This is a genomic window from Bacillus sp. UMB0728 (genome assembly GCF_002858875.1).
GTDB classification, from domain to species: domain Bacteria; phylum Bacillota; class Bacilli; order Bacillales; family Cytobacillaceae; genus Bacillus_AB; species Bacillus_AB infantis.
This window is the reverse complement of sequence record NZ_PKLA01000002.1, coordinates 718,862-949,547: the sequence shown is the minus strand read 5'-3', so window position 1 is coordinate 949,547 and position 230,686 is coordinate 718,862. Positions and strand designations below refer to the sequence as shown.

Genomic DNA, 230,686 nt, shown 5'->3' with positions numbered 1-230,686 from the left:
ATTTCTTTTGAAAAAGAGCTGATATACTCTTTGTCAAACGGCAATTTCGTTTCAATAGTCATCGTGATCCCCCTAACGCTTACGCTTCTTGCCCTACAGTTTCGTCTTCAATGCCAAGTTCTTTCTTGATCCAGTCATAACCTTCAGCCTCAAGGCGCTGTGCCAGCTCAGGCCCGCCAGATTTAACGATGCGGCCCTGCATCATGACATGCACATGGTCAGGAGTGATGTAGTTAAGAAGGCGCTGATAGTGAGTGATGATCAGGCAGCCGAAGTCTTCTCCGCGCATTTCATTGATCCCTTTGGAAACAACCTTCAGGGCATCGATATCCAATCCGGAGTCGATCTCATCAAGAATGGCGATTTTAGGTTCGATCATCATCAGCTGAAGGATTTCGTTCCGCTTTTTCTCGCCTCCGGAGAAGCCTTCGTTCAGATAGCGCTGTGCCATATCCTGGTCCATTTCAAGGAAGTCCATCTTGCTGTCCATCTTGCGGATGAATTTCATCAATGAAATTTCATTGCCTTCTTCCATGCGGCTGTTGATTGCAGAACGCAGGAAGTCCGCATTTGTAACTCCGCTGATTTCACTTGGATACTGCATGGCAAGAAACAGGCCTGCACGCGCACGCTCATCCACTTCCATCTCAAGTACATCTTCGTTATCCAATTCAATGCTTCCTGAGGTTACCTCATATTTAGGATGTCCCATGATTGCAGAAGAAAGGGTTGATTTACCAGTTCCGTTAGGACCCATAATCGCATGGATTTCTCCGCCTTTCACTTCAAGGTTGACCCCTTTAAGAATTTCTTTGTCCTCAATAGAAACATGAAGATCATTAATTTTAAGTGTAGATCCAGCCATCATTATACCTCCGTCAATAAAAAAGATTTGTATATACCGGCAAGAGCCGCAAATCTCTATTCTCATTTTATTCTCATTACAATCTTATAACAAATAGAAAGTGTTAGCAACTCTTTAACAACACGCAGATAGTATTAATTATCTGGTAAGAACTTTTATTGGCTAAACCCTTTCCGCTTCCCTGGATCCAAAACTGGAAATCCAGGCATGTCCAAACTATTTTTCCCTGCAGAGCAGCTTTCAATGTACGTGAATTCAGTTGCAGCCCCTTCAGTTTAACATAAGTATGGACCGGGCTCCTACTGTTCAGGAAAAAACGGGCTATATTGTTACTGCTTTATACTAAAAGAAAAACCAGTGCGGCATCACACTGGTTTCAACTGTTTTTCTTCCTTATTATATATAATTCTTAAGAATGTACTTTTCTTTCCAGATCCGCTACCATACGCTGGCTTTTCAGATAGTCCTGCTCGCGCCGTTTTTCTACGCTCATCCTTACATCATGTTTCCGGCTGTATACCTCATAGCCGACACCGTGGGCACTGTGCATCGCTTTTTCCATTTCACTTGTGTAATTCAAGTCCAGCTGACTGATAGTAAATCAATCCTTTCAATTTTGTCGCTTCCGCGATTTATTTTACTCATGGAATATCGTAACACTCCTTCTATACCACGCTCAAACAGGAAAAAACCTCATTTTGTATAATTCATTAAGGTATCCCCTCTTGAAGGGACCTCATCTCCGCCATCCTTACAATTCCGGCTGAATTCTTCCAAATAAAGGTTGTCTCTCCCCCAAGAGTCCATAACGCATGCAAAAAAGGAAACAGCCCTGCTTCAGACAGGGCTGCTTTATCATATAGATTGGCTTTTACTGCTTCATCTGCCCCTGATTCAATTCATCCATTGCTTCCTGCACAAGGGTGACTGCCTGGCTCATCGCTGCGCCGCCGCCAAAAGCCGCTGTGACGCCGACTGCTTCGAGCACCTCTTCCTCACTAGCCCCCTGGTCAAGACAGCCTTTCACATGATAAATAATGCAGTATTCATCCTGTGAATACAGGCTGATTCCAAGGGCAATCAGCTGCTTTTGCTTTTGGGAGAGGCTGCCTTCTTTAAAGCATGCCTCAGTGAATGCATTATAATGCTGGGCAAGGTCCGGCATTTTTTGTGTAAATGTGCCAAGGCCCATTTTATAGTCATGAAGAGCTGCTTCGATTGAATTTGACGGTTCGTATGAATGCTCCATTCGTGTCCACTCCATTCCTGAAATCTTTAACATCATTAGTATGTTTTATTTTCAGAAATGCTATGCGGGCTCGACATGGCTGTTTTTTGGCATAGGAAAAGGCAGCCTGCATTCTCAGCGGCTGCCTTTTTCTATTATTACTCAGATACAGGAACGACTGCACCTTCGTATTTTTCAAGGATGAAATCCTGGATTTCTTTAGAGTGGAGCACTTCGACAAGTGCCTTAACCGCTTCTTTATCTTCGTCACCGCTCTTAACAGCGATGACGTTCACATATGGAGATTCCTTGTCTTCGATTGCAATTGAATCTTCAATTGGGTTTAAGCCTGCATCAATAGCATAGTTAGAGTTGATCAGAACTGCATCGCCTTCATCGTTGTTGTAGATCTGCGGAAGGAGGGAAGCTTCATATTCTGTATCAAACTCAAGGTTTTTCTCGTTCGTTTCAATATCGTCAATTGTTGCCTTGATTTTATCTACGCCTTCTTTAAGTGTGATAAGGCCTTCTTTTTCAAGCATAGTCAGGATACGGCCGTGATCAGCAACTGAATTGCTCATCAGGACTTTCGCACCGTCTGGAAGTTCATCAAGGCTCTTGTATTTCTTTGAATACACACCGATCGGCTCAATGTGGATTCCGCCTGCATTGACGAAATCATAGTCATTTTCTTCAATTTGCGCTTCAAGGTACGGGATATGCTGGAAATAGTTTGCATCAAGCTCTCCGGAATTCAATGCTTGGTTAGGCAGGATATAGTCCTGGAATGTTACGACTTCAAGTTCAATGCCCTTTTCTTCCAAAAGCGGCTTAGCTTCTTCAAGAATTTCAGCGTGCGGGACATTGGAAGCTCCCACAACCAGTTTGGATGTTTCTTCTTTCCCGCTGTCCGCATTTCCGCCGTCAGCATTATCTTCAGATGTTCCGCATGCTGAAATGACGAGCGCTACGGCAAGTGCCAATACAAGTGATAACCATTTTTTCATTAGTTAAGTCTCCTTTTATCGTTTGTCTAGTTTAGAAGTTATGATATCTCCAATTACTTGGAGGATAAACACAATCAGCAGGATGACGATGGTCGCCATCAAGGTTACATCAAAGCGGTTTCGCTGGAAGCCTTCCAGATAAGCAAGGTTCCCAAGTCCTCCTGCACCGATGACTCCTGCCATTGCGGTAAAGCCCACAAGCGAGATGGCTGTAACAGTAATGCCCGATACAAGAGCCGGCATGGATTCAGGGAGGAGCACCTTAAAGATGATTGTGCTCGTTCTTGCACCCATTGACTTGGCTGCTTCAATGACGCCTTTATCAATTTCCCGCAAAGCAATTTCAACCATACGGGCATAAAATGGTGCCGCACCGATGATCAGTGCAGGCAAGGCGGCATTTTCTCCGATCATGCTGCCCACAAGGAATTTCGTGAACGGGATCAGCAATACGATTAAAATGATGAACGGGATGGACCTGAATACATTGACAAACGCCGCTATAATTTTATTGATGAGTGCATTTTGCCAGATGTTCCCCCTGGAAGTAAGGAAAAGCAGCAGGCCGAGCACAATCCCCAATACGAATGTAACCAGTACAGAAATGCCAGTCATATAAAGCGTTTCATTCGTTGCTTCCCACATCTTATCCCAGTTAACATTTGGGAAAAATTCATTAAGCATTCGAAATCACCTCCACGCCAACCTGCTGTGCATGGATATATTCAATCGCTTTGGCAATTTCGTCAGCCTGCCCATCTAGATGGATGAACAATGTTCCATAAGAGCCGTTTTGAGTCTGCGAGATTTTCCCTTGAAGGATATTAACTGTCAACTCAAAGGAACGGATCAGATTCGTGATGAGCGGCTGTTCAGCCGATTCCCCGACGAAGGACAGCTGTACGACTTTTCCATGCGGATACAATCCAAGCAAGGCCTCTGCTGTCTCTTTTGTTTCCTCAGGTTCTGTGACCTGCTGGACGAATCTCTTTGTGATCTGCTCGCGCGGATTTTTAAACACTTCCAGGACAGGGCCGATTTCCACGGCCTTTCCGCCTTCCATGACAGCTACCCGATGGCAGATCTTCCTGATTACATGCATTTCATGGGTAATAAGTACAATGGTCAGTCCCAGGCGGCTGTTGATGTCCACTAGCAGATCCAGAATGGAATCCGTTGTCTGCGGGTCAAGCGCCGAGGTTGCCTCATCGCACAGAAGCACCTTCGGGTTATTTGCAAGCGCCCTGGCAATCCCGACGCGCTGCTTCTGCCCGCCGCTCAGCTGGGAAGGGTAAGCATCCTCACGGCCGTCAAGGCCGACAAGGTTGATGAGCTCATTTACTCTTTTTTCTCTTTCCTGGCGAGCAACCCCCGCAATTTCCAGCGGGAATGCAATATTGTCTCTTACGGTCCTTGACCAGAGAAGGTTAAAGTGCTGGAAAATCATGCTGATTTCCTGGCGCGCTTTGCGCAGCTCCGCACCCCTGATTTTTGAGATCTCCCTGCCGGCTACCGTAACCGTTCCCTCTGAGGGAAGCTCAAGCCCGTTCAGCATCCGTATCAAGGTGCTTTTCCCTGCACCGCTGTAGCCGATCACTCCGAAGATTTCACCTTCCTTGATTTCAAGGTTGACATCATCAACTGCTTTGACCGGGCCTTTTTTTGACGAATATATCTTTTTAACATCTTTTATTGAAATCAATTGCCGTATTCACCTCTTTTATATCCAATTAGACAAATGGCTTTACAGAGATATATCATCCTGCCAATCCCCATAAGAGTAGTTTCCTGAAACCAGGGCAAGATTATTCCATGGCTTCAAGACAGGAGACTTTTCTGTAAAAATAAAAATGCCTTTCTGCATGTGAGCAGAAAGGCATGATGGAAAAACCTTTCTCTCATCTGCCAAAGCTAAAAGCTTTGTGTGAATTGGCACCATTTCAATAAACATTGACGGTTGCCGGGCTTCATCGGGCACATCCCTCCACCTCTCTTGATAAGAGCTATCATATATGAAGTTCATTTTCATTCATTAGCCATTTTTGAATTACGAGTGCTATCGTATCATGGATGAAAAAGGGTGTCAACAACAAAGTTTAATTCTAAAAATTAGCGGCTGATTCCTGAAGTTCATACCTTCCCTGCCAGTGAATGGCTTCCGGTTGCGGCTTCAATTGCCTGCTCCAGGTCCTCGATCAGATCTTCGGCATTTTCTATGCCAACAGAAATGCGGATTAGATCCTCCGGCACCCCTGCTGACTTCAGGCCTTCTGAATCAAGCTGCTGGTGAGTGGTGCTGGCAGGATGGATGATGAGGCTTTTGGCATCGCCGACATTGGCTACATGCGCCCACAGTTCCAGGCTGTTGATCAGCTTGGCACCGGCCTCCCTGCCTCCCTCAATGCCAAATACAGCCACAGCTCCGGCTCCTTTAGGCAAATACTTATCAGCAAGTGCCTTATCAGGATGGCCTTCATCCCCCGGATAAAGCACCCAGGTCACAGCAGGGTGATTCTTTAGATACTCTGTCACTTTCTTTGTATTGCGGATATGCTCCTTCATCCTCACATGCAGTGTTTCAAGACCGAGAGTGAACTGGAATGCGTTCTGCGGGCTGAGTGCCGGCCCCAGGTCCCTCAGCAGCTGGACTCTGGCTTTGACGATAAAAGCTGCCGCGCCGATTGCTTCACTGTACACCAGGTTATTGTAGCTTGGGTCCGGATTGGTGAAGCCAGGGAATTTGACTGAATTCCAGTCAAAACGACCTGCGTCTACTATGACGCCCCCCATTGTCGTCCCATTTCCCAGCAGCCATTTTGTCGCTGAATGGATCACGATGTCTGCCCCAAAATCAATCGGCCTGCAGAGATATGGAGTGGCAAAGGTATTATCAACTATCAGCGGAATACCTGCTTCATGGGCAATTTCCGCCACTTTCTCAATATCGAGGACCTTTAAGCTTGGATTGCCGATTGTTTCAGCGAATACAGCTTTTGTTTTTTCATTGATGGCCTCCCTGAAATTTTCCGGGTCCTCGGGATTGACCAGCTTTACATTGATCCCGTATTTAGGAAGAGTGACGGCAAATAAATTATATGTCCCTCCATAAAGATTTGAAGCTGCTACAATTTCATCTCCGGCCTGGGCAATGTTCAGGATGGCAAGAGTGATGGCAGCCTGGCCGCTTGCAACAGCAAGTGCCCCTACGCCGCCTTCAAGCAGTGAGACCCTTTCCTCAAATACAGTAACTGTCGGATTATGGATTCTTGTATAGATATAGCCCGGCTCCTTTAAGCCGAACAGATTGGCGGCGTGCTCTGTATTCTGGAACTGATAAGCATTATTCTGATAGATTGGCACTGCCCTTGCCCCTGTTGCAGGGTCAGGCTGCAGTCCTCCATGTACACCAAGTGTTTCAAATCGATAGTTCTTTTGCTTCTCTGCCATTGTTATCTCTCCTTCGGGTTATCAGATATTTTCATTATGCCGGATCACTGCTGGTAACAATAAAAGCCCCTCTGCAGAAGAGGGGCTTTTTCGCTCAACTTATCTGCCAGAGATCATGCTCTGCTGGAATTAGCACCGTTCTATTGCCGGTTGCCGGGTTTCATCGGGCCAGTCCCTCCACCTCTCTTGATAAGAAATATGAAATTTTTAGCGTGCTTGAAGTTAAAATGATAGTATCATAACCAGCAAAAAAGAGTCAACTGATTTTTTAGAAAGTTCAGTTTTATATTTCTATGAATGTTCGACAAATAGAAAGGCTTATGACAATTTCCCGAGAAATATCCGCTTATCATACAATCTTTGCTGTATTTGTTCTTCCAGAAGGCTCTGAAAGCCTTCTGAATACGACAAAAAAGTATGTAGAGCCTATTAAATATAAGACTGCAGTTATGGTGAAGACAATAGAATATCCCCAATAGTCTCCGTATTTGATGACAAGGCCTGTAGAGACAGGGCCCATCACTGCCCAGCCCAGATTGAACACCATCTGATTCACCGAGCTGGCCAGGCCTCTTTTGGAATCATCCACCTTCGACATCATCAAAGACATCTGGATCGGATTTCCCGCATTCATTAAAGCCTGCCTGAATAGAAAGCCAATGGCGGCCAGCCATAAATTCTCTGTGTAAGCAGTCAGTAGAAGGAAAGGCAGGGAGGAAAGCTGCAGGAAAACGACTGCCTTTACCTCCCCGATCCTCCTTACCACCTGGGGACCAATGATCATGGCCGCGGCCGTAGCTGCCTGACCGAGGGAAATAATCAGCCCGATTGCAGAATTCGACGCATGGAAACGGTCTGCAAAATATAGATTCAGGTAAGGTATGACAAGCCCTGCCCCAAATCCGATAAACAGCTGTGCTGCAGCGAACAGGATGATGATCTTGAAACCATCATCCTTCAGAGAAAACCGTGTGCTTCCTTTAGCTCCGCCGATTTGCGGGATTTTATCGCTTCGGTTTTCCTGAAAGCGGAGTATCGGAAATATTCCCGCCAGATAGATGGCTCCTCCCAGCAGTAAAGTAAACCGTATGCTCGCCAGCTCCGAGAAATAAAAAGCAAACAAGTCAGTCAGCAGTCCGCCGCTTAAATTGCCGATGACATTGGCTCCTGTCATAACAGCGAAATGGATGCTGAACAAATGAACCCTCTGCTCTGGCTTGGAATTCTCTGTCAGCCAGGGAATGGAGGATACCTGAATGAAGGCCGTCCCCAGCCCTGTGCCAAAGGCAAACACGATAAGCAGGCTCTGCATGTCAACCATGCTCCTGGCAAGCAGAATCACACCGGTTGCAGCAGCCCCGAACTGCATAGCCTTCTTCCGGCCGATCCTGTCGCTCATAATGCCTGCGGGGATCAGCACAAGGGCTGTCGCCAATGCAGTCATCGCTATGATCTGGCCATTCACCTGCTCTGAATAGCCAAGCTCCCGTATATAAAAATTATAAATGACCATAAAAATGCCCATTCCGATCTGCATGAAAATATTGGCTGCAAAAGCCCGGCGTATATTACTGTTATATCCGCGGATCTGTTCAGCCCATTCCTGATAAAAAGCCATTTTATATGCCCCTCGCATTTATTTCGTTTCCCTAAATAATCATAATATCGTTTAGAGAAAAAATCCATCCTTTTCCTTTGAATCTTCTGGTTTTTCTGCTAAATAATCCGGAACATTTTATCCATTGACCATGATAATCCCTGGACACTGGCCGCGGACAGATGCGCAAACAGTAAAAAGCCTGTACCAGCCGGGTGTCCTACCCTCTAGTACAGGCTTTATTATTTACAGCAGATATTCTTTTGTTTTTTCCAGCAGGTATGGAACAGAGTGGAATGCGTATATTTTTTCTGCCAGCTGTCCCTCCCGGAAAAATAGCAGGCAGGGGACACTTTCTACTGACCACTTGCCGGCCAGGTCAGGAAAATAGTTCAAGTTTGCCTTTCTGCATTCAATTCCCGGGAGTACCTCAAGGGTCACTTCCAGCATCCGTCCAGCCATCTGGCATGTTCCGCACATCGGTGTGTAAAGATAGAGCATCCATGTCTCCCTGTCTTTTTCATACCGTTCCAAATCCCCAAGCATCAGTTCTTGCAACCCCATCATCCTCTATCTAAAAACTCAGCATAAACGTCTATATTGGCGCCAAGCAGAACCGTTGCAAGATGCTGCTCCGGTGCAGTGGCCACTTCCCGGTACATTTTATCAATATAAAGATGTGCTGCTTCCGGGAATTCCCGTTTGAACTGCTTTCTCAGCTTTTCGCCGGATTCATCTGCATCCACCAGAATATAAACATCACGGTCAAATAATTCGTCAATCAATTCATCCAGGCGGGTTATGCTGATTGTCCCGTTCGTACAAATGATTTCAACAGGCTCCTTAATAATATTCTTAACCTTGCGCTTATCAGAAGTGCCTTCGACAATAATTACCTTTTCTATGTTTTCTGCATGCATATTCATCACCTGACGGGAGTTGATATTTTTACTTTACCTTATTCTATGTTCGGCAAAATGGTGTTGAACTCCTGCCTTGCTTTCGGAAAACGGGCAGGCGGTCACTTGCTGAAAAACGCCATCCCCGCATTCCGCCTGATCAAAATCCGCCCATAAAAGAGCCGGCAGATCCTTATTTACCCTTTTTTCTGCAAAAAAAACAGCGGCAATGCCCGCTGCTTTCTTTAGCACCAGCCGCCTTCATCGCAGTCCGTATAACGGGCTTCCGGCTGCTCTGTTGAAGTAATATGCTGGTAGATTTTCTGTTCATTCTGCTCAAAGTGATGATCAAGGGTAAATGAAGCACCTTCAGGCATCGGCGCTTCCCCGATCATCTCATTTCCAAGATAAAGCTCCAGCTTACCGTCCTTCAGCCTTCCTGTGACCCGATCGGTAATATCGATCTTTTGCTGTTTCAGTGTCATTAGGATCCCACCTTTTTTACTTTCTTAACAATAGAATGCCCTTCTAATGGAAAGAAACTATGGGAAATTAATTACATTGAGTGAAGTAAGAAAATAACGGAAAGAGAAAGCATAAAAAGCGCCTGCAGCAGGCGCTTATCTCTTTTAATCTTCGTTGGTCATCTCTTCATATTGTTCAGCAGTCATCAGCTTGTCCACTTCGCTGCTGTCTGCAGGCTCAACAACAACCATCCAGGCCTTTTCATAAGGAGATTCATTTACAAATTCAGGGCTGTCATTCAGCTCTTCGTTGATTTCAACCACCTTGCCGCTGATTGGAGCATATAATTCAGATACAGTCTTTACAGACTCAACGCTTCCAAAAGGCTCATTTACCGTGATGCTGTCCCCGACTTCAGGAAGCTCAACGAAAACGATGTCCCCGAGCTCTGATTGAGCAAAATCGGTAATGCCGACCCGTACTTTTTCTCCTTCAACTTTTACCCATTCATGTTCTTCTGAGTAACGCAATTCCTTAGGTATGCTGCTCACAATAATCCCTCCAAGATTCTAGTTCTTTACCGGGCTTAAGCCTTCGCTATAAAGGAAATAGCAGATGATGCCTTAAAGCCATGTTTTAGCAAAATCCTCTTCTTTGAAACCGACTGTCGCTTTTTGGCCGTCGAATGCCAAAGGCCGCTTTATCAGCATTCCGTCAGATGCAAGCAAGTCCAGCAGCTCTGTGTCGGACATGGTTTTCACCTTGTCCTTCAAACCTAGCTCCCTGTACTTCTGGCCGCTCGTATTAAAGAATTTTTTAATATCGAGGCCGCTTTTTCTATAAGCATCTTCAAGCTCAGTGCGTGAAGGAGGATTTTCGACAATATGTACTTCATGGTAAGGAACGCCGTTTTCTTCAAGCCATTTTTTGGCCTTGCGGCATGTCCCGCATTTCGGATACCAGTAAAAATTCAGCAGCAAATTCTGCACCACCCAATCGTTTCTATCCAAACTCACAGGCTGATCACCCATTTAATTGCATACTATCATATTTTCGGCAAAATTCATAACCTTGAGTTTTAAAAATTTCGTCAGATTGAAGTGTCCAAAAACAGCAATTGCCCCTCCGGATAGAGGAGCAATGCGTCTTTGCATTTTCAGTTAAGGATAACTCCTATTTATTTCTGATTACAGTACATAACGCTCAGCGTCGATCAGCTTCTCTGAAGCCTCGCGCTTTTTGGCGATCAGATTGATCGGTGTGTGGCGGGTAAATTTACGGAGAGCGGAAAGCATCATGCGCAGTGCGTCCCCATCCTCTGCAGCAACCAAAGTCTCTTTCGCATCCTGTTCGATCTTATTGAATGCCTCCTGGCAGAAAATCTGTGTGTAGAGAAGCTTTTGCTTGCTCTTTTCAGCGCCGTCCTTGCTGATAGCCTTTTCTGTACGGAGAACCGCTGATTCCATTGCATAGGCATTGGAAACGATGTCTGCAATATTGACCAGGATTTCCTGCTCTTTTTCAATCGCTTTGCCAAACTTCTGTGCTGCAAGCCCTGCTGCAAGCAAGCCGATTTTCTTGGCATTCTTCACCAAATATTTTTCCTGTGCCAAAGGCTCATCTCCAGGCTCCTCAGGCATCAGCATCATCAGCTCTTCCTGGAGCGCCTGAGCTTTCTGGAATAATGGCAGCTCTCCTTTGAAAGCCTTGCGCAGGTAAGTGCCAGGCACAAGAAGGCGGTTGATTTCGTTTGTACCTTCAAAAATCCTGTTGATGCGGGAATCGCGGTAGATCCTTTCAATTTCATATTCAGCCATGAAACCATAGCCGCCATGCAGCTGCACGCCTTCATCGGCAATATAGTCAAGGACTTCTGTGGCAAAAAACTTGTTCAGGGAGCATTCGATTGCGTACTCTGCAATCGAGTTGGCAACTTCCTTGCCGTTCTTTACTTCTTCCTCTGTAAGCCTGCTCATCCGGTCCTCGAACAAACCGACTGTACGGTAGACAGAGCTCTCAGCCGCATACAGCTTTGCAGCCATATTGGCAAGCTTCTCTTTCGTAAGGTTGAATTGGGAAATCGGCGTTTTGAACTGCTGGCGCTGATTTGTATATTGTACAGTAACCTCGTACGCGCGCTTGGAAGCTCCTACTGCTCCTACTCCAAGCTTGTAGCGGCCGATATTCAGGATATTGAAAGCGATGATATGCCCCTTGCCAAGTTCACCCAGCAGATTTTCCTTCGGCACTTGTGCATCTTCCAGGATCAGCGTCCTTGTGGAAGAGCTCTTGATGCCCATTTTCTTTTCCTCAGGGCCCGTGGAAACGCCAGGGTACTCCCTCTCAACGATGAAGGCGGAGAAATGCTCTCCGTCCACTTTCGCATAGACGACAAACACATCGGCAAAGCCGGCATTGGTAATCCATTGCTTCTCACCGTTCAGGACATAGTGAGTGCCTTCAGCATTTAATTTTGCAGTTGTTTTTGCCCCGAGTGCATCGGAACCTGAACCCGGCTCAGTGAGTGCATAGGCAGCGATCTTTTCGCCTGTCGCCAAAAGAGGCAGATATTTTTGCTTTTGTTCTTCATCTCCGAACAGCACGATTGGAAGCGACCCGATTCCCACATGGGCACCATGGGTGATTGAGAATCCGCCTGCACGGGACATTTTTTCAGCGATAAGAGCTGAGCTTACCTTATCAAGGCCAAGCCCGCCGTACTCTTCCGGCACATCTGCACCAAGGAGCCCAAGGTCCCCTGCCTGCTTCAGCAGCTTAACAGAGCGGTCGAACTCGTGGTTCTCCAGGTGTTCAACCTGCGGGACCACTTCATTTACCACATAATCTTCAGTTGTCTTGGCAATCATTTTCTGCTCATCAGTATAATCCTCCGGTGTAAACACACGGTCATAAGATACATCTTCAATCAGGAAGCTTCCGCCTTTGATTACGTTTTCTGTCTGGTTAGACATCTTTATTCCTCCATTCAATTGAAGGAGCGCTGGCTCCGGTTTTTTATTGAATACCATATTTTTTACTATAATTGCTGTCTTTTAGAGAAGCTCGAATACGCCCGCTGCACCCATGCCGCCGCCGATGCACATTGTGACAACCCCGAACTGCTGATTGCGGCGCTTCATTTCGTGCAGAAGCGTTAGCGTCAATTTTGCACCTGTACAGCCAAGCGGGTGACCAAGTGCAATTGCTCCGCCGTTTACATTCACCTTATCCTCATCAAGGCCAAGCTCCCTGATGATCTGGATGGATTGAGATGCAAATGCCTCATTCAGTTCGAACAGGCCGATATCAGACAGCTCCAGGCCGGCAAGCTTCAGTGCTTTAGGAATGGCCACAATCGGCCCGATTCCCATTACTTCTGGAGGCACACCGCCAACGGCAAAGCTTCTGAACTTGGCCATCGGCTTCAGGCTGAGGGAATCTGCTTTCTCGCGGTCCATCACCATGACCGCGGCAGCGCCGTCGCTTGTCTGTGATGAGTTTCCTGCTGTAACTGAACCTGTGACAGAAAAAGCTGGACGGAGCTTGCCGAGCGTATCGACCGTTGAATCAGGGCGCACTCCCTCATCTGTAGTGAATTGAACGTTTTTCTCAACAAGCTTATTGTCCTTTCCGACTGAACGGAAGGTCACATCCACCGGCACAATTTCATCCTGGAACTTGCCTTCCTGGATCGCTTTTGCCGCTCGCTGATGGCTCCGGACCGCGAAAGCATCCTGGTCTTCACGGCTGATGCCGTATTTTTTGGCCACTTCTTCTGCCGTATGCCCCATGCCCATATAATATTCAGGTGCACTTTCCGCGAGCTTTGCATTCGGACGGACAACATGGCCCATCATCGGCACAAGGCTCATTGATTCAGCCCCGCCTGCGATGACAGTGTCCGCACTGCCTACCATGATTTTTTCTGCAGCATAAGCAATGGTCTGCAGGCCGGAAGAACAATAACGGTTTACGGTTACTGCCGGCACTGTATGTGGCAGCCCGGCAAGCGCCCCGATATTGCGGGCCATATTCAGCCCCTGCTCAGCCTCCGGCATGGCACAGCCGATAATCAAGTCATCAATGTTGCCTTCATAGCCTCCGGCACGCCTTAAGGTTTCTTTTACAGCCAGTGCCCCCAAATCATCTGGACGGACATGGGCGAGCGTTCCTTTTTTCGCTTTGCCGACGGGCGTCCTGGCACCAGCAACAATAACTGCTTCTCTCATCGTTCATTCCCTCTCTTTCTATGGATGTTCGAGATTTAATCTATCAATCTGTTAATATGTCAGTTGCGCAATGGCTTTCCTTTTACAAGCATATGCTGCATGCGCTGCTGGGATTTCGGCTGCGCTACCAGGCTGAGGAAAGCTTCTCTTTCCAGATCCAGAAGATACTGTTCATCAACTTCCGTCCCGTATGGCACCTTGCCGCCGGCAATGACATACGCCAGTTTTTGGGCAATTTTTAAATCATGTTCAGAAATAAAGCCGGAATACAGCATCGCCTGTGCTCCAAGGAGAAGCGTCGCATATCCCGTTTCACCGACTACAGGAATCTTCTTCCTTACCGGCGGCGTATAGCCTTGTTCATGGAGAGCAAGTACAGCCTGCTTTGCATCATACAGCTGATGGTCTCCATTCACGCTGATTCCGTCTGCAGCTCCCAGGAAGTTATTTTCCCTTGCTTCCTCCCCTGAAGTTGATACCTTGGCCATAGCAATGCTTTCAAATACTTTGTTGGCCACTTTTTGCAGGTCAAACTCCACTCCGTTTGGCATGCCTTCAAGATGCTTGATATACAGCTCCTTGTTGCCGCCTCCGCCAGGGATGAGGCCAACCCCGGCTTCCACAAGGCCCATATACGTTTCCATCGAAGCCTGGATGTGTGCTGCCGGCAGGCATATTTCCGCACCTCCGCCAAGTGTCATGGCAAATGGCGCAGCCACTACCGGCTTGGTGCTGTACTTGATTTTCATCATCGCCTGCTGGAAATGACGGACAACCATATCCAGTTCAAAAACATTATCATCCTGCGCCTCCATCAGAATCATGGCCAGATTGGCGCCGACGGAGAAGTTTTTGCCCTGGTTGCCGATGACAAGACCCTTGTAGTTCTTTTCAACCTCATCAACCGCAAAATTGATCATCTGGATGATATCGAGTCCGATCGCATTGCTTTGTGAATGGAATTCAAGAAGGGCAACCCCGTCTCCAAGGTCCAACAGGCTCGCGCCTGTATTTTTCTTGATGACTCCCTTTTGTTTTTTAAGCTTCTTTAAATTAATATTCTTTGGATTTTCTTCTTCCGGCACATACTCGCCGTTTTTATAGAAGGAGATATCTCCGTTTTCTTCCTTATAGAAGGATGTATGCCCATTGGAGAGCATTTCCTTAATCCATGCAGGGACTTCCTTGCCCTCTGCCTCCATTTTGCCGACTGATTTCTCGAGGCCGATGCTATCCCAAGTTTCGAACGGGCCCATTTGCCAGCCAAAGCCCCATTTCATCGCTTTATCAATACTTATGACATCATCTGCAATTTCGCCAAGCAGCTCAGCAGAGTACAGCAGCGCCGGGCTGAGGATATTCCAGAGAAGCTGGCCAGCTTTGTCATCTGCGTATACAAGCGCTTTCAATTTATTAGCCAATCCTTTTTCCTGCTTGCTCATTTCAACCGAAGCAGCTTTCAGCTTTTGGCGCGGCCCGTACTCAAGTGTGTCCGGATTGAGTTCAAGAATTTCTTTTCCTTCCTTCTTAAAGAACCCTTGCCCGGATTTGCTGCCAAGCCATCCATTCTCAAGCATCTGCTTCATGAATGCCGGCACTTCAAAGGCCTCTTTTTCCTTGCCGTCCACCTGTTCATATACGTTGTTCGCCACATGGATGAACGTATCAAGCCCAACCACATCCAGAGTCCGGAATGTAGCGCTTTTCGGCCTGCCGATCAGGGGACCTGTCACAGAGTCTACCTCTCCTACACTATAGCCGCCCTTGAGCATTTCCTGGACTGTGATCAGAAGGCCGTATGTCCCGATGCGGTTTCCGATGAAATTCGGTGTATCCTTTGCTTCAACCACGCCTTTGCCCAGTACATCTTCACCAAACTTCTTCATAAAAGAAAGGACTTCAGGTGCTGTCGTTTTTGCAGGAATTACTTCCAGCAGTTTTAGATAGCGCGGCGGATTGAAGAAGTGGGTGCCGATAAAGTGCTTCTGGAAATCATCAGATCTTCCTTCAGCCATGCTGTTGACGGATATTCCGGAAGTGTTGGAGCTGACAATGCTGCCAGGCTTCCTGAACTGGTCAACTTTCGCAAATACCTGCTTTTTTATATCCAGATTTTCGACGACTACTTCGATAATCCAGTCGACATCTTTTAAACGTTCCATATCATCTTCAAAATTGCCGGCTTCAAGCAGCGCAAGGCTTTTTTTGGATGTGAGTGGAGCCGGCTTCTGCTTAAGAAGCTTTTGCAGCGCTCCCTGGCTGATCCTGTTTCTGACAGCTTTATCCTCCAAAGTCAGGCCTTTCTTCTGCTCTGCCTCATTTAATTCACGAGGCACGATATCCAGCAGCAATGTCGGGATGCCAATGTTCGCCAAGTGTGCAGCAATGCCCGAACCCATTACGCCGGAACCTAATACTGCTGCCTTCTTAATTTGTTGGATCAATTTTGTTTCCCCCTTTGACACTTTTGAATGAACACTCATTCATTTTCCTGATAAAAAAAATGGCAGAGAATGAGTTCTGTTAGTTAATACTATAAGATATTTCTGAAATTTTCGCAATATTTAGCAGTGAAATTTATTAAAATTTACAATCTCTGGCTTATAGTGAATTATCTCTGAATGGACAACCTAGTATGGAAGCTCACCCAATAAGGATCGGCGCTGATATCTGGCAAATGCCGTTCTTCGGGCGGGCATTCCCCGATAGCCGAGATTGGCAGGCAGGAGGTGAACAGGATGAAGCATAAGAAAAACCCTTCAAAAGCAGGCGTGAGCGCCGCCAGCGTAAAAGGTGACGCAGGCCCGACAGTTGAACGTGACGGCGGAGGAAAAAGAAACAGCCAGAACAATCAGTATAAGAAGTAAGAATTGCTGCAGGGGAGCGGGAGGCCGCTCTCTTTTTTTATGATTTATGAGGGGTGGCGAGGTGGATGAGATGGAAATTAAAGGGGAGATTTGGGTGATCAGGGGGTTTGTGGAGGGTTGGCGGGAGCTTTAGTGGGTTGTATTTGAGGATATTAGCAACTTTTGGGATTTATTAGCAACTTTTTTGTTTTATTAGCAACTTCTGGATTTTATTAGCAACTTTCAGCTTTTATTAGCAACTGGCCGCTTTCCGCCACTATCACTAAACGCCTGCCGGTTTTTAGGGACTCTCTCCTTGCACAAGGGTAGCCAACCGACGCATCCGGCCTCCTTTATTTTCGAGATTTCCGATTTATTTGCGTGTTTCAGCTTTTATTTGCCCTTTCTCCATTTTATTTGCGACTCCCCCGTCCACACCACCAGCCAGCTCCACATCAAAACATCAAAAAAGCCCAGCAGATCCCCGCTGGGCCTTACATACCTATTTCTTAACCATACCCTTCAACACGAATGCCACATTGGCCGGGCGTTCTGCGAGCCTGCGCATGAAATAGCCGTACCAGTCTGTTCCATAAGGGACGTATACCCTCATTTTATAGCCTTCATTGGCCAGCTCCAGCTGCCGCTCATTGCGGATGCCGTAGAGCATTTGGAATTCAAATTGGCTGTTCGGGATGTTATGATCCCTGACCAGCTGCTTTGTATAGTCGATAATTGCATCATCATGGGTGGCAACGGCTGTGTAGTTGCCGTTCAGAAGATGCATTTTGATGATTTTCTTGAAGTTTTCATCCACGTCTTTCTTTTCCGGGAATGCAACCTCCGGGGATTCTTTATAAGCACCCTTTACAAGCCTCAGATTGGGCGAATATTGGTTTAGGTCGTCCATGTCGCCCTCTGTCCTGTACAAATAGGCCTGGATGACTGTCCCGATATTATCGTATTCCGATTTAAGCTGCTTGAAGATATCAAGTGTCTTCTGGCAGCGTGAATAGTCTTCCATATCGATCGTGACAAACACGCCGTTTTTCTTGGCTGCCTCCAGGATGCGCCTCATATTCCCCATTACCACATCATCGGAAATATCAAGGCCCATGCTCGTCATTTTGAGCGACAGCTGTGAATTGATTCCTTCACGGCCGATTGCTTCGATTGCCAAAATTGAGTTATCCGCCATTTCCCTTGCTTCTGCCTCATTGTCCACGAATTCGCCCAAATAATCAATGGTCACCACAAGACCCTTGCTGTTAAGATCTTTAATTACGTTGACTGCCTGGCTGATCATTTCCCCCGCAACGAAGCGGCTGGCCCCAAAACGAAGGCCGTACTTCTTCGCAAGCTTTGTCAGCGATTTATTTTTGGATAAAAAGAGAAAAAAGTCCCTCATTACTTGTTCCATAATGGCTCCCCCTTGAAAACGCATACATTTTGGATAATTAAGCCCTGTCTTTCAGCGAAATCCGGGCAGTGGCAAAGGATCATGATTCATGGATCACATTCAATTTTGTATATGGTCAATTTTCTGAAATGTGCCTTTGATAACCATAATTCTATCATCTTTCTCTTTATTTGAATATAATTTTCCGAGAAATTTAGCGAGATTTGTCGGCTGATGGCCAAACTCTTCTATTTACTGTAATCTCGCTTATTCCGGCCTCTATTAAATGCTGCTCCCTGCCTTTCATTCTGCTCTTCCAGCTTTTTCTTGTATAGCAAAGCTGCATAATAAAAGGACCTTCCGCCCTGGAAGATCCTTCATTAGTCGCTTCTGTTATTCTCTTCATTACGCTTTGCTTCATTAAGCTCCTTGATTTCCATGATCAGCTTCTTGACCGAATCCTTCGACTCCGGGCAGGATCCATTCCAATGGCGGGCAAGTGCTGGCATGGACTTCGCGATATGATTATAAAGAATCCATACCTTCACCTTTTCAGTCATTTCCTCATTAGCTTCGCCGACAAGAAGTTCTGTATATTTACTATAAAGGCCTTCTATTTCTTCTTTGAATTTTTGATCCATATTAAACTCCCCTTTCACTCAGCCCCCATGACTTTGGGCAGGTGGTGCACCGCATTGAGTCATTTATGAGATTTGAAAGGCAGCATGTCTTCCTCATCTTTGCTTCCTTCTCAGGCGAATGGTACTTTTTTAAAGGATTGTCCTTTATGCCGAATAGTTTTCCGGGCAATCCCAGGAGACAGGCAAAATCATCCGCACCTCTTGCTTTCACCTCATCATGTTCACCAGCGAGGACTGATTCGTAGAGCCAATAGATGTAAACGGCTATGTTTTCCCACAAAATGTATCTGGAGACTCCAGCGGCTTTAGATACTCTTTCCAGCAGAATTTGCATATGTTCTGAAAATAAAGCTTCAAAACATTCTTCCCTCCGCTCTTCACGGGGTTCAGACTCTGTTTGAACGGAACTTGTATCCTTCAAATAAAAGCCTGGGAGCCACATTCCATTTTTATAGCCTGATACCACAGTGATATTGGAAAATGATACATCAAGCCTGCAATTTCCGGCTGTGAAGCTATATAAATAGATTGCTGCCAGAAAGCTGTATCTTTTCATAAAAAGTGAACCTGCGGCTGGGAGGGGTGCATCAAGCTCTTTCGCAAGCCTGTTCAGATATATTTCCATTTCCCCTGGCTGCAGAAGATGCCCTGTGTTAACAGAGAGAGGGTCATCGTTTTCCTCCCGGACAAGACGGAAATCTTCAAGCCTGTGTAAAGCCGGGGCCGGTTCAGACACTGGCAGCCTCAGGCTTCTTCAGAATGCATCTGCCTTTTCCGTACGGGATGCACAATGGCGTACCGAAAAGCGGATCCATCGTCACTTCGCATTCCATTCCGAATACATTGCGGACAAGGCTGCAATTGATGACGAACTCGGGCTTGCCCTGGGCAAAAATCTCTTTGTCCTTGATTGCTACTATATTATGGGCATAGCGGCAGGCAAGATTTAAGTCATGCAGCACCATCAGGATTGTCCTGTTCTCCCTCTCGTTAAGTTCAAACAGAAGGTCAAGGATTTCAATCTGATGGGTCATATCCAGGTAAGTCGTGGGCTCATCCAGAAGGATGATATCGGTATCCTGCGCAAGTGTCATGGCAATCCATGCCCTCTGCCTCTGGCCGCCGGACAGGGAATCGACTGTCCGGTCCTTCAGGTGCTCGATCCCGGTTGCAGCAAGCGCATCATTCACCTTTGCTTCATCATCTTCGGTCCATTGCTTCAGCCATGTCTGATGCGGATATCTCCCCTGTTTCACAAGCTGCAGGACAGTCAGCCCTTCTGGTGCAGATGGCGATTGCGGCAGTATGGCCATCCTTCTTGCTACATCCTTTGTGGACAGCTTGGAGATGGCTTTTCCTTCAAGCAGGACTGAACCTGATTTCGGCTTCAAAAGCCTTGCAATCGAACGCAGCAGGGTTGATTTCCCGCAGCCGTTCCCTCCGATGAATACTGTGATTTCCCCCTTTGGGATTTCCAGCTCCAGTTCATTTATGATAATGGTGTCCCCATATGAAAGTGTCAGCTCTTTTGTTGAAATAGCCTGCCCGGCGGTCATAGCGCTCTCTCCTTTTTTTATCTTTTCATCCAATGGCTGATATTCTTATATGCTATCCATTTCGGGTTTTAAATAATAAGTAAATAAAATACGGCGCCCCGATGCTGGCAGTAAACACACCTGCCGGAATTTCAAGGGGCGAGAACAGTGTCCTGCCTATCAGATCGGCTGCCATTACAAGTATGCCGCCAATCAGGCCGGCAGTCGGCAGCAGGGCACCGAATGATGATCCGACGAGCCTCCTTGCGATATGGGGAGCCATGAGCCCGACAAATCCAATCCCTCCGGCGAATGCTACAGATCCGCCGATCAGGCCTGTGCTGAGCATCAGCATGATGAATCTGTGGCGCTGCACTGCTCCGCCGATCCCGGTGGCCACATCATCCCCAAGCTCCTGGATGTTCAGGTTGCGGGCAAATATCATAGCCAGTGCCGATAATAGGATGATCCATGGGACAATAATTTTAACATTATCCCAATTCGATCCGTGGACAGTACCCGTGATCCATATATTGGCCTGTGAAGCCTGGTGGATGGGGCCAAGGATCATCATCAGATTAGTAAGCGCCTGGGTGAGGGTGGATATCCCTATTCCGATCAGCACAAGCCTGATTGGTGATGATCCATTTTTCCATGCCAGAAGATAGACAAGGAAAGCAATGGCTGCAGCGCCTGCGAAAGCGGCAACAGGCATCCATTCTATACTTACGGTCAAGGCATTATTATCATCACTGAATATCGCCAGGAAAGCCACAACGGCGACAGATGCGCCTCCGGTGATCCCGATGATGTCAGGTGAAGCAAGCGGGTTCCTGATCATCCCCTGAAGAATGCCCCCGGCAACGGCAAGCCCTATTCCCACCATAAGGGCAACAATAATTCTTGGCAGGCGGAAGTTCTTGATGACCAGCTGCTCCATATTCGTCCCTCCGCCAAAAAGGACCTGCAGCACTTTGAGCGGATTTATTTTCATCTCCCCCGTGCCTGTGCTGAAAAGAAAGACAAGGAAAGCAGCGGCAGCGAGAATGATTATGGTAAAAAGTGATTTACGGTCAGCCAGGAAGGAAATCCTGCCTTTGAATATCCTGAAATTCATATACTTGGACATCAGCTGCCAAACCCCCTTCTGGCGATATAAACAAAGAACGGGGTGCCGATGATGGCGGTCATGACACCGACAGGGACTTCCTGCGGCATGATGATATATCTGGCAGAAATATCAGCCGCAACAAGGAGGATTCCCCCCATAACGGCGGAAAATGGGATCACCCATCTATGGTCGATCCCCACCACTGCTCTTGCCAGGTGAGGGATCACAATGCCGACAAAAACAATCGGGCCCGCTACAGCAACAGCGCCGCCAGCCAAAAGGATGATCGCGGCACCGGCGAATAGCTTCGTCCAGCCTGTGCGAAGGCCCAGTCCTTTGGCAACATCTTCTCCCATTGATATGACATTCAGCTTTTTCGCAAGGAGCAGGGATCCAATCCAGCCTGCAGCAAAGTATGGCAGTACAGCTGTGAGAGACTCCAGCTTCCTTCCTGACACTGAACCCGCAAGCCAAAAGAGCACCTGTTCCAGCGCCGCTTCGTTGACCACAAGCAAACCTTGTGTGAAAGCTGAAAACATGGCGCTCATTGCAGCGCCTGCCAGCGTCAGCTTCATAGGGGTGAGCCCCTCACGCCCGACAGAACCGATTCCATACACAGCTGCAGCGGCTGCGGCTGCGCCTGCAAAAGAGATCCAGGTGTACGCCTGGAGGCTGGAAACGGAGAACACAGATACGGCCAGCACAACTGCAAAGCCGGCGCCTGCATTTACTCCAAATACGCTCGGCGATGCGAGCGGATTCTTTGTCAGCGTCTGCATGAGCGCCCCGGCAATCGCCAGGCTTGCTCCTGTAGCAGCACCAATCAGCGCCCGTGGAAGGCGGACTGATTGGAGGATAATATGTTCATTAGATCCATCGAATGCCGAAAAAGCTTCGAAGGCCATTTTCCAGGTAGTATCTGTATAGCCATACACTATGCTGGCACACATTAGTAATAGAAGTATCAGTATTGAAATAAACAGCCCGAGCCATTTATGCCCTGTTTTTTTTAATAGCATCCTGCGTAAACCTTTCTGCACTCTTTTATAAACAAATAACAGTTTTTCTCTATTAATAAGTCTAGGGGAATCGGCATACTCTGTCAATGAGTTTGAGAATCATTTTCATTAACCTGTTGACAGTTTGAACGCTTTCATTTTATGATAAGAAAGTCATTGAAAATGATTATCAATTAATCACATATAGGAGGATACATATATGAAGCTGAGCAAAATTTATCTTGGGCTGTTTTCACTTATAGCCATCCTGATGCTGGCTGCCTGCGGAGGCGCTGCCGAGGATGAAGCGGCAGACAGCAAAGATTCATCATCCGGAAGCGGCGAAGATACAAGCTACACAGTAGAACATGCAATGGGAACTGAAACTTTAGAAAAAGCACCTGAAAAAATTGTCATTCTGACAAACGAAGGAACTGAGGCACTTCTTGCTATGGGCGTCACTCCGGTTGGGGCTGTCCAGTCCTGGACTGGTGATCCCTGGTATGACCATATTTCAGACCAGATGAAAGATGTCCAGGTTGTCGGACTAGAGAGTGAAGTGAATGTGGAAGCCATCGCAGCTCTTGAGCCGGACTTGATCATCGGAAACAAGATGCGCCAGGAAAAGATTTACGATCAGCTGAAGTCAATTGCCCCGACCGTTTTTGCGGAAACATTGCGCGGCAATTGGAAGGAAAACTTCGAGCTTTACGCCAAAGCCATCAATAAAGAGGAAGAAGGCAAGCAGGTCATTGCCGATTATGATCAGCGCATCGCTGATATAAAGGAAAAACTCGGCGATGATGTGAACAAGGAAATCTCCATGGTCCGCTTCATGGCCGGAGATGTCCGCATCTATCATAAAGATTCTTTCTCGGGTGTCATTCTTGATCAGATCGGTTTTGCCCGCCCTGAAAGCCAGGATGTAGATGATTTTGCCGAGAAGAATGCCACTAAAGAACGAATTCCGGCCATGGACGGAGACGCTCTCTTCTACTTCACCTATGAAGAAGGGGACGGCGAAGCAACAGATGTGGAAAAAGAATGGATTGAAGACCCGCTCTTCAAAAATCTTGAAGTCGCTAAGGCAGGAAATGTATACAAAGTGGATGATACCATCTGGAATACAGCAGGCGGTGTCCTTGCAGCCAATCTCATGCTTGATGATATTGAAAAATTCATGATTAAATAAGGAATTTCTGCTTAACAGAAGCCCCCTCTTCTATATAGCAGCCAAAAGGATCCGGAAACGGATCCTTTTTTTATTAGCATTCGTTCATAACTATTCCAACTTTGGCAACAATATCGGTAACGCTAAAAAGATGCGGTGATATGAGTGAAAAAGAAAAGCTGGATGAAAAAGCCACGCATCCAAAAGGATGTCGAGTATAAAGACTGGGAAGAGTCACTTGTTAAATCTGAGGACTATAAAAAGACTTTCTATTATAACCAGAAAACGGGACTGAGATTCGGCTTTTCCTTTATGTCTACACTTGTGGATGAGAGCATCCTCCAAGAAGGGGTCCTTCCTTATCTTCAGGGAGAGGAATTTACCCGGATCGAGGATGTCAAAAAGATTATTCCTATTCCAGATGTAAGTGTCTCCGAGGACCCTTCAGATATTGAACAGAAGCTATTCAATGGCTATGTAATGGTGACGATTGAAACAGAAGTAAAGCATTTTGCATTTGTTGCAGCCCAGAAGGAAGTTGTCAGAAGCCTGACCCAGCCTGAGGTGGAGTTCAGTGTCATCGGCCCGAAGGAGGCCTTTGTAGAAGCTATTGACCAGAACTTGAACCTGATCCGGAAAAGACTGTCCATTAAAGAACTGATCATCGAGCAGTATACAATCGGAAAGCTGTCTAAAACGAAGGTCGCCGTCCTGTATATCGAAGGAATTGCCGACAATGAGAATGTTAACACGGTGCGGCAGCGCCTGAAGGATATTGAGATTGACCATATCATGGACAGTTCTTATATTGTCGAAATCATAGCCGACAATCAGAATACAATATTTCCGCAAATCCTGGATTCGGAAAGGCCGGACCGGGTTTCCGGCATCCTTGCAGAAGGAAAGATCGCCATTGTGGTGGACGGCTCCCCGCAAGTGCTGATATGCCCGACGACGCTTGTGGAATATTTCAGTTCTTTTGAAGATTATTATCTGAATTGGTATTTATCTTCCTTTTTCAGGCTTGTCCGCCTGTTTGCGGTTGCCTTTTCCATTTTAATCACACCCATATATGTTGCTACACTGTCTTATCATTATGAACTGATACCAAAGGATCTGATGAGCACGCTGATCACTTCCAGGAGAGAGATTCCGCTGCCGCCAATCCTGGAGGCACTATTCCTTGAATTGACTATAGAATTGCTGCGTGAGGCCGGTGCACGGCTTCCTACCAAGGTAGGCCAGACAATCGGTATCGTAGGAGGAATCGTTATCGGGACAGCTTCTGTTGAAGCCGGCCTGACGAGCAACGTCCTTCTCATCATCGTAGCTCTCTCTGCCCTGGCGTCTTTTACTACACCAGTCTACCGGATGGGCAACACGATCCGCCTTTTGCGGTTCCCCTTCCTTTTCCTGGCTGAGTTATGGGGGCTCCTCGGGATTGTATTTTGCTTCTGCATCCTTATGACGCATCTGATCAGGCTGACATCGCTGGGCCGGCCATTCCTTGAGCCGATCTATCCCCTCAGAGTACCTGATTTAAAGGATGCGCTCATCCGCCTGCCATTTTCAAAGCAGTCAAAAAGGCCGGTATATGTCCGGCCAGAGCAGCCAAGGCGTTTTTCAAAAAAGAAGGCTCAGCAAAAGAAAGACATTGATGAGTAAAACGGAGGGTTATGGCTATGAAGCAGTCCTTGCCTGAAAATGTGAAAATATCTCCCTTCCTGATATTTTATATTATAGTATCCATACAGATAGGCATCGGCGTTCTTGGGTATCAGCGGATCATTGCCAAAACAGCCGGCTATGATGCATGGATGTCAGTCATTGCGGCCGGCGCCTCTATCCATATCATTCTCTGGATGATGTATAAGACAGCCGAAAACGCAGGAGGAGATTTAATATCCATCAACTCATACGTCTTTGGAAAGAAAATCGGAAAAATAGTCAGCCTTGCTTTTTCTGCCTATTATATCCTGCTGACTACTACAATTATAAGAACATATATCGAAGTCATCCAAGTCTGGCTGTTCCCGGAATTGAGCACCTTCTGGTTTTCTTTCGGCTTCTTGGCCCTGGCAGCATATGTAGTCAGCGGGGGCCTGCGTACAGTCACAGGCGTCGCCTTTCTTGGCGCCATTCTTCCCAGCTATCTGATGCTTACCTTCGCCTTTGCAATTCCATTCAGCGATTATCGCAATCTTTTTCCTGTATTGGACCATTCCATTAAGGATATTGCACTTGCAGCAAGAGATATGTCGCTGACGTATCTTGGCTATGAAATCTTATTGCTTGTCTATCCATTTTTAAAGGATCCGGGCAAATCAAAAAAATGGGCACACCTGGCCATTTTCACCACAACCTCACTATATGTCATCCTGACAATCATTACCTTCGGCTATTTTTCTGAAAAGCAGCTGCAGAAAACTGTCTGGGCAACATTGACGATGTGGAAAATTGTTGAAATGCCTTTTGTTGAGCGGTTTGAATATATCGGGATTGCCAACTGGAATTTAATCATTCTCCCAAATGCCTGCCTGGCGATTTGGGGGGCAAGCAGGATCGTCAAACGGGTCGCGGGCATCCAGCAGCGCAAGAACGTCATTGGCATCGTCCTTATTTGCCTTGCTGTTGCCAATATATTTGAGACCAGGGAGCAGATTGATCTCCTCAATAATATCTCTTCCCAATTTGGCTTCTATTTTAATTACGGCTATGTTCCTTTGTTGTTTGCCGGCAGCCTCGTTGCAAAGAAGGTGAGGAAAAAATGAAATTATCCAGTTATTTATCCCTCCTTGCGGTCTGTATACTGCTGACCGGGTGCCTGGAAAAAGAAATTATTGATGATTTAAATATTGAGAGCGGGATTGCTTATGATTGGGAGGATGATAAATTGAAGGGCACTGCCCTTATCCCTGTCTACCTGCCCGACCAGCCTGTAAAAAATGTCACGTTTACCAGCACCTCCACATTGAGCAGGGATCTGCTGCTGGAAATGCAGCGCCAGTCGTCCGAGCCTCTGGTGACTGGAAGCTTGGAGGTAGGCGTGTTCGGCAAGGAACTCACCCAAAGGGGTATCATTGATGTCCTTGACTCATTCCAGAGGGATGCAAGCATCGGTGCCAGGGTATTTCTCGCTGTTGCAGATAATAAGGCAGGCGATATCATGAAAGGCGAGTATGGGACAAGGGGCAATGCCATTTATATCTCCAATTTGCTCAAGCACAATATGGAACAGCGCGATGTCCCCAAAAGCAATCTCCAAATTTTCCTGGCATCTTTCTATCAGCAGGGCAAGACAGCTTATTTGCCTAAGCTGAAAGATATGGGCAAGGACAAAGTAGAGATTTCAGGAATGTCCTTATTTAAATTTGATAAAGTGGTAGACGAAATTGATGCAGAGAAAATGTTCTTTTTTAAACTGCTGGTAGACAAGTACAGCGAGGGTTCCTATAAGATAAATATCGGGAACGATCAGGCAGCCATCAAGAGCATTAAATCCAAGCATAAAATTAAAATCATCAAAAGCGAGCCTTATGAATTTAAAGTCGAAATAAGCATAAAAGGAATTATCCGGGAATACTCCGGAGAACAGCTGACCATAAAAGAAATCAAGGGTGTGGAGAAGAACTTCGAGAATCTTATAGACAAGGAAACGGAAGCGCTCATTACCCGCTTTCAAAAAGAGGGCATTGATCCGGTAGGATTTGGCGCTTTTGTGAAAAGCAAAACAAGGGGCTTTGATTTTAAGAAATGGGAAGACGAATACAAGCGCATGAGCGTAAAGGTTACAAGCAATGTAGAGATACTTGAATCAGGGGTAATAGAATGAAAAAAGGACAGGGGCTTCCCTGTCCTTAGTCACTATTGGAGAACATATACTTTTTATAATGGTAGCGGATGGAGAAGATCAGGCTGATGGCAAGCATGCTGCCCATGAGCGAGCTTCCTCCATAGCTGACAAATGGAAGCGGGATACCAGTGATCGGCAGGAGCCCGATTGTCATGCCGATATTCTGGAATACATGGAATGTGATCATGCTGATGACACCGACACAAATATAGGTGTAAAAGTCGTTCTTAGTTTCCATGCCAACTTTCGTAATATGGTAAATCAGCAGGAAAAACAGGCTGATTAAAACACTCGCTCCAATGAACCCGAACTCTTCCCCAACAATGCTGAAAATAAAATCAGTATGGCTTTCAGGTAGATAGACTTCCCTTGTGCCATAGCCCTTTCCGCTTGTTTCCCCAGAACCGATGGCAAGCAGGGAGCGTGTCAGCTGGAATCCGGTCGTCCCCTGATAATTATAGGGATCGATCCAGGAATAGATGCGGCCGAACTGGTACTGTTTGACGCCCAGATATTTTTCCAGCAGATCGGGGTGCCAGAGCACGAGGTAGAAAATGCCTGCGATTAAGGTGATTCCGCCGCCGAATATTGGGAGCAGAAGCTTCCATGTGATTCCTGAGATGAAGATCATGCCAATCATGATTGCTATGAATACAAGGCTTGTGCCGAGGTCAGGCTGCTGCATCACAAGCATGAGCGGCAGGAACGTCACTGCACCGATTTTCACCAGCAGCCAGAGATCGGTTTGGATCGTCTTGATCCGATACTTCGGATGATGGTCTGTTATCACCCTTGCCAGAGCGAGGATGATAAAAACTTTAACAACCTCAGAAGGCTGAAGGGACCCTACCGCAGGGAAGGTATACCAGCTCTTTGCCCCATTTATGACAGGTGCAATCCCCGAAGGAGCCACGATCAAAAACCCAAGCAGCGCAATACCCAGCCCATAGGCATACCAGGAAATCTTCTTCAGCTGATCAGAATCAAGCGTCATAACCGTTCCAACAATGCCGGCCCCGACCACCCACCAGACAATCTGCTTCAGAAGGAAATTATCTTTATACTGGCCCGTAGTCTGCGCGCTGTAAATCGATATGCAGCTAACCAGGCACAGCAGCATCAAAATCAATATCAACCCAAAATCTATACGATAACTAGAATTATTTTTAGAAGTCATAATCGTCTCCTTTTATAGAAAAGCGGAGGCGGCTTGTTCAGAGCCGACAAGCATAAGACGCACAAGAATAAAAGGCGTTCTTTGCCTTTAATTCTTGTGTGGCTAATGACTCGAGGCTCTAGCCGCCGGAGCTGGACAAATAGAAAAGCGGAGGCGGCTTGTTCAGAGCCGACAAGCATAAGACGCACAAGAATAAAAGGCGTTCTTTGCCTTTAATTCTTGTGTGGCTTATGACTCGAGGCTCTAGCCGCCGGAGCTGGACAAATAGAAAAGCGGAGGCGGCTTGTTCAGGTGCGACAAGCATAAGACAAGCAGGACTGAAGGTTGTTCTTTAACCTTCTGGCCTGATTGGCTTATGACTCGAGCACCTAGCCGCCGGAGCTGGACAAATAGAAGAGCGGAGGGCGCTTGCTTTAAGATGCGCAGGCTGCCCAAACAAAAATTCTACTACAATTCTTCATTATATTTTTTTAAGAGACAAATCACAACTTGTTTCATGCTGTTGGATATTATTTCATTTTTCACTTTTCTTTTTCAGTTGCCGGATCAGTCTTCGGCAGGGAAGCTGTCAAAGTAGTTTGCACGGATGTCCTCTTTCATCCATTCCAGATTATTGGGGACCTGCGGGATCGAATAGCCGATGTAAATAGGCGTTGTTACGAACCGCGGGACTATTTTGGCATAGATGTCCTCTCCGAGTTTATAGAAAAATAAATTATAGCTGGAGCATTTGAACGGAAAGCTGTGAAGGATATAGCGGACAGCTGCCTGAATATAAGCAGCAAAGGCACCGATTTCCTCCATGTCTCCAAGCTTTGCATTAAATTCATAGAAGCCGATTTTCGGGGCTGTTGAAATATTGAGCAGTGATCTGCCTTTTTGGCTGATGGCCAGTCCCTCAAATTCTTCTTCCCTGATATTTTCTGTGTAATCCACTTCATTAAGCCCGACAATCTGCATATGGGGATGCGCAATGGTCCCCCCTGAGAGCGGCCCGTGGTTTTTAAAAAACAGGACAGATGTGAAGCGTCCGCTGTTTTCCATTTCAATCCAATGCTTCAATCCGAAACTTAGCAGCTTTTCCAGATGCTCTAAAGAATAGGTTGAGATATCCCCGCTGCATTCGTCTGATTCAATCAAAACAGTCTGCAGGGTATTTTCAAGGACAGGGAATTTATTTTTCAGCAAAATGATATTGTCCTCGACTGCAAGGATATCGGTCAGCTTTTCTCTCTCACAGAAAGGGCAGCCCTGCTCTTTGTCACGGATACTGTTTGGCTTTTTCACTCCGATTGAAGTGTTGAAGTTCAAATGTGTTTTTGTCATATTTCCACCATCCTGCAGGTTTTTCTCCTATAAATCATATCACTTACCTCCTGAACCTGGCGCCTTTTTGACCTTGCGCAGGAAAAAACGGCAGCCCCGGAGCTGCCGTTTCTCTTTCCTATTCGCTGACTGTCAGAGGAAAATCCGAGTGTTCATGCAGCCCTTCCGAGTTTTCCACATGAACAGTCACTGTATAGCTGCCCGCCTCTGCAAAGCTATGTTCTGCAGAATATTTTCCTTCGCCGGACTCTGTCAGGTTCACCCACTCAGGGGTGTCCTTGCCTTCTTTCATGATTTCAAGCTTAACAAGCGCTTTTTCCAGGGGAGCCCCATCTTTCTTGTCCACCTGGACCTCAAGGCCCGCCGCCTGTTTCATATGGATATGATCCGGCTTGATGAAACTGATTGCAGCCTCACCATGATGGTGGGATGATTCTTCTCCGCCTGACTCATGGTCATGGCCTTCATCTTCCCCATGCTCATGAGCGGCTTCTCCGTCCGCACTATTGCCAGCGTCTCCGCCCTCACCGGCTTGTACCTCAGCTTTTGGCATTGTATGCATATCCCTCGCTGTCACATGGACCTGGACTATATAATCGCCATCCTTGCCGAAGGTCTTGGCAGCCTGGTAAATTCCTTTGCCTGTATGTTCTGCAGGAAGCATCTCACTCTCCTCTTGATTTCCTTCCTGCCAGATTTCAAACTTTACTTCATCTGCATCCTCGACAGCTTCTTCCCCCTGCACTACTTCGACAGAAAGGGGTATTTCTTCATTCAGCTCCACTTTTTCAGGAACATCAAGCTTGGCTTCAAGGATTTCCGGCACTTGTCCCCCGTTCCCCTGGCCGCTGTCATCAGAACCCTTTCCGCAAGCTGCAAGAACCATCACGGCGAGGATTAAAACATATAGATATTTCTTCATTCTTTGTCCCTCTTTCATACAGATTCCCTTTATAAAGGATACTATATCTCTTAATTGTGAAATAAGTAAGAAATTACATCAAACATTTGATAACGGAAGCTGTGCCTTTATGTACATTATAGCTTTCCTTCCCCCCGGGTCCAAATTCTATAAAAAAAGCGGCACAAGGAGGTTCCTTATGCCGCATATTTATTATATGAAAGGAGGTAGGGTTGGATAAGTCTGCGTTTTTTAAGACTGCCTATTACAGGATTTCCAGTTCAATAACCAGTGCAAGAAGTACCTGGATCAGCAGGTTAAGTGTCAGCGCTACTTGAGTATCTTCAAGGTTTACAGTACAGTCTTTCGCATTTTCAATATAAACGCTCTGGCGGTTAGATTGGTTGATTTGTGTGAATTGAAGCAAATCTTCAGTGATCCTTTCAGCTTGGCCTCCGTCAGCAATTGAGATATTGATGACAATGACGATTGCTACAACGAGGGCTGCCTGCAATGAAGCGGCAACTTGGGTTTCACTTGAGTTTACTTCAACATTGAGACAGTTTTTAAGGACAATGGACTCTTTAGAATATTGGCCCATATTCGTGCCTTGCACAACATCTTTTACATCTCTGTCGCTGCTGTCAAAAATGCTCATAGGATGGCTTGATGAAGGATCAAGGGCATTCCATCCGCTGTGGTGGCATGATGAACCGGCAGCATTGCTTTCACAATAAACATCTTCTACCTTTGGACGATAGTTTCCACTTAACAATGTAATCTCTCCCTTTAATTTTTTGCCTTATCGGCTTTTTTTCCTAAACGTGCGTTTGGCTTCTTTCTTAGGCTCTTCTTCGGCAGAATCATTTTTCTTTTTTTGTGCTTCAACAAAATCTTTAACCTGCTGTTCCAGATCTTTCACAAGATTGCGGATACGCGTTTTTTCCTCATCTGACAGGTTTTTCGTTTTCAATCCGCTTTCGTCGCTTTGATTCCGCTTTAAAAGGTCTCTGACTTTAAGGCTTACAAGCTGATTCGATAGCTCAGCCATCTTGTTATTTAGTTCATCCAACACAGTTCACCCCCTCCGAGCGCTTATACTATTTAATATGATTTTTAAGCCGGCAAGTGAGGGCTAATCCCTATCCCGGCTTAAAAGGGCGTTTGTATCGGCTGATGGTGCGCCACTCAAGGCGCTTGGCCCTTATACTACTTGTATATGGGATTTCATCCATTTAGTTCGGGCTCATCCCCCAAAAGCAAAAAAAGGGCCCTATGCAGGGGCCCTTTTACAGCATAAAGAAGCAGGCGGCACTATTTGCCGCCCGCTGCATCTTGTACTCGGATTTTTAATGCTTCAACACTCTTCAGTCCTTTTCCACTGCTTCTGCTGCAGCGGTCCCATTATGGATCTTAATGACTTTTTGATTTTGTCCATCCCCTTTTACAAAAAAGCCATTGGAGAAATCGGTGGACAATTCCCTGAAAAAGGTGCCAAGAGTTCCTTCTTTCCCGTTATCATCAAACGAGATTTTATAGCCGCCTTCTTCTTTTACCAAAGAAGCTTCTATCCCCTTATCCCATTCTCCTGCCGGATCGTATACATCGCGGTTCACTTCAACAAGATGGAGGTCAACGCCTTCAAGAAGCTCGAACAGATGATTGACGAGGGAATGCTTGACGACCATTTCCCATTTGCTCTGAACGGCGTGGGCCATGACGATTTGAGTGGCGGACTTCTCCCGGACTGTTTCGGCGATTAAATCAGAAACCTTCTGTCCGTTCTTATACTTTTGGATGGCTGGAAGGCCGTATTTTTCAGCCAATGATTCGAACAGCATTTTCGTCTGGATCTGGTTGAACTCAAGATCCTTTTCCTGCCCCGGGAGCACTGACAATACATAGCACTTCCCCTTAAATGCATCAGCAAGGAGCTTCCCCCTTTGAATGAGCGTTTCAGCATGCTGAGGGCTGCTTACACATACCAGTATCGTTTCCAGCAAATCATTCACCTCGTTTAGAATTTTGCCTACATTATAGCATAGCCAGTCAGAGCACCCCAGCCAAAAGCGGGTGTTCCAGCCATCCTTTCAGCCGCTGCATATAAAAGATTCCTTGATGGGAAGATAATGATGTACTTAGGATAAGGAGGGGAAAAGCGATGACAAAAAAGTATAATAAAGGCAGCAGCAACCAAAACTCCCCGCGCGCTGGCCTGTCCGACCCAATAAGCGGCGACAACAGCAAAGGGAATAAACACAACAAAGACCAAAAAAGCAAAACTGACGCGGATTAATCGAAATGCGGAGGGCGCTTGTTCAGCCCCGACAAGCATAAGACGCTTCAGGATAGAAGGCGTTCTTTGCCTTCAATCCTGAAGTGGCTTATGACTCGAGGGGCTAGCGCCCGGAGCTGGACAAATCGAAATGCGGAGGCGGCTTGTTCAGAATCAAGGAACGCAGGCTAAAACCGCCACGTCCTGTGGCAACGCCTGCATGACCCGCATCCTGCGGGCCCAGCATAAGACGAGCAGGACGGAAGGTTGTCCTTTAACCTTCTGGCCTGATTGGCTTATGACTCGAGGGGCTAGCCGCCGGAGCTGGACAAATCGAAATGCGGAGGCGGCTTGCTCAGAATCAAGGAACGCAGGCTAAAACCGCCACGTCCTGTGGCAACGCCTGCATGACCCGCATCCTGCGGGCCCAGCATAAGACGAGCAGGACGGAAGGTTGTCCTTTAACCTTCTGGCCTGATTGGCTTATGACTCGAGGGGCTAGCGCCCGGAGCTGGACAAATCGAAATGCGGAGGGCGCTTGTTCAGCCCCGACAAGCATAAGACGCTTCAGGATAGAAGGCGTTCTTTGCCTTCAATCCTGAAGTGGCTTATGACTCGAGGGGCTAGCGCCCGGAGCTGGACAATCCGAAATGCGGAGGCGGCTTGCTCAGCCCCGACAAGAAGCCAGCCTGTACAAGGCTGGCTTCCTTTCATGCAATGGAAGCATCCAGCCTTGGACGGGCTGAGTCGGCCTGCAGATAATCAGACAGACTCCCTTTGTATACAAGATGGAGCGAAAAGACTTTCTCCAGTTCATGCGGCTTTAGCAGTGAAACAGGCTTTTCCACCCGGCATCCGTTGGTTTCCTTGAGGATGGTCCCGACGAATTCAGAGCAGAAGAAGGCATTGGATCTGTTATATTCCCAGTTGAACAGCACGGCGAACAAGCCGAGCAGATTATATTTATAATGATGCCTGTTTTCTTCAAAAAATGCCGCCTGCTCCTGCATCCTGCCATATTCCTGCTCGCTCACCGTACAGGCATAAACCGCACAGCGGGCATTTGCAAACAAATTCGCGCGCACATCTTCTTTCACGAATCCCCCGGAAAACGGATTGGCAGGATTAATCCTCCCGAAGCTGTACACATCCAGCAGCCCTTCATCAAATGAGATGGATGCATGATTGAGTTCTTTTCCAGTAAAAATCCGGATCAGCTTTGTGAATAAAGTTCCCGTGTCGGTCAGCAGTACAAATACCTGGCGATGGCCCATTTCTTTTCCCTCCTGAAAAAAATGAAGGGAAATGCGCAGTGGCGACCGTGCTGCCCTTCTCCATAATCATACAGCCACAATGCTCCCTTAAAGAACGAACTCGGGTATTATTTGCTTCTAAGACCCTGGGCCTAGATGATGGGGATTAATGATGGAAAACATCAGCAGATCATCAAACTTTCCGCAGGTATATTCATAATTCCTCAGCAATCCTTCACGGATAAACCCGCATTTTCCGAAAAGGCGCTGGGACTGGAGGTTTGCCGGTTCAATCAGTGCCTGGATTCTCATCAGATTCAAATCCTCGAAGCCATACTGGATGATAGCCGTGATTGCCTCGGTGCCGATTCCCTGATTCCAACAGGCAGGATCCAGTTCAAGACCTATATCTGCCCGGAAATGGGTGGAATTCATATTCAAAAATCCGCAGCTTCCAATCAGCCCTTGTCCGTCCTTTAACGAAATTCCCCAGCGGATACCCGTTCCTTCCTCAAGAATGCGTTCATACCAGCCAATTTCGGAGCGTGCATCATCCAAGTCAGCAAATGGCTCGATTCCATAGTATTTCGTTACTTCGGCATCAGAAAGATATCCGAGGATATCCTCTGCATCCTCCATTATCACTTTCCTAAGCAGAAGGCGGGCCGTTTTGATTTCCGGAAACGATCCCTTCAATTTTTCATTTATATTATTCATTGGACATACTTCCGTTTCTCATTTTTAGTATTTATTCTCCAGCTGCGGACCCAGCCAATTCAAAGACGGGATTAGCTTCCCACTCTTCACGCAAAATGCCCATCCTGATTGAATCATAATGGACGCCTTTGTAAATCCGGCATTTCCGCAGCCTGGCTTCCATCGTCATCCCCAGCTTTTCGCCGACCTTGACCATCCGCTCATTTCCTGACCAGGTGGTGTAGCCGGTCCGGGCAATCGGCTTTGTTTGGAAAAGGTGGCTGATCCAGAGTTTCAATGCCCTGGTCCCATAGCCGCCATTCCAATATTCCGGCGAATAAATGACGATTCCCATTTCCAGCCACAGAGATGGCTCATGCTCCCAGTAATAGCTGACCGTCCCTTCTATCTTGCCGTTGATTTCGATGGCCAGCATATCCTCCTGGTTGACTACCTGCTCCTTCCGCAACTCATATTCAGCAAACGTCAGTGATTTATGCTCAAAATAGGGAGCGTCCCACTTTTTCCACGCCGGATGCTCTTCCTTAAAAGCCAGCTCCCATAACCGGGGCAGATCTTCTTCGGTGATGGTCCGCAGAATAACTTCAGCGTCTTTCAGTAACATAGCTCTACCTCTTTGTGTTTATTTTTGTAATATTTCCATTATAACAATAAAACCTCTCTCAAAAAATGGAAACTTCATTATTTCCTCATAATAAAAAACCGCCTTATGGCGGTTTCGTTAAATAGATTAATTGAAGGGCGGATCAATGCTGCTGCCGGCGCTCCACGAATAGGTTTTCCCCGGTTTTTTCGCAGGCTGGTATTTTCTCATCGGCCCTTTTTCAAGCACCTCTTTTAAAAACAGGCCACCGTCCGGGTTCTGCTGCTTCATGAGCTCCATCAGATATGTAATATCGTCCATCGCCCTGTGAGTTTGATGGTCTGTAATATTGTGGGCGGAAAGAAGGGTCGCCAGTTTGCTGTTGGCAAAGCCATACTTTTTCCATTGTACTCCCTTCATGGTGCAATACCATTTAAGGTCATTCACTTCAGGATACATCTGATACATGAAGCTTCTATCAAATGATGCATTATGGGCAAATACAGAATCGGCTTTATTAAGGAAGGACTGGACTGACTCATCATGGAAAACCTGTCCCCTTACCATTTCAAACGGAATACCATGAATCCTGTAGGCACTGCTGTAATTTCTAAGGGCCCTGCTTGAAAGCGGCTCCCTAAGGAAAGACTCCTTTTCCTCAACCTGGAGGATTTCACCTGTAGCTCCATCATAAGAAAACAGAATAAATGCCAGTTCGATGATTTCGTCCCCGCCAGGAGCCAGGCCTGTTGTTTCTACATCGACCAGCAGTCCTTTTTTGTTTATATTCATTTTGATCACCTTTATATTTTTTTGCCTTCAAAAAGAAAGCTGGAATTTTTAACATTCTTATAGCTATTTCCTATTCTAGTATTTTCGCGGGAAAAATGACAGTTAAACCCCCTTTCTGGATGAAAAAGGAAATTAATAAATACAAAAAGGTACGGCAGAGACCGCACCTTTAATAGGGCTATAATGAAGCAACCCTTTCATATACATCTTTCAGGGTCATACAACCCTTATCCCGGACCTTGCTTATATAACAGCACCATAGCTCGGCAGCCAGCCGGGCATCCTCCAAAGCATGGTGCCGCTCCATGACCGGAATGCCGTTGTGGCTGCACAGGTCCTCCAGCCTCTGCAGGTTAAGCTCCGGCTCGGCAATGCGGTACAGGAAAGAGGTATCTATAATTCTGTGCTTAAGAGGAGCCTTAAAATGCTTCCAGCTCGCATTCTGCAGGAAGCTCTTCTCATGCCGGGCATGATGCGCTATGATGGGCCGCGCTTCGCAGAATTTGAAGAAATCTATCAGCACTTCAGGCAGCGGGGGCGCCTCCTTAAGCTGGGAGCCCCTTAGGCCTGTAAGCTGTTCAATCTGAGGTGAGAGTGTTTTTTCATATCTGATCAGGGAATAAAACTTCTTATCCTCATTTATGGTTCCATTCTCTATCTTGACCGCCCCTATAGAAATAATCTCATCTCCCTGATCAGGAAAAAAACCAGTTGTTTCAATATCCATGACGATAGCTTCCATCCTGTCAAGCGGCACTGACAGCGCTTCCTCTGCCCGTATCTCTTTATGCAGTCTGCGCAGGAAGGCCTGCTGCTGGGAATTCTGCCCGCCCTGCATCCCCCCGAATACACCGGAATTCAGTTTCCCCGGCAGCCCTTTCATCATTTGAAACATGCTTTCAAAGCCCATTATTGGACACCCTTTTCAATCTTGGCCTGTACAAATTGGTGCAGCTTTTTTCCGCCCTTCAGGATATTGCGGAGCTCCGCCCGTTCTTCCCTTGGAAGGTTTCTTACATTCAAATAGTGTGAAGCCTCATAAGAGCGGGCACTGGAGAAAATGGATTCCCTGCAGGCCAGCAGAAGGCGGAAATTGCGCTCTGCCTTTTCCAGCGCATCCTTATACTCTGCCTTTTCCGCAAGCCTGCTGATTCTTTCAAGGGTGGAGGTTTCAAAAAGCCCTTCCTTCATCGCCAAAAGACGGATGCTGTTAACATAGGGAAGGAAAGCAGTCTGCTTCAAGTCTATGAAGCCCTCAAATTTTCCTTTTTCCTCAACAAGGATCTGGCCCAGGGGACCAACAGCCGGTTTTATATGCATGCTATTCTCTGCAAGCCTTTTTAAAAGTCTGGGACCTGCCATCATCTTAGTGTGCACATAAGATTTAAGCTCACTGATATACACTCCGCTTCCTTCCAGGGCCCTCGCATCATAAAAAATCTGCAGATACCGGATCGACTCCCAGCTCTCCTCCTCAATCCATCGCTCCAGCTGCCCTTTCCAGGCTTCCGCTGTTCTCCGCCATAAAGGGTTGCTGCTCATCACCTTGCCTTCACAATAGGGATATCCCGTTTCATTCAGGCCATATGACAGCTCTTGCCCCAGTTCCTGAAAGTACGCTGCCTCCTCTTCCCCCCCGGTAAAAACAATGCCGTGATCCTGGTCACTGATGACACCCTGCTCCAGCCTGCCTCCGCTGCCGGTCACAAACCAGACAAAATCCGATTCATCCGGCCCTTTTCTAACCTTTTGCACAGACTGCCTGAACACGTATTTCATCGCTTCATCATGGATTTCATTTATTTTGGATGTACTGGCGGCAGCCATGAAGATCCGGCTGTCCTTCCATTCCCTGATTTCTGCATATGACTGAAAATCCTGCAAATAAACGCACTCCCTTTATATGAAGAAAACATAAGGCCCCATGAAGAGGCCTTATGCTCATGAAGATAATTTATTATCTTTCGAAAGGAAAACCTCCGGGTATCCATAGCTGCCATGCTCACTGACATCAAGGCCCATAATTTCTTCTTCCTCAGATACACGCAAGCCATTCATAACCTTCTTTGCTATAAGCAGTATGACAAATGATACGGCAAAAGCATAGAGGGCAGATACAGCAACGCCCATGAATTGGACTCCCAGCTGTGTGAAGCCTCCTCCGTAGAATAATCCAGGCTGGCCGACTGTTGCCAATTCCGGAGTGGCAAAGAATCCGGTTGACAATGTGCCCCATACCCCTGCCGCTCCATGGACAGAAAGGGCATATATCGGATCATCAATTCTCAGTTTCTCGAAGAATCGGACACTATAGAAAACGAGTATTCCCGCAACAAATCCAATGAGTACAGCTGCCCATGTGTCAACGAAGGCACAGGATGCTGTTATGGCAACAAGGCCGGCCAGGGCGCCATTCAGCATTGTCGTAATATCCGATTTGCCGAGAACCACCCATGAGATCAGGAGCGCTGCGACCGCCCCTGCTCCTGCAGCAAGATTGGTATTCAGGGCAACAAATCCAAAGAAGGCTCCGTCAACAGAAACGGTGCTTCCTGCATTGAATCCGAACCAGCCAATCCAAAGGATTAAGACCCCAAGGGCAGTGAATACCTGGTTATGTCCGTAAATATTATTGGCAGAGCCATCTTTATTATATTTGCCGATTCTTGGTTTAAGAAGGAGGGTCGCTGCCAATGCCGCCATCGCCCCTGTCAGGTGAACGACAGTTGAGCCGGCAAAATCCTGCTTCCCATGTTCAGCCAGCCATCCCCCGCCCCAGATCCAATGGGCAACCACCGGATAGACAAGTGCTGAAAACAGAATCGTAAATATCAGATAGATTGAAAGTTTTGCCCTTTCTGCGAAGCCGCCGAGGGCAATCGTGATGGAGATTCCTGCAAAAGCAAGCTGGAAGAGGAAAAATACTGATGAGGAAAGACTCATTCCTTCAATTTCATATCCTGAATAAAAAAAGTGCGATAAACCTGTAAAGAAATTGCCGTTGTCGCCAAAAATAAATCCAAAGCCGACAGCCCAAAAAACGAGTGAGGCAAGCCCGAATGTAAAAATGGTCTTCCCCGCGATATGGCCGGCATTTTTCATTCGTGTAGACCCGGCCTCCAGCATAATGAATCCGCCAAGCATGAAGATGACCAGGACTGCACTAACCATGACCCATAAACTGTTCATCAAAAAAGTTGTATCCACTTTCTCTCCCCCTCAAATAATGTATGCTTATCATCTAACAAATTCATGTTATATAATATAACATTAAGTTTCTTACCCTTATTTTATCTCTTTTCAAACAGGTGTCAATGAGTATTTTAAAGTTTCTGATAACTATATGTTAATTAAACTAACATGAAACCGCTATCTTCCTTGATATATATGGTTTTACTTTTTTGAGGAAAAAGTTAAAAGGGATTTACGGAAGGGGACCAGATTTAATGGCTGAACTGAATTTCGCATAAAAAAAGAAGAGGGCAACTGCCCCCTCCTGATCATCACTCTTCTTGCTTCCTCTGCTCTTCGATTTGTTCCTGCGGAAGCTGGGTATTCCGCTCCAGCTCCTTCGTTTCCTGTCCCATCCCTTTCAGGAAGGTCAGCAGCAGGGTGACGGCCCTGTTGACTTCAGGATCCTTGAGAGATCTGGCCAGATCAAAAAAGCTTGTTTTTTCCTGAGTATCTCCTGCTTCCGCCACCCTGGCAATGCCTGAGTCGATTTTAAGCAGAAACGGCTCCAGCTGTTTGACATTGATCATGCCCAGTGTACCGCCCATCAGGAGCAAATTCTTCAATGTGTTCGAGGTTTCCGGCTTGTCAGCCGCCCTGACAAGGATGTCGAGGACTTTGTCTCCCTGGCCAAACAGTCCGCTGAGTAGGGAAAGCACCCCCCGGTCATGCATATTCCTCATGACCTTGAGCGACTCCAGGATGGCTTCTTTATTATCAATCAGGGCATCTTCCACTTCCATCAGATCTTTTTTACGCTTTTCTTCCTCGCTTAATGTCTTGCGCTGGATGTGCGTGATCGCTTTAGCCATGTTCTCGCTCCTTTTTCACAAGATCTCCCGGGAAAATATAATCCTTCCGTGCCCACTTTTTCTGGACCTGTACACCAATCTGCGGCTGCGGGTTTCCGTAGCGGTGGTTGATTCTAGGAAGCGGATCTTCGCCTTTGGCCTTCAGGATCTCCATTTTTGCCCGGATTTCTTTATAAGCCGGCGTATCTGTATCTTTATCTGCGTAGCTGCTTGTCAGCAGATTGATGGCAGCCTCTCCCCTGTCATTCATCGGAAGGTACACTTCCTTCCCTTTTACCCTGTCGGTGATATGGCATTGCACCTTCACATTCCCATAAGGAGATGAAAGCCTTACAAGCGTGCCGCTTTCCAGTCCGCGCTCTTCTGCAAGCTCCGGAGATACCTCCAGGAACACGCTTGGTGTCTTCTCGCTGATTCCTTTGGAACGGTACGTCATATTGCCTTCATGGAAATGCTCAAGAAGGCGCCCATTATTGATATGGAGATCATACTCTTCCGCAAACTCCAGCGGCTTCGTCCAATCGACCGGCACGAGCCTTGCCCTGCCATCTTCAAACGGGAACCTTTCTGTATATAAAAGCGGGGTATCCTGCCCATCCTCCGCCACCGGCCATTGCAGACTGTTATATCCTTCAAGCCTTTCATACGTCACACCGGAATATAAAGGCATCAGCCTGGAGGCTTCTTCCATGATTTCAGATGGATGCGTGTAGTTCCAGCCTGCTCCAAGGCGGTTGGCAATTTCCATGATGATCTGCCAGTCAGGCTTTGAGTCCCCAAGCGGTTCAAGAGCCTGGTAAAGTCTTTGGATCCTGCGCTCGGTATTGGTGAATGTCCCTTCCTTTTCAAGGCTCGGACTTGCAGGAAGGACAACATCGGCGAACTCCGCCGTCTTGCTGAGGAAAATATCCTGGACCACGAAGAAATCAAGCTTCTCAAACGCAGCATGCACATGATTGATATTTGAATCAACGAGTCCCATATCTTCACCCTTCAGGTACATGGCCTTAAGGGTGCCGGCGTGAATGCCTTCCACCATTTCGTGGTTATTGAGCCCTGGCTCGCCCGGAAGCTCTGTTCCCCATGCCAGCTCATACTTCTTCCTGATCTCAGGATCGGCGACTTCCTGGTATCCCGGGAACATATTCGGCATGCTGCCGAAATCGCTCGCCCCCTGGACATTGTTATGTCCTCTAAGCGGGTAAGCCCCTGCACCCGGCTTTGCATAGTTGCCAGTGACAAGCAGAAGATTAGAGATGGCTGTACTGGCATCACTGCCGCCCATATGCTGGGTGATGCCCATCGCCCAGAGTGCGCAGACAGATTTTGCCCTGCCGATCATTTCTGCCATATCAATCAGCTGTTCCAGCGCAATGCCCGTCACTTCAGCCGCATACTCCATCGTGTACTTTTCCAGATTCTTCGTGAATTCATCCAGTCCGTTTACTTTTTCAGCAAGGAACTCTTCATCTGCCATGCCATTGTCAATAATATATTTGGCCACAGCTGACAGCCAGACAATATCAGTGCCTGCCTTAGGCTGCACGAACAGATCGGCCCTGTCGGCCATTTCATGCTTCCGCAGGTCTGCCACAATCAGTTTCTGGCCGCCAAGTTTATGCGACCTCTTCACCCTGGTGGAGAGGACAGGATGGGATTCTGCTGTATTGGAACCTATAATAAGGACAAGATCTGACATTTGGATATCCCGGATGCTGCCTGCATCCCCGCCATAGCCGACCGTCCTGAACAGCCCGACGGTGGCAGGAGTCTGGCAGTATCTGGAGCAGTTATCGATGTTATTTGTTCCAATTACTGCACGGCCAAGCTTCTGCATCAGAAAAGACTCCTCATTTGTACATTTAGAGGAAGAAATGAAGCTCATGGCCTGTGCCCCATGTTCATTTTTAATTTCGGTGAAACGGCGGGCAATCAGGCTGATGGCTTCATCCCATTCCGCCTCCCTGAAGAATTCTCCTTCCCGGATCAACGGCTTTGTCAGGCGCTCTTTACTATTGACAAAATCCCAGCCGAACTTCCCTTTCACACACGTGGAAATTCCATTTGCCGGGGCTTCCGGCTGCGGATCCACCTTCAGGATTTCACGGCCCTTTGTCCAGACATCAAAGCTGCAGCCCACTCCGCAGTACGTGCAGACCGTTTTCGTTTTTTTAATCCGCTCATCGCGCATCGCGGCTTCCATATCTGAGATGGCAAGAATTGATCCGTAGCCTGTCTCGACATTTTTAGTGATTTCGATCATCGGCCGGAGCGTCTGCTTGGCAATACCGGTTAAATAGCCGGCTTCCCCTTCCATGCCTTTTTCCAGCATGGCATTGCACGGACAGACGGTTGAACAGTGTCCGCATGAAACACAAGAAGACTCATTGATTGGGACATCATTATCCCAGATGACCCTTGGTTTTTCACGTTCCCAGTCGATTGTCAGCGTCTCTGTCACCTGCACATCCTGGCATGCTTCGACACAGCGTCCGCAAAGGATGCACTGATCCGGATCATACCGGTAGAAAGGATGGGAATTATCTGCAGGATACGGTTTCTGTGCAAAAGGGACACTCTGATGGTTGATTTTCATTTCTTTGACTGTGTTATGTACTTCGCATCCGCCGTTATTATAGTCGCATACCGTGCAGTAAAGCTCATGATTAGTCAGGATGCGGTCCATCCCGATAACCTGTGCTTCCTTTACATCCGCCGATACCGTATCAATAATATCCCCGTCGTTCAGCCTGGTTGAGCATGACCTGACAAGCTCCCCATTCACACTGACGATGCAGGTATCACATGTTTCAATCGGCCCAAGGCTTGGATGGTAGCAGACATTCGGCACCTCCACCGATGAATTCTGCAAAAGCTGAAGGATGGTTGTTGCATCACCTGCCGCCACCTTTACTTCAGCACCATTTAGTTTTACTTGGTATGTATCAGGCAAATCACTCATCCTTTCTCTCTTAATCATTTTCCTGCTAACAATCCCTCTACCCTCCTTTTTCCAAAATAAACATCCGAGGAAAAGCGGTATCACTTGTATGTCTAAGGTCTTAGAAGAAAATCATGCGGAGGTGCATTAAAGGAGATTGGATCTTCCGGTAGAATACAAACAAGGACCATTTAATGCTAAATATAATATAGAAAGAGGTTCCCATATGAAAAAAATCATTCTGTTATTCCTGGTTATCACCGGTCTTTACCTGGCCTTTACAAGCTTCAGCCATTTCAGCTGGCTGGGCCTGGGCGCAAACGGAAAGGAAAAAGCTTCAGCCGAGCGGGTAAGCCGGATTGAAGTAAATGTGTCAGGAGTAGAGACAACTATCATCCAGGAAGAAAGAGATACCGTTGAAGCCGTTCTGGATGGCAAGGGTGAAGTGAACGTGAAGAAAAACGGCAGGACAATAAAGGTCGATTATAAACGAAAATGGCCTCACTGGTTCGGCGGCTTTGAAAAGACAGAGCTCAGCATTTATATCCCTCAAGACTATGACAAAGATCTGGACATCAATCTCGGCTCCGGGGATTTTGATTTTGCCGGCAATGAACCGATAAAGCTGCGGGACGTCTCTCTGGATATGAGCTCAGGAGATGTTATGCTCGGAGACCTTCAAGTCCGGGAATTTGAGCTTAACGGCGCATCTGGAGAACTATTCATCTCTTCATTGAAAGCAGAAGAAGCAGACCTTGAAATCAGTTCAGGCAGCACCACCATTGACAGCTTAGAAGGAAAACTTGAGGCCGGCATCGCATCAGGAGAGCTCGGCATCAAAATGAAAAAGCTTGCGGCACCTATCGACCTCGAAGTCAGCTCAGGCGATGTACAGCTCGATTTGCCTGATAGTGCCAGCTTTACACTTGATGCCCATTACAGCAGCGGTGACATTCATGCAGATGTCCCCATGGACCAAAAAGAAGTGAAAGACAACCGCATAAGCGGCTTCAATAAGGAAGGCAAACATGAAATCAAAGTTGATGTTTCCAGCGGTGATGTCAGCATTTATTAATCTGGAAAGGGCCCCTCATTATGAAGGTAGGCCCTTCTTTTCTTTCAGGATGGACGAAGATAAATGATCCATCAGCTGAAGCGCATCCGTGATCATATCTAGTTCCGGTGCTTCCGGAGGTGTATTCCCCTTTCGGACAAGCAGAGCCAATTCAATCACTGAATGCCATTTATCCGGCATATTCATGAGCCCATATTTCCCTGCCCCTGCTTTGGAGGTGATCCCGTTCTCCCGAATGGTATAAAACTGCCGCAGCAGGCCCAGTATGCTCCACTCCAGCTCTTCATAAATCATCTCTGCCGGAAGCGCCATCATTCTTTTCGGGTCAGCTTTCATTGCCTCCGTTCTTTTCCGCCAGTACGACTGGCTGTTCTCCCTGATATATTCAGCCAGGTCCTCCTCCCGAACAGGGATAGAAAGATCTGAAATGTCTGGGCCCCTTAATCTGACTCCATGATCTTTTAAGATTCTCCACATGACCGGGTTAAAGGGCGCGCCCTCTTTAAATTCTCCGCCATTATAGATATAGCGGGATTCCGCTGCAAGACTGCCAAGGTCGTCCCATATGATATAGCAGCCATCCAGTTCTGGAGATTGATGCTTAACAGCAAGCTCTCCATGGACCCTGATAAGCCGATCTGCTTCCTCCTGACTTAAGACACCTTTTGTTACCGCAATAAAGTCAATATCGCTTTTGCCCGGCAGATAAGCTCCGAGCGCGGCAGAGCCATGGATATACAGGCCTTCCAGCCTGCCTGGCAGATAACGGTCGGCCAGTTCCATATACTCTTCCATTATCAGATAAAATCCATTTCCCAATCTGCTGCCTCCCCCCTGAGATTTTCTTATCACCTTCTACTATTCGAGCCGGAAAATAAAAAACCTTCTGTAAAAGAGAAATTACCTGCCAGTCCTTCACTAAGGCCCCGGCATGCTGCTTCAGGTTAATTCATCGGTAAAAAGGGAAAGGACAATAAAAACGCTAAAGGAGAGAAATTCTTTGAAAAAAGCAATGATAGCTGCAGTTATTGTGCTTGCCGGCTGTTCTGACAGCAGCGGTGCCGAAGAAGAAGCTGTCTCCAGGCCAGCAGAGGAGCAGACAGCCGAGCAGATGATGATCGATGCCCCGCATATTTCCCAGAAGCCTGAGCTGATGAGGGGCTGCGAAGTGACAACTCTTGCCATGCTGCTCCAGGATGCTGGTGTCTCTGTTGACAAAATGACCCTATCCGAGGAAATCAAGCGGGTGCCTTTCGAGGAAAACGGTGTCCGCGGCAACATCCATGAAGGATTCGTCGGCAATATGAAGACAATGGATGAGCCTGGCCTTGGCGTTTATCATGAACCGGTCGCCGAACTGGCAGAAAACTATCTGCCGGGGAAAATAAAAGACATGACAGGTGAAAGCTTTGACTCTGTACTGGCGCAGGTCGAAGATGGCCGCCCTGTCTGGGTCATCGTCACCAGCACCTTCGATAAACTTCCTGAAAGCGAATGGGAAACATGGGAGACCGAAAGCGGACCTGTCAAAGTCACCTACAGCATGCATTCAGTCCTTGTCACAGGATTTGATGAACAAAACCTCTATGTTAACGACCCTCTCGACAAAAAAAACCGCAAGCTCCCGCGGGAAGAGTTCATAGCCGGCTGGGAGCAGATTGGAAAGCAGGCCATTACTTATGAGAAAGCGGCAGATTAACAAACGAATCATTGGCATTCCAGCTTTATGATAACAGAAGGCAGAATTTGCTCTGCCTCTTTTTCCCATTCCTCCATGAGAGATGCCGCTGTATTCAGGAACCTTTCATGGGCACTATCTCTAGCCATCTGTCCCCCTGCAGGTTTTTCTTCCGGGCCATAAAGGGAATCTGCAAACAGCCGCTTATTTTTCTACTTCTGCTGCTAAAATCCAGCCGGCAGGACAACTTAATAAAGTGAAAAACAAAAAAGACTGCTTCGCATGAAGCAATCTTTTTTCGTCATTTTGCAGTCTGATCGGGATCCTGGCCAGAGTTTATGACGGTCTCCATATAATTTTTCCCCCAGCTGTACATGCTGTCCAGGATTGGCATGAGCGTCCTGCCCTGTTCAGTAAGGGAATATTCGACCTTTGGCGGCACGACAGGATAAACTTCGCGGTGGACGATGGCGTCCTCCTCCAGCTCGCGCAGCTGGTTGACGAGCATGCGCTGGGTGATGCCCGGTATAAGGGCTTTGAGTTCGCCAAATCGTTTGGTGCCTTCTTTGCCCAGGTGCCATAAAATAATCATTTTCCACTTTCCGCCAATTACGGAAAGAGTCAGTTCTTTTTCACAGTTAAAGGTTTTATCCAGCATGCGGGACATCCCAACCACCTCCGAAGCCTATTATAACTCATTAGTATACTTTTAGGCACTATGTAAAAATAAAGTGCGTACTTACAATCGAGAGTCGTTATCTCTATAATGACATTCATACTGTGATATTCAATAACACAGTTCATCCCAGACAATTTTGAAGGAGTGAAAGAAATGGAATTACAATTAGCATTAGACCTGGTAAACATTCCTGAAGCAATCGAGTTGGTGAAAGAAGTAGAGGAGCATATCGATGTCGTTGAAATCGGCACTCCTGTTGTTATAAATGAAGGCCTCAAAGCCGTCAAAGAAGTAAAAGAGGCATTCCCTAACCTGAAAGTGCTTGCCGACCTGAAGATCATGGATGCAGCAGGATATGAAGTCATGAAGGCATCTGAAGCTGGCGCAGACATCATCACGATCCTCGGCGCTGCTGAAGACGAGTCCATCAAAGGGGCCGTAGAAGAGGCGAAAAAGCAAGGCAAAAAAATCCTTGTTGATATGATTGCCGTCAAGGACCTCGAAGGGCGCGCAAAAGAACTGGACGAGCTTGGCGTTGACTATATTTGCGTACACACCGGCTATGACCTGCAAGCTGTGGGCCAGAACTCTTTTGAAGATCTAAAAACAATTAAAAGCGTTGTAAAGAATGCCAAAACAGCCATTGCAGGCGGAATCAAGCTTGAGACCCTTCCGGAAGTGGTCAAGGCTCAGCCGGATCTGGTCATCGTCGGCGGAGGCATCACCAGCCAGGACGATAAAAAAGCAGCTGCAAGCAAAATGCAGGAAATCATCAAGCAAGGGTAAGATGATGGATACTGCAGAATACGTGAAAAAGATTCTTAGCGAGCTGGAGCATGCAGCTGAAGCAATTGACCCAGGGCAGGCGGAAGCACTCGCAAGCCAGATACTCGAATCCGGAAAAGTGTTCACAGCAGGCGCCGGCAGGTCAGGCTTCATGGCAAAATCCTTTGCCATGAGGCTCATGCATATGGGGGTCGACGCCTATGTCATCGGCGAAACCGTCACGCCGGGCTTCGAGGAGAATGATCTGCTGATCATCGGGTCGGGCTCCGGAGAGACAAAGAGCCTCGTTTCCATGGCTGAAAAAGCCAGGTCGATCGGCGGCAAAATAGCAGCCGCTACGATAGTCCCTGACTCATCCATCGCCAGCCTTGCTGACATCATTGTCAAAATGCCTGGCGCGACAAAGGATCAGAACGAAGGCGGGCTTTCCACCATCCAGCCGATGGGATCACTGTTCGAGCAGTCCCTGCTCCTGCTTTATGATGCCATCATCCTTCGCGTGATGGAGAAAAAAGGCCTTGATTCAGCCAAAATGTTTGGCAGGCATGCCAATTTGGAGTAGTATCATATCATTAAAAGGAGTGATCTTATGCAAAGCCTAAAAGGAAAAACAGCTTTAATCACAGGCGCCGGCCGCGGCATCGGCCGTGCAGCGGCTATTGCTTTCGCTAAGGAAGGCATTTCTGTCGGCCTGCTTGGAAGAACTCTTTCCAATCTTGAAAAAGCAGCCGAAGAGCTGAAAGAGTACGACGTAAAAGTATCCTATGCTGCTGCCGATGTCCAGAACAGCGATTCCGTCAACAAAGCCGTTGAAAAGATAACGTCTGAGCTTGGCCAGATCGATATCCTGATCAATAATGCAGGCATCGCTAAATTTGGCGGCTTCCTGGAGCTTTCCCCGCAGGAGTGGGAAGACATCATTCAGGTAAACCTGATGGGCGTCTACCATGTCACACGTGCGGTCCTGCCTGGAATGATCGAAAGAAAATCCGGCGATATCATCAATATCTCATCAACTGCCGGCCAAAAAGGTGCTCCTGTGACAAGCGCCTACAGTGCTTCCAAGTTTGCCGTCCTCGGCCTGACAGAATCACTGATGCTTGAGGTCAGAAAGCATAATATCCGGGTCAGTGCCCTGACGCCAAGCACTGTGGCGACAGATCTTGCAATTGAAACAAACCTGACTGACGGAAATCCTGAAAAAGTCATGCAGCCTGAAGATTTGGCAGAATACATGGTGGCCCAGCTGAAGCTGAACCCGCGCATTTTTATTAAAAATGCCGGAATGTGGTCGACCAATCCATAAGAATCTTAAGAAGCAGACCGCACTGGTCTGCTTCTTTTCTATCTCTCCTTAGTCAGCTCAACCCTTCCGACTGTAAAATAAAATGGGGACGGGAATGGCGGGCGCCTCTTCTTTTTTAAACAGTCCAGGGCGATGTTCATCCAGTTTCTTTCCCTGTGCAGCCCTGTAAAAAATACATAGAGGGTATTCCGGTCAGCTTCCGACTCCCCATAGTGGCCTGAGGGGCTGCCAATGCCATGCTTGTACCAGTCCTCCCCCTCCTCTGCATCCAGGATACAATAAGGATCAGATGACCAGCCGCTGCGCTTTCCGTCCGGCTCAGTTCCCTGCAAAAGCCACAGGCCCTGTTTGGGAAACGGCTTTCGCCCATATAAATTGGTGCTGCGGCATACCAGCATTTCAAACCCTTCCGGTGCTGAAGGGTGAACTGATGCATCATAATAGTTTTCATCCTCTCCAAACAAAGGGAAAGGGCTGCTCCAGCCTGTCAATCCATTGTCACTTTCTGTGTACATGATTGTATAATGCGGATAGCCCTTTTTCCCTGTCTCCCGTCTTGTGGTTACATACCACATCCTCCACTTTCCATCAATGAATCCTGCCTTAGGCTCGAGCACATTCGGGCTGCTGCTCGTCCCCATGATTACCGGGAAGGGTATCCTCCTCCAGCCGCCGGCTGTCCTTTCAATAGCCCCGATAGAGTATGGAGCATCATTGTCGAGGACCTTTTTGGAGGCTCTTCCTGTATAATAAATCAATTCTTTTGTTTCACCATTTTTTCCTTTTCCCTTCACATAGCAGGGAGTATGAAAGCCGAAGTAATCCCAGCTCCCTTTCTCGGAATTCTCAATAAGAGGCTTTGCCTTTTTCGGGTTCTGATTATCCATGGAAAGCTTCCAATTATTGCTGCTGAGCGGTTCCCCATGCGGGAGCGAGGCGGTGAATAGGTTGTTTTTGAAATTTGTCTGAAAGCCGCCGATAAACATCTGCCACCGGCCATCCACTTTTTCTACATGCGGATCCCCAAATCCAAGAACATTGGTGATTTCGCCATACCTCTCAATCTGGTCAAATAGCTTGACCGGCTTTTTCACAATATATTTCATATAGAAGTCACCCCGCCTTTCATCTATGCTATCGTTAATTTATGCTATATATCTTTTCACATACAAAAAAACCGCCCCTCTTGAGGGGCAGCATCCTGTTATAAAATATCCATCCAGGTCTTAATAGCTGTAGCGAAGATCAGGACAGCCAGGATCACTTGCAGCAATTTCGTATTGGCTTTTTTCCCTGCATTCGCCCCAAGAGGAGAGGCCAGCAGGCTTGCCGCAACCATGATCAGGGCTGGAAGATACTCCACCTGTCCGGTCGAAATCTTAGCCGCTGTTGCACCAATGGAAGAAATAAATGTAATGGCGAGGGAAGATGCTATCGTCATCCTTGTTGGTATTTTCAGGACAGCAAGCATAATCGGAACAAGCAGGAAGGCTCCGCCGGCGCCGACGATTCCCGCACCGATGCCGACGATGAAGGCAAGTGAAGCAGCAAGCCATTTATTAAAAACGACCTCATCGAGCGGAACATCATCAATCCTCTTCTTCGGAATGAACATCATGACCGCCGCAATCAAGGCAAGTATGCCGTACACAAGGCTGATGCCTGCTTCTGGCAGGAATTTCGAACCGAATCCGCCGATCATGCTTCCGGCAAGGATGCTGATGCCCATATAAAGGATCAGGGACTTATTTAAAAACCCTCCTTTACGATAGGCCCATACACCGCCGATTGTCGCAAATAGCACCTGGACCGCACTGATGCCGGTAACTTCATGCGCAGTGAATGAGGCCAAACCCAAAAGAGCCGGTATATACAGCAGCATAGGAAAATTGATGATCGCACCGCCTATGCCGAGCAGCCCGGAAATAAACGATCCAGCAAAGCCAAGCAGGAAAATGACGATGATTAATTCAATGCTCATGGTTCTCATCCTCCCTTTTCAGGAAAAAGCCTGCCGGCTGTGAAAATTCAAACGGCAGGCTTTTTCCTAATAAAAAAACGGCAATTTTCACTTAGATTACTGTCTAGCAGCTGCGCCCCCTCGAGGTCACAAGTCAATCCTCCCAAAAAGGCAAAGAACGCCTTTCTGGAGGATCGCCTTGAGGCCCCCAGGATGGGGGTCATGCAGACGTTGCCACAGGACGTGGCGTTCTTAGTCTGCGTTCCTTTAGTAGCAAGGCGCTTGCGCTTTTCTAATTACCTGACAGCACAGCGGTTTGGACCTATTTCCATTTCACGCTGCTCTTCTTCATCAGGAGTGATTCTGCCCATATTGGTTTTGCGGATTTCCTGATAGGCATTCGGCTGCGGCGGGAGGTTTTCGGTGACCAGCCTGCGGAATTCTGCCTCATCGCTGATGTTCAGGCCATGGTTTTCTGCAAATAAGGTGCCCAGCTTCTTAGAAACAGAACCATCATCATTCAATTCATCAATGATCATGAAATGGGCCGGCAGAACGAGCAGCTCTTCAGACAGATCGCGGTATCGCTTATACAGTGTCTCACGCAGATCCCCTACCCAGTCGTCTGCCAGGCCGGCAAGATCAGGACGGCCAATGCTGTCGATGAATAAAATATCGCCAGAAAGCAAGTATCGTCCATCAATCACGAAAGATGTTGATCCAATCGTATGGCCAGGAGAGTACAATGCATGGATATCAATAGCAGTTGTGCCGATTTTCACTGTTCTTCCATCTTCAAGGCTGCTGTAATCGAAAGTGACTTCGCCGGCATCCTTTGGCGGCAGCCAGTAGCTAGCGCCAGTTTGCTCAGCAAGCATTCTTCCTCCGGAAATATGGTCGGCATGAAGATGTGTGTCAAACACATGCTTGATCGCTGCGCCTTTTTCGTCAGCAAACCCTCTGTATGCTTCCGTCATCCGGGCTGCATCAATAATGGCCGCTTCCCCGCCGGAAATCGCCATATAAGAAAGACAGCCTTTCCCCAGGCGCACAAATTGGTACAGCTCTCCGCCGTCCTTCAGGTCCCCAACTTTGACCGGTTCAAGATGCTCGCTCCATGCCTTCATTCCGCCCTGCAGATAAGATACATCCAGCCCTTCATCGGAAAGCATCTCAGCTACCATTACAGATGAACCTTCCTTGGCACAGACAACCAGGATATCTTTATCTGCCGGCAGCTTTTCCATAATCTCCCCGACGCCGTCCAAAAGATCGAAATAAGGAATATTCAAATACTGAAAGTGGTCTCCTTCCATTTTCCAATCCGCGAATGCATCATGATTTCGGACATCAAGAATGAACATTTCTTCTTTTTGAATTACTTTTTGCGCAGCTTCTTCAGCAGTCATTGCTTTTACAGTCAACCCAATTACCCCCTACCGTATATTTTAATGTAAAATTTTTTATTGATTCATACTGGCTGATGGTCCGTTCCACTGGCTCATGCCAGGGATCACATTTTTAACATCCTTGAAGCCTTTGGCATCAAGCATCCTTGCAGCAAGATCGCTTCTGCTGCCTGTCCGGCAGACTACATAAACCGGCGCTTCAACGTCCAATTCTCCAGCGCGCTCCTCCAGCTCTCCTAATGGGATGGAGACAGCGCCCGGAATGTGGTGGAAAGCAAATTCTGCAGATTCCCGTACATCCAGCACAATGATATCGCCGTCTTCTCCCACAAGCTTCTCAAGATCTTCATTGCTGACAACATGAGGATGCTTTTTCTCCTGCACCTCTTCGCCGCTTGCTTTGCGCAGATAATGCTTAAGCACGCCTTCCTCTTCAACAGTTCCAAGATACTGATGGCCGGCACTTTCAGCCCAAGCCTTCAAATCTGCTTTTGAACCTTTATCAGTAGCCAGCACCTCCAGTACTTCGCCTGCATTCATGCCCGTAATCATTTTTTTCGTTTTGACAATTGGCATAGGGCATGCAAGCCCTTTTGCGTCAAGAGTGGAATCTGTTTTAATCTGTGTCATCTTTAAACCTCCCAGGGTATATGATTTCCTAAAAAAATTACTCCGTGCGCCCTTCCCAGGCAAGCATTCCGCCTTCCATATTAACAACCTTGAAGCCATGGGATTCAAGCAGCTGGCACGCCCTTCCGCTGCGGCCTCCTGACCGGCATACAAGGACATATTCTTTATTTTTATCAAGCTCATGCATCCTGAATTCAAGGAGTCCAAGCGGGATATTCACACTATCAGGAATACGGCCCTCTTTTACCTCATCCACTTCCCGGACATCCACAATATTAAGCATCCCTTTTTCCAGCTTGCTTTCTACTTCTTTAGCTGACCATTTCTCCATTGTGTTGCCCTCCTATATAAACAGATTTACATTGCCGTCTTCGGCATCACCAAGATAAGCTGCAACACCAGCATATTCAATATTGTCAAGCAGCTCCTCCTGCTGCAGTCCGAGCAAATCCATCGTCATCGTACAGGCAACCAGTTTTACATCCTGTTCCTGAGCCATCTCGATCAGCTGCGGCAGCGGGAGTGCATTATGCTTTTTCATTACGCCTTTGATCATCTTAGGGCCAAGGCCAGCGAAGTGCATCTTTGAAAGCCCCATTTTATCGGCTCCCCTTGGCATCATCCTGCCGAACATCTTTTCCATGAATCCTTTTTTAACCATAGTATTCTCATCTTTCCGAAGAGCATTCAATCCCCAGAAGGTATGGAAAATGGTAACTTCGTGATCATACGCTGCAGCACCGTTCGCAATGATATAGGCTGCCATTGCTTTATCATAATCTCCGCTAAAAAGGACAATCGTTGTTCTTTTCTTTTCTGACATTCTAATCCCCCTCATCTAATATACTGTACTGGGTATATAACCCTGCAAAAAAATCAGCCTTTTTTAATGTAAAAAGTAAATACGCCTGCTTCTTCCTTCATATCGATCAGTTCATGGCCTGTTGATGAAGCCCATGCTGTCAGATCGCTCTTCGCTCCCTTGTCAGTTGCCAGGACCTCTAATATCTGTCCTGATTCAAGCTCACCGATTGCCTTCTTTGTTTTAACGATCGGCATTGGGCAAGCCAAACCTTTTGCATCTAATACTTTATTGCTGTTCATGAAAAATTCCTCCTTGGATAACTGTTTTATTTCAATACCTAGTGGGGTATATAATGTTTCAAAATAAAAAGGATGTCAACCCTATCTGCTTCTCACAAGCAGATTGACTGCTTCCTTTATCATCTCTTCCGGCTCCAAAGTGCCATCTTCATCGGCATCTTTCATGCATTCCACAAGATTTGTGCTCACGATTACGCCGATTGCCCGGTCAATTGCCGACCTTGCAGCAGACAGCTGGGTAATGACATCCTTGCAATCTGCATCTTCTTCAATCATGCGCATAACACCGCGCATCTGCCCTTCGACCCGCTTGATCCGGTTCTTCGTTCCATTATTATATTCCAAAGGATGCCCCCTCCATTCTTTTGTGAACGCCGCTTTGTTCGGCGGCTATGAACCAATAATATACCCTACTAGGTATTTTGTCAACACTCCAAATCTGAATTTCTGTAATACTGCATAGCAGGCGCTTTAATACCGGTGATAAGGCTTAAGATTGGACGGGAAGTCTGTAATCCTGCCAGCCTTTTCTTTGCGCTGCAGACTCCCCTGCCTTTTTTTTATCAGCACTGGCATTCATCCTTCCAGCCCGGCTGATCCTGATACCCCCTCGGCTATAAGTTTCTACCTGCTGGCAAAAGGGTAATTTTTCTATAAAATGCGAAAGGGGGAAAGAGCATGGAGCCGATAAAAATAATACTGCTGCTTTTGGCGGGCTATATTGTTTTGACCATTGATAAAAAGAAAAAGCTGTTCCCAGGTCCGCCTGTATTGGTGCTGATAGGGATCGGCCTGTCTTTTATAGGCTATTTTGCATCGCTTCATATCGGAAAGGAAATTTTGTACGATATTTTCCTGCCTTCATTATTATTCATTTCAGCATATCGCTTTCCTCCAGCTGCCCTGAAGAAAAATGCAGGCATGATTGGTTTCCTGAGTACAGCAGGCCTTTTGTTCACTGCTCTGCTCCTTGGGGCTGCCATTTATTATTTTGCCAATCTTTTCGTTAGCATCAGCTTCCTGGGAAGCCTGATGATTGCGGCCATTCTTACACCGACCGATCCGGTTTCCGTCATATCCATCCTAAAGGAGGCATCCTCCGACCCGAGGGTAAGCGAAATCGTGGAAGGTGAGTCCATGATCAATGATGGGACAAGCTTTGTACTGTTCACTGTACTGACAGGGATGTTTGCCAGAGGAGAATCCTTTTCGGTTCTTTCGTTTGCAAAAGACTTTCTCTTTGTATCCCTCGGGGGTATTTTTCTTGGACTAATATGCGGCTGGATCGTCAGCAAGGCCGTCCATGTGACCGAGCGGAAAGATTATCAGGTGATGCTCAGCATCATTCTTTCGTACGGAATCTTCTATGCAGCCGAGCTTGCAGGCGTTTCGGGTGTCCTGGCAACAGTTTCTGCCGGCATCATGCTGTCATGGGAGTTCACTCACACAAATAAGGAAGACCATTACCTGGAGTCGCTCGACAGCTTCTGGGGAATAATCGAGCCAACCATCATATCCCTCGTCTTTCTTATGATCGGAATTGAAGCAACCAGCCATCTGGCCATTGATCAATGGGGCATTGCCTTTGTCATTTTTGCTATGAGCATTCTGATCCGCTTTGCTGTCATCCATGGAACCGTCCTGGCCCTGCCAAAAGAAAGGAAGCTGTTCGGCTGGCGGGAATCGTCCATCATATCATGGGCCGGCATCAAAGGGACCATGTCGGTCGTTCTGCTGCTGATCCTCGATGCAGCACAAACCACCAGGGCGGATATGATCATCTCGCTGACCTTTACAGCGGTCATTTTAAGCTTGATTATCCAAAGCTCAACCATTTATCCCCTTTCCAAAGTGCTTATAAAAAAATGAAAAAGCTGCATGATGCAGCTTTTTCCCTTGATGAGCATATTTCTTCAGGATGAAAGCTTCTTTTCCCTGCTCCTGCCCTCCAGATCCTTCACCGTTTTGCTTGTTTCCACTTCCTTCTCATCCTTTAACGTCCCAAACAGAGCATCGACAAAAGGGGTTGAGACACCGTACCAATAGTTTTCATTTTTAAAATGGTGAAGGATATGCGTCTTTTTCAGCCATATTCCAAATTTGGATTTCGGTTTGATCGGGCGGTGTGCTACATAATGCTTCCATTCATAGATCAGCAGCATGAGCACGAGGCCGAGGCTGAATGATACCGTATCAGGAAGCGAACCAGTAAGGAAGAAAAAGATGAGGGCAAGGACCGATAAGTTCGGCAGGCTGTACCAGACCGGCAGAAACAGCAGCTTTAAATCATTGGGATATTTGTGGTGGTCATAGTGAATGCGCTTTAAAAATGTCAGAAACAAAGCATTCTTTGGCGGATTAAGATGGAACAGGAAGCGGTGTGTGAGATATTCACTGAACATAAATGTGAGCATTCCCCCTGCTGTAAAAGCAAGGAGCTGCCAGCTAGCACCGAGTACTGCTATATACCAAATGAGCCCGGCTGCAAAGAGGCCTGACATGATGATGATATCAGGATGGAAAAAGAAATCCTTATAAATGCCTTTGCTTTTCAATTGCTTCACACTCCTGTCTAATATGTCCAATATATTCTTGGAGATATTATATGTCAATATTTTCTGAATATTTATCAGGCAATGATAAAAGCCTGGATAGAGTCTATCCAGGCTTTCGCTTTTTAATCCGCTTTACTCAGCCACTTCCACATTTCCTGCGGAGTGGCATTTTTGCCGTGCATTAAAATGCCAACCTTAAATATCTTCCCGGCCGCCTTCATCAGTAAAGCAATACTGGCCAGGAGGATGATTGCTGAAAGAAGGATCTCTCCCCATGGCCATTCCTCCATGACGGAAAGCCTCATGATCCATACCCCCGGGGCTGTGAAGGGGATAAAAGAGCCCGCGATTGCAATCACTCCTTCAGGATCGGAAAAGACCGGCTTGATTAATAAAAGCGGTGCAAAAGGAAGCATCAGTATAAAGCCCTGAAAATTGCTGGCAGAGTTTACATCTTCCACGGTTGCACCCATCCCTGCAAAAACTGCGGCAAACAGCAGATAGCCAAGGATCGCAAACAGCATAAGGACCAACGTTTCCGGGGCTGCGAGATACTGGATCAGCGGGACATCGAGCCTCCATGATGCGGCCGGGATGACGAACAGAAGCCAGACGGCCACCTGAATGATGCCAAGAGTAAAATAACCGATGATTTTCCCCTGCATCAGTTCACCGGATGTCAGAGAAGACAGCATAATTTCAGCTATTTTATCTTTCTTTTCCTGTGACGCACTCTGGAAGATCATCATTCCCGAGATTACAACCGAAAACAGGACAACACCCGCAGTGATTCCCGGGATCAGCTGACCATACATATCCTCTCCAGCGCCCGTCTCCTTCGCATCAACCGCTGCAAAACTGATATCCTGTGAGACTGCTGCCATCTCCTCTTCATCAAGTGCCAGCTGGCTCAGCTGAAAGGCGCGCAAGGGCTGCTCCAGCAGCATCGCCTGCTGCAGAACATCATCCGGTACTCCTTTACTCTTATAGATTGGGAAACGTCCAGCATCAAGTCCGTTCTTTGTCAGTGGAATAAAGATCGTATTCTCAGCCGCTTCAAGCTTATTTAAAATTTCACTTTCAGAGGCATCTGTCAGTTTGACTTCCCAATCAAGCCCTGCCATGATTCCTTCAGTGCCATTCCAGATACCCAGTTCGTCCTTTATAATTACATTAACCGGCTCGGGCTCGCTTTGAAAACGGTCCATCATGGCTGGCAATATGGCAAAAAACAGGAAGCTTAACGGAGTCAGCAAAAGCGAAATGACAAAGGATTTATTTTTCATATTCCGTTTTATCTCCCATTTGGCTACCTTTAAGCTATTGCGCAATTCTATGACCTTCTTTCTGTACAGGATGCTTTTCCGATGCAATGTCTATGAATATTTCATGCAGGGAAACACGGTCGATGGACAGCTCCTGGACTGCCAGCTCCTCAGGCAGCTGCTTCAGCCACCTGGCTGGATGAACAAGGCTGTCGAGATAAAGGACTGACATATCGCCTTTTTGCTCCACCCTCTGCACATGGGGGATTTTCTCCAGCATTGCCGCTCCATTTGCCCCGCGGATTGTGCATTTATAGTTCGCATACTCTTTTTTCACTTCTTCCACCGTTCCAGCAAGGACCTTGTGCCCTTTATGGATCATAAATAACCGGTCGCACATTTCCTCCACCATATTCATCTGATGCGAGGAAAGCAGAATCGCCGTCCCTTTATCCGCAAGCTCCCTGATTTCCTTTTTGAAGACCTCCTGGCTGACTGGATCAAGCCCGGAAAAAGGCTCATCAAGGATGAGAAGGCGGGGCTCATGAAGGACAGAGGCGATAAACTGGATTTTCTGCCCCATCCCTTTGGATAATTCCTCCAGCTTGGCCTTCTCCTTACCTTCCATATTGAACTTAGCCAAATACTCAAGAATCCGCTCTTTTGCCTTTTTCAATGGGTAGTCCTTTAACTCCGCAAGATAGAGCAGCATATCCATCACCTTGACATTTTTATAAAGGCCCCTTTCTTCAGGCAGGTAGCCGATCAGGTGGCGGGGAATGCTTTTTCCTGAAGAATGTCCGTGAAACGTGATATCTCCTTCATCCGGCAGAATGATGCCCATGATGCTGCGGATCGAGGTGGATTTGCCGGCGCCATTCGGTCCAAGGATAGCCATGATCTCACCCTCATGCACCGAAAAAGAAATATCCTTCAGCACCTGCTTTTCTTTATATGATTTGCCGATTCCTTCAACAGAAAGTACCTTCCCGGTCACTCTCTCCACCCCTTTTCCTGTTTTGGCTGCTGAAGCATGATGGCCAGCGCTTCCTCAAGCTCCGGCACCTCTTCCTCCAAAATCGAAATGCCAGCTTTTTTAAAATAACGTTCTGCTTCCAAGGCTGCCGAGGTTATGACCATCCGATCCCCCTGGCGTGATACTTCCCCCGGTATGCTTGAATCCGGCAGCTGGCCCACCCAATACTTTTTAAACTTGAGGGCCAATTCATCTTTTTCAAAATGGCCAGTGATTTCTCCATCCTTCATAAAAAGGATATAATCGGCCAGTTTGCGGATATCCTCTGCCTGATGGGTCGCAATGATCATCGTCTTATCTCCCCGCTCCATCCACTTAGCAAGCATTTCCATTAAAAGATGCTTTGCAGGTATATCCATGGAGGCAGACGGTTCATCCAGAAGAAGAATCTCTGTATCCCTGGGCAGGGTCAATGCAAGATTAAGCTTCTGCTGGACGCCTTGGGAAAGCTTTCCGTACGGCTTATCAAGGGGAACCGAAAATAGGTTTACAATCTCGTCGAACAGCTGCTTATCCCAGGAAGGATACCATCGCGAAACAAGTGAATACAGCTCATATCCGGTAAGCGTGCTGACGCCGTTCAGTGTCTGGGGCTGATAAGCGATGGTCTGCTTCCATGACTCCCTCTCTGAAATCGATTGTCCGTTTATCAGGATATCTCCCTTGTCTCTCTTGGCAAGATTCATCATTAATTTTAATAGGGTGCTTTTTCCTGATGAGTTATTGCCGATCAATGCTGTGATGGTCCCTGGCTCAAAGCTTGCATTCAAAGGGCCCAGTTTGAAGCCGTCTATATTTTTTTCAAGTCCGGTGATTTCTATTGGCAGCATGCTCATTCCTCCCCGTTCTTAATTTTTTCTACCACTTTATGAAAAATCTCTTCTATTTCTTCAAGTGTGCAGTCATAGCTCATGGCCGTCCGGATGCCATTTTCGAGTGCCTGGTAGACTGAACTGTGCTTAACATCCGCCTTTTCCGATTCAGCCACCTCGGCTACAAAGGTTCCCTTTCCCTGGATCGTGGTGATGAAGCCTTTATATTCAAGATCCTGATAAGCCCTTCTCGTTGTGATGACACTCACCTCAAGATCCTTAGAGAGGGAGCGGATGGACGGTAGCGGCGATCCTGCCGGGAGCACCCCGCTCGCAATCAAAGCTTTTATCTGGCCCTCAATCTGGTGGTAGATGGGAACGCGGGATTCCTTGGATAATCTGATAGGAAGCTCCAAGCGGTTTCCTCCTTTCTATGACAGATAGTCGATTGTAGACATTTTCTTCAGCATGTATTTTTTATAGAAGAGCGTGCAAGCCACTGCCGCTGCTATCGCCAGCAGGGAAGTAAATAATGGCCATCTCCCCGCGGCCATAATCGTCCAGCCGACAAGGCCGCTGCTGTAGGTATTGAAAAGGATGACAGCTGCAATTCCTCCGCCATACAGCATAATGCTGTAAATGACCATGCGGGTGCGGTTGATCATATCGCCAGCTTCCATTACCGGGAAAGACAGTCCAAAGAAAATGCTGAAAGCAAGCCACATAAGAGTAAAGGCAGCAAATCCGCCTATTCCCAGCTCATGGTTCAGACTTGGACTAAAGCTGTACAGCAGAATCATGAAAATCAGCTGTGCTGGGATAACGGTCATAAAATAAGTCAAAAAACGGCTTTTCACCAAAATCCCTTTCCTGATCGGCAGCTGGCTCAGCGTCATGAAATAAGGGGAGGCCCATACATCTCTTTGCACCTTTTGAGATTGGAAGTCTTTTGTCCTCGACCAAGCCCCCGAGAATCCGAATAAAATCATAAACATAAAATCCACAATGGCAGTTTTGCCAATACCGAGCGAAAAAGCTAAAACGGTTACCCCAAGAAACAGGACAGTATTGAGTATGAGCTGTATAAAACCTCTTGCTGATTTGCCCAGTTCAAACTTAACGAGCCACATTGCTTCTTTCCATTCATTCAATTTTGATTCCTCCCACTGTTATACTGTTTATATCTATATACACAGTATATGATATTTAGTATTTTATTTCCAATGTTTTTTAAAGGTTTTAAACACCAAAAACAGTTGTTCCTTTTCTACTCACCACTTATTAAAAAATCCGGATAGGATATCCTCTGATAAGCTTAAGTCAAAATTTCCGATACCCTAAACACTTAAAGTTATTTGACGATAATAAATTGGTGAATCAGACCAATTAAAAGAAAGAGGAGTTTGCATAATGAAATTATCAATCAAGCAGAAATTAATAGGAAGCTTCCTAATTGTGTCCTTCATATTTGGGATTGCATCCTTTATTTCATACAAAAATATGAAAGACTCAAATGAATCTTATGATTATGTAGTTGAAACTGTTGCTGAAGTAAGGGCACTGACACAATCCATCCAGACAGACGCTGCTCTGCAGACAGGCTATTACCGTGCTTTCCTGTTATATGATGAAGACAGTGAAAGTTTCAGAGATATGATGAATCAGGCAAATGAAAGAATCAATGCTTCTATAGCCAAAGGAAGAGAGCTGGCTACCCTGCAGGAAACACAGGATCGATTTAACTCTATCCAGGAAGCAAATAAGAACTTCAAGGAATTGGCTAACCAAATCATGGATGACAGCAGCATAGATAAGGAGAAAGCAATTGCTGACGGCTTAAAATTAATTGTCCCTATCAGCAATAATCTGACAGAGAGCACGCTTTCTATGCATGATTGGCTGAAAGAAGACATTCTTGATGTTAAATTTAAAGAAACACAGGAACAATCCAGCAAAGCACGAATGTTATTGCTTTCTCTAAGCATAGCCGCTGCATTAATTGCTTTGGCCAGCGGGATTATTATCTCCGTGTTAATCACCAGGCCGATTGCGAAACTGGGCAGTCTGGCCAAGCAGGTAGCTGGCGGAAATTTAAACGTGGATACATTGAATTTAAAAAATAAAGATGAGATTTTTGATTTAAATCAATCTTTCGAGGAAATGAAAAATAATCTCAGAGACATGATCAGCTCCATCTCTTCTAACTCTGATTTAGTGGCTGCATCTGCTGAGCAGCTGAATGCGAGTGCAGAACAGTCAACCATAGCCAGCGAAACAGTTTCATCTGCCATACAGGAAATTGCCGGTGGAGCCGAAACCACGACAATAAATCTGGAGAATAATTCAAAAGCCTTAAATGAAGTGCTTCAGGGCATTTTACATATCTCAGAAAGGTCAGCTAATGTGGCCGAGCTCTCAAGAAAGACAACTCAGGAGGCTGAAGAGGGGGAGAAACAGGTTACAGACAGCCTAGAGCAAATGAAGTTTATTCACCATTCCATCAAGCGATCAAACCGAGTGATATCTTCTTTATCCAGCCGTTCAAAAGAAATAGGTTCAATCTCTGATGTGATCAGCGGGATTGCTGATCAAACAAACCTGCTGGCTTTAAATGCGGCAATTGAAGCGGCAAGAGCCGGAGAGCATGGGAAAGGATTTGCAGTGGTAGCTGATGAAGTGCGCAAATTAGCAGAGCAGTCTCAAGCATCAACAAAGAGTATCGCTGACCTGATTGCACTAATACAGCAGGATACAGAAGAATCAGTTAAAATCATGGATGAAGCTGTAATAAATGCAGAAGAAGGCGTAAAAGTTTCAGAACAAACATCTGAAAAATTTGCCGGGATATTAAATAGCACTAGAAACATTACCCCGCTGATTGAACAGGTTACTGCCACTGTCCAGGAGATTACTGCCAGTATAGATGAAGCGACTAATGCAGCAATGGATATCTCGATGATGGCCCAGGAAAACGCATCAACTTCGGAAGAAGCTGCTGCATCAACAGAGGAACAGCTGGCATCAATGGAGGAAATCCATTCATCTGCCCAAGCATTGGCACAAATGGCTGAAGAATTGAAGCAGGTGGTAGATAAATTTAAAATCTAAGCAGTGCTAGTAGAGCCACTCATATTTTATGGGTGGTTTTTTATATTTCTATGAGCCTGCTACAGACGGAATAAGTAAGCAGGTCATAAAGGTGAGCTTATAAAGAAACACCGCCCTGCCTAGCAGGACGGTGCTCAAGAAGCTAACAGCTTTTATTCATTTGTTCCCCTTTTAAATGGCCACCAGTTTGCCTGGCCGAAGTTTTTCACCATCACCGGGATAAACAGAGGGAGGATGATGAACGCATACAACAGGAGTCCGACCAGGATGATCGAGGCAATCTGCAGCAATGACAGCATGCCGGATGGCATCATCGCCGCGAATGTACCGCCAAGGATGACAACTGCCGAGATGATGACAGTTCCCATCTTCTTCATCGCCATCAGCATCGCATCTGCTACAGAAAGGTCTTTATATTCATTGAAGCGGTCCATGAGGAAGATGCTGTAATCCACCCCAAGCGCAACAAGAATGACGAACCCGAAGAACGGCACGGCCCAGCTGATGCCTGTATAGCCGAGAATATCCACGAAGATCACTTCGTTCATCGCCATGGACGTGTAATAAGTCAGGATCAGTGATCCAATAATATAGACTGGCATAATAATAGAACGGAACAGGAATACAAGAATGATAGAAATGCCGACGAGCATCAGCACGACTGTGCGGGAATAATCCTTGCCTGACATCTCATCAAGATCTGCGTTCGTACTTGTAATTCCGCCCAATGCCAATTTAGCATTTTCAAGCTTTGTATCCTTCGTCGCCCTCTCCACGGCATCCTTAATTTCCGGAACCTGATTGATGGCTTCATTTGAATACGGATTTGCTTCAAAAATAACATCCAGTGTCATGACTTTGCGGTCTTTTGACATATAAGCATCTACCGCCTGGTCGAAATCATCGCTTTCCAGGACTTCTTCCGGCAGATAGAATGCATTCAGGGAATCTGACTGCGACAGTCCGGACAGATAGTCCTGTGCAGAACCCAGTCCGTCTGATACCTGATTCAGCCCATCCACACTCTGATTAAGGCCGTCAGTCAGCTCACCCAGCTGGCCGCCGAGGCTGCCGAAGCCATCCAGCAGCTGCTTTTGGCCATCATTAACGCCTGCAAGTCCGTTTGACAGCTGCGGGAATCCATTGACAATCTGGCCCTGCCCGTCTGCCAGCTGTTCGAGGCCGGCCTGCTGCTGTTCGAGGCCGTTGATGATTTTCTGAAGTCCGCCGGCCAAATTCTGCTGGCCGCTGATCGCCTTGCCGAAGTTATCATTTGCCTTATTAAGTCCATTCTCTACGCCTGCCAGCCCGCCATTCAGCTGTGTCAAGCCTTCTGCCAGAGGTGTAATATTTGCCTGTACATTCTGCACAGTTCCTTTAATTTTTTTGTAAGAATCATTTTCAGCTATTCCTTGATAATTGTCTTCCAATATAGCAAAATCATCTGCTGTAATGCCTGCAAGAGCTTCTGAAAGACCGTTTAAACCTTCACCGATACCCTTATATTTAGCTTGCAGCCCACTTACTCCTTCGGCAGCTTCCTGATATCCTCCGAGTAATTTATTGTAATTTACAAGCAGCTCTTCCGCCCCAGCCTTTGTCTCCTCCAGCCCTTTTTTCAGCTCAGTGGATCCGGCTGTGCCCTGGCGGAGGCCGTCTTCAATTTTGGCCAGATTGGTTTGAATTTCAGAAAGGCCATTCTGAATTTCGCCTGTTCCTGATATCAATGTACCGATGCCTGAAACAGCCTGATCCAGCTCCGGCTCTGATTTAGACAGTTCGCTTCCTGCTTCCTGTAGCCCGTCGCTGATCTGTTCAAGTCCGTCTTTTCCTTCGCCCAGGCCATCTTCAAGGCTTTCGGCCTGCTTGGAGACGAAGAAATCTTCAATCGGCTCACCTGTCGGCCTTGTTACAGACCGGACAGTATCGACCAGGTCCACTTTTTCCAGCTCCTGGCTGATTTTTTCTGCGAGAGCGATGTATTCAGCTGAATCCATCCGCTCATCGTTCTGGAGCACAATTTGCGTCGGCATTGATTCACCAGGGCCAAAGCTGCCGCTGATGGCATCAAATGCCTTGATGGACGGTACATCCCCGCTGATTTCCTCCAGGGAGTTATAGGAAAGATCTCCGTCATACACCACAAGGAACGGCACACAAACCGCCGCAACTATGAACAGGGCAATGAATGGGCGTGCAAGCGAGAAGCGCCCGACAGTACCCCAAAGCTTGCTTTCACCATGTTCTGCCGTGCTTTTTGAAGGCCAGAAGATCTTTTGGCCGAGCACAGCCATAAAGAATGGCACTACCGTGAACAGGGCGATCAGCAGCAGCGCTACCCCTACGGCAACAGCTGAGGCTGACTGATACAGCTTAAACTGGGAGAACCCGATGGCCGCAAAGCCGATCATAACCGCCAATCCGCTGAAAAATACGGTGCGGCCGGCATTCTTATACGTCGCAACAATCGCATCTGCCGTTGATTCACTGTGAGCCAATTCTTCTTTAAACCGGCTCAGCAGCAGGATACAGTAATCAGTCCCGATACCGAAAAGGACGGCCACCAGGAAGATCTGCGTATAGTTGGAAATCGGGAAATCCACTTTATCCACCAGGATCGATACAATCGATTGTGAAGCCAGATATGAAAATCCAACCGTCAGCAGCGGAATGACCGGCGCCACGATAGAGCGGAATACCAGGAACAAGACAACGAGGATGAACACAACGGTAATCCCCTCTGTTTTCTTCAGGCCTTCCTCAGAGCTGGTGGTCAGATCTTCATTGATCATCCAGTTGCTCGTATAATAATGGTCAACATCCGCATCTTCAATGGTTTCATACAGAGCATCGCTCAGTTCGCCTGCTTCGCGGCCGTTCCAGCTGATGCTCAATGATGCGAGAATTGACTTCCCGTCATCGGAAACAAGCTGGTCTTTCAGGTTTTCTTCTGTAAAATGGGAGAGGATCTGCGTGATCCCAAGCTCCTCTTTATTTGCTTCCAGATCATTGATGGCTTTCTCAGCTTCTTGGATCTGATCTGCCGACAGCTTTTTATCATCATGGAAAACAAGGGCCACCGAGGTTTCATCGCCTCCGCCTTCCTGCTTCTGCACTTCGTCCATAATCTGGCCGGCCAGCTTGGAGGAGTATTCCTCCGGCACATCCACCTGCCCTTTTTCACGGACAAGATCAGCCATATTAGGGGCCAGGAAAAACAATCCGGCAATAACTGCGATCCACGCAATAAGGACAAACCATTTTCTCTTGATTATTGTATACACGCCTATTCCTCCACCTGTTGATCTTTAATTTCAAGCAGAATACTGCCCAGTTTCTCATAGGTTGTGATAAACTGCTCTATCTCCTGCTGGTCAAATTTTTTGATAAAAGATTCAACCAGCTTGTTGATGCGTTCTTCCGTTTCCGAAAAAAGCTCCCTGCCTTTTTCAGAAAGCGTCAAGTACACGACCCTGCGGTCTTTTTCATCACGGGTCCGTTCGATCAGGCCCTTCTCAAACAGTCTGTTAATGATGGCCGTGATCGCACTTTTTTTGACATCGAACACCTCAGCCAATTCTGTTGACGTGCAGTTCTCTGAATGGTGGATGTATCTGAGCGTGTAATGCTGGTCATTCGTCAGTTCATCCCCTAGCTGGCACTTTACCAGGTTTTCGCCCGTCTTGTTTACTGAGAAGGAAACGGATATGTACCGGTCCACTAAGTCTTTTATATTCTCATGCGGCATGCATTATTCACCTCTCCCGCTATAAAGTTCTACCCTTTAATAATTCAACACTTTAACTAATTTATCTTAATTGTATTTTTCTGTCAAGGGGGAGTTTTTGAGTAAAAATTGAACTCAAATGGATTTCCTATAATTAGACTATTTCTGTAAAAAAAGAGGTTTTTCAGGTATCTGCTTGTTATGGGTGTTGATTTCCGTTCCAGGCACTTCGCTTTCCGCGGGGCGGAGTTGAGCCTCCTCACGCTGCGCGCTGCGGGGTCTCAACATTTCCGCTGCAATCCCGCTGGAGTCTTCGTGCCTTCCACTGCAATCACCAAGTTTTTTGAAACTCGTTTAGCTATGTAACCAAGGCTATTGAACAATCACTAAACAAAAAAAAGAGGCACGGAATGAGATTATTCCGTACCCCTGCTGTCTTTTATTTGCTTAGTCGATTAAGTTTTTCTGTTTCAGGAAGTCGATTGCTACTTCGCGCGGGTTTTCTTTGTCGAGGTCGACTCTGGCATTCATTTCAGCCATTTCTTCCTCGGAAATCTGGTTGCCGAGCCTGTTGATGACTTCTTCAAGCTCTGGATATTTTGCCAGTGTTTCCTGGCGGATGATTGGTGCTGCATAGTATGGCGGGAAGAATTGCCTGTCATCTTCAAGCACCTTCAGGCCGAAGCGGACAATCCGCCCGTCTGTGGTAAAGGCAGGGATGGCATCTACTTCCCCTTCCTGTACAGCGGAGTACATCAGGTTTGCATCCAATGTCCGCTTTTCGCTGAAATCGAGATTATATGCCTCAGTGAAAGCGGTAAATCCATCCTCACGCTCGTAAAAATCTGCAGGACCCCCAAATTGGAGCTCCGAGGACACAGAAGAAAGGTCGGAAATTTTTTCAGCACCATACTCACTGTCGGTTTCCTGATTGACTGCAAGGGCGTATGTGTTCTGGAATCCTAAAGGCTCCATCCACTCCAGCTGGTATTCTTCGCTGTAGCCTTCCTTTACCTTGTTATAAATATCCTCTGGGCTGTCCTCCGGGTTATAAGATTCCTTCATGATCGTCAGGAGACCAGTCCCCGTATAATCCACATACATATCAATATCGCCTTTTCGAAGGGCCTGGGTCAGGATCGGGGTATCTCCGAGCCCTTCCTGCACCCTTACATTATAATCTGTCTGATCTTGAATATATTCTGACAGGATATGAGGGAGGATATACTGCTCTGTCCATCTTTTCCCGCCAAGGACGATGGTATCTTCCTCATTGCCTCCCCTGAGTCCAAAGAACAATGCCAGCGCAGCAATAGGAATGAGGACTAAGGAAATCTTTTTCCAGTTCACCTTCCTGCCTCTGCGCGGGTCGGTGGCAATTTCAATCCTTTTTAGGATCAAATCAATGACAATCGCAAGGACCGCTGCAGGGATCGCACCTGCAAGCACGAGCTCATTGCGGGCTGTGGACAGGCCCCTGTATATCAGGTCCCCAAGGCCGCCTGCCCCTATGAATGCGGCCAGGGTCGCCACCCCGATTGTCAGAACGGCCGCTGTCCGCAGTCCTGCCATGATGATCGGCAATGCAAGAGGAAGCTCAATCATCCTGAGGATCTGGTTGCTTGTCATCCCCATGCCGCGTCCTGCCTCAACGGCAGACTGGTCTACACCATTGATGCCTGTATATGTATTTCTTAAAAGAGGCAGCAAAGCATACACAGTCAAGGCGATGATCGCCGTTACATTTCCTATCCCGAACAGGGGAAGCAAGAATCCGAACAGCGCAAGGCTCGGAATCGTCTGGAAGATGGATGTAATGCCAATGATCGGCTCAGCCAGCTTCTTCCTCCGCGAAATAAAGATGCCCAAAGGCAGGGATATGGCTGCTGCTATCACAATGGAAACAACCGACAAAAATAAATGCTGCTGAAGGGCTTCCAGAATTTCAGGCCATCTATTTTTAAAAATATCAACAACGAGTACAAAGAAATTATCATTCATTTATAGTGCCCCCTTCAGCCGGTGATGAAATTTTCATCCCCGCCAGGCCTCTCATCATCGTGGACCTTGTGATAAGCCCGGCAAGCTTTCCGCCCTCAAGGACGGGAATGTAAAGGGACCCTTTGGCAAACAGCTCAGCAACCTCATTATAAGGTGCATCAACGAGTACTGACTGATAGTCCGCGCTCATAATATCGCCAAGCGTTTTTTCTTCCTCGGCGTAATTTTTTTAGACATCATCAATGGTTGCAATGCCGAGAAGCTCATTCTCGCCATTCACTACAAAAAGTGAGTCAACCTTATATGTTTTCATCGTTTTCAACGCCTGTGCCAGACCCCTGCCTGGACGCGCTGTAATAACCTTCCTGAGCATCAGGTCAGCAGCAGCAGGCTGTCCGTTCTCAGCGTCATTCAGGCGGTCTTCGCCTATGAAGCCTTTGACAAACTCATTCTTTGGATAACGGAGAATTCTTTCCGGCGTATCGAACTGGATGATCTCTCCGTCTTTTAAAATGGCAATCCGGTCGGCGATTTTAATGGCCTCATCCATATCGTGGGTGACAAACACAATGGTCTTTTTGATGGTTTCCTGCAGCTTGACCAGCTCATCCTGCAGCTGCTCACGGCTGATCGGATCCAGTGCGCTGAAAGGCTCGTCCATAAGGATGATGGGCGGTTCTGCCGCCAGGGCGCGGATAACGCCTACACGCTGCTGCTGTCCGCCCGACAGCTCGCCGGGGAACCGGGTCCGGTATTCTTTCGGATCCAGGCCGACAAGCTGCAGTAATTCGTCCACTTTATCGGAGTACTGCTCCTTTTCCCAGCCTTTAAGCCTCGGAACAAGTGTAATATTATCTTCAATGGTCATATGGGGAAGCAGGCCGATCTGCTGGATCACATAGCCGATATCCCTGCGCAGCTTCACAGGATCCTTTTTGGATATGTCTTCTCCATTGATAAAAATCTGGCCGCTGGACGGCTCAATAAGCCGGTTGATCATTTTCATGGTTGTCGTCTTTCCGCAGCCGCTCGGCCCGATCAGGGCAACCAGTTCCCCTTCTTCTATATGGAAATCAATATCCTTGAGGGCAACAAAGCCATCCGGATATTTCTTTCCTACATGCTTAAACGTAATCAATAATCAACGCCTCTTTCATTATGTAGTGCTGCTAGGTTTAACATGCCCAAAACAGGCAGCTTGAATGAATGCACAGAAAAAACAGGCTGTAGCTTCATAAGCAGCCAGGTGTATACTATTGGATTTGCAAAATGGTATTAGACAAGAGTTCTGCGATTAGCAGATGCAGATAAATGCGGGAATTTCAAAGACAGGTAGATCCTGAAAGATTGATTTGCCTTATATGGCGCTGAGGATTTTGGCCATAAAATCGCGGATTCAGCAAATCAATGTATTGAGCAGGCGTTCGCCGTTCCCAAATACTCAGCAGCATGATGCGGTGGAGACCGCCAGAGCTGCCTGCCCTAAACAGGGCTGATGCAAAAAAATGAAATCCCAATAGCAATAATTCTTTGTAGCCTTCCCTCCTTTATATAGTCCAACTTTTTACCCATCTCTATTTAATTGTAAACATAAATGACACAGTTTTTCAAATTTATTTGAAATAACGACTGTTTTAACTTGATCCTGAATTCAATTTTCAGTGGTTTCTTAGTGAATTAAGCTGCGATTTAAAAACACAGCACAATATCTGCCAGCTTATATATTGTTTTTTAATCAAACGGACATGGATTCTACCAAATCCGACTTTAATTTCACCAATTGAGCATATATTCTACCAAATTGGGCAAGGATTCTACCGAATCGGCCAAATATTCTGCCGATTGAATATCTCCCCTGCTAAACAGACTCTTTTTCACCAGCCATTACCTCATCTGCACGCCACGCCATTTATTTGCCAATTAATCACCATCAGCCAGCTCTTCCTTGTTGGAATCCAGCACGTTTACCGCAATTTCAGTCCCGGCTTAATAAACCAAAAAAGGCCGCCATGAAGGCAGCCAGGCTAGGATACGGAAACAGGTGATTCGCAGCATGTAACTCTGTTTCTGCCTCCATTTTTTGATTGATATAAAGCAGTGTCTGAATTGTGAAGCAGCCGTTCGAGCGTCATTCCCGGTGCTGCTTCTGCCGCTCCAAAACTCGCGGTCAATGAAATCATTCCCGTTTCAGAAGGCAGAAAAACCTCTTCGATTCCGGCCCTGATTTTTTCTGCCTGATCAGCCGCTGATTCTAGATCGGCACCAGGAAGGCAGATGACAAATTCCTCTCCTCCGTAGCGTGCAAAAATTGAACCTCCCCCCAGCAGGCTTCCGCTGACCCGCGCTATATGCCGAAGCGCTTCATCGCCCTGCAGATGCCCATACTGATCATTGATATTCTTAAAATAATCGATATCAAACAAAATGACTGACATGGTTCCCCCGGCAGCTTCCGCTTCCTTAAGAAGCCTGCCGCTCTGCTCAATGAAATAGGTCCGGTTATAAATGCCTGTCAGCCCATCTTTAAAAGCAAGCTCCTCCAGTTTCTGCCTTAGCAGTACTTCCTGGGTGATATCGCTGAGGATCACCGTAGTACCGGCCAACTCCCCGCTGCTTTTTTTTATCGGGAAAGAATGAATCTGGATATATGTTTCTGCCTCGCTCTCAAATTTATGAATGCCGGAATAGCTGCCGCCATCAGCCCCGGTCCCTGAATATGCTGCAGCCGGCTGGAGAACCGCCTTCATATTTTTACCGATTGAGCTGGAATCCAGCCCTGGCAGCATTTCCTTTGCGGCCGGGTTATAGTCCACAAGTCCATCATCCTGGGCAAATACGAGAACACCATCCCTCATGCTTTCAAAGACCCTTTCCTTTGCGATCGGCGCGGCTGTCAGCCTGTCCATAAAAAAGGCACGCAAATATAAAAAGGATGTCAGGCACATCACCATCGGAACAGGATCCATGCCGTAAGGGGAATATCCCATTAAATAAAGGAAAGAGGCTGTCATGGGGATCGTCAGTCCCGCAAACATGGTCATCAGCTGCCTTCTGTAGGCGAATCCTGCCCTCTTCCAATACCATACAACCATGCAAGCCCCTGCAAAAAGGCTGCCGAAGGTAAAGCTGCCATGAATCACATACCAAAAGCCAACATCCATATCTACAAGCAGGTATGCCCCCTCCTGGTGCAGATGATATCCGGTGTAAAAAAGAGCATGCCAATCATTTGTCAGCACCATAACCATGCTGATGAAAGGAATGGTGTAAAAAAGAATAAGATTGAGGGTGGTCAAATATCTGTCCAAACCTGTGAATCTCATGACCATGACTAATGTGATAGGGGAAATAAAGGGCAGGCCCGCATATTGAAAGGCGATCCAGAACTTGATTTCTGCCAGCGAATCAGCTGTCAGCTCAAAAGCATGCCCGAATATGTAGATGGCCGAGGTAACCGCTATCCAGACAAAGGTTTTGCCGGCAGAAAAGGTTTTTCTTTTAGCAAAGGCATACATGCCCAAAATGCTTGTCAGGACTCCGGATACAGAGATCAGAACCATATAGCTGAAAATATCTGAGTTCATTATATTCACCAGGTTAATTTTTTGCTTTAATGGTACCATAACCCGGATAGAAAAAGAATATAAACCGGAAAGATGGAATTTTGTTTAGTTGTAATCAGAAAAAACCTGCCTGGACTTTTGTCCGGCAGGCCGTTATGTAGCGGCAGCCTTCATCCAAGGCTGCCATAGTGCTTATTGAGGCTCAAAAGTTTTACAGTCGGTTTCTTCATTGGTGCTCGCTTTCTTTCCGGTGATCGCCCCGACAAAAATCTCATCCGCCCCGCATTTCCTGCCGTTGCGGTTAAACTTGCAATTGACTACTTCACATAATACATCCTGTGCCACTCTAACCACCTCCTGTGAGATTTGTAAAGTGAGACTAGTGTTTCTGATTAAGTAGCACTTAATAGTCTATTCCCGTATAGAGGCATTTTAAACGCTTTTAAATGGAACCCGCGGGGCTGCCGGTCACCTGATTCAGTATGCCCTCTACTCTATAAGCCCTTCATTTTTCAGGAATTCCCTGGCTGTATCTTCAGCACTCATTCCATCAACATTGACTTTATAGTTCATTTCCCGCATCTGGTCATCTGTGATTTTTCCTGCCAGCTTGTTCAAAGCATCCGCGATTTCCGGATGATCATCAAGCGTCTCTTTCTTTAAAAGGGGAGCTCCCTGATAAGGCGGAAACAGATTTTTATCATCTTCAAGCACCTTCAGATTGTAGGCTTCCAGCTCACTGTCCGTCGAATAGGCATCCACCATATTGATATCGCCGGTTTCAACGGCACTATAGCGAAGCTTAGGCTCCATTGTTTTCACATTAGGAAACTCTATGCCATACAGCTTTTGAATCCCCCGGTAGCCATCTTCCCTGTCGGAAAACTCCAGCGTAAAGCCCGGGTTGATATTCTGCTGAACCGCTTTTACATCTGAGATCGTTTCAAGTCCATATTGTGCAGCCAGCTCTTCCGGCACAGCCAGTGCATATGTATTGTTATAGTCCATCGGCTCCAGCATCTCCAGTTCAAACTCTTCTGACATGCCGTCCCTTGCCTGCTCATATACTTCCTGCCGGTCTGTGCTCACTGCCGTTTCTTTTAAAAATTCCGAAATGGCTGTTCCTGTGAACTCAGGGTAGATATCAATATCACCTGAACGGAGTGCATTGAACACAAAAGAAGTCTTGCCAAGCCCTGGCTGCAATTCAACGCTCATATCCGTTTCCTCTTCAATGAGGAGTTTGTACATATTGATCAGGATCTCCGGTTCAGAGCCAAGCTTTCCGGCAATCACGAGATCTTTTTCTCCCTTGCCTGAAACAAACGGCAGAACCATGATGACAATGGCTGCAAGGGCAATCGCCCCGAGCGGGATCAGTGATTTTTTGAATGAAATCTTTTCGAACCTTTTCAGCAGCAGGTCAAATAATATGGCCAGCAGCGCTGCCGGGATTGCTCCCAGTACAATGAGGGATGTATTGTTCCGGTCAATCCCGAGAAGGATGATATCCCCAAGGCCTCCTGCACCGATCAAAGCTGCAAGCGTTGCTGTCCCGACGATCAGGACCATTGCCGTCCTGATCCCTGCCATGATCACTGGCATGGATAGAGGCAATTCTACTTTAATAAGCCGTTTCCAGCTGTTCATCCCCATGGCCCTTGCCGCTTCAATAAGCGAAGGCTCCACTTCTTTTATGCCTGTGTACGTATTCCTCAGGATCGGCAGAAGTGCATAGACGATCAGCGCGATGCTTGCAGGCACTTTCCCGATCCCGAACAGCGGGATAAGGAGCCCTAGCAAGGCGAGGGAAGGAATGGTCTGCAGCACCGCTGTAACGCCGATGACTGCCTCAGCTGCTCTTTTATGCCGCGTCAGATAAATTCCGAGCGGGATTGAAATCAGGACAGCGAAGAAAAGCGCAATAAATGAGATTTGTATATGTTCAATGAGTGCACTGAAAAGCTCTGATTGCCTCTCTTTAAAAACACCGGCCAAATCATTCATTTAGAGCCCCCCTTTCTCCTAAGCTTCCCGCCACATGCCTGATGGCTTCCCTGCGGCTGATTGAACCGACGATGGTCCCGTCTTTTTCAACAGGTATCTCTTCCCTGTCAGTCAGCAGTTCCAGCACTTCCTTTAAACTGGCCGAAGCTGCGACCGCTTCAGCAGACACACTTTCGGCATATCCGGCTTTCATCATTTTTTCAGCTGTAATCTCGCGGCCGGCTCCAGCCTGCGCACCGACAAATTCACGCACAAATTCATCTGCCGGATTTGCAATGATTTCCTCAGGCGCAGCCAGCTGCACAATCTTCCCTTCCTTCATGACGCAAATTCTGTCTCCCAGTTTAAGAGCTTCCTGCATATCATGCGTCACAAACACGATCGTCTTCTTAATATTGCGCTGCAGATCCAGAAGATCATCCTGCAGCTTTTCCCTGCTTAAAGGGTCAAGTGCACTGAAAGGCTCGTCCATCAGAATGATTTCAGGGTCGGCTGCGAGGGCACGGATAACACCGATCCGCTGCTGCTGCCCGCCGGAAAGCTCGCTCGGCTTCCTCGTCAAATATACATCCGGCTCCAGCCCGACCATAGTCAGCAGCTCTGCCGCCCGCTTGCGGATCTTTTCCCGCTCCCATTTTTTCAATTCCGGGACTATAGCGATATTTTCTTCGATCGTCATATGCGGAAAGAGCGCGATTGACTGCAGCACATAGCCGATGCTCCATCGTAATTCATGGATATCATACTCACTGATCCTTTTCCCCTCTATCCTGATCGTTCCCTTCGTGAGATCGATCAGCCGGTTGATCATCTTGAGCGTCGTTGTCTTCCCGCACCCGCTTGGCCCGATCAGCACGAAGAATTCCCCTTTCTTTATCGTAAAATCCAGGGACTCTACCGCCTTCGTTCCGCCGGGGTACTCTTTTGTCACACCCTCAAACTCTATCATGGCTTCTCTCCTTTTCATCGTCCTGCTTACTCTTTATGTATAAACACCATTTTTATTATTGCCTTTTTTGAGCTGTCTGCGGCTCCTGTACCCAGGAAAATTTAACCACCTCACTCCATTAACTCTATTACCTACCCTGTTGCCCATTTTTCCAAACATAGCATTTTTCACTGCCAGCTTCAATTCTCAGTTCTCTTACAAAAAGTAAAAAAGCCGGGAGCATTCTCCCGGCCTTTATTTGTTTATTTGCTATAATACTCGCCAAGGTATTCTGATACCTGTTCCGGTGTCTTCGCATTTGCGCTGTGAAGATGCCCAAGGTTTTCATCGTTCTTGAATACCAGCAGACTCGGAATGCCCATCACATTATATTCGGCAGCCAAATCAGGCAGTTCGTCTTTGTTCAGCTCATATAGAGGAAACTCCTGAAATTCCTCCAGCACGCTCGGCATGAACATATCCATCCGTTTGCAGTCCGGGCACCAGCCCGCAAAAAACTTTACAGTCACTGTTTCCCCGCTGCCGATTATTTCCCTGAATTCTTTTTCTGTTTTGATCAAATTTGCCATTCTCATCAACCTCCTGCCCTCATTATATACAAAACGTTTCTGCTTATCCTCAAACTTGCTTCCCTTCGAAAATAGGGTATTTCCGTGTTACACTTAAGCATAAAAGAACACAAGTGAGGAGCATGTAACGATGAAAACTTTATGCTTGCTGGGAAGCACCCGCAAAAATGGCAACTCAGAATATTTGGCAGGAAAAATTCTTGAAGGAACAGACCATACTGTTGTTCACCTGGCTGATAAGCATATTGAAGCCATCCACGACCAGCGCCATGCTGAAGGCGGCTTTGATCCGGTCCACGATGACTATGACGAATTGATTGAGCTGATTTTCAGCCATGATGTCATCCTGTTTGCTACTCCCCTGTACTGGTATGGTATGAGCGGCCCAATGAAGAATTTTTTTGACAGATGGTCACAGTATCTTCGCGACGAGCGCTTTAATTTAAAAGAAGAGCTTGCCAGAAAAAAAGCTTATGTAGCCGTAACAGGCGGCACAAGCGCAAAAATCAAGGGACTGCCGCTCATCCAGCAATTTGAATACATATTTGAATTTGTCGGCATGGAATTTGCAGACTATATCATCGGCGCAGGCGTCAAGCCCGGCGAGGTGAAGGAAGACCAGATTGCGCTGGCCAAGGCAGAGGTTTGGAACAGGGGGTTGCGCTCTTGATAAGGAAAGGACCTGCGGGGCGGCAGGTCTTTTTTTCAGGTTTTCAAGAGTTCTTGGCTAACTCTTTTATATTCTCGATCTTGCCTTCAATGAACGAAACGAATCTATCATCCTTCTGCGCTTTAAAAATGCTAATCGTTATATCATAGTGCTCAATCGCCTGATTGTATTTTTTTAAGCCTTCATAGCTTATGCTCAGATAATAATAGAGCTCCCCTAAATAGTCCAGCAGATTTGCCTTCACGCACCAGTCGATGCCTTTATAGCAGCAATCTATTGCCTCTTTATATTGTTGAAGGGCCCATAAGCTTCTTGCTTGATTATACAGTACTTTAGTTTTCAGATCCTTATTCTGCAGCTGCGGCAGCTCTTTAATAACCTGAGACGCTTTTTTCAGCAAATCATAGCACTGCTGGAATTCTTTTATATCATAGTGGAAAATACCCATGCTGATATAAATCTCGAGCTCGGATTCCGTCCAGATCGAAGCATTTTTATGGGTAAGATCAATTGCTTCCTGCAATATTGAAATACTTCTCTCAAAATCTTTTTCCAAGTAAAAGGTGTAGATTCCTTTATTCCAGAGAAGCACCTGGTGGTATTCGGGATTTTCCAGCACCTGGGGATTCTTTTCTTCCACAGCCACAATTCTCCGGAGCTCATCATAATTGAGCTCCTTCCTGGCAGCATAAAGCTGTTCCATCACATCTTCAACATACTCATTGCTGGCAATCCCGTTCATCCCGAAGAAATAGGAAATATCCACACCAAGTCTTCTGGCAATGAGGTAAAGTGTAGAAGAAAGCGGAATGATATCCCCCCGCTCAATTTTGCTGATCTGCGCCTGTGTGCAGATGCCTTCTGACAGTTCACTCTGCTTGAGGCCCCTTGAAACTCTTAGATCCTTTATCTTTTTTCCAAGGTTATTCCCAAAGTTATTCAATCCATCACGTCCATTTTGCCTTTTTATAGTAGAATAGCAGTAAACTCGATAAAATAAAATTAAAATGATGCCTGAAGTATTTTTCCCAAGATAAAGGAAATGCAAAAAGCCGTTCTGTTTGCAAGAACGGCTTTCTTCACTGCTTATTCCTCACAGCCAATCAGGTAATCTGATAAATTTTAGCTTCATATGGCCTGAGTTTCTCATCATGATCCGCTGTTTCCTTCGGGTAATTGCCGATGATCAGCTTTTTCTCCGGATCCTGATATCCGGCTGGCAATTTAAAGGAACGCTGCTGGTCAGAATGGTTTAATAGTATTAGCCATGTAATCCCATTATATGACCTCGTGTACACGTATAAATGCTCATCATGAGGAAATAGATCTTGATAGTCCCCGTATACCATTACATCGTTTTCCTTGCGGAGGGCGATAAGTTCCTTATAAAAATAGAAAACAGAATCAGGGTTTTTCAATGCAGCTTCAACATTTATTTCTTTAAAATTAGGATTTATTTTAATCCACGGCTGCCCGCTTGTGAATCCTGCGTTCGTTTCATCGCTCCATTGCATCGGAGTTCTTGAATTGTCGCGGCTCAGCATCAGCAGGCTTTCAAAAACTTCCTGGCTGTCCCGTCCTTTTGCCACTTCTTCATAGTATTTATTTTTCATGGCAATATCATCATAGTCATCTATCGTTTCAAACCTGACCCCTGTCATCCCGATCTCTTCCCCCTGATAAACATACGGGGTCCCTGGCAATGTATGAATCATGGTTGCCAGCATTTTAGCAGATTGTTCCCGATATTCTTTATCATTGCCATATCTGGTTACTTGTCGGGTATGATCATGATTATTTAAGAACTGTGAATTCCATCCCTTTTGCTTGAGGCCTCTATACCAGCTTGACTGAATTTCCTTAAAACGGAGCATGTCCCAGGCGGGCATATCATCTGCCACCTGGAAATGGAAGAGCGTGTCCAGTTCATTCCTGCTCTCATCCACGTAAAGCAGCCCCTCCTCCGGGGAAACAAACGGGATTTCGCCGACTGTCATAATATCATAATGCTGAAGCACTTCCCGGTTCATTTCCTGCAGATAGTCGTGAATTCCGGGATTATTGGCCAGATAGCTAATATGATAAGGGTTTTCTGCATCAGCAAAATCTGCTTTTTTGGCAAGCAGATTAATGACGTCCATGCGGTAGCCATCAACCCCCTTATCAAGCCAGAATCTCATCATTCTGTAGATTTCCTGCCGTAGTTCAGGATTTTTCCAATTTAAGTCCGGCTGTTCTACCGCAAAAGAATGGTAGTAATACTGACCTGTTGCTGGATCGAGTTCCCAGCAGGAAGGAGCAAAATAAGAGCGCCAGTTGTTCGGCTCTGCCCCGTCCTTAGGATCTTCCCATATATACCAGTCTCTTTTGGGATTATCCTTGGAAGAGCGCGACTCCACGAACCATGGGTGCTGATCTGATGTGTGGTTAACGACCAGATCCATGATCACTTTCATCCCCCGGCTATGGATGGCCTCGACCAAAGTTTCAAAGTCAGCCATATCTCCCGCTTTTTCCATCACCTTGTAATAATCCGAAATATCATAGCCATTGTCCCGATCAGGAGATTGATAAAAAGGATTAAGCCAGATCACATCAATTCCAAGGCTCTTAATATAATCGAGCTTACCAAGCACTCCTTTTAAATCTCCATAGCCATCCCCGTCCGAGTCATTAAAGCTCCGCCAGTAGACCTGGTAGACGACCGCTTCTTTCCACCACTGCTTATTCAAAAGTAACACCTCAAATTCGATATTTTTAAAAGCTATACAGCAAGCCTCAGGGCATGGGAAATTCCCTTTATAAAAAAGGGCCTGCAGCAGGCCCTTTCATTAATTGGCTAAACGGTATACTCTCGCTTCATAAGGCTTCAATACCAGCCTGTCAATTGAATCAGCTTCATCCACAGGCAGATTGGAGATCAGCAGTTCTGCTGAAGAATACCGGACATTTTCAGGCATTGTAAAGACGGGCTCCTGATCACTGAAGTTGCAGATAACTAATAATTGCTCATCGCCAAGCGTCCTTGTGTAAGCAAAGATCTGCTCGTCTTCCTCCATGACCGGGTTATAGGTTCCGTATACAATTACTTCATTCTGCTTCCTGAGCTGGATCAGCTTTTTATAATAATAGAAGATAGAATCTTCATCTTTTAAAGCTGCCTCAGCATTTACCTCAGTATAGTTTGGATTTACATCAATCCATGGTGTCCCGCTGGTAAAGCCTGCATGGCTGCTGCTGTTCCATTGTACAGGTGTCCTGGCATTGTCACGGCTGCGCTCATGGATTCCTTTAAAGATTTCTTCATGTGTCAGTGAATCAGGGGTTAGGTCCCGGTAAGCATTTAATGTCTCGATATCACGGTAGTTATTAATATCCTGGAAAGAGACATTCGTCATCCCAATTTCTTCACCTTGATAGATATATGGCGTCCCTTGCATCATATGGAGGCAGGTAGCGATCATCTTGCCGGATAAAACTCTGTATTCATCTGAATCATTGCCCCAGCGGGAAATAGCACGCGGCTGGTCATGATTGCTCCAGTACAGGCTGTTCCAGCCATCTTTCTCCAAACCTTTTTGCCACTTTGTAAAAATCTCTTTCAGCTCGGTCAGTTTCCAATCGCGCGGATCCCATTTACCATATTGGCCATCGCCCAATCCGACATGTTCGAAATGAAATACCATATTCAGTTCATTTCTGTCTGTACCAGTATAAAGCTTCCCTTGTTCAACCGATACCCCCGGCATTTCTCCTACAGTAATCGTATTGTATGGACTGAGGGCTTTTTGATTCATTTCCTGGAGGAATTCATGGATGCGGGGGCCGTTCATAAAATACTTGCCGCCATCTCCATATTTATGCCCTTTGCGGATCTCGCCCTGCGGATAGCTTGTATCCTTCGAAATGAAATTGATGACATCCATCCTGAATCCATCAATGCCCTTATCCAGCCAAAAACGCATCATCTCATAAATTTCATTTCTTAATACAGGATTTTCCCAATTAAGATCAGGCTGCTTCTTGCTGAACAGGTGCAGATAATATTCCCCGGTTTGTTCATCCAGCTCCCAGACGCTTCCGCCAAAGGCAGCCCCCCAGTTTGTCGGAGGCTCTCCATTGTCTGTCTTTTTCCAAATATAATAATCCCGGTACGGATTATCCTTCGATTGCTTTGATTCCTGGAACCAGGCATGTTCATCGCTTGAATGATTCACAACCAGATCCATCATGATTTTTATGCCATATTTATGCGCCTCTGCCAGCATATTATCGAAGTCCTGCATGGTTCCAAACTCATCCATAATATTTCTGTAATCCGAAATATCATAGCCGTTATCATCATTAGGCGATTTATACACAGGAGAGAGCCAGATTACATTAATCCCCAGCTCATGCAGGTAAGAGATTTTTTCTGTTATACCATTAATGTCGCCAATGCCATCCCCATTAGAATCATTGAAGCTTCTAGGGTATATCTGATATATAACGCTTTCTTTCCACCAAGTCTTATTCACAGTAAAACACTCCGATCACATTGAAAATCATTTTATTCTTTATTTAATGGAACCTTTCATTACACCGCTGATAATCCACTTCTGAGCAAAGATATACACAATAATCATTGGAGCAAGAGCCAGCAGATAAGAGGCAAATGCCAGATTATAGTCTGTGCTGAATTGGGACTGGAAGATATATTGAACGAGCGGCAGTGTTGCCATTTCCCTGTCGCTGAGCAGGACGAGCGGAAGCATGAAGTCATTCCAGGCCCCGAGGCATGTGATGATGGCAACTGTCGCGTTCATAGGTGCCAAAAGCGGGAATATGACCTTCCAGAAGACTCCCCACGTGCTCGCACCATCCATGATAGCTGCTTCTTCCAGCTCAACAGGTATAGAACGAATATACCCGATATAGATAAATACGTTAAATGATAAGTTAAATACTATATACAGGATGATCAATCCGACCAGATTGTCCATGCCCCATGCACTTGTCTGCTTTACAAGCGGAAGCATGATAATCGGGAATGGGATGAACATGGCACTTAAAAAATAGAAATACAAAAATTTATAAAACTTCTTATGCAGGTTCCTTGCTATTGCATAAGAAACCAGTGAATTTGTCAAAACAGTAAATATGACAACAAACACTGTTACAAAAGCACTGTTCTTGAATGCGCTGAAAAAGTTGGTCATCTCAATAGCTTGTGTAAAATTATCAAACGACCAGGTTTTAGGCAGCGCCAATAGATTTCCTGCCATCTCAGAAGGTGTCTTGAACGCAATTGTAATGGTTAAATATAGTGGAAAAAGGATCAATAATGAACCTGCAATTAAGAGAGAAGTGATGAGCCAGCTGTTTTTCTTGCGATTCATTAGTTTTCCACCTCTCTTTTATTTAAAAATTTCAGCTGAATGACGGAAAATACAACAATAACAATAAAGTAGATAACTGCATTGGCCGACTGATAAGCAAATTCCCCGCCTTCAAAACCGCCGCGGTAGATCAGGAGTGAAATGGATTCTGTCGATTTTCCCGGTCCTCCCCCAGTCAAAGCCACAATCTGGTCAAACACCATCAAAAAGCTCTTCAAGGACAATACCATATTAATAGTAAAGAACGGTGCAATCAGCGGGAAGGTAATCTTCCAGAACTTTGTCCAAACGCCGGCACCATCGATGCTCGCAGCTTCATATAAATCCTCAGAAATCGTAACAAGGCCGGCAAGATACAGAATCGTGTTGAAAGAAACAGCCTGCCAAACAGCGACAATGACGATGCCCAGCCAGGCAAGATCCGGATTACCCAGGATGTTTTTGCTCAGTAACTCCCACCCAAGTGCATCACCGAACTGCGGAAGAAAATGAGCAAAAATAAAGTTGAAAATAAAGCCGACAATTAAAATGCTCAAAATATAAGGCAAGAAGTAAATAGCCCGCAGAGTTTTATGGAATTTAATCTTTGAATTCAGTCCCATTGCAACGGCAAGGCTGATGATATTAACAAGAATGGTCGACACAATGGCAAATTTAAACGTAAAGAGGTAAGCATCCCCCGCACGTCCATCTTTAAACACATTAAGGTAATTTTTTAAACCAACAAAATTCCAGTCACCATAGCCCTTCCAGTCCGTGAAGCTGTAGAAGATTCCCTGCAGCGCAGGATAACTGTGGAAGATAAAAAATAAAACAAAGGCAGGTATGGCAATGACAAGGAAAATATGATTTTTCTTTTTCATTTTGGCAACTCCTTTTTAGAAAGCCAGGGTTCGTGAGGACGCCCTGGCTTCAGTGTGGATTAGCGGTTTTGTACTTTTTCCCACTCGCTGTCCATTTTCTTCAGGAATTTTTTCTTATCATTTTTAATGAGGAATTCCTGTACTAAGTTTTCTGCTCCCATACCTGCCGGGTAATAGTGATCCGGGAAGCTTGTAATCGCTCCAGTTTCAAAGTTGCCTTTGATTCCTTCAAACACAGGATTCTCCTGGTACACACCTTCGATGGCAGAGAACGCCTTTTGCTCATCAATATATTTTTTAGCTGTTTCTTTTTCCATCATGAACTCAACAAACTTCTCAGCTTCTTCTTTGTGCTTTGTATCATTGTTAATGGTCAGCAATACGTCTACACCAGATACAAGTTTGTTTTGGGCTGGATCGTTTGTAACAGGCATTGGGAATACACCAAGCTGCATATCCGGATTAGCTTTAAGGATTTCAGGAATCGCCCAGTTTCCTTGAAGATAGAATACTGACTTCCCGTTGGCAAAAGCATTATTTCCATCACCGTAAGCAACGCCCATATTATCTTTGTGGCCGTATTTTACCAGCTCTTCCATTTTGTCAGCCACTTCATCGTAGCTTTCCACAAAAGAAGTTTCCCCATTGTTTTTCTTTTCAGCAAAGTCTTCCCCGGCCACATTTGCACCAAGAGAGTTCCATGCGATCATGCCTGTCCATGCATCTTTCAGAGTAAAGTAGATTGGCGTTTCACCTGCAGCTTTTACTTTTTCAAGAGTGGCTATAAATTCATCCCAGGTAGTTGGAACCTGCAGTCCAAGCTCATCAAACTTTTCTTTGTTATAGATGACTGCATTGGCATTTGTCGCATAAGGAATACCGAATGTACCTTCTTTATCAGGTCCTACCAATCGATTGATCATATCAATGTAGGAAGGCTGGACTTCTTTTACAAGCTCCGTTCCCGAAAAGTCTTGCAATACACCTGCACGGCCTAATTCGCCATAAGTTGCGTTGCCGGCAATGGACATTAAGTCTGGAAGATCATTTTTAGTCAAACGTGTTTTCAGGACTGTTTCTGCTTCAGGAGGCGCATCCAGCTTGATTTTAATATCTGGATTTTCCTTTTCGAACTCTTTTATCAGACCTTTGTAGGTTTCAATACTTTCTGATTTATTAGAGAAAAGCTCCAGTGTAACCTTGCCATCTTCTGCACTATCCGATGAGCATCCCGCTAGCAGTGAAGCTCCCATTGCAACCGCCATTACACCTGCTGTCATTTTTTTAAACATTTGAACTCCTCCTAAATTTTCGATTAACGTAAACGTTTACTCAAATGTCCTAAGAAAAAGAGAGCCATCTATCTTCTCTCTTTCACACTCAGTCTTTCGATTACTTTGTGGGGCACGATGCGGCTTTCCGGTGTTTCTCCTGTTTTTAAGATATCAAACAGCATCTGTGCTGACATCTCTCCCATTTTAACCAGCGGCTGGCCAATGGTGGTAAGCGGAGGAATCGTCATTTCCGCAAGACTTAAATTGTCATAGCCGATGACAGAAAGCTCTTCAGGCACTTTAATCCCCAGCTCGAAGGCTGCAGATAAGATGCCCATCGCAATTTCATCACTGGCGGCAAAAATAGCTGTCGCTTCAGGGAACTGAGCAAGCATCTTCCTCAGTCCAACAAGCCCATCTTGGAAACCAAAAGCCCGGCTATTCACAATATTTTTATCGCCGCATGGGATGCCATGGTCGATCAGCGCCCTTTGGAACCCGTCTATCCTTGGCTTGCCTGCTACGATATCTGCTTTGTTTCCGCTGATCATTCCTATTAGGGAATGGCCTTTATCTATTAAGTATTTAGCAGCAGAATAGGCAGCAGAAAAATCATTTACCTTCACATATGGTACTGGAAAAATATAAGATTCCGTTGAAAGAAGAACAATGGGCATCTTTGCTTTTTTTACATACTGGTAATACTCATCTTTTAGTATCTCACTGGCAAAGATGATTCCATCCACCCTTTTTTCAATCAGCAGCTGCAGGTAATTCATCGTTTTTTCGCCATTTGACTCTGTATGGCAGACAATTACGCTGGAACCGTTTTCATTTGCAGCCTTTTCAATCCCATCCAGCAGATCTGTTGCGAGGGTACTTGAAAGCTTGGGAAAAAGCACACCAATTGTGTGGGTCCTTTTATTTATAAGCCCTCTGGCAACAGCATTAGGCTGGTATCCAAGCTGTTCAATGACTTGCATTACTTTAATCTTTGTTTTTTCTGAATAACCAGGCTGGTCATTCAGAATTCTTGATACTGTTGCTATTGAGACATTCGCCTTTTTGGCAACATCTTTAATGGTATAGGACATATCCCACCTGCTTTAAAACTAATATTACGAAAACGTTTACGTTATGATTCTATCACCTAATGGAAACCCTTTCAATACATTTTTATAAAATAATTAGGAAGGAAAATCAGAATCTTTTTGCTGCCTTTCCTTGATAATCAATCACTGTCAATATGAGGCTCTTAAAGCAGCTGATCAAAACAGGAGCTCTAAACGAAGCAACTTAGCAGCTGAAAGAAAATAAAGGACCTCATTGAGATCCTCCTAGTTACTTTAAAATGGCTTCAGCACCATAAGAACAATCAGCACAACTGCTGCTAAGTGTGTATATAAGGTGAATGGCTGCTGTTCTTTATTTATGCGGTGGTAAGAGTCAGGCAGGGATTCGTCCTTGCCTTCATGATTAGCAAGAAGCTCCTGCTGTGCTTTGACTTTCTTCGGCAGTACTGCTGCTACAATCGGCTGAACAGATATAAAGATTATGATGGAAATGATATACCAGACCTGTTTGAATAAATCAGGATTCAAAGCTCCAAAAATCAAACCGGTGATCAATAGTATAATACTCCCGTATTTTGCGAGCTTCTCTACTCTCTCATTGATTGAAATACAAAGCCTAGCCTGTGAAACCGTTTTTGGAGCCTTTGAAATGATGGGCTGCGCAAAAGCAGCGCCAAGGCCGCACACTGCGGCAATGATATGCACTGTAAGCAGGATGGAATAAAAAGTCAAAGATAAGTTCCCCTTTCAAACTAAATTTTTTATATCTCTCTTGTATAATAATACAGATTTGTTAAAATATGAGTATTTCTTACCAATTTAATGGGTAATTTTTCTATTTTATTGAGTCATATACATGAACGACCATTATCATGAGGGCGTTTATAAGGAAATTGGCATGTGTTTTCTTATGCGAAGAAGGTATATATGGAGGTTTTTTAAGCAAATAAAAAAGCCTGAATCCTCCATCAGGAAAATCCAGGCTTTATAATTTAAGATTTAATCCACCAAAGTATGTATGGTGGAGACGGTGGGAGTCGAACCCACGTCCAGAAACATCGCCACTTAAGCTTCTACGAGTGTAGTCAGCATATTTGCGTTTCGCTGCATCTTATGCCTGCTGACAGGCGTCCGTGCAGCTAGTCTGGTTGTTCTCTTCCTTCATCCTCAGACGGTGGAATCCGGCGTAGTCCACTTAGAGTGAGTCCCTTACCCTACCACATGGACGATGGAGGGAGGAACCGCTTAGCGCTATTAGGCAGCTAGAGCGAAGTTGTTTTGTTGTTTGCCAGTTATAGGCTTTGACGTTTTAACGAGGCCGATCCCCTCGACTCGCAACCTAAGCTCGAACTATCCCTGTCGAATCCGTAACGTCCCCATATTGGGCAATGTGCATAACGCATCATTTCCGCTGAGAGCCGGTGCGAATCTTATTCTGCCACTCGGTTTGACGCCAGGAGCGCTCGAAATAGAAGAGCGTAAGTCAGATAGCATCACTGCTACAATACTTATTATATCATATACAGCACGGATATCAATTGTTAAGTCTTGGATTTACATTTTCTGCCGTTCGCGGAATGCCCGCTCAATATCCCGGCCTGCTTCTTTCTTTTTCAAGGTTTCGCGTTTATCATAATTCTTTTTACCCTTGGCCAGGCCGATTAAAACTTTCGCAAAACCATTTTTCAAATACATTTTCAGCGGTACGATAGAATAGCCGGCTTCCTTTGTTTCGCCGATCAGCTTGCTGATTTCTTTATTATGAAGCAGCAGTTTCCTGGTTCTGAGCGGATCATGGTTGTACCGGTTCCCCTGCTCATAAGGGCTGACATGCATGTTGATCAGAAATACCTCCCCGCTGATGATCCTTGCATAAGAATCCTTCAGCTGCACCCTTCCTGCCCGGATAGCCTTAATCTCTGTACCTTGCAGGACGATTCCCGCTTCATAGGTGTCTTCTATAAAATAATCATGATACGCTTTTTTATTTTGGGCGATAACCTTGCCCGTTCCCTTTGGCATATGAATTTCCCCCTCAATCTCTTACACTGATTTTAACAAAAATCTCTCCCAGCAACAATCATGACCCTATATCGGAAAGGAGAGCCACTTGGATGGCTCTCCGGGTTCCAGCTTTTTAGCGTTTCTTTTTCTTACGCTTGGCTTTTGGCGCATTTTCAAAGTGCTTTTTCTCTTTCCGGGCAGGTCCGCCGCTTTTGCCTTTCGAGCTGCCGTTGCGTCCTTTTGGGCCTTCGCCTGCTTTGCCTCTGCGCGGCTTCTTTTCTGTGCTGCCCGTCTTGAACACTCGCGGCGCATCCCGATCATCACGCTTCCGGGGGCCTTTCATGCCGACGATTTCAAAATCTATGGAGCGCTCATCTTTGTTGACATTAATGACGCGTACTGTAATTTCGTCGCCAATCCGGAACACATTGCCGGTTTTCTCGCCGATCATCGCGAAATGGCGTTCATCATAGCGGTAATAATCGTCCGTCATATAGCTGACATGGATCAGACCTTCAATCGTGTTCGGCAATTCGACGAACATGCCGAAGTTTGTAACTGAGCTGATGATGCCATCATATTCTTCGCCAATTTTATCAGCCATATATTCTGCTTTCTTCAGCTCATCTGTTTCCCTTTCAGCTTCGACCGCGCGGCGCTCCATATTGGAGGAATGCTCGGCAATATCAGGAAGCCTTGAATTCATCCGCTCTCTTGTTGCCTGGCTTAAATCGCCTTCAATCAGATAGGTGCGGATGAGCCTGTGGACAACCAAGTCCGGATACCGGCGGATCGGTGATGTGAAATGAGTATAGAACTCAGTCGACAGCCCAAAGTGGCCGAGGCTCTCAGGATCATATTTCGCCTGCTGCATCGAACGCAGCATGACGGTCGAAATTACCATTTCCTCAGGTGTACCCTGCACCTCTTCAATGATTTCCTGGAGGGCGCGCGGATGCACAGAGTTTGCCGTGCCTTTTACAATGTAACCGAAGTTTGTAATAAACTCGAAGAATCTTCTCAGCTTATCTTCCTTCGGATCTTCGTGAATACGGTAGATGAACGGCACATCCATCCAATGGAAATGCTCGGCGACCGTTTCATTGGCTGCAAGCATGAATTCCTCGATGAGGCGCTCTGCCACGGAACGTTCGCGGAGTACGACATCACTTGGCCTTCCTTCTTCATCAACAAGAACCTTTGACTCTTTAAAATCAAAGTCGATGGCGCCGCGGCCCATCCGTTTCTTGCGGAGCACCGCTGCCAGCTCTTCCATAAGCTGAAACATCGGGACAAGCGGCTCATAGCGCTTCATCAGCTCTTCGTCTTTATCGGTCAAGATCTTGTTGACGTCATGATAAGTCATACGCTCTGTTGTTTTAATGACACTCTGGAAGATTTCATGATTAACCACTTCACCGGAGCTGTCCATTTCCATTTCACAGGAAAGGGTCAGGCGGTCAACCTGCGGATTAAGGGAACAGATGCCATTGGATAATCTGTGCGGGATCATCGGGATGACCCGGTCCACCAAGTAAACACTTGTCGCCCGTTCTTCCGCTTCCTGATCGATCGGTGTATTCTCGCGCACATAATACGTCACATCGGCAATATGTACTCCGAGCTTATAGTTTCCGTTTTCAAGCTTTGTAACAGTTACCGCATCATCCAGGTCCTTCGCATCAGCGCCGTCAATCGTGACGATTGTCTGGTCGCGGAGATCGCGCCGGTTCTTGATTTCACTTTCATCAATGCTGTCAGGTGTATCATTCGCCTGCTCCAGTACTTCTTTCGGGAATTCCATCGGCAGCCCATGTTTGTGGATGACAGACAGGATATCCACGCCTGGATCATTTTTATGGCCAAGGATCTCAAGGACTTCCCCTTCAGCACTCTTGCGCCCCTCCGGATACGTCGTCAGCTTGACAACGACCTTATGTCCTTCTATTGCCCCTTTAGAAGCTGATTTCGGGATAAAAATATCGCTGGTGAACTTTTTGTCGTCCGGGAGCACAAAGCCGAAATTTTTACTTTCAACATATGTCCCGACAATCTGCTGGACACCTCGTTCGAGAATGCGCACGACCGTCCCTTCACGCCTCTGGCCGGAAGATTCAGAAGAAACCCTTGCAAGGACAATATCGCCATGCATAGCATTATTCGTCTCATTCGGCGGTATAAAGATATCATCAAGGCCAGGCTCTTCAGGAATGACAAAAGCAAAGCCTTTTGCATGGCCGGACAGCTTACCTTTGATCAGATTCATCCTGTCCGGCAGGCCGTAGCGGTTGCTCCGTGTCCGGACAACAAGCCCTTTCTGCTCCATGACCACAAGGGCCTTCACAAAGTCTTTAAAATCGGAAGAATCCTCGATTCCGAATGCCTCTTCCATCTCCTGGACGGTCAGTGGCTTATATGCTTCATCTTTCATAAAGTGGAGAAGCTTATCCACGATTTGCTTAATATTATTTTCCATCTATGCTATCCCTCCTAAATAAAGGATTTAAACAGTCCAATCCAGCGATTCCAGGAACTGATATACATCCTCATGCAGCTGATCCTTTTCCTTGTCCAATGTGATGACGTGGCCGGACTCTTCATACCATTTCAGCTTTTTATTATCATTCTCCACTTCGCTGAAGATGATGTTCGCGCTGTCGGTATTGATCATGGCATCATGACGGGCCTGAGCCACAAAGGTTGGGGAATAGATCATATCCACATGATTCCTCACATCGGCGATCAGCTCCTGCAGCGCTTTAAGTGTCTCCATCGGAGTTTTCCTGAATTCAGCCATTTCCTGTTCAATCTGCTCAGGGGATTTGCCTTCAAGCCTCTTATACTCGCTGGCATAGTGAAGGATGCCCTGATACATGACTTCCTCGCTCTTAATATACATTGGTGCACACATTGGAACGATACCCTTTATAGGAACAGTGTAACCTAATTTCAAGGAAAATACCCCGCCAAGCGAAAGCCCGGCAACTGCAATCTCTTCATAGCCCTGTCCCTTCAGCAGCTCATAGCCTTCCATAACATCCTTCCACCAGTCCTCAGGCCCGGTATGGACCAGCTCTTCAGGCGGCACCCCGTGTCCCTTATACTGTGGCGCATGGCAGGTATACCCCTTGGTCTGCAAAAACCGTCCAAGCATCCTGACATCCGCAGTATTGCCTGTAAAGCCGTGCAAAAGCAGGACAGCCCTTTTTCCGCCTTCAAAGGTAAATGGTTTCGGTGCAACAATCTTCATTTTGAAAACTCCTTTTGCTATGTAAATGATTTCTTTGATAAGTTCAGCTTCCTTATTTTTAGCAAAGCCGCGCCCAACAATCCACTAAAACGGCTTATCTGCAGCTGCAGGAAAAATATTCCGTTCAGCGGCAAATAAAAAACCTGACCTTCTGGGCCAGGCAGCAGCTTTATTATTTTACAAAATAAGCGACAGCAATTGTTAAAACAAAAAACAGTACAGATAAAACAATCGTCACACGGTGGAGTATAAGATCAAGCCCGCGCGCCTTTTGCTTGCCGAAAAGCTGCTCGGCACCACCTGAAATCGCGCCGGAAAGACCCGCACTTTTCCCTGATTGAAGAAGTACAACAACTATAAGAGCAACTGAAACAATAATCAACAGCGTAATTAATAATGTGTACATGAAGTCCACCTCCTGAAACGTACAATCACATTATTCTTAATTTATCATATTTTGGCGGATTGGACAATAGCAATGTTGGTTGAGGTTGGCGATGGGGGATTTAGTTAGCAGCTCAAGAAGGAGGACAGGACATGGGGGACGAAATAATTAAATAATACATTTATAAGGAGGAAGATATGATTGTTAAAGAATTAACAGTACCAAAGCGGATATTAGCCCTGGAAGCTCTGCTGCGCCGGCTGGAGGAAGGGAGTCCTGACTGGCACCGTGTTAAGGAAAATCTTGCGAAACGCTGGTCCGGCTACTATGGTGAGTTATCCTTAGATTATTATTTGCAGATGCTGCCGGAAAGAGAGTATCTGGTACTGCATGATTTGCGGCTCGGCCTGTCCGGCAGCTTTTTTCAAATTGATCTACTTGTGCTGCATGCTCATTTTGCATTAATCCTGGAGGTTAAAAACATACTTGGCACCCTTGTATTCGATAAGCAATTTAGCCAGATGATCCGCACCCAGTATGAAAAAGAAGAAGGCTTCCCCGATCCGATCGCTCAGGCAGAACATCATAAAAAACAGCTGGCCCGCTGGTTTGCGGAACGCAGCATCCCTCTCCCCGTCGAAGCCCTCGTTGTTATCAGCAAACCATCCACTGTCCTAAAAGCAAACTCCCCAGCCATCAGCAGAACGGTCATCCACAGCCATCGCCTCCTTGGGAAGATAGAAGACTCGAGCGGCCGCTATCCACAAGCGCTCCTGGATGCGAGAGAGCTGAGAAAAACCTCTAGATTGTTGATCAAACACCATACACCTGAAAAAATTGATATTTTGTCCAGGATGAGAGTCAGCCCGGAGAATGTGAGGATGGGTGTCCATTGCAGCAGCTGCGGCCATATTCCGGTTATAAGGATATATGGTACTTGGCTTTGCCCGAAATGCGGGTTGAAGGACAAGTCAGCGCATATCGCAGCTTTGAAGGACTACTTCCTTTTGTTTGGGAAGGAGATTACGAATGGGGGATTTCGGGAGTTTGCGGGGGTGGAATCCGTCCATACAGCTTCAAATATACTAGCAAGCTCAAATTTAGTGGTCTCAGGCAGAGGAAAAGGGCGCAAATACAGCGCACCAGCAGATTGGTGGAATGGGTAAAAAGTGTTTATTAGCAACTTTTTCCGTATTTTAGCAACTTTTCAAATTTATTAGCAACTTTTTTGTTTTATTAGCAACTTTCAGGATATATTAGCAACTTTTGGATTTTATTAGCAACTAGCCCTGAGCGCGGCCACTAAACTCCAACCAGGTACCATACATCAGCTCGAAAAACCAAAACCCAAAAAAACACCAGCCCCAAAAGGCTGGTGTCTCCCCTCAAAAAAGAATTACTTCTTCAGGTTATAAAAAGATTTCAGTCCATCATATACAGCCAGATCGCCAAGCTCGTCTTCGATGCGAAGAAGCTGGTTGTATTTCGCGATGCGGTCAGTACGGCTCATAGAACCAGTTTTGATTTGGCCTGCGTTTGTTGCAACAGCGATGTCAGCGATTGTGGCATCTTCTGTTTCACCTGAACGGTGGGATACAACTGCAGTGTAGCCTGCGCGCTTAGCCATTTCGATTGCTTCGAAGGTTTCAGTCAGTGTACCGATCTGGTTCACTTTGATCAGGATGGAGTTGCCAACGCCCTGCTCGATACCTTGTGCAAGCTTCTTAGTGTTTGTTACGAAAAGGTCATCTCCGACAAGCTGAACTTTTCCGCCGATGCGGTCAGTCAGAAGCTTGTGGCCTTCCCAGTCGTTTTCATCCAGTCCGTCTTCGATTGAAAGGATTGGGAATTCGTTTACCAGCTCTTCGTAGAAGTTAACCATATCTTCTGAAGATAAGCCAGTGCGGCCTTCGCCTGCAAGATCGTATTTGCCTGTTTCTTTGTTGTAGAACTCAGAAGAAGCAACGTCCATGCCAAGAAGGATGTCTTTGCCTGGCTCATAGCCGGCACTCTTGATTGCTTCGATGATGACTTCAAGTGCTTCGCGGTTAGAACCAAGGTTTGGAGCGAATCCGCCTTCGTCGCCGACTGCTGTGTTAAGGCCTTTGCCTGAAAGAACTTTCTTAAGCGCGTGGAATACTTCAGCACCCATGCGGATTGCTTCCTTGAAAGTAGGAGCTCCTACAGGAAGGATCATGAATTCCTGGAAGTCAACGTTGTTGTCAGCATGTGATCCGCCGTTGATGATGTTCATCATTGGAGTTGGAAGCTGCTTCGCGTTGAATCCGCCAAGGTAACGGTATAATGGCAGGCCTACAGATTCAGCTGCAGCGTGCGCACAAGCCATGGATACGCCAAGGATTGCGTTAGCGCCCAATTTGCCTTTGTTTTCAGTACCGTCAAGCTCGATCATTGTGCGGTCGATTCCGACTTGGTCAGTTACATCCATGCCGATGATCGCTTCTGAGATCAGGTTGTTTACGTTGTCCACTGCGTTTTGAACACCTTTTCCAAGGTAGCGGGACTTGTCGCCGTCGCGAAGCTCAACTGCTTCGTGCTCGCCTGTTGATGCTCCTGAAGGAACGATCGCTCTTCCGAAGAATCCTGATTCTGTTAATACTTCTACTTCAACTGTTGGGTTACCGCGGGAATCTAATACTTCGCGGGCATATACGTGCTGGATAAATGGCATAGTAAAATCTCTCCTTAAAATGGGATTATTTTTTTAAAATCGTTGTACCGGTCATTTCAACCGGCTTTTCAACTCCGAGCAGGTCAAGCATGGTTGGGGCAAGATCAGCAAGGATTCCGTCCTCGCGCAGCTCATCCCCTTCTTTTGTTACGATGACAGGCACCGGATTCGTGGTGTGTGCTGTCATTGGATTGCCTTCAAGGGTGACAACTTCGTCTGCATTTCCGTGGTCAGCTGTGATGATGGCATGACCGCCTTTTTGAATGATCAGGTCAACAATGCGGCCAAGGCATTCATCCACAGTTTCGATTGCTTTCACTGTCGGCTCGAGCATTCCGGAGTGCCCGACCATATCAGGATTAGCAAAGTTCAGGATGATAGCATCAAAGTTATCTGCTTCTATTTCTTTAACGAGGGCATCGGTTACTTCATATGCACTCATTTCAGGCTGAAGATCATAGGTTGCCACTTTTGGCGAATTGATGAGGATCCGTTCTTCGCCTGGGAATTTCTCTTCACGCCCGCCGCTCATAAAGAATGTTACGTGCGGGTATTTCTCAGTTTCAGCGATGCGCAGCTGTTTAAGATTGTTCTGGGCCAAAACCTCGCCGACCGTGTTGTCCAGGTTGTTTGGCTTGAATGCTACATAGCCGTCAACGGTTTCGCTGAAGTGGGTGAAGCAGACAAAGTGCAGATTCTGCGGGTGCCCTGGGCCCCTGTCAAAGGATCTGAAATCTTTGTTTGTGAATGTATTGGAAATCTGGATCGCACGGTCAGGGCGGAAGTTGTAGAAAATGACTGAGTCATTGTCTTCAATCGTTGCCACCGGCTCACCGTTTTCCCTTGTAATCACGGATGGAATGACGAACTCGTCAAAAATTCCGTTTTTGTAGTTGTCTTCGACAAGATCAAGCGGATCGGAATAAGATGGTCCATCTCCGTACACCATCGCACGGTAGGATTTCTCCACACGGTCCCAGCGCTTGTCGCGGTCCATGGAATAGTAGCGCCCTGAGATGGTTGCAAATTCGCCTACTCCATATTCCTTGATTTTTTCCTGTGCTTCTTTGATATATTTCTCGGCTGTTTTCGGACCGACGTCTCGGCCGTCAAGGAAACCGTGGATATATACCTTTTTCAGTCCCTCATCAGCAGCAAGCTTCAGCAGGGCGTACAGGTGGTGGATATGGCTGTGGACACCGCCGTCGGATAAAAGGCCAAACAGATGGAGAGCTTTATCGTTCTCCTTCGCATGGTTAATTGCGTCTAAAAAGGTTTGATTCTTTTCAAACTCGCCTTCACGGATGGCCACATTCACCCTTGTCAGGCTCTGGTAGACGATCCTTCCGGCACCGATATTCAGGTGCCCTACTTCCGAGTTCCCCATCTGCCCTTCAGGAAGGCCGACTGCTTCTCCGCTTGCCTGCAGGGTAGAGTGGGGATATTTGTTCCAATAACGCTCAAAGTTCGGTTTGTTCGCTTGAGCAACTGCGTTTCCCATCCGTTCACCGCGCAGGGCGAATCCGTCCAGGATAATCAGTGCTACTGGGGATTTACTCATTCTTGCCTGCCTCCAGTAATTGAAGGAATGAGTTCGGCTCAAGGCTCGCCCCTCCGACCAGTGCACCATCGATATCAGGCTGGGCCATGTATTCTTTGATGTTTTCCGGCTTAACGCTTCCGCCGTACTGGATGCGGACTGCCTCAGCTGCCGCAGTTGAGAACTCCTCGCCTACCACCTGGCGGATATGGGCGCAAACTTCGTTTGCATCCGCAGAAGTGGAAGATTTGCCTGTCCCGATTGCCCAGATAGGCTCATAAGCGATAACAGTCTGCTTCACCTGGTCTTCTGTCAGGCCGGCAAGGGCTTTTTTCACCTGGCTGCCGACGATTTCAGTTGTTTCGCCGTTTTCGCGCTGTTCGAGCGATTCGCCGACACAAACAATCGGTGTCAGGTTGTAGTTGAACGCAGCCAAAGTCTTTTTGTTAACAGCTTCGTCTGTTTCGTTGAACATTTCACGGCGCTCTGAGTGACCAAGCACTACATAAGATACACCAATGTCCTGAAGGGCTTTCGGGCTGATTTCGCCTGTGAAAGCACCGCTTTCTTCAAAGTGCATATTTTGGGCGCCGATTGCGACGTCATGGCCTTCTGCACTTTCAACAAGTCGCTCTAAGAATAAAGCTGGAGCACAAACGACTGTATCAACATCTTCCTTTGAAGGTACAAGGCCGTTGATTTCCTCTAAGAAGCTTTTCGCTTCAGGCAGGGTTTTATGCATTTTCCAGTTGCCTGCAATAATTGATTTACGCATTCCGGCACATCCTTTCAACTCTTTTGCTTATTTATCATTTAAAGCCGTTACACCAGGAAGCTCTTTTCCTTCGATGAATTCGAGGGAAGCGCCGCCGCCTGTTGAGATATGGCTCATTTTATCAGCAAGATCAAACTTTTCGACTGCAGCCGCAGAGTCTCCGCCGCCGATTACCGAATATGTATCCTGGGATTCAGCAAGGGCTTCGGCTACTGCTTTCGTTCCGCCTGCAAATGCATTCAGTTCAAACACACCCATAGGGCCGTTCCAGATGACAAGCTTGCTTGATTTGATGACATCCTGATAGATGGCACGTGTCTTCGGACCGATATCAAGCGCTTCCCAGTCTGAAGGGATTTCTTCAATGGAAACTTCTTTAATATTGGCATCCTCGGAGAAATCATCCGCAACAAGCACATCGACAGGCATATAGAATTTAACGCCTTTTTCCTCTGCCTTTTTCATGAACGAATTGGCAAGATCGATTTTGTCTTCTTCAAGAAGGGATTTCCCGATTTCATGGCCTTGTGCTTTAACGAACGTATAAGCAAGACCTCCGCCGATAATCAGATTATCTACCTTATCAAGCAGGTTTTCGATAACACCGATTTTGTCCTTTACCTTCGCTCCGCCGACAATTGCCGTAAACGGGCGCTCCGGATTGGACATCGCTTTTCCAAGAACGTCCAGTTCCTTTTCCATCAGCAGGCCGGAAACAGCCGGAAGATGGTGTGCAATGCCTTCAGTTGAAGCATGGGCACGGTGGGCAGCGCCGAATGCGTCATTTACATACACATCCGCAAGTTCTGCAAACGCCTTTGCCAGCTCAGGATCATTCTTTTCCTCACCAGGGTAGAAGCGGACGTTTTCAAGAAGGAGAACATCGCCCTCAGCCATTTCGGAAACCAACCCTTGTACAGCTTCACCGTAGGCTTCGTCTGCTTTCTTTACATCCTTGCCCAACAGCTCTGATAAGCGCTTGGCAACTGGTGTAAGGCGCAGTTCTTCTACTGCCTGGCCTTTTGGACGGCCAAGGTGGCTTGCAAGGATGACTTTAGCTCCCTGTTCAGTCAAGTACTGAATGGTAGGAAGAGCTGCTGTGATGCGAGTTTCGTCCGTAATAGAGCCATCTTTCATCGGCACGTTAAAGTCCACACGGCAAAAAACGCGTTTACCTTTTAAATCAATGTCTTTTACGCTTTTTTTGTTCACGGCAAAGGACCTCCCAGTTTCTGATAGTGTTCAAAAGAAAAGGGAGAGGGAATTGTTTCCCGCTCCCCTTTTCCCCATCATTATAGATGTTCGCTATTTTTTTATCCAATAAAACAGGGTTTCAAAGGAAAGCTTCGGTTCCCGGAGTTCATACAGGACCAAACAATAGCTTATTTATTGTTTTAAATCGTGCCTATTAAAGGCCTTGCTTTGCAATGTAGTCTACAAGGTCTACAACGCGGTTAGAGTAGCCTGACTCGTTGTCATACCAAGAGATTACTTTTACCATGCTGCCTTCCATAACCATTGTTGACAATGCATCAATAGTAGAAGAAGCAGGGCTTCCGTTGTAGTCGCTTGATACAAGCGGCTCTTCGCTGTAAGCAAGGATTCCTTTAAGGTCGCCTTCTGAAGCTGCTTTGAATGCTGCGTTGATTTCTTCAGCTGTTACGTCTTTGTCAAGCTCAGCAACAAGGTCAACAAGAGAAACGTTTGGAGTTGGAACACGCATAGCTCCGCCGTTCAGCTTGCCTTTCAGTTCAGGCAATACAAGGGAAACTGCTTTTGCAGCACCAGTTGTAGTTGGGATGATGTTTTCAGCAGCTGCACGCGCACGACGGTAGTCTTTGTGCGGAAGGTCAAGGATCTGCTGATCATTTGTGTAGGAGTGAACAGTAGTCATCATACCGCGCTTGATGCCGAACTTGTCGTTCAATACTTTAGCGAATGGCGCTAAGCAGTTTGTTGTACAAGATGCATTTGAGATAACGTGGTGGCTTCCTGCATCATATTTGTCATGGTTAACACCCATAACGATTGTGATATCTTCGTCAGAAGCTGGAGCTGAGATGATAACCTTCTTCGCGCCTGCTTCTAAGTGTTTAGCTGCATCGTCGCGCTTTGTGAAGCGTCCAGTAGATTCTACTACTACTTCAACGCCAAGGTCTCCCCATCCAAGCTGAGCAGGATCGCGCTCTGCAAGAACCTTCACTCTTTGGCCGCCTACTACCAGGAAATCTCCGTCTACAGAAACTTCTTCGTTAAGTGTGCCGTGAACTGTGTCATATTTTAAAAGGTGTGCAAGCATGTTTGCATCTGTAAGGTCGTTTACCGCTACAACTTCTACTTCTGAGTTCTTAAGTGCTGCGCGGAATACGTTGCGCCCGATTCTTCCAAATCCATTAATACCAACTTTAACTGCCATGTTAATATTTCCTCCTTTAGATAGTAGGGATATTTGTTAGTTTTATATTAAAGGGGATTACCCTTTTAACAACTGTTTTGCTGCGCCTTCATCCGTGATCAGGATCGTTGAGGACGGCGCCTGTTTCATATAGGCCCTTATTGCCTTTGCCTTCGAAGACCCTCCGGCAACTGCAATAACATGTTCGATATCTGCCAGGTCTTTGAGCTGAAGCCCTATGGTCTGCACTTTATGGACCACTTCGCCCGCTTCATCGAAATAATAGCCGAATGCTTCTCCTACTGCTTTCCGCTCCTGAATCTTCAATAAGTCCTCCGGTGTCGTTTTACGGCGCTCCGCCATTGTTATAGCGTCTCCAATTCCATGTAAAACCATTCCAGCGGATTGTATCAGATTCAATACTTCATTAATAACGGGTTCCTTCATGATTGTCTCGTACATCGTCTTGCTTACCTGATCCGGGACATGAAGGAATTTGTGGCGGGAGGCTGTGTGCTCCGCCATCATGGCGCAGATGGTATTCGCCTGGTTTTTGACCTCCTCGCCGATGCCGCCCCGTGCAGGGACGAACAGCAATTCGTCGTCAAAGAGATTGGGCGTCAGCATCTCCGCCACGGCCGCCATGGTCGATCCGCCCGTTACAGCAACGGTATTCTTCCCTTTAAGCCGCTGTTTCATACTGGCCGCACAGGCCCTGCCAAGCTCGCTTTTCACCCATGGTGATTCATCGCTGTTGCCGGCAACCACAATCACCTGCCGGACGCCAAGGACTTCTTTCAGCCTTGCTTCCAGTATGTCTATACCCGTTATGTCTCTCATTATGCTTTCAAGTCTTTCCAGTAAATCCTTGCCTTCGGCTGTCAGGTTCATACCTGAACTTGCTACAGAGATAAGATTTTGATTCTTTAGGAAATCAACCTCGCTTCTAAGCACTCTTTCCGTTGATCCAAGGCTCACTGCCAGACTTCTTCGGCCCACCGGCTGCATAAAACCTATGTACTGAAGAATTTGGTAGCGTTTTTGCATAACAGTAAGTAAATCAGGCAATAATCTTTTTTGTATATCGATCAATGAGTCCATCGCATGCCCCTTTTTTAGAAGTATTCCACATAGGAACGCTCTAACGTGGTCAATTTCTGTCCCGCATAGACATATTATGTCCCGCTTGAACCAAAAAAAATCACCCCTGTTACAATTACATTCTAGCAGGAGTGATTTGCGAATTCAACTGATTAGAACCGGTTTTTTGCTGTAAGCGCTTCATATAGCGTAAATTGATCAATCCGCCCAAACTGGACCTCTTCCCCATCCAGTTCCACGACCGGAATCATAAGCCCGTACCGTTCAGTCAGATCATCGCTGGCGCTGATATCCACTTCCTCAAGCTCAAATTCATGCTCTGCTTGAAGATCCAGGATTAATTTTTTTGCATTATCGCACAAATGGCAGCCTTCTCTTGTATATAATCGCATCTGTCGATCTTTCACTATACTTCCTTCTTTCTTCATTCATATCTTTTGCGTTTCGCTGAAGAGGGGATGCCCAGCTGGTCCCTGTATTTGGCGACCGTCCGCCTGGAAATGACGATAGCATCCCCCTTCTCCAGTATGCTCATGATCTCCGAGTCAGAAAGAGGCTTCAGTTTATCCTCAGCTTCTACCATGGCAGCAATCTTCTTCTTCACACTTGCTGACGAAGCACCATCAGCTCCGGTAGTCTTTACCGCGCTTGTAAAAAAGGTCTTCAGCTCAAATGTGCCAAAAGGAGTCTGGACATACTTTTCGCGGACCGTCCGGCTTACTGTCGACTCATGGATTTCCAATTCATCCGCGATTTCTTTCATTGTCATCGGTCTCAGCTTTGCAGGCCCTTCAATGAAAAAATCCTGCTGTTTTTCTACCAGCTTCATTGTAACCTTTTTAATCGTATCTTTCCTTTGTTCCAAACTGCGGACAATCCAATTATAGTCCTGCGACCGGTCCTGGAGGTATTTCCTGACCTCTTTGTCGCCAGTGCTTTTAAAGCTTTCATAATACTGGCTGTTAAAGCTGACTTTTGGGAGCAGCTCATCCTGGACGGTTATCAGGAAAGAGCTGCCGTCCCAGCTGACAGCCACATCAGGAACAATATAGCCTGCACTTTCTTTTGAAAAAGCCGCTGCAGGCCTTGGATTGAGCGTTCTGACTAAATCGGAGACACGCTGGATATCCTTCAGCTCCACACCAAGGAGCGAAGCCAGCTGCTTCCACTTTTTATCGGCGAACCATTCGAAATGCTCTTCCATGATCACTTCAGCGAGATCATCCGGGCGCAAAAGCCGCTGCACCTGCAAAAGGAGGCATTCCTGCAGTGTCCGCGCCCCAATGCCCGCCGGCTCCAGAAGCTGAAGCTCTGCGAGTGCTTCAGCTGAATCGCCTTCACTGACGCAGAGCTCATCCGCAATTTCTGTGACACTTTCACGCAAGTAACCGTTTTCATCTATACTTTTAATAATCCTTCTGATGATCTTGTCCATCAGAGGAGATATATATTTAATTTCAAGCTGTGAGATCAAATAATCCTCAAGCAGATTGTCTTTTGCCCTGATCTGCTCGATCCACGATCTGTCATCCTTTTTCAGCTTGCTGCTTGCACCTCTGACTCTGTCGCGGCGCGGATCCATCGCCCTTACATTTTCTGTCTCTATCTGCATAAGGGGATTTTCAAGCGCCCTGCTCTCCAAAATGGCCGTAAGCTCAAGCGCAGAATATTGAAGGAGCGCAATCGCCTGGGACAATTCCTGTGTCATCGCCAATTTAAGCGACTGCTGCTGAAATAAACCTGCATTCATGTTCATTGCACATTCCCCCTTCTTCTATTTTACATGATGGGAGGGGAATGGTGAATGGGAATATAGATAAAGAAAGCAGAAGCTTTTCGCATTCCGGACTATGGCAGGTGATTCCATGATGTTCATCCCGCGAAGCTGTAAAGCATCTTTCAAACGAAAAAAAGCCTCAAGCCCTATAACAGGCAGGAGGCTTTCGGTACGCCCTCGGCAGGAATCGAACCCACATCTCAAGAACCGGAATCTTACGTGCTATCCGTTGCACCACGGTTGGTTCTAAAAGACTTTGGGCGTTGTTATATCAATGGTTTATGCTTGTTTGAGTGTTTTTCATTACGTGTTATTCCTAAAAATGATGATACTAAACCAAACTGTTTTTTGCAAACAAAACATAACTTTTACCCATAACAACTTGGGAGAATGCCCGCTGACCTTTACATAATTTCCGCCTGCCCTTTTAGCACTTCTTTCAACAATTCAATGGCATTTTCTTCCCTTGGCTCATTTGTACCAAGTTCACCTTGGATGGCTTTAGAAAGGATTGATTTTTTTATACTTTCTAATTTACTGAATGTATTATCGATTAATTTTTGTTCTACCTCTAATTTACTTAAAAGATTGTCTACTTTTTTCACAATTCGTTCTTGTTCATTTAGAGGTGGAAGCGGAACTAGTTGTTGTTTAACAGTTGTTAAATTTAATTCAACTTGATTTGTACTCCCACTCCAACTATTATTTAGTTTGTTTTGGACATAAGGGCCTGATAACCATCTATATAATAGATTACTATTTACAAGATTATTATTTGGTCTGACTATAGTTACATGTGAATCAGCTACTACCATATCTTCTAAGTCATCTTTTATAATTGCTACTCTTCCTATAGTTCCTGTCCCAGTAGAGTTCCAAAGTAAATCATTTTTTTGAAGAAAACGTTCTTGTTTATAATTCTTAAGCGTTTCTTCATCAATGTGCCTAGCTTGGGAAATATCAAACCCACTCCATTGTACACATTTTTGCGATACCACTCTAACATTTGATGAGTCAACATACTTAGGTGATTTTCCCCTTTGTATATAATCACTGATATTCTCTAATGTAACCCAAATCCAATTTTCAGGGATCTGGTATGGTTCATCAATATTTTGTTTACCTTCCTTATTGTCTAAAACAGTAATCATACTTTGTTCATTACTATTATTTGTCCCTAATATCCCACGAAATGCATTATCTAAAATAGCTGCTCGACGAAGCTTATACGTTTCATGTGCTTCCGCAATCAACTGCTTTGCTTCTTCTATTTTATTTAAAAGACCCTCAACTTTCTCAGCAATTCGCTTTTGTTCATTTAGAGGTGGAAGTGGGATAACATATTGTTTTAATTCAGCTAGTGGAGGCAAGTTTTTTATTGCAGTACCTTTAGCATTATCTTTTGCTAATTCCTTTATATAGTAATCAAAAGCATATAAAAAATAAGTTTTATCTAATACTTTTGAAGTGCTTACTCTCATTAAGGCTTGGTTAATAACTCCTTTTTCATAATTAGAAGGAATTACATAAGTTTCACCGATTGTACCAGCACAACTTACTATTATATCTCCTGCATTTACTTCAAAACCTTTTAGTGTTTCAAAATCCTCTTTGGAGATATAATATTCTCCGTATTCTATTGTTTTTCTAATTGCATTACCTTGTTCATAAACTTTATAAGTGTCTTTATCCTTAGGCACAAACATGCTTTTTTTTATAGCAGAACCAAACGGTCCTCTTTTAAATTTACACACGCCCCCTAGTCTAACCCATAACCAATTTTCATGAACTTTCTTATATTCGTCTTCCTTTAGCATTATATTGTCAAGTAATTCCTGAATATTTTTTATCTTTTTACTCACGCCTTAACCACCTCAGCATTTTCTACTGCTCGAAGTTCTTCCACAACTTCACTTAATATATCAATAGCTTGTTGAAGTTTTTCAATTGCTTCTTCAGCTGTTTCAATCGGGTCAGGTAAATTTTCATATGAGGATATTGATTCATCTGCAATTAATCCAATGTCTAAGCTATCTTCCTTCTTTGCAATTTCTTCACGAGTAAAAACATTCCAACGCTTGTCTTCCACTTTTGAACGATCTTCAGCTACATACGCTTTCATAAAGTCTTCAAAGTGTGCCATGGTCAATTGATTCCGTTTACCGAATGAAGACATATTTGTTCGAAGATCATAAACCCAGACCTCTTTTGTGTTCCCTTGATCAGTTTTCCCCTTTGTAAAAAACAACACATTTGTTTTAACGCCCTGAGCATAGAAGATCCCAGTTGGTAGTCGTAGGATGGTGTGTAAGTCGCATTTATTCAACAAATCTCGGCGAATGTGCGTTCCGATTCCGCCTTCAAATAGAACGTTATCAGGCAATACTACAGCTGCACGTGCATTCCCGTCATCTTTTAATGCGTTGTAAATTAACTGCAAGAAGTTTAACTGCTTGTTAGATGTTTCAAACGTTAAATCATCACGGGAAACACGCTCCCCACCTTTTTTTGTACCGAACGGTGGATTTGTTAAAATCACATCAAAATCCTTCATCCATTTTCCATTTCCTGATAAAGAATCTCCCTGTTCTAAGCGTCCCTCCAAGTTATGAAGCAATGCGTTCATTAATGCTAGACGATGAGTATCCTTAACAAGCTCCATTCCTGTAAATGCTTCCTTTTTTTGAAACTCAGCTTGTTCTGGACTTACTCCATCGAAATAGTTATCTGTCTTATTTTTCAAATACTGATCTGCAGCAATCATAAATCCGAAAGTTCCTGCCGCAGGGTCATTACAACGTTCTCCGATTTTAGGATCTACTAAATGTACCATTACATCAATTAGAACACGGGGAGTAAAATATTGCCCTGCTCCTGACTTCTTTTCACTCGCATTCTTCTCCAACAAACCTTCATAAAGATTGCCTAGCCCTTCTTCTTTCGCATTGTACCAATCGAGAGCATCAATTGATCTAATAATTTTCTCTAGGTTCTTAGGTTCTGCAATACTTGTGGAAGCATCACTATAGATAAGGCGAAGCTGTTCATGCTCATTAGTTCCTAAATCAAGTAACAGTCGCTGGTAAAATGTCTTTAATTCCAAACCTTCCCGCTCTAATAAGTCATCCCAACGATATCCTTCTGGGATAACGCTTTCTGTCTCTTGTTCTTTCATCATTTTTAGAAATAACAGATACGTTAGTTCCGTCACATATTGTTGATATGTAATTCCGTCATCACGTAAGACATTACATAAATTCCAAAGCTTTTGAACGATTTCTTGATTATTCATTTTCATCCTCCAATAGTCTCATTATTTTAAGGTTTTTCTTTCACACCTATATTTGTATTAGTTAACCAACTTATCTATTATAACTTAAAAAATGCCCCTTTGAAGAGGCATATTTTTAACTAATATAGAGGTTCTCATTTATTGTGTTAACAACAGTATCTATAAAATCACCGAACTCACGCTTCAACAACTTATATCCACCTTGACTAACAAACGGCTCTTCTGAGAAAGCATCTTGTGGTGTTGGTGCTAATACAGGCACTTGTAGTAGTTGTTTTTCAATTCTCTCCAACCACTTCTTTTGTCTAGGTGTCCAATCATGCAAGGAATATACCTTCTGTAATGCTTGTTTGACCCTAGTCTCATGATCTACTAAAGCTTCTCCTAGTGCAGCTTGCCGAATAAAGCTTATTATATCAGCCGCAATGTCTTCGTTCTTTGTCTGTTTCCAAGCTGTTTGGAGATGTGACTGCTTAAAGCCTTTCGTTTCAAGAATCGTAATCAGTTCACGCAAATCTTTTCTCGTTAGATCTTTTGGTCTTGTACATACGATATGAAGGGCAGGGATTTCATTAATGTTTTCTTTGATAAAGTTTACAAACCCATCTAGATAATCCTCTGGCCGACTGTTCCCTTCGCCGTATCCTCTAATTACGTCATCTACTTTATCTTCTTTGTTAGAAATATATCTTTTTTCTCCTGTAACTCTATAAGCTTCCATGTATTCAAACAAAATATCGTGTTGTTTTGCAACATGAGGAGTATACGATTTTACATCCTGAATCCACTCATCCACATCTTTGCCATTAGATAACTCCTCGAATTTCTTCTTGCCCTCAACATCCAACCTTTGTTTTTTACGTTGTATCTTGGCAACTAGCTGTTCACGATAAAATGAAGCTTCCTCTTCTGTAGCAGCGTTTGTAAGGGATTCATACAGATCACCAATGCTATAATTTTGTTTTTTTACAACAGGTTTCATCTCTGTATAACTTTGTAATCTATCATAAATACCCACGGCATCGAAGATATTAAAATGAGTCTTTCCAACCTCAGGACACAGGCGAGTCGCACGCCCAAGCATTTGGTCATAAAGAATACGAGATTGAATTCTTCGCAAAAACACCAAATTTGTAATCGGAGGAACATCAATACCTGTCGTAAGTAGATCTACTGTAACAACTACATTGGGTAGCCTTTCATTCTTGAACCGTTTAATTGCTTCAAGAGGTTTATAGATATATCCAGTAATCTTAGCAATGGCATCATCTTCAATTTCGTCCCCACGCTCAGTGAAAGCCTCTTTTAAAATACGAACGACCAAATCAGCATGTTGGTCTGTTGCGGCAAAAATGAGAGTCTTCTCTATCCCTGTTGGGTCAATATAATCTGCTAACTTACTAAGAACCGCACGGTTAAACGGCTCAGTGATAACTTTCTTATTAAATTGTTCCACTTCAAATCGAACGGTGTCTTCCAATTTTTCTAACTGGATTTCACCTTTATCAACGTCGTATACTTCTACTTCCTCGTCTTTCTCAAAGACGATTCCTGCTTTGGATAGTTCAGTTTTAAACAAGTACGGAGGCTCATGGTCTACTAAATATCCATCTAGCACTGCTTCGCTATAAGAGTATTTAAAAATCGGCATTCCAAATATCTCAGTAGTATGAAGTGCAGGAGTGGCTGTTAGAGCCAAACTTGCTGCGTCAAAATAGTCCAATACACGTCTATACTGACTTACATAGTCATTTTGATCACGGAACTCTAATTCTTCTTCAGACATTTCACGGTCGCTTGTATATCCTCGATGCGCCTCATCTACAATGATAAAATCGTATTGTCCGACACTAGGAAGCTTTTCACTGTTACTATAGAAGAGTCTCCTTACCATCCCTTGAACAGTAGCAATGTGAACTTTCGTTTCCACCTCTGGAGTCATATCATCCAACGACTTTACATCATATATATTAGAAAATGAGTAGCCTTCAATCTTTGTATCTTTTAGAGCGTCTTCGGTTTGAACTCCAAGCGAGTTACGATCTACTAAAAACAATATCCTACGGCACTTCTTCGATTTAATTAATCGATACATAAGTGCTATAGCAGTTCGAGTTTTACCAGTGCCTGTTGCCATGGCAATTAGCATTCTACGCTTGCCTTCGATAAGTCCAGCCTCAGCCGCTAGGACGGCACTTTGTTGATAATGACGTAAACCAAACTTAGTAATATCCTCTTCTTCTAAACGCTTGTTAGCATCCTGATCATCTTGACTGAGTAGAAGCTCCAAGTCTGCAGGAGAATGCCATCCTTCTAAAGAGCGTGCATGTTCTAAAGGTTTACGAGAATCCCAAAACCAAATACCTGACTCCTCTTGTAGCTGTCTTAAATAAGGTCTTCCATTTGTTGCGTATAAGAAAGGTACTTTATATTCATTAATTGTTGTTGTAATAACTTCGTTATCAACCTGAACAACATTTTTCGCATAAACCTTAGTCTGGCTTTCTAAAGCCCCAGGAATTGTTTTTTTCTTTGCTTTTGCCTCTATAAAACCAACTAGCTTTAAACCAATAAATAAAGCATAGTCAACTCTGCCACCCTTAACTTTCCACTCAGCAATTGCCATGTTTCGATTTTTCTGGGGTAACGTACCATTCTTTTGATGGTTTAATTCGGTGGTGTCTACTTCCCAGCCAGCCGCACGGAGTTTCCCATCAATAATCGTTCTCGTTTCTGCCTCTGTCAAGTGTTGGCGTCGAATAAAGGTCTTCGATTTCCGTTTACGCTCTGATCTAGCTCCCTCTTTTTCAGTTTCCGCTTTTTGTCGAGCTTTTTCTAACTCTTTTTCAAACTCCTTAACTTTTTCTTCATATTCTTGTTGAAGCTTTTTCGTATCTACTTCGGTTTCTTCCTTTGGTTCTGTATATTCTGGTGCTTGGAAATCCCAATCACCATATACCTCCATAAACCAAATAGATAAGCGGAAGGTTAATTGGAGCAAAGCTTTGGCATCTTCCGTTTTCCCATAACCAGCTTCGTGCATTGCTAAATTTCCCTTTTTGCGTAAAATCTCAAAGATATCAATCAACTCTGGTTCGAGTAAGCCTTCACGCCTTAGTGTATTAAGACGATCAATCTGTGTCGTACCATATGCTTCTTTAATGTTCTCTGCTGCTAGAATAAATTTCGTTAACGTCTCCGCAAATAAGCGAAGTTTCATTATGGTTGTATGTGGGTCACAATATACATTTCTCTCAGCTGTCTCACCCAAGTTAGCAAGTACATCCCATTTCCCTTGGAAAAATGAAAAGTTGCTATTCACTGTTATCACCGTTTTCCTGATAATTGTATATAACCATTATACTATACACTTACAAAAATTAGGGTATACCAGTTGAAAACTCTGTTATTTAATATTGAGATATTTAATAAAATCGATATTTTATTATCCTTTTTAGTCCATAAAAAAGCATCTAACATTCTAAGTTAGATGCGTTCAATCTAATATAATTCTTTGAGAGCCTTGACATATCAAGGTTTAAGATATTTTAGCTGATTTCGAGTTGAAATTATGATTATTAATTAGCAAAGATTCCAGATTGTTAATGTCGTTAATTAAATCCAAGAAATATACTCGGGGCTTAATCAGCTGTACAACTTCTCATATGTACCAGTATTGTTTTAAAGGCAAGCCCTAAAAATCAACTAAGCCCATTTGAATTTTAATAGCATCTTCTATTCTTTCCATTACACTACTATCTACAGTTGTTATAAGCTGGTTTAATCTTTTTTTACTGATAGTTTTAATTTGTTCAGCTAACACTACGCTCTCTTTGTTCATATTGGTTAAAAGACCTAGTTCAACGTGAGTAGGCAATTTCGCTTTTGTGATTTGACTTGTAATAGGTAAAATTGTAACTGTTGGGGAAAATTTATTGTTAATACGATTTGATATTATTACCACTGGTCTAATTCCGCCCAATTCAGGATCAATACCCTTACCTAAATCAGCAAGATAAACTTCTCCTTTGTTTACAAGAATATTAGCTGGCTTTCCCTCTAATTTTCCTATTTCTTTTTCAGAAACAGGATTGTGCTTACCATTTCGACTTTGCTCATAAGCCTTAGAAAGAACTTCAAATGATTGTTTCATTTGTTTAATTTCATTTATGAATTCATTATTCTGAGCAAGAACCGATACATGTTCTTCATTAGTTAATGGAATTTGCAAAAATTCCATTCTATTTCCATAGTTACTTGGACTATCTAGTATGCTTGCTAATGTTTCTAAATGAAGTATTTCTACATGATGCGAAGTTAACTTTTTTAGTTCTCTTCTTTCCTTTAACCTTAATTCTTGATTAGTTATGAAAACCATTCCATCTACACTATTCTTTTCAATTCCTTCAATATCATCCAAAAACTTAGTCTTAATTTCCTTGTATTCCTGTTGGCCCCTAGGAAAATAACAAGCACCAATCCACCGAAGACCATCTTTAGTGCATATCATATCTTTTTTTCCATCTCTTCCTCCTAAGGGGTGAGAAGGGTCAATAGATTGATATCCCTCAAATCTTAAAATTTGCGCCGAAAGTCTCTCAGCAGATGCTTGACCCGTATCCCATTCCAATAATCGATTCCAAGTCTCCCTACCATGTGGTCTTCTCATATTAATCTCCTTACTTAACCCTACCTGGACTTATAGTATTTAATTCAATTAACTAATGAAATCTGCATAAATAGCTTTCTTTAGTTGAGATTACAGGAAAATCATACCATACTGATATAAAAAGAGCAGTTCCTATTTTTAAGGCTACCCTGATGAAAATTTTGTGACGTGTAGATAAGGGTACATAGGGTATTTCTCGGCTATAAACCACTTAAATATGTGGAAATACGCCCCCCAGTACTGCAAAAGAAAAGAGACACAGTGAATGTCCCTTACTATTGCTTTGCTTTCAATTCATTTTTTCTATTAATTAACGTTCGCTTTTTGATTCCTGTCATTTCTTCAACTTCTTTATATGTATTACTCTTTAGTAATTCAATTGCATGTAAGATTTGCTGCTTAGAGTGTTTTCTTGGTCTACCTTCTCTAAAGTCATCACGTAATTTTGCTAATGCCTTACCTTCTTGAGTACGTTCTACTATCATGTCCCGTTCAAACTCTGCAAAAGAACTGAGTATATTAAAGATCAGTCTTCCTGTTGGAGTGTTTTCCACTAATCCCATATTAAGAATGTGAACCTTAACTCCGCTAGCAAAAAGAGCCTTAACAGTTTGAATACCTTCAACAGCTGACCTTGCAAATCTATCTAACTTGGTTACGACTAGGGTGTCACCTTCTTGCAATGCTTCAAGCACCTTGTTAAACTCTGGTCTATCTGTTTTAGTGCCTGTAAACTTCTCTTTATATATAACTTCGCACCCTTCCACTTGCAATGCTTGAATTTGGACATCCAAATCTTGAGCTAATGTCGATACCCTTGCATATCCGAATTTCATGTTTCCCCTCACTTTTCAACCTTTATTTATTGCACTAAGTTAATGCACTCCTTGAAGCCTATTATACCAAGGATATAATCATGGTGCAATAACTTTCAAGTTTTTGCACTCCTAATCCTTCAATAATACTAGGGTAAAAGAGTAGCAATTGACGTATGATCCTAACAGTCATCTATAACTCAAGAACGCCTTGTTAAGGAATAGCAGTGTATCATTGTTTCAGACTTGTTAATCCTTTCGAGAATTCTATCGAACAATTTAAGTGTTTTACTAACATATTTACTAATTCACGCTTCTTTAACGCTCCTTTTATTTGCATCGTATCGGACAATTAACGATTGAATGTATGTGACTAAGCGTGGTTTTGTAATACAAATTATGAGATTTTATCCTGTAGCAGGCTGCACAACGATAAGGGAAGAGGCATGAGAGAATCTCACAACGCCTCACTTCATGTCGCTAAAGCGTCTCTCGAGGCAAGGGCTTTTTCCTTTGTAATTCAACGTTAACTCTGTAAATGGCAAGTTAATATACTGTATTCCATTTCATTTTTATCAAGTATACTATTAGTAAGGATTTCCAAATGATATTCGCTTTAAATATGCAGTAATCGAGGAGTGTTCACTTAACATGAATGACAAAATTAATGTATGGACAACATCAAGAGACTCTGCTGTTTGTGATGACATTGAATTGAAAAAGACTTCTACTACTAGACTTATTTTCAGACCTGAACTAGTGAACAACATTAATAATCCTGAGGCATCTGTTAGAGGATGCTTCATTTTTCAAAAGAAAGGCAGAAACGCCTCTTGGGAAGATTATAAGGAATTAGAGTTAAGTAAGTTAAAGGCTGAAGAATGGATTAAGTTAGAACTAAATTCTGAGGCTATGCTGACTCTTACAAGAGAAATTAAAAAACATTATGCAGTACATGAAAAGTATGGGGTTAAGTATGGAGGCTTTCAGCTTTTCAAGAGCAGTCCTGATATTGAAAGACTGATTGAAATGTTTGAGAGTAACGCTGATCTGTTTACTCAACTCCTAGAGGATGACAAGAGTGATGCACTAGAGAAAACATTGGAATGGATTGTTACAAATGATAATCCAGATAAACTAATTGACAGGCTTAAAGACCTACAAGAGAAAGATTTAGACCAACTTAATACTCTTGTTGGGATAGCTAATCTTAAAAAAGTATTGTCTATTTGGGAAGGGAACAAACACAATTCCTCTGAGAAGTTTTGGCAAACTTTACTGAAGCATAATTCTTGGATTCTGAGTCAGATTTTCTCTAATCCAACTGTTCTGATTAATGATGAGGCTTATGTAGGAGGAAAGACTATCAACAATGATAGTGGCAAGCTAGTTGATTTCTTATATGCGAATCCCTTCTCAAAAGATGCTGTACTGATTGAGATTAAGACTCCTTCAACTGCTCTAATCACTCCTACTGAGTACAGAACAGGAGTATATTCAGTACATAAGGACTTGATGGGAGCAGTTACACAAGTATTGACTTATAAGACAAGCCTCCAAAGGGAGTATCAAAATATAGACTATAACAATTATAGACAGGGGATCAAAACTGATTTTGACATTATCAACCCTTGTTGTGTAGTTATAGCGGGCAGGTTTGATACTTTAACTGATACCGCTCATAAACATTCCTTTGAGCTGTACAGAAAAGAGCTAAAAAATGTAAATGTAATTACATTTGATGAGCTGTTTGAAAGGGTAAAGGGCTTAATTAAGCTGTTAGAAGGCTAAAAAAAAGAGGGATTTAATTGTGCCTTTATTGGAAAAGAGTGTCTGAAACGAGTCACTTCGTTTCAGACACCCAATAACTAATAAGGGAGAGATAACTCTTCCCTACGCAGATGGTGGGAGAACAAGGAAGAATTAGGTAGCTTCGCTTTACAAGCTTGCAGCGAGAAAAGAGAGTCTCTTTTAGAGTAACTGACAATACGAATACGGTTTTTGTTAGCTGGGTAAGTCGATGACAAGTTATAACCCTTTCCAAATCGTCCCTTAATGTAGAGAAAGAGCTTCAATAAGAGACTTTCCTAAGTGTGATATGCACCGTTACTTTTTCGAATTTGCGATTACTGACAACCACTATAGATCGCAGTTAAAAGTGTATGCCTGGAAATATCGATAATGGATTAGTCATGTTTGAACCATTAGGGAATTCAAATACAAGCTCATCAATTTTAACTACAGTAGGTGCAGTTGTTCTAGTTTCAACTTCATTTGAAAATGCTTTGGGACGGCTTGTGCATCTAAAGTATTTTAATAACAACTCCCACATCGGCGCATATTGCTTCATAATTTTCAAACACTTGATCCTATTCGAATCGGAATTGTTAGTGATATTCTTTTCTCTTCCCTTTGCAAGTTTTAATGAATGCTTACTTTGCAAATCCTTATAAACCTGAGTCACGATAAAGGCACTTTGCTCAGTCAAACTGTATGTGAATTCCAGTTCTCCCTTTTCCTGCAATCTTTTAAGGTAGTCATACACCCCTAAATCACTATCTTGAAGTACACAAAAGTGGGCGTCATAGTAAAATAACAAATTAAGTTGTTCCCTTAATTCCTCACCAAATTCCTTATTGAAAGCCTTAACCTCTTTCATTTTAGTCTTAAATAAGTCCCGTCCTTTAAGTCCATGTTTATTGAGGAAAATACGTTTTATTTCAGCTATGGACTTAATCTCTTGCCTAGATAGTTTTCTATGTCTATTTTTGGTTGTGCAGCCCCATACTTCCTTTTGATATATAATTACTTTTGCTTTAGCTAACTTATTGAAGACAGATACAAGACTGGATCTTATATGTTTAAGATAAATTTTTAAGAACTCCTCGAGCATATCGATATCCAAATTGTCCCTTTTGTAATCATTGTTTACCATACCGAACTGCTCTTGCAGCTCTTCTAAGTGAATTCCTTTATCACCATACAATGCACCAGTAATCCTACGATCTATAATTTCTAGATCAGTAAGCCATTTTGTGGAACTCATAGGTCTTACTTGATTATCATTCTGGATCAGATAATTTATGACAAGCGAGTTTAATTCAAATTCACCAACCAGTTGCCCCTTTCCATTATGAACACGCTTATCAATTCGTTCAGCCTTTCTAGAAAGTTTTACGTAGCACGTAATTATCCGCTTAGAACCTCTCCCCTCAACTTTATAGGTTTCCCACTCAGTTAAAACTGATTTGATAAGCAGAGCAAATTCTTTTCCAGTAAGGTTTCCATTCTTCTTGAATGATCGTTTTTGCGCTTCACTTCCATACTTTTTTACTAATTGTGCTAATGTGTATACTTTTGACAAAATGATTTCCCTTTTCTAATGGCTAAGTTTCGCTATTTTTAGCAGCCATCTCTTTCAACTCCTTTATGCTTTTTTATTGAAAAATGACGCATTCATGGTGGATTATCGTTTACTTTTATTGATGATTCCCAGGGTAAATTCTGTACCGATTCGACCTATTAAGGTAAAGATCTTAGTACCCCGATTCGGTACAGTTTATTGTCCTTGATCATTCGGTTTTATTGGTAATTAACGGCATTGTCACCTACAAAAAATGCACATCAAATTTCAAATCATACTTAAACAAAAGGTATAGGGCATTCGCTTCGCTCACAAGGATTTGGGTCAGTCGCTAAAGCTCCTTCGTTCCCTTCGGTCACTCGCCACCTAAAGGTGGCGACCCTATATTATCATTCTACTTGCTTACATTCTTCTATTTGGGAATTAGAATCCCCAGTTATTCCTTAGGTACTAATCTTTTCTCCCTTAGCTATTTATTTGGTAATACATATAGTGTTATCCCACTCCCGCAGAAAACACAAAAAAGGAGCGAATCCACATGCCCTCAACTCGTTAGAAAACACACCTATCCCTGAATAATATAAACATAAAACGCCTAACCCTATGAGCGATCATAGGATTTACAGGAATATATAGTGTGCCTCCTAAAGAGGCGGGTGCATGTAGATACAACTCCTTCACAGTTTACTTGTTTAATTGCACAAAAATTATAGCACTATTCATCTCGTAATACAATAAGTCTTTTGGCATAACATTTATTTTCTGAAATTCCAGACTTTTCCTATAAGCAAGGCATATATCTAAACGCTTTTAAAGTACTTAAAATAGTGAAATGTATCGAGAATAGTAATATTAATACTGGCATTAAGTCATTTATAATAGCTAGAAAGTGAACAATGATACGTTTCGACTCGAACATTTTCAACACCCTGTCCTGTGTGTATAAGAGAGGCAATAATTAAAGACTCAATCACTATTTTGGCACACATTATATATCTTAACCCTGTCTCTTATTACTGTAAAAGTGTCTCATTTGAAACACTATTTCTTATGCCATTTCCTCGCTAGCTCTTTGTAGTAATTGACTTTATTCATAGAAACTCCTTGCTGGATGGCAAATTCCAAGTATTTTCCTGCCCTAGAGATTTGATTTAGAATGCTCTTCCGACTATTGGAATTTAATGAGGTTATAAAGTCTTCAGCTTCCTCATAGGTAAAGTCATACAAGTCTTTTTGCGCCAGCTTCTCATATTCGCAAGCTTTCTTGAATCTCACTTCATCTACTTTACGAGTGCTATTGGCATAACTTCTCAAAAATAGGTTTTTAAACTCTCTGTTGTATATATCGTCTGATTTACACTGAAATCCATTTTCTTTGATGTCTTTGAGTTCATTTAGTAATGAAAGGTGCTGATCTTTTGTATGATGATTCTGATTAATGTAAATTCGAATTTCCTGGTAAACTTCCTTTGGGATAGCCAATTCTCCATTTAATAGCTTTTGTATTTGATCTCCTCGTCTTTGTTTATAACCTAACCCAATGCGGGATAACAACTCAATTAATAGTAACTCACATAGCTTATGTTCCTTTGTTTCAATGATAACTTCAAATTCAAAAGCCTCTACTCCTAACTTAGAGAATTCTCTTTGTAAAGACTTATTCCTTTCAACTCCTTTTTCTAAGGCTAACATATGCTCATGTAACCTTGTTTCTCCATCCCTTGTTGTTTCACCGAAGTAAGTTTTGCCTGTTAACTTGTTTTTGATTTTATAGACTACCCCTGATTTTTCCATCCATTATTCCACCCATATTATGATCGATATAACTGAAATTTGTTGTTTTACTCACTGAGCAACTGATCTTTAAACTCTGTAAACAACAGGTCAATTTGATTAACTTGATAGGAAATCTGCTCATCACAATTCAACTCAGAAAATTCTTTATTCCGAAGGCTCTCATTTAATGACTCAAACAACTCCTTAATATAATGTATCTGCTGTCTTACTCGATTACTCTTTCCTTGTTCATTAATCCAATGCGGTTCAATACAATTCAGAAAGTCATTTATAGAAAGATCACTTTTATTGGCATTACATCTATAGCAAGCACAGACACAGTTTAAAAAACTCGATATACCACCTCTTATCTTAGGTACGATATGATCAACTGTATCTCCGTATAGTCCACAATAGAAACAGGTATTATTGTCTCGTTCTAAGATCCTCTTCTTAAATGACTGTTTATCATAGAACTTGTGAATTAATGTTTCGTGGACAATGCCAGCCATGCCTTGCTGAACTAGAACTTTTGCTTCTTCATATGAAACCGAGTAGCTAATTTTTCTTTTCGATGGCAATTTGATTCGAACCTCAATCTCTGAGTTTACTAGTTTTTTAGCATCGAAAGAATATAGATTTTTACATTCCCTACAATACGACCGCCTCCTTCTATAACCTTTTGAAGGAAACTCCTTGTACCATTTTGTCCTCCTACACATTTCACAAGTTTTGTACAAAGAACAAGAATACGTAATATGGTTACACCTCTTTCAATCGTAATCATTATATTAATATCACATCAAAACATCCTAATCAACCTAATTGTTTTAATTTTCAGACAAAAGTATTGCATTTATCACTAGAAAACATTGTGCAACGGTATCAAACCCTTTTGAAAACCCAGTAATCCAAATAAAACTAAAGTATTGCAATATAATAAATATTTTTATATTGGAAATAAAGTAGAGAACAGCCATGTGACTGCCCCCTTCCCCTTAAACTTATAGTCCACTATATCCATCCCTCGGCAGAAGTAAGGATTCTTAATCAAAACCTTTCTCAATTGCCTGCTCAAGATCTTTTCCATAAATCTGTACATAACGCTGCAGCATTTCAAGGTCACTATGACCAGTTAGCCTTTGCAATACAAACAAGTTTACTCCTGCTTCTACCTTCAAACGGCAGAATGTCCTTCTAAACGCATGAGGACTAACAGGAACGTCTTTCTCGACCTTTGAGATCATCCCATAGTGTTTCAACCGCTCTTGGACTGTTCTGGGGCTTATAGGGGCATTCTCGACGCTGATAAAGAGTGCATCAGTATCGATGATGCCTCTTTCTTGTACATAAGCTTTTAAGACAGCTTTTAATCGTTTGGTCATTGGGACACGGCGAGCATAGCGGTTCTTTGCTTGTTGAATAATCACCTCACCTTTCCCCTCAAAAGCAAGATCTTGAACCTTCAAAGAGCAAAGCTCTTTCAACCTCAATCCTACATGGGCAAATGTCAACATAATCGCAAGATCACGTAGTCCAACAAATTGTGTTATATCTGGAGCGCTTAAAAGCCTATCTAATTGTTTCTTTGTAAATGTCGCTCCGATAACATGCCGTTTCTTAAGCTGCAATACCCCTTCAAAAGGATTTTTCTCGATGTAGCCTTTCTTAAGGCAGTAATTCATAAAAGTTCTACCCGCTCTCATTCTTGCGTTTATGGAACTGATAGCCCTGTTTTTTTCTTGCATATACATAATCCAGTTTTCTACGTGTTTCGTCTCCAATGTCCTAACATCATTCAACGAAACATCTAGATCTGACAATGCCCTCGAAAAGCCCTTTAGTTCTTTCCCATAAAAATGTATGGTGTCTGGTGAAAGACCCTTGATTTGGCAGTGCTTTAAAAACTCACCCGTAGCTTCGAAAAAACTCTTTGAAGGAATCTCCTTTTTTGTTTTAATCAGTTTTTCCACGACTTCCATACTTGTCGTTCCTTTTCTTCTCGACATTAAAATGCCCTCCATTGCGTGTTATTCGTTGCGTGGTATCCACGAATGAAAAGCACCCAAACAAAAAAGTCCCTACGCTTATAGTAAAATCACTACAAACATAGGAACTCATTGATTTACATAACGCCCTCGGCAGGAATCGAACCCACATCTCAAGAACCGGAATCTTACGTGCTATCCGTTGCACCACGAGGGCAAATCATACAGGTCTTCTATAAGACACTAGTATATAATACTAAAGCCGGCCGCTTTTTGTCAATGGTTAAACAATAATTGACTATAGCGGCCGATTTTATTTAAAGTTTTTCTCGATATACTTCTGTTCCTCTTTTTCGCTCAGGAGTCCTTTGGCTTCCCCGACAGTACCGCCCTGGAGCTTCCAGATGCTGTTATGGTCCCTGGCTGCAGACGAAAAGTCGCCCTCACTCCATCTTTTAAGGATATCCAGGTATAAATCTGAATGCTGGTAATTCATTTCATTGGCTCCCACCACATAGATCAGCCTGCTGATCCTGTCAGGAGTGATCTGCAGTGCGCCCCATTTATTTTCCGCTTTCACCTTTTGATGGCTCATATCATGGATGGCCTGCTGTACAGCTGATTCTTCCATATTGCCCGGGAACAGCTTTTTCAAGTCCTTTTCCCCTTTGGACGAAGCTGACCTTTCTTCCGCAGCCCGTTCTCCCTTTCCTAGTGAAGTATAATTGTAGGCAGCATATCCGGCCAGTGCCAGGATGATCAGGCCCAGCCCTGCAAGCCGCAGCTTATTATGAAAAAATGATTTCTTTTTTTTAGACAAAATCGCAGCCTCCAGCATTAATTTACATGCCCGTATCCCCACTTCAATTTTCAGCTTCCTTTGTTTAAAAATAGAAGAGGTGGGTATGATGGTTATGGATAAGGAAATTTTTATCAATGCAATTATTATACCGCATTAAGCAGGTATATCCTGCTAAAGAGAGAATAAAATGATTGCAGCATATATTGGATTTCCATAAGCGATTTGTTTGACCTTTATTGACCATCAGTGTATCATAATGATTACATACAGAACCCATAATATTTCTTCTTATGGAAGAACATGCTTTAATCCGTTGTATGTTGGATCTTTATCTTGAAGGAGGAACTGACAAATGAATTTAATCCCTACAGTTATTGAACAGACAAACAGGGGCGAGCGCGCATACGATATTTATTCACGCCTTCTGAAAGACCGCATCATCATGCTTGGAAGTGCGATCGATGATAATGTATCAAACTCCATTGTAGCTCAGCTGCTATTCCTGGAGGCAGAAAACCCTGAAAAGGATATCACTTTGTACATCAACAGCCCTGGCGGCAGCATCACTGCCGGTATGGCGATTTATGATACGATGCAGTACATCCGTCCGAAGGTTTCCACAGTCTGCATCGGGATGGCCGCTTCCATGGGTGCATTCCTTCTTGCAGCAGGCGAGAAAGGCAAGCGTTATGCCCTTCCAAACAGTGAAGTTATGATCCATCAGCCGCTCGGCGGAGCGCAGGGCCAGGCAACAGAAATCGAAATTGCCGCAAAGCGCATCCTTTTCCTTCGCGAAAAGCTGAACCAGATCCTTTCAGAACGCACAGGCCAGCCGCTTGAAGTGATCGCAAAAGATACAGACCGCGACAATTTCATGACAGCTGAGAGAGCATTGGAATACGGGCTGATCGATCAGATCATCACCCGCAATGTCCTGGAAGAAAAGAAAGACAAGTAAAGATAGAGCAAGAGGGCTGACAGGTTCAGCCCTCTTTTTTATGATTAAAGAGATTATGGTGTTAAACAAAGAAAAAGCGCCCTGCACAAATGCTCAGGGTGCCTTTTCAGTTTTTTCAGCTTTCCTGCTGGATATATTGCGAAAGCTCTTCGAGTGCTTCCTCTTCATCACTTCCATCAGCCACCAGGTTTACAACAGAGCCAGTGCTGACTGCGAGGCTCATAAGGCCCATGATGCTTTTCGCATTGACCTTCTTTCCGTCCTTCTCCAAAAAGATATCTGAAGAAAAGCGGTTTGCTTCCTGGACAAACAGGGCGGCAGGACGGGCCTGCAGGCCGGTCCGCAGCTTTACTTCCACTTGTTTTTCAACCATTTCTCTCTAACCTCCCATATTATCTTATTTCTAATTTCCTGTTATGGATTCACCTAAACGCAGTTTTTCTGCTATTTCATCTATTTTTCTAAGTCGGTGATTAATGCCTGATTTGCTGATATGGCTGCCTGACACCATCTCCCCAAGCTCCTTCAGGGTCACATCCTGATAGGCCACCCGAAGCTCTGCAATTTCCCTGAGCTTTTCCGGGAGTATATCAAGGCCGACAGTATCCTTGATATAACGGATATTCTCGACCTGCCTGAGAGCCGCGCCGATGGTTTTATTAAGATTGGCGGTCTCGCAGTTTACAAGCCTGTTCACCGAGTTCCTCATATCTCTGACAATCCGGATATCCTCAAAGCGCAGCAGCGCTCCATGGGCACCGATGATGTTCAGGAATTCAGTGATCTTCTCGGCTTCCTTCAAATACGTAATATAGCCTTTTTTCCTTTCAAGCGTCTTGCTGTTCAATCCAAATGTATTCATTAATTCACACAAAGAATCATTATGCTCTTTGTATAGTGAAAAAATTTCCAAGTGATAAGATGATGTTTCAGGGTTGTTCACCGAGCCGCCGGCAAGGAAGGCGCCGCGCAGATAGGAGCGCTTGCAGCATTTCTTTTTCACAAGCTCCTCTGAAATATCATGGGTAAAATCAAATCCCTCTTTCAGGATCTTCAGGTCGGCGAGTATTTCCTGCGCCTGCTGCGCCAGTCTTACAATATAGACATTATTCTTTTTCAGGCGCATCTTTTTTCGTACAAGCAGCTCCACTTGAACGGTGTAATTCTTTTTTGTCAGTGTATAAATTCTTCTCGCTATGGCGGCATTCTCTGTCTGGATATCCACAATTAGTTTCCGGCTGGAAAAAGAGAGTGATCCGTTCATCCGAATAAGCGCTGATAATTCAGCCTTGCCGCAGCAGTCTTTAACTTCAAGGTTGGTTAATTCCTTTTTCGTTTCCGAAGCGAAAGACATACCTTCACCCCCCGCCCAGACAAACGCTTGCACATTTATATTTACGCTTTATATCGCTTGCTGGTTTCATTTATTAGTAAAGAAAATAAAATATCTGCTACTTCCTGTGTATCATGGCGGATGACGCCGCCGTCCAGGCTGACGATTTCGCCGTGGACAACCTCGAGGCCCAGCCCCTGCAGGTTGGCAACATCATAATGGACAGGCTTGGCCAGCTCCTCGCTGTACCGCTCCTGTACTTCTTCCGGAATATCTTCATTATTGACAAGGATCGTATTGATAAAAGAACAATTCATATGGTCATATATGGCCTTTACATGATCGCTCGCCGTAAAATCAAGCGTTTCCCCTGCCTGCGTCATCAGATTGCAGATATAGACCTTTTTGGCCTTCGCATTGCAGACCTCTCTCCCCAGGTTCGGAACAAGGAGGTTTGGCAGTATGCTTGTATAAAGGCTGCCAGGCCCGATGATGATCAGATCTGCCTGCCTGATGGCCTGGATGGTCTCCGGCAGGGCATTGACATCCTCAGGGCTCAGGAAGACTTTTTTGATTTTTTTCCCTGAGTATGGAATCTTGGATTCTCCTGAAACAATCGTCCCATCCTCCATCTCAGCATGGAGGACGACACTCTGGTCTGCGGCCGGGAGAACCTTTCCCCTAACATTGAGGACCTTGCTCATTTCCTGGATGGCATGAGTGAAATTGCCTGTGATCGAGGTCATGGCAGCAAGGATCAGGTTGCCGAGTGAATGGCCGGAAAGCTCATTCGCGGTGCTGAACCTGTGCTGGAACATTTCCTCGATGAGCGGCTCCACATCAGACAGTGCAGCTAAAACATTCCGAATATCCCCAGGGGGAGGAATCTGCAGTTCATTCCGGAGGCGGCCAGAGCTCCCGCCATCATCAGCCACCGTCACGATGGCTGTAATATCTGCAGGATGCTTCTTCAAACCGCGCAGGAGGACCGGGAGCCCTGTGCCTCCCCCTATGATGACGATTCTAGGCTGTTCTGTACCTGTCATGTTGTTTTATCCTTTCTCCTCTCGATATCGCGGTGAGTGATATGTGTATGGTAATCCGCTTCATAAAAGCGGGCAATATACTCAGCTAGGGCTACAGAACGGTGCTGGCCGCCTGTGCAGCCAATCGCGATCACCAGCTGGGCCTTGCCCTCGCGCTTGTAGTGAGGGAGCATGAAGCTCAGCAGATCTGTAACCTTTTCGAGAAATTTATTGGTTTCATTCCATTTCAGTACATATGTCGACACATCTTCGTCCAGGCCGGTTTTCGGCCTCATGCTCTCGATGTAATGGGGATTCGGCAGAAATCGTACATCAAACACAAGATCTGCGTCTATCGGCAGGCCATGCTTAAAGCCAAATGACATCACATTGACGGTAAACGTCGTCTTCCGGTTGACTGAAAACTGATCAAGGATTTTTTCCCTCAGCTCCCGCGGCTTCATGTTTGATGTTTTATATATCAGCTGGGCCCTCCCTTTCAGCTCCTCCAGAAGCTCCCTTTCAAGCTTGATGCCTTCAAGAGGCAAACCTGACGGAGCAAGGGGATGAGAGCGCCGGGTTTCCTTGTAGCGCCTGACCAATGTAGAGTCGTCCGCATCCAGATACAAAATCTGCGGGGCCACCCATGAAGTTTCGGCCAAATCGTCCAGCGCCTTGAATAAGTGATCAAAGAACTCCCTGCCGCGAAGGTCCATGACCAGTGCAACCTTATTCATCTTATTCCCTGATTCCTTCATCAGTTCAAGAAACTTCGGAAGCAGAGTCGGAGGCAGGTTATCCACACAGAAAAAGCCAAGATCCTCAAAACTCTGGATCGCCACTGTTTTCCCTGCTCCCGACATCCCAGTTATTATGACCATTTGTGTATCAGTCGCCGCACCGCTGCTCATTCCTATTCTCCCCCTGTAATCTATATTATTTAACTCGGGTCCAGCCGATAGCTTAGAAGCTCGAAATTCGGCGTATACGTAAACGTCCCGTAAATAATTCCATTTCCATGAATCATATATTCAAGAATGTGATAATCGCCGGCAGCCATCGGCAGATTCTTGATATCATCAAAATCATGCCAGGCCAGCTTCCCTTCCTCCGACTCATCCAGATTGATGCCATCAGACTCCCGTGCAAGGAAAGTAAACATCATCCATTCAGAAAGCACCTTATCCCCGTCTTTCATAATGAAGGTAAAGATCCCCTTCAAGCCCGGGTTTCTTAAGTATATGCCTGTCTCCTCGCGGAATTCCCTGATGCAGGAATCCCGGACTGATTCACCCGGCTCCATCTTTCCTCCGGGCGCTACCCACCAGCCACGTCTCGGTTTTTGTAAAAGCAATACTTGATTTTCCTTCAACAGCACACAATTCGTGACCCGCTGCAACAGCCTCACCTCAGCATTTCCTTCTCATGACCGCCGCACAGGCAGTCCTGTCGAATATATTCTTTTCATTATACTATTTTTGTCATGCAGCCACAATGAAATGAAAAAATGAAATGCGGAGGCGGCTCGCCCAGAGCCGACAAGCATAAGACGCAAAAGAATAAAAGGCGTTCTTTGCCTTTAATTCTTTTGTGGTTTATGACTCGAGGCTCTAGCCGTCGGAGCTGGACAAATTGAGATGCAAAGGCGTCTTGCCTTCGCCCAAAAAAAAGAGCACAGGCTATGTATGCCTGTGCTGCACAAAGGATTATATCTTAAAAGGGGGTCAATTTCTATTCCTATATTACCCGATGTTTATTGCACTACTGTTACAGTACGATTAAAACAAAATGACTTTTTATTTCTTTAGTAAAAAGTCGGCCGAAAGCCTTGTACAATGCGGCTTTCGGCCTATTGCTGCCGGTGGATGGAAGCGGCATCTTTTTTGAATTTTCTCTTGCGGAAACCGCAGCTGCTGCAGCCAGATTATGAATAAAAAACGCCCATTTCATTAATGAGCGTTTTTTCAAACAATATTAAGCTTTCGCCTTTAAAGATTCCATCAATTCTTCAACATAGTGCTGGGCACTTTGGGCGGCGATGCTGCCGTCGCCTGTTGCGGTCACGATCTGGCGAAGCATTTTTTCACGGATGTCTCCGGCAGCAAAAATGCCAGGAACCTTTGTTTCCATGCGTTCATTCGTTTCGATATAGCCGTTCTCATTGGTGATGCCAAGGCTTTGGAAAGGCTTGGACAGCGGAACCATGCCAATGTAGATGAATACGCCATCTGCCTTGAATTCGCGCTCTTCCCCATTTTCAGTAGAAACAAGCGTGACGCTTCCTACCTTGCCTTCGCTCTCGTTGATTTCTTTTACTGTAGAGTTCCAGATGAAATCAACCTTCTCGTTGTCAAACGCGCGCTGCTGAAGGATCGCCTGTGCGCGCAGCTCGTCGCGGCGGTGGACGATGGTCACTTTTTCCGCGAAACGGGTCAGGTAGACGCCCTCCTCGACAGCAGAATCTCCTCCGCCGACAACAACAAGCTCTTTGCCTTTGAAGAACGCGCCATCACAGACGGCACAATAAGATACACCGCGGCCGCCGAGTTCTTTTTCACCCGGAACACCGATTTTTTTATATTCAGCACCCGTTGTAATGATTACAGCACGGGCTTTATATTGTTTTGATCCTGCAACAACGGTTTTATATTCTTCACCGTCGATGATTTCTTTGATATCGCCATATGCATATTCGGCGCCGAATTTCTTGGCGTGGTCGAACATTTTAGTAGACAGGTCAGGGCCCAGGATATGATCGAAACCAGGATAGTTTTCGACTTCTTCTGTGTTGGCCATTTGCCCTCCCGGCACGCCCCGTTCAATCATCAATGTAGACAGGTTGGCACGGGATGTATACACAGCAGCTGTCATTCCGGCCGGTCCTGCGCCAGCGATGATGACATCATAAATTTTTTCTTCTGCCATCTTGCTCCACTCCTTCACTAGGACTTTGCTGATTCCCCCTGAGAAATGCTTTTTATACTTAGTTATTGCTCTGCAAAATTGACTTTCCCAGCCTTGACAGGCAGAAGGAGCTGTAAGAGCAAGTGCGTTTATTCCCAAGAAAAACAGCGGTTGTTTCAGTAGTATTTCCTTACTAACCATATCCTATAAAACAATAAGGATACAGTCCAAGAATCTGCTCATTTCAGAATGCTGCTGACTGATTTTACATACTTCTGCAGTGTGGAAGCAGAAAGTCCGTACTGAGCTGCCACGCTTTGCTGCGAGACTTTTTCGCTGCGCTGCTTTCTCCAGACATATTCCACCGCCCCGGCCCATGCTTTTGCATTCCTGGCAAGAAGCCCCTGACCATCAGCTTCCTTGAAGACAGTAAACCATGCCAGATATAACCCGGCTTCAACTGTCCCGATCGGTTTATGGTGTTTGTATAAGAGCTCTGCCGTTTCATGGGCGATTCTTGCGCTGGTTTTTTCTCCGGCGCCAGTTTCAATCAATGCTGCGTATTCACGGTCAGCGCCAGTGAATCTTGGATTCTGCTTAACATCCTTGCTTGCAAGAATCTCATCTTTTCTGCCTGATTTTGAAGCTAGGAAAAGAGCAAATAAGCGTTCCTCACCATATTCACTGTTCATTTTTTTATAGATGGAATCCAGATGGTCCTCGAAACCTGCTGTTTCCGGCTTATCTTCGTTCCATGGTTCAAGGCCCGCCTTCTCAGGGCTGTATTCCAGCACCCTTTTCCAGAAGTTTCTGGCCTGGTCTTCCTTCCCCGTAAAATAGGAGGAATAAGAAAGCCAGTAATAAAAGGCGCCATCTCCCTCATAGCCTGACTTGTGGAGCTTGCGCAGCCACTTGTAGGCAGGCTCATATTCACCGACAAGCGCGAAGGTGGCCCCAAGCTTGAACTGGTGGTCAATCAGGAGCGGCTGGATTTTTTTCAGCGTTTCAATTAAAGCCTTTACCTCTTCAAGATCATGCTGATAGTAGGCAAACACAAGCTTATTGCAAAGCGCATGAAGATTGCCCTGGTTGCGTACAAGCACCTCATCAAGGATATCGTTCGCTTTGTTCACTTCTCCCAGGTAAAAATGGGCAAGCGCCAGATTATTGTATGCTGACCAATATTCCGGGTAATCCTCAATCACCGTGCTCAGAATTTCCACTGCTTTCGGGAAATGCCCTGATTCAAGAAGCTCCCTTGCCTGCTCCTGCTTGGTGATCAGGTCGTCCTGCTCATACAGCTCTTCATCCAGATCTTCTGCTTCCAGTGTCAAAAGTTCCAAAAGATCTTCCGTATCCTCAATGAACTCTCCATCAGGCTCAAGCTCCAAATACGTATTGGCATGCTGATAAGCATCCTTGAAGAATCCCAGGTGGGCATAATTATTGGCAAGGAAGTAATGGCATTCAGCCATTTCCTCATCTAGCTCCTCCAGGACAAGATGCAGCAGCTTATTCGACTTCTGGTATTCATTCAATTCTGTATACACGATCGCCAGCTGGCAGGCGATCATCGGCTCGCCCGGCTCCAGCTGCATCGCACGCTGCAGATATTTGCTTGCTTTATGAAAATCCCGGCGGTGAAAGGATTTGATTCCTTTTGAAAAATAATATTCGCCAGTCGGGATGAATGTAAGTAGTTTCCCCATCGGTTGTCTTGCTTTTGAGTCTTTGCTCATGTAATCCCTCATCTCTAGGCAGCAGGCCAATCACTCGCACACCTGCGCCAGCCTTAACTACAGTAGTATATCACATGTGCAAGCTGCCGGAGAAGAGCAGAATGAGATTCGTATTTTTCGGAGAACAGAATTGTGGCCATGAGTTTAAAAGCGTATCTGAAGGTGGAGTTTTCCGGCTGGCATTGAGTTGGTTTGCCTAAGGCACTGCTGGCGGTTTTTGAGGAAATTTCCTGGATTCTTTCACAATATCTGCTGAACTTTTGCACTGTTCTGCTTAACCTAAGCATGTACAGCATAATTCTGCCGTGATTCTATCAAGAACAGCCGTTATGCAACCCTGATCCCGCATGATTCACCCTAGTTTTTTTGTTATTCACCCTAGTTTCCGCATGATTCACCCTAGTTTTTTTGTTATTCACCCCAGTTTCCGCATGATTCACCCCTTCTTACATTTTTTACCACCATTTACCAAAAAGAGGCCAGCTCAAGTGAGCTGCCCTCCTCAAAAATCAACCTTTTTCATGCCGCTCTTTCAGCACACCAAGCACTTCCTCGAATGGCAGCTTCTGCTCGCGCAAAAGGACGAGCAGGTGGTAAAGCAAATCGGCAGTTTCCCATTTGAGCTCTTCCTGGTCGCGGTTTTTAGCTGCGATGATGACCTCAGCGGATTCTTCGCCGACCTTTTTCAGGATTTTATCCACGCCTTTTTCAAACAGATAGGTTGTGTAGGCCCCTTCCGGACGCTCTTTTTCCCGCTGCCCGATTACCTGCTCCAGCTCGGCAAGGATGCTGTAGCTTTCCTCTCCGGCATCTGACAGGCCTTCTGCCTTATAAACAGTCTCATTAAAGCAGCTGACGGCGCCTGTATGGCATGCAGGCCCGGCTGGCTCAACCAGCACAACTAGGGCATCCTGGTCGCAGTCATATTTGATTTCTGCAATCTGCTGCGTATTTCCGCTGGTTGCTCCTTTATGCCAGAGCTCCTGGCGTGATCTGCTGTAAAACCAGGTTTCGCCGCTTTCAATGGAAAGAGACAGTGATTCACGGTTCATATAGGCCAGAGTCAATACTTCTTTCGTTTTCCGGTCCTGGACCACCGCCGGAATCAGGCCGTTTTCATCAAATTTCAGTTCTTCCAGATTCATCGGACCGTCACCCCTTTTTCTTTTAAAAATTGCTTTACTTCACTGACTGATGTTTCTTTATAATGGAAAATCGACGCAGCAAGGGCCGCATCAGCCTTCCCTTCTGTAAAGGCATCAGCGAAATGGGCGCTGTTGCCGGCGCCTCCGGATGCGATGACCGGTACGCTGACAGCCTCGCTCACTGCTTTCGTTAATGAAAGGTCAAACCCGTTTTTCCCGCCGTCGGCATCCATGCTGGTCAGCAGGATTTCACCGGCGCCAAGCTCAACAGCCTGCCTTGCCCAGTCAATCACCCCAAGGTCTGTCGCTTTGCGTCCCCCATGGGTATAGACTCTCCAGGATCCAAGCTCAGGATCATACTTCGCATCAATTGCGACAACGATGCACTGTGACCCGAAGAAGCTTGCTCCTTCCCTGATCAGGTCCGGATTATTTACAGCTGCCGTGTTCAAGGAAACTTTGTCAGCTCCAGCCCTGAGGATTCTTTTCATATCTTCAAGTGCATTGATTCCGCCGCCGACCGTGAATGGGATGGCCAGCTCTGAAGCGACCGCCTTCACCACTTCGGTCATCGTTTTTCTGCCTTCATGTGATGCAGAGATATCAAGGAACACAAGCTCGTCAGCCCCCTGCTGGTCATAAAAGCGGGCCAGTTCGACCGGATCGCCGGCATCACGGAGCTGTACAAACTGAATTCCTTTTACAACCCGCCCTTCCTTTACATCAAGGCATGGGATGATCCGTTTTGTCAGCATCAGCGGGCCACCTCTTTCAGCGCCTGTTCAACCGTGAACCTGCCTTCATAGATGGCTTTCCCGACAATCGCGCCGGAAACGCCTTCACCCTCATACGCCTGCAATGCCGTCAAATCTGCAAGGCTGCTTACTCCCCCTGAAGCAATGACGCTTTTTCCGGTTGCTGCCGCTAGCTCCCTGACCGCCTCCGCATTTGGCCCGGACAGCATCCCGTCTGTCGCGATATCGGTAAAAATAAAGGTCTCTGCTCCAGCATCAGCAAACCGCTTCCCAAGCTCAACCGCTTTTACCTCGGAAGTATTGAGCCAGCCATGTGTCGCAACATAGCCATCCTTTGCATCAAGTCCAACCGCAATTTTTCCGCCGTACTTGCGGATCATTTCTACAGCAAACTCAGGATTGGAAACAGCGATGCTGCCGATGATCACACGGGAAACGCCATTATCGAGATAGTGGGCGATATCCTCCTCTGTCCGGATTCCCCCGCCTATCTGGACCTTTGCACCAAGCTCCTGCGCAGCCTTAATGACAAAAGAGTCATTCACACGCTTTCCATCTTTAGCGCCATCAAGGTCCACCATATGAATCCATTCTGCACCTGCATCTGCGAATGATTTGGCCATATCGAACGGAGAATCGCCGTACACCGTTTCTTTTTCATAATCCCCCTGCAGCAGGCGGACACATTTGCCTGCTCTCATATCAATGGCCGGATAGATTGTAAAGCTCATTGGGACTCTCCTCCTTTGCTGGCTACTATCGTGAAGTTCCGCAGCAGCTCCATGCCAAGGGAACTGCTTTTTTCCGGGTGGAATTGCATCCCGAAGACATTTTCCCTGCCGACAACAGCTGGAACTTCCCTATCATAAAAGCTTCTTGCAATGACAACATCATGATCGCCCGGCTCTGCATAATAGGAGTGGACAAAATAAACATATCCTTCTTCCACATTCTTCAGAATCGGTGAAGAGTTGATGAACTCAAGCCTGTTCCAGCCCATATGCGGGACCTTGTATTTTTCCCTTTGCTCATCTTCTCCTGGAAAACGGACAACCTTTCCAGGCAAAAGTTTCAAGCCTTCTGAATAGCCATTTTCCTCACTGCTTTCGAACAAAAGCTGCATGCCAAGGCAGATGCCGGCAAGCGGCTTGCCTGCCGCGGTATATTCCTGAATCATCCCTGTCAGCCCGGTAGCATTCAGCCGGTCCATTGCATCCTTGAAGCTGCCTACTCCAGGAAGGATCAGCCCATCCGCTTTTTTCAGCTCTTCCTGGTCTTCTGATAGAAAGTAAGGGACTTCAAGCCGCTCTAGCGCTTTGCTGACGCTGAACAGATTACCCATTCCATAATCAATGATGCCGATCATTTTATAACATCCCTTTCGTTGACGGAACTCCTTTAATTCTTGGATCGATTGTCGTCGCTTCATCAAGCGCCCTTGCAAGCGCCTTGAAAATGGCTTCGATAATATGATGTGTATTTTGGCCATAGTGGACGATCACATGCAGATTCATCCGCGCTTCAAGGGCCAGCTTCCACAGGAATTCATGGACAAGCTCCGTATCGAAGGTGCCGACCTTCTGGCTAGGGAAGTCTGCCCTGATTTCCAGGTGCGGACGGTTGCTCAGGTCGACAACAACTTGCGCTAATGCTTCATCCATCGGCACAAATGCATTTCCGTAGCGTTTGATGCCTTTTTTATCCCCTAGCGCTTCCTTTAAAACCTGGCCGAGGCAGATGCCGATATCTTCTGTTGTATGATGGTCATCCACCTCTGTGTCGCCCTTCGCATCTACTGTCAGATTGAATTGCCCGTGCTTGGCAAAAAGGTCGAGCATATGTGTCATAAATGGGACAGGCGTTTCCAGCTTGGATTGTCCTTCTCCATCAATTTCGAGGGATAGAGCTATTTGTGTTTCGTTTGTAATCCGTTCAACAGATGCCGTTCTTGCCATTTATTTTTCCTCCTTGTTATTCAAGCGCTCCTCGATTGCCCGCGCATGGGCTTCCAGGCCTTCAAGCCTGGCAAAGGCAGCGATTTTTGCTCCATTTTCCTGAAGCGATTTTTTACTATAATAAACGATGCTCGATTTTTTCTGAAAATCCTCCACATTGAGCGGACTGGAGAAACGGGCTGTCCCGTTCGTCGGCAATACATGATTCGGGCCGGCAAAATAGTCGCCGACAGGCTCAGGGCTGTATCTCCCCAGGAAGATGGCCCCAGCATGCCTGATCTGGCCGAGAAGCTCCATCGGGTTTTCCGTCAGCACTTCGAGGTGCTCAGGTGCCAGACGGTTCACCGTTTCTACGGCTTCTTCCATAGTTTCCGCCACATAAATCATACCGAAGTCTTCAATTGATTTCCCGGCAATTTCCCGGCGGGGGAGATCTGCAAGCTGCCGTTCCACCTCTTCTGCTACCTTTTCAGCGAGAATTGAGGAGGCTGTAACCAGAACACTGCAGGCCATCGGATCATGCTCTGCCTGTGACAGCAGATCTGCAGCCACTTCGTTTGCTCTCGCCGTTTCGTCGGCGAGCACGGCAATTTCACTCGGGCCGGCAATCATATCGATATCAACATCTCCAAATACTTCCCTTTTGGCAAGAGCTACGAAAATATTACCCGGTCCAGTAATTTTGTCTACAGGCTTAATGGATTCTGTTCCATAAGCCAATGCAGCAATGGCCTGTGCACCGCCGATTTTATAGATCTCTTCTGCTCCTGCTTCCTTAGCAGCTACAAGTACTGCAGCCGGGAGCTTTCCGTCCCGGCCTGGCGGGGAGGTGATAACAATCCTTCTGACTCCAGCCACTTTTGCCGGAATTACATTCATCAGGACAGAGGATGGATAGGCTGCAGTGCCGCCCGGAACATACAAGCCTGCTGAATCAAGCGGTGTCACCTTCTGGCCTAGCATCGTCCCGTTTTCATCCGTGGTCATCCAGGATGGCCGAAGCTGCTTCTCGTGAAAGCTGCGGATATTGGCTGCGGCCTCCTTGATTACCTCGAGGATTGAAGGATCAATTGTACTGTAGGCTTCCTCTACTTCAGCAGAAGTGGCCGCGAAGGAGGAAAGCTGGATCCCGTCAAATTTTTCTGTGTAGCTGCGGACGGCCTCGTCACCATTTTTGCGCACTTCGGCAATGATGCTTTTAACAGCATACCTTTGCTCTTCCGTACCGCTATCAACCGATCTTTTAATAGAAATCTCTTCTGATACTCTGATGATTTTCATCCTGTTTCCCCTCCCTGAAGCAGCAAGCTATTGAGCTGCCTGTTCATTCACGACCCTGCTGAGCTTGCCGACAATCTCGCTGATGCGCTTGTCCTTGATCCGGTAGCTGACCGGATTGACAATCAGCCTGGATGTGATGCCGACGATCTGCTCATACTCGACCAGTCCATTTTCTTTCAGTGTCCTGCCTGTTGACACGATATCGACGATCCTGTCCGACAGTCCGATCAGCGGGGCAAGTTCAATGGAGCCGTTCAGCTTGATGATTTCAACTTGTTCCCCCTGCTCGCGGAAATATGCCGCGGCTACATTCGGATATTTAGTTGCCACTTTCGGCGCCACTTCATTCATTTTTGTACCCGGAATTCCTGCTACAGCAAGATAGCAGGCACTGATTTTCAAATCAAGCAGCTCATATATATCACGCTCTTCCTCGAGCATAACGTCTTTTCCTGCTATCCCGAGGTCCGCCACCCCATGCTCCACATAGGTCGGTACGTCCATCGGCTTTGCAAGGATAAATTGAAATCTTTCTTCCTCCACATCAATGATCAGCTTGCGTGAGTCATCAAATTCGGGCGGCAGATCGAAGCCGGCCTGGCGCAGCAGCTCTGCAGCCTCCTCAAATATCCGCCCTTTCGGCATCGCAATCGTCAGCAGGTCCTTCATTGCTGCTCCTCCTTCCCGGCTTTTCCAACTAAAAAGGTAATATCATCATATTGGCTTGTGCACGCATCCAGGTTTTTGACGCCGCTGATATCCTGAAGCACAGCCTTGATCCCTGATTTCCTCATAACCTTTGCTTTTTCATATGCCTCGCGCCTGCGCTCCGAGCTGAAGATGATGCAATGGAGCGGCTCTTTTTCCCCTGCTCCGCCTAGAGCTTCAAGCAGGCGGTCAAGCCGGATGGCAAAGCCGGTCGCCCCTGAAGATTTTCCGAACTTTTTCAGCAGAAGGTCATAGCGGCCCCCATTGCCGATCGGAAAGCCGACATTCCCTGCGTATACTTCAAATAAAATTCCGGTGTAATAGCTCATATGGCTGACAAGCGTCAGATCAAGCTTGATTTTTTCACCTTCGCCAAAATCGGCCATCGTGTCCCACAGACGTTCAAGCTGGACGATCGCTTCCCTGCCCTTATTATTTTCAATCAGGCTGAACGCCTGCTCAATCGCTTCGCGGCCGCCCCTGAGCTGAAGGAAATCCAGGAGGCGCTGCTTATCTATAGAAGATAGCGGGAGATTCTTCACATGCTCCCGGTACCCGACATAATTTTTTTCATAAAGAAATCTCGTTAATTCATTGGCCCTTTCTTCTGTTCCAAGAACCTGGCGGAAAAACTCCTGTACAAAGCCGATATGGCCGACAGACAGCTGGAAGTCCTCCAGGCCTGCTTTTTTCAGCGAGCTGATGAGGAGAGCCAGGCCTTCGCCATCCGCGCTGATTGAATCATCGCCAATCAGCTCGACGCCGATCTGTTCAAACTCAGCCGGGCGGCCGCCTTCTCTCTGCTGGGCCCGGTATACATTGGCTGAATAGGCGAGTCTCAATGGAAGATCTTCTTTCAAAAGCCTGGATGCAGCCACCCGGGCAATCGGGGCTGTCATATCCGGCCGCAGCACAAGAGTATGGCCCTGCTGGTCCAGGAGCTTGAACAGCTGCTGATCAAGTGTCGCCGAAGCTGAGCCGACGGTTTCATAATATTCTAGCGCCGGTGTTTCCATAAATTGATAGCCCCAGCTCTTCATCTCCTCTTCAATGGAAGAGCGGACCCTGCTTTTTGTTTCATATATTTCAGGCAATGTATCACGCATGCCTAATGGCTTTTCAAACATAAATAAACGGCTCATCGTATTCCACCTCTAAATCAAAAGTTCCGAATCCTTTAGTTCGCTAATATGTTATCGAATTGAAGTTATTAGTAGTTTATCGCTGTTTCCAGCATGCGTCAACCATTAATGCTTATTTTCTGAAAATCGGGGGGATGTATCCGTGGAAAAGCTTTTGAGGCAGTTGAGTACTGGGCTTGGAACCGGTATATGCAGGGGTTCTATGGTTTTTATTTGCGGGATTTTTGTTTTATTTGCGGGAATCTGATTATATTTGCGAGTTTCCAATTTTATTTGCGGCTTTTCCGATATATTTGCAAGTTCCCATTTTTGCAGCTTTCACGATTATACCTGTCCCCTTCTCCTATCAAAAAAGCCCCATCAACCGAAGTTAATGGAGCTTTCTATCACTCAGCCTGGCCGTAGATCGGATCATCCTGCCAGCGCTTTTGCAGTTCTTCTTTTGTATAAATGACGCGCATCGGGTTTCCCCCGACGAAACTGCCGGGCGGGACGTCCTTGTGGACAAGGGTGCCGGCGGAGACGATCGCACCGTCGCCGATCGTGATTCCGGGCAGCAGAGTTGAGTTGGCGCCGATCATGACCTCGCTGCCGATTTTCACCTCACCGAGGCGGTATTCGCGGATTAAATATTCGTGCGCCAGGATGGTCGTGTTATAGCCGATGACCGTGTTGCGTCCGACGCTTATTTTTTCCGGGAACATCACATCCAGCATGACCATAAGCGCGAACGAAGTCTGATCGCCGACCTTCATTTTCAGGAATGTACGGTACAGCCAGTTTTTCAATCCGAGAAAAGGGGTGTACCGGGCCAGCTGTATGACGATGAAATTTTTTACAACCTTCGCGAACGGGACCGTTTTGTACACATGCCAGAGAGAATTGGCGCCCTCAACCGGATGCCTGACTGTCTTCCTCATCCTTTATAATCCTCCAGGATATCAAGGAGGTCAGCCATATTCTCCAGCATAAAATCAGGCTTGTACTGCATCAGATGCTCCCTGCCCTTAGCAGACCAGGCGACAGCGGCTGATTTGGTGCCTGCATTATGCCCGGCAAGAATATCATGGTGGTTATCCCCCACCATGATAGCTTCTTCCGGACGGGAGCCGAGGAGCTCAAGCGCCTTGTAAATCGGCTCCGGATCAGGCTTAGCTTTTTCAACATGGTCCAGTGCCACGACAACTTCAAAGAACTGGTCCAGATTCGTCAGCTTCAGCCCTTTTTCCACGACTGGCATAACCTTCGTCGTAACAATCCCAAGCTTGTAGCCTGATTCCTTCAGGGTCCTGACTGTATCAAACACACCATCAAACTCTTTGACAAGCACATCATGGTTCGCAAGATTGAACTCGCGGTATTTGCCGATCATCTCTTCAACCCGGCTTTCATCAATGCCGGCAAAAGTCTCATGCAAGGTCGGACCCATGAACGGAAGCACATCCTCCCGCTTGTATTTGTTCGGATAATACGCTTCAAGCGTGTGGAGGAATGAGCTGATGATCAGTTCATTTGTATCAATCAATGTTCCGTCCAGATCAAATAAAATCGTGTTTATGTTTTCGTTCACAAAGCAGCTTCCTTTCTATTGCTGGCCACTTGGGAGCGGCGGTTCCAGAAAAAGGCGACCGCCAATGTCAGTACAATGGCTGTGCCAAGGCGTATCAGGAGCAGCGGCAGCACCGGAATGCCCAGCGGGAGGAAAATAAGTGTATCTTCGATTACCGCATGGCATGCGACCAGGAAGATGAACGCGATGGTTACATCCTTCCTGCTGACTCCGTCCTCTTTGACAGCCTGTATCATGACTCCCGCCCCGTATGCCAGGCCAAAAATCAGGCCGGCAGCCAAAGTGGTCGAGGTATTCTCTTTCATTCCCAGCGCCCTTGTTGCAGGCGCCATCCATTTTGAAAAAACATCCAGCCATTTCAAGTCTTTCAGCAGCTGTATCCCAATCATCAGCGGAATGACGATGATGGCGAGCTGCAGAATCCCGAGACTCGCCTTGGTTACCGCTTCTAAAAGAATGGCAGAAACACCTGATGCCTGTTCTTCCTTGGCCGGGATCAAGCCGTACTGTGCAAGCTCGGAGCCGCCGCGCCATACCAGATTGATCACCACTGCAGACAGGATGGCCAGGCCGAAACGTACGGCCAGGATAATCCAGAGCTTAACGCCCACCTTGAGCGCCACACCGGATTCAATCAGGATATTATGCGAGAAGGACAGCATAACCGCAATGATGAATACTTCCTTCACCGAAAGATCCAATGTCAGGATGGCCCCGATGGCTGCGTACAGATTCAGGAAGTTCCCGAGCACAAGCGGTATGGCGGCATCACCGGACAGTCCAAGCAGTCCCATCAGCGGCGTTATCACCTTAATGACCCAGGGAAGCACAGGCGTATATTGAAGCAGCGCAACGATCAGCGTGACAGGGAAAATGATTTTCCCCAGTGACCATGTCGTTTTAAGCCCTGCAGCTAATCCTCGTTTGAGCGTGCCGAACAGCATGTTTCTCTCTCCCCTTTGTTTTTATACTATGAGCTTAAGCACTCTTATCCAAATACCTTTTATCTGCATAACCCTTTGTTCTTCTGATAACGATGAGCACTATGGCCCCGATGACCAGGACGATGGATATAAACTGCGCCATGCGGAGACTCTCAGTCAGCATCAGGCTGTCCGTCCTCATCCCTTCAACGAAAAAGCGGCCGATGCTGTACCAGATCACATACGTAAGGAAAAGCTCGCCCCTGCGCAGATTTACTCTTCTTAAAGACAGCAGGATAACAAATCCGGCTATATTCCATACTGATTCATACAGGAAGGTCGGGTGGTAATACGTTCCGTTTATGTACATCTGATTTATGATGAACTCCGGAAGATGAAGATTTTCCAAAAACGCACGTGTCACTTCACGGCCATGTGCTTCCTGATTCATAAAGTTGCCCCAGCGGCCGATGGCCTGGCCAAGGATGATGCTCGGCGCGGTGATGTCAGCCAGCTGCCAGAAAGAAATGCCTTTTTTCTTCGCAAAAACATACGCAGTGATGACAGAGCCGATCAGTGCCCCGTGTATGGCGATGCCGCCATGCCAGATCTTTATGATTTCGGCAGGGTTTTGTGCATAATAGTCCCATTCAAAAATGACATAATACAGCCTTGCAGACAAAATCGCGATCGGAATCGCCCACAGCATCAGGTCAGCAAACAATTCCTTCTGCAGCCCGCGCTTTTCCCCTTCACGCATGGCCAGCCATAAAGCAAGCGCAATCCCCGTACCGATGATCAGCCCGTACCAGTGAACCTGGATGGGACCGAGCGAAAAAGCAATCGGATCAAGCGGCTGGATATTTTCTTCCATAATCATTCTCCTTTTTGCAGAATCCCCTTACAGAAACTCTCTATTTATTTGGGTATACTAGTCGTTGTCCCCGTCCTCGATCACATCAGAAAGGCGGCTTGTAAATTGTTCTGCGGCATTGACGCCCATTCGCTTCAAGCGGAAATTCATCGCCGCCACTTCAATGATGACAGCCAGGTTCCGCCCCGGACGGACCGGGATGGTCAGCCTTGTGATATCTGTGTCAATGATCTTCATTTTCTCTTCATCAAGGCCAAGACGGTCATATTGTTTTTTCTGATCCCACAGCTCAAGATTCATAACGAGGGAAATGCGTTTATTGCTGCGGACAGCACCTGCACCGAACAAGGTCATCACATTGATGATGCCCAGTCCCCTGATTTCAAGCAAGTGCTCAATCAGTTCCGGCGAAGTACCGACAAGATAATCTTCATCTTCCTGGCGGATTTCTACGCAGTCGTCGGCAACAAGGCGGTGGCCTCTTTTTACAAGCTCAAGGGCCGTTTCACTTTTACCGACGCCGCTCTTGCCCGTAATGAGCACGCCAACTCCGTATATATCGACTAGCACGCCATGCACTGCGGTCGTCGGGGCCAGCTTGCTTTCAAGGAAATTTGTCAAAAGGCCGGAGAACCTCGTCGTTTTCTGCTTGGAACGCATGACAGGCACCGCTTCCCTTTCCGAAGCCTCAATCAGCCCTTCCGGCACTTCCATATCCCTTGTAATGATGATCCCTGGCGTGATATCAGTGCAGAGGGATTCCATCCTGTTCTGCCTGTCTGCATCACTCAGCTTTTCCGCAAAGCTCATCTCTGTCTTCCCTATAAGCTGGATGCGCTCTGCAGGGTAATAGTCGAAAAAGCCCGCCATTTCAAGCCCGGGTCTGGAAATATCACTGGTTGTAATCGGACGGCTGATCCCTTCCTCCCCGCTGATCAGCTCTAAATTAAATTTCTCAATGATGTCTTTTGTTCGCACTTTTGCCACGCTGTTGTCCTCCTTTTGCGGAATGCGCCTGATAAGGTCTATTATAATGAATGGTTTCTTTCGATTGGAGAAACTAGACAATAAAGTTTCATCTTATTGTAGCATTTTTCCCCGCAGAACCAAATTGTGCTATCTGATTTTTTCAAAAACCTTTACATAAAGGATACAAAATTGGTATAGACAACTATATGTGTTTATTTTATCATGGAAATATAAAATATCAGGATTCAGAACGGAGATGTGAGGCATGAGTTCCCTACTTTTAAAAAACAGCAGAGTGCTGACAGAGGATGGAATAATTGATAAAGGATATATATTGGTTGAAGACGGCAAGATTAAAAGCTTCGGCCCGGCGGATGAGCTTGGCGGCCAGTCTGCAGACAAGACGATAGAGCTGGATGCCGGTGCAACCCTGGCGCCGGGCTTTATCGACCTTCATATCCACGGTGCAGGCGGGGCCGATACGATGGACAGCACACCTGAAGCATTACAGACAATAGCCCGGACCCTTCCCGCCGAAGGGACGACAAGCTTCCTCGCGACCACCATTACACAGGAAAGATCCTTGATCGAAAAGGCATTGGCAAATGCAGCGGCATACAAGCCGGAAGGATTTGAGGCCGAAATGCTCGGCATCCACCTGGAAGGCCCATTCATCAACGAAAAACGAAAAGGCGCCCAGCCGCTCGAGCATATCCTGAAAAGTGATGTCGAGTTATTCAAGGCTTGGCAGGAAAAATCCGGACAGCTGATCAGGCTCGTCACCCTTGCACCTGAACTCGAGGGCGGAAAAGAGCTGGTCCGCCATCTGGCCGAAACAGGCGTTATCGCTTCCATCGGGCATTCCGATGCTGACTATGAAGAAGTCAGGGAGGCTGTCGAAGCAGGTGCGACCCATGTAACCCACCTGTTCAATGGCATGAAGGGACTTCATCACCGTGAACCAGGCACAGCAGGCGCAGCTCTCCTCTTCAAAGAACTGATTGTGGAAATGATTGCAGATGGAGTCCATGTGCGTCCAGAAATGATCAAACTTGCATTGAACAGCAAAGGCATGGACGGAATGGTGCTGATCACCGACTCAATGAGGGCAAAATGCCTGAAAAACGGCACCTATGATCTCGGCGGCCAGGATGTTACTGTCAAGGATGGGATGGCCTTGCTTGAGGACGGCACACTGGCGGGAAGCATCCTGAGAATGAAAGACTCTGTTAAAAATATGACCAAGTTCGCGGATATCACATTGGCTGAGGCAGTCAAGCTCGCCAGCGAAAATCCGGCAAAGCAGCTGAAAGTATTCGACCGCAAAGGCAGCATTGCAGAAGGAAAAGATGCAGATCTTACTGTACTGAACGAAAACATGGACATCGTACTGACGATCTGCCGCGGAAAAGTCGCATATAATCATTTGGAGGTAGAATGATGAAAATCGTCCAAGCAAAGAACTACCAGGATATGAGCTCGATTGCCTGCCAGATCATCCTGGAAAAAATCAAATCGGCTCCTTCCCTCACACTGGGCCTTGCAACCGGCAGCACACCGAAAGGGCTTTATGATTGCTTAGCAGCAGATTATAAGGAAAACCGGACTTCTTATAAAAATATCCATACCGCCAATCTTGATGAATATATCGGCCTCCCGAAGGAAGATAAAAACAGCTATCATACCTTCATGAATGAAAACCTGTTCAAGCATATCGATATACCTTTGAGCCAGACTTATATTCCGAATGGCCTGGCTGCTGACCTGACAGAGGAATGCAGGCGCTATGACAGGCAGATCAAAATGCTTGGCGGAATTGACCTTCAGGTGCTTGGCATCGGCCAGAACGGCCATATCGGCTTCAACGAACCAGGAACCCCCTTTTCAAGCAGGACCCATGTCGTAGACCTTGATAAAAGCACAATCGAAGCAAACAGCCGATTTTTCTCCAGCATAGAAGAAGTTCCGAACCAGGCCATCACAATGGGCATTGCCTCTATCCTGGACAGCAGGGAAATCCTGCTGCTTTCTTCCGGAAAATCAAAGGCCGAAGCCGTCTATCACCTATTGAACGGAAAGCCGGATGAAAAATTCCCTGCCTCCGCCCTCCAGCTGCATCCGCAAGTGACAATCGTGGCTGACGCAGAGGCACTGCAAAAGGTATAAGGAGACATTCATATGATTGATAAAAATTCACCGATCCCTATTTATCATCAGCTGGAAGAACAGCTGAAAAAGCAGATCAGGGAAGGCCTCCTGCAGGAAGAAGAAGCCATCCCATCTGAACGGGAATATGCCGAGCAGTTCCAGATCAGCAGGATGACCGTCAGGCAGGCCATCAGCAATCTTGTGAGGGAAGGCCTCCTATATCGGGAAAAAGGCCGCGGCACATTCGTCAACAAACAAAAAGTAGAGCAGGAGCTTCAGGGGCTAACAAGTTTCACGGAGGATATGCAGATGCGCGGGATGAAGCCGAGCAGCCGCACCCTTTCCTTCCAGACACTGCCGGCTCCAGGCGGCATAGCATCACGCCTCCAGATTGCCGAGGGCAGCCCAGTCTATGAAATCTCCAGGATCCGCCTGGCCGACGGACTCCCCATGGCACTGGAAACCAACTATATCCCTGAAGCGCTCATGCCCGGCCTGACCGAAGAGGACCTGGGCCATTCCCTTTACGAATACGCTGAAAACCGCCTATCCCTGTCCATTGCAGAAGCAGAACAGGAAATCGAAGCAGCCGGCGCCAAAAACCGGGAGGCAGGACTTCTCTCCATACAAGAAGGCTCCCCCATCCTCCTCATCCTCCGCACAACCCGGCTCTCCGACGGCACCCCCTTCGAATTCGTCCAATCGGCTTACCGTGCTGACCGGTATAAATTTATCCATACAATGCGGAGGGTGTGAGGGTTTAGCGGTTATTAAATCAGTATAGAATGGGGAGGATGTGCTTCTTCATGGGGGCGGGTTAAGTTACTCAACTCGGAATGCTGTCATATTGAAGGGAGTTTAAGGGAGCCTTTGAAAGCAGCTTTAGGTTGCCCAATCAATTTTCAGAAGCTCTGTTGATCGGAGTGGAAGGCACGTAGACTCCTGCGGGAAATAGCGGAAAAGTTGAGACCCCACAGCGCGCAGCGCGAGGAGGCTCAACTCCGCCCCGCGGAAAGCGAAGTGCCTGCAGCGCAGATCAACAGCCCCATTCAAAGAGAGCTAAGGTCTCCTTTTGCTAATGCAAATAAATTCTAAAAACCCTGTTGATCGGAGTCGAAGGCACGAAGACTCCTGCGGGAAGTAGCGACAGAGCTAAGACACCGCAAGAGCTTGCTCTGAGGAGGCTCAGCGCACCCCGCGGAAAGCGAAGTGCCTGCAGCGTAGATCAACAGACTACATTCAAAGAACCAAACTACATAGTTCCTAAAAATTTTTTCTCCCTCACCATGTCCTAAATCCCCATTTCCCCCTATATAGTAAATGAACAAATCATTAGGAGGGAAACAAATGAAAATCGTACTCGACGCAGGACACGGCTACGAAACCCCTGGAAAAAGAAGCCCCGATGGCTTCAGAGAATACGAATTCAACCGCCAGGCCGCCCACCACTGCCGCAAACTCCTCGAACAGGCCGGATTAACCGTCATGGACTCTCATTCCGACGAATGGGACATCCCATTATCCGAAAGAACCGGAATGGCCAACCGCTGGAAAGCAGACTGCTATGTCTCCATCCACGCCAACGCCTACGGAACAGGCTGGAACAGCGCAAACGGAATCGAAACATACGTCCACACCTCCCGCCCTGCAGAAGCAGTAAAGCTAGCCCAATCCGTTCAGGCACAGCTCGTAAAAGAAACCGGCCTGGCCGACCGCGGAGTCAAAACTGCGGACTTCCATGTACTAAGAAAAACCACCATGACAGCCATCCTCATCGAATGCGGATTCATGACCAATAAAACAGAATGCAGTCTGCTGCAATCCAAAGAATACCAGCAGCTCTGCGGACAAACCATCGGCATGGCACTCCTATCATTTTACAAACCAGCCGGCGGCCTCTACAAAGTCCAGGCCGGAGCCTTCTCCCAACTAAAAAACGCCCAATCCCTCGCCGAAAAACTAAGAGAAAACAGCGTACCGGCATATATTACTTATTCCCAAGAAAAGCAGAGGTGAAAACTCTTCATAGGTAGACCCATTCGATTTTATAAGTAAAAGGGGTACGGCATAATGCTTCAGTACCCCTTTTGTTTATATGATTTTTTTATACCAGCTTAAGGCATTAATGGAATGTTGGCCTGTCTGGTTTGTAAAGTTGCCAAAAAGTTTTAGAACCCTGTTGATCGGAGTGGAGGGCACGCAGACTCCTGTGGGATTGCAGCGGCAGAGCTGAGACCCCGCAGACGCGCAGCGGTGAGGAGGCTCAGCGCCGCCCCACGGAAAGCGAAGTGCCCGGAACGGAGATCAACAGCCTCATAATCGCAGCAAACTATTTTTATAAGTTAGCCTGGAAAGGCGGGCTTTCCGTTAGAAGCCCCTCCACTCCTTCAGTTTCCCTTCCGATCCATAACCGTCCTCTGAATAACCAAATTAACAACCGCCATAATCACAGCCACCAAAAAAGCCATCCCAAACCCATCTATCTCAAAAGAGCTCCCCATAATTCCATCTGTCAGAAGCAAAGTAACAGCATTGATAACAAATAAAAACAAGCCAAGCGACAAAAGCGTCACAGGCAAAGTCAAGATAATCAGAATCGGCCGCACCAGCACATTCAGCAGCGACAAAATGAAGCTTGCCCCCAATGCTGCACCAAAGCTTTCTAAATAAAACGAATCACGGAAAAATCCTGCCAAAGCGGCAAACAAAACAGCATTGATCAAGATGCCTATCAGCCATCTCACAGTCCATCACCTCTTTTATGGATAAAAGCCAGAAGCATCGCTTCTGGCCGCAGCTTATTTTATTTAACAAAATCACCAGTTTTAACAGCAATTGAACCTGTCTTGGTCTTAGCCCTTAAATCAATGGCAGCTGCAGGGTCTTTAACAGACTGAAATTTGAGCAGCTTCTGCACCATTTCTGATTTTTCCTCTACTACCTGGATTCCATCCAGCGCAAGCTGGAAGCTTCCAAGATTGGTTCTCAGATCACCATTCACAGGCGTTCCGGATGGAAGATACACGTCGACTGTACCGGTGACAGCTTCCGCTTCGAGGCGTTCACATCTGTCTCCTTTAACATGAACCTGGATATTACCATTAAAAGATTGAAGATCAGCACTTTTATAATCACCAGCAACTTTTATCGCCCCATTGACGGTCTCTGCTTCAATATGATCCAGTGTGCTGCCAGTCACTGTGATCTGGCCATTTCCTGCCTCAGCTTCAAGATGGCTGGCATTAAGCTTATCCAGCGTAATTTTTCCGTTCGCTGACTTGACCTTCAGTTTTGTCACGGCCAGGTCGCTGCCTTCTACCGGCCCATTGAACATCCTGATTCGGATGCTGTCATACTGCTCCTTTGGAATATGCACAGCGGCCTCAACTTTCATCCACTTCTGCTGCGCAGAAAACAGCAGCCGGCCATTGTCCGCCGTAAAAAGGACATCCCTTAAAAAGTTCTGGCGGGCTTCATCTTGGGTTTCACCGCGGTACACCTTAGCCCGGCAGTCAATGCGGACATCATTCTGTTCCCAGGGAATCAGCGTCAGTTTCCCATTCGCCACTTCCATTTCAATTTCAGACAATCTGACATCGTTCTGCTGGAACACATGAGATATTTCAAATGCAGGGCCGAAATTAAAATCCAGATCGGCATCCTTAATCTTCTGGAAAGCAGTATCTACAAACTCAATGATTTTTTCTTTGGCATAGTGGAATTTATATTGGGCCGTGTCCTGCTGCTGTTTCTTCGCTTCTTCAAAATAGGTCTGGTTTCCCCATTCACTATGCAGCTTTTCTTCTTTTTTCTCCATCGTTTTCGACGCCTTTTCAAGCTCCTCAAGCAGAAGAAGTGCCTCCTCAGCACGCAGGCTTCCGTCCTCGACCATTTTTAAAATCCTTTTTCTTTCATCTTTCATGTTATTGCCTCCTCGATATAGTATTCACTATTCACTTGCAGCCAATATCTGAACGCCTTTGACAATATTCCAGACTACAACAATCAAGCTAAGAATTACGGAAAGGCCGATTCCAATCAGGAAAAAGACCGGAACTTCGTTTGGATTGGAAAAAATCTCAAAAGGGATGGCCAGAAAAATGACCGGCAGCGCAATCAAAGGGATCAGATGCGACAAAAATGCCTTTTTAGCATGCACTTTTACAAAAGGATTTTCAGATGCAAAGAAAACCACGAGCGGAAAAATAAATCCTGCAAAAAACACACTAAAATAACTTAATGCCGAAAGCACCTTTTTAGAATCCATCATTTTCAACTCCTTGATAATACTTACGCACGGGCGCTTTAAAAGTTTCACTGAAGCTGAAAATAATGAGGGTAATCAAAATTTATAAAAAAGGAAAGAAATGAAAGAATTCGTAGTACTTTCATAAAATTAACCCTAAAAGAGGATAAATTAATGTACGTTTTTGCAGTATCGTAATACCTGGAGTAATATTTATTAGCAGCTTTTTCTTTTTATTAGCAAGTTTCCCAATATATTAGCAACTTTTTCTTTTTATTAGCAAGTTTCCCGATATACTAGCAACTTTCACGTTTTATTAGCAACTAGCCTAAATCAACACAGTCCCAGCCCCAGCTGACAAATAAAAAAGCACTGATTACCAGTGCCCCTTCGAAAGTCAGCTTAAACCGTTTTCGCTGCTCCCTTCCTGCATACTTCATCAATTTTATGGACAAACATCTGAAATACCTTGCGCTTTTCTTCCAAATCCCGGATTGAGCCCTTCAGCTCATTATATTTTTCCTCAAATGGGCGGTGGTACTGCTCGCGGATGGTTTCAATGATCTCATCATTGACCGTTGATTGTATAACCTGCTTTGTTATCCCGTATTTGTATGTATACACCTGCAATTCCCTTTTGACCTCTTCATAATCCTGATTGATCTGGTCCAACACCTTGGAAATATCTTCTTTCCATTCATTAAGGGAATCTTCGATATAAGAATGCATGGGCTGCCCCCCTGAAACTCTTTTTCTTTATTATAAAGGCTGCAGTTTACAGCCCTTTTTCTTTTCGTTTACAGAGTGGTGTCAATCTTCCTGCAGCCTGGCATATTCCTTGGCAACCCGGTCTGCAATCAGGTCATATCCGCGGTCATTGGGATGCAGGGAATCATAGAAAAAGAGATTTTTCTCCATGCCCTTAAACAAATCGTCAGTAGGAACCCATCTTACCTGATGATGGCTCGCAGCTGCTGCTTTTACTTTCTCGTTCCAGCCCTCTATGATGCTGCCGATTTTTTCATTGCCTGGATAGGGATTATAGAGGCCAAGCAAAAGGATTGTACTCTCAGGATTGTTCCGCTCTGTCCACCGGACTATTTCTTCCAGGTTTCCCCTATAAATTTCTTCTGCCTTCTTAAGCCTTTCTTTGTGTAGTGGTGCCAGATCCCCGCCATTTGCATGAAGCAGGTCATTTGTGCCGATAAAAATGATGATTGTGTCTGCCTCCTGCACCTCTTTTAAAACAGCCGGGGTATTCAGCTGTTTTTTGACGTTCAGTGTATCCTGTCCATAGATTCCAAAGTTTTCAACTTCAACGTTTTCCTCATAAATCTTGTCCAATCTTCCCTCAAGCCTTCCGGTATACCCTTTTCCGTTTTTATCGCCATACCCATAGGTGAGAGAATCCCCGAGTGCCACGATTTCTTTCTCGCCATCATGCGAAACAGTATTTTTTGCCTGAATGGCGACAGCAGAGCCAATTAACAGTATAAAGCCGATAATAATCCAAATATATTTTTTCATCATGAACCTTCCTTTTCTGATTAAGGTTCATTTACCCGATTCAGCGGGAGGCAATCTGGCAATATTCAGCAGGAATTCCATCATCCTAAAAAAGCGAGCCCGCAGTAATTGCGGAACTCGCTTTTGGGTTTATGCTTTTGATACGCTTGTTTCTCTTTCTTTGACCAGCTTCTGCATGCGAATACGGTCTCTGTCCAGGATTGGCTTTAGATATTTGCCGGTATAAGAGCCTTCTGCTTCAGCCACTTTTTCCGGGGTGCCCTGGGCAATGATGGTTCCGCCTTTATCGCCGCCTTCTGGCCCAAGATCGACAATATAGTCGGCAGCCTTGATGACATCGAGATTATGCTCGATGACCAGGACTGTATCCCCGTTTTCAACAAGCCGCTGCAATACAGTGAGCAGCCTGGAGATATCATCGACATGCAGTCCGGTCGTCGGTTCATCCAGTATATAGAAAGAGCGGCCGGTTGACCTGCGGTGCAGCTCTGAAGCCAGCTTCACACGCTGAGCCTCCCCTCCGGACAATGTGGTTGCCGGCTGGCCGAGCGTGATATAGCCCAGGCCAACATCATAGATTGTCTGGAGCTTTCGGCTGATTTTTGGAATATTTTCAAAGAATTCAAGTGCATCCTCGACTGTCATATCAAGGATATCTGATATATTTTTCCCTTTATACTTAACTTCAAGAGTTTCGCGGTTATAGCGTTTCCCGTGGCAGACCTCGCATGGGACATACACATCAGGAAGGAAATGCATCTCAATCTTAATGATTCCGTCTCCCCGGCATGCCTCGCATCTTCCGCCTTTAACGTTAAAGCTGAAGCGTCCCTTCTTATATCCGCGTACCTTTGCTTCATTCGTAGAGGCGAAAACATCGCGGATATCATCAAAGACACCGGTATAGGTGGCCGGATTGGAACGCGGTGTACGTCCAATCGGCGACTGGTCGATGTCAATGACCTTATCAAGATGCTCAATTCCTTTGACATCTTTATGCTCGCCTGGCTTTGTTTTGGCTTTATGGAGCTTTTGCGCCAGGGTTTTATGAAGTATTTCATTGATCAGCGTACTTTTTCCTGATCCTGATACACCAGTGACGGCAGTAAACGTGCCAAGCGGGAATTTGACATTTACGTTTTTCAGATTGTTTTCCTGTGCACCCTTGATTTCAATGAAGCGACCGTCGCTTTTTCTCCGCTCAAGCGGCAGCGGGATAAACTTCTTCCCTGACAAATACTGGCCGGTCAAGGAATTCGGATCATCCATTACCTCTGCCGGTGTCCCCTGGGAAACAATCTGGCCGCCGTGGACGCCGGCTCCCGGGCCGACATCGATAAGGTAGTCGGCTGCAATCATCGTATCCTCATCATGTTCAACAACTATGAGCGTATTCCCGATATCACGCATATTCTTGAGCGTATCGATCAGCCTGTCATTGTCGCGCTGATGAAGGCCGATTGACGGCTCGTCCAGGATATACAGGACACCGGTCAGGCGGGAGCCGATCTGAGTGGCAAGACGGATGCGCTGAGCTTCCCCTCCTGAAAGCGTGCCTGCTGCCCGGCTTAGTGTCAGATAGTCCAGTCCCACATTGATGAGGAATCCGAGCCTTTCTTTTATCTCCCTAAGAATCAGGTTGGCAATCTGCCTTTCTTTCTCAGAGAGAATCACATGTTCAAAAAAGTCTTCTGCCTCTTCAATGGACAATGATGTAATCTTTCCAATATGCTCCCCTGCAATCAGGACAGCAAGACTTTCCTGTTTCAGGCGGTTTCCTTTACAGGCCGGGCAAGGGTGCTGGGCCATATACTTTTCCATCTGTTCGCGGATATAGTCAGAGCTTGTTTCCTTGAAGCGCCTTTCCACATTGCGGATCACACCCTCAAACTCAATAAAGTTTTCCCTTACCTGGCCAAAGTCGTTTTCATAGCGGAAATAGATTTTTTCCCCTTTTGCTCCGTAAAGAAGCTTATCAAGCAAATGCTTCGGTATATCCTGTACAGGCATATCCATGTCAATCCCCAAATGGCTGCTGACTGCCTCAAGCAGCTGCGGATAATACTGGGAGCTTGTCGGCTCCCATGGTGCGATGGCATGCTGTCTTAAAGATAGTCCGCGGTTTGGGATGACAAGGTCAACATCCACTTCAAGCTTGCTGCCAAGACCATCGCAGGATGGGCAGGCGCCGAATGGGCTGTTGAAGGAGAACATCCTCGGTTCAAGCTCGCCGATGGAGAAGCCGCAGTGCGGGCAGGCATGGTTTTCGCTGAAGAGGAGCTCTTCCTCTCCGATTACATCAATGATGACTTTGCCTTCACCGAGCTTAAGCGCCGTTTCAAGGGAGTCAGCCAGCCTTGCTGCTACGCCCTCTTTCACGACCACGCGGTCAATGACCACTTGTATGCTGTGTTTCTTATTTTTTTCCAATGTGATGTCTTCGCCCAGGTCATGCATTTCGCCGTTGACTCTGACACGGACATAGCCTTGCTTTTTCACATCCTCAAGAACCTTGACGTGGGTCCCCTTCCTGCCCTCAACGACCGGAGCGAGGACCTGCATCTTCGTTCTTTCCGGATATTCCATGATCCTGTCGACCATCTGCTCGATTGTCTGGGAGGATATCTCCACATTATGGATCGGGCATGTCGGACGGCCGACCCTGGCGAACAGCAGCCTCAGATAATCATAGATTTCCGTCACGGTGCCGACAGTCGATCTTGGGTTCCTGCTTGTTGTTTTCTGGTCGATGGAGATTGCCGGCGACAGCCCTTCTATGGCATCGACATCAGGCTTATCCATCTGGCCGAGGAACTGGCGCGCATAGGCGGAAAGAGATTCCACATAGCGGCGCTGCCCCTCTGCATATATCGTATCAAAGGCCAAGGATGACTTCCCGGATCCGGAAAGCCCCGTCAGCACCACAAGCTTATCCCTCGGGATGGTGACATCAATATCCTTCAGGTTATGGGCCCTGGCGCCTTTTACAATCAGTTTTTCCATTGCCATCAGTTCGTCATCCTTCCGCTTTCAGCTCTAATAATAGATCACGAAGCTCGGCCGCCCGCTCGAAATTGAGCGCCTTGGCAGCTTCCTTCATTTCCTTTTCCATATTTGCGATCAGTTTGTCGCGTTCTTTCTTCGTCATTTTTGCCGGTTTGGCTGGTGCAGCATAGTCGGCCTGCTCCTCGGCAGCATGAGTGGCGCGGATCACATCGCGGATTTCCTTCTGGATCGTCTGCGGTGTGATGCCGTGCTCCTCATTATAAGCTTCCTGGATTTCCCGGCGCCTTTTCGTCTCGCTGATCGCCAGTTCCATTGAATTGGTGATCTTGTCTGCGTACATGATGACATGGCCGGAAGCATTCCGGGCCGCGCGCCCGATTGTCTGGATGAGGGACCTCTCTGAACGGAGGAAGCCCTCTTTATCTGCATCAAGTATGCTGACAAGGGAAACCTCCGGTATGTCGAGCCCCTCCCTCAGGAGATTGATCCCGATCAGTACATCATATTTTCCTAGGCGGAGCTCACGGATGATCTCAATCCGCTCCAGCGTCTTGACCTCTGAATGGAGATATTGCACCTTTATGCCGATTTCCTTCAGATAGTCGGTCAAGTCCTCTGACATTTTTTTCGTCAAGGTCGTAATGAGGACCCTCTCATTCTTCTTTACCCGATCATTGATTTCGCCAATCAGGTCATCAATCTGTCCTTCGATCGGGCGCACCTCGATCGTCGGATCAAGCAGCCCTGTCGGCCGGATGATCTGCTGGACCATTTCCGGCGTATGCTCTATTTCATATGGACCCGGGGTTGCGGAAACATATACAATCTGATTGATATGCTTTTCGAATTCCGGGAAGGTGAGCGGCCTGTTATCCATCGCGGATGGCAGCCTGAATCCATGATCCACAAGGACTGACTTCCTGGCCTGGTCCCCGTTGAACATCCCCCTGACCTGAGGGATCGTTACATGTGATTCATCTACGACCATCAGGAAATCGTCAGGGAAATAATCAAGCAGCGTATACGGCGTTGATCCGGCCGGACGGAGAGTCAGATGGCGCGAATAGTTCTCGATCCCTGAGCAAAAGCCCATTTCCCTCATCATCTCCAGGTCATAGCGCGTTCTCTGTTCCAGGCGCTGAGCCTCAAGAAGCTTGCCGTTTTCACGCATTTCCTCCAGGCGCTCTTCCAATTCCTTTTCGATATTCCCGATGGCAATTTTCATCTTTTCCTCGCGTGTTACGAAGTGGGAGGCCGGGAAGATGGCAACATGTTCGCGCTCGCCCATGATTTCTCCGGTCAGTGCATCCACCTCCCGGATCCGGTCAATCTCATCACCGAAGAATTCGACCCGCATGCAATGCTCATCCCGTGAAGCCGGGAAGATTTCCACCACATCGCCGCGGACTCTGAAGGTCCCCCTCCGGAAATCAATATCGTTCCGCTCATACTGGATATCAACAAGGCGGCGCAGAAGCTGGTTCCGCTCAATTTCCATCCCTGTCCTCAAAGAGAGCACAAGCTCCTTGTATTCCTCAGGTGAACCGAGGCCGTATATGCAGGAAACACTGGCGATGATGATAACGTCCTTCCGTTCAAAAAGCGAAGAAGTTGCTGAGTGGCGCAGCTTGTCAATCTCATCATTGATGCTTGCATCTTTTTCAATGAATGTATCTGTCTGGGGCACGTATGCCTCAGGCTGGTAGTAATCATAATAACTGACAAAATACTCTACAGCATTGTTCGGGAAAAAGTCCTTGAACTCACTGTAAAGCTGGCCTGCCAGGGTTTTGTTATGGGCTATGACCAATGTAGGCTTGTTAACCTCTTTAATCACATTGGAAATGGTAAACGTCTTACCAGTACCAGTTGCACCCAGCAGGGTCTGGTGCCGCTTGCCGGAGCGGATGCCCTCGACAATCCTGCTGATGGCCTCTGGCTGATCGCCCTGCGGCGAATATTTTGAGACTAATTCAAATTGGTCCTTCACAAAAAAGCCTCCTGTTCAAGAAGTTGATTTTAACATTTTATCTATATTTGCAGGCAGGCATACCAGTAAGCAAGAACCTTGCTTCTGTTGCCCCTGTTCTTTTAATGGTTAAGCGGTCCTGAATGCACGTGATGATTCCTGCTGAAGTTATATTATAGAAGAAAAAGGTCTGAAGCCTTGTACGAAGCTGAAAAACTCATATCCTCATTCTACCACAAAGCACATGAAAGAAACCAGGAATATGCGAACGGATATTCGTTTTTCATGAAATAGCATGTGATGAGTAAAAAAGCTCCTGCCAGGAACGGCTCGATTCCTGCCGAATAAAGGTTAATCAAACGTTTGATTAAATGGTGGACCGGCCCTATAAAGCTGGAATATTTCCCGCGAAATATGTCGGCAGGAAATATGGATGGAGATGACAGCTGAAAGACTTGCTTGCCAAATAAAATAACCTGCCCGATTAAAACCAGGCAGGTTTTTGAGAATCATTATAAAATCAAGCTCGCTTCTTTGCTCTTTGTTTCATGATCTGCGCATACCAGAAACCGGCAGTCAAAGAAAAGGCATCAACAACAATAAGCCCCCAGCTGTCTGTATAGCCCTTGTAGACGGAGGCGGCAATCAGGGCGACTGTCAGAATGAGCCCGATTACATGATTATACGTCACCCTCGTAAAGAACATGACAAGCAGTCCAGGCAGCAGCAGGGCTGAAAGATACTTTAGCGCCACTTTTTCACACCTTCTTTATGATAGATTCACTATGAATTGCGGACAAGTATAACATTAGAATAGCGGTTCAATCTATATCATACAAGCAATTTCAAAAATATGCCGCTGTATTTTTTTGCTTAGGGCATTGTTGTCCATTCATCGGAATTCTGTTTGCTGCTGATGATATGGACGGGCTTCGCTTAGAAAAAGGCTGTTTGCAAAATACTATCCATAATGAACGGAAAGGAGGTTTGCAAAATGTCCAGAAGAAGGAGGCGCCCCCTAGTTCCAGAATCCCGTGAAGCCCTCGACACATTGAAGGCACGTGTTATGGCTAACCAGGGCTATAAGGTCGGACCGGATGCGCCGGAGGAAGTAAAATATGAGGTGGCCAGGGAAAAGGATGTTCCGCTTCAGCATGGATATAACGGCAGGCTGACATCGCGCGAGGCCGGCAAAGTCGGCGGCCCGATCGGCGGCAGCATGGTGAAGGAATTAATCCGGCTGGCCCAGGAAAGCCTCAACAAAAAGCAATAGTATAATGGAAAAATGGAGCCGCCATATAGGCAGCTCCATCCTTTATTTTTGCGCTTCTTTGTTCCTAGCGAACTCTTCTTTAATGGAAGCAAGCAGTTCAGGCTCCGTGATAAGCCGGAATGCGGTTTGTGCCAGCGCCTTTGCACCTGTGAGCAGGGCTTCATCGCCTTTTTCCGACCGTGCAGCTTCACGGAAAGGTACAGTATGGGCAACAAGATCATCGCTGCCGATCTTGATATAAGGGTGGATCGTCGGTACCTGCTGGCTGATGTTGCCTGCATCTGTTGAACCGATTCCTTCCCTTCCTGACAGATCGACCTCTTCCCCCAGTTCCTCGATGACTTCACGGAACGCTTCATCATACGCTCTATTTAATAGAAGATTATCGACTTCATTCTGGAATGCAATTACATTCAGTTCAGCGCCTGTTGCAAGGGCGGCAGCTTCTGCCACCTTTTTCACTTTTGCTGTAACTTCATTTAGATAGGTTCTTGTCGCTGCCCGGATGAAGAAACGCGCTTTCGCATATTCCGGAATGATATTTGGTGCGTCTCCTCCATGGGTGATGATGCCATGGATTCGCACATCATCTTTCAGCTGCTGGCGCAGGGCATTGATGCCGTTGAAGAGCTGGATGACCGCATCAAGTGCATTAATTCCTTCGTGCGGTGAAGCCGCAGCATGGGCAGGCTTGCCGATATACTCAAAGTCCAGCGGATCCACCGCCAGGGAGGAGCTTGTCAATGCCGTCCTGCTTGAAGGATGGATCATAAGCGCCGCATCAATTCCCTCTGTCAGGCCGTGCTTCACGAAGCTGCCCTTGGCACTGCCGTTAGGTCCGCCTTCTTCGGCGGGTGTTCCGAATACGACGACCTCTCCGCCTGTTTCTTCAATCACCTTGCTTAAAGCAATCGCTGCCGCTGTGCTTGTTGTGCCAATGATATTATGGCCGCATGCATGGCCGATTCCCGGCAGTGCGTCATATTCGGCAAGGAAAGCGATGGACGGTCCCGGTTTGGAGGATTTTTTCCTTGCAGCAAAGGCTGTTTCATGGCCGGCAACAGCACGCTCAACCTCAAAGCCCTCTTCTTCAAGAATTCCTGAGAGCAGCCCGGATGCGAAAAATTCCTGGTTGCCGATTTCCGGCTTGTCATGAATCTGGTGGCTTGTTGAAAGGTAAAGCTCCCTTCCAGCTTCCACACTTTGATTGATTCTTTCCTTCAGCTCGGTTACAGATTTAGCAGGTGCTGACATAATGATCTCCTCCTTGGGTTATAGCGGTGCAAGGCACCGGTTATTATTCTCCGATTTCACTAAGCGGAACGAATGTCGGGATGGTGCTGCCTTTGTATTCTTTTTCAATGAATTCAGCTACATCATCTTCCTGATACAGTTCGCCGAGGCGCTTCAGTGTCTCATTGTCTTTGTCTTCTGTTCTGGCGGCAATGATGTTGATATATGGAGTTGCTGTTGCACTTTCATGGAAGATAGAGTCTTCTACAGGGTTGAAGCCAGCATCAACAGCGATTCCATTATTGATGATGGAGGCAGCTACATCCGGCAGGACGCGTGGTGTCTGGCCCGCTACTACAGGGACGATTTCCAGGTTTTTCGGGTTGTCGACGATTTTGTCGATGCTGCCATTTCCGTCAAAGTCTTCAGGCAGCGTGATCAGGCCGGCTTCCTGCAGAAGCAGGAATGATCTTCCCATATTGGTTGCTTCGTTCGGCACGGCAATCTTTCCGCCTTCCGGGATATCTTTTACATCTTTATATTTTTCAGAGTAGATCCCCATTGGTGCAATAACGGTTGTCGCGATTGGTGAAAGATCCAGATCATGCTCCTTTTTAAAAGCGTTGAAATAAGAAATGGTCTGGAAGGCATTGGCATCAAGCTCTCCCTCTGCTAGAGCGATGTTTGGCTGGACATAATCAGAGAAGCGGACGATTTCCACTTTGATTCCTTCTTTTTCAGCCTTCTTGGCTACAAAGTCCCAAATGCGGTTGTCTGACCCGCTGACCCCGATTTTAACTTCTTTTTCTTTTTCCTTGCCGCTTGTTGATGATGAGCAGGCTGCACTGAAAACCGCCAGTGCGAGGATGATTGCCGTTAATAGTAGTTTTTTCATGGATGATTCCTCCTGTTATCGTCTTCTGATTTTTTTGGATAAAATATTGCCGAAGCTTTGCAGCCCCTGGACCATAATGACCAGGATAGCGACTGTTATGAGCATGACCGTTGTATCAAAGCGCTGATAGCCATAGGTAATGGCCAAATCGCCAAGCCCGCCGCCGCCGACAGCCCCTGCCATGGCGGATGCTCCGACAAGTCCGACGGTTGCAATGGTCAGTGCCAGGACAAGCGAGCTGAGTGCTTCCGGTACGAGAAACTTAAAGATGATCTGTGCCGGAGTCGCTCCCATCGCTTCCGCCGCCTCGAGGACACCAGGATCAACCTCGAGGAGTGAGTTCTCGATTAACCTTGCAATATATGGGCCGGCATAGAATACTAGCGGTACGACAGCAGCCGCCGTTCCGATTGAGGTGCCTACTAAAAGGCGCGTCACCGGAATGATTGCGACCATCAGGATGATGAATGGAACAGAGCGGAATATGTTGATGATCCCATTCAGCACGTTAAAAACGGGCAGATTCTCCAGCAGATGGCCTTTTCTCGTAATAACCAGCAGGATGCCCAGCGGCAATCCGAGGATGGTTGAGAAAAGAAGCGAGAAAGCCACCATTTGAATGGTTTCGATGAGTGCTTCTATGATTTGCGTGTGATCAACTAGCATGTGCTTTCACTTCCTTGATTGAGACTTTTTCCTGATGAATATACATAAGCGCGCGCTGCACTTCCTGGTCGGTTCCCTGGAACTCGACAACAAGGTTTCCAAAAGGGATTCCCTGAAGCTCGGTTATATTCCCGAACAGCACGTTGATATCAATATCGAACTTCTTGGCAAGTCTGGAAAGCAGCGGCTGTCCGGCTGACTCGCCGACGAAATTGATCCGGAAGATCCTTTCCTTTCCATCGTTTTTCTCTACAAGCTGCTTTACAGAATCAGGGATTGAATCATTCATGACAGAGCTGACAAAGTTCTGGGCCGTCTGTGTTTTCGGCGCCGAGAATACATTGAACACTGACCCTTCTTCAATAATTTTTCCTGCCTCGATCACTGCCACCCTGTCGCAGATTTCCCTGATGACCGTCATTTCATGGGTAATGATCAGGATGGTGATGTTGTATTCTGCATTAATTTTTTTCAAAAGCTGAAGGATGCTGCTCGTCGTCTGTGGATCAAGGGCCGATGTCGCTTCATCGCACAGAAGAATCGATGGCTGTGTCGCAAGCGCCCTGGCAATCCCGACCCTTTGCTTCTGGCCGCCCGAAAGCTGATCCGGATATTTATCCGCTTTATCGGCAAGGCCGACAAACTCAAGCAGTTCAGCGACCCGTTTGCGGATCTGCTCTTTCGGCAGCTTTGCCAGTGTGAGCGGCATGGCTACATTGGCGAACACCGTTTTTGAGTTGAGCAGATTGAAATGCTGGAACACCATGCCGATATTCCGTTTAACTTCCCTCACCTCTTTGGGCGAAAGCGAGGTTAGATCATGGCCATCGACGATCACCTTGCCCGAGGTCGGCCTTTCGAGCAGATTTACACAGCGGATCAGCGAGCTTTTTCCCGCTCCGCTGAAGCCGATGACACCAAATATTTCTCCTCTATCGATTGCTAGATCAATCCCGTTGAGCGCGGCAACCTGCTGCCCGCCGCTTTCATACACCTTTCTGAGATCCTGAAATTCTATCATTTTGCTTCACCCTCCATATCAAATAAAAAACCCTCTTCTGAGAACAGAAGAGGGCATGCATCATCAGCATTCGCTCTTCTTATCTCCCAGGCTCACACCTGCTGGAATTGGCACAGTACTCATAAGAGTCCGCTGCCGAGGCTTCATTGGGCCAGTCCCTCTGCCTCTCTGGATAAGAAATTATGGTTTTCCTATAAAATTAATTGGTTTTAACACTATAGCTATGCAGCATCACGCACTTTTATTCCGGAAAACAAGAAAGCCCTCTTCAAAAAGAAGAGGGCAGAATAATAGGCGTTCGTCCTCTTCTTATCTTTCAGGCAATCTGCCTGCTGGAATTGGCACGGTTCATCAGTCCGCTGCCGAGGTGTCATAGGGCCAGTCCCTCTACCTCTCTGGATAAGAAGCTATCGTATTAAGTTTATTTGCTTGATTAATTGTTTTTTACTTTACACGCGTTTCAAAGTTCTGTCAAACTCTTTTTTAAATTTTTCGGATAAAAATTCTTATCCACAATTTTTGAAAACCCTTACTTATTTTTGGGGAGTTTTGAAAAAATAAAACTCCATCTGCTGTGGATAAAGGAGGTTTTCCACATTTTTTCCTCCCCTTATCAACATTCTCCCCAGACTTCACACAAGAAGAGGGAGTTTACTCCTATATTTATGCCCGCTTGTCTATTGTATAATAGTGGAAAAGAGCAAATTGAACTGCATTCCGGGAGGGAGAATGGTTTTGATTGCAACAAACAGAGACTATCAATCTGAATTATTTGTGGACAAAGTTGAAGCAAAGAATCTCGAACTGGCTCTGAAGCATTCGGCAGACCTGATTTCAAGGCATACAAAAGAAGGCATCTTTTTATATGTTTCCCCATCCTGCAGCACCCTTTTGGGTTATTCACAAGAGGAACTGTACAAGGACTGCATTCTGGCCTACTGCCACCCCCAAGATAAAGAAATCCTCAAAAAAGAATTCCGCGGGCTATCCCCGGGCAGCAGCTCACGCATTTCATTCCGGTTCCGCCGCAAGGAAGGCGACTATATCTGGCTGGAGACCAGCATCAGCACACTCGGCGACGGCCAGGAAGCCATGTGCATATCAAGAGATATGACCGAGCGCGTCAATATGGAAGAAGAAAACATGGAAACCCAGGAAAAGTACCGTTTCCTTGTCGAATACAGCAGGGATACCATTGGCATGACAACCGAGAAAGGCATATGGACCTACATGAATGATGAAGGCAAGAAGGTGTTCGGCTTTACTTCAAGCAAGGAAATTATAGGCGCTTCTTTGTATGACTATGTTTCACCTTCTGATCATGGCTATCTGAAGGATTTTTACCAGGCGAACCAGACTGTCTCTTTTGAATTGAATATCATCAGGAGTGACGGGAACACCCGGAAGGCCGCTATCCAGCTGATCCCCACCGTTTTTAAGAACCGGAAGCTTTTCCAGATCATCATCAAAGACGTCACCGGCCAGAAAAAGACCGAAGAAAAGCTTCATAATGCAGAAAAGCTCTCTGTCGTCGGGCAGCTTGCCGCAGGAATCGCCCATGAAATCAGAAATCCCCTTACCGCCATAAAAGGCTTTACCCAGCTTCTTACAGAGCGTAAAACAGAAAAATATGCAGATGTAATCCTTTCCGAACTCGAACGGATTGAAGAAATCGTCAATGACCTCCTTGTCCTCGCCAAGCCTGTTGTGACAGAGGCTCAGGAAACCAATCTGGTGAATATAGTCAAGAGTGTCGTCACCCTTTTAAACACACAGGCGCTTATCTATAACATCATGATAGATGTAAAATACTCTCTATCTGAAATCAGCGTCCGCTGTGAAATCGATAAAATCAAGCAGGTGCTTATCAATGTGATCAAGAATTCAATTGAAGCCATGCCCCATGGCGGAAAAATCAGCATTGAGGTCAGGCAGGATAACAGCTTTGCGATGATCAGCGTGAAGGATGAAGGGATCGGCATTCCCGAGGAAAGGCTGCCGAAGCTCGGTGAACCGTTCTACAGCACGAAGGAAAAGGGGACAGGCCTTGGGCTCATGATCTGCAACCGGATCATTAAGAGCCACGGCGGGAATATATATATAACAAGCAAAGAAAATGAAGGAACCATCGTGAAACTGCTGATTCCTGTGGTCTGATTGAAGCCTCCGACGTTCCTGCCCGGGGCTTTTTTGATTCTGCTCCAGCTTCTCGCTGCAGACCCTTCTTGAAAACAATTGTACTTCTGTTTAAACAATAGTAAAAACTTCCCCTATATTGCCGATATAAAGCAGGATAATAGATATAGAAAATGGGAGTGTTTCAAGTGCTTTTTACGAAAACAGCAAAACCGAAATCGTTTGACCTTGAAAGCCTGATTCAGAAAGAACTGGAACATGCAGTACAGGAAACTGAATTTGATCAGGATTTAAAGCTTCAGATTGAAGTGATGGGCCTGACAAAAGAAGATTTGGCTATTTTGCGGGCAGTGCGCCCGATTGCCGAAAAGCATATCAGCGCCGTTTACAATAAACTTCTCACTTATGAACAAGAGGATGTCAGGAAAATAACCGATATTTCGAAAATTGGCGTGACTACAGAGATGAGCCAGCAGTATATCATCAGTCTGTTCAATGGCATAGTTGACGGCGAATTCGTTGAACGCCGCAGAACAGCAGCAAAAGCTTATGTGCAGATCGGGGTGCAGATTCACTGGTATATGTCCATTTACCAGCTGCTTATGAAAAACATCTTGGAAATTGTCCTGCAGGAGCTGGAACTGTCATCGAAAGATCAAAGCCGCGTGACTTTTGCGATGGCGAAGATTTTCAATCTTGAAATCCAGCTATGCATTTCCATCATGCAGCAGACGATGGAAGCATTCTCAGCCGAAAGGGAGAATCAAGCGAAGGTCGAGCTGAAAAGCTATGTCGGGGAAATCGTTGAAAATCTGGCTGCCATGTCAGAGCAGACAGGCGCTTCTGTAGAACAGATTGTGCATCAGTCCCGTCAGATATCCGGCAATGCAAAAGATGGCGCCGCTTCTTCGACTGAAATGGAATCGCGTTCATCCAAAGGCCGCGACCAGCTGAATCGGGTTGTCGATAATATGCATGAGCTGAAAAGCAATGTGAATGAAATTACCAGCACCATCAGCAGCCTGGAAAAAACCTCGAACCAGATCGGCGAGATTGCCGGCGTGATTACAAGCATTGCAGACCAGACCAATCTGCTCGCCCTTAATGCTGCCATTGAGGCGGCCAGGGCAGGCGAGCATGGAAAGGGATTTGCCGTTGTTGCCGATGAAGTCAGGAAGCTGGCAGAACAGACAAAAGACTCATCCTCCAACATCACCTCACTGCTGAACAGCACAATCAGGCAGATTTCAGAGGTGATTTCGCAGATTGGCACCATTGATGGAATAGTCGTGAACGGGAATAAAGAGATCGAAAACACAGGAAATGTCTTCAAAGAAATCCTGTCGGCAAGCACAGAAAGCAAAGATAAAAGCCGCCAGATCGAAAAGGACATCGAACTTCTTACCGGCCTTCTTTCCGAAATCAGCAGTGCAGCTGCCAAATTATCCGATTCCGCTGAAGAACTAAGCTTAACAGTGGCAAATTTTTAAAAATGCAAAAGAGAAGCATAGGCATCACCGCTTCTCTTTTTTTATGTTGATAGCTTTCTGTTCACTGCACAAATTTAAATAGGGAACGGATGAGAAACCGGGACAGAAGGTATATCGGCTCTATCAGATCGATTGCAGCATCAATCACTTCAAGCTTGTTATTCTTTTTCTTTTCTTTCTTCCGCTTTATTCTGAATTTCAAAATACCGCCCCCCGCCTTTATTTGTATATATTTTACAGCAATACGTTTACTTTGTCATTTCACAGCGAGCCAGATGGTCCAGCAATCCTGCTCCGTAATTTTCCCGGCATCTGTCAGCCTGCTTTCAATATGCTCTACGAGCTCTGCCAGCTCGCTGTCATTCAGCTCATGAAGGATGGAGCGCCCTGTTCTTTCAAGGAGATCATGGCGCAAACCGCTGATATCGCTGTACGTCTTCCTTACTTCCCATAAGGAAATCTCTTTGACGGATGAGAACCCTGCCTCCTCCAGCGCTGATTGTACAGCTGAACTGCTATATCTCCGGGATATCTCTTTCTCCGCGAGCTCCGGGAATTTTTCAAAAAAGAACCCTCTGATATGTGTCCTGCTGCCAGGAAGCAGACAGTCCTCCGGTGTCCGGTCCTGAATCAGGCAGAAACCGCCTGGGCGCAGCACCCGGAAGCATTCAGCAAAGGCGTCCGGAAGCCGGTCGAGATGATGGATGACAGCCCTTTCAAGCACCATATCATAAGCATCTCCCTCCAAGCCGGTTTCGTACGCATTTCCATGCACAAATTCTATTTGCGGATAACCATCTGAAGCCCGGTCTGCCGCCTCAAGCAGCTCCCGTGAGAAATCCAGTCCTGTCACATGTGAGGCTCCCATATCGGCTAGAGCTCTTGAGTAGATTCCCCCTCCACATCCAATGTCGAGAACACTTTTCCCCCTTAAATCAAACTCTTTCCCAACCGTTTCTATCCAAGTTGAGTCAGCTTTCCGGGAAGAATAGGTATCCTGATTCGTTTTATCGTGAAAATTGATTGGCATTGGAATCCCCTCCTTATTAGTTATATTATAAGGCAGGGTGATGAAAGGAAAAATATTGAAATTTCGATCGTATGTGATAGGTTTTGCTTATTCTTTTTCCAGGACCGTCAGCTGCATGCCAGGTTCAGGCTCCAGCTCACCTTTTTCTTTAAACCCGAAACTTATATACAATTGAAGGGCTGGCATATTCCCCTTCCCGGTCAGTACCCTCCATTTTCTGCCGGTAAATTCACTGGTTAAATGAGCAAGCAAACTCTTTGCAATCCCTCTCCGGAAAAACGATGGATGAACGGTCAAACGGCTGATGACCACCCAATTTTCATCCTCTTCATAAGCAAGAACGCCGGCCAGCCTGCCATCCAGGCACATTCCAACAAAACTTTCACGGGAGGCCATCAAGCTTTCAGCTGTATCAAACAGCTGCGGGATAGCATCAAAGCCTATAATCTCAGCTTCTATTTTATAGGCTGGGATCTGGACGCTTAAGACTGCCTTTGCAGTTTCAAAGTCTTTGATATTCAGGTGTATAATTTCTCTTACTGCCCCCATCTTCCCGCCTCCTTTTCATTTATCAAATCAGCCTAGCTGTTAATTTATTCAGCTGCTTTTCCAGCTCAGGGGCCGGTAAGGGTTTGCTGAAATAATAACCCTGCAGCTTGGAGTCACTGTTTTCCCTGATATATTTCAGCTGTTCCTCTGTTTCGATGCCTTCAGTTACACAGTCCAGCCCCAGTTCATTAAGGATTTTGTAGATTCCCGTCAGCAGTACAGTATCAAAGGCTTGAAAGGGAACCTTTTTGACAAAATTACGATCGATCTTTATTGTATCGACCGGGAGATCTTTAAGGAAGATCAGCGAGGAAGTACCGACCCCAAAATCATCAAGAGCAATTTTGACCTTCCTTTTCCGGAGGTCTTCGACAAATGGCAGCAGCTCTTTTTTATAATCGCTCACATCGCTTTCCGTAATCTCGATTTGCAGGAGCCCAGGCGGAAAATGATAGCATGCAAGGACCTCATCCAATTTTTCAACAAAGCGGCCGTCCTTCATTTGCGATTTGGATAGATTAATGGCCAAACCAAGCTTTTCAAGGCCGTCCTTATGCCATTTACCAACCTGCTTAACAGCCTCCTCCAGTACCCAGGAGCCCATCCTATTAATAAGACCTGTTTCTTCAGCGATCGGAATAAATTTATCGGGGGAAATCAGGCCCTTAGCAGGGTGGTTCCAGCGAAGAAGCGCTTCAACACAGACGATATGTTCCCCCGCTTTATCCATAATAGGCTGATAATAAATTTCAAGCTCATTCCGTTCTACCGCATATTTCAGCTCATGCTCCAGCTCCAGGAGATTTTTGTAATAGCTGTCCGATGAGATATCCTCATAGAAAACATATTGGTTCTTGCCTGTGCTCTTAGCCTCATACATCGCAATATCGGCCTTTTGCAGAAGTGCGTCCAGAGAAGTTCCATCCAGCGGAGACACTGCAATACCGACACTGGCTGTTGTAAATGCCTTGTACTGAAATGTCTCATACTCCTTCCCAACCTGAGACAGAATTCTACTGGCAATTCCTTCCAGCTTCGTCCTCTCGCTGGTGCCGACAAGCAGGGCAAATTCATCGCCTGCCAGCCTGGCAAAGAGGCCGTTCATTTCGTCTGCAAGCGCCTTTACTTTCTCTGCAATTTCCTTTAGAAATATATCGCCTGCCTGGTGTCCCAATGTATCATTGATCCGTTTAAACCCATCCAAATCAAAGAAGAATACAGCCTTCATGCCTTTCAGGCTTGTCAAATAATGCTCAAACAGATAGGCCTGATTGGGAAGGCCGGTCAGCTGATCGATATAAGCAAGATTTGTGATTTCCCGGTTCTTATCTTCAAGAGAGGCCAGTACCTTATTGATGGATTGCTCCAAATTTGTAATCTCATCCCTGTGCTTTGAACTGATGGGCAGCCTTAAGCCAGTATCCCGCCTCTCCTGTATTCCCCTTAGATTCTCTGACAGCCTGGCCACCCTTGAAAGGATGAAGCGGTCCAGCAGGATCAGTGCCAGCACTAGCAGCAGACCGGAAAAAGCCAGGATATAATAGAAAATCTGCTTCAGGCTCACAAGTCTCTGCAAATAGAATTCCCGTTCCTGCAGAAGGCTGATCATATAGAGGTTAGCTCCCCCATAGTCTCTTAAATAATGTGCCCCCCTGATTGTTGTATCACTAAATGATTCTATTTCCGGATTTATACCCTTTATTTGCTCCACCTTGCGGAAAGACAGGGCCATGGAAAGCTCTTTTCCAACCTTGCTTATATAAGCCTGGTCCAAAAGCTTTCCCATGATTAAAAAGCCTGCCTTAGGCCCGCTCCCGTTGCTTCGGTATACTGGCTGTAAGGAGAATAAGGCCAAGCCAAACTCTGTCTGTACGAAACCCTTATCTGCCTTCATATCATCAAAAGGATCAGAAAAGGCAGATGACAGCTGAATTGGAGCTTTCCTGTTTAAATCATAGCCTCCCTGATAGATAGTCTTCCCCGATTGATCTTTGAAAAGAATAAAGTTCACAAAGTTATTTTCATAGGTTTCAGGCATTAAATTGATTTCGGGATAATCGCTGTATTGCCCCTGAAGGAAGTTATAGCTATCATCCCAAACGGCCCAATCCAGGTTCGTTCGATTTAAAGCATCCAAATCAGAGTCAAGATAGAATTCAATTCTATTTAGATCCTTTGAAACAGAACGTTTATCCATTGCATTGGCGTCTTTCAAAAGCATAGGTCCTATTACTAGCAGAATGCCTCCGAGAAATAAAGCGACCGCACTTCCTGCTACAATGAAAGTTTTTAGTATAAGTTTCATATTAAGTAACTCCCGCATAAATGAAATTTTCCGATTACTGCATATATCGGCATTTTGCGGAATCATTTTAGAAGCTAGCAAATTAGGCCTATGATAATTGAATCCTTTTAAGCAGATTCTTCCACCCATCTCTTTATTAACAAATAATCGGGTATATTATAAATAACCCATTTTTTAATAGAAAGGCGGAATAACCATGAAAGAACCTTCTGGAATCCCTTATGACGGCATGCTGACGACCAATGAGATTAAAGATTTGCTCTCCATGTATATCACGCCTTTTCGGGACATGTGCATCAGAACATCAGAACAATCTGAGGTGAAAATCAGCAAAGGCCGCGCCATCAGCCTTATGCTAGACAAGCTGAGCAAGGTCCAGCTTAATGAACTCATCAACCAGCTTTACCTTATGCGCAAGAAGAGGCAGAATGAACTCTGTTATATTCAATATATTTTAATAGCCATTTTGGGCCGAGAACGCCAAACCGGGTAACCTGGCGCCAGTGACTTTTTCAAAGGTCTGCCGGGTATACGACGCCCATCTGTTTTCTGGCTTCATCCAGCATTTCCATAACCAGCAAGCTATTCTGGAAAGTGTTAATATCTGATTCTGTTTCCCCCGCCTTTACGAGGCGGATAAATTCCTGGAGCTCATAAAAAAGGCTGTTATTACTCTGGGCAACAGAGATGATTTCAGGCTCCTGATTGCGCAGCTTCAGCTCCACTACATCCATTGTGGAAATCCGGTCTATTTTTATTGAGCCTTTTTCACCCTGTATTTCGGCCGGCAGGGAGGAATCCGTGATTTTTGAAAAAAGGACAGCCGCATCCATATCTTCATAGGTAAACACAATGCTTCCAGACGCATCTGATCCGGTTTCCAGCAGAAATCCGCTTGCCTGGAGGCTTTTCGGCTTACCGAAAAGAACCAGCATTGGATAGATCGCATACACGCCGACATCCATTAAAGCGCCGTTCGACAGCTTCGGATCAAAGGCATTCGCCTGCCTTCCTGCCTTGTAATCTTCGTACCTGGAGTCATACTGGCAATAGTGGGCGAAATATTGCCTCACCTTCCCGAGTCTCGGCAAATGCTCCCTGATCTGCTGGAAGTTCGGATAGAATGTCGTTTTCATCGCTTCCATGAACAGCACTTGATGTTCTTTAGCAGCCTGGATCATCCTTTTCAGCTCAGCCGTATTTGAAGCTGCCGGCTTTTCACAAAGCACATGCTTCCCATTTCGCAAAAACAGCTCTGCCTGACCGCTGTGAAGCGAATTCGGGCTTGCAATATACACCGCATCAATCACTTCGCTTTTGGCCATATCCTCTAAATCTGTGAATATATGCTCTGCACCAAACTTCTCTGCGAACCTCTCGCCCTTATCCCGTGTTCTTGAATAGACTGCTGCCAGCTGAAAATCCTCCAGCTCTTTCCCGGCAAGAACTAACTTTTCCGTGATCCAGTTTGTACCGATGACGCAGAATTTGACCATGAGCAGGACACCCCTTTTCTTATTTTGATAAACTAATTCCAGTGTATACCAGCAGGGAGAATGGAGTCTATGCAAAAAAGCCGGCTGCGTTAAAATTGCAGCCGGCTTTTTATTTGGCCATCAAACAGCCCGCTCATCTTTCTTCCACTCATCCTGCACAAACAGAATGCCGAGCTCATGATGGTCACCTTCATATAATGCCTTCTGAACAAAGCGGATCTGTCCATTGACGTCGAATACTTCCAATTTGCAGTGGGCTCCGTTGCGCTGAAGGGCATTGTATAAATCATTTTCATCTTGGACCTTCAGTCCATTCACCTTTGAAACCAGTTCACCAGTTTTAAGGCCCATCGATTCTGCGGGCGTGCCAGGCTTAACCCCGAGAACAACAAGGCCCTCGTTCCTTCTCGAGAAAAAGAAAGACTGGTTCCGGTCATATACCTTTTGGCGGTATGTGATGAATTCCCTTCCGATCACAGCCAGTGCAGCAACCCCGATTGATGACAGCGGGTACCAATAGCCTGCTGCCGAAAGCAGGAGTAGGATGATAGAGAAGACCAGCAGCCTTCTGCCTGTCCGCTTGGCAGCCGTATCCGGCAGCATACCCTGAACCTGCTGAGAGAACCCAACTGAAAATGGAACTAAGATGATTGCATAAGAGCTGTCTCCTATGGAAAACAGCGGCCACCAGCCAAACAACCCAGAGATTGCATCACCAGGGATAAGCAAAAATAACGGAAGCAGCCAAAGCCTTTTCGTTTCATGGACACCGATGGTCTGTCCCCTCTTGCTTTTAATGAGCTTCGGAGACGTTGCCCGGCCGCCGTTCCGCAGAATCAGGACAGCTTCGCCAATCATCAGAAGAGCAAGCAGAGATGCACCTGCAGGGAATAGAATGTCATCCGTCCAATTGCCGGCAGCTTCAATGAGCGGGATGCTGAAGCCCCTGTCAATGATATAAATGCTTGCGAAAAATGCTGCGCCCACTGTGTAAGCCGGGGCAAGCAGCCGTACCTTTCCTGTCAGACTCCAAAGAATGGTGAATGCAGCTGTCAGCCACACAAGCTCTATCGGGATCACCATGCCGGTTCCCAGAGTAATCACGGAAAGAACCAGACCTGCTGCAAGTCCAGCAGGGATCAGCTGACGAAGCTCAAAGTAAGCATTTTCCACCCTGATATGAAAATTCTTGCGCTCTCGCTTCACTCTGGAAACCCCAAGCAGCGCCGCTAAAAAGAACAGATAATAAAACACGGGATTCAGCAAAAGCTTTCCCGCACCCTTTGCCAGCTCCAAAAGCCACTCCTGAATCAAATCCTCCCACCAACCTCTAGTATAAAAGTTTCTATTACTTCTATTCTATCAAAAAAACAGGGCAGCAGGCACCTGTTATATTCGATATGGCGAATATTACTGATGCCTGCTGCCCTTTAATAAATTCGACAAAAACCGGGAGGTGCCTGTCACCGCTATCTGCGGTCACCTGCTCAGATAGCGGATGGCTGCCTGCAGCTGAATATCATTTTCTTCTTTCTTGGTTTCCGCGATGATAGCCTGCTCAAGCGCGGCAGCAGTTTTGCTGTCAACCTTGCCTGTTGCCTCCAGTCCCTGATGCTGCTGGAAGGCTTTGACCGCCGTTTCGGTCGCTTCACTGAAATAGCCGTCCTTCCGGCCAGGCGACAGCCCGAGCCCATCAAGCATGATCTGTGCATTTTTGACCTGCTCATTATTCATATCCAGCACAAGCGGCTTTTCCAGATTAAGCGGGTGGGTATGGAAGATCTCCGGCTGGACGACTTCAATCGTCGGCTTGATCCCTTTCCTATGAATCCAATTTCCATCCGGAGTGAGCCATTTGAACAATGTCAGTTTAATATTGCTCCCATCTCCCATCGGGACTGGCTGCTGGACGGTCCCTTTCCCAAAGGTGGCTTCTCCGATGAGCGGATAGCCTGCCCCTTCCTCCAGTGCTCCAGCAAGAATTTCAGACGCAGATGCACTGCCTTTATCAATCAGAACGGCTACCGGATAGTCTTTTTCTTTCTCAAGCTCTGAGAAATATCTTGTTTTATCTCCGTTTCTTTTTTGAATCTGAACATACGGCTTTTCTTTAGTAACAAGACCTTTCAGAATTTCCTCGACGCTTGACAGCAGTCCCCCCGGATTGCCGCGCACATCAATGATCAGTCCATCCAGTCCCTCTTTCTCAAGCTTTTTCAGCTCCCTGGTGAATTCCTTTGCTGTATCTTCTGAAAAAGTCGTAATTTCAATATGTCCGATTCTTTTATTGTTTTCTTCTTTCATTTCCGCATAGACAGTAATCTGCGGAATTTCATCTCTTTTCACCTTTACCGAAAGCGGCTCCTGAAGGCCCTGCCTCCGTATTTCCAGCATAACATTGGTTCCTTTTTCACCGCGGATTTTCAAGGTGGCTTCATATAAATCAAGGCCTTCAACGCTTTCGCCATCCACCTTCAGGATCTGGTCGTTCGGCTTCAGGCCGGCTTTTTCTGCTGGAGAATCTTTAAATGGAGATACAATGATCACCTTGCCATCTACCATGCTTACTTCCGCTCCGATCCCTTCAAACGATGACTCCAGTGTTTCATTGAATTGCCTGGCCGTTTCCTCGTTCATATATACCGAATAAGGATCATCCAATGTTGAAAGCATCCCCTGGATGGCCCCTTCTGCCAGCTGCTCTCCCTCTACCTTCTCTACATAGCTTCCGAGGATCAGCTCATACGCCTGGCCTACCTTCCCGAGCTCCTCGGGTGCTCCGCTGCCTGGATCTTCCTTGCCCTCCAGCCCGGCTTTAGGCTCAAGTCCGGCCTCTTTTTGCGAATGATAGAACCACTGCATCCCTGCATACGTTCCTCCCGATCCGGCCAGCAGTGATCCGGCCATAAAAAAAGCGACCACTCTTCGATTCATAGGTATCTTCCTTTCATAAGCCTGTTAAGCTTGATACTTCACTATATGAAAGATAGGGACAGGTTATGATGGAATCCACTTTCCCCTTAGATTTTAATCGCATTCTTTCCCTTTTTATTGGTATTCACCCCCGCTAAAGGGTAAAATGGTAACGAAGTTTATGAATAACTTGCTGGCTGAAGGAGGAAAGGTTTTTGGAGGAGAAGACTAATTATGAGTATAGAATCGGGCAAACGACCATCCAATGGAATGAAAGCAGCGGTTCCCTTGATTTTGAAGGGGATGATGCTATTCTCCTTTGGACCAAAACAGCCCTGAAAACCTTCATGAATACAATTGAAGAAATAGCTGGAGACGATTCCGCCAGGCTCGTGCTTGAAACAGCAGGCTACAGGACCGGTGAGGATGTAAGCAGATTTTATAAAAGCACAGGCAAAAGTGTAGAAGCAATCATTGAATATCTTCCGCCGCTTTATAGCAGTGCCGGATGGGGGCAGGTGGAAATAACCGAATATTCCATGGATAAAAGAACGGCTGCACTCCGGCTGAAAAATGATTGGGAAGAAAGGGTCATCCGCGCCCAGGGAAAAAGCACGGCAGGGGCCTTCATTCCGGGCCACTGGGCAGGAGTGCTGTCAGGCCTTTTCGCTACAAGCATCTGGTATGAAATCACAGCGAGCACCTTTGAAGGAAGCACCTATACGGAAATCAGCTATTTCCCTTCTCAAATCACTCCAAAGGACAATATCCATGACAGCATCCGAAAGAAAGAGCAGCAGGCAATTCTCGAGCTGGAAAGAAAAGTCGATCAGCGTACAAGAGAATTGAGCGAGCTGGTGAATGATCTGTCTTCTCCGCTTATCCCCGTAATAGATGGCATTACAGTCCTTCCTTTAATGGGCAAATTTGAGGAGAACCGTTCATCACAGCTCATCGAAAAGGTTCTTTCCGGCCTTTTGCTTCATAAGCCCTCTACACTGATTGTGGATATTACGGGCATCAACTCAGTTGATGACTATATTCTGGAGCTAATAAATAATCTGACAAAAACAACCACCCTGATGGGGGTCAAGCCTTTCATTGTAGGCATCTCCCCGCAGATCAGCATCCAGCTGACCGAGCGGAATATCACGCTGAATGACCAGCACTGTTTTGCCACACTCAAGCATGCCATCAATGAGGCACTGAGCATAGAAGGGCTTGAGATTGCACCTGTAAAAAAGACTGACTGATCTTTTTGCAGATAAAAAAAAGGAAGAAGCATCTAAGCTTCTTCCTTTTTTATTACATCGGTACGATCCCGATCGGATTGATTGCATTGGATTTAGATGCGTTCCAAGGGCCTCTGTGCAGTTCGAAGTGCAGATGCTGTCCTTGTGAATCACCGGTGTTGCCCATGATCCCGATCTGCTGTCCTTTTGAGACAGTCGCTCCGGTGCCGATTGAGCGGCTGCTTAAGTGTGCATAAACAGTTGTGTATACTTGTCCCTCAATAGAATGGGAGATGAATACGACATTTCCATAGCTGCTGGAATAATATGATCTAATAACAACGCCATTTGCCGCTGCTACGACTGGGACTGTTCCGCTTTTAGCAATGTCTACACCAGCGTGGAAAGTTCCCCAGCGCTGTCCAAGCCCTGATGTCACAACCCCTGCAGCAGGCTTCGTAAAGTTGCCTCCCGAAATCGAAGGTGCGGATGATACTGGGCCGCCGCCTCCACCGCCGCTATTGCTGCTGCTATTACTACTACTACTACTTCCTGATGAGCTGTTTTTCTTGGCAGCCGCTGCTGCAGCCGCACGTCTTTGACGCTCAAGCTCAGCCTGCCTTGCCAATTCTGCCTGGTGCTTTTTCTCAAGCTCTATTGCCTGCTTGATGGCAGCTTCCTGGGCAGCAAGCAGTTCATTTTCTTCTTCAAGGTTCAGCTTTTCAGCATGCTTGTGTTCTTCCTGATTCTTTAAGCTGGCCATCAGCTTGTTCTTTTCAGCTTTTTGTGCATTCAGCTGCTTTTTCATGCTCTCAAGGTCAGTGCGCATCTTCTCAAGGGAAGAAAGCTCACTTTCCACCTTTGCCTGAGTCTCTTCAAGGAGCTTTTTGTCTGCCTCGTGCTCGCGCAGGATATCCTGGTCTGCTTCCACAATCGTAGCGACTGCTCCTACACGGTCAATGAAATCGCTGAAGTTCTGTGCTCCCATCAGGACATCGAGATAGCTGACCATACCGCCATTTTCCTGGAATGAACGGGCGCGGTCCTTCAGCATTTCATTACGTTTGTTGATTCGCTCAGTGATGACCACGATCTCGGCCTTCAGCTTTTCTATTTCTTCTTTCGTTGATGCAATCTGCTCTGTTTTTTCCTTGATCTTCGTTTCCGTATCGGAGATGGACAGGCTAAGACGCTCAAGCTCCTTGCTCACCTTGTCCTGCTCTCCCTGGAGTCTATTAATCTCTGAATCAGCGCTGTTAATCTTGCTGTCATTGCCGGAGCGCTGCTCCTGAATTTGATTTTTCTTGCTTTCCAGATCACTGATTTTGCTCGCTGATGCCTGGCTGGCAGGGATGCCTCCAAAGATGCTTCCCAGGCCGACAGCCGTGGCAAAAGAAAACGCTGCTATTGATTTTTTCAAGTTCCGATTTCTCCTTTCCAATGGGGCCATATGTACGGGTTAGATCGTCTTCTATATGTTTTTGAAACTTTTCATACTAATCATACGTCTATTCTATGACGCATAAAGGGCCCGGAGTATGGTTCCCCCCTGCAGGGCCCTTCCATGCATCTTTTCTTTTATACTTATACTTTAAGGAATTTGCGGACACTCATCAGGCTGCCCCAGACTCCGATCAATGCTCCCATCAGAATGAGGAGTGCGGAAACCTGGTAGACAAATGGATTGAATTCCAGCAGCTGGATGAAATGGCCCTGAAGCCTTGGCGAGATATAATCATAGGCATAATTATAAGTGGTTGCAACCAGCACGATCGGCAGGATCGACCCCAGCACGCCCAGCCACAGCCCTTCAAGGAAGAACGGCCAGCGTATAAAGGCATTGGTCGCCCCTACCAGCTTCATAATCTCAATTTCTCTTCTTCTTGCTACAATTGTAATTTTAATCGTATTCGAGATCAGGAACATGGCGGTGAACAGAAGGCCCACTACCAGGACAAGACCGACATTCCGGCTTGTATTGATAAAGCCGAACAGCTTCTCAACCTGTCCCTGTCCGTATTTAACCTTTGTGGCATACTGCAGCTTCTCGATCTTTTCTGCCGTCTTCATTGTATCTTCCGGGTTTTTCGTTTTTACGATAAATACATCGTTCAGCGGATTGTCCTGTTCAAAAAGTTTGAAGGCTTGGCCTTCATCCCCAAGACTATCTATCAGATTGGTCAATTCTTCTTCCTTGGCTGAATATTCGACGCTTCCCACTTCGGGTATCTGTTCAATTTTACTTCGTAAAACCTGCTGATCCTGCTCATTTGCAGCAATATCGATGTGAACGCGGATTTCCACGTCCTCTTCAATGGTTGTAGCCACTTGATTAAGATTCATCATAATAACGAAAAACACACCTACCAGGATGAGAGTGACCGTTACCGCACTTGCGGAGGCAAAAGTCATCCATCCGTTCCGGCCGAGGCTCTTGAAACTCTCCCTGATGTGACGGCGAAGGGTTCTAGCTTTCATAACCGTAATCTCCCCTTTGCTCATCACGTATGATTTTTCCGCCTTCAATGGCAATTACGCGATGCTTGATTGTATTAACGATTTCTTTGTTGTGCGTCGCCATCACGACTGTAGTGCCCCTCGTATTGATCTCATCAAAGATATTCATGATCTCCCATGAGGTATCGGGATCAAGGTTCCCGGTAGGCTCGTCGGCGATGACTACCTTCGGCGAATTTACGATGGAGCGGGCAATGGATACTCGCTGCTGCTCTCCGCCTGACAATTCAGTCGGCAGCATGCGCGCCTTATGCTTCAAATTGACCAGCTCAAGGGTTTCCATAACCTGTTTTTTAATATATTTTGGCTGCTCCTCGATAACTTCAAGGGCAAATGCGACATTCTCGTAAACTGTCAAAGTAGGAAGCAGCTTGAAATCCTGGAATACAACGCCGATGTTTCGGCGGAGCAGCGGAACTTTGTTAGGCCTCAGCTTTTCAAGATTCACGCCATTTATCGTAATTGTGCCGGATGTGGGCCTCTCTTCCCTGTACATCATCTTGATGAAGGTCGATTTGCCGGCTCCGCTCGGACCTACAACATATACAAACTCTCCTTGCTTGATCCGTACGTCTATCCCGTTGGCAGCAGTTACTCCGTTGGAATACTTCTTATATACGTCTTGCATTTCGATCATTTATATCACCTGTAGTTTAGTGTTAAGAATAGAATTAACTTTTCGCTAGAAATCGACAGCAATTCGACAACAGTGTTTATTAAATCGTGACAAAATTAAACACAAAACTACTAAAAGCAGCTTGTTCGTATTCTCACTCAACCCATTATAACATCATACTTTGTCAAAATAACGGAAAAAAATATTACAGTTTCTTTTCATTTGTATAAAAAACGGTTCTTTTTACCCAAAATCGGGTATCGTAATTTGTTAAAATACGACAAAAACATTGGAAAAACCTTCATATTTATAAATTAAAAAAACCGTCATCCTACTAAAGTAGGATGAAACGGTTTCTCCCTCTTACTTCTTAGCTGCCAGCCATTCTGCCACCGCAGCGGCATCCTCGCCTTCAAGAAGCCTTGGCGGCATGGCACCTTTACCTTCTGCAATCGTCTTTTCAATTTCTTCCTGGGAAAGCTGTGATCCGATCTTCTCAAGGCTCGGCCCAACCCCGCCCTGCAGATTGTCGCCATGGCAGCTTGAGCATTTCTGGGTGAACATTTTTTGCGGATCGCCCGCTCCTGCCGATTCACTGCCTTCATTCGCTTCTTCCCCGCCGCCGCACGCAGCAAGGACTAAGGAAGCTCCCATAAAAATCATCATCAATTTCTTCTTCATTATAAATACCTCCTATATCCGGATCATTTCCGGACATCTGCAAGCCTAGGCACGTTTGAAGCCTTCGCCGAGCACTTCAGATGCATCCATTACTATAATAAACGCTTGAGGATCTATGGTCTTGACGAGTTGTTTCAATTTAGTGAACTCCGTCTGATCAACAACACACATCAGGATTGGCCGTTCATGATCGGTATATCCGCCATATGCTGATAGTTTTGTCACTCCGCGGTCAATTTTATTCAAGATGCCTTCCCTGACAGCTGCCTGATTGTCCGTAATGATCATGGCCATTTTTGAACGGCTGAAGCCAACCTGGATCAAATCGATCGTCTTGGTTGTCACGTAAAGGGCAATAAGTGCATACAAACCTCTTTCAATATCAAAGATGACCGCTGCAGAAAGGACGATCAAGCCATCAATGATGGCCACACATGTCCCAAGGGTCAGCCCTGTATATTTATTGATGATCTGGGCCGCAAGATCAGTGCCTCCCGTTGAAGCCTTCCCGCGGAATACAATCCCAAGCCCAAGGCCGACCCCGATTCCGCCGAACAGGGCCCCAAGAAGCGGATCCTGTGTCCATGGGTCTGCATGGCTCGTCAAAAATACAACAAGCGGCAGGAATATGGTTCCCGCTAAGGTCTTTGCCCCAAACTGCCTGCCCAAGAATATCAGCCCTGCGATGAACAGCGGAATATTAAAAGCCCACTGCACATAAGCCGGCTCCCAGCCAACCAATGCGTCCAATATCGTACTGATCCCGCTCACTCCGCCGGAAGCAATCCGGTTCGGCAGCAAAAACACATTGAACGCCACCGCCACAATCCCGGATCCCACCAGCACAAACAAATACTCAAGCGCCCGCTCCGCCCCAGGGTTATATGTACTTCCTCTCTTTCTCTTGCTCACTTGCATCCTGCTCCTTTATTGGTGACAGGCACCTCCCGTTATTTGTCGAAAGTTTCCTGTTTACTTTTTTTCTTCCATGGGCTTTTCATAGCCGAAAGTGAGTATAGCATGTTGAAAAAAGGCTGTAAATGCCAATAAAGTGACGTATTAAAGGAGTGGAGCGGAAGTGTATGGGAACAGCGGAATCCAGAAAAACTAAACCAATGCTATCTTTAGTTTTTATCTTTTTTACAAAAATATACAAAATGGATTTCCGCATACAGAAAAGTGGTATAATGTCGAAAAGGAGGTGAAAAAACATGGAGAAGTCACTCGAACAAATCCTGGTCATCATGCAGGAGCAGATAGTGGATCTTGGGTCACAGATGAACAGCCGGTTTGATGCAATGGAGAAAAGGCTCGATGGTGTGGATAAAAGGTTTGATGCTGTTGATAAAAGATTTGACGCTGTTGATAAAAGGTTTGATGCTGCGGATGAAAGGTTTGATGCTGTTAATAAAAGGCTCGATACTGTGGATGAAAGGTTTGACAATCTGACCACCGAAATGAGAAGCCATTTTAAACATATTGAAACGAAGCTTGATCATCATGAAAAGCTTTACCAGGTGGTTTCAAATGAACTGAATGCAGCGAAGATTGACATTGAGTACTTAAGCGGGAAAACCGGTGTACATGATAAAGAGATCAACCAGTTGAAAAAGACGATTAAAGTATAGAAACCTTCCCGAAAACCTCTTCACTGGCCTCACACAACATCCACATAAAAAAAGCCTTTGCCATTTCCGGCAAAGGCTTTTCCTTCAGTATTATAGACTTAGTCTTGAACGCAGATAAGCATTGATGAACGGATCGAGATCGCCGTCCATTACGCCCTGGACGTTTCCGGATTCCGTGCTTGTGCGGTGGTCCTTGACCATGCTGTACGGGTGGAATACGTAGGAGCGGATCTGGCTGCCCCAGCCGATTTCCTTCTGCTCGCCGCGGATTTCCAGCAGCTCCTGCTCCTGCTCTTCAATTTTTTTCTGATAGAGCTTAGCCTGGAGCATTTTCATGGCACGCTCACGGTTCTTGATCTGGGAGCGCTCGGTCTGGCATGTTACCACGACATTTGTCGGCAAGTGGGTGATCCGGACAGCTGAGTCGGTTGTATTGATATGCTGTCCGCCGGCGCCGCTTGCCCGGTACGTATCAATTTTCAGGTCTTCTGTACGGATATCGATTTCGATTTCATCATTGAACTCCGGCATAACCTCACAGGAAACGAAAGAGGTATGGCGGCGGCCTGATGAATCGAACGGCGAGATCCGGACGAGGCGGTGAACGCCTTTTTCTGCCTTCAGATAGCCGTATGCATTATGCCCTTTGATGGCAAGAGTGACACTTTTGATTCCAGCCTCATCACCAGGAAGATAATCAAGCGTCTCAACCTTGAAGCCTTTTTTCTCTGCCCAGCGTGTGTACATGCGCAGCAGCATGGAGCCCCAGTCCTGGGATTCCGTACCGCCCGCTCCCGGGTGGAGTTCAAGGATGGCATTGTTTTTATCATATTCCTCACTAAGCAAAAGCTGCAGCTCGAATTGCGCAAGGCGCTTTGTCAGCTCAGTCAGCTCTTCGGCAAGCTCATTCTGGAGATCCTCGTCGCTTTCTTCCTTCACAAGCTCATAAGTGAGCTCCAGGTTTTCAAATGTTTCATACAGGTCATGGAATTCATGGACCTGATCCTTCAGGGCATTCGACTCGCTGATAACAACCTGCGCCGCTTTCTGATCATCCCAGAAATTCGGGTGCAGCATTTCTTCATCAAGCTCGGCGATGCGCGCCTCTTTGTTTTCTAAGTCAAAGAGACCCCCTAAAGTCCGCTAATACCTTAGCTGTTCTCTCTAACTCATTGCGAATGTCTGCTAATTCCATTCCAGTCACCTCTAAATAGTTTTTTTACAGTGTATCAGGAAAAAGAGAGCAGGCAAAGCTGATCGAGCTTTACCGGCCCTCTTCTGTTCTTATGCTTAAGCTTCTTTACCGCAGCAGTTTTTGTACTTTTTGCCGCTTCCGCAGATGCAGCTGTCATTGCGTCCGACATCCAATTGCTTTACAGCCGGCTTTTTCTTTACTTTACCGCCCTCGTTTTCCTTGGGGTTGACCGCCTGGCCTTTGGCCACTTCTTCACGCTGAAGGTTGTTGCGGATTTCCGCTTTCATGATGTACTTGGCCACATCTTCTTCGATGCTGGCAATCATGTTCTCGAACATCGCAAAGCCTTCATGCTGGTATTCCCGCAGCGGGTCGATCTGGCCGTAGGCGCGAAGATGGATGCCCTGGCGAAGCTGGTCCATTGCATCGATATGGTCGATCCACTTAGAATCAACCGCACGGAGCACAACAACTTTTTCGAACTCGCGCATCTGGTCTTCAGCAAGAATTTCTTCTTTTTCATCATAGCGCTCTTTTACCTTCGCATAGATGGTTTCAAAGATTTCCTCTGTATCCTTGCCGCGCAGGTCATTGACAGTGAGGTCGCCTTCATTGAGAAGGTTGCCGTTCACATAATCAAGCAGGCCATCCAGATTCCAGTTCTCTTCATCCTCGACAGCAGGGGCAAAAGCCTCGACATTGCGCTGAAGGGCAGCCTGGATCATCTTCTCGGCAATTTCGCGGAGGTTTTCAGACTCAAGCACCTCATTGCGCTGTGCATAAAGAATTTCACGCTGCTGGCGCAATACATCATCATATGACAGAAGCTGCTTACGGGCATCAAAGTTATTGCCCTCAACGCGTTTCTGCGCAGATTCAACCGCTCTAGATACCATCTTGCTCTGGATCGGCTGGCTGTCGTCCATGCCAAGGCGCTCCATCATTGATTTCATATTGTCAGACCCGAAGCGGCGCATCAATTCATCTTCCATGGAAAGATAGAACTGAGTCACACCAGGATCCCCCTGGCGTCCGGAACGTCCGCGGAGCTGGTTATCAATCCGGCGGCTTTCATGCCTTTCCGTACCGATGACCGCAAGTCCGCCGACTTCCTTCACGCCTTCGCCAAGCTTGATGTCAGTACCGCGCCCCGCCATATTGGTGGCGATGGTAACAGAGCCTTTTTCACCGGCATGGGCAATGATTTCCGCTTCACGCTCATGGTTTTTCGCATTCAGGACATCGTGGCGGATGCCTTTTTTCGTCAGATATTTAGAAATGATTTCAGACGTCTCGATGGCCACCGTACCCACAAGCACCGGCTGGCCCTTCTGGTTGCGCTCGGCGATATCCTCGACCACCGCGCGGAACTTGCCGTCCATGCTCGCATAAATGAGATCGGCACGGTCGTCACGGGCAATCGGCCTGTTCGTCGGGATGACCGTTACATACATATTGTAAATATTGCGGAATTCCTCTTCCTCTGTCTTCGCTGTACCCGTCATACCGGCCAGCTTTTCGTACATACGGAAATAGTTCTGGAAAGTGATTGTCGCAAGCGTCATGCTTTCGTTCTGGATTTCCAGGCCTTCCTTCGCTTCGATCGCCTGGTGGAGACCGTCGCTGTAGCGGCGCCCTTTCATCAAGCGGCCTGTGAACTGGTCAACGATGACAATCTCGCCGTCCTGGACGACATAATCAACATCAAGATGCATGCTCGCATGCGCCTTCAAGGCCTGTGTGATATGATGGTTGATCGCCACATGGGAAATGTCGAACAGATTCTCGATGCCGAAAGCCTTCTCTGCCTTCGTCATCCCGTCCTCTGTCAGCTGGACTCCCTTGGTTTTTTCATCATATGTGTAGTCGTCTTCTTTTTTCAGGTTGCGGACAAAAGCATTTGCCTGGATATAAAGCTGGGCAGACTTTTGCGCAGACCCGGAAATGATGAGCGGTGTACGCGCCTCATCGATCAGGATGCTGTCGACTTCATCGATTACCGCATAATACAGCGGGCGCTGGACCTTCTGCTCTTTATAAAGGACCATATTGTCGCGCAGATAGTCAAAGCCAAGCTCATTGTTCGTACCGTAAGTGATATCAGCCGCATAGGCAGCCTGCTTTTCTTCTTTTGAAAGTCCGTTCAGGTTCAGTCCGACAGTGAGGCCCAAGAATTCATAGAGACGGCCCATCTCTGTCGCATCACGGCTGGCCAGGTATTCATTGACCGTCACAACATGCACGCCTTTTCCTGCCAGGGCGTTCAGGTAAACAGGCATGGTGGCCGTCAGCGTTTTACCTTCACCAGTTTTCATCTCGGAAATATTCCCCTCATGAAGGGATACGCCCCCCATCAGCTGGACCGGATAAGGATAAAGGCCAAGCACACGTTTCGCGGCCTCGCGGACCACAGCAAATGCTTCTACAAGAATGTCATCAAGCGTCTCGCCTTTTTCCAGGCGCGCCTTAAACTCAGCCGTCTTGTCGCGCAGCTGGTCATCAGTCAGTTTATCTATAGTGGAAGCCAGGGCGTCAATCTGCTCCGCCTTCTTTGACAGTTTCTTTAAATCGCGTTTATTTTGATCGAACACTTTGTTTAAAATCCCAAGCATCAAAAACGCTCCTTTATATTGGATATGGGCTCGTCAATTGGCCTCAGAGCTTTTTATGAAAAATAAACAGCAGCCTCTATGGCAACTGCCGCTCCTGTACCTTTCGCTATCACAGCAGCTATCTCCTCCTGCAAAAAATCGCAGGTTTCCTCCTTAATTCTACCACTTCCTCTATAGAGTGACAACAATTGTGAGAAAGTGCACGAAGCATGCTATAAATGGGGGGAATGACTTTTAAGAGGTCAGGGGTAAATTATAATAGTTTGGGGATCAATTTTAAGCAGGTAAGTGTAAAATATAGAGGTAGTCAAATGGATTTATAAGAAAATAAATCGCTAATTCTCAGTTCGGGCAGAAAATTGGATTTCAATTTGGTTTTTATATGAGATATTAAGGCTAAAAACTAACTCCTCACCGCGGATTCTACATAAAAATGAATTTTTTCTACATAAATTCTCTATTATTCTACATAAAATCCCAATGATTCTACATAAAACTCGCCCTTTTCTACAAAAAATACAAATAATCCCAATTCAACAAACAAAAAAACGGCACCCCCAACAAGGGAGCACCAGCCAAATTTCAAAACCTCAGCAAAGACGTAACAACCACAATCCCCAGCACAGAAAAAGCGAACGTGCTATACTCCAGCTTCTTATTCTGGTCGCCGAGGAATTTAGCTGTAACGGTTTCCAGCACCCGCACCAGGACAAATAGAACCACCAGCACCGGAATCAGTAAATAAATATTTTCCCTCACTGGTCCAAAGTCAATCAACCTTACCAACAGCAGCAGCACACCCAGAGAGACCAGGTCGCTCAGATTGCGGTAATTCTTTTTAAACAGCCATCCAAAAAATGTATTCAATATGTCGCACCCTTTTTAGTTATTTTGCAGCCATGTCTGAATCCCGGGAATTCCCTGCCATAAATGAAGATGTCCATCCGCATAGGTGATAGCCTCATTCTTGTCACCCCAGCTGTAATAGTCCGGAATTGTACGCGGCATTTTCTTTTTCCCTGAAAGATAATCTGAAGCATGAGGATTATGTTTCTTCGCTTTCTTCAGCAGCGCAGCCGCTTTGCTTGTGAAGCCTTTTTCCAGCAGTTCGAGCAGGACCTGATTGAAGAGGCCTGCAGCCATTTCTTCCGGATAAGCTTCCAATAGCTTTCTGGCTTTCTTGTATTGCCTGCTTTCACAGTAAGCCTGAAACATCACAAACCTGACACCCTGATTATCATTCGGATTTAGCTCAAGAAGCTCTTCATAATGCCCAATCGCTTCCGGCAGATTGCCAAGCGCATGCAGCGCCTGTGCATAATTGGCTTTAGCCCTCATAAATGGCCGCGTTTCAATCAGGCCCCAAAAGTGGCCTTTATTTTCCTTAAAAAAGCCGTCCCCGAGATCCTTCTGTCCAGCCTCCATCCCCTTTTTAAACAGCTTAGTCGCTTCCGGGAGATCTTCCTTTTCAGCAAGGATATTATAGGCATCACTATTGAGCGGATTCAGCTCAAGCGCTTTCTCGGCAAGCTTATATCTTTTAGCACCGGATGCTTCGAATGCTTCATACATGATATCCTGGGCTTTACCCTTCTTGGTGGCCGAAGCTTTTTTCGGCAGCGGTTTATTCATAAGCCCCTGAAGGAAGCTATCCAAATCCTGTTCATTCTCGAACTCCTTCTCCCCGATAAGACCCATCAAATCCTGCATCATCCGCTCAGACTCCATCAGGGAAGCCGGCTCCTGGAGCTCAGATTGAAAGATTTCCTCCAGCACGTCCTCGATTGCATGATAGATTTCACCATAAGCATTCGATATGCTGGCTGCAGACACGCCATAGAGGGTTCCCAGCTGTTTTTGAGTATACGCAGGGCCCGACGGATTTGCCAGAGTGCCGACAAGATAGCGGAGGCCCGCCACATAAATCCCGGCCTTCTTTGGCTTTTTGCCGGTCTTCTCGATATATTTCATCCAGAGGGTGACCCCCATATCAATGACCCAGCTTTCCTCGCCTTCCTGCTCCATATCTCTGGCAAACAAATCAGCAACCTCCGCCGCTCCTTCGTTCGGCCACTCAAACGAAACAGCTGTCCCTGGCACCTCCTCCATCATCTCAAGGAAGAACTCCTGCAGAAATTCCTGCGGATCCTCCATCCGGGTGGCTTTATATTCTTTTAAAAGAAAATCCCTGTATGCGTCGGTGTTTTCCCCGCCAAGTTCAAATGGCGCCGGGAAAAATACATGATGATCCAGATAAGGAAGCAGCATGCCGAATGCAAAACGGGCAGTCTCTATATCCTTGTAAGGTTCAAGGATGGTGACTGTAAAAGATTGTCCGCTCATTGCATCCTCAACCAGAAGTTTGCTTTCGTTTCTTTCCTTAATAATACCTGCAAAAGCAAACGGCTTGTCCCATTTCTGCAGGATATCCTTCAGGTAGGAATTCTTCAAAGCGGGGAGCATTTCTTCTATAAATAAATCCATAATCCTCTCGCCGGAATCGAGCTCCCCGAAAGCTGTGAACCAGAGCGTGTGGACAGATTCATAGAATTCTCTTTCTTCCTTATCAAAGTACGATAGATCCTCCAATTCAAAAGACTCCTGGAGCTGTTCTCCGTATACATGCTTGGCAAATTCAATCGCTTCTCCCTGGAGAGCGATGATTTCCCCTTCCATCCTGTCCGTTATCACAATCACATCCTTGCTGCCGCAGCATTTTTTATATTTTTTCCCGCTGCCGCATGGACAAGGATCATTCCGGTTGATTCTTCCGTTCAACATCTCTCTCTCCTTCCGCACATTCATTCTATCTTCTTTTTAGCATAATCCCTGGAAAATTGGAACCACTTATAAAAAAAGCCGCCAAACGGCAGCTGCTATTCTTGTTTCTTCATATATTCCAGTATATCCAGATCTATTTTCCCTTCATCCTGCTCCCGCTCTTCGAAGTTTTCGGTATGAATATAGGTTTTCAGCGCTTTGTATAATTCCCCGCCACTTGCCTTTTTCTCAATATAGCCGAGCCTCACGAGCTGGCTACCCAATTCTGCCTCCACATCTCCTTCAATATCAGCCACCCTGCCCTCTTTGCTCGGTGCAAAATAAAGCTGCTGCAGATGGTAGATTCGGATCAATTCAGTGATCGGGTCAGGATGGTCATCGACACGCAGGTCAATATAGCGGTCATTAAAGCCGCCGTAACCTCCCTTTTCTTTCACAACCAGTAAAGCTGCTGACTGCTGGCCGCGGCTGTCCCCGCCTGCTTCCTGGCCGGCGTTAAGGGAGGCAAGCAGCCGTTCAGCCAGGGTGCCTTCACTGCTGGCAAAAGTAGCACCCATCGCCTTTACTGTATTTTCATCTACTAAAATATTGCCCTGTGCCGCGAAATACTCGCCTGCAGTCCCGCCGGCCCAGTTATAGCAGCCGTTTCCTGTAAAAGTAGCTCCGCTGCCCTCAAAATCAACGATTCCGACCTGGCGCAGTTCCTTGTCAGGGTCTTCGGCTGTAATAAGATCAAGCGCCTCCTGGGCAGTCTTTCCCTGCTCCATTAATTGGAGAGCCTGCGGACCGTAAGCTGTGTTCGCATAAGACTGGGTTGCTACCGCCCCGATGCCTGCCTTGGCAAAGGGCACTACCGCACCAACACCTAAAAATTTGGATTGAACCGCAATCCCCCATTCCTTTTCCTTCGGATCATAGCCGACGATTGAAAAAGTCATATTCTATTCCTCCTAAAAATCTCTTACTATATTCTTCGCTTCTCTAAACGATTTCTCCTTTTTCTTCCTTCTAAATAAATGTCACATTCTGTCGATATACTCACCGTGAGAATTTTTTAATAGAGGTGAATGGAATTGGTGAAAAAGTTAGGCCTGCTTCTGTTGGCCATTCTTCTCCTGGCAGGATGCTCGATGCCAGGTGATGCAGCGGAGGTTAAGCAGGAAAAAGAGTACAAGATTGGCATTTTGTTATCAACAACAGGGCTGGGGGATGACTCCTTCAATGACTCGGCCTTCCGCGGGCTGGAGAGGGCCCGTGATGAGCTGGGCGTCCTGTTTGATTATAAAGAGGCGCCAGACGGAGATTTAGAAGAAAAGCTGACAGAGCTTGTCGAGGAAAAAAATGACCTTGTCATCGGCCTCGGTTTTACAGCTCAGGAGCCGCTTGAGAAAATTGCTAAGAAATATCCAAAACAGCAATTTCTGCTGATTGATGCCGTATCAGAATTGCCGAATATCGCTTCGATTACATTCAAGGAGCATGAAGGCAGCTTCCTGGTCGGAATGGCAGCAGCCATGGCCAGCAGATCGAACACACTCGGCTTCATCGGCGGTGAGGATGCAGAAGTCATCCACCATTTTGAACAAGGCTTCATCCAGGGTGCCAGGCATGTGAAACCCGATATCAAAATCGTGACCGAGTATGCAGGCTCATTCAGTGATGCTGAGCTCGGCGGTAAGATTGCGGAAGCACAGATTAGCAAAGGCGCAGATTTCATTTATCCGGCAGCCGGTTTCACTGGCTATGGCGCGCTCCAGAAGGCACAGGAAAAGCGCGTCCTCGCAGCAGGCGTCGACTCTGATCAGTTCTTCGTTGCGGAAAAAGCCATTGTCACCAGCATGCTGAAAAATATCGACGTTGCGGTGTATGACATCGCGAAGCTTTTAAAAGAAAAAGGCAAAATTGAACAGCATGCTTTTGTCCTCGGCCTGGCTGAAAACGGCGTCGGCCTTGCAGAACTTCGTGCCTTCCCTTTCTCGGAAGAACAGAAAAAAGCCCTTACTGCCGCCAAGGATGAAATCATCTCCGGCGATATTACTGTAAATTCAACTAAACCTTAAAGGAGGCTGCACCATGAGATTGCGCAACCGACTGATGATGATTGCCATCATCCCCCTTATCTTATCAACTGTAATCATCGGTTATATGATCAGCCAGATCCTTGAGCTTCAGAGCTCCTCCAAAGAGGATGTAGAGGTCCTGCTGCAGATAGAAACCCTGAACGGTGAATTTGTCAGTGCCAGGCAATCACTGGCGAGCGCTGCGGTGACCGGCACTGGTGCTAATAAGCAGGAAGCTGCCGGAATGCTCGGGAAAATTGAAAAAGACATGAAACAGCTGAAATCCGCCATAAGTGAAGCAAACCAGAAAGCCACCTTCACAAAAGCCGAAAATAAATTCAGCATCCTGACAAAAGAAGCAGGCGATGCCCTTAAAAGCGGGAACCAGCCGGAGATCAAGCGGCAATCCATCCGCATTGCAGGAATCATGAATGATTTATACCTTCTCGACAAGCAGGCTGAAGAATGGTATGAAGCCAAAACCTTTCAGATGGAAAAACAGATCAACTTCATTGTCACATCATCCCTGATTGCCAGCATCCTGCTGATTCTTCTGTCCGGAGGATTTTCATGGCTGGCAGCCAGAAAGATCACAATGCCGCTCAATGAAATCGTCCAGCAGGCAGGACGGGTCGCCAGGGGAGATTTGACCATCGAAATCCAAAAGGCCAAGCCGTCCAGCAAATTTGAAATAGACCTTTTGCGCTCTGCTTTTGCAGACATGATTGGCAATGTAAAATCTACCGTCGAATCGATAGATGATGTAGGAAAGCAAGTGTCCACTTTTTCAAAAGAAGTATCCGGTTATATGGAGAGCGTAACAGAAAGCAGCAGCCAGGTTGCTGTTTCCACCGAGGAGCTCGCTAAAGGAAGCCAGGCGATTTCCGAGGACATTCAGTCAACTGCAGAACTGATGCGCAGCATGGGCGACAACTTTACGGTGGTCCAGCAGGAAAGCCAGAACTCGCTCAAGGCAAGCATGGAAGCCATGAGCTCCATCGATGCCGGCCGCAAGTCACTGGAAAAGCAGGCAGGCTTCGCCGGACAGCTCTCCAGCTCATCAGAAGGAATCAAAGCGTCCGTCCAGGAATTCGCCGATTATACCGGCAAAATAGAGAATGCGGCCCATACGGTCAGGGAAATCGCTGAGCAGACCAATCTGCTTGCGCTGAATGCAGCCATCGAGGCAGGCAAAGGTTTCGCCGTTGTCGCGGAAGAAGTCCGCAAGCTCGCAGACGATAGCTCAAAAGCCACTGTCCTGATCACCAGCATGGTTTCCAGCATCAAGCAGGGTGTTTCCACCATACTGAATGCAACAGAGCTCGGCAGCAAGCTGACCGACGAACAGCTCGGATCCATCAAAGAAACAGAAGACAGCTTCTTCACCATCGCCGGACATGTTGCCGGAATTTACGACCAGCTCACAACACTGGCGGAAGGCACCGAAAAATCCGCAAGCATGAGCCAGCAGGTCATCGCGGCGATTGAAAATGTGTCTGCTGTTACAGAAGAAACGGCAGCCGGGACAGAAGAGATTTCCGCTTCCACCGATGCCCAGCTCCGCTCCTTCGAGCAGGTCGGCGATAAGGTTTCAGCACTTGAAGCATTGACTGAGGAAATGAAACGTGAGCTTGGAAAGTTTAAGGTGAGTTAATGAAAAAAGAACCGAATCCAATTGGATTTGGTTCTTTTTTCTCATCACGCTAAAAATATCCCGCCATAAACAAGCGATCCGGCAATCACATACGCAGGGTGCACCTTGAACTTTTCCATAAGCACCAGGCTGACAAGCCCAATGAAGATGGTCTGCCAGAAGCCGGCACCTTCGTAAGAGGAAAACAGGAAGTCGTACGTCATGAGTCCTAGAAGGACGGCGATAACCGGTCTGATGACAACCGTCATCCGTTTGACCCGCGGCGATTCCTTGTATTTCATGAGCAATCCGAGAAGGCCGATCATCAGGATCAGCGACGGGGCAACGGTGGCAAAAACGCCGACAATAGCACCCAGGACGCCGCCCTGATCATAGCCGATATAGCCGGCCATCTTTGTGGCAATCGGTCCTGGCAATGTATTCCCCATGGCAAGCATCTCGCTGAACTCACTTGTGCTGAGCCAGCCGTACCGGCCGACCACTTCATTCTCAACCAGCGGGATGGAAGCCGGTCCGCCGCCATAGCCAAGGATTCCGGGGATAAAAAATGCTGAAAATATCTGGATATAAATCATGCTGAACTTTTCTCCCTTTTCCCATTTTTGCCGGCCCTGTCTTTTTTAAGGAGCGCCCCGAGCAATAAAGCGAAAATAATGATGGCAGGATGAACGTTCAGGACCTCCAATATAACCAGGCTTCCAGCGACAAATACCAGTGTCCAGCCCCAGCCGAGATTTGATTTGACTGACTTTTTCACAAAATCCCAAGTCAAAGTGGCGAGCATGACGGCAACAACAGGCACAACGGCCGTTGACATCCCCTGAACCCATGGCTGGTCTTTGTAGGAGTTCAATACGGTCAGGAGAAGCACCATCAGGATAATCGTCGGCACGATTGTCGCGATGATGGCATTCAGCATCCCCCAGACTCCTGCAACCCGGTAGCCGATATAGCCGGCCATTTTCGTGGCAATCGGTCCCGGAAGCGCGTTGCCGAGCGCGAGCACATCGCCGAACTCATCTGAATCCATCCATTTATATTTTTCCACCACTTCTTTATGGACGAGCGGAATAGAGGACGGGCCTCCGCCATAGCCCAGGATTCCTACCCTGAAAAAGGCCAAGAATATGTCTGCATGCTTCATGACTGATTCACCTTTTCATCCTTTCCAGCCTGCCTATGAACAGGCATCCGGCAGCCCTCCGGCACAATGTCAGGAGGGCTGCGCTAATTATTATTATTTTCTAATTATAACGTTCTATAACCCCTTTGCCTATCCATTTACTTTAATTCGTTACCATGCAGCAATGGTTCCGTCTGTGCGGGCAAAAATAATAAAAGGACATCCATTTCCACATACTAAGCTCGATTTCTTATTTTCAGTTGAAAAATCTTTAGCATACCTAGTGAAAACAATTGATTTTCCCGGCGAAATTTTGTACAATAAACCTATAAATTCATAGCACGTCTCCCACAAAGGGGAGTAGCTTTTACAGCATAGTCGTCATTACAGAGCATCCGCTCTCGGCTTTGCTGGCAGACCTGATTCTGTTAGCCAGACCTTTGCCTGAACGGCAAAGGTCTTTATTTATGCACTCAAAGAGGCCTTTGCCGCGCTGGATGATTCAGCATGGCAAAGGCCTCTTTTCGTTGCGGGACAGGCGCCTTTTTTGGCAGACAAGTGTGGTAAATCGCTGCAGGCGTGCATATGAAAAGAAAAGAGCTTTGTGGCTGGAATGCCAGAAGGAGCAGAGAATGTAACCAGAGAAATTTCCAAATGAAGTTTAAACAGGACATCCAAAGACTAACAAAATAATAAAACACAAAAAAACTAATAGGAGAGATTTATGTTGCTTTTACGAAAGTATATGTCATTGATCGGTGTCGGGTCGGCGAGGATCGACCTTATATTGCCAAAGCTGAGCTACCATCCGGGCGAGAGCATTTGCGGTTATTTCAACATCGAGGGAGGCACAATCGACCAGCAGATCAAACGTATTGAGTGCGACCTGGTTTTCACTGATGAAACTGGAGAGAGTGTAGTAGACTCTACCACCATCCTGACTACGAAAAAAATTGAATCGGATGAATGCAACCATATGCCGTTCCACTTCACTCTGCCGGAGACACTGCAGCCGTCCGGCAAAAAGCGCTCCTACCGTTTTAAGACGCGTATGATCTTTAATGAGGGCGTTAAAAGTGCAGATTTAGATGAAATAACTATAGTTCAGGGTTAATGGAGAGAAAAATGAATATGAGGCAAATCAAACAGTTTATCATGGCTGCGGCCCTTGTAAGTATTCTTGAATCCGGGTATCAGGCTGTTTCCGTGCTGGAGGTTAAGAATCCGCCGAGGGTATAGCTCGTGCAGCCAAGCTTTCAAAACATCTTAAAATTCGACATAAAGAACATATTGACTTTTTCTTTATAAAGAATTTTTATCCACTATATGTAATTTATTTAGTATAAAAGAAGGTTTTTTTAAGGTTTTATAGTATAGTAGAGGGTATAACATTCGAAGGAGTGAACGGACTTGAAGGTTAAAGCTCTCTTTTGTTTCTTTTTAAAGAACCACAAATACAGCTACTATAATGATGAATGCGTCAGGTGCGGGAAAAAGAGAAAGCGCACCGCTGCCTAAATTCTCTAACCATATTAAGACCCTGCTCCGATTGGGAGCAGGGTCTCTTTATTCTTATTGAGCTTCAATCAGGCCATAGCGGCCATCTTTACGCTTATAGACAACATTGGTGCGGTTTGTTTCTGCGTTTGTGAATACATAGAAGCTGTGGCCGAGAAGGTTCATCTGCAGGATCGCCTCTTCATTGTCCATCGGCTTCAAATCAAAGCTCTTCTGGCGGACAACCTCAAGATCATTATCCTCTTCTTCCAGGACAGGGGCCTCCGGCTCATCAAAAGAAGCAAACATCAGCGTCGGGCTTCCCTTCTCACGGAACTTGCGGTTCACCTTCGTTTTGTGCTTGCGGATCTGCCGTTCCAGCTTATCCACAATCAAATCGATCGCCGCATACATATCTTCATGATCCTCCTCAGCACGGAGCACCAGATTCTGCATCGGAATGGTCACTTCCACTTTGGAGCGGTTATTATTATACGTTTTTAAGTTTACATGTACATTTGCATCAGGAGTTTCAGTAAAATATTTTTCCAGTTTCGCAATTTTCTTCTCTACGTATTCTCTAATCGCTGGAGTTACCTCAATGTTTTCACCACGAATGTTATAATTCATAGATGAACTCCTCCTTTTCATTATACAGTAAAGCTCTCACAGGCATCCGCGGCCTTAAAGCTGCCGCTCCCTGAAAAAGCCTAGCCTTAAAATTTTATTAAGACTATGTAAATATAATTCTACTGTACCCCAGAAAAGTCCTGCAAAAACGTTGAGATAAATTGAAAACATTTGTCGAAAGCGTGTCGATTCAGCTGCATCAATGCCTCCGGCTTCAGAAAAGAAAAAAGACCGCCAATAAAAGACGGTCAGGATTGTGTATAAGATGAAAGCTCTTGCTGAACCTTTTGGCTCCAGCCTGTATAAGCCGGATAAAGCTGTTCACGGATAATCTCCTGTTTCTTTTCAAGATCGCCGAAATTCCCTTCCAGCATTGCAGCTTTTTCCGCCACCACATGAAATGATGCTAAAGCTCCTTCAAGAGAGGAAGACTCTTTTTCAAACAGCCTGCTCAGCTGTTCACTGGCACTGGCAATATAAGGAAGCGCCTGGAATACATCCAAAAGTAATCGGTCGCCTTCAGTCTTCTCAAGATTGTCAAAGCTCGCCACGATGTATTCAAGTGCCTCTTCGACCGTTATAAGCAAGTCCTGATATTCCTTAATTAATATATGCTGATTTTCCTCGAGTTTAATCATAGAAGCCACCTATTTTCGTTTATCGTAAAACATACCGTCCGTTGCCATCGATTGATATGGATTCATATATTTATTGTTCGATTCTTTCTTAACGGACAGGCCCTTGATATCCTTCTGGATCATCGCTTTTTCCTTCTGCAGCAGCTGCGACAAACGGATATTGAGGTCAAGCAGATTTTTTCCAAGGGCTTTTTCCTCTTCTGAATACGGCGGCTGGACCTCTTTCATCAGTTGCTCCCGCTCTTCAAGAGCAGCTTCAATCCAACCTATCTTTTCATCACGGTCTTTGCCCTGCTCCAGCCGCTCAATCAGCTTGACCGTTAGAGCATATAACCGCTCAACTTGGCTCATTAAATCTGCCCCGCCTGGCTGAACTGCTTCTGGCGGTTCACCTGGATGACCACTTTCCATGTATCGCGGAACTCAGTCACAAGGCCTTCCACCTCTTCCAGGATTGCTGCATCACTTTTCAAATTCGCCTCAATAAGCTGGCGGTTCATATAATCATAGAGCGACATCATATTCTCTGAAACTTCCAGATCCATATTCAGCGTCACCATCAGCTCCCTGATGATGTTCTGCGCCTTCTGGATGTTTGTATTCTTCGCTTCAATATTCTTATCAGCAATTGCCTTCTTCGCATGATTGATGAACTTCAGGCAGCCATTATAAAGCATCAGCGTCAGCTCCCCAGGCGAAGCCGTCGTAACCGAATTCTGCTGATATGACTGATATGGATTTTTTGTGGTCATATAGGACACTTCCTTTCAAAACTGTATTCCCAGTGGCGGTGATTATCCTCCGAATTGCTGCATCAGGTACGCCATCTGCTCGTTCGAGCGCTGGATGGCTTTTTCCATGGCGGTGAATTGGGACCAGTAGCGGTTTTCCACCTGTGTCAAACGGTCCTCGAAACGGGTGATCTGCTTATCGAAGCCATCTAACATCTTGCCAATTGTAAACGTGTTATTTACACTCGACGCTTTTCCGGCCTTTGCCTCAATATCAGTCATCGTTGACTTGATAGAATCTCTTAATCTCCGGGCAAGTCCCTGTTCAGAAGCAGTAGAGCCTTCTTTCTGAAAAAGCTCATATATCCCATTCGGATTTTCAGAGATGGCCTTCCGCAAATCATCTTCCTTTATAGTAAGCTTCCCGCCTTCCAGATAATTGCTGGTAGTGGTAATGCCAATTTGAGCGAGCTGGTTAATGCCTGACAACCCGCTAACCGGGCTATAAAGATCGCTCCTCATTTTATTGAGGCTGCCCGTCAAAATGGAATCCCCTCTCAACGTACCGCTCTTCGCCTTCTCTTCCCACAGTTCGATATCCTTCTCTTCCATTTCCTTGCGCTGCTCGGCAGTCAATGGCTGGAAGTCACGGTATCTCTTCTCATCTGTCTTATCATTTATTTCCTCGATGACTTCATTGTACTTATCGACGAATTTGACGATCGTGTCCATGATAGCGTCGACGTCGGGAGAAGAGGAGAAGGTGACTTTTCCTGTATTCTCTTTTTTAAGAGAAAATTCAACTCCGTTAATTTGGAATGTGTTGGAGGAACGCTCAGTTGGGAGACCATTATAAGTGAATTGTGCATTGCTGCCGGCAGAACCAGCATCAATCACTGTGCCTCCTACTGTTATATCAGTACTTGATGCTGCCACATTATCAGAGCTTAATTTCAAAGTATCTGTTAAAAAGTCCCCTTCTAATTTAATTTCAGGTTGACCTTTAACATCACCTGTATTTTTTGCGGTGAAGGAAATTCTCTTTGTGTTCGCATCAAAGAATGCCGTAACATTCGAGTTGGAGTTGATTTTACTGATAATACTGTTAATTGATTCATCTGAGGGCTTAAAAGTTAAGGTATAACCTTCGCTTTCAAGCGTTCCATCTTTTGTAACTGATTTAATGGTAAAACTCATTTCTTGATTATCAGTAAACGTTTTGTCTAATTTCTCTGAAGGATCAATGCTAATTTCAGCAAGACTGTGCATAGTTGCAGCAGTTGCCAGCTTTGTGACTTCTATGGAACCTGAAAATTCAGAAGTAGAATTGATGTTTTTAATGCCCACTGCATCCGGATTCGTACTGCTGATACTTTTCTTTATATAGGAACCCTGCTTCCCAATTCCATCAAAAATCAATTGGTCCAGCTCAAGCAGTTTTTTATTCATCGAACGGTAATCATCACGCTGCCATTCAGTATATTGCTTTTTCTGATTGATTTTATCCAGTGGCATTCTTTCAGCCTTCATCAAATCACTTACCAGCTGGTCAATATCCATCCCGCTGGCCAGGCCGCCGATCCGTACCATATTTTCACCAACCTATATCTTTTTATCTACCATCAGCCCGACAAACTCTGTCATCGCTGCATACATATCAAGCATCTTTTTTGAAGGAATCTCTTTTACCACTTCATGAGTAATATCATCGACAATGGTCACATAATACTCATTCAGTTTTTCATGGAGCTCAAATTTAAGCGAAGTATTGGATGGCTGCAGGAACTCATTCATTCCATCGATGATATCGTCCAACTTTTCTTTCTTAACTTCAATCGTTCCAACAGTTTCTTTTTGAAAATTGTCAGTACTTACTTGATCCTTTATCTTCTGAGTGTCTACATTATCATGAGATGAAGTTCTAGCTGAATAGGCGACGCTCTGTCCTGAAAGCCTCTCAATCATGGAGGATCCCCCTATTCTTAGTTCATGTTAATTATATCGGCTGGACACGAAAATATTTTAGAAAAAATACCTCTTTACCTCTTCTCGTTTTATCCCAGAGGGCAAAAAAGGTTATAATAAGAACAAACGTTCCTTATTAGGAGGATTAGCTCATGGAATTTAATAAACTCACTCCCATTCAGCAGAATATCTTAGCCGCCAGCATCCTTGGTGATGGCGAAATCACAAAGTTGTATAAGGGATCCCGAAGAAAAAATAACAGCTATCGAGAGCACTATGGGGCCAAGCAGAAAGAATACCGCGAATGGAAGCAAGCATTTCTTCCTGAACTGCTGTACCTCACACCTCAGAGCTGCACCTTGAGGTCTTCTTCCCAATTACTATTTACAGAATTGTATCCGTACTTTTATGACAACGGCGGAAATAAACAAATTCCTCAAACTCTATTGAGATTCTGTGACCTGCCACATTTCCTCGCAGCATTGTATATGGATGACGGAACTCTGTGCATAACTAAAAGAATTAATCATAAAAAGAGCATCATCTATTTGACACCTTCCATCATGCTTGCACTGCAAAACTTCCCCCGCAAACAGCTTGAACTACTCTGCCAGCACATCCAAGAGACCTTTAATTTTACATTTCATTTTCTAGCTGTTAAGGATGGCAAGAATGTAGCCTTGAAATTCACCTCTGTTAAAGATACCTTCGCCTTTCTCGATTACATTTCTCCCGTCACTGCAAGTTGTCCCAGCATGTACTACAAAACAAATTGGGCTTGGCGCTTTCAAAAAGAAAAGAGTCTGCTCGAGAAGTTATACCCCGGATATGATATTATTGCTTCTTGTTCAGAAAGGTACAGGAACTATTCGAATGAGGAAATTGAAATGCTGTTAAAACTGAAGGAGCAAGGTTACACAGTAAGCGATATGGCATCGGCTCTTGGCCGCACTTATTGGTCGGTTACTTATAAACTGAGGGAACTGCGTGCTGCTGATATGGTCTAACACAGAGTGCTACTAAATGTTGGGTGTAAAAAGAGGCTCTAGCATGCTAAAGCCTCTTTTTGTATGAAGTGAAAAGGTAAAACTCTTTAATAATAAATTGACAACGTTGCGCCGGTATACCCTTCAAAAATTAGAATGGATAGACACTGCATCTTCATCAAATTTTCTCTGAATCGTTGGATAAAATTCAGATAGTGACAGAATGCCATTAGCCTGAGAAAGATCAATTACAACTGGCTACCCTAATGTACATCCTACCCTTTTAAATCAATGTTTCCCCCTAAATGGGGTTGGGCAGCGTGCTGCAAAGCCGCCGTATTGGATGGACTCATCAACTGCTGCAGGGCCTCACCTTGTTGCTTCACATCTCCAATAGCCATTTTCATAACAGACAGTGAAGCCTCTTGCTGGACCTTTCCTTGACTTAGAGCCATAGACATCATTGCTATATCCATAAATACACCACCTTTCTATTTCTAATGGACAAAAGAATGTAATTGAATTTCCAGGGAATGAATTTCTCTTCTCTATACAACCAAAAAATCGTTCAACTTGTCTTTATACAATATCCCAACTGCTCTCCAGGAACTTGGTTAGTTCTTGCTGTTCTCTGTTCATTATCCATCCTATTAAAAATTTTTTGCCCCTTATTATGTAAAAGAGACCCTAGCAAAACTAGAGTCTCTCCTGATCTTAATATTAACGAAGAAGTTGTAGAACTCCTTGTGGCTGTTGGTTGGCTTGCTTTGCCGCTATGCCTTTCGGTCACAGAAAAGACTATATCTTCATCCATGCTTTCCATGGAGCTGGGCACTTCGAACAGCTTTTACTGCCCTACGAGATTCATAGTCGTAGCTTTTGCCTTAGACCGTGTTCTCTAGTCGTTGAACCTTCTCCAGAGTTTCCTCACAGGAGCTTGGCTGCTGATTATCCATTGTTTCATCCTCATCATTTTCACACCTTCACGCTGACCGTTTCCAGTTACGTTGTGGTTGATGAAGCTTTAGGAAGTTCCAGCAATTCACCCAGTTATACTCTAGCCCGTCGCCAAGCTAGACGCCCTTTTAATCAATTATCTCAGGAGTTGTAATACTCCTTGAGGCAGTTGATTCGATTGAGCCAACATTGCTTGTGCTGCTTGAGAAAGAATAGAGTTTTTAGTTTGGTTCATCATTTCTTTCGCCATATCAACGTCACGTACACGTGATTCTGCAGCAGTTAAGTTTTCAGAAGATGTATTCAAGTTGTTAATTGTGTGCTCTAAACGATTTTGGTAAGCACCTAGTTTAGAACGTTCCGCTGATACTGTTTTAATAGCAGCATCGATTGTTGTAATAGCATTTGAAGCACTTGATTGGGAAGTTACATTAATGCTAGCTACACCTAGAGCAGAAGCTCTCATATCACCAATTGAGATTCCCATCTCTTGGTCTTGGTTTGCACCAATTTGTAATGCAAGAGAACCATTGGCAGTAATATCAAATGTAGCATCATTGTTAGCACCAGTAGCATGCATAACATTTCCATTTAATTGCAATTCAAGTCCTTCAAGGTTTCCACTTGTAACAGTAATTGTATTACCACGTGCTACATAATTAGCTCCAATTGTCGCCTCAGTTATTGTTGCATCGCTACCATAAGTGTCAACCGCTGTTGCACCGACCGCAATTTCACCAGCTGCTGCGTTTACTGTTAAATTAGCAGCAGAACCAACACCGCTAGTTGTAATTGCTAGTGCATCTGTTCCAGCAGTATAAGTTGCGGAAACACCTAATTTGTCTTTATTATCATTAATTAATTGCGCTAATGCTGCCCCATCAGTATCGGCAGTTCCAGTAGCAGTGTAAGTTAAGCTTACACCATTAATGTCAATTGTCTTGCTTCCAGCTGTAGTTGCTACAGTTAAAGTTGTAGTAGCCCCAGTCGCTGCCGTAGCTGCAGTTATCGCAACATTTCCGATTTTTGTATCTGCTGTACCACCAGAAACGTTAATCCAATCCACATTTGCACCGTTTACTGTTTCAGCAGTAAAATTAGTTGTTAAACCCGCACCACCATTTAATAACTTTTTAGTGTTAAATTCGGTAGTATTACCAATTCTATCTACTTCACTAACAAGTTGGTCAATTTCTTTTTGAATCTCAGCTCTATCATCAGCAGTATTTGTATCATTAGAAGATTGAACTGATAATTCACGCATACGTTGAAGAATGTCATGTGTTTCGTTTAAAGCACCTTCAGCAGTTTGGATTAAAGAAATACCATCTTGCGAGTTTTTAGATGCCATATCCAACCCACGAATTTGCCCACGCATTTTTTCAGAGATTGCAAGACCTGCTGCGTCATCTCCAGCACGGTTAATACGAAGACCTGAAGATAATTTCTCCATTGATTTTGATTGTGCACCAGATGCACTGTTCAACTGACGATATGTGTTAAGCGCAGCAATATTATGATTAATTCTCATTACTATTTTCCTCCTTGAGTGTTTGTCCCACATCCATGTGGTTAATTTTTCAGCCCTTCTAAAGTCGGCCGCCTTTAGGTTAGCTGGTTACATAGTTAATATCGGCCGGTTTAGACAATGTTTAACAAAAAATAAAAGTTTTTTTAGTTATTTTTGTCTAAAGAAGGAGGTTAGGCTGCCCAGCTGCTCGCTTTCTGTTTTGGTGGCGCTGCTGTTTTCCTGCTGGATGGAGAGATAGATCTCATTTCTATGTATCTCTACGTTCTTAGGGGCGTTGATGCCGAGTTTGACCTGGTCTCCATCAATTGAGACAACGGTAATTTCTATATCGTCATTCAGCATGATTGATTCTTTTGTCTTGCGGGTGAGGACGAGCATTTATTTCCCCTCCTTGTTTATAAGCAGATGCTTTGTTGTGTAGGAAGTTCCATTCAGGATGACTTGCTTGCCTTGTTTTTCTTTCTGGTTAATGATGACCGGTGCCTGGAGGTTGGCGGTTGTTTTTTCAAAAGGCTCCTGAACGGTTAAGATGGCAAATACGGCAACGTCCTTATCAGCTGAAATGGATAATGCCTCGGTCACCTCTTCCGGCAGATTAAATTCATAGTCTGTAAAAAAGCTAAAGGGGTCTGTCAGGATGAAGGCAGTTTCTGAAGACTTTACCGACTGCAATACGAATAGAGGCGTTTCCTCTATTGGGAGGATGCAGAATTCCTTTTCATCGATAAACCCAGGTATCCCAGTATTAAAATGAATGACTCTTTCCTCATTTATTTCTAATTCTCCATGAAACTTTGTTTGCAGGTTCATATTTTCACCACATTCCTTATTCATTGCTGACAAAGTCGATTGTCAGGCTGTTTTTTTCGAGTATTTCGGGTGTGACTTTTCCTGGTGTATAATGATGGACCGGCTTTTGGGTCTCTGCTGAGATGATCGGCTTTTGCGGTGTGGCGTTTATTTTGACCTGTGCAGGCTCGTAGTGTAGCTTCACACTGAAATGTGATGGCACCCAGCCGATATTGAACTGCATCTCTGGCCCCTCGCTGTTGGCTTTTGCCTGGCCGGGAATCGGATTGCCGCCATTCTCGATTTTCATGAGCTCACTGCCTTCTGCCGCTCTTCTTCCAAGTCCCGAAAGCCAGTCCTGATAACCGTTTTGGGCAAACTCTGCGACCCGTACAGTGAGCGACTTTAAATCAACATCTTCTCTTGCCTTGGTTTGGTCAATGGTCAGCTTTCCTGGAGTCGTTTCAATTTCCAGCTTTGCCTGCGGCTGTTCAATCGACTGAATCGCCTGAGGCTGCTGGATTTCCTGTACTGGCTTATCGATATTCAGGCCGAGGCGTATGAAGGTCGATTCCAGCCTTAATTGAGGTATATTCATCCCTCTTCGCTCCTCTCTATGAAAAAAAGCTATCACTGGGATAGCTTTCTTTTTTATCTTAAAAAGTCCATCAGTGATGGCTGAATAATTCGCGAGCCTACACTCAAAGCAGCACGGTGGACGCTTTCCTGGGTGGTCATCTCCATGATCACTTTTTCCATATCCACATCTTCATTGTCAGACAAGATGCGGGTGGAGAAGACTTCCTGCTGCTGAAGGCGGTCATCCATCAGTTCGATCCGGTTTTGCTTAGCGCCGATTTTGGCCCTAGAGGCAAGAAGTTTATCGATATATTCATCCACCTTGCCAATATAGTCCTCAATGTCACTGCTATCTTCATCAAGTGCTTTTACCAGACCTTCAATATTGCCGCTGCCTTTCAGCATATCACCAAAAATCTCGTCACCGCTCATATTGACCTGAATCTTGATATTAGAAAAAACCTCGAGACTGATGGCGCCTGTCCCAAACGTCCCGTCACCCGGTGGAGCTTCATTGGTCTTGGTGCCATTGAAGATATACTTTCCGCCGACCTGGGTATTGCCTACATCGATCAGATGTTCTTTAAGCTGCTTGATTTCTTCCATGATATGTTCTTTTTGATTGCCTTCAAGCGTCCCATTACTCGCCTGTACAGTCAGCTCACGGATCCTCTGCAGTGCCAATACACCCTTATCCAAAGCATCATCCGTGCTGTCAATCCAGTTCTTGGCCTCGCCGATATTCCGCTGGAACTGTTCGATCCGATTGAGATCGGTCCGGTAGTTCATGGCTAGCATGGCAGAAACAGGATCATCTGAAGGCTTTGTGAATTTCTTCTGGGTGGCGATCTGGTCCTGCAGCTTGCCAAGCTTTGTGTAGCTGTTGCCCAGGTTGCGGAGCATATTATTGGATAGCATTGATTGCGTTACGCGCATGTGTTTTCACCTTACCTTCCGACGACTCCCATGCCGTTGATGATTTTGTCGAGCATTTCGTCCACTACGGTTATATTGCGTGCAGCTGCGTTATAGGCATGCTGGAATTTGATCATATTGGTCATTTCTTCATCGAGTGAGACAGCGCTGACTGATTGCCTGCTTTTATCGACTGAGTCTGCAAGTACTAAAGAGTTTTTTGCATTCTTTTGAGCGCTCTGGGAATCGATTCCGAGGCGGCCGATGATGCCGGAGTAGTAAGTGTCTAAGTTTCCGGATGTCATAGAAGCAGGAGGCGTTGATTCATAACTGCCAAACGACTTTGTTTTAATCAAAGCCAGCAGGTGGGCATTTTCATTATCTCCCGAACCGCCTTCCGCTGTAGCTGCAGCAGCGATTAAACTGGAATCTTTCAAAATATCAGCATTTACCTTAATCTGCTGGCCAGGATTATCTCCTTTTTCAGGATCAAGGACAAAGAATTCCACACCAGCGTTCCCAGCTAAGTCGAAGCCTTTTTGATGAATCGCATTAAATTCATTCATAAAAGCAGTCGTAAAATCATCCAGCTTCTTCAGCATATCAGGATAATATCCCGCAACATTTCCGCCGCTGTCCTGATACCCGTAGCTTTTAATCAAGCCAGCAAGCTCCCCAGAAAAGTTGATGCCCTCTAAAGCAACATCCCCGACTTTAATCTGTGTGATCGTCCCGCTGATTAACTCCAAGTCCTCTTTAGCAGCATCTGTTGTGTCGTAAACTTTAAGCAGGTTTGGATCCTTAAGGCCATCTTCTTCGGTCACATCCAGCAGCACTGCCGCCGGGGAGAATGGCTTTCCTTTCTCTCCAACAATCTCAATCTTATAAAGCCCTTCTGCAATATCCTTCGCATGACCATACTCTGCAGGCTTCACATTTGTAACTTTTATATTGACCAATTGTGAAAGCTGATCAACATACATATCCCTTTCATCATAAAGGTCATTTGGCAGATAGCCGTTCGGCTCGACGTTGGCGATCTTTTCGTTAAGTTCATTGATATCTGAGACAAGTGCGTTAATTTCTTTGACTTTGACGCCGATTTCTCTGCCTATGTCCTGCTGGACCCTTGATAGAGAGTTATAGTAGTAGTTTAGTGTATCGGCCACCATCTGGCCGCTCGCCGCAGCTACGTCGCGGGCACCGGTGTTTTCTGTATGGCTGGCGATGTCCTGGAGGGAATTCCAGAACTTTTCCATTGTCGCATGAAGACCGCTGTCAGACGGCTCGTTCATGATTTCCTCCATCTTGGTGAGCGATTCGCTCATTGAGCTGTAATAGCCAACTTTGTTTGCTTCAACACGGTATTGCAGATCAAGGAAACCTTCGCGGATCCGCTGCACGGAGCCTGCCTCCACCCCTGTTCCCATCTGCCCCGGGATCTGCGGGCGGTTCATGGATGCTGCCGGGTATGGCGATGTCTGTTCAAAGTTGATGCGCTGGCGGGAAAAGCCTGGCGTGTTAGCATTGGCGATATTGTGGCCTGTTACATATAAGGCGCTTTGCTGGGTGAACATGCCACGGCGGGCTGTTTCGAGTCCCATAAAAGTTGAACGCATGGTGATTCCTCCGTCTCTTAGGCTTTCGAGTTAAACAGCCCTTGAGAAGGAAGCTGTTTGTTCTGCTGGCCGGCTGCCGGTCCGTAGTTGATATTTTCCGGCTGCGGTCTCATCAGATTCATGGATACATTAATATACTGCAAGCTCTGGTCCAGCAGCTGCTGGTTCAGGTCATTGGCTTCTTTTATATGAAGGATGGCTTCTGCCAGCTCTTCCGTCAGAACGGCCAGCTTTTCCTGATCCGGGAGACTGAGAACCTTCAGGCAGTCTGTGATCGTCGGATTCGCTTTCCCCGGTACTAGGGCCGCTGCCGTTTTCTGCCTGTCAGTTTCAATTCTTCTGATCGCAGCCACATGGGTCTGTTCTTCTTTTAAAATCTGGCTGAGGGCTTCAGTGTCCCCAGCCTTGATGATGCCGGTTTTCCGGGCTGACAGCTCAGAAAGGCTTTTATGGAGCCTTATGAGCTTTGTCAAGCTCTCGAACAATGCTTCAGCGGACATGAAGTCCCCTCCCTTCTTTTAGTTCTTTGTATAGTAATCAAGCAGGCTTTTCGCCACTTCTTTTGGGTTTACTTTATAATTGCCGTTTTCGACCTGGATGCGCAGCTCCTCTACTCTTGCCTGGCGCTGCTGGTCAATTTTGGAGGTTTGCTGCATTTCCTTGGCAGCAGACGAGATCTCCACCTTGTCCGCGGTTTTTTTCGCCTGGGCATTGGCGCTGTCCAGCTTGTTCTGCTGGCGTTTGTACGGGTTAATTCCTGAAGGTCCAAAATTATTAATCTTCATTGTTTTCCCTCGCTTTCGACCGAACGATAGTCTTTCCTCTATTATCGGCTATACATGAGAATTTTTTAATAAAAAGGGCAAAAAGGAAGAAAATGCATCTTTATGCCTATCTTTATTTCCGGTCATGAATTGAAAAATACGTGCCATGCTTATCTCTCTCTGCCATCTGCTTTTTCCGTTCCTCTTCAGCCTGCAGAACGTTGATGTCCTTTCGCAGCTCTTTGGCGCATTTTGGGCAGATCTTTCCTTCACGGATATAAGCGCCGCATTTATCACAAGGATATCCGAGATTCGGGAACTGTGCCAGCTTCAGCTTGCCTGTGCGGATGAATTTTAAAATCAGCGTCTCTTCAATCCCAGTGGCATTGACCACCTGCTCCATCGTCGCCGTCCGGTTCTCTCTTTTGCGGATATATTGATAAACCGTTTCGTACTTCAGCTCCTCTTCCTTCCAGCAGTCATTGCATATATCACGGAATTGATTTTTCACAAATACCTTATCACAATAGGGGCAATTTTCCAGTTCAGCCATATCATTTCTCTCCTAATCAAATCTTATATAATGGTAACGGTCACCCCCTCGCCAATGTGAGAGACATGATGTTAGCCGCCCCCGCTTGTTTCAGCGGCAGGGCGGCATGCCGGAGGGTGCTTCCTGTAGTATATATATCGTCAATGAGGAGGATTTTTTTAGCTCCAAATGTGGCGGAGGTGCTTATTTGAAAGATTTCACTGAGATGGATTCTTTCTTCCCGCGTTTTTTTGGACTGCTTTACGGTGTGGTTTCTTGTGAGGAGATGGGATGGTGTTTGGCCCGCTGAGGTGATGAGAGCTTCAGCCTGGTTGAAGCCGCGCTCGTAGAGGCGTTCGGGGCTGAGCGGGATAGGGGTGATGAAATCTGGTGTGAGGCTTACTATTTTTCTTTTTATCTTCTGTTTAAACACATTGGCCAGGATGTAGTCCCCTCTGTATTTATAGCGGGCAATCAGCTCCTTGAGGAAATCATTGTATGTGTAAAGAGAAATATTTCTGTTGAGGACGCCTTCCCATTCCGGGTCTTTTTCCCAGCGGATGCAGTCATAGCACATTTCGCCATCAATGAACTGGGGATCAAGCCCCTGCAGCCGCCTCCCGCAAATTTTGCACAGCGCTCCCTTTAACTCTTCAAAGCTCTCCTCACACTCCCTGCAAATTACCTTCTCCTCCGTTCGTGTAAACAGCTCCTGCCAGCCGATTTCTGCATCAATTTCTTTATGACAGATCAAACAGTAATCAGCTTGAAAAAGATTCATATAAGAAAAGCCCCTTTCGTTTCGCTTCCCTGTTCATTCTGGTAATCTGGTTTCTTGCTTTAATCATTTCTTCTGTTTTTCCGTAGTGGAAAAAGGTGATGTTTCCGCTGGGATAGTCTGCGCTTCTGCCGACGCGACCGGAGATTTGGACCAGGGCGCTTTCGGTAAATATGTGGTGCTCGACGCCGATGACGGCTACGTCGATATTCGGGAAGGTTACGCCTCTTTCCAGGATGGTCGTGGTTAAGAGGATTTGCGTTTCTTTGTAGCGCATTTTCTGGACTTTGGCTTTGCGGTCTGGATCTTCGGCATGGACAGAGTCTGTGTGGGGGTGGAGCTTTTGTATCAGCGGGAGGGCTATTTCCATGATGTCGATGCGGGGGAAGAACAGGAGAATCTGCTTGGAGGTTTGGATGCGCTGGTGGATCCAGCTGATGAGCGGCGGGGGCAGCTTGTTCTTCTTTAGAAGCTTCTCCCAGTTCCCGCACCAGCGGTATTCGGGAACTGGAAGCGGATGGCGGTGGTAGCGTGCTGGAATGGTAACGTGGTCCCTTTTGCCGGATGAGCAATCGTGCTGCCATTTTTGGTTTGGTGTGGCGGTTAGATAGATCATGGAGGACTCCAGCTTTCTTGCCTGCTGGACGGCGTATTGCAGGGTTGTGTCAACTGAATAAGGGAAAGCGTCGACCTCGTCCAGGATGATGGTGTCGAATGCCTGGTAAAAGCGGAACAGCTGGTGGGTGGTGGCGATGGTGAGCGGGGCATAGAGGTGGCGGTCTTCGCTGCCGCCGTAGAGGGAGGCAACCGTTATTTCAGGGAATACTTTTTTCAGGCGAGGTGTGAGTTCGAGGACTACATCGGTCCGCGGTGTGGCGAGGCAGACTCTTTTTCCGGATTGGAGGGCATGGTCGATTCCTTCGAACAGGACCTCGGTTTTTCCGGCGCCGCATACAGCCCAGACGAGGAGCTCTTTGTTTTGCTGGATTGCTTGTGCTGTACGGTCGGAGGCAGTTTTCTGGCCGTCGGAAAGATTGCCTGACCATTCCAGGTAGGTGTTTGGCTGTGGGTGGGGTGGTTTCGGGCCTTGCCAGCTGGCGAGCGGAGTGCAGGAGCTGACCCGGCCCATCATGATGCAGCTTCGGCAGTAGAGGCAGTCTTCTTCGCATCTGGCGCAGGGGAATTTGGCGAAAAGGTGAGTTTGAGTGTTGCCGCAGCGGGCACATTGAGGTTTTTTTCCGGTGAGCAGGATGCCTGGGCGGTAGATGATGTGGCCGTTTTGGTAGTGCAGATCGATTTCATGTGTCGTGAAAGGGAGCTCGTCTGTGAGGAGCTGCTTGCCGGTGAGCATTTCGGCCAGTTTTTGGTCCGGTTTGAAGGCTGGATTGAGCGGAATAGCCGGAATTTCAGTGAGTTTGGAGATTGGAGTGCCGTTTTGGTCCTGAATTAGGTGTCCTTCTTGGATCATGAACTTCAAAACTAATCATCCTTTCCTGGTTATTTGCGGGATTTTGGATATATTTGCGAGTTTTGAGTTTTATTTGCGACTTTTTTATTATATTTGCGAGTTCAAGCCATTTATTTGCGACTTTCCCGATATATTTGCGACCCCGCCCTTGGGCGGCCTTCACCGCGAGATGCCGCATCCCCCCTTTATTAGCAACTTCCCAGATTTATTAGCAACTTTCCTCTTTTATTAGCAACTTTCCCCATATATTAGCAACTTTCCATTTTTATTAGCAACTTCCACCATATATTAGCAACTCGCCCCCTTCCCACAATCTGCCCCAACTCGAAATCCGCTTACCCAATCAACCAGCCAAACCCCAAACTCTCCCCCTAGATTCCCCCCTCAATTTCCTCTATAATAAACCATGAAGAATCCACCTAAAAAGGAGATTTACATATGGAAAAAACCTTAATTTTCGGACATAAAAATCCAGATACAGATACAATTTGCTCAGCAATCGCCTACGCTGACCTGAAAACCCAGCTTGGCCAGGAAGTCGAAGCTGTTCGCCTTGGCGAAATCAACGGCGAAACGCAGCACGCGCTGACAAAATTCAATGCTGAAGCTCCGCGCCTGATCAGCAATGTGGCTGATGAAGCGCAAACTGTCATTCTTGTGGACCACAATGAGCGCCAGCAGAGTGCGGACGGAATCGAGAGTGTGCGTGTGGCTGAGGTAATCGACCACCACCGTATTGCCAACTTTGAAACAAGCGATCCTTTGTACTACCGCTGCGAGCCTGTCGGCTGTACAGCGACGATTCTGAACAAAATGTACAAGGAAAACAACAAGAGCATTCCAAAAGAAATCGCCGGACTGATGCTGTCAGCAATCATTTCTGACTCCCTTCTGTTCAAATCACCGACTTGCACAGACGAAGATGTGAAGGCTGCACATGAGCTTGCGGAAATCGCGGGTGTGGATGCGGAAGAGTATGGCCTTGAGATGCTGAAGGCTGGTGCCGATCTGAGCGATAAGTCTGCTGCACAGCTTGTCAGCCTGGATGCGAAGGAATTCCAGATGGGTTCTGCTAAAGTGGAAGTGGCACAAGTAAATGCCGTGGATACGAACGATGTGTTTGCACTTGAAGAGGAATTGCGTGCGGTAATCAGCAGCACGATTGCGGATAAAGGATTGGATCTGTTCCTGTTTGTTGCAACTAACATCCTGACGAACGATTCTGTAGCACTTGCACTGGGCAAGGAAACAGCTGCTGTCGAGAAAGCATTCAATGTGGTGCTTGCTGATGAGAAGGCTGTCCTGCAGGGTGTTGTTTCACGTAAAAAGCAAATCGTGCCTAACCTGACTGATGCACTGACAAAGTAAAAACTAGCCGCTCCGAAACATTTCGGAGCGGCATTTTTTATTTCTTATACCAGCCAAGCCCCATAGAGCCTTCGCCAAGATGTGTGCCGATGACCGGCCCAAAGTAGCCGATCATGAATTCAACGTTCGGCAGCTCTTTTTCAAGCTCTGCTTTCCAGTCATGAGCTTCCTGCTCGCGATTCGCGTGGATGATGACGGCGCGGTATTCCCCGCCACCTGATGCAGCTTCGCCAAGAAGGTCGGCAATTCGCTTCATCGCTTTTTTGCGGGTGCGGATTTTTTCAAACGGCACGATGACCTTATTCTGGAAATGAAGAAGTGGCTTAACTTGAAGCAGGCTTCCGATCAGTGCCTGGGCGCTTGAAAGGCGTCCGCCGCGCTGGAGATGGGAAAGGTCGTCCACCATGAAGTAGGCGCGAACTGTTTGCTTCATTTCTTCCAGGCGGGCCATGATGTCCTGCGGGTCCCTGCCAGCAGCAGCCATTTCCGCAGCTTCAATGACATAGAAGCCCTGGACCATGCAGCTGATTTCAGAATCGAACGGATAAGCCCTGATTCCTTCAACCATGCTCCCTGCAGTGACGGCTCCCTGATAGGTGCCGCTGATGCCGCTCGACAGATGGATGCTGATGACCGCATCATAGTCGGCCGATAATTTTTCAAAAAGCTCCACGAATTGGCCAGTCGATGGCTGCGAGGTCGTCGGCAGCTCCTTATGCTTCACTTCTTCGTAAAATGCTTCTGCTGTAATTTCTACCTCTTCCTCGTAAGTTTCGTTTCCGAAAATCACGCTGAGAGGGATCATATGTATGTTCAGTCGATCCCGCAATTCCTTGGGGATGTATGCAGTACTGTCTGTTACTACGGCTGTTCTCATATAAAGAGTACCATCCTTTGTTTTTTCTCTACTATATGTGCAATTTATATTTTATATGAAAACAAGGGAAAATCCTAGGGAGAAAAGAAAGCTTAATATGGGGAATCACAATTGTAATGAGGCAAATTAAAGAGAGAGTTGATAATTTGAAGTGACAGGCAGCAGATGTGAAAGCTGCCTCCGGTTGATCTCATCGGCGATCAGCTCGATAAAGTCGGTGTCTACATCACAAAGCAGGGCATCCTCGAAAACTTTGAATAATTTCTCATCTGATAAAAGCAGCAGGCTGGACATAATTTAGTGAACCTCCATCCATTACTTTTATCCTATTTTTAACACAGAATTACATATTTTGTAAACAACTATTTTTTGAAGTTCACATTACATTATAATGACAGAAAAAAGAGCACGCCTCAGCGTGCCCCCAATTATCTTACCTCTACCCAGCCATTCTTGATGGCTACAACTACAGCTTGGGTACGGTCATTCACATTCATTTTCTGCAGGATATTACTCACATGGTTCTTAACCGTTTTTTCACTGATGAAAAGCGCTTCGCCGATGCCGCGGTTGCTTTTTCCGTCAGCAAGGAGCTGAAGGACTTCACATTCCCGGCGTGTCAGCAGATGCAGCGGGCGGCGGATTTCCACTTGCGTGTATCCTTCGCTGCTTCCATTTTCATCAGATGCCAGACGGCGGTATTCTTTGACAAGATTATGGGTTACCTTCGGATGCAGGTAAGAGCCTCCATCAGCCACCACTTTGACCGCTTCCACAAGCGCGTCGGCATCCATTTCCTTCAGCAGATAGCCGCTTGCTCCTGTTTTCAGCGCATGTGTTACATAGTTTTCATCATCATGGATGGAAAGGATGATGACCTTTGCGTCCGGATATCTTTCGACTAGCTGCTTTGTCGCTTCAACACCATTGGTTGTAGGCATGTTGATATCCATGATGATCACATCAGGATTATATTCCTCTACCAGACCTACAGCTTCAGTGCCATCATCGCCTTCAGCTACAACCTGGAAAGTCTTTTCAAAATCAAGTATTCGCTTTACCCCTTCTCTGAATAGCTGATGATCATCTATAATGACGATTTTTGTAGTCATTGTGTTACGCCTCCCTAAATCTCCTGTTATATTTATCTATTATTGATTAAAAGGAATTTGTATTAGCACGACCGTTCCGGTGCCTATTTTGGAATCAATCGTAATTTGCCCTTCCAGCAGCTCCACTCTTTCCTTCATGCCGATGATGCCGAAGGATTCATTTTTGCGCTGGTCTGGATTGAAGCCTTGGCCATTATCCTTGATGACAGCTGTAATGCCTGCCTTGGACAGCTCAAGCTTCACAATGATTTCTTTGCTCTTGGCATGTTTAAGTGCATTCTGTACAGACTCCTGTATCAGCCGGAACAAGGCAACCTCATAATTGGAAGGAAGCCTTCTGTCCTCTCCAATATTGATAAATTGAATTTTTGTATCCTTATGGTACTCTTCAATGGTCTGAAGATACTTCTTAAGAGTAGGAACGAGCCCGAGGTCATCAAGAGCCATCGGCCTGAGATCATAGATAATCCTCCTGACCTCATATAAAGCATTTCTGACCATCTTTTTCAGGCTCCGGATTTCGCCGAGCGCTTCGTCTCCGCCCCGCTCCCGGTATATCCGTTCGATAAGGTCGGAACGCATCATCACATTGGCCATCATCTGGGCCGGCCCGTCATGGATTTCCCTTGAAAGGCGTTTGCGCTCTTCCTCCTGGGCTTCAATGATCTTCAGCCCAAAATCCTGCTTGAGCTTTGCGTCTTCCAGAACTTCGCCAACTTGCTTCAGATCGCTCATCATATAATTCATGACTACCGATATCTGTGAAACAAGCTTTTCTGCCCGTTCTATGGTTTCCGTGATGCCAAGCAGCCTTCTTTCAATATCATCACGGCGGTCCCTCAGCTGCTTCTCCTGCTGCCTGTTCATCGACAATTCCATTTGCAGCTGATGTGCCTTTTCATATGCTTCACGGACTTCAGACTCCGTGTAGTCCTTAAAATGCATGCTTACTTCTGAAAGCCGTTTTCTGGCAAACCTCGTCTGCCCTTCCAGCCTGTCCCCGTTATCTATTGTCTCTATAACTAATTGTTTAACTTCTTTAAGTTCTTCCGCTAAAGTTTCATAGTCCTGTCTGCACTTTTCCCCAATTCTGAATATCTCATCTTTACTATTGCCTACAGTGTCAATCATTTTTTCCAGAATTAGATCAAGAGTGACTGTGTCGATTTTTTTTCTTGTCATCTAAGTACCCCCATTGCCCAGTCAGCTTATGAATATACGCGCGGCAAAAAGATAGCAGGTCCATTCCTCTCTTTTATATAATAGAAAGACAATGTTTTGAACAAGCTATTGCCCAAGTACATCGGCTAGGCATGAAGCTGGTCAAATGAAAACCCTTCCGGCATTCTGTCACTATTTTAGCGTGAAATAGAAAGATATACTATATTTTACGTATGAAAACTATACCAAATACGCTAAAATTCGGTAAATAGGCATAGATTATGTAAGAAAACTGCGCCTAATATCCTACTTCCCAAAAAGCATTATTAGTATTTTATAATAGAAATAGAGTAGTTCAGTCTCTATGACACCGGAAATAGGCCCACATAAATACTATTCTGCAATAGTTGAAAAGTAATTTTGAATAATGTTTATTATAACATGCAAAAAAGACACCTATATTAAAGTTTTATTACAATCGGAATAAAAAGAAATTCAGCGGATATTGTCGAATTATAATAAGGGACAGGGCAATATAAAGGGAATATAGAGAATCTGCCGCAGAATATAAATATGAGCAGAAAGGAAGCTAATATGCTGGAAAGATACTTAACAGTCAAGAGTGGCGGGGAACATGAACTGGTGATTCAAAAATCAAGATTCATCGCCCATGTATCAAGGGCAGAATCAGAAGAAGAAGCTTTGGAGTTTATCCAATCCATTAAAAAAAGGCATTGGGATGCAACCCATAATTGCTCTGCATATATGATTGGCGAGAATGACCTGATCCAAAAAGCGAATGATGATGGGGAACCGAGCGGAACAGCCGGGGTTCCTATCCTTGAAGTGCTAAAAAAGAAACATCTAAAAGACACTGTAGTGGTTGTAACACGCTATTTTGGGGGCATAAAATTAGGGGCTGGAGGGCTTATCAGGGCATATGGCAAATCTGCTTCTGAAGGGATAAATGAAACAGGCATCGTTGAACGCAAGTTGATGAGAGTAATGAAGGCTCAAATTGATTATACCCTGCTAGGGAAAATTGAAAATGAACTCCGCTCCTCTATATACCAGATTAAAGAGATTAATTATCTCGACAAGGTGGAAATAGCGGTTTTTGTCGAACAGGCGTCTGTAGAAGCCTACAAAGATTGGTTCATCGACCTCTCGAATGGCCAATGCCGGCTGGAGGAAGGAGACCTGCTTTACTTGGAGGAAGATGTTTCATGAATTGCGCTTAATTTTCATTTACGAAAATTGAAGTTTTCTGTAAAATAAACTATTGCATAGATATTTGGTACTAATCACAATAAAAAGTAGGGATATTACTATATGGCTAAATCTAGATCTATGAGGAGAAAGAAAAAACTGCGCTTCTGGCGTGTCTTTGTCCTTATAATACTTTTAATTGTCTTGGGCGGCGGATCTTATTTCGCTTATGATATTTTGAGCAATGCAAAACAGGCCACTGATGATATATATCAGGAGCTCAACCCCGATAAGGTAGCCACCCACAGGGAAGAAGAAGTGCAGGTGACAAAGGATCCATTTAATGTCCTTCTTGTCGGACTCGAAACACAGGAAGGCGGAGCGCGTTCCGATGTATTAATGCTCGTAACCGTTAATCCGCAGACTGAAGAAGTATACGTACTAAGCATCCCCCGGGATACAAGGCTCTATATCCCAGAGGTCGGATACAATACAAAGATAACCCATTCTTATGGAAATGGCGGAATAGAGACAACGATTAATGCCGTCCAGGATTTGCTGGATGTGCCGATTGATTATTATGTAACAACAAATTTTGATGGATTTGAGGATATTGTCGATACTCTCGGCGGTGTTACAGTTGATGTTCCGTTTACCTTTAAGGCACAGCTTACAGAAAGCCTGAAATGGAAAACTTATCATGAAGGTGAGATGGATCTGAACGGAAATGAAGCACTTGCCTATGTGAGGATGCGGAAGACAGATCCAAAAGGAGATATGGGGCGCAACGAGAGGCAGCAGCAGGTAATCAAGGAAATTGTCGATAAGGGGACTTCTTTCAGCTCTATTACAAAAATCGACGATATCATGGACGATCTCGGCAATAATGTCAAAACGAATATACCGCCGTCAAAGTTCGTCAGCTTTGTAAAGCTGTATTCTCAAATAAGAACTACGCCGATCGAGAATCTTTCCATTAAAGGATATGATGAATATATTAATGACGCATATTACTATATTCCATATGAAGATTCCCTTGCAGAGTTAAGCAATACTTTGAACACTGCTTTGGATAGCAGCACTCCATATCAGAGCAGTTCAAACAGCTCCGATACAGCATCAGAATATAATAGCCAGCCTTAATCCTGACCGGCTCTTCATGAGCCGGTTTTTTTTGCGCCTTCATATATTGGTACAAATTCCCTACTAATTTCCTAAATTCTATTTCCTTCTACGGGTTGGAAGATTTGACAATTTTCGATAGAATAGGATATGCACCAATATTTTGTCCATGGAGGTAAAAACGTGAAAAAAATAATTGCTTCTTCAGTTCTTGCCACTGCTGCTTTGTTTCCTATCCTCATGCAGGCTGAAGATGCTAAAGCTGCCAATCTTCCTGCTAGTATGTCTGTAGATCAAAAGGTAGATATCCGCAAAGGAGCTACTAGTTCTTATCCCCTAGTCACAAGCCTCTCTACCGGAAAGAACGTCACGGTAGTTGATGAGTTCACAAATGCCAACGGGGAACTCTGGTATCGTGTCGATCTTGGAGCTGAAAAAGGATGGGGCTTAGCCGCCCACTTCACTGCCCCTCAGTCCGGTTCAATAGAGAACGGAAAGATGGGTGTAATCAGCGGAGATAACGTCAACATCAGAAAAGGGGCCACCACTTCCTATGCAGTGGCTGCTCAGCTGTCCAAGGGGACCTCTGTCAAAGTAATTGACAGTTTTAAAAATGCCAATGGAGAGCTATGGTACAGAATTGAAGCTGGTACAGCAACAGGTTGGGTAATAAAGGATTATGTCTCGCCTGCTTCCGAAGTGAAACCTCCCCCTCCAGCAGTGGAAACCAAAACTGTCCAGGCTGATCATACGCCAGTAAGAAAAGGCGCAACAAATTCGTATGCTGCTGTTACATACCTTGCTAAGAATCAGCAAGTCAAAGTAATTGACAGCTTCACAAATGCCGCAGGAGAGAAATGGTTCCGAGTGGATTTAGGCTCAGTGAAAGGCTGGGTAGCCGAATCGGCTTTCAGCGCTGTAAAGCCGCCGAGTCCGTCTAATCCGGCACTTCCAGCCGTGGGAAGCTATGTATATAGCCAGGCGAGTGGAATAGATGTTAGAAAAGGGGCAACAGATTCCTATGCATCTGCTGCCAAGCTCACAATCAATCAAAAAGTAAAAGTAATAGATCAGTTTGTTCATAGCAGTGGGGATGCCTGGCTGAGAATTGAAGTCAGCTCTTCCCTTATGGGGTGGGTCCGGGCGGAATCCGTCAGCACTGAACAATCGTTAAATATTAATTTATATGTAAGTGTCGATGTAGCCAATCTGCGCAGCGGCCCTTCAACAGGCCATTCCGTTGTCGGCCAGGCTAAAAAAGGCGACAGCCTAAAAGGAATCGCAACAGCCACTGACTCATCCAATGCTGTCTGGTATAAAGCTTTGACCAGCTCGAACCAGACTGTTTGGGTACACCAATCCGTCGTATCAAAGCAGCAGCCTTCAGCACCTGCCCCTATCGGCGGCACAAAGATTGTAGGAACCAGGAATGCTGTCCTGTACTCCGGGGCCACTTACCAATATAAAGTGACAGAACGGCTTGCGTACAACAGCAAGGTCACAATCCTTGGTTCATTTGTCAATGCAAATGGAGAACAATGGCTCAATGTTAAGAGCTCTACTGGAAGGACTGGCTGGACTCCTGCACATGAGCTTGTATCATCATTGAATGATCATCAGTATGTTTTTGCCAAGAGCGGAGCTGTTCTGCGCAAGGGGGCAAATTCCAAATATGCGGTAAGCTCTTACCTGAAAGCCAACGAATCTCTGATTGTACTTGGAAGGCTGAACGGATGGCTCAACGCGGAAAACAGCAGCGGCAGCAGAGGATGGGTCCTTGAAAGCCAGACATCGACTGTTTCTTCAAAAGGCCTGTATGCCCCGTCTGTTACTTCTTCAGGAGCAGATACTTATTTAACGTGGCAGAAGCCGATGAGCTTTGACATTTCTTATTCTGTCCTTTCTTCCAACAGGCTTAAGCTGACTGGAGGCATGACAGATGTAGAACTTCCTTCAGGCAGCATCAAAGGCATCAAGTCTGTCGAAACCTTTGCTTCCGGTGCCCAGGAATCAGTGGTGCTTACCTTTGAGCCAGGCTATACATTTACATTAAGGGATTATAAAGACAAAGTATCAGTAAAAGTGATCCCCAACGGGCTTTTAGGCAAGAAAATCATTATTGATGCAGGACATGGCGGCAAAGATACTGGGGCTATCGGGCCTACAGGATTAAGAGAGAAGGACGTGAACCTGGGAACTGCGCTTCTTCTGAAGGCTGAACTGGAAAAATACGGTGCCATCCCTATCCTGACAAGAAGCACAGATATCTTCCTTGAGTTGTCTGAAAGGACTGCAATCGCAAACAAGTCTGATGCTGATGCATTCATTAGCATTCACGGAGATTCTTTCTCCTCGAGCTCCAGAGGATCAACTACTTATTACAACTCAACAGTCAATTTCAACGGTCCGCGAAGCAGGACGCTCGGGGAAGCTGTGCAAAAGAGCATGGTATCTTCACTGGGTACCTATAACCGCGGAGTTAAAGAGCAGAACTTCTATGTTAATAGAATGAATGAGCTGCCAAGCGTATTGGTAGAACTCGCTTTCCTATCCAATCCAAGCGAGGAAGCATTATTAAAAACTACTGCTTTCCGCACGAAAGCAGCTGTCGGGATCACTAAAGGGCTCGAACAATATTTTAATAACTTCTAAGCTATAAGTTTACGAGAATGATTGGGGCTACAGACCTGTACCCCCAATCATTTTTTAATAAACATACCAGGGGGTCAATGATGAAACATACAAAAAAAATAATAGCTGCCGGTGTTTTAACTATCGGTATAGGTACCGGGGCGGCCTTTTCTTCGCCAAAAGGAATAGATGCCGCAAGCAATGTTGTACTTGCGAGTGTTGATTGGGTCACTTCCCAGCTTAATCCTGTCAAGTCAAAGGTGAGTGAACTGGAAACGAAGTTGAATGCCCAGCAGCAGGAAATCAATGCGCTGAAAGCTCAGCTGGCACAGACCGGAACGCCTGTAACGCCGCCGCCTGCCACACAGCCGCCAGCATCTGGCCTGCCTTCTGCCGTTTATGCGAACAAGAGCAGTGTCAACATCCATTCCGGGGCTACTAGAGACTATAAGATCATTGCAGTAAAAACAAGCGGAAGCTCTCTCAAGGTCATTGATTCCTTCACTTCTTCCAGCGGTTTATGGTATCGTGTCGAGCTCTCTGCCACTGTCAAGGGATGGGTTCACTCCAGCGACGTATCCACACAAAAGCCTTCTTCGTCTGTGCCAAGCCAGGTAGTTACAACAGGGGAAGTCAATCTGAGAAAAGGAGCTACAACCAGCTACTCGGTCATCCAGCTGCTTCCTAAGGGAGCTGTGGTAAATTACATTTCTGCTTTTACAAATGCCAAAGGCGAGAAATGGTACAATGTTGAAACCTCAGCAGGAGTGAAAGGCTGGATTATTGCGACTCATGGCGAGGTGAGGTAAAGTGAAAAAGCTTTTGGCAATCATTCTTGCTTTTTCGCTGTCAGGCTTTTCACAGGTCCCGGCAGCAAAAGCAGCTGAGGCTGTTAAATACTCTAATGAAGTAAAAGTTTCAGTGCAGCTGGCAGCCAGCCCCTCAATCACAACAAACGGGGATTATCAGCTTAAAAATAAGGAAACCGGAGTTATCACAAGCATTCCGGCTCACACTTCTGTTTCATTTAAAAAGGATACCAAAGGCATTACGGCTTCTTTCGGCACTTTTACCCAATCTTCCGGCTCTGGCTTCAATCTTGAAGAAATAGCAGGAAGCGGAACATCAGTGGGAAAGTTGAGCAACGGAATTTCTTACAGGGGCAGCTTTTCCCTTGCGCCAAATGGAAGCAGTATACAAATAGTTAATTATCTTGATATGGAAGACTACCTGAAAGGAGTCGTTCCTAATGAAATGCCTGCTTCCTGGCATAAAGAGGCTTTAAAAGCACAGGCCATCGCTGCCAGGAGTTATGCGGCAAATATGATGATGCTGACAACTACAGCAACAAGCCAGGTTTACAGGGGCTATTCAGGCGAAGATGGGCGTTCCAATATTGCCATTCAGGAAACGGACGGAATTCTGGTAAAATACAATGGAAAGCCTATCCAGACTTTCTTTTTCTCGACTAGCGGCGGTAAAACGGCCAATGTCGGCGATGTCTGGAATTCTGACCAAAAGAACTTTCCTTATCTGGTTTCTGTAGATGATCCTTATGAAACTTCAGTTTACAAAAGCTGGTCTGAGACGTTTACTCCTTCTCAGATTCTGGCCTCATTTGGGTTTACAGGGAGCTCTGTCGTACTATATGATATCCAGCTCACTAAAACCGGGGCTAATGGCGAGGTCAGCGCAGTAACAGTAAAGACCTCTGCTGGCGATAAAACAGTCAAAGGAAACGAATCAGTGATCAGGAAGCTGTTCCCGCTGTCCAATTCCAGTGTCTATAATATGCTGTATTCCAACTGGTTTGACATCCAATTATCAGGCGGACAGCAGGCTTTATCGGTTCAGACTTCCACTGGTACTGAAACTGTGACAGACTTGAAGGGCCAGAGCGTTCAGACAGCCTCCGGGCAAATAGCTCTGGATGGCTCACCCGTTTCAATCCAGACTTCTGGAGGCATCGTTTCGAATGAAGGCAGCTCTGGGGTTACCTCCATCACGGTTACCGGAAAAGGATGGGGCCACCGGATCGGCATGAGTCAATATGGTGCAAAAGGATATGCAGAACGCGGCTGGACAGCCGAGCAGATATTAACCCATTATTTTAAGGGAACCACGGTCTCGAAATAGAAAAAAGCCAATTCCACTCAGGAATTGGCTTTTTCTTTGGAAGCACCGGAAATTCTCGCAAGAAGCTCGTCAACGATGCTTTTCCACGAATATTCATCAATTGCCAGTCTGCGTCCATTGCTGCTCATGATTTCATATTGGTTTTCCGAAACATTCATGAGCTCTGAAACAGCAGCAGCTATCCCCTCCGGATTTTCAGGCGGGGCAATTCTGCCGCAATCATGTTCCTCCAGGATTGCCGCACTCTCTCCATCCCCACAATAAAGGACCGGAGTCCCTGTAGAAATCGCAGGGAAAATCTTTGAGGGCCTTGCTCCTTTGAATAGCTCTATGTTTCGCAGTGATACAACACTATAGTCAGCTATCGAGAACATAGTAGGCATTTCTGATACAGGAACAGACCCGTAAAACGTAACGTTATGAAGGCAGAGCTCTTCTTTTAGGGCAAGCAGTTTGTCTTTTTCCTGTCCGTCTCCTACAAACACGAAATGGGCATCAGGATCAGTTTCTTTCAAGATGCTTGCAGCACGGAGGACAGAGTCCAGTCCCTGTGCATAACCAAGGGCACCGGCATACATAAAGATCTTTTTGCCTGCTAAACCAAGTTCATTGATCAGCTCCATGTTTTTGGGAAGAGGTATAAACGTGTCAGTATTTACCCCGTTAGGCAAAAGGAAGACATCTTCAGGTTTCTTCCCTTTATTGATCATATAATCGCGTATGCCTTCAGTGGCAGTAGCAATCTTCCATGACTTTTTGTACAGGAACCTTTCCAGCTTTTCGGCAAGCCTGATAAAGGATTTATTCTTTAATATTCCAAGCTCCACTGCTGATTCCGGCCATATGTCAGCCACATTGAATACAAACTTCGCCCGCTTCAGCTTGGCGCCGATATAACCTGTGATGCCAAGGAACAGCGGCGGTGAGTTGCAGATGATCACATCTGTTGGCTTCGACTTCATAATTGAATAAAACGCACTGAAGGTAAAAGAAAAATAAGATGCAAGCCTTTTCCAGAAGCTCCCCTTCGGTGAAGGATAAATCCAGGAGCGGTGGACAGGGATGCCATCCCATTCTTCATACATATAAAATTTCCCTTTATACTCATCAGGAATGATTCCCCAGGGATGATGCGGGAAAGCCGTGAGAACTTCCACTTGGTGCCCGCGGCTGAGCAGCTCCTTGCTCACTTCATATACCCGTATTTGGGGAGCCCCGGTTTCAGGGGGGAAATGCTGACAAAGATAGATTACTTTCATGAACTTAACCCCATTATTTTCTTATGATTTGCTTAAGGTAACTCTCCAGCTTGTCCTTTAGATCCGGCCTCTTTAATGCATAATCAATCGAAGCCTGGAGGAAGCCGAATTTGTCGCCGACATCATAGCGGCTGCCTTGAAGGATGTAAGAATAAATTGATTCCGACTCCAGAAGCTTGTCAATGGCGTCGGTAAGCTGGATTTCACCCTTTTTATCAGGCTTGATGGTTTCCAGCATATCAAATATGGCCGGCGTCAGCAAATAGCGCCCTACTATGGCTTGCGTGGAAGGAGCTTCTTCCACTGCCGGCTTTTCTACAAGGCTTTTAACTTTATACAGCTGGCCGGACTGATCTGAATAATCGACGATTCCATACTTATTCACTTCAGACCGAGGGACCTCGTTGCAGCCCAGAATACTTGATTGTACAGTATTGTATTGATCAATCATCTGTTTGAGGGCAGGCACCTCACTGTCGACAATATCATCACCCAGCAGGACAGCAAAAGGTTCATTGCCAATGAACTTTCTTGCACAAAGAACGGCATGTCCAAGACCGAGCGGCTCCTTCTGTCTGACATAGTGGATATCCACCAGATTTGAAATTCTTTCAACAACCTCGAGCATTTCTTCCTTGCCTGTCCGGTCCAGCAGCATCTCTAGCTCGACCGACTTGTCGAAATGGTCTTCAATTGCGCGTTTATTCCGTCCTGTTACAATGATGATATCTTCAATGCCCGACTCTACAGCTTCCTCAATAATGTATTGAATAGTTGGCTTGTCCACGATCGGCAGCATTTCCTTTGGCTGTGCTTTTGTTGCAGGCAGGAACCTTGTCCCCAATCCTGCTGCAGGAATTACGGCTTTTTTTATCATGAATTCATCCCCTTTGACAGTGTCTCTTCATATAGTTTCAGCATACCATCGGCATTATCTGTCCAATTATAGTTCTCCTTTACATGGACAATTCCGGCATCACCCATCTTGCGCCGCTCTTCAGGATTATCTATAAGCGCAAAGATTGCCTTAGCCAATTCTTCCGGATTTTCCTTCGGCACGACATAGCCTGTCCTGCCCTCGATTACCACCTCGGGAAGGCCCCCTACATTTGAAACAACCGCAGGGACACCGCAGGCCATTGATTCTACTGCCGCAACACCGAAGCTTTCGCTGTCTTCTGTTGAAGGAACTGCAAAGACATCAATCTTATTGATATACTCTGGTACAGCATCATTCGGTACTCTGCCAGTAAAAGTCGTGGCCGGAGAAATTCCAAGCCGTTCTGCCATCTCCTCGTATTCTGCTCTTTGCGGACCATCTCCCACGATGAGCAGCTCTGTGTTCCGATTCTTTTTATGGATTTCAGCAAAAGCGGTGATGAGATCGCCTATTCCATATTTATCTGATAAAGCTTTAACTGTCCCAATCGTAATGGCATCAGGTGTGCGCAATCCTTCAATGGGACGGAATTTCTTCATGTCGACTCCAAATGGCGTAACAAATACTTTTTTATTTGTATACTTATTCGTTTCCTTCGCCATAATATGGCTGGTGGAACAGATGACACTTGCTTTTTGGAGCGTGTAATCCACAATCTTTTTGTTGATGGATCCCTGCTGAGGGAATTGGAAAATATCCCTTCCCCAGACCGACACGTAAAATGGCTTAAAATCAGCAAGAGCACCGACGAGCCCATAGCTCGAAACATAATGGGCATGAAGGATATCGGGCTTAAATTGCCTGATCGCTTTCTTTACTGCGAACACGCTTGAAAAGTATGACAGTTTGCCTGGCAGTAGCTTTGGCAGGACAATTGTATCTATCTCCCGGGCATTCTCCTCGGAATAATGGTCCGGAAAGGTTGCCACCCTTACGTCAATCCCATTGTTCTTATAGTATAATGCCCATTTATGTGTATGGATGGAACGGCTGGGCGCCAAAATCAATACTCTCATAGTTCCTCCTTTACCAGCGTGTTCTTGACTTTTTCTACTCTTGCCAGCCAGGAATGCTTCTTCATAAAGCTATTCCTGATATTTTCCCTGAGGCTGTCCGACTGCTCAGCCATATTCTTTATAGCCTTTGCCATAGATTCAGGGTTATCTTCACAGATGATCCCATAGCCATCTTCTTCTATGATCTGCTTTTGCGCCTCGCAGTTTGTGGCAACAAGCGGAAGATCATTAGATAAGTACTCGACAAGCTTAACCGGTACTGAAAAGTCATTGTACGTGCTTTTATATCTTGGGATAAATGCGAAATCCATTTCTTTGTAAAGCTCATCCAGTGTCTCTCCGCTTATATGCTTGACCTGGACATTTTTCTTCATAATAAGCTCTTTTTTCTTTTCGGAAAGCTTTTCAAACTCATCTTCCCTGCATACAATCGTCAGGTTAAGGATTTCCTGCTCACTGTTGGCAAGCTCCATAGCTTCGAGGAGAAGGAACAGCCCGTAGTCCTCATTATTAATCCCGCCGACATATAAGCCCTTTTTGACTCCTGGGCTGCGAACTTTACTGGTATCAGAACCCCTGTATTTGCCTCCGGGAGGAAGTGCGATCTTTTCCCTTGAAATGTCCACATAAGCGCCCATAGCATCACTCGGCAGAAAGATAGCCTGGAAATATTTGTCGTAAAACTTTTCTTCCATCCGGTATATTGTTTTCATGACGGCTTTTTTAATTCCCTTTAAAGGATATAGCTCATCAAATTTCCAATATACATCTCTGTAAAAAACGCCAACAGGAACTCGCCGGCTTTTAAGGAATTTCATCACCTTTGTATCGACAAAAGGCCTCTGAGGTTTGTGGCCAGGATCTGTAAGCCAAAATGGGATGGTCTGGTTCTCCATGTAACAGAACCAGATATCATCCAATTTCCCCTGCTGCTTCCATTCATCAAACATAGCATCTCTTTCGGCTGAAGTGCCTGACAGAAGGAGGATTTCTACTTTTTCTCTTTCCCCCCACTGTTTAAATGCCCGATGGATTTCTATAGGACGCAGCTTAGATCCGCTGTTGGCGTTTTCTGCAAGCCTGAATGGATAATATAGCAAAACTGATTTCATAAAGCTTCTCCTTATAATTGGTTGCCAGACTTCCTCTTTAGATAAAAGGAAGCGAGATCTTCCCTGAGTTTAACGAATAAGAGGATGCCGGCAAATAAGAATGTAATAAAGATCCAAATAGGATTAAAGAGAAAATCTGTAAATCCGCCAACCAATGTACGTGGAATATTGATTGAGAAATAAATGAACAGACATAAAAGTACCGGATTCTTAGGCAGCCTTATAAAGACAATGTACAGCAGCTGCACGAATATCCCTACGTACAATGTGCCAAGGAAGATACCCATATAGCCAAAATTGGCATATGCTTCTGCAATATAAAGAGTATTCAGCACACCGCCGGTGCCATCTGCAACCCTTGCTGGGAATGCATTGGCCATTACAAGCCTTGCAGACCGGACCTGTTCCATATCAAACCAGCCAATCAGGATGGATGGAAGGCTGCTTCCATTCAAGAATGGAATGGACTCACCAAAAATATTCAAGTGCAGAAAGGTCGGAGCAATTTGCGCAAGGATGATCCTGCCAATTGGGCCGGACGAATAAGAGAAATAGGAACCCAGGTCATCGACACCCTGGATAAATATATACATAAGGATAACCAGGGTGCCACCGCTGATACCATAAAGGTAGATTTTCCATCTGTTCAAAACAAGAGTGCCGCTGTATATCCTTACAAAAATAAACATGATCGCGTAAAATATAATCGGCGATTTGGCCAGGTCATATACACTGATCAGTACGGCAAAAACAAACAAGGCCATAAACAAAAATATCCACTTTAGCTGCTTTGTTTTAGCTGCATATACATAGGAAATCAAAGAAAGTAAAGGCGTCAGGGCAATCGCGAATATATTTCGCACATATACATTTCCGCTAAAGTTGCGAGCTGCTTCTATCCTCAGTTTGCCAAGCTCCGAAAAATTGCCTTTCAGCAGCTCTATCAGCGGAACCTGGACTGTTTTCAGCAAGGTATACATGACAGCCAGCATGCAAATGACAGATAGTGCAAGAAAAATGAGATAAAATTCATTTTTCTTGCCGCTGGAATCAATCTTTATCGGTTTGCTTATATAAGCATTAAATTCTTTTTTTGCATCAAAACCGGCCAGCTTGCTGACGACATACATCGTAAGCGGCAGCATAATCATTACAAAAGATACAGCTCCAAAGCCGATCCATCTGTATGCATCATGGTCCAGCTTATTAATCATATAGTAATGATCGATATCCAAAGCAATCAGCAGGCTGCCTATATAGCAGGACACAAACAAAGAATAATAAAAGATAAGCGAGTTTAAATTTGGCTTAAATAGCGACAGGCTTCCGGATATCCTGTAAAACAGGGATACAGAAATGAGTGTAACAGTCAGCCAAATCAAAATTGCGAGCATGAATGGACACCTACTTTATCTTTTGCTGATCAGCTCAGCAATTTTTTCGGAAGCTTTTCCATCTCCAAAAACTTCTTTGTATTGCGGTTCCACCTTTTTATTGACAGCTTCCACAATCTTGGCAGTATCTGTCCCTGTAAGGATATTGGCCTCCCCGGCAAGGGTTTCAACCCATTCAGTCTGTTCCCTGACGGTTACGCAAGGAACCTTCATGAAGTAGGCCTCTTTCTGGACGCCGCCAGAATCTGTAACGATTTTTTTGGAATTGGCCACTAATGTCAGCATATCCAGGTAGCCAACAGGATCGATAACTTTCAGGTTAGGGATATCTTCCAGGCTGATACCATAGGAAGCAAGCTTGTGCTTTGTCCGCGGATGGATTGGCCAAACTTTCATATCCTCTATTTGTGAGAAGGCTTCAAGGATGTTTTTCATATTGTCAATATCATCAGTGTTTTCTGCACGGTGTACGGTAATCAGGTGATAGCCTTTTTCGGTCAGGCTGTTCTCTGAAAGTATTGAAGATTTCTCTGCTGCCAATTCGCGATTATACAGCACAGCATCATACATAACATCACCGATATTAAAGACATTATGGGTAATATTTTCATTCTTCAGGTTCTCAACAGCTGTATCGGTCGGGCAGAAAAGGAACTCAGAGACATGGTCGGTCATGATGCGGTTTACCTCTTCAGGCATCTTCTTATTGAAGCTTCTCAAGCCTGCCTCGATATGGATGACCGGTACATGGAGCTTAGCGGCAACCAGCGCACCCGCAAGTGTTGAATTCGTGTCCCCATACACCATCAGATAGTCTGGAGTCTCTTTTAATACAATCTCTTCAATCTTTGCAAGCATTTCGCCTGTCTGCTTTCCATGGTTTCCTGATCCTACACCTAATTGATAATGCGGCTTCGGGATGTGGAGCTCTTCAAAAAAGATATCAGACATATTGGCATCGTAGTGCTGTCCGGTATGGACAATGATTTCATCCATATGGCGGCTAAGTGCGCGCGAAACAGGGGCTGCTTTAATGAATTGGGGTCTGGCCCCAAGGATAGTAAGTACTTTCATCAGGAATCACCTTTCAGGCTTTTAATATAGTCTTTAACCAAAAACGAATTTATATTATAAGGCTGTGTATATTTTATCCTATCCTGCTTAAAGGAAAGTTCAGCTAAGTATTTGGGATAGCTTTCATAAATACCATACCATTCCATCGGTTCTGTATAATACTGCTGGTAAAGCTTCTTCTTGTTATACAGCTTCTTTGCGGTATGATAGAATGCTCCATACTTTTCCTTTAGGGAAGTTTCCTTCCCAGCGGGCTGGGCGGGCTTTGGAAAATAGTCAGGATACATGATATGAAGCGTATAGTCGTATAAATATTTTTTAAAACGCAGGCTCACAGGGACCTTGAGGAAGAAATCCATCAGGCGGTCGTCCCAAAGAGGGATTTCCCAGTCTTTCTGATAGTATTCATAAACCCTTACAGAGTTGATGATGAATTTCGCCTGCCTCTCCTTCCAGTCCCAGTATTCAAATAATGCGCTGGCCTCTTCATTCGACTGGTATGGCAGGCTCCCGAATGATTTTTTAATTTCTGCGACTATATCTGATCCGCTCTCTTTGATTCCACGTCCCATATCCCATAGTTTATGGTGCTTCTGGAGAATGAAATCCACCACATCATCCCGGGAAAACTGCCTGTCCTCCGTAATCTCATAGGCTAAGTGGCTTCCTGCTATGAAATCACCGGAGTGGCCTGGGATGAATACATATTGATCATCATTTTCTTTGACAATTTGGGCTACTGCCGGCCAATCCTGCAAATGGGCCATGGAAGATCCATTAACAGCAAAGTCGACATAACTTTTCCATTCCTTGGATTGATACCACTTTTCCCATTTTTCTTTTTTATATTCAATGAAGGTCCATTCAAAACCAAGTTTGTCGGCTATATCTTTACTTACAAGCGACTCTTTATTTCCTCGCTTGCCATAGGTGAATGATTTGATATTCTTGACGCCGAACTCCTTGAGCAGAAGGGCGATGATTCTGGAGTCATATCCCCCGCTCAGGGGAAGGATAGGCGTTTTGCCTTGGATACGTTTGGAAAGATCCTCAAACACCGTATAGAAAAGGTCCTTCAACTCCAAGCTGAACTCTTCAAGAGTCTTGTTCTCCGGGTGGTGATAGTATTGATAATACTCTTCTTTTTCTACAGATCCACCCTCTGTTATTTTAACATAAGACCCTGCTTCCACCTGAAACAAATCGTGATAAAGAGTCCGGTCATTGGCAGTGAAACCTGTCAATATGAATTCTTTTACCGAAGTTTCATTATAGCTTCCCCCGTTATGGCCGGAAATCTTATCTGTGATCAGCCAGCTGTCCCCTTCTTTGGCATAAAATAAGGGAATGCTCCGTTTCCGGTCTGCAATGGCAACCATGCCATCTCCAGTGTGAAAGGCTATGGCAAATTCTCCTCTAAGTTCTGCCAGGTGCTCAAGGAAGAAGTTTGGAGCACTGCCGATATCCTTAAGGTTATCAGCAGTATAGACTATACCCTGATATTGTATATATCCGCCAAAATGAACGGTACCGGTGGGAAAATTCACTTCTTTAATTAAATGTTTATTATGAATGAGAATATGATGGTCCATTACGTGATCACCTATCTACTTATAAAGTTTCCTTCGCGCGTTTACCTCTCAAATCCTTATCCACACGTGACAGGAGCATGATGGCAAGGTAAGCAAGCCATACATAGAGGATATAGATGGAGGGCAGGCCGCCTTCCTGGATATAGACAATGGCAAAGACAGATGCAAGTGCCGACATAAATAAAAATGCCATTTTCGCAAATGACACCGGTATAAAATACAGCTGCTGGCTTTTATAAAAGATATAAGTAATTGCTATCAGATAAGAAACCAAATAAGCTGCAACGCTGCCCCATATGGAGAAGGCCGGTATCAGCAAAAAGTTCAGCCCAATATTGATGACTGCTGCCATGCCAAAAGCATATGATATAAGCTTTGTTTTCTTGGTAAAGAAAATTCCCACTGAGATGATCATATAGTAGAAATTCAAAAATGTTGCTGCAGATAATACTGCCACATATTTATATGCTTCATGATATTTATCACTTAAAAGTGTAATGATCCACGGCATAAAGGTTGCCACAAAGAGAATGCCGAAACCGCCAACCAGCAGGATAGCATAATACAGTTTAGAAAATAGGACAGGACTGTCCTTTTTTTCTTTAAGCGACATGGAAAATGGCCTCCATGCCATCTGGACCCCGCTTGTCAGCAGAGTGATCAGGGTTGCAAATTTTATCGCTGTTCCGTAAATCCCCACTTCCCTGAAAGAAGAGAACTCTTTAAGGAAGAAAACATTTGCATTGACGATAACCCAAAATGCCAGCGATGCAGGAACAAGCGGAGCAGCATACTTCAGGATTTCCTTAAGTATGTCTTTGTTGAACGAAACTTTAAGATACTGGATGCTTGGCTTCAAAAGCAGGAAGATGATAATAGCACCGCTTGCAATCCTGCCGTAAAGTATGCCCTCGACTGAAGGAGAAATAAACTTCAGGAAAGCATATGAGAGCAAAGCGATCAGCAGCATTTTAAGAATCGTGGTGATTACTACCTTCTTCGTAAAAAATTCATATCGCAGTACTGTCAATACAAGTGCAATCACCGTATCGAGCAGCAGCACACCTGCGGCTATGTACAGCAGGTAAAACAGGCTCGGATCATCGAGCATCACCTTAGAAAGCCATGGTCCTGCAGCCAGGACTACAAGCCCTGTAAGCATAACGACCATGAGTCTGAAGCCCATTACTGTCCTGACATACTGCAGCTTTTTCTTCTTATCTTCAGTATCAAAATAATAAAAAGCAAGAGCGGAATCAGTTCCAAAGATAACAATGAAAGTGAGCATTGAAGTGATCCGGTCCAAATAATCCAGTACTCCGTATTCTGCCGGATCAGGCAGAAAAGAAGTGTATATCGGCAGCATGATAAAAGCAATCAGCTTCGTTCCTACGTTCATAAATGCGTAAAGGAGCGAATCCGCTCCTAAACGCTTAATCTGGGCGAGCACCCTATAACAGCTCCCGGTCATCTACATTGCGTACAAATTTTGCCGGGACGCCTTTAACAAGCGCCTTTGGCTCAGTATCTTTTGTCACCAATGCTCCGGCTGCTACGAAGGTCTCTTCTTCAATTGTAATGCCTGGAAGAATGATGGAGGCTCCGCCAACGCGGGCTCCTTTTTTCACTGTTGCACCCTTGATTTTATCAAAGCGCTCTTCTGTCCGGCCCATGAAGTTGTCATTGGTCGTCGTGACACAAGGAGCAATAAAGACTTGCTCCTCAAGGGTCGTATAGGCAGTGATATAAGAGTTGGATTGGATCTTTGTGCGGGTTCCAATCTTCACATAGTTTTCAACAGTAACTCCTCTGCCGACAATCACATAATCGCCAATTTCAACATTTTCCCTGACGCTTGCCAAATCAGCAATCAAAGTATTTGCTCCGATTACAGCTCCCCTGTAAATGACACAGTTTGCACCGATTGTCACTTCTTCGCCAATGGCAAGGGCAGGAATGTCGCCGCTCAATTTTACTGTGCTTGTTTTTGCCGGTTTTGGCGGCTTCCCAACCACCGCACCGTCTGCAATCGTTGTATGATCGCCAATAGTAGTACCTTCATGTATCGTTACCCTATTCCCGACGATAACGTTTTTTCCAATCTTGACGTCTTTCTCGATTACTGAAAAATAGCCAACCTTAACGGATGCATCCAGTGTTGCTGTAGAATCGATAAAATTCATAACAGATCTCCCTTTAGGTAGTGATTAAAGTTTAATGTATTTGTTTGGCTTCTCTACATCTTTCAGTGCATTGCGTGTATCAAAGATTACTTTGCTTTCTTTTGCAATGGCAGCATAATCAAAATCGCTGTGATCAGTCGTAACAAGGACAAGGTCAGCTTCATTAAGAAGTTCGTTAGTCATTTCAACCGTTTCAATTTTCTTGCTGCATGCTTTAAATGAAGATACATAAGGATCGACAACTTTATAATCAGCACCGTGATGCTCCAGCAGTTCAACTATTTTCAGCACTGGGGACTCACGCACATCGTCGATGTCTTTCTTATAAGCAACACCAAGAACTGCCACTTTGGCACCGCGAAGAGCTTTTCCATCTTCATTCAGGACCTGCATGGAACGTGTAATAACATACTCAGGCATACTGTTATTGATTTCACCGGCTAGTTCAATCAGCCTTGTATGGTAGTTGTACTCACGAGCCTTCCAAGTCAGATAAAAAGGATCGATCGGAATACAGTGCCCTCCAAGTCCTGGTCCAGGATAGAATGCCATGAATCCATAAGGCTTTGTTTTTGCAGCATCGATTACTTCCCATACATCAATCCCCATTTTTTCGCAGAGGATCGCCATTTCATTGGATAATGCAATATTGATATGACGGAACGTATTTTCAAAAATCTTTTCCATTTCTGCAATGGCAGGGCTTGATACTTCATGTACATCACCTTCAAGTACATTGCGGTAAAGTGATGCTGCCACTTTTGTACAATTTTCAGTGATTCCACCGACAACTTTCGGCGTATTTTTTGTTTTGAATTGCTTATTCCCCGGATCTACACGCTCAGGTGAGTAGGCGATGAAAACAGTTTCACCTGTTACCAGACCTTTTTCCTCAAGGGCCGGCTTCACAATCTCCTCAGTTGTGCCAGGGTACGTAGTTGATTCAAGAACAACCAGCATGCCTTCATGTGCATACTTAGCGATTTCTTTTGAAGAACTTTCAACATAAGATGTATCCGGCTGCTGATAGATGTCAAGAGGAGTAGGCACACAGATGGCTGCAGCATCAACTTCCTGGATGCGTGCATAATCCGTTGTAGCAACGAGCTGGCCGCTCTTGATCATATCTGCCAGATCCTGGTCCACTACATCACCGATATAGTTGATTCCCATATTAACCTGTTCAACCCTGGATGCCTGTACATCAAAACCGATGACCTTGTAGCCTGCTTTAGCTTTTTCAACAGCAAGCGGCAAGCCAACATAACCAAGGCCCACAACACCGATGACAGCTTCTTTATTTTCAATTTTATTAATTAAAGATTCATAAGAATTCATTATATTCTTCTCCTTTATTGAATAAAGACTTTTTTTCCGGTTTCAGCGGATTCTAAAATAGACAGTATTAATTTTACCGGAGCCAATCCATCTTCGCCAGTTACAATTGGGTTACGATTTTCTTGCACAGCCTGTACCATATCTTCGATGATCCACTGGTGGCCAGGTTTCCCGAAAGGATCTGCCTTCACCTGCTCCTTGGCTGCCTGGCTTTCTTCCTCACTCACACCCTCGATATCCCAAGTCTCGATAAAGTTCGCCGTCCTTCCGCTGACCTTTACAGACGCAGTTTCTCCGAAAATAGAAAGAGACTCCTCCAGGTTCTTTGGATAAATCGTAGTGGCTGCTTCAATAACGCCTAAAGCACCGTTTTTAAATTGCACTACTGCTGCCGCAACATCCTCTGTCTCGATTTTGCGCAGACGGGTTGCGGCCATTGCCTGTACAGACTCTACAGGGCCCATCAGCCAAAGCATAAGGTCAAGGTCATGGATTGCCTGGTTCATTAGCACTCCGCCGTCAAACTCTTTCGTCCCCCGCCATTCTGCCTGGTCAAAATAAGCCTGGTTCCGATTCCAGCGGACTGTTGCATTAGCGTGGCTAAGCTTTCCAAAAGCACCGGCATCCATATGCTCCTTAAGAAGCTGGACAGCAGGACGGAAACGATTTGGATGGACAACCGCCAGCTTCACACCATTCTCCTTTGCATAGCCAATCATGTCGATAGAGTCCTGAAGCTTCAATGACATCGGCTTTTCAACGATGATATGCCTTTTATGGTCCGCAACGATTTTCGTCAATCGTGCATGCAGTCCGGAAGGTACACAGATGTTCACAACGTGGATCTCCGGATTTTCAGCAAGCATTTCGTTGAGGTCTGTATATTTTTTAACATTTTCTCTTTGTACTTCTTCAAGACGGCCGGGGTTTGTGTCACATACTGCGAACAAGTTTGCCCCTTCAGCGTTTTCAATGGCATCCATATGCTTTTTCGCAATATGGCCCATCCCTACAATGGCAAAGTTAATCATGATTGTAATATCTCCTTGCTTCGATAATATATTTCCAAAAGATAAGGAATACAAGGGTGAAAAGGACACCCAGGATTAAGCCTGCAATGGTCAGTTCAGTTTTGTTTGTGTCTGCTTGGGTGACTTGGTTGACGATTACTGATGGTGGTTCGAATGTATTCAAGTCATTAGTCACTCGCTGTTTGGCTACTGTTGTTTCAGACAACTCACTTTGAGCAGCAGTATAACTCAGAGTTATATCTTGATATTGCGTTATTGGCAAGTCCCTTTCCAGGATAGGTTCCATCGCCCGAATGGAAGCATTTAGATTTTCAGCTCTTTCATCGAGCACTTGGAGATAGTTCTCCGTCACTTCTTTCCTGAGATCATAGTCCTTAACCAGTGCACTCTCAATTCTTCCAGCCATGGCATTTAGATCCTTTTTAAGCTCTTCACGGTCATCCTGCTTAATCTTTATCTTAATATAGCTGTCGCTTGAAACAAAAGCGTCAACTTCCCCATCCACACCATCTCCAAAATCCTTTATAATATTTTCAGGATTAGTTAGAGCCTTCAGCTTAATGGAACCTGTAAACAAAGTCGCATTACCTGTATATTTCGCATCTGTAGAAATAACATAGGAAGCAGCAAATCCAAGCAAAGCGAAAATAATGGGAATGATCAGGAAAGACCATTTCTTTTTCCAGAAAAATAATAAATACTCATATAAAACAAACTTTTTTTGTTCTGCCAATCAGAGCACCCCTTCTTTCTTCAGTCCTGCAAGAATGTTTGTGTGTGTTTTTGAGCAAGTAAAGAAACGCCCCCTACCGGCGACGTTCCTTATATATTATTTGTTGAAGAATTGAGCAATCTTTTCTACTACATATTCCTGCTGCTCCGGTTTCAGTTCAGGGAACATCGGCAGTGAAAGTGCTTCAGCTGCTGCCTTCTCGGAAATAGGAAGGTCCCCTTCTTTATAGCCAAGGTTTTGGAACACAGGCTGGACATGCAGCGGCAGCGGGTAATAAATCATTGTTGCCACCCCTTCATCCTTCAAGAAAGACTGCAGTTCATCACGCTTTTCCACCCGGATTGTGTACTGGTGGAATACATGGTAATTGCCTTCCTTCTCAACTGGAGTCGCCACAAGATCTCCAAGTCTTTCATTCAGGAGCTTAGTGTAATAAGCGGCTCTTTCCCTTCTCATTTCACTCCAGTCATTCAAGTGAGGGAATTTCACATTCAGCACTGCAGCCTGGAGTTCATCAAGACGGCTGTTATAGCCAAGAACATGATGGTAGTATTTAGGCTTGCTTCCATGAACACGGATAACCCTGCAGCTTTCAGCAATCTCATCATCATTTGTTACAATCATGCCTGCATCGCCATAGGCGCCAAGGTTTTTTGTCGGGAAGAAACTGTATGTTGCGGCTGTACCAAGCTCACCAACAGTCTTTCCATTATGTTTGGCACCAATTGCCTGGGCAGCATCTTCAATAACAGCAAGGCCATGCTTATCTGCGATTTCACGAATGCGTTCCATATCGGCCATTTGCCCATAAAGATGGACAGGAATGATAGCCTTTGTTTTATCTGTGATAGCTTCTTCGATTTTTACAGGATCAATATTGAAAGTAACCGGGTCAATATCAACATAGACCGGCTTCCCTCCTGCTCGTACGATCGCTCCGCCTGTAGCAAAGAATGTGAAAGGAGTTGTAATAACCTCATCCCCGTCCTTTACACCTGCAGCCTGCAGTGAAATATGTATGGCATCACTTCCATTACCGCATCCGATACCATGGGCAACATTGCTATATTCTGCTACATCTTTTTCGAGTTTTTTCACATTATCGCCAAGGATGAATCGGGAAGAGCTCATTACTTCATCGAGAACCTTCAGCATTTCATCTCTTAAGCCTTGGTATTGTTCACTTAGATCCAGCATAGGGATTTTCATAAAAGAATTCCTCCATTTTTGCGTTTGAGATAGATTTTTATTTTATCACAATGGAAGGCGAAATTAGACATAATTCGATATCCATTTATGACAAATTAAGAAAAAGAGCAAAGGCAATTGGTCAGGGAGCATATCTTAAAGCTTTTTTTCCTTATAAAAAGCCGTTTGCGGGTCGTCCACAAACGGCCTATACTTATTGTCTGCCAGTAACTTTACGGTATATCTTGATCACAGGCTTATACCTTTCGTGCACAAGACCGATTGTTTCTGCCAGTATTTCTGTTATAAGCAGCAGTCCAAAGATGATCAATAAACTGCCCCATAGAGTTTGTGTTGTGAATAGTATGGCACTTACGCTAAAAAGAATACCAAATGCGTAAATAGTCAGGACCGTTGTACGGTGTGACAAACCCAGCGCCAGCAGCCTGTGATGCAAATGAGACTTATCCGGCGAGGAGATCGGCCTTTTATTGACAATTCTTCTTAATATTGCATAAGCTGTATCGAAAATGGGAACACCTAAAATGATGATCGGGACAATGAAACTGAATAGAGTTACACTTTTATACAGCCCGAGCAGGGACAGGATGGATATGGAATACCCCAGGAACAAAGCCCCTGTATCCCCCATAAAAATCTTGGCCGGATGGAAGTTATGGAACAGAAATCCAAGTGTGCTCGCAAGCAGGATCAGGGACATCATCAATATCATCGGCTTCCCTGCGATTCCAGCAAGGAGGGCAATTGTCGCAATGACAATTGACGATATACCGGCAGATAATCCATCAAGCCCATCAATTAAATTAATGGCATTAGTGATGGCCACAATCCAAATCACTGTAATCGGATAGGTCCAGAAGCTCAGATCATATGTGCCGATAAAAGGAATCGTCAATAGGTCGATCGTCAGTCCGCTTCCCACCACGGCAGCTGCTGCAAGCAATTGGCCTGCAAGCTTGTATTTGGCTGAAAGCTCATATTTATCATCCAGGATTCCCACAACGATAATGATGATGGCACCAACTGAAATTCCAGTTATCTTCTCGTTATGAAGGCCACCGACGAAGTAGCCTGCAAGAACCCCGATGAATATGGCGAGCCCTCCAAGACGCGGCATGATTCTGGAGTGGACTTTTCTCTGATTCGGTTTATCGACCGCCCCAATCATATGTGCAAATTTTATTACCAGCGGCGTAATCAATATTGAAACAGCAAAAGCAGCTATAAAAGCGGCTATATATTTAATATCCAAATGAATCCACCTTTTTAGAAGATTTATATGGTGCCTTTAATTCAATCAGAATCATCGTATCACATTTTATAAAGAATTCAATTATTTTCATTATCCTAAATATTCCGACGAGGCACTATTCCTTCTTTCTCTCTCATTATCACCCCAAACAGCCCTAAAGTCTCTATAAAATTTCGACCTCAAATGGAAATTCCCTCTAATATAGACGACTAAACAAACAAAAAGTTACAATCTCATAGATTATAAGATATTATGTCAAAAATTAACTGAGGAATTGCCATAAAAATATATTATACTACATAATATGGTATAATTTAGCTAGAAATAAAGCTTAGGAGAGAGCAACATGATTTCATTAATGAAAAGGATATTTAATGAAGATTCCGCTGAACTCAAACGTCTATATAAACATGTGACTAATATAAACGGGCTTGAGAAAAAAATCAAAGCGCTGTCTGACAAAGAATTGAAAGAATCGACATCCTACCTCAAAGAAAAGCTCGCCGGCGGTGCGACTGTCGAAGACATAAAAGAAGAGGCTTTTGCCATCGTGCGGGAAGCTGCCAAACGGGTACTGGGGTTAAGGCACTATGAAGTCCAGCTCCTTGGCGGGCTCGTCATGCTTGAAGGCGGCATCGCCCAAATGCAGACCGGCGAAGGAAAAACTCTTGTAGCCACCCTTCCAAGTTATTTGAAGGCACTGGAAGGCAAAGGCGTGCATGTCATCACTGCCAATGAATACCTTGCCAAAAGGGACTTCGAGCAAATGGGCAAGGTATTTTCATTCCTTGGTCTGGAAGCAGGCCTGAATATTTCGCAAATCAGCGAGCAGGAAAAGCGACAGGCATATGAAGCGGATATTACCTATGGTACCGGAACAGAATTCGGGTTTGACTTCCTCCGGGATAATATGGTCTCCAACATAGAAGAGAAAGTGCAGCGTCCCCTTCACTATGCAATTGTGGATGAGATCGACAGCATCCTGATTGATGAAGCACGGACCCCGCTTATCATTGCAAGTAAATCTGATATAGCAACAGAGCTATTTTACATTACCTCTGAAGTCGTTAAAGACTTTAAAGCAGGTGTAGAGTATGACTTTTATCCTGAAACAAAGCAGATCAACCTTACAGATGAAGGGGCCACAGCCTTCGAGAAGGCATTTGGCCTGGAAAATCTGTATGATGCAGAACACCGTGAACTTCTGCATAACATTATGCAGTCCCTCCGTGCCCATGTTGTCATGAGAAAAGATGTCGACTATATAGTCAAAGGAGACGATATTCTCCTTGTTGACCAGTTCACAGGCCGCATCATGGAAGGCAGGACATTCAGCGACGGCCTTCACCAGGCCATCGAGGCAAAGGAAGGCGTAACCGTAAAGGAAGAAAACCAGACACAGGCATCAATAACTGTCCAGAACTATTTCAGGATGTATGCAACACTTTCCGGCATGACAGGCAGTGCCTTGCCTGCTAAGAAAGAGTTTTTTGAAACTTATTACCTTAAAGTTGTAGCGATACCGACCAATATGCCTAATGCCCGGATAGATCAAGATCCCCTCGTTTATGCAGATTACCGGTCCAAGGCAGCAAAGATCGTTTCTGAAGTGGACAGGCTCAATAAGCTGGGACGGCCTGTTTTAATCGGTACAACATCGATTGAGCAATCTGAAAAGCTGTCTAACCATTTGGCTGAAGCCGGGATTCCACATCGGATCCTGAATGCGAAAACAGAAGAAGATGAAGCAAAAATCATATCTAAAGCCGGTCAGGAAAAGCAGGTGATGCTGTCCACCAATATGGCCGGGCGCGGAACCGACATCCTTCTCGAAGAAACTGTGAAGGAGCTAGGCGGCCTGCATATTATTGGGA

217 protein-coding genes, 1 tRNA gene, 1 other RNA gene, 4 pseudogenes and 4 riboswitches (2 of these 227 cut by a window edge) are annotated in these 230,686 nt (G+C 45.8%); of the genes and pseudogenes, 39 read left to right on the top strand and 184 right to left on the bottom strand.

Features of this window, described 5'->3' with window-relative positions; genetic code table 11:
* The 18 genes from sufD to CYJ37_RS10180 form a co-directional block, all read right to left on the bottom strand.
* Nucleotides 1-62: the 5' portion of a Fe-S cluster assembly protein SufD gene (sufD, locus tag CYJ37_RS10260; protein ID WP_009791478.1), read on the bottom strand. It extends 1,249 nt beyond the left edge of the window; only the first 62 of its 1,311 coding nucleotides appear in the window; it begins with the start codon at nt 60-62; its stop codon lies off the left edge, out of view.
* 17 nt (nt 63-79) lie between these two features.
* The gene (gene sufC, locus CYJ37_RS10255) at nt 80-865 is read right to left on the bottom strand and encodes a Fe-S cluster assembly ATPase SufC (protein WP_009791479.1); all 786 of its coding nucleotides are present in this window, start codon (nt 863-865) and stop codon (nt 80-82) included.
* Between the two features lie 409 nt (nt 866-1,274).
* Complete coding sequence (locus CYJ37_RS27135) at nt 1,275-1,445, bottom strand: hypothetical protein (protein WP_156917020.1); 171 nt, start codon at nt 1,443-1,445, stop codon at nt 1,275-1,277.
* Between the two features lie 291 nt (nt 1,446-1,736).
* Nucleotides 1,737-2,114, bottom strand: coding sequence for a carboxymuconolactone decarboxylase family protein (locus CYJ37_RS10250; RefSeq protein WP_022544352.1), 378 nt, complete (start codon nt 2,112-2,114; stop codon nt 1,737-1,739).
* Nucleotides 2,115-2,251: 137 nt separating this feature from the next.
* A complete protein-coding gene (locus CYJ37_RS10245; RefSeq protein WP_009791483.1) occupies nt 2,252-3,100 on the bottom strand; it encodes a MetQ/NlpA family ABC transporter substrate-binding protein in 849 nt (282 codons plus the stop codon).
* A 15-nt stretch (nt 3,101-3,115) separates the two neighbouring features.
* Nucleotides 3,116-3,784, bottom strand: a complete 669-nt coding sequence (locus CYJ37_RS10240) for a methionine ABC transporter permease (protein ID WP_009791484.1) — start codon at nt 3,782-3,784, stop codon at nt 3,116-3,118.
* Nucleotides 3,777-4,802, bottom strand: coding sequence for a methionine ABC transporter ATP-binding protein (locus tag CYJ37_RS10235; RefSeq protein WP_009791485.1), 1,026 nt, complete (start codon nt 4,800-4,802; stop codon nt 3,777-3,779). The genes CYJ37_RS10240 and CYJ37_RS10235 overlap by 8 nt, the downstream gene beginning before the upstream one ends.
* Nucleotides 4,803-4,995: 193 nt before the next feature.
* Nucleotides 4,996-5,103, bottom strand: a riboswitch (SAM riboswitch).
* A gap of 127 nt (nt 5,104-5,230) precedes the next feature.
* The gene (locus CYJ37_RS10230) at nt 5,231-6,547 is read right to left on the bottom strand and encodes an O-acetylhomoserine aminocarboxypropyltransferase/cysteine synthase family protein (RefSeq protein WP_101549552.1); all 1,317 of its coding nucleotides are present in this window, start codon (nt 6,545-6,547) and stop codon (nt 5,231-5,233) included.
* 96 nt (nt 6,548-6,643) lie between these two features.
* Nucleotides 6,644-6,743: riboswitch (SAM riboswitch) on the bottom strand.
* 153 nt (nt 6,744-6,896) lie between these two features.
* A complete protein-coding gene (locus CYJ37_RS10225) occupies nt 6,897-8,165 on the bottom strand; it encodes an MFS transporter (RefSeq protein ID WP_101549551.1) in 1,269 nt (422 codons plus the stop codon).
* 225 nt (nt 8,166-8,390) lie between these two features.
* Nucleotides 8,391-8,708 (bottom strand): thioredoxin family protein, encoded by a 318-nt coding sequence (locus tag CYJ37_RS10220; RefSeq protein ID WP_371931670.1) that lies wholly within the window; start codon nt 8,706-8,708, stop codon nt 8,391-8,393.
* Nucleotides 8,708-9,064: a toprim domain-containing protein gene (locus CYJ37_RS10215; RefSeq protein WP_022544356.1), complete on the bottom strand. Its 357-nt coding sequence runs from the start codon at nt 9,062-9,064 to the stop codon at nt 8,708-8,710. The genes CYJ37_RS10220 and CYJ37_RS10215 overlap by 1 nt, the downstream gene beginning before the upstream one ends.
* Nucleotides 9,065-9,097: 33 nt before the next feature.
* On the bottom strand, nt 9,098-9,295 hold the full coding sequence (locus CYJ37_RS10210) for a hypothetical protein (RefSeq protein ID WP_022544357.1): 198 nt from the start codon (nt 9,293-9,295) through the stop codon (nt 9,098-9,100).
* Nucleotides 9,289-9,528: a YusG family protein gene (locus CYJ37_RS10205; RefSeq protein ID WP_009791492.1), complete on the bottom strand. Its 240-nt coding sequence runs from the start codon at nt 9,526-9,528 to the stop codon at nt 9,289-9,291. The genes CYJ37_RS10210 and CYJ37_RS10205 overlap by 7 nt, the downstream gene beginning before the upstream one ends.
* A 144-nt stretch (nt 9,529-9,672) precedes the next feature.
* Nucleotides 9,673-10,059: a glycine cleavage system protein GcvH gene (gcvH, locus tag CYJ37_RS10200; RefSeq protein WP_009791493.1), complete on the bottom strand. Its 387-nt coding sequence runs from the start codon at nt 10,057-10,059 to the stop codon at nt 9,673-9,675.
* Nucleotides 10,060-10,131: 72 nt separating this feature from the next.
* Nucleotides 10,132-10,488 carry an arsenate reductase family protein gene (locus CYJ37_RS10195; RefSeq protein ID WP_009791494.1) on the bottom strand — a complete coding sequence of 119 codons (357 nt, stop codon included), beginning with the start codon at nt 10,486-10,488 and terminating at the stop codon, nt 10,132-10,134.
* A 207-nt stretch (nt 10,489-10,695) separates the two neighbouring features.
* Complete coding sequence (locus CYJ37_RS10190; RefSeq protein WP_009791496.1) at nt 10,696-12,480, bottom strand: acyl-CoA dehydrogenase family protein; 1,785 nt, start codon at nt 12,478-12,480, stop codon at nt 10,696-10,698.
* Nucleotides 12,481-12,561: 81 nt separating this feature from the next.
* Nucleotides 12,562-13,737, bottom strand: coding sequence for an acetyl-CoA C-acetyltransferase (locus CYJ37_RS10185; protein ID WP_094769825.1), 1,176 nt, complete (start codon nt 13,735-13,737; stop codon nt 12,562-12,564).
* A gap of 59 nt (nt 13,738-13,796) precedes the next feature.
* Entirely contained in the window at nt 13,797-16,178 is a 2,382-nt protein-coding gene (locus CYJ37_RS10180; protein WP_101549721.1) for a 3-hydroxyacyl-CoA dehydrogenase/enoyl-CoA hydratase family protein, read from the bottom strand.
* A gap of 297 nt (nt 16,179-16,475) precedes the next feature.
* Here CYJ37_RS10180 and CYJ37_RS10175 point away from each other — a divergent pair, with 297 nt between their 5' ends.
* Nucleotides 16,476-16,604 (top strand): YuzL family protein, encoded by a 129-nt coding sequence (locus tag CYJ37_RS10175; protein WP_009791500.1) that lies wholly within the window; start codon nt 16,476-16,478, stop codon nt 16,602-16,604.
* 481 nt (nt 16,605-17,085) lie between these two features.
* On the opposite strand, the gene CYJ37_RS10170 is transcribed toward CYJ37_RS10175, so the two are convergent.
* The 6 genes from CYJ37_RS10170 to CYJ37_RS10145 all read right to left on the bottom strand — a co-directional run bounded on the left by CYJ37_RS10170 (nt 17,086) and on the right by CYJ37_RS10145 (nt 22,288).
* Entirely contained in the window at nt 17,086-18,003 is a 918-nt protein-coding gene (locus CYJ37_RS10170) for a proline dehydrogenase family protein (RefSeq protein WP_009793154.1), read from the bottom strand.
* A gap of 359 nt (nt 18,004-18,362) precedes the next feature.
* Nucleotides 18,363-18,623, bottom strand: a complete 261-nt coding sequence (locus tag CYJ37_RS10165) for a YusU family protein (RefSeq protein WP_101549549.1) — start codon at nt 18,621-18,623, stop codon at nt 18,363-18,365.
* Between the two features lies 1 nt (nt 18,624).
* Nucleotides 18,625-19,359, bottom strand: a complete 735-nt coding sequence (locus CYJ37_RS10160; RefSeq protein WP_101549547.1) for an IucA/IucC family C-terminal-domain containing protein — start codon at nt 19,357-19,359, stop codon at nt 18,625-18,627.
* Nucleotides 19,352-20,179 (bottom strand): ABC transporter ATP-binding protein, encoded by an 828-nt coding sequence (locus CYJ37_RS10155; protein ID WP_009793150.1) that lies wholly within the window; start codon nt 20,177-20,179, stop codon nt 19,352-19,354. Before CYJ37_RS10155 ends, CYJ37_RS10160 begins: the two co-directional genes overlap by 8 nt.
* 52 nt (nt 20,180-20,231) lie before the next feature.
* On the bottom strand, nt 20,232-21,287 hold the full coding sequence (locus CYJ37_RS10150) for a FecCD family ABC transporter permease (protein WP_009793149.1): 1,056 nt from the start codon (nt 21,285-21,287) through the stop codon (nt 20,232-20,234).
* A complete protein-coding gene (locus tag CYJ37_RS10145) occupies nt 21,287-22,288 on the bottom strand; it encodes a FecCD family ABC transporter permease (protein ID WP_094768563.1) in 1,002 nt (333 codons plus the stop codon). The genes CYJ37_RS10150 and CYJ37_RS10145 overlap by 1 nt, the downstream gene beginning before the upstream one ends.
* A gap of 199 nt (nt 22,289-22,487) precedes the next feature.
* On the opposite strand from CYJ37_RS10145, the gene CYJ37_RS10140 reads away from it, so the two are divergent.
* The 4 genes from CYJ37_RS10140 (at nt 22,488) to CYJ37_RS10125 (ending at nt 27,270) form a co-directional block, all read left to right on the top strand.
* Nucleotides 22,488-23,459, top strand: coding sequence for an ABC transporter substrate-binding protein (locus tag CYJ37_RS10140; protein ID WP_009793147.1), 972 nt, complete (start codon nt 22,488-22,490; stop codon nt 23,457-23,459).
* 162 nt (nt 23,460-23,621) lie between these two features.
* Nucleotides 23,622-25,103 carry a spore germination protein gene (locus CYJ37_RS10135; protein ID WP_035402201.1) on the top strand — a complete coding sequence of 494 codons (1,482 nt, stop codon included), beginning with the start codon at nt 23,622-23,624 and terminating at the stop codon, nt 25,101-25,103.
* 17 nt (nt 25,104-25,120) lie between these two features.
* Nucleotides 25,121-26,209 (top strand): GerAB/ArcD/ProY family transporter, encoded by a 1,089-nt coding sequence (locus tag CYJ37_RS10130; RefSeq protein ID WP_022544360.1) that lies wholly within the window; start codon nt 25,121-25,123, stop codon nt 26,207-26,209.
* A complete protein-coding gene (locus CYJ37_RS10125; protein ID WP_094768561.1) occupies nt 26,206-27,270 on the top strand; it encodes a Ger(x)C family spore germination protein in 1,065 nt (354 codons plus the stop codon). The genes CYJ37_RS10130 and CYJ37_RS10125 overlap by 4 nt, the downstream gene beginning before the upstream one ends.
* Before the next feature lie 25 nt (nt 27,271-27,295).
* On the opposite strand, the gene CYJ37_RS10120 is transcribed toward CYJ37_RS10125, so the two are convergent.
* The 6 genes from CYJ37_RS10120 to CYJ37_RS10095 form a co-directional block, all read right to left on the bottom strand.
* A complete protein-coding gene (locus CYJ37_RS10120; protein WP_022544361.1) occupies nt 27,296-28,468 on the bottom strand; it encodes an FtsW/RodA/SpoVE family cell cycle protein in 1,173 nt (390 codons plus the stop codon).
* A gap of 546 nt (nt 28,469-29,014) precedes the next feature.
* A complete protein-coding gene (locus tag CYJ37_RS10115; protein WP_101549545.1) occupies nt 29,015-29,794 on the bottom strand; it encodes a DUF4931 domain-containing protein in 780 nt (259 codons plus the stop codon).
* Nucleotides 29,795-29,912: 118 nt separating this feature from the next.
* Nucleotides 29,913-30,716 carry a FixH family protein gene (locus CYJ37_RS10110; protein ID WP_180827304.1) on the bottom strand — a complete coding sequence of 268 codons (804 nt, stop codon included), beginning with the start codon at nt 30,714-30,716 and terminating at the stop codon, nt 29,913-29,915.
* Nucleotides 30,717-30,960: 244 nt separating this feature from the next.
* Nucleotides 30,961-31,470 carry a spore coat protein gene (locus CYJ37_RS10105; protein ID WP_022544363.1) on the bottom strand — a complete coding sequence of 170 codons (510 nt, stop codon included), beginning with the start codon at nt 31,468-31,470 and terminating at the stop codon, nt 30,961-30,963.
* 27 nt (nt 31,471-31,497) lie between these two features.
* Nucleotides 31,498-31,767, bottom strand: coding sequence for a hypothetical protein (locus tag CYJ37_RS10100; protein ID WP_022544364.1), 270 nt, complete (start codon nt 31,765-31,767; stop codon nt 31,498-31,500).
* 295 nt (nt 31,768-32,062) lie between these two features.
* Nucleotides 32,063-32,707: a histidine kinase gene (locus CYJ37_RS10095; protein ID WP_009793136.1), complete on the bottom strand. Its 645-nt coding sequence runs from the start codon at nt 32,705-32,707 to the stop codon at nt 32,063-32,065.
* A gap of 149 nt (nt 32,708-32,856) precedes the next feature.
* On the opposite strand from CYJ37_RS10095, the gene CYJ37_RS27730 reads away from it, so the two are divergent.
* Nucleotides 32,857-32,991, top strand: coding sequence for a hypothetical protein (locus tag CYJ37_RS27730; RefSeq protein WP_022544366.1), 135 nt, complete (start codon nt 32,857-32,859; stop codon nt 32,989-32,991).
* A 689-nt stretch (nt 32,992-33,680) separates the two neighbouring features.
* Here the strand turns inward: CYJ37_RS27730 and CYJ37_RS10090 are convergent.
* From CYJ37_RS10090 to fdhF, 9 genes are all read right to left on the bottom strand, one after another.
* On the bottom strand, nt 33,681-34,244 hold the full coding sequence (locus CYJ37_RS10090) for a hypothetical protein (protein ID WP_101549542.1): 564 nt from the start codon (nt 34,242-34,244) through the stop codon (nt 33,681-33,683).
* Between the two features lie 117 nt (nt 34,245-34,361).
* Entirely contained in the window at nt 34,362-34,940 is a 579-nt protein-coding gene (locus CYJ37_RS10085; RefSeq protein ID WP_101549541.1) for a GNAT family N-acetyltransferase, read from the bottom strand.
* Nucleotides 34,941-34,971: 31 nt separating this feature from the next.
* Nucleotides 34,972-35,544: a GNAT family N-acetyltransferase gene (locus tag CYJ37_RS10080; RefSeq protein ID WP_009793131.1), complete on the bottom strand. Its 573-nt coding sequence runs from the start codon at nt 35,542-35,544 to the stop codon at nt 34,972-34,974.
* Nucleotides 35,545-35,670: 126 nt separating this feature from the next.
* Nucleotides 35,671-36,315, bottom strand: a complete 645-nt coding sequence (locus CYJ37_RS10075; RefSeq protein ID WP_101549539.1) for an exonuclease domain-containing protein — start codon at nt 36,313-36,315, stop codon at nt 35,671-35,673.
* Nucleotides 36,316-36,493: 178 nt separating this feature from the next.
* Nucleotides 36,494-37,225 carry an exonuclease domain-containing protein gene (locus tag CYJ37_RS10070; RefSeq protein WP_101549535.1) on the bottom strand — a complete coding sequence of 244 codons (732 nt, stop codon included), beginning with the start codon at nt 37,223-37,225 and terminating at the stop codon, nt 36,494-36,496.
* Nucleotides 37,225-38,199 (bottom strand): putative nucleotidyltransferase substrate binding domain-containing protein, encoded by a 975-nt coding sequence (locus tag CYJ37_RS10065; RefSeq protein WP_094768554.1) that lies wholly within the window; start codon nt 38,197-38,199, stop codon nt 37,225-37,227. Before CYJ37_RS10065 ends, CYJ37_RS10070 begins: the two co-directional genes overlap by 1 nt.
* Before the next feature lie 57 nt (nt 38,200-38,256).
* The gene (locus CYJ37_RS10060; RefSeq protein ID WP_022544367.1) at nt 38,257-39,522 is read right to left on the bottom strand and encodes an ammonium transporter; all 1,266 of its coding nucleotides are present in this window, start codon (nt 39,520-39,522) and stop codon (nt 38,257-38,259) included.
* Between the two features lie 296 nt (nt 39,523-39,818).
* On the bottom strand, nt 39,819-40,358 hold the full coding sequence (locus CYJ37_RS10055) for a DUF1641 domain-containing protein (RefSeq protein WP_009793126.1): 540 nt from the start codon (nt 40,356-40,358) through the stop codon (nt 39,819-39,821).
* Nucleotides 40,351-43,320, bottom strand: a complete 2,970-nt coding sequence (gene fdhF / locus CYJ37_RS10050; RefSeq protein WP_101549719.1) for a formate dehydrogenase subunit alpha — start codon at nt 43,318-43,320, stop codon at nt 40,351-40,353. The genes CYJ37_RS10055 and fdhF overlap by 8 nt, the downstream gene beginning before the upstream one ends.
* 205 nt (nt 43,321-43,525) lie before the next feature.
* Here fdhF and liaG point away from each other — a divergent pair, with 205 nt between their 5' ends.
* Nucleotides 43,526-44,374, top strand: a complete 849-nt coding sequence (gene liaG / locus CYJ37_RS10045) for a LiaG family protein (protein WP_101549533.1) — start codon at nt 43,526-43,528, stop codon at nt 44,372-44,374.
* 18 nt (nt 44,375-44,392) lie between these two features.
* On the opposite strand, the gene CYJ37_RS10040 is transcribed toward liaG, so the two are convergent.
* A complete protein-coding gene (locus CYJ37_RS10040) occupies nt 44,393-45,193 on the bottom strand; it encodes an aminoglycoside adenylyltransferase domain-containing protein (protein WP_101549532.1) in 801 nt (266 codons plus the stop codon).
* Between the two features lie 181 nt (nt 45,194-45,374).
* On the opposite strand from CYJ37_RS10040, the gene CYJ37_RS10035 reads away from it, so the two are divergent.
* Nucleotides 45,375-46,073, top strand: coding sequence for a C39 family peptidase (locus CYJ37_RS10035; RefSeq protein WP_022544370.1), 699 nt, complete (start codon nt 45,375-45,377; stop codon nt 46,071-46,073).
* A 280-nt stretch (nt 46,074-46,353) separates the two neighbouring features.
* On the opposite strand, the gene CYJ37_RS10030 is transcribed toward CYJ37_RS10035, so the two are convergent.
* Nucleotides 46,354-46,719, bottom strand: coding sequence for a winged helix-turn-helix transcriptional regulator (locus tag CYJ37_RS10030; protein WP_009793120.1), 366 nt, complete (start codon nt 46,717-46,719; stop codon nt 46,354-46,356).
* Between the two features lie 165 nt (nt 46,720-46,884).
* Between CYJ37_RS10030 and hxlA the strand changes: the two genes are divergently transcribed.
* From hxlA to CYJ37_RS10015, 3 genes are read left to right on the top strand one after another with little or no spacing between them, the layout of a single operon-like run.
* Nucleotides 46,885-47,517 (top strand): 3-hexulose-6-phosphate synthase, encoded by a 633-nt coding sequence (hxlA, locus tag CYJ37_RS10025; RefSeq protein ID WP_009793119.1) that lies wholly within the window; start codon nt 46,885-46,887, stop codon nt 47,515-47,517.
* A gap of 4 nt (nt 47,518-47,521) precedes the next feature.
* Nucleotides 47,522-48,079, top strand: coding sequence for a 6-phospho-3-hexuloisomerase (gene hxlB, locus CYJ37_RS10020; RefSeq protein ID WP_094768575.1), 558 nt, complete (start codon nt 47,522-47,524; stop codon nt 48,077-48,079).
* A gap of 27 nt (nt 48,080-48,106) precedes the next feature.
* Nucleotides 48,107-48,823 (top strand): 3-ketoacyl-ACP reductase, encoded by a 717-nt coding sequence (locus CYJ37_RS10015; RefSeq protein ID WP_101549530.1) that lies wholly within the window; start codon nt 48,107-48,109, stop codon nt 48,821-48,823.
* A gap of 38 nt (nt 48,824-48,861) precedes the next feature.
* On the opposite strand, the gene CYJ37_RS10010 is transcribed toward CYJ37_RS10015, so the two are convergent.
* The 8 genes from CYJ37_RS10010 to CYJ37_RS09975 form a co-directional block, all read right to left on the bottom strand.
* Nucleotides 48,862-49,929, bottom strand: a complete 1,068-nt coding sequence (locus CYJ37_RS10010) for a hypothetical protein (protein ID WP_101549528.1) — start codon at nt 49,927-49,929, stop codon at nt 48,862-48,864.
* A gap of 98 nt (nt 49,930-50,027) precedes the next feature.
* A complete protein-coding gene (locus CYJ37_RS10005) occupies nt 50,028-50,804 on the bottom strand; it encodes a sulfite exporter TauE/SafE family protein (protein WP_009793115.1) in 777 nt (258 codons plus the stop codon).
* A gap of 275 nt (nt 50,805-51,079) precedes the next feature.
* A complete protein-coding gene (locus CYJ37_RS10000; RefSeq protein ID WP_374703159.1) occupies nt 51,080-52,192 on the bottom strand; it encodes an MBL fold metallo-hydrolase in 1,113 nt (370 codons plus the stop codon).
* A 54-nt stretch (nt 52,193-52,246) separates the two neighbouring features.
* Nucleotides 52,247-52,822, bottom strand: a complete 576-nt coding sequence (locus tag CYJ37_RS09995) for a sulfurtransferase TusA family protein (RefSeq protein WP_009793113.1) — start codon at nt 52,820-52,822, stop codon at nt 52,247-52,249.
* 37 nt (nt 52,823-52,859) lie between these two features.
* Nucleotides 52,860-53,153 carry a rhodanese-like domain-containing protein gene (locus tag CYJ37_RS09990; protein WP_009793112.1) on the bottom strand — a complete coding sequence of 98 codons (294 nt, stop codon included), beginning with the start codon at nt 53,151-53,153 and terminating at the stop codon, nt 52,860-52,862.
* 12 nt (nt 53,154-53,165) lie between these two features.
* Nucleotides 53,166-53,645: a DsrE/DsrF/DrsH-like family protein gene (locus CYJ37_RS09985; RefSeq protein WP_009793111.1), complete on the bottom strand. Its 480-nt coding sequence runs from the start codon at nt 53,643-53,645 to the stop codon at nt 53,166-53,168.
* 53 nt (nt 53,646-53,698) lie between these two features.
* Entirely contained in the window at nt 53,699-53,926 is a 228-nt protein-coding gene (locus CYJ37_RS09980; protein WP_009793110.1) for a sulfurtransferase TusA family protein, read from the bottom strand.
* An 81-nt stretch (nt 53,927-54,007) separates the two neighbouring features.
* Entirely contained in the window at nt 54,008-54,271 is a 264-nt protein-coding gene (locus tag CYJ37_RS09975) for a metal-sensitive transcriptional regulator (protein WP_009793109.1), read from the bottom strand.
* Between the two features lie 333 nt (nt 54,272-54,604).
* On the opposite strand from CYJ37_RS09975, the gene CYJ37_RS09970 reads away from it, so the two are divergent.
* Nucleotides 54,605-55,795 (top strand): cation:proton antiporter, encoded by a 1,191-nt coding sequence (locus tag CYJ37_RS09970; protein ID WP_101549524.1) that lies wholly within the window; start codon nt 54,605-54,607, stop codon nt 55,793-55,795.
* Nucleotides 55,796-55,839: 44 nt separating this feature from the next.
* On the opposite strand, the gene CYJ37_RS09965 is transcribed toward CYJ37_RS09970, so the two are convergent.
* The 6 genes from CYJ37_RS09965 to CYJ37_RS09940 all read right to left on the bottom strand — a co-directional run bounded on the left by CYJ37_RS09965 (nt 55,840) and on the right by CYJ37_RS09940 (nt 60,745).
* Entirely contained in the window at nt 55,840-56,427 is a 588-nt protein-coding gene (locus CYJ37_RS09965) for a sterol desaturase family protein (protein WP_257964220.1), read from the bottom strand.
* Nucleotides 56,428-56,603: 176 nt separating this feature from the next.
* Nucleotides 56,604-57,767 carry an ABC transporter permease gene (locus CYJ37_RS09960; RefSeq protein WP_101549717.1) on the bottom strand — a complete coding sequence of 388 codons (1,164 nt, stop codon included), beginning with the start codon at nt 57,765-57,767 and terminating at the stop codon, nt 56,604-56,606.
* A gap of 34 nt (nt 57,768-57,801) precedes the next feature.
* Nucleotides 57,802-58,743: an ABC transporter ATP-binding protein gene (locus tag CYJ37_RS09955; protein ID WP_101549520.1), complete on the bottom strand. Its 942-nt coding sequence runs from the start codon at nt 58,741-58,743 to the stop codon at nt 57,802-57,804.
* Nucleotides 58,740-59,612, bottom strand: coding sequence for an ATP-binding cassette domain-containing protein (locus tag CYJ37_RS09950; protein WP_180827303.1), 873 nt, complete (start codon nt 59,610-59,612; stop codon nt 58,740-58,742). Before CYJ37_RS09950 ends, CYJ37_RS09955 begins: the two co-directional genes overlap by 4 nt.
* A gap of 2 nt (nt 59,613-59,614) precedes the next feature.
* Nucleotides 59,615-60,010 carry a GntR family transcriptional regulator gene (locus CYJ37_RS09945; RefSeq protein ID WP_009793102.1) on the bottom strand — a complete coding sequence of 132 codons (396 nt, stop codon included), beginning with the start codon at nt 60,008-60,010 and terminating at the stop codon, nt 59,615-59,617.
* 15 nt (nt 60,011-60,025) lie between these two features.
* Nucleotides 60,026-60,745 carry a hypothetical protein gene (locus tag CYJ37_RS09940; RefSeq protein WP_009793101.1) on the bottom strand — a complete coding sequence of 240 codons (720 nt, stop codon included), beginning with the start codon at nt 60,743-60,745 and terminating at the stop codon, nt 60,026-60,028.
* A 259-nt stretch (nt 60,746-61,004) separates the two neighbouring features.
* On the opposite strand from CYJ37_RS09940, the gene CYJ37_RS09935 reads away from it, so the two are divergent.
* Nucleotides 61,005-62,702, top strand: a complete 1,698-nt coding sequence (locus tag CYJ37_RS09935; protein ID WP_101549516.1) for a methyl-accepting chemotaxis protein — start codon at nt 61,005-61,007, stop codon at nt 62,700-62,702.
* Between the two features lie 152 nt (nt 62,703-62,854).
* Here the strand turns inward: CYJ37_RS09935 and CYJ37_RS09930 are convergent, their stop codons facing one another.
* The 9 genes and pseudogenes from CYJ37_RS09930 to CYJ37_RS09890 form a co-directional block, all read right to left on the bottom strand.
* Entirely contained in the window at nt 62,855-65,986 is a 3,132-nt protein-coding gene (locus tag CYJ37_RS09930; protein ID WP_101549514.1) for an MMPL family transporter, read from the bottom strand.
* A gap of 2 nt (nt 65,987-65,988) precedes the next feature.
* On the bottom strand, nt 65,989-66,450 hold the full coding sequence (locus tag CYJ37_RS09925; RefSeq protein ID WP_009793098.1) for a MarR family winged helix-turn-helix transcriptional regulator: 462 nt from the start codon (nt 66,448-66,450) through the stop codon (nt 65,989-65,991).
* A gap of 426 nt (nt 66,451-66,876) precedes the next feature.
* Nucleotides 66,877-68,430: a glycine betaine ABC transporter substrate-binding protein gene (locus CYJ37_RS09920; RefSeq protein ID WP_101549512.1), complete on the bottom strand. Its 1,554-nt coding sequence runs from the start codon at nt 68,428-68,430 to the stop codon at nt 66,877-66,879.
* Nucleotides 68,423-69,568, bottom strand: a pseudogene (locus tag CYJ37_RS09915) (ABC transporter ATP-binding protein). The gene CYJ37_RS09920 and the pseudogene CYJ37_RS09915 overlap by 8 nt, the downstream one beginning before the upstream one ends.
* 886 nt (nt 69,569-70,454) lie before the next feature.
* Nucleotides 70,455-72,014 carry a histidine kinase N-terminal 7TM domain-containing diguanylate cyclase gene (locus CYJ37_RS09910; protein WP_180827302.1) on the bottom strand — a complete coding sequence of 520 codons (1,560 nt, stop codon included), beginning with the start codon at nt 72,012-72,014 and terminating at the stop codon, nt 70,455-70,457.
* A 171-nt stretch (nt 72,015-72,185) separates the two neighbouring features.
* Nucleotides 72,186-72,338 carry a DUF1540 domain-containing protein gene (locus CYJ37_RS09905; RefSeq protein ID WP_009793092.1) on the bottom strand — a complete coding sequence of 51 codons (153 nt, stop codon included), beginning with the start codon at nt 72,336-72,338 and terminating at the stop codon, nt 72,186-72,188.
* A 144-nt stretch (nt 72,339-72,482) separates the two neighbouring features.
* On the bottom strand, nt 72,483-74,000 hold the full coding sequence (gene opuFB / locus CYJ37_RS09900; protein WP_101549508.1) for an osmoprotectant update ABC transporter permease/substrate-binding subunit OpuFB: 1,518 nt from the start codon (nt 73,998-74,000) through the stop codon (nt 72,483-72,485).
* On the bottom strand, nt 73,993-74,949 hold the full coding sequence (gene opuFA, locus CYJ37_RS09895) for an osmoprotectant update ABC transporter ATP-binding subunit OpuFA (RefSeq protein WP_101549506.1): 957 nt from the start codon (nt 74,947-74,949) through the stop codon (nt 73,993-73,995). The genes opuFB and opuFA overlap by 8 nt, the downstream gene beginning before the upstream one ends.
* Nucleotides 74,950-75,191: 242 nt before the next feature.
* Nucleotides 75,192-75,518 carry a thioredoxin family protein gene (locus CYJ37_RS09890; RefSeq protein WP_101549504.1) on the bottom strand — a complete coding sequence of 109 codons (327 nt, stop codon included), beginning with the start codon at nt 75,516-75,518 and terminating at the stop codon, nt 75,192-75,194.
* 130 nt (nt 75,519-75,648) lie between these two features.
* Between CYJ37_RS09890 and CYJ37_RS09885 the strand changes: the two genes are divergently transcribed.
* Nucleotides 75,649-76,188, top strand: a complete 540-nt coding sequence (locus CYJ37_RS09885; RefSeq protein ID WP_101549502.1) for a flavodoxin family protein — start codon at nt 75,649-75,651, stop codon at nt 76,186-76,188.
* Nucleotides 76,189-76,231: 43 nt separating this feature from the next.
* Here the strand turns inward: CYJ37_RS09885 and CYJ37_RS09880 are convergent, their stop codons facing one another.
* The 13 genes from CYJ37_RS09880 to secG all read right to left on the bottom strand — a co-directional run bounded on the left by CYJ37_RS09880 (nt 76,232) and on the right by secG (nt 90,436).
* On the bottom strand, nt 76,232-77,131 hold the full coding sequence (locus CYJ37_RS09880) for a helix-turn-helix domain-containing protein (RefSeq protein WP_180827301.1): 900 nt from the start codon (nt 77,129-77,131) through the stop codon (nt 76,232-76,234).
* 160 nt (nt 77,132-77,291) lie between these two features.
* Nucleotides 77,292-78,920 carry a glycoside hydrolase family 13 protein gene (locus CYJ37_RS09875; protein WP_101549498.1) on the bottom strand — a complete coding sequence of 543 codons (1,629 nt, stop codon included), beginning with the start codon at nt 78,918-78,920 and terminating at the stop codon, nt 77,292-77,294.
* 99 nt (nt 78,921-79,019) lie between these two features.
* Entirely contained in the window at nt 79,020-80,705 is a 1,686-nt protein-coding gene (locus tag CYJ37_RS09870) for a glycoside hydrolase family 13 protein (protein WP_101549496.1), read from the bottom strand.
* A gap of 39 nt (nt 80,706-80,744) precedes the next feature.
* Nucleotides 80,745-81,566: a carbohydrate ABC transporter permease gene (locus tag CYJ37_RS09865; RefSeq protein WP_101549494.1), complete on the bottom strand. Its 822-nt coding sequence runs from the start codon at nt 81,564-81,566 to the stop codon at nt 80,745-80,747.
* The gene (locus CYJ37_RS09860) at nt 81,566-82,429 is read right to left on the bottom strand and encodes a carbohydrate ABC transporter permease (RefSeq protein WP_101549492.1); all 864 of its coding nucleotides are present in this window, start codon (nt 82,427-82,429) and stop codon (nt 81,566-81,568) included. The genes CYJ37_RS09865 and CYJ37_RS09860 overlap by 1 nt, the downstream gene beginning before the upstream one ends.
* 59 nt (nt 82,430-82,488) lie before the next feature.
* Nucleotides 82,489-83,721, bottom strand: a complete 1,233-nt coding sequence (locus tag CYJ37_RS09855) for an ABC transporter substrate-binding protein (protein WP_101549490.1) — start codon at nt 83,719-83,721, stop codon at nt 82,489-82,491.
* 68 nt (nt 83,722-83,789) lie between these two features.
* Nucleotides 83,790-84,797 (bottom strand): LacI family DNA-binding transcriptional regulator, encoded by a 1,008-nt coding sequence (locus tag CYJ37_RS09850; protein WP_101549488.1) that lies wholly within the window; start codon nt 84,795-84,797, stop codon nt 83,790-83,792.
* 252 nt (nt 84,798-85,049) lie between these two features.
* Nucleotides 85,050-85,508 (bottom strand): DUF2269 domain-containing protein, encoded by a 459-nt coding sequence (locus tag CYJ37_RS09845; RefSeq protein WP_101549486.1) that lies wholly within the window; start codon nt 85,506-85,508, stop codon nt 85,050-85,052.
* A gap of 287 nt (nt 85,509-85,795) precedes the next feature.
* Nucleotides 85,796-86,154: a transfer-messenger RNA gene (ssrA, locus tag CYJ37_RS09840) on the bottom strand.
* Between the two features lie 176 nt (nt 86,155-86,330).
* Complete coding sequence (gene smpB / locus CYJ37_RS09835; RefSeq protein ID WP_009793084.1) at nt 86,331-86,798, bottom strand: SsrA-binding protein SmpB; 468 nt, start codon at nt 86,796-86,798, stop codon at nt 86,331-86,333.
* 115 nt (nt 86,799-86,913) lie between these two features.
* Entirely contained in the window at nt 86,914-89,256 is a 2,343-nt protein-coding gene (rnr, locus tag CYJ37_RS09830) for a ribonuclease R (RefSeq protein ID WP_101549485.1), read from the bottom strand.
* A 27-nt stretch (nt 89,257-89,283) separates the two neighbouring features.
* Nucleotides 89,284-90,030 (bottom strand): alpha/beta hydrolase, encoded by a 747-nt coding sequence (locus CYJ37_RS09825; RefSeq protein ID WP_009793082.1) that lies wholly within the window; start codon nt 90,028-90,030, stop codon nt 89,284-89,286.
* Nucleotides 90,031-90,202: 172 nt separating this feature from the next.
* The gene (gene secG, locus CYJ37_RS09820; protein ID WP_009793081.1) at nt 90,203-90,436 is read right to left on the bottom strand and encodes a preprotein translocase subunit SecG; all 234 of its coding nucleotides are present in this window, start codon (nt 90,434-90,436) and stop codon (nt 90,203-90,205) included.
* Between the two features lie 176 nt (nt 90,437-90,612).
* On the opposite strand from secG, the gene CYJ37_RS09815 reads away from it, so the two are divergent.
* Nucleotides 90,613-91,581 carry an NERD domain-containing protein gene (locus CYJ37_RS09815; RefSeq protein WP_101549483.1) on the top strand — a complete coding sequence of 323 codons (969 nt, stop codon included), beginning with the start codon at nt 90,613-90,615 and terminating at the stop codon, nt 91,579-91,581.
* Nucleotides 91,582-91,811: 230 nt separating this feature from the next.
* Here CYJ37_RS09815 and eno read toward each other — a convergent pair whose 3' ends face one another.
* From eno to CYJ37_RS09750, 13 genes are all read right to left on the bottom strand, one after another.
* Nucleotides 91,812-93,107: a phosphopyruvate hydratase gene (gene eno, locus CYJ37_RS09810; RefSeq protein WP_009793079.1), complete on the bottom strand. Its 1,296-nt coding sequence runs from the start codon at nt 93,105-93,107 to the stop codon at nt 91,812-91,814.
* Between the two features lie 25 nt (nt 93,108-93,132).
* Nucleotides 93,133-94,668, bottom strand: a complete 1,536-nt coding sequence (gene gpmI / locus CYJ37_RS09805; protein ID WP_009793078.1) for a 2,3-bisphosphoglycerate-independent phosphoglycerate mutase — start codon at nt 94,666-94,668, stop codon at nt 93,133-93,135.
* Complete coding sequence (gene tpiA / locus CYJ37_RS09800) at nt 94,661-95,422, bottom strand: triose-phosphate isomerase (RefSeq protein ID WP_009793077.1); 762 nt, start codon at nt 95,420-95,422, stop codon at nt 94,661-94,663. The genes gpmI and tpiA overlap by 8 nt, the downstream gene beginning before the upstream one ends.
* 27 nt (nt 95,423-95,449) lie before the next feature.
* Complete coding sequence (locus CYJ37_RS09795; RefSeq protein WP_101549481.1) at nt 95,450-96,634, bottom strand: phosphoglycerate kinase; 1,185 nt, start codon at nt 96,632-96,634, stop codon at nt 95,450-95,452.
* Between the two features lie 196 nt (nt 96,635-96,830).
* Nucleotides 96,831-97,838 (bottom strand): type I glyceraldehyde-3-phosphate dehydrogenase, encoded by a 1,008-nt coding sequence (gene gap / locus CYJ37_RS09790; protein WP_094768528.1) that lies wholly within the window; start codon nt 97,836-97,838, stop codon nt 96,831-96,833.
* 57 nt (nt 97,839-97,895) lie between these two features.
* Nucleotides 97,896-98,918: a sugar-binding transcriptional regulator gene (locus CYJ37_RS09785; RefSeq protein ID WP_009793074.1), complete on the bottom strand. Its 1,023-nt coding sequence runs from the start codon at nt 98,916-98,918 to the stop codon at nt 97,896-97,898.
* 152 nt (nt 98,919-99,070) lie between these two features.
* The gene (locus tag CYJ37_RS09780; RefSeq protein WP_224949684.1) at nt 99,071-99,325 is read right to left on the bottom strand and encodes a glutaredoxin family protein; all 255 of its coding nucleotides are present in this window, start codon (nt 99,323-99,325) and stop codon (nt 99,071-99,073) included.
* 17 nt (nt 99,326-99,342) lie between these two features.
* On the bottom strand, nt 99,343-100,674 hold the full coding sequence (rpoN, locus tag CYJ37_RS09775) for an RNA polymerase factor sigma-54 (protein ID WP_101549480.1): 1,332 nt from the start codon (nt 100,672-100,674) through the stop codon (nt 99,343-99,345).
* Between the two features lie 425 nt (nt 100,675-101,099).
* A complete protein-coding gene (locus CYJ37_RS09770) occupies nt 101,100-102,557 on the bottom strand; it encodes a restriction endonuclease subunit S (protein ID WP_101549478.1) in 1,458 nt (485 codons plus the stop codon).
* Complete coding sequence (locus tag CYJ37_RS09765; protein ID WP_101549476.1) at nt 102,554-103,987, bottom strand: class I SAM-dependent DNA methyltransferase; 1,434 nt, start codon at nt 103,985-103,987, stop codon at nt 102,554-102,556. The genes CYJ37_RS09770 and CYJ37_RS09765 overlap by 4 nt, the downstream gene beginning before the upstream one ends.
* A gap of 115 nt (nt 103,988-104,102) precedes the next feature.
* Nucleotides 104,103-107,309, bottom strand: a complete 3,207-nt coding sequence (gene hsdR / locus CYJ37_RS09760; protein ID WP_101549474.1) for a type I restriction-modification system endonuclease — start codon at nt 107,307-107,309, stop codon at nt 104,103-104,105.
* Between the two features lie 372 nt (nt 107,310-107,681).
* Nucleotides 107,682-108,656, bottom strand: a complete 975-nt coding sequence (locus CYJ37_RS27720) for a type II toxin-antitoxin system PemK/MazF family toxin (protein WP_253618338.1) — start codon at nt 108,654-108,656, stop codon at nt 107,682-107,684.
* Nucleotides 108,657-108,931: 275 nt separating this feature from the next.
* Nucleotides 108,932-109,492: a recombinase family protein gene (locus CYJ37_RS09750; RefSeq protein ID WP_101549472.1), complete on the bottom strand. Its 561-nt coding sequence runs from the start codon at nt 109,490-109,492 to the stop codon at nt 108,932-108,934.
* A gap of 630 nt (nt 109,493-110,122) precedes the next feature.
* Between CYJ37_RS09750 and sduA the strand changes: the two genes are divergently transcribed.
* Nucleotides 110,123-111,262, top strand: coding sequence for a Shedu anti-phage system protein SduA (sduA, locus tag CYJ37_RS09745; protein WP_101549470.1), 1,140 nt, complete (start codon nt 110,123-110,125; stop codon nt 111,260-111,262).
* 361 nt (nt 111,263-111,623) lie between these two features.
* Here the strand turns inward: sduA and CYJ37_RS09740 are convergent, their stop codons facing one another.
* The 6 genes from CYJ37_RS09740 to CYJ37_RS09715 form a co-directional block, all read right to left on the bottom strand.
* Nucleotides 111,624-112,835, bottom strand: a complete 1,212-nt coding sequence (locus CYJ37_RS09740; RefSeq protein WP_180827300.1) for a hypothetical protein — start codon at nt 112,833-112,835, stop codon at nt 111,624-111,626.
* 1,041 nt (nt 112,836-113,876) lie between these two features.
* The gene (locus tag CYJ37_RS09735) at nt 113,877-114,629 is read right to left on the bottom strand and encodes a phage lytic cycle repressor MrpR family protein (RefSeq protein WP_101549469.1); all 753 of its coding nucleotides are present in this window, start codon (nt 114,627-114,629) and stop codon (nt 113,877-113,879) included.
* Nucleotides 114,630-114,676: 47 nt separating this feature from the next.
* Nucleotides 114,677-115,123, bottom strand: coding sequence for an HNH endonuclease (locus CYJ37_RS28030; RefSeq protein ID WP_374703158.1), 447 nt, complete (start codon nt 115,121-115,123; stop codon nt 114,677-114,679).
* 534 nt (nt 115,124-115,657) lie between these two features.
* Complete coding sequence (locus CYJ37_RS09725; protein ID WP_180827298.1) at nt 115,658-116,620, bottom strand: tyrosine-type recombinase/integrase; 963 nt, start codon at nt 116,618-116,620, stop codon at nt 115,658-115,660.
* Between the two features lie 124 nt (nt 116,621-116,744).
* Nucleotides 116,745-116,816 (bottom strand) — tRNA-Arg (locus CYJ37_RS09720).
* A 96-nt stretch (nt 116,817-116,912) separates the two neighbouring features.
* Nucleotides 116,913-117,419 carry a DUF6241 domain-containing protein gene (locus CYJ37_RS09715; protein ID WP_257964211.1) on the bottom strand — a complete coding sequence of 169 codons (507 nt, stop codon included), beginning with the start codon at nt 117,417-117,419 and terminating at the stop codon, nt 116,913-116,915.
* 334 nt (nt 117,420-117,753) lie between these two features.
* Here CYJ37_RS09715 and clpP point away from each other — a divergent pair, with 334 nt between their 5' ends.
* Nucleotides 117,754-118,359, top strand: a complete 606-nt coding sequence (gene clpP / locus CYJ37_RS09710) for an ATP-dependent Clp endopeptidase proteolytic subunit ClpP (RefSeq protein ID WP_101549461.1) — start codon at nt 117,754-117,756, stop codon at nt 118,357-118,359.
* A gap of 115 nt (nt 118,360-118,474) precedes the next feature.
* Here the strand turns inward: clpP and CYJ37_RS09705 are convergent, their stop codons facing one another.
* The 20 genes from CYJ37_RS09705 to hprK form a co-directional block, all read right to left on the bottom strand.
* Complete coding sequence (locus tag CYJ37_RS09705) at nt 118,475-118,732, bottom strand: HPr family phosphocarrier protein (RefSeq protein ID WP_009793068.1); 258 nt, start codon at nt 118,730-118,732, stop codon at nt 118,475-118,477.
* Between the two features lie 30 nt (nt 118,733-118,762).
* The gene (gene whiA / locus CYJ37_RS09700; protein WP_009793067.1) at nt 118,763-119,713 is read right to left on the bottom strand and encodes a DNA-binding protein WhiA; all 951 of its coding nucleotides are present in this window, start codon (nt 119,711-119,713) and stop codon (nt 118,763-118,765) included.
* Between the two features lie 41 nt (nt 119,714-119,754).
* Complete coding sequence (locus tag CYJ37_RS09695; protein ID WP_101549460.1) at nt 119,755-120,738, bottom strand: gluconeogenesis factor YvcK family protein; 984 nt, start codon at nt 120,736-120,738, stop codon at nt 119,755-119,757.
* Nucleotides 120,735-121,628, bottom strand: a complete 894-nt coding sequence (gene rapZ / locus CYJ37_RS09690) for an RNase adapter RapZ (RefSeq protein ID WP_009793065.1) — start codon at nt 121,626-121,628, stop codon at nt 120,735-120,737. Before rapZ ends, CYJ37_RS09695 begins: the two co-directional genes overlap by 4 nt.
* Nucleotides 121,629-121,657: 29 nt before the next feature.
* Entirely contained in the window at nt 121,658-122,116 is a 459-nt protein-coding gene (locus CYJ37_RS09685; protein WP_094768572.1) for an 8-oxo-dGTP diphosphatase, read from the bottom strand.
* 575 nt (nt 122,117-122,691) lie between these two features.
* Nucleotides 122,692-123,822, bottom strand: coding sequence for a thioredoxin-disulfide reductase (trxB, locus tag CYJ37_RS09675; protein ID WP_257964210.1), 1,131 nt, complete (start codon nt 123,820-123,822; stop codon nt 122,692-122,694).
* A 38-nt stretch (nt 123,823-123,860) separates the two neighbouring features.
* Nucleotides 123,861-125,360, bottom strand: a complete 1,500-nt coding sequence (locus CYJ37_RS09670) for a tetratricopeptide repeat protein (protein ID WP_101549454.1) — start codon at nt 125,358-125,360, stop codon at nt 123,861-123,863.
* Nucleotides 125,361-125,869: 509 nt separating this feature from the next.
* On the bottom strand, nt 125,870-126,505 hold the full coding sequence (gene hisIE, locus CYJ37_RS09665; protein WP_101549452.1) for a bifunctional phosphoribosyl-AMP cyclohydrolase/phosphoribosyl-ATP diphosphatase HisIE: 636 nt from the start codon (nt 126,503-126,505) through the stop codon (nt 125,870-125,872).
* Nucleotides 126,502-127,260 (bottom strand): imidazole glycerol phosphate synthase subunit HisF, encoded by a 759-nt coding sequence (gene hisF, locus CYJ37_RS09660; RefSeq protein WP_101549450.1) that lies wholly within the window; start codon nt 127,258-127,260, stop codon nt 126,502-126,504. The genes hisIE and hisF overlap by 4 nt, the downstream gene beginning before the upstream one ends.
* Nucleotides 127,260-127,991 (bottom strand): 1-(5-phosphoribosyl)-5-[(5-phosphoribosylamino)methylideneamino]imidazole-4-carboxamide isomerase, encoded by a 732-nt coding sequence (gene hisA, locus CYJ37_RS09655; RefSeq protein WP_101549448.1) that lies wholly within the window; start codon nt 127,989-127,991, stop codon nt 127,260-127,262. Before hisA ends, hisF begins: the two co-directional genes overlap by 1 nt.
* On the bottom strand, nt 127,988-128,626 hold the full coding sequence (gene hisH, locus CYJ37_RS09650) for an imidazole glycerol phosphate synthase subunit HisH (protein WP_101549447.1): 639 nt from the start codon (nt 128,624-128,626) through the stop codon (nt 127,988-127,990). The genes hisA and hisH overlap by 4 nt, the downstream gene beginning before the upstream one ends.
* Before the next feature lies 1 nt (nt 128,627).
* On the bottom strand, nt 128,628-129,215 hold the full coding sequence (gene hisB, locus CYJ37_RS09645; RefSeq protein WP_009793055.1) for an imidazoleglycerol-phosphate dehydratase HisB: 588 nt from the start codon (nt 129,213-129,215) through the stop codon (nt 128,628-128,630).
* Nucleotides 129,216-130,496, bottom strand: a complete 1,281-nt coding sequence (hisD, locus tag CYJ37_RS09640) for a histidinol dehydrogenase (protein WP_101549445.1) — start codon at nt 130,494-130,496, stop codon at nt 129,216-129,218.
* Between the two features lie 27 nt (nt 130,497-130,523).
* A complete protein-coding gene (gene hisG, locus CYJ37_RS09635; protein ID WP_101549443.1) occupies nt 130,524-131,165 on the bottom strand; it encodes an ATP phosphoribosyltransferase in 642 nt (213 codons plus the stop codon).
* Complete coding sequence (locus CYJ37_RS09630) at nt 131,162-132,346, bottom strand: ATP phosphoribosyltransferase regulatory subunit (protein WP_022544382.1); 1,185 nt, start codon at nt 132,344-132,346, stop codon at nt 131,162-131,164. The genes hisG and CYJ37_RS09630 overlap by 4 nt, the downstream gene beginning before the upstream one ends.
* A 386-nt stretch (nt 132,347-132,732) precedes the next feature.
* Nucleotides 132,733-133,266 (bottom strand): acyltransferase, encoded by a 534-nt coding sequence (locus CYJ37_RS09625; protein ID WP_009793051.1) that lies wholly within the window; start codon nt 133,264-133,266, stop codon nt 132,733-132,735.
* Complete coding sequence (ppaX, locus tag CYJ37_RS09620; RefSeq protein ID WP_009793050.1) at nt 133,263-133,916, bottom strand: pyrophosphatase PpaX; 654 nt, start codon at nt 133,914-133,916, stop codon at nt 133,263-133,265. The genes CYJ37_RS09625 and ppaX overlap by 4 nt, the downstream gene beginning before the upstream one ends.
* Nucleotides 133,913-134,860: a nucleoside recognition domain-containing protein gene (locus CYJ37_RS09615; RefSeq protein ID WP_101549441.1), complete on the bottom strand. Its 948-nt coding sequence runs from the start codon at nt 134,858-134,860 to the stop codon at nt 133,913-133,915. Before CYJ37_RS09615 ends, ppaX begins: the two co-directional genes overlap by 4 nt.
* Nucleotides 134,861-134,894: 34 nt before the next feature.
* On the bottom strand, nt 134,895-135,713 hold the full coding sequence (gene lgt / locus CYJ37_RS09610) for a prolipoprotein diacylglyceryl transferase (RefSeq protein WP_101549439.1): 819 nt from the start codon (nt 135,711-135,713) through the stop codon (nt 134,895-134,897).
* A 57-nt stretch (nt 135,714-135,770) separates the two neighbouring features.
* Entirely contained in the window at nt 135,771-136,700 is a 930-nt protein-coding gene (gene hprK, locus CYJ37_RS09605; protein ID WP_009793047.1) for an HPr(Ser) kinase/phosphatase, read from the bottom strand.
* 247 nt (nt 136,701-136,947) lie between these two features.
* Here hprK and nagA point away from each other — a divergent pair, with 247 nt between their 5' ends.
* The 4 genes from nagA (at nt 136,948) to CYJ37_RS09585 (ending at nt 140,846) form a co-directional block, all read left to right on the top strand.
* Complete coding sequence (gene nagA, locus CYJ37_RS09600) at nt 136,948-138,123, top strand: N-acetylglucosamine-6-phosphate deacetylase (RefSeq protein ID WP_101549437.1); 1,176 nt, start codon at nt 136,948-136,950, stop codon at nt 138,121-138,123.
* A complete protein-coding gene (gene nagB, locus CYJ37_RS09595; RefSeq protein WP_101549435.1) occupies nt 138,123-138,848 on the top strand; it encodes a glucosamine-6-phosphate deaminase in 726 nt (241 codons plus the stop codon). Before nagA ends, nagB begins: the two co-directional genes overlap by 1 nt.
* A gap of 12 nt (nt 138,849-138,860) precedes the next feature.
* Entirely contained in the window at nt 138,861-139,586 is a 726-nt protein-coding gene (locus CYJ37_RS09590) for a GntR family transcriptional regulator (protein ID WP_009793044.1), read from the top strand.
* Between the two features lie 591 nt (nt 139,587-140,177).
* A complete protein-coding gene (locus CYJ37_RS09585) occupies nt 140,178-140,846 on the top strand; it encodes an N-acetylmuramoyl-L-alanine amidase (RefSeq protein ID WP_101549434.1) in 669 nt (222 codons plus the stop codon).
* 371 nt (nt 140,847-141,217) lie between these two features.
* Here CYJ37_RS09585 and CYJ37_RS09580 read toward each other — a convergent pair whose 3' ends face one another.
* The 8 genes from CYJ37_RS09580 to CYJ37_RS09545 form a co-directional block, all read right to left on the bottom strand.
* The gene (locus CYJ37_RS09580; RefSeq protein ID WP_101549432.1) at nt 141,218-141,574 is read right to left on the bottom strand and encodes a phage holin family protein; all 357 of its coding nucleotides are present in this window, start codon (nt 141,572-141,574) and stop codon (nt 141,218-141,220) included.
* Nucleotides 141,575-141,633: 59 nt separating this feature from the next.
* Nucleotides 141,634-142,752, bottom strand: a complete 1,119-nt coding sequence (locus CYJ37_RS09575) for a DUF4097 family beta strand repeat-containing protein (protein ID WP_101549429.1) — start codon at nt 142,750-142,752, stop codon at nt 141,634-141,636.
* Between the two features lie 27 nt (nt 142,753-142,779).
* Nucleotides 142,780-143,100 (bottom strand): DUF4870 domain-containing protein, encoded by a 321-nt coding sequence (locus CYJ37_RS09570; RefSeq protein ID WP_009793036.1) that lies wholly within the window; start codon nt 143,098-143,100, stop codon nt 142,780-142,782.
* A gap of 378 nt (nt 143,101-143,478) precedes the next feature.
* Nucleotides 143,479-143,805: a hypothetical protein gene (locus CYJ37_RS09565; protein ID WP_009793035.1), complete on the bottom strand. Its 327-nt coding sequence runs from the start codon at nt 143,803-143,805 to the stop codon at nt 143,479-143,481.
* Nucleotides 143,806-143,886: 81 nt separating this feature from the next.
* Nucleotides 143,887-144,606, bottom strand: coding sequence for an SGNH/GDSL hydrolase family protein (locus CYJ37_RS09560; RefSeq protein ID WP_101549426.1), 720 nt, complete (start codon nt 144,604-144,606; stop codon nt 143,887-143,889).
* A gap of 126 nt (nt 144,607-144,732) precedes the next feature.
* A complete protein-coding gene (uvrA, locus tag CYJ37_RS09555; RefSeq protein ID WP_101549424.1) occupies nt 144,733-147,612 on the bottom strand; it encodes an excinuclease ABC subunit UvrA in 2,880 nt (959 codons plus the stop codon).
* 7 nt (nt 147,613-147,619) lie between these two features.
* On the bottom strand, nt 147,620-149,599 hold the full coding sequence (uvrB, locus tag CYJ37_RS09550) for an excinuclease ABC subunit UvrB (protein WP_009793032.1): 1,980 nt from the start codon (nt 149,597-149,599) through the stop codon (nt 147,620-147,622).
* Nucleotides 149,600-150,098: 499 nt separating this feature from the next.
* The gene (locus CYJ37_RS09545) at nt 150,099-150,332 is read right to left on the bottom strand and encodes a CsbA family protein (RefSeq protein ID WP_009793031.1); all 234 of its coding nucleotides are present in this window, start codon (nt 150,330-150,332) and stop codon (nt 150,099-150,101) included.
* A 240-nt stretch (nt 150,333-150,572) separates the two neighbouring features.
* Here CYJ37_RS09545 and CYJ37_RS09540 point away from each other — a divergent pair, with 240 nt between their 5' ends.
* Nucleotides 150,573-150,851: an alpha/beta-type small acid-soluble spore protein gene (locus CYJ37_RS09540; RefSeq protein ID WP_022544389.1), complete on the top strand. Its 279-nt coding sequence runs from the start codon at nt 150,573-150,575 to the stop codon at nt 150,849-150,851.
* A 42-nt stretch (nt 150,852-150,893) separates the two neighbouring features.
* On the opposite strand, the gene CYJ37_RS09535 is transcribed toward CYJ37_RS09540, so the two are convergent.
* The 4 genes from CYJ37_RS09535 to CYJ37_RS09520 are packed head-to-tail and all read right to left on the bottom strand — an operon-like array spanning nt 150,894 to nt 154,666.
* A complete protein-coding gene (locus CYJ37_RS09535) occupies nt 150,894-152,105 on the bottom strand; it encodes a M20 family metallopeptidase (RefSeq protein ID WP_101549422.1) in 1,212 nt (403 codons plus the stop codon).
* Nucleotides 152,106-152,148: 43 nt separating this feature from the next.
* Nucleotides 152,149-152,979, bottom strand: coding sequence for a MetQ/NlpA family ABC transporter substrate-binding protein (locus tag CYJ37_RS09530; protein ID WP_009793028.1), 831 nt, complete (start codon nt 152,977-152,979; stop codon nt 152,149-152,151).
* A gap of 15 nt (nt 152,980-152,994) precedes the next feature.
* Nucleotides 152,995-153,645 carry a methionine ABC transporter permease gene (locus CYJ37_RS09525; protein ID WP_009793027.1) on the bottom strand — a complete coding sequence of 217 codons (651 nt, stop codon included), beginning with the start codon at nt 153,643-153,645 and terminating at the stop codon, nt 152,995-152,997.
* Nucleotides 153,635-154,666: a methionine ABC transporter ATP-binding protein gene (locus CYJ37_RS09520; protein WP_101549420.1), complete on the bottom strand. Its 1,032-nt coding sequence runs from the start codon at nt 154,664-154,666 to the stop codon at nt 153,635-153,637. The genes CYJ37_RS09525 and CYJ37_RS09520 overlap by 11 nt, the downstream gene beginning before the upstream one ends.
* A gap of 76 nt (nt 154,667-154,742) precedes the next feature.
* Nucleotides 154,743-154,845, bottom strand: a riboswitch (SAM riboswitch).
* 127 nt (nt 154,846-154,972) lie between these two features.
* A riboswitch (SAM riboswitch) is annotated at nt 154,973-155,072 on the bottom strand.
* A 323-nt stretch (nt 155,073-155,395) separates the two neighbouring features.
* Here CYJ37_RS09520 and CYJ37_RS09515 point away from each other — a divergent pair.
* From CYJ37_RS09515 to CYJ37_RS28020, 3 genes and pseudogenes are all read left to right on the top strand, one after another.
* Nucleotides 155,396-156,823, top strand: coding sequence for a PAS domain-containing sensor histidine kinase (locus tag CYJ37_RS09515; protein WP_022544390.1), 1,428 nt, complete (start codon nt 155,396-155,398; stop codon nt 156,821-156,823).
* A gap of 152 nt (nt 156,824-156,975) precedes the next feature.
* Nucleotides 156,976-157,530, top strand: a pseudogene (locus tag CYJ37_RS28025) (protoglobin family protein); the annotation flags it as partial.
* A complete protein-coding gene (locus CYJ37_RS28020; RefSeq protein ID WP_374703157.1) occupies nt 157,525-158,292 on the top strand; it encodes a methyl-accepting chemotaxis protein in 768 nt (255 codons plus the stop codon). The pseudogene CYJ37_RS28025 and the gene CYJ37_RS28020, both read left to right, overlap by 6 nt.
* Nucleotides 158,293-158,353: 61 nt before the next feature.
* Here the strand turns inward: CYJ37_RS28020 and CYJ37_RS27130 are convergent, their stop codons facing one another.
* From CYJ37_RS27130 to CYJ37_RS09495, 4 genes are all read right to left on the bottom strand, one after another.
* On the bottom strand, nt 158,354-158,494 hold the full coding sequence (locus CYJ37_RS27130) for a hypothetical protein (RefSeq protein WP_009793021.1): 141 nt from the start codon (nt 158,492-158,494) through the stop codon (nt 158,354-158,356).
* A gap of 54 nt (nt 158,495-158,548) precedes the next feature.
* Complete coding sequence (locus CYJ37_RS09505; RefSeq protein WP_101549416.1) at nt 158,549-159,322, bottom strand: class I SAM-dependent methyltransferase; 774 nt, start codon at nt 159,320-159,322, stop codon at nt 158,549-158,551.
* An 87-nt stretch (nt 159,323-159,409) separates the two neighbouring features.
* Complete coding sequence (locus CYJ37_RS09500; RefSeq protein WP_101549414.1) at nt 159,410-159,871, bottom strand: GNAT family N-acetyltransferase; 462 nt, start codon at nt 159,869-159,871, stop codon at nt 159,410-159,412.
* Nucleotides 159,872-159,893: 22 nt separating this feature from the next.
* Nucleotides 159,894-162,176 (bottom strand): bifunctional diguanylate cyclase/phosphodiesterase, encoded by a 2,283-nt coding sequence (locus tag CYJ37_RS09495; RefSeq protein ID WP_180827296.1) that lies wholly within the window; start codon nt 162,174-162,176, stop codon nt 159,894-159,896.
* A gap of 196 nt (nt 162,177-162,372) precedes the next feature.
* On the opposite strand from CYJ37_RS09495, the gene CYJ37_RS09490 reads away from it, so the two are divergent.
* Complete coding sequence (locus tag CYJ37_RS09490; RefSeq protein WP_101549410.1) at nt 162,373-162,669, top strand: hypothetical protein; 297 nt, start codon at nt 162,373-162,375, stop codon at nt 162,667-162,669.
* Nucleotides 162,670-162,688: 19 nt separating this feature from the next.
* On the opposite strand, the gene CYJ37_RS09485 is transcribed toward CYJ37_RS09490, so the two are convergent.
* The 3 genes from CYJ37_RS09485 to CYJ37_RS09475 form a co-directional block, all read right to left on the bottom strand.
* On the bottom strand, nt 162,689-163,672 hold the full coding sequence (locus tag CYJ37_RS09485; protein ID WP_101549408.1) for a Gfo/Idh/MocA family protein: 984 nt from the start codon (nt 163,670-163,672) through the stop codon (nt 162,689-162,691).
* A gap of 120 nt (nt 163,673-163,792) precedes the next feature.
* Nucleotides 163,793-164,986, bottom strand: coding sequence for a PDZ domain-containing protein (locus CYJ37_RS09480; protein WP_101549407.1), 1,194 nt, complete (start codon nt 164,984-164,986; stop codon nt 163,793-163,795).
* A gap of 165 nt (nt 164,987-165,151) precedes the next feature.
* Entirely contained in the window at nt 165,152-166,606 is a 1,455-nt protein-coding gene (locus CYJ37_RS09475) for a S41 family peptidase (protein WP_180827295.1), read from the bottom strand.
* A gap of 194 nt (nt 166,607-166,800) precedes the next feature.
* On the opposite strand from CYJ37_RS09475, the gene CYJ37_RS09470 reads away from it, so the two are divergent.
* The gene (locus CYJ37_RS09470) at nt 166,801-167,838 is read left to right on the top strand and encodes an STAS domain-containing protein (protein ID WP_101549405.1); all 1,038 of its coding nucleotides are present in this window, start codon (nt 166,801-166,803) and stop codon (nt 167,836-167,838) included.
* 52 nt (nt 167,839-167,890) lie between these two features.
* On the opposite strand, the gene CYJ37_RS09465 is transcribed toward CYJ37_RS09470, so the two are convergent.
* The 5 genes from CYJ37_RS09465 to CYJ37_RS09445 all read right to left on the bottom strand — a co-directional run bounded on the left by CYJ37_RS09465 (nt 167,891) and on the right by CYJ37_RS09445 (nt 172,549).
* On the bottom strand, nt 167,891-169,237 hold the full coding sequence (locus tag CYJ37_RS09465; protein WP_257964209.1) for a murein hydrolase activator EnvC family protein: 1,347 nt from the start codon (nt 169,235-169,237) through the stop codon (nt 167,891-167,893).
* Nucleotides 169,238-169,401: 164 nt separating this feature from the next.
* Nucleotides 169,402-170,295 (bottom strand): permease-like cell division protein FtsX, encoded by an 894-nt coding sequence (ftsX, locus tag CYJ37_RS09460; RefSeq protein ID WP_022544394.1) that lies wholly within the window; start codon nt 170,293-170,295, stop codon nt 169,402-169,404.
* On the bottom strand, nt 170,285-170,971 hold the full coding sequence (ftsE, locus tag CYJ37_RS09455) for a cell division ATP-binding protein FtsE (protein WP_022544395.1): 687 nt from the start codon (nt 170,969-170,971) through the stop codon (nt 170,285-170,287). The genes ftsX and ftsE overlap by 11 nt, the downstream gene beginning before the upstream one ends.
* Nucleotides 170,972-171,313: 342 nt before the next feature.
* Nucleotides 171,314-171,631: a cytochrome c551 gene (cccB, locus tag CYJ37_RS09450; protein ID WP_009793010.1), complete on the bottom strand. Its 318-nt coding sequence runs from the start codon at nt 171,629-171,631 to the stop codon at nt 171,314-171,316.
* Nucleotides 171,632-171,676: 45 nt separating this feature from the next.
* Nucleotides 171,677-172,549 (bottom strand): YitT family protein, encoded by an 873-nt coding sequence (locus CYJ37_RS09445; RefSeq protein ID WP_180827294.1) that lies wholly within the window; start codon nt 172,547-172,549, stop codon nt 171,677-171,679.
* A gap of 293 nt (nt 172,550-172,842) precedes the next feature.
* Between CYJ37_RS09445 and CYJ37_RS09440 the strand changes: the two genes are divergently transcribed.
* Complete coding sequence (locus CYJ37_RS09440) at nt 172,843-173,259, top strand: hypothetical protein (RefSeq protein ID WP_101549398.1); 417 nt, start codon at nt 172,843-172,845, stop codon at nt 173,257-173,259.
* A gap of 90 nt (nt 173,260-173,349) precedes the next feature.
* Here the strand turns inward: CYJ37_RS09440 and prfB are convergent.
* The 5 genes from prfB to CYJ37_RS09415 form a co-directional block, all read right to left on the bottom strand.
* Nucleotides 173,350-174,454, bottom strand: a protein-coding gene (gene prfB, locus CYJ37_RS09435) for a peptide chain release factor 2 (RefSeq protein ID WP_101549396.1) whose coding sequence is annotated in 2 segments (ribosomal slippage) — nt 173,350-174,381 and nt 174,383-174,454 — 1,104 coding nt in all. Because the reading frame shifts where the segments join, the coding sequence is not laid out codon by codon here.
* 95 nt (nt 174,455-174,549) lie between these two features.
* Nucleotides 174,550-177,066, bottom strand: a complete 2,517-nt coding sequence (gene secA / locus CYJ37_RS09430; protein ID WP_101549394.1) for a preprotein translocase subunit SecA — start codon at nt 177,064-177,066, stop codon at nt 174,550-174,552.
* Between the two features lie 582 nt (nt 177,067-177,648).
* Nucleotides 177,649-177,933 carry a hypothetical protein gene (locus CYJ37_RS09425; protein ID WP_009793004.1) on the bottom strand — a complete coding sequence of 95 codons (285 nt, stop codon included), beginning with the start codon at nt 177,931-177,933 and terminating at the stop codon, nt 177,649-177,651.
* Nucleotides 177,934-177,948: 15 nt separating this feature from the next.
* Entirely contained in the window at nt 177,949-179,847 is a 1,899-nt protein-coding gene (locus CYJ37_RS09420; protein ID WP_180827293.1) for a YecA family protein, read from the bottom strand.
* A 95-nt stretch (nt 179,848-179,942) separates the two neighbouring features.
* Nucleotides 179,943-180,785: a DUF1028 domain-containing protein gene (locus tag CYJ37_RS09415; protein WP_101549392.1), complete on the bottom strand. Its 843-nt coding sequence runs from the start codon at nt 180,783-180,785 to the stop codon at nt 179,943-179,945.
* Nucleotides 180,786-180,914: 129 nt separating this feature from the next.
* Here CYJ37_RS09415 and CYJ37_RS09410 point away from each other — a divergent pair, with 129 nt between their 5' ends.
* Together CYJ37_RS09410 and CYJ37_RS09405 are read left to right on the top strand one after the other, a co-directional pair.
* On the top strand, nt 180,915-181,907 hold the full coding sequence (locus CYJ37_RS09410; protein ID WP_180827292.1) for a BMP family lipoprotein: 993 nt from the start codon (nt 180,915-180,917) through the stop codon (nt 181,905-181,907).
* A gap of 13 nt (nt 181,908-181,920) precedes the next feature.
* Complete coding sequence (locus CYJ37_RS09405; RefSeq protein WP_101549389.1) at nt 181,921-183,561, top strand: methyl-accepting chemotaxis protein; 1,641 nt, start codon at nt 181,921-181,923, stop codon at nt 183,559-183,561.
* A 44-nt stretch (nt 183,562-183,605) separates the two neighbouring features.
* Here CYJ37_RS09405 and CYJ37_RS09400 read toward each other — a convergent pair whose 3' ends face one another.
* Together CYJ37_RS09400 and CYJ37_RS09395 are read right to left on the bottom strand one after the other, a co-directional pair.
* Nucleotides 183,606-184,136, bottom strand: a complete 531-nt coding sequence (locus tag CYJ37_RS09400) for a chromate transporter (RefSeq protein ID WP_101549385.1) — start codon at nt 184,134-184,136, stop codon at nt 183,606-183,608.
* Complete coding sequence (locus CYJ37_RS09395; protein WP_101549383.1) at nt 184,133-184,705, bottom strand: chromate transporter; 573 nt, start codon at nt 184,703-184,705, stop codon at nt 184,133-184,135. The genes CYJ37_RS09400 and CYJ37_RS09395 overlap by 4 nt, the downstream gene beginning before the upstream one ends.
* Nucleotides 184,706-185,408: 703 nt before the next feature.
* On the opposite strand from CYJ37_RS09395, the gene CYJ37_RS09390 reads away from it, so the two are divergent.
* Complete coding sequence (locus CYJ37_RS09390; RefSeq protein WP_257964208.1) at nt 185,409-185,798, top strand: sporulation protein; 390 nt, start codon at nt 185,409-185,411, stop codon at nt 185,796-185,798.
* A gap of 458 nt (nt 185,799-186,256) precedes the next feature.
* Here CYJ37_RS09390 and hpf read toward each other — a convergent pair whose 3' ends face one another.
* The 6 genes from hpf to flaG form a co-directional block, all read right to left on the bottom strand.
* A complete protein-coding gene (gene hpf, locus CYJ37_RS09385; protein ID WP_009792993.1) occupies nt 186,257-186,811 on the bottom strand; it encodes a ribosome hibernation-promoting factor, HPF/YfiA family in 555 nt (184 codons plus the stop codon).
* A 248-nt stretch (nt 186,812-187,059) separates the two neighbouring features.
* Nucleotides 187,060-187,449 (bottom strand): hypothetical protein, encoded by a 390-nt coding sequence (locus CYJ37_RS09380; protein ID WP_101549381.1) that lies wholly within the window; start codon nt 187,447-187,449, stop codon nt 187,060-187,062.
* Nucleotides 187,450-187,458: 9 nt separating this feature from the next.
* Nucleotides 187,459-187,800, bottom strand: a complete 342-nt coding sequence (locus tag CYJ37_RS09375) for a flagellar protein FliT (RefSeq protein ID WP_101549379.1) — start codon at nt 187,798-187,800, stop codon at nt 187,459-187,461.
* A complete protein-coding gene (fliS, locus tag CYJ37_RS09370; RefSeq protein WP_101549377.1) occupies nt 187,800-188,201 on the bottom strand; it encodes a flagellar export chaperone FliS in 402 nt (133 codons plus the stop codon). The genes CYJ37_RS09375 and fliS overlap by 1 nt, the downstream gene beginning before the upstream one ends.
* A 42-nt stretch (nt 188,202-188,243) precedes the next feature.
* A complete protein-coding gene (locus tag CYJ37_RS09365; protein ID WP_101549375.1) occupies nt 188,244-189,770 on the bottom strand; it encodes a flagellar hook-associated protein 2 in 1,527 nt (508 codons plus the stop codon).
* 12 nt (nt 189,771-189,782) lie between these two features.
* The gene (gene flaG, locus CYJ37_RS09360) at nt 189,783-190,145 is read right to left on the bottom strand and encodes a flagellar protein FlaG (RefSeq protein WP_101549373.1); all 363 of its coding nucleotides are present in this window, start codon (nt 190,143-190,145) and stop codon (nt 189,783-189,785) included.
* Nucleotides 190,146-190,297: 152 nt separating this feature from the next.
* Between flaG and CYJ37_RS09355 the strand changes: the two genes are divergently transcribed.
* On the top strand, nt 190,298-191,152 hold the full coding sequence (locus CYJ37_RS09355) for a DNA endonuclease (protein ID WP_101549371.1): 855 nt from the start codon (nt 190,298-190,300) through the stop codon (nt 191,150-191,152).
* Between the two features lie 254 nt (nt 191,153-191,406).
* On the opposite strand, the gene CYJ37_RS09350 is transcribed toward CYJ37_RS09355, so the two are convergent.
* The 13 genes and pseudogenes from CYJ37_RS09350 to CYJ37_RS09295 form a co-directional block, all read right to left on the bottom strand.
* Nucleotides 191,407-191,607 carry a YjfB family protein gene (locus CYJ37_RS09350; RefSeq protein WP_101549369.1) on the bottom strand — a complete coding sequence of 67 codons (201 nt, stop codon included), beginning with the start codon at nt 191,605-191,607 and terminating at the stop codon, nt 191,407-191,409.
* Nucleotides 191,608-192,224: 617 nt separating this feature from the next.
* Nucleotides 192,225-192,476: pseudogene (locus tag CYJ37_RS28015) on the bottom strand (flagellin); the annotation flags it as partial.
* Between the two features lie 786 nt (nt 192,477-193,262).
* Nucleotides 193,263-193,619, bottom strand: a pseudogene (locus CYJ37_RS28010) (flagellin N-terminal helical domain-containing protein); the annotation flags it as partial.
* Nucleotides 193,620-193,766: 147 nt separating this feature from the next.
* A complete protein-coding gene (gene csrA / locus CYJ37_RS09340) occupies nt 193,767-193,997 on the bottom strand; it encodes a carbon storage regulator CsrA (RefSeq protein ID WP_101549365.1) in 231 nt (76 codons plus the stop codon).
* The gene (gene fliW / locus CYJ37_RS09335) at nt 193,998-194,429 is read right to left on the bottom strand and encodes a flagellar assembly protein FliW (RefSeq protein WP_101549363.1); all 432 of its coding nucleotides are present in this window, start codon (nt 194,427-194,429) and stop codon (nt 193,998-194,000) included.
* Between the two features lie 16 nt (nt 194,430-194,445).
* Entirely contained in the window at nt 194,446-195,006 is a 561-nt protein-coding gene (locus CYJ37_RS09330; RefSeq protein WP_101549361.1) for a DUF6470 family protein, read from the bottom strand.
* Nucleotides 195,007-195,059: 53 nt separating this feature from the next.
* Complete coding sequence (gene flgL / locus CYJ37_RS09325; RefSeq protein WP_101549359.1) at nt 195,060-195,923, bottom strand: flagellar hook-associated protein FlgL; 864 nt, start codon at nt 195,921-195,923, stop codon at nt 195,060-195,062.
* A gap of 11 nt (nt 195,924-195,934) precedes the next feature.
* The gene (gene flgK, locus CYJ37_RS09320) at nt 195,935-197,521 is read right to left on the bottom strand and encodes a flagellar hook-associated protein FlgK (RefSeq protein ID WP_180827291.1); all 1,587 of its coding nucleotides are present in this window, start codon (nt 197,519-197,521) and stop codon (nt 195,935-195,937) included.
* Between the two features lie 17 nt (nt 197,522-197,538).
* Nucleotides 197,539-198,021, bottom strand: coding sequence for a flagellar protein FlgN (locus tag CYJ37_RS09315; protein WP_101549357.1), 483 nt, complete (start codon nt 198,019-198,021; stop codon nt 197,539-197,541).
* An 18-nt stretch (nt 198,022-198,039) separates the two neighbouring features.
* Complete coding sequence (gene flgM / locus CYJ37_RS09310; RefSeq protein ID WP_101549355.1) at nt 198,040-198,306, bottom strand: flagellar biosynthesis anti-sigma factor FlgM; 267 nt, start codon at nt 198,304-198,306, stop codon at nt 198,040-198,042.
* A 112-nt stretch (nt 198,307-198,418) separates the two neighbouring features.
* Nucleotides 198,419-198,838, bottom strand: a complete 420-nt coding sequence (locus CYJ37_RS09305; RefSeq protein ID WP_101549353.1) for a TIGR03826 family flagellar region protein — start codon at nt 198,836-198,838, stop codon at nt 198,419-198,421.
* A 40-nt stretch (nt 198,839-198,878) separates the two neighbouring features.
* Complete coding sequence (locus tag CYJ37_RS09300) at nt 198,879-199,598, bottom strand: ComF family protein (RefSeq protein ID WP_101549351.1); 720 nt, start codon at nt 199,596-199,598, stop codon at nt 198,879-198,881.
* A complete protein-coding gene (locus CYJ37_RS09295; protein ID WP_374703151.1) occupies nt 199,579-201,072 on the bottom strand; it encodes a DEAD/DEAH box helicase in 1,494 nt (497 codons plus the stop codon). The genes CYJ37_RS09300 and CYJ37_RS09295 overlap by 20 nt, the downstream gene beginning before the upstream one ends.
* 429 nt (nt 201,073-201,501) lie before the next feature.
* Between CYJ37_RS09295 and CYJ37_RS09290 the strand changes: the two genes are divergently transcribed.
* A complete protein-coding gene (locus CYJ37_RS09290) occupies nt 201,502-202,431 on the top strand; it encodes a manganese-dependent inorganic pyrophosphatase (protein ID WP_101549349.1) in 930 nt (309 codons plus the stop codon).
* Nucleotides 202,432-202,468: 37 nt separating this feature from the next.
* Here CYJ37_RS09290 and CYJ37_RS09285 read toward each other — a convergent pair whose 3' ends face one another.
* The 4 genes from CYJ37_RS09285 to CYJ37_RS09270 all read right to left on the bottom strand — a co-directional run bounded on the left by CYJ37_RS09285 (nt 202,469) and on the right by CYJ37_RS09270 (nt 205,602).
* Nucleotides 202,469-203,308 (bottom strand): DegV family protein, encoded by an 840-nt coding sequence (locus CYJ37_RS09285; protein ID WP_101549348.1) that lies wholly within the window; start codon nt 203,306-203,308, stop codon nt 202,469-202,471.
* A 126-nt stretch (nt 203,309-203,434) separates the two neighbouring features.
* Nucleotides 203,435-203,602, bottom strand: coding sequence for a sporulation histidine kinase inhibitor Sda (locus tag CYJ37_RS09280; RefSeq protein ID WP_101549346.1), 168 nt, complete (start codon nt 203,600-203,602; stop codon nt 203,435-203,437).
* 134 nt (nt 203,603-203,736) lie between these two features.
* Nucleotides 203,737-204,420 carry a response regulator gene (locus CYJ37_RS09275; RefSeq protein WP_101549344.1) on the bottom strand — a complete coding sequence of 228 codons (684 nt, stop codon included), beginning with the start codon at nt 204,418-204,420 and terminating at the stop codon, nt 203,737-203,739.
* A 39-nt stretch (nt 204,421-204,459) separates the two neighbouring features.
* On the bottom strand, nt 204,460-205,602 hold the full coding sequence (locus CYJ37_RS09270) for a sensor histidine kinase (protein ID WP_101549342.1): 1,143 nt from the start codon (nt 205,600-205,602) through the stop codon (nt 204,460-204,462).
* A gap of 573 nt (nt 205,603-206,175) precedes the next feature.
* Between CYJ37_RS09270 and CYJ37_RS09265 the strand changes: the two genes are divergently transcribed.
* The 5 genes from CYJ37_RS09265 (at nt 206,176) to CYJ37_RS09245 (ending at nt 212,679) form a co-directional block, all read left to right on the top strand.
* Nucleotides 206,176-206,811: a YigZ family protein gene (locus CYJ37_RS09265; RefSeq protein ID WP_101549340.1), complete on the top strand. Its 636-nt coding sequence runs from the start codon at nt 206,176-206,178 to the stop codon at nt 206,809-206,811.
* Nucleotides 206,812-206,913: 102 nt separating this feature from the next.
* Complete coding sequence (locus CYJ37_RS09260; protein ID WP_101549338.1) at nt 206,914-207,933, top strand: LCP family protein; 1,020 nt, start codon at nt 206,914-206,916, stop codon at nt 207,931-207,933.
* A 162-nt stretch (nt 207,934-208,095) separates the two neighbouring features.
* Nucleotides 208,096-210,564, top strand: a complete 2,469-nt coding sequence (locus tag CYJ37_RS09255) for an SH3 domain-containing protein (protein ID WP_257964206.1) — start codon at nt 208,096-208,098, stop codon at nt 210,562-210,564.
* Nucleotides 210,565-210,644: 80 nt separating this feature from the next.
* On the top strand, nt 210,645-211,352 hold the full coding sequence (locus CYJ37_RS09250) for an SH3 domain-containing protein (protein ID WP_101549336.1): 708 nt from the start codon (nt 210,645-210,647) through the stop codon (nt 211,350-211,352).
* Nucleotide 211,353: 1 nt separating this feature from the next.
* Nucleotides 211,354-212,679, top strand: coding sequence for a SpoIID/LytB domain-containing protein (locus CYJ37_RS09245; protein WP_101549334.1), 1,326 nt, complete (start codon nt 211,354-211,356; stop codon nt 212,677-212,679).
* 17 nt (nt 212,680-212,696) lie between these two features.
* Here the strand turns inward: CYJ37_RS09245 and CYJ37_RS09240 are convergent, their stop codons facing one another.
* From CYJ37_RS09240 to CYJ37_RS09175, 14 genes are all read right to left on the bottom strand, one after another.
* Complete coding sequence (locus tag CYJ37_RS09240) at nt 212,697-213,938, bottom strand: glycosyltransferase family 4 protein (protein WP_101549333.1); 1,242 nt, start codon at nt 213,936-213,938, stop codon at nt 212,697-212,699.
* Between the two features lie 13 nt (nt 213,939-213,951).
* Nucleotides 213,952-214,815, bottom strand: a complete 864-nt coding sequence (gene galU / locus CYJ37_RS09235; RefSeq protein WP_101549331.1) for a UTP--glucose-1-phosphate uridylyltransferase GalU — start codon at nt 214,813-214,815, stop codon at nt 213,952-213,954.
* Nucleotides 214,812-215,894 (bottom strand): glycosyltransferase, encoded by a 1,083-nt coding sequence (locus CYJ37_RS09230; protein ID WP_101549329.1) that lies wholly within the window; start codon nt 215,892-215,894, stop codon nt 214,812-214,814. The genes galU and CYJ37_RS09230 overlap by 4 nt, the downstream gene beginning before the upstream one ends.
* Nucleotides 215,891-217,006, bottom strand: a complete 1,116-nt coding sequence (locus CYJ37_RS09225) for a glycosyltransferase (protein WP_101549327.1) — start codon at nt 217,004-217,006, stop codon at nt 215,891-215,893. The genes CYJ37_RS09230 and CYJ37_RS09225 overlap by 4 nt, the downstream gene beginning before the upstream one ends.
* Nucleotides 217,007-217,017: 11 nt before the next feature.
* Nucleotides 217,018-218,400, bottom strand: coding sequence for an O-antigen polymerase (locus CYJ37_RS09220; RefSeq protein WP_101549325.1), 1,383 nt, complete (start codon nt 218,398-218,400; stop codon nt 217,018-217,020).
* Between the two features lie 15 nt (nt 218,401-218,415).
* A complete protein-coding gene (wecB, locus tag CYJ37_RS09215; RefSeq protein ID WP_101549322.1) occupies nt 218,416-219,474 on the bottom strand; it encodes a non-hydrolyzing UDP-N-acetylglucosamine 2-epimerase in 1,059 nt (352 codons plus the stop codon).
* Nucleotides 219,474-221,066 (bottom strand): asparagine synthetase B family protein, encoded by a 1,593-nt coding sequence (locus CYJ37_RS09210; protein WP_101549318.1) that lies wholly within the window; start codon nt 221,064-221,066, stop codon nt 219,474-219,476. Before CYJ37_RS09210 ends, wecB begins: the two co-directional genes overlap by 1 nt.
* A 19-nt stretch (nt 221,067-221,085) precedes the next feature.
* Nucleotides 221,086-222,516, bottom strand: a complete 1,431-nt coding sequence (locus CYJ37_RS09205; RefSeq protein WP_101549316.1) for a lipopolysaccharide biosynthesis protein — start codon at nt 222,514-222,516, stop codon at nt 221,086-221,088.
* A gap of 1 nt (nt 222,517) precedes the next feature.
* Nucleotides 222,518-223,249, bottom strand: a complete 732-nt coding sequence (locus CYJ37_RS09200) for an N-acetyltransferase (RefSeq protein WP_101549313.1) — start codon at nt 223,247-223,249, stop codon at nt 222,518-222,520.
* Nucleotides 223,250-223,273: 24 nt separating this feature from the next.
* On the bottom strand, nt 223,274-224,587 hold the full coding sequence (locus CYJ37_RS09195; RefSeq protein ID WP_101549311.1) for a nucleotide sugar dehydrogenase: 1,314 nt from the start codon (nt 224,585-224,587) through the stop codon (nt 223,274-223,276).
* A gap of 14 nt (nt 224,588-224,601) precedes the next feature.
* Nucleotides 224,602-225,618 (bottom strand): Gfo/Idh/MocA family protein, encoded by a 1,017-nt coding sequence (locus tag CYJ37_RS09190; protein WP_101549309.1) that lies wholly within the window; start codon nt 225,616-225,618, stop codon nt 224,602-224,604.
* Nucleotides 225,611-226,351, bottom strand: coding sequence for a hypothetical protein (locus CYJ37_RS09185; RefSeq protein ID WP_101549307.1), 741 nt, complete (start codon nt 226,349-226,351; stop codon nt 225,611-225,613). The genes CYJ37_RS09190 and CYJ37_RS09185 overlap by 8 nt, the downstream gene beginning before the upstream one ends.
* A gap of 96 nt (nt 226,352-226,447) precedes the next feature.
* Nucleotides 226,448-227,560: a DegT/DnrJ/EryC1/StrS family aminotransferase gene (locus tag CYJ37_RS09180; protein ID WP_101549306.1), complete on the bottom strand. Its 1,113-nt coding sequence runs from the start codon at nt 227,558-227,560 to the stop codon at nt 226,448-226,450.
* 193 nt (nt 227,561-227,753) lie between these two features.
* The gene (locus tag CYJ37_RS09175) at nt 227,754-228,812 is read right to left on the bottom strand and encodes a glycosyltransferase family 4 protein (RefSeq protein WP_142385246.1); all 1,059 of its coding nucleotides are present in this window, start codon (nt 228,810-228,812) and stop codon (nt 227,754-227,756) included.
* A 346-nt stretch (nt 228,813-229,158) separates the two neighbouring features.
* Between CYJ37_RS09175 and secA2 the strand changes: the two genes are divergently transcribed.
* Nucleotides 229,159-230,686: the 5' portion of an accessory Sec system translocase SecA2 gene (secA2, locus tag CYJ37_RS09170; protein WP_101549305.1), read on the top strand. Its footprint extends 827 nt past the window's final position; the window shows 1,528 of its 2,355 coding nt (coding positions 1-1,528); the start codon lies at nt 229,159-229,161; its stop codon lies off the right edge, out of view.

What these genes read in the sequence shown, in the direction of transcription:
- sufC (WP_009791479.1), bottom strand. Translation starts at nt 865, where the DNA reads ATGGCTGGATCTACACTTAAAATTAATGATCTTCATGTTTCTATTGAG.
- CYJ37_RS10250 (WP_022544352.1), bottom strand. Translation starts at nt 2,114, where the DNA reads ATGGAGCATTCATACGAACCGTCAAATTCAATCGAAGCAGCTCTTCAT.
- CYJ37_RS10245 (WP_009791483.1), bottom strand. Translation starts at nt 3,100, where the DNA reads ATGAAAAAATGGTTATCACTTGTATTGGCACTTGCCGTAGCGCTCGTC.
- CYJ37_RS10240 (WP_009791484.1), bottom strand. Translation starts at nt 3,784, where the DNA reads ATGCTTAATGAATTTTTCCCAAATGTTAACTGGGATAAGATGTGGGAA.
- CYJ37_RS10230 (WP_101549552.1), bottom strand. Translation starts at nt 6,547, where the DNA reads ATGGCAGAGAAGCAAAAGAACTATCGATTTGAAACACTTGGTGTACAT.
- CYJ37_RS10225 (WP_101549551.1), bottom strand. Translation starts at nt 8,165, where the DNA reads ATGGCTTTTTATCAGGAATGGGCTGAACAGATCCGCGGATATAACAGT.
- CYJ37_RS10220 (WP_371931670.1), bottom strand. Translation starts at nt 8,708, where the DNA reads ATGGGGTTGCAAGAACTGATGCTTGGGGATTTGGAACGGTATGAAAAA.
- CYJ37_RS10215 (WP_022544356.1), bottom strand. Translation starts at nt 9,064, where the DNA reads ATGCATGCAGAAAACATAGAAAAGGTAATTATTGTCGAAGGCACTTCT.
- CYJ37_RS10205 (WP_009791492.1), bottom strand. Translation starts at nt 9,528, where the DNA reads ATGACACTGAAACAGCAAAAGATCGATATTACCGATCGGGTCACAGGA.
- CYJ37_RS10190 (WP_009791496.1), bottom strand. Translation starts at nt 12,480, where the DNA reads ATGTCTAACCAGACAGAAAACGTAATCAAAGGCGGAAGCTTCCTGATT.
- CYJ37_RS10185 (WP_094769825.1), bottom strand. Translation starts at nt 13,737, where the DNA reads ATGAGAGAAGCAGTTATTGTTGCTGGTGCCAGGACGCCCGTCGGCAAA.
- CYJ37_RS10175 (WP_009791500.1), top strand. Translation starts at nt 16,476, where the DNA reads ATGAAGCATAAGAAAAACCCTTCAAAAGCAGGCGTGAGCGCCGCCAGC.
- CYJ37_RS10170 (WP_009793154.1), bottom strand. Translation starts at nt 18,003, where the DNA reads ATGGAACAAGTAATGAGGGACTTTTTTCTCTTTTTATCCAAAAATAAA.
- CYJ37_RS10165 (WP_101549549.1), bottom strand. Translation starts at nt 18,623, where the DNA reads ATGGATCAAAAATTCAAAGAAGAAATAGAAGGCCTTTATAGTAAATAT.
- CYJ37_RS10155 (WP_009793150.1), bottom strand. Translation starts at nt 20,179, where the DNA reads ATGACCGCCGGGCAGGCTATTTCAACAAAAGAGCTGACACTTTCATAT.
- CYJ37_RS10150 (WP_009793149.1), bottom strand. Translation starts at nt 21,287, where the DNA reads ATGTCCAAGTATATGAATTTCAGGATATTCAAAGGCAGGATTTCCTTC.
- CYJ37_RS10145 (WP_094768563.1), bottom strand. Translation starts at nt 22,288, where the DNA reads ATGCTATTAAAAAAAACAGGGCATAAATGGCTCGGGCTGTTTATTTCA.
- CYJ37_RS10140 (WP_009793147.1), top strand. Translation starts at nt 22,488, where the DNA reads ATGAAGCTGAGCAAAATTTATCTTGGGCTGTTTTCACTTATAGCCATC.
- CYJ37_RS10135 (WP_035402201.1), top strand. Translation starts at nt 23,622, where the DNA reads ATGAAAAAGCCACGCATCCAAAAGGATGTCGAGTATAAAGACTGGGAA.
- CYJ37_RS10130 (WP_022544360.1), top strand. Translation starts at nt 25,121, where the DNA reads ATGAAGCAGTCCTTGCCTGAAAATGTGAAAATATCTCCCTTCCTGATA.
- CYJ37_RS10125 (WP_094768561.1), top strand. Translation starts at nt 26,206, where the DNA reads ATGAAATTATCCAGTTATTTATCCCTCCTTGCGGTCTGTATACTGCTG.
- CYJ37_RS10120 (WP_022544361.1), bottom strand. Translation starts at nt 28,468, where the DNA reads ATGACTTCTAAAAATAATTCTAGTTATCGTATAGATTTTGGGTTGATA.
- CYJ37_RS10115 (WP_101549545.1), bottom strand. Translation starts at nt 29,794, where the DNA reads ATGACAAAAACACATTTGAACTTCAACACTTCAATCGGAGTGAAAAAG.
- CYJ37_RS10110 (WP_180827304.1), bottom strand. Translation starts at nt 30,716, where the DNA reads ATGAAGAAATATCTATATGTTTTAATCCTCGCCGTGATGGTTCTTGCA.
- CYJ37_RS27730 (WP_022544366.1), top strand. Translation starts at nt 32,857, where the DNA reads ATGACAAAAAAGTATAATAAAGGCAGCAGCAACCAAAACTCCCCGCGC.
- CYJ37_RS10090 (WP_101549542.1), bottom strand. Translation starts at nt 34,244, where the DNA reads ATGGGCCATCGCCAGGTATTTGTACTGCTGACCGACACGGGAACTTTA.
- CYJ37_RS10085 (WP_101549541.1), bottom strand. Translation starts at nt 34,940, where the DNA reads ATGAATAATATAAATGAAAAATTGAAGGGATCGTTTCCGGAAATCAAA.
- CYJ37_RS10080 (WP_009793131.1), bottom strand. Translation starts at nt 35,544, where the DNA reads ATGTTACTGAAAGACGCTGAAGTTATTCTGCGGACCATCACCGAAGAA.
- CYJ37_RS10075 (WP_101549539.1), bottom strand. Translation starts at nt 36,315, where the DNA reads ATGAATATAAACAAAAAAGGACTGCTGGTCGATGTAGAAACAACAGGC.
- CYJ37_RS10070 (WP_101549535.1), bottom strand. Translation starts at nt 37,225, where the DNA reads ATGGGCTTTGAAAGCATGTTTCAAATGATGAAAGGGCTGCCGGGGAAA.
- CYJ37_RS10055 (WP_009793126.1), bottom strand. Translation starts at nt 40,358, where the DNA reads ATGGCTAAAGCGATCACGCACATCCAGCGCAAGACATTAAGCGAGGAA.
- fdhF (WP_101549719.1), bottom strand. Translation starts at nt 43,320, where the DNA reads ATGAGTGATTTGCCTGATACATACCAAGTAAAACTAAATGGTGCTGAA.
- liaG (WP_101549533.1), top strand. Translation starts at nt 43,526, where the DNA reads ATGAAAAAAATCATTCTGTTATTCCTGGTTATCACCGGTCTTTACCTG.
- CYJ37_RS10030 (WP_009793120.1), bottom strand. Translation starts at nt 46,719, where the DNA reads ATGTCCCGCATGCTGGATAAAACCTTTAACTGTGAAAAAGAACTGACT.
- hxlA (WP_009793119.1), top strand. Translation starts at nt 46,885, where the DNA reads ATGGAATTACAATTAGCATTAGACCTGGTAAACATTCCTGAAGCAATC.
- hxlB (WP_094768575.1), top strand. Translation starts at nt 47,522, where the DNA reads ATGGATACTGCAGAATACGTGAAAAAGATTCTTAGCGAGCTGGAGCAT.
- CYJ37_RS10015 (WP_101549530.1), top strand. Translation starts at nt 48,107, where the DNA reads ATGCAAAGCCTAAAAGGAAAAACAGCTTTAATCACAGGCGCCGGCCGC.
- CYJ37_RS10010 (WP_101549528.1), bottom strand. Translation starts at nt 49,929, where the DNA reads ATGAAATATATTGTGAAAAAGCCGGTCAAGCTATTTGACCAGATTGAG.
- CYJ37_RS10005 (WP_009793115.1), bottom strand. Translation starts at nt 50,804, where the DNA reads ATGAGCATTGAATTAATCATCGTCATTTTCCTGCTTGGCTTTGCTGGA.
- CYJ37_RS10000 (WP_374703159.1), bottom strand. Translation starts at nt 52,192, where the DNA reads ATGACTGCTGAAGAAGCTGCGCAAAAAGTAATTCAAAAAGAAGAAATG.
- CYJ37_RS09995 (WP_009793113.1), bottom strand. Translation starts at nt 52,822, where the DNA reads ATGACACAGATTAAAACAGATTCCACTCTTGACGCAAAAGGGCTTGCA.
- CYJ37_RS09990 (WP_009793112.1), bottom strand. Translation starts at nt 53,153, where the DNA reads ATGGAGAAATGGTCAGCTAAAGAAGTAGAAAGCAAGCTGGAAAAAGGG.
- CYJ37_RS09985 (WP_009793111.1), bottom strand. Translation starts at nt 53,645, where the DNA reads ATGTCAGAAAAGAAAAGAACAACGATTGTCCTTTTTAGCGGAGATTAT.
- CYJ37_RS09980 (WP_009793110.1), bottom strand. Translation starts at nt 53,926, where the DNA reads ATGAACAGCAATAAAGTATTAGATGCAAAAGGTTTGGCTTGCCCAATG.
- CYJ37_RS09970 (WP_101549524.1), top strand. Translation starts at nt 54,605, where the DNA reads ATGGAGCCGATAAAAATAATACTGCTGCTTTTGGCGGGCTATATTGTT.
- CYJ37_RS09965 (WP_257964220.1), bottom strand. Translation starts at nt 56,427, where the DNA reads ATGTCAGGCCTCTTTGCAGCCGGGCTCATTTGGTATATAGCAGTACTC.
- CYJ37_RS09960 (WP_101549717.1), bottom strand. Translation starts at nt 57,767, where the DNA reads ATGAAAAATAAATCCTTTGTCATTTCGCTTTTGCTGACTCCGTTAAGC.
- CYJ37_RS09950 (WP_180827303.1), bottom strand. Translation starts at nt 59,612, where the DNA reads ATGCTGCCAATAGAAATCACCGGACTTGAAAAAAATATAGACGGCTTC.
- CYJ37_RS09935 (WP_101549516.1), top strand. Translation starts at nt 61,005, where the DNA reads ATGAAATTATCAATCAAGCAGAAATTAATAGGAAGCTTCCTAATTGTG.
- CYJ37_RS09925 (WP_009793098.1), bottom strand. Translation starts at nt 66,450, where the DNA reads ATGCCGCATGAGAATATAAAAGACTTAGTGGACCGGTACATATCCGTT.
- CYJ37_RS09920 (WP_101549512.1), bottom strand. Translation starts at nt 68,430, where the DNA reads ATGAATGATAATTTCTTTGTACTCGTTGTTGATATTTTTAAAAATAGA.
- CYJ37_RS09910 (WP_180827302.1), bottom strand. Translation starts at nt 72,014, where the DNA reads ATGAACTCAGATATTTTCAGCTATATGGTTCTGATCTCTGTATCCGGA.
- opuFB (WP_101549508.1), bottom strand. Translation starts at nt 74,000, where the DNA reads ATGAATGATTTGGCCGGTGTTTTTAAAGAGAGGCAATCAGAGCTTTTC.
- opuFA (WP_101549506.1), bottom strand. Translation starts at nt 74,949, where the DNA reads ATGATAGAGTTTGAGGGTGTGACAAAAGAGTACCCCGGCGGAACGAAG.
- CYJ37_RS09890 (WP_101549504.1), bottom strand. Translation starts at nt 75,518, where the DNA reads ATGGCAAATTTGATCAAAACAGAAAAAGAATTCAGGGAAATAATCGGC.
- CYJ37_RS09885 (WP_101549502.1), top strand. Translation starts at nt 75,649, where the DNA reads ATGAAAACTTTATGCTTGCTGGGAAGCACCCGCAAAAATGGCAACTCA.
- CYJ37_RS09865 (WP_101549494.1), bottom strand. Translation starts at nt 81,566, where the DNA reads ATGAATCGCAAGAAAAACAGCTGGCTCATCACTTCTCTCTTAATTGCA.
- CYJ37_RS09860 (WP_101549492.1), bottom strand. Translation starts at nt 82,429, where the DNA reads ATGAAAAAGAAAAATCATATTTTCCTTGTCATTGCCATACCTGCCTTT.
- CYJ37_RS09855 (WP_101549490.1), bottom strand. Translation starts at nt 83,721, where the DNA reads ATGTTTAAAAAAATGACAGCAGGTGTAATGGCGGTTGCAATGGGAGCT.
- CYJ37_RS09850 (WP_101549488.1), bottom strand. Translation starts at nt 84,797, where the DNA reads ATGTCCTATACCATTAAAGATGTTGCCAAAAAGGCGAATGTCTCAATA.
- smpB (WP_009793084.1), bottom strand. Translation starts at nt 86,798, where the DNA reads ATGCCAAAGGGAACGGGCAAGGTTATCGCCCAAAATAAAAAAGCGTAT.
- rnr (WP_101549485.1), bottom strand. Translation starts at nt 89,256, where the DNA reads ATGGAAAATAATATTAAGCAAATCGTGGATAAGCTTCTCCACTTTATG.
- CYJ37_RS09825 (WP_009793082.1), bottom strand. Translation starts at nt 90,030, where the DNA reads ATGAAGATTGTTGCACCGAAACCATTTACCTTTGAAGGCGGAAAAAGG.
- secG (WP_009793081.1), bottom strand. Translation starts at nt 90,436, where the DNA reads ATGTACACATTATTAATTACGCTGTTGATTATTGTTTCAGTTGCTCTT.
- CYJ37_RS09815 (WP_101549483.1), top strand. Translation starts at nt 90,613, where the DNA reads ATGATTGTTAAAGAATTAACAGTACCAAAGCGGATATTAGCCCTGGAA.
- eno (WP_009793079.1), bottom strand. Translation starts at nt 93,107, where the DNA reads ATGCCATTTATCCAGCACGTATATGCCCGCGAAGTATTAGATTCCCGC.
- gpmI (WP_009793078.1), bottom strand. Translation starts at nt 94,668, where the DNA reads ATGAGTAAATCCCCAGTAGCACTGATTATCCTGGACGGATTCGCCCTG.
- tpiA (WP_009793077.1), bottom strand. Translation starts at nt 95,422, where the DNA reads ATGCGTAAATCAATTATTGCAGGCAACTGGAAAATGCATAAAACCCTG.
- gap (WP_094768528.1), bottom strand. Translation starts at nt 97,838, where the DNA reads ATGGCAGTTAAAGTTGGTATTAATGGATTTGGAAGAATCGGGCGCAAC.
- CYJ37_RS09785 (WP_009793074.1), bottom strand. Translation starts at nt 98,918, where the DNA reads ATGGACTCATTGATCGATATACAAAAAAGATTATTGCCTGATTTACTT.
- rpoN (WP_101549480.1), bottom strand. Translation starts at nt 100,674, where the DNA reads ATGAACATGAATGCAGGTTTATTTCAGCAGCAGTCGCTTAAATTGGCG.
- CYJ37_RS09765 (WP_101549476.1), bottom strand. Translation starts at nt 103,987, where the DNA reads ATGAATAATCAAGAAATCGTTCAAAAGCTTTGGAATTTATGTAATGTC.
- CYJ37_RS27720 (WP_253618338.1), bottom strand. Translation starts at nt 108,656, where the DNA reads ATGAGAAGACCACATGGTAGGGAGACTTGGAATCGATTATTGGAATGG.
- CYJ37_RS09750 (WP_101549472.1), bottom strand. Translation starts at nt 109,492, where the DNA reads ATGAAATTCGGATATGCAAGGGTATCGACATTAGCTCAAGATTTGGAT.
- sduA (WP_101549470.1), top strand. Translation starts at nt 110,123, where the DNA reads ATGAATGACAAAATTAATGTATGGACAACATCAAGAGACTCTGCTGTT.
- CYJ37_RS09735 (WP_101549469.1), bottom strand. Translation starts at nt 114,629, where the DNA reads ATGGAAAAATCAGGGGTAGTCTATAAAATCAAAAACAAGTTAACAGGC.
- CYJ37_RS28030 (WP_374703158.1), bottom strand. Translation starts at nt 115,123, where the DNA reads ATGGCTGGCATTGTCCACGAAACATTAATTCACAAGTTCTATGATAAA.
- CYJ37_RS09725 (WP_180827298.1), bottom strand. Translation starts at nt 116,620, where the DNA reads ATGTCGAGAAGAAAAGGAACGACAAGTATGGAAGTCGTGGAAAAACTG.
- clpP (WP_101549461.1), top strand. Translation starts at nt 117,754, where the DNA reads ATGAATTTAATCCCTACAGTTATTGAACAGACAAACAGGGGCGAGCGC.
- CYJ37_RS09705 (WP_009793068.1), bottom strand. Translation starts at nt 118,732, where the DNA reads ATGGTTGAAAAACAAGTGGAAGTAAAGCTGCGGACCGGCCTGCAGGCC.
- whiA (WP_009793067.1), bottom strand. Translation starts at nt 119,713, where the DNA reads ATGTCTTTCGCTTCGGAAACGAAAAAGGAATTAACCAACCTTGAAGTT.
- CYJ37_RS09695 (WP_101549460.1), bottom strand. Translation starts at nt 120,738, where the DNA reads ATGACAGGTACAGAACAGCCTAGAATCGTCATCATAGGGGGAGGCACA.
- rapZ (WP_009793065.1), bottom strand. Translation starts at nt 121,628, where the DNA reads ATGAGCAGCGGTGCGGCGACTGATACACAAATGGTCATAATAACTGGG.
- trxB (WP_257964210.1), bottom strand. Translation starts at nt 123,822, where the DNA reads ATGGTTAGTAAGGAAATACTACTGAAACAACCGCTGTTTTTCTTGGGA.
- CYJ37_RS09670 (WP_101549454.1), bottom strand. Translation starts at nt 125,360, where the DNA reads ATGAGCAAAGACTCAAAAGCAAGACAACCGATGGGGAAACTACTTACA.
- hisIE (WP_101549452.1), bottom strand. Translation starts at nt 126,505, where the DNA reads ATGAATCTGGAAGAACTGAAATTTGATGAAAACGGCCTGATTCCGGCG.
- hisF (WP_101549450.1), bottom strand. Translation starts at nt 127,260, where the DNA reads ATGCTGACAAAACGGATCATCCCATGCCTTGATGTAAAGGAAGGGCGG.
- hisA (WP_101549448.1), bottom strand. Translation starts at nt 127,991, where the DNA reads ATGAGCTTTACAATCTATCCGGCCATTGATATGAGAGCAGGCAAATGT.
- hisH (WP_101549447.1), bottom strand. Translation starts at nt 128,626, where the DNA reads ATGATCGGCATCATTGATTATGGAATGGGTAATCTGTTCAGCGTCAGC.
- hisB (WP_009793055.1), bottom strand. Translation starts at nt 129,215, where the DNA reads ATGGCAAGAACGGCATCTGTTGAACGGATTACAAACGAAACACAAATA.
- hisD (WP_101549445.1), bottom strand. Translation starts at nt 130,496, where the DNA reads ATGAAAATCATCAGAGTATCAGAAGAGATTTCTATTAAAAGATCGGTT.
- hisG (WP_101549443.1), bottom strand. Translation starts at nt 131,165, where the DNA reads ATGAAGGACCTGCTGACGATTGCGATGCCGAAAGGGCGGATATTTGAG.
- CYJ37_RS09630 (WP_022544382.1), bottom strand. Translation starts at nt 132,346, where the DNA reads ATGAGCCGTTTATTTATGTTTGAAAAGCCATTAGGCATGCGTGATACA.
- CYJ37_RS09625 (WP_009793051.1), bottom strand. Translation starts at nt 133,266, where the DNA reads ATGAGGAAGACAGTCAGGCATCCGGTTGAGGGCGCCAATTCTCTCTGG.
- CYJ37_RS09615 (WP_101549441.1), bottom strand. Translation starts at nt 134,860, where the DNA reads ATGCTGTTCGGCACGCTCAAACGAGGATTAGCTGCAGGGCTTAAAACG.
- lgt (WP_101549439.1), bottom strand. Translation starts at nt 135,713, where the DNA reads ATGGAAGAAAATATCCAGCCGCTTGATCCGATTGCTTTTTCGCTCGGT.
- nagA (WP_101549437.1), top strand. Translation starts at nt 136,948, where the DNA reads ATGAGTTCCCTACTTTTAAAAAACAGCAGAGTGCTGACAGAGGATGGA.
- nagB (WP_101549435.1), top strand. Translation starts at nt 138,123, where the DNA reads ATGAAAATCGTCCAAGCAAAGAACTACCAGGATATGAGCTCGATTGCC.
- CYJ37_RS09590 (WP_009793044.1), top strand. Translation starts at nt 138,861, where the DNA reads ATGATTGATAAAAATTCACCGATCCCTATTTATCATCAGCTGGAAGAA.
- CYJ37_RS09585 (WP_101549434.1), top strand. Translation starts at nt 140,178, where the DNA reads ATGAAAATCGTACTCGACGCAGGACACGGCTACGAAACCCCTGGAAAA.
- CYJ37_RS09575 (WP_101549429.1), bottom strand. Translation starts at nt 142,752, where the DNA reads ATGAAAGATGAAAGAAAAAGGATTTTAAAAATGGTCGAGGACGGAAGC.
- CYJ37_RS09570 (WP_009793036.1), bottom strand. Translation starts at nt 143,100, where the DNA reads ATGATGGATTCTAAAAAGGTGCTTTCGGCATTAAGTTATTTTAGTGTG.
- CYJ37_RS09565 (WP_009793035.1), bottom strand. Translation starts at nt 143,805, where the DNA reads ATGCATTCTTATATCGAAGATTCCCTTAATGAATGGAAAGAAGATATT.
- CYJ37_RS09560 (WP_101549426.1), bottom strand. Translation starts at nt 144,606, where the DNA reads ATGATGAAAAAATATATTTGGATTATTATCGGCTTTATACTGTTAATT.
- uvrA (WP_101549424.1), bottom strand. Translation starts at nt 147,612, where the DNA reads ATGGCAATGGAAAAACTGATTGTAAAAGGCGCCAGGGCCCATAACCTG.
- CYJ37_RS09540 (WP_022544389.1), top strand. Translation starts at nt 150,573, where the DNA reads ATGTCCAGAAGAAGGAGGCGCCCCCTAGTTCCAGAATCCCGTGAAGCC.
- CYJ37_RS09535 (WP_101549422.1), bottom strand. Translation starts at nt 152,105, where the DNA reads ATGTCAGCACCTGCTAAATCTGTAACCGAGCTGAAGGAAAGAATCAAT.
- CYJ37_RS09530 (WP_009793028.1), bottom strand. Translation starts at nt 152,979, where the DNA reads ATGAAAAAACTACTATTAACGGCAATCATCCTCGCACTGGCGGTTTTC.
- CYJ37_RS09525 (WP_009793027.1), bottom strand. Translation starts at nt 153,645, where the DNA reads ATGCTAGTTGATCACACGCAAATCATAGAAGCACTCATCGAAACCATT.
- CYJ37_RS09520 (WP_101549420.1), bottom strand. Translation starts at nt 154,666, where the DNA reads ATGATAGAATTTCAGGATCTCAGAAAGGTGTATGAAAGCGGCGGGCAG.
- CYJ37_RS09515 (WP_022544390.1), top strand. Translation starts at nt 155,396, where the DNA reads ATGGTTTTGATTGCAACAAACAGAGACTATCAATCTGAATTATTTGTG.
- CYJ37_RS28020 (WP_374703157.1), top strand. Translation starts at nt 157,525, where the DNA reads ATGCAGCAGACGATGGAAGCATTCTCAGCCGAAAGGGAGAATCAAGCG.
- CYJ37_RS09505 (WP_101549416.1), bottom strand. Translation starts at nt 159,322, where the DNA reads ATGCCAATCAATTTTCACGATAAAACGAATCAGGATACCTATTCTTCC.
- CYJ37_RS09500 (WP_101549414.1), bottom strand. Translation starts at nt 159,871, where the DNA reads ATGGGGGCAGTAAGAGAAATTATACACCTGAATATCAAAGACTTTGAA.
- CYJ37_RS09495 (WP_180827296.1), bottom strand. Translation starts at nt 162,176, where the DNA reads ATGAAACTTATACTAAAAACTTTCATTGTAGCAGGAAGTGCGGTCGCT.
- CYJ37_RS09490 (WP_101549410.1), top strand. Translation starts at nt 162,373, where the DNA reads ATGAAAGAACCTTCTGGAATCCCTTATGACGGCATGCTGACGACCAAT.
- CYJ37_RS09485 (WP_101549408.1), bottom strand. Translation starts at nt 163,672, where the DNA reads ATGGTCAAATTCTGCGTCATCGGTACAAACTGGATCACGGAAAAGTTA.
- CYJ37_RS09475 (WP_180827295.1), bottom strand. Translation starts at nt 166,606, where the DNA reads ATGAATCGAAGAGTGGTCGCTTTTTTTATGGCCGGATCACTGCTGGCC.
- ftsX (WP_022544394.1), bottom strand. Translation starts at nt 170,295, where the DNA reads ATGAAAGCTAGAACCCTTCGCCGTCACATCAGGGAGAGTTTCAAGAGC.
- ftsE (WP_022544395.1), bottom strand. Translation starts at nt 170,971, where the DNA reads ATGATCGAAATGCAAGACGTATATAAGAAGTATTCCAACGGAGTAACT.
- cccB (WP_009793010.1), bottom strand. Translation starts at nt 171,631, where the DNA reads ATGAAGAAGAAATTGATGATGATTTTTATGGGAGCTTCCTTAGTCCTT.
- CYJ37_RS09445 (WP_180827294.1), bottom strand. Translation starts at nt 172,549, where the DNA reads ATGCAAGTGAGCAAGAGAAAGAGAGGAAGTACATATAACCCTGGGGCG.
- CYJ37_RS09440 (WP_101549398.1), top strand. Translation starts at nt 172,843, where the DNA reads ATGGAGAAGTCACTCGAACAAATCCTGGTCATCATGCAGGAGCAGATA.
- secA (WP_101549394.1), bottom strand. Translation starts at nt 177,066, where the DNA reads ATGCTTGGGATTTTAAACAAAGTGTTCGATCAAAATAAACGCGATTTA.
- CYJ37_RS09420 (WP_180827293.1), bottom strand. Translation starts at nt 179,847, where the DNA reads ATGTTGAACGGAAGAATCAACCGGAATGATCCTTGTCCATGCGGCAGC.
- CYJ37_RS09415 (WP_101549392.1), bottom strand. Translation starts at nt 180,785, where the DNA reads ATGACTTTTTCAATCGTCGGCTATGATCCGAAGGAAAAGGAATGGGGG.
- CYJ37_RS09410 (WP_180827292.1), top strand. Translation starts at nt 180,915, where the DNA reads ATGGAATTGGTGAAAAAGTTAGGCCTGCTTCTGTTGGCCATTCTTCTC.
- CYJ37_RS09405 (WP_101549389.1), top strand. Translation starts at nt 181,921, where the DNA reads ATGAGATTGCGCAACCGACTGATGATGATTGCCATCATCCCCCTTATC.
- CYJ37_RS09400 (WP_101549385.1), bottom strand. Translation starts at nt 184,136, where the DNA reads ATGATTTATATCCAGATATTTTCAGCATTTTTTATCCCCGGAATCCTT.
- CYJ37_RS09395 (WP_101549383.1), bottom strand. Translation starts at nt 184,705, where the DNA reads ATGAAGCATGCAGACATATTCTTGGCCTTTTTCAGGGTAGGAATCCTG.
- CYJ37_RS09390 (WP_257964208.1), top strand. Translation starts at nt 185,409, where the DNA reads ATGTTGCTTTTACGAAAGTATATGTCATTGATCGGTGTCGGGTCGGCG.
- hpf (WP_009792993.1), bottom strand. Translation starts at nt 186,811, where the DNA reads ATGAATTATAACATTCGTGGTGAAAACATTGAGGTAACTCCAGCGATT.
- CYJ37_RS09380 (WP_101549381.1), bottom strand. Translation starts at nt 187,449, where the DNA reads ATGATTAAACTCGAGGAAAATCAGCATATATTAATTAAGGAATATCAG.
- CYJ37_RS09375 (WP_101549379.1), bottom strand. Translation starts at nt 187,800, where the DNA reads ATGAGCCAAGTTGAGCGGTTATATGCTCTAACGGTCAAGCTGATTGAG.
- fliS (WP_101549377.1), bottom strand. Translation starts at nt 188,201, where the DNA reads ATGACCACAAAAAATCCATATCAGTCATATCAGCAGAATTCGGTTACG.
- CYJ37_RS09365 (WP_101549375.1), bottom strand. Translation starts at nt 189,770, where the DNA reads ATGGTACGGATCGGCGGCCTGGCCAGCGGGATGGATATTGACCAGCTG.
- flaG (WP_101549373.1), bottom strand. Translation starts at nt 190,145, where the DNA reads ATGATTGAGAGGCTTTCAGGACAGAGCGTCGCCTATTCAGCTAGAACT.
- CYJ37_RS09355 (WP_101549371.1), top strand. Translation starts at nt 190,298, where the DNA reads ATGGAATTTAATAAACTCACTCCCATTCAGCAGAATATCTTAGCCGCC.
- CYJ37_RS09350 (WP_101549369.1), bottom strand. Translation starts at nt 191,607, where the DNA reads ATGGATATAGCAATGATGTCTATGGCTCTAAGTCAAGGAAAGGTCCAG.
- csrA (WP_101549365.1), bottom strand. Translation starts at nt 193,997, where the DNA reads ATGCTCGTCCTCACCCGCAAGACAAAAGAATCAATCATGCTGAATGAC.
- fliW (WP_101549363.1), bottom strand. Translation starts at nt 194,429, where the DNA reads ATGAACCTGCAAACAAAGTTTCATGGAGAATTAGAAATAAATGAGGAA.
- CYJ37_RS09330 (WP_101549361.1), bottom strand. Translation starts at nt 195,006, where the DNA reads ATGAATATACCTCAATTAAGGCTGGAATCGACCTTCATACGCCTCGGC.
- flgL (WP_101549359.1), bottom strand. Translation starts at nt 195,923, where the DNA reads ATGCGCGTAACGCAATCAATGCTATCCAATAATATGCTCCGCAACCTG.
- flgK (WP_180827291.1), bottom strand. Translation starts at nt 197,521, where the DNA reads ATGCGTTCAACTTTTATGGGACTCGAAACAGCCCGCCGTGGCATGTTC.
- CYJ37_RS09315 (WP_101549357.1), bottom strand. Translation starts at nt 198,021, where the DNA reads ATGTCCGCTGAAGCATTGTTCGAGAGCTTGACAAAGCTCATAAGGCTC.
- flgM (WP_101549355.1), bottom strand. Translation starts at nt 198,306, where the DNA reads ATGAAGATTAATAATTTTGGACCTTCAGGAATTAACCCGTACAAACGC.
- CYJ37_RS09305 (WP_101549353.1), bottom strand. Translation starts at nt 198,838, where the DNA reads ATGGCTGAACTGGAAAATTGCCCCTATTGTGATAAGGTATTTGTGAAA.
- CYJ37_RS09300 (WP_101549351.1), bottom strand. Translation starts at nt 199,598, where the DNA reads ATGAATCTTTTTCAAGCTGATTACTGTTTGATCTGTCATAAAGAAATT.
- CYJ37_RS09290 (WP_101549349.1), top strand. Translation starts at nt 201,502, where the DNA reads ATGGAAAAAACCTTAATTTTCGGACATAAAAATCCAGATACAGATACA.
- CYJ37_RS09285 (WP_101549348.1), bottom strand. Translation starts at nt 203,308, where the DNA reads ATGAGAACAGCCGTAGTAACAGACAGTACTGCATACATCCCCAAGGAA.
- CYJ37_RS09280 (WP_101549346.1), bottom strand. Translation starts at nt 203,602, where the DNA reads ATGTCCAGCCTGCTGCTTTTATCAGATGAGAAATTATTCAAAGTTTTC.
- CYJ37_RS09275 (WP_101549344.1), bottom strand. Translation starts at nt 204,420, where the DNA reads ATGACTACAAAAATCGTCATTATAGATGATCATCAGCTATTCAGAGAA.
- CYJ37_RS09270 (WP_101549342.1), bottom strand. Translation starts at nt 205,602, where the DNA reads ATGACAAGAAAAAAAATCGACACAGTCACTCTTGATCTAATTCTGGAA.
- CYJ37_RS09265 (WP_101549340.1), top strand. Translation starts at nt 206,176, where the DNA reads ATGCTGGAAAGATACTTAACAGTCAAGAGTGGCGGGGAACATGAACTG.
- CYJ37_RS09260 (WP_101549338.1), top strand. Translation starts at nt 206,914, where the DNA reads ATGGCTAAATCTAGATCTATGAGGAGAAAGAAAAAACTGCGCTTCTGG.
- CYJ37_RS09250 (WP_101549336.1), top strand. Translation starts at nt 210,645, where the DNA reads ATGAAACATACAAAAAAAATAATAGCTGCCGGTGTTTTAACTATCGGT.
- CYJ37_RS09240 (WP_101549333.1), bottom strand. Translation starts at nt 213,938, where the DNA reads ATGAAAGTAATCTATCTTTGTCAGCATTTCCCCCCTGAAACCGGGGCT.
- galU (WP_101549331.1), bottom strand. Translation starts at nt 214,815, where the DNA reads ATGATAAAAAAAGCCGTAATTCCTGCAGCAGGATTGGGGACAAGGTTC.
- CYJ37_RS09230 (WP_101549329.1), bottom strand. Translation starts at nt 215,894, where the DNA reads ATGAGAGTATTGATTTTGGCGCCCAGCCGTTCCATCCATACACATAAA.
- CYJ37_RS09225 (WP_101549327.1), bottom strand. Translation starts at nt 217,006, where the DNA reads ATGAAATCAGTTTTGCTATATTATCCATTCAGGCTTGCAGAAAACGCC.
- CYJ37_RS09220 (WP_101549325.1), bottom strand. Translation starts at nt 218,400, where the DNA reads ATGCTCGCAATTTTGATTTGGCTGACTGTTACACTCATTTCTGTATCC.
- wecB (WP_101549322.1), bottom strand. Translation starts at nt 219,474, where the DNA reads ATGAAAGTACTTACTATCCTTGGGGCCAGACCCCAATTCATTAAAGCA.
- CYJ37_RS09210 (WP_101549318.1), bottom strand. Translation starts at nt 221,066, where the DNA reads ATGGACCATCATATTCTCATTCATAATAAACATTTAATTAAAGAAGTG.
- CYJ37_RS09200 (WP_101549313.1), bottom strand. Translation starts at nt 223,249, where the DNA reads ATGAATTTTATCGATTCTACAGCAACACTGGATGCATCCGTTAAGGTT.
- CYJ37_RS09195 (WP_101549311.1), bottom strand. Translation starts at nt 224,587, where the DNA reads ATGAATTCTTATGAATCTTTAATTAATAAAATTGAAAATAAAGAAGCT.
- CYJ37_RS09190 (WP_101549309.1), bottom strand. Translation starts at nt 225,618, where the DNA reads ATGATTAACTTTGCCATTGTAGGGATGGGCCATATTGCGAAAAAGCAT.
- CYJ37_RS09180 (WP_101549306.1), bottom strand. Translation starts at nt 227,560, where the DNA reads ATGAAAATCCCTATGCTGGATCTAAGTGAACAATACCAAGGCTTAAGA.